The sequence below is a fragment of the Mesorhizobium sp. RCAM 05099 genome (assembly GCF_059683685.1).
Map to the genome: position 1 here is coordinate 728,856 of NZ_CM185035.1, position 224,831 is coordinate 953,686.

At 64.1% G+C, this 224,831-nt stretch carries 212 protein-coding genes, 1 tRNA gene and 9 pseudogenes (1 of these 222 only partly in view); 127 read left to right on the forward strand and 95 right to left on the reverse strand.

The window, feature by feature from the left end; genetic code table 11:
- The 3 genes from AC56QQ_RS03545 to AC56QQ_RS03555 all read left to right on the forward strand — a co-directional run.
- On the forward strand, nt 1-477 hold the end of the coding sequence (locus AC56QQ_RS03545) for an ABC transporter permease (RefSeq protein WP_497125578.1). Its footprint begins 2,073 nt before the window's first position; 477 of the gene's 2,550 nt are visible here — the last part of the coding sequence; its start codon lies off the left edge, out of view; its stop codon occupies nt 475-477.
- A gap of 238 nt (nt 478-715) precedes the next feature.
- Nucleotides 716-1,495: a Bax inhibitor-1/YccA family protein gene (locus AC56QQ_RS03550; protein WP_091575987.1), complete on the forward strand. Its 780-nt coding sequence runs from the start codon at nt 716-718 to the stop codon at nt 1,493-1,495.
- A 117-nt stretch (nt 1,496-1,612) separates the two neighbouring features.
- Entirely contained in the window at nt 1,613-2,191 is a 579-nt protein-coding gene (locus AC56QQ_RS03555; protein WP_497125579.1) for a GNAT family N-acetyltransferase, read from the forward strand.
- A 52-nt stretch (nt 2,192-2,243) separates the two neighbouring features.
- Here AC56QQ_RS03555 and AC56QQ_RS03560 read toward each other — a convergent pair whose 3' ends face one another.
- Together AC56QQ_RS03560 and AC56QQ_RS03565 are read right to left on the reverse strand one after the other, a co-directional pair.
- The gene (locus AC56QQ_RS03560) at nt 2,244-2,630 is read right to left on the reverse strand and encodes a DUF2794 domain-containing protein (RefSeq protein WP_091576226.1); all 387 of its coding nucleotides are present in this window, start codon (nt 2,628-2,630) and stop codon (nt 2,244-2,246) included.
- A gap of 652 nt (nt 2,631-3,282) precedes the next feature.
- Complete coding sequence (locus AC56QQ_RS03565) at nt 3,283-4,068, reverse strand: DUF1223 domain-containing protein (RefSeq protein WP_497125580.1); 786 nt, start codon at nt 4,066-4,068, stop codon at nt 3,283-3,285.
- Between the two features lie 175 nt (nt 4,069-4,243).
- On the opposite strand from AC56QQ_RS03565, the gene AC56QQ_RS03570 reads away from it, so the two are divergent.
- A complete protein-coding gene (locus AC56QQ_RS03570) occupies nt 4,244-4,921 on the forward strand; it encodes a ceramidase domain-containing protein (protein WP_497125581.1) in 678 nt (225 codons plus the stop codon).
- 124 nt (nt 4,922-5,045) lie between these two features.
- On the opposite strand, the gene acnA is transcribed toward AC56QQ_RS03570, so the two are convergent.
- Nucleotides 5,046-7,736 (reverse strand): aconitate hydratase AcnA, encoded by a 2,691-nt coding sequence (gene acnA / locus AC56QQ_RS03575; protein WP_497125582.1) that lies wholly within the window; start codon nt 7,734-7,736, stop codon nt 5,046-5,048.
- Between the two features lie 285 nt (nt 7,737-8,021).
- On the opposite strand from acnA, the gene ccmA reads away from it, so the two are divergent.
- The 4 genes from ccmA to AC56QQ_RS03595 all read left to right on the forward strand — a co-directional run bounded on the left by ccmA (nt 8,022) and on the right by AC56QQ_RS03595 (nt 10,213).
- A complete protein-coding gene (gene ccmA, locus AC56QQ_RS03580) occupies nt 8,022-8,624 on the forward strand; it encodes a heme ABC exporter ATP-binding protein CcmA (protein ID WP_497125583.1) in 603 nt (200 codons plus the stop codon).
- 1 nt (nt 8,625) lies between these two features.
- A complete protein-coding gene (gene ccmB / locus AC56QQ_RS03585; RefSeq protein ID WP_091575993.1) occupies nt 8,626-9,291 on the forward strand; it encodes a heme exporter protein CcmB in 666 nt (221 codons plus the stop codon).
- Nucleotides 9,292-9,470: 179 nt separating this feature from the next.
- Nucleotides 9,471-9,638, forward strand: a complete 168-nt coding sequence (gene ccmD, locus AC56QQ_RS03590) for a heme exporter protein CcmD (protein ID WP_269904647.1) — start codon at nt 9,471-9,473, stop codon at nt 9,636-9,638.
- Entirely contained in the window at nt 9,635-10,213 is a 579-nt protein-coding gene (locus tag AC56QQ_RS03595; protein WP_497125585.1) for a DsbE family thiol:disulfide interchange protein, read from the forward strand. Before ccmD ends, AC56QQ_RS03595 begins: the two co-directional genes overlap by 4 nt.
- A gap of 145 nt (nt 10,214-10,358) precedes the next feature.
- On the opposite strand, the gene AC56QQ_RS03600 is transcribed toward AC56QQ_RS03595, so the two are convergent.
- Nucleotides 10,359-10,526 (reverse strand): hypothetical protein, encoded by a 168-nt coding sequence (locus AC56QQ_RS03600; RefSeq protein WP_091575996.1) that lies wholly within the window; start codon nt 10,524-10,526, stop codon nt 10,359-10,361.
- 303 nt (nt 10,527-10,829) lie between these two features.
- Here AC56QQ_RS03600 and AC56QQ_RS03605 point away from each other — a divergent pair, with 303 nt between their 5' ends.
- Together AC56QQ_RS03605 and AC56QQ_RS03610 are read left to right on the forward strand one after the other, a co-directional pair.
- A complete protein-coding gene (locus tag AC56QQ_RS03605) occupies nt 10,830-11,747 on the forward strand; it encodes an SMP-30/gluconolactonase/LRE family protein (RefSeq protein WP_497125586.1) in 918 nt (305 codons plus the stop codon).
- Between the two features lie 33 nt (nt 11,748-11,780).
- Nucleotides 11,781-11,990, forward strand: a complete 210-nt coding sequence (locus AC56QQ_RS03610; protein WP_091575998.1) for a tautomerase family protein — start codon at nt 11,781-11,783, stop codon at nt 11,988-11,990.
- A 28-nt stretch (nt 11,991-12,018) separates the two neighbouring features.
- On the opposite strand, the gene AC56QQ_RS03615 is transcribed toward AC56QQ_RS03610, so the two are convergent.
- The 9 genes and pseudogenes from AC56QQ_RS03615 to AC56QQ_RS03655 form a co-directional block, all read right to left on the reverse strand.
- Nucleotides 12,019-12,552 (reverse strand): NADPH-dependent FMN reductase, encoded by a 534-nt coding sequence (locus AC56QQ_RS03615; RefSeq protein WP_497125587.1) that lies wholly within the window; start codon nt 12,550-12,552, stop codon nt 12,019-12,021.
- A 33-nt stretch (nt 12,553-12,585) separates the two neighbouring features.
- Nucleotides 12,586-13,206 carry a pyridoxamine 5'-phosphate oxidase family protein gene (locus AC56QQ_RS03620; protein ID WP_497125588.1) on the reverse strand — a complete coding sequence of 207 codons (621 nt, stop codon included), beginning with the start codon at nt 13,204-13,206 and terminating at the stop codon, nt 12,586-12,588.
- Nucleotides 13,207-13,216: 10 nt separating this feature from the next.
- Nucleotides 13,217-13,882: a septation protein A gene (locus AC56QQ_RS03625; RefSeq protein WP_489858504.1), complete on the reverse strand. Its 666-nt coding sequence runs from the start codon at nt 13,880-13,882 to the stop codon at nt 13,217-13,219.
- Between the two features lie 3 nt (nt 13,883-13,885).
- Nucleotides 13,886-15,778, reverse strand: a complete 1,893-nt coding sequence (ftsY, locus tag AC56QQ_RS03630) for a signal recognition particle-docking protein FtsY (RefSeq protein ID WP_497125589.1) — start codon at nt 15,776-15,778, stop codon at nt 13,886-13,888.
- 12 nt (nt 15,779-15,790) lie between these two features.
- Entirely contained in the window at nt 15,791-17,119 is a 1,329-nt protein-coding gene (mtaB, locus tag AC56QQ_RS03635) for a tRNA (N(6)-L-threonylcarbamoyladenosine(37)-C(2))-methylthiotransferase MtaB (protein ID WP_497125590.1), read from the reverse strand.
- On the reverse strand, nt 17,119-18,003 hold the full coding sequence (gene dapF, locus AC56QQ_RS03640) for a diaminopimelate epimerase (protein ID WP_497125591.1): 885 nt from the start codon (nt 18,001-18,003) through the stop codon (nt 17,119-17,121). Before dapF ends, mtaB begins: the two co-directional genes overlap by 1 nt.
- A gap of 72 nt (nt 18,004-18,075) precedes the next feature.
- Nucleotides 18,076-18,237 (reverse strand): DUF1328 family protein, encoded by a 162-nt coding sequence (locus AC56QQ_RS03645; RefSeq protein ID WP_091576005.1) that lies wholly within the window; start codon nt 18,235-18,237, stop codon nt 18,076-18,078.
- 98 nt (nt 18,238-18,335) lie between these two features.
- Nucleotides 18,336-18,902: a hypothetical protein gene (locus AC56QQ_RS03650; protein ID WP_091576006.1), complete on the reverse strand. Its 567-nt coding sequence runs from the start codon at nt 18,900-18,902 to the stop codon at nt 18,336-18,338.
- 71 nt (nt 18,903-18,973) lie between these two features.
- Nucleotides 18,974-20,028 (reverse strand): annotated as a pseudogene (locus tag AC56QQ_RS03655) (MBL fold metallo-hydrolase).
- A 104-nt stretch (nt 20,029-20,132) separates the two neighbouring features.
- Here AC56QQ_RS03655 and AC56QQ_RS03660 point away from each other — a divergent pair.
- The 3 genes from AC56QQ_RS03660 (at nt 20,133) to zapE (ending at nt 22,566) form a co-directional block, all read left to right on the forward strand.
- Entirely contained in the window at nt 20,133-20,576 is a 444-nt protein-coding gene (locus AC56QQ_RS03660; RefSeq protein ID WP_091576008.1) for a VOC family protein, read from the forward strand.
- Nucleotides 20,577-20,714: 138 nt separating this feature from the next.
- Nucleotides 20,715-21,254 carry a protease inhibitor Inh/omp19 family protein gene (locus tag AC56QQ_RS03665; RefSeq protein WP_489858497.1) on the forward strand — a complete coding sequence of 180 codons (540 nt, stop codon included), beginning with the start codon at nt 20,715-20,717 and terminating at the stop codon, nt 21,252-21,254.
- A gap of 88 nt (nt 21,255-21,342) precedes the next feature.
- Complete coding sequence (zapE, locus tag AC56QQ_RS03670; protein ID WP_497125592.1) at nt 21,343-22,566, forward strand: cell division protein ZapE; 1,224 nt, start codon at nt 21,343-21,345, stop codon at nt 22,564-22,566.
- 5 nt (nt 22,567-22,571) lie between these two features.
- On the opposite strand, the gene AC56QQ_RS03675 is transcribed toward zapE, so the two are convergent.
- Together AC56QQ_RS03675 and AC56QQ_RS03680 are read right to left on the reverse strand one after the other, a co-directional pair.
- On the reverse strand, nt 22,572-22,910 hold the full coding sequence (locus AC56QQ_RS03675; protein ID WP_497125593.1) for a hypothetical protein: 339 nt from the start codon (nt 22,908-22,910) through the stop codon (nt 22,572-22,574).
- A gap of 35 nt (nt 22,911-22,945) precedes the next feature.
- Entirely contained in the window at nt 22,946-23,365 is a 420-nt protein-coding gene (locus AC56QQ_RS03680; RefSeq protein ID WP_497125594.1) for a GNAT family N-acetyltransferase, read from the reverse strand.
- Nucleotides 23,366-23,580: 215 nt separating this feature from the next.
- Here AC56QQ_RS03680 and mdh point away from each other — a divergent pair, with 215 nt between their 5' ends.
- The 12 genes and pseudogenes from mdh to AC56QQ_RS03740 all read left to right on the forward strand — a co-directional run bounded on the left by mdh (nt 23,581) and on the right by AC56QQ_RS03740 (nt 36,675).
- Nucleotides 23,581-24,549, forward strand: a complete 969-nt coding sequence (gene mdh / locus AC56QQ_RS03685) for a malate dehydrogenase (protein ID WP_256752040.1) — start codon at nt 23,581-23,583, stop codon at nt 24,547-24,549.
- Nucleotides 24,550-24,580: 31 nt separating this feature from the next.
- A complete protein-coding gene (gene sucC, locus AC56QQ_RS03690; RefSeq protein WP_489858493.1) occupies nt 24,581-25,774 on the forward strand; it encodes an ADP-forming succinate--CoA ligase subunit beta in 1,194 nt (397 codons plus the stop codon).
- 4 nt (nt 25,775-25,778) lie between these two features.
- On the forward strand, nt 25,779-26,150 hold the full coding sequence (locus AC56QQ_RS03695) for a cupin domain-containing protein (protein WP_497125595.1): 372 nt from the start codon (nt 25,779-25,781) through the stop codon (nt 26,148-26,150).
- Nucleotides 26,151-26,152: 2 nt separating this feature from the next.
- Nucleotides 26,153-26,650, forward strand: coding sequence for a DUF1579 family protein (locus AC56QQ_RS03700; RefSeq protein WP_497125596.1), 498 nt, complete (start codon nt 26,153-26,155; stop codon nt 26,648-26,650).
- 11 nt (nt 26,651-26,661) lie between these two features.
- Entirely contained in the window at nt 26,662-27,564 is a 903-nt protein-coding gene (gene sucD, locus AC56QQ_RS03705) for a succinate--CoA ligase subunit alpha (protein WP_489858490.1), read from the forward strand.
- Between the two features lie 204 nt (nt 27,565-27,768).
- A complete protein-coding gene (locus tag AC56QQ_RS03710) occupies nt 27,769-30,756 on the forward strand; it encodes a 2-oxoglutarate dehydrogenase E1 component (protein WP_497125597.1) in 2,988 nt (995 codons plus the stop codon).
- Nucleotides 30,757-30,786: 30 nt separating this feature from the next.
- Nucleotides 30,787-32,072 (forward strand): annotated as a pseudogene (gene odhB, locus AC56QQ_RS03715) (2-oxoglutarate dehydrogenase complex dihydrolipoyllysine-residue succinyltransferase).
- A 10-nt stretch (nt 32,073-32,082) separates the two neighbouring features.
- Nucleotides 32,083-32,664 carry a hypothetical protein gene (locus AC56QQ_RS03720; protein WP_497125598.1) on the forward strand — a complete coding sequence of 194 codons (582 nt, stop codon included), beginning with the start codon at nt 32,083-32,085 and terminating at the stop codon, nt 32,662-32,664.
- A gap of 65 nt (nt 32,665-32,729) precedes the next feature.
- A complete protein-coding gene (locus AC56QQ_RS03725; protein WP_497128873.1) occupies nt 32,730-33,182 on the forward strand; it encodes a hypothetical protein in 453 nt (150 codons plus the stop codon).
- Nucleotides 33,179-33,934 carry an SDR family oxidoreductase gene (locus tag AC56QQ_RS03730; RefSeq protein WP_497125599.1) on the forward strand — a complete coding sequence of 252 codons (756 nt, stop codon included), beginning with the start codon at nt 33,179-33,181 and terminating at the stop codon, nt 33,932-33,934. The genes AC56QQ_RS03725 and AC56QQ_RS03730 overlap by 4 nt, the downstream gene beginning before the upstream one ends.
- Before the next feature lie 24 nt (nt 33,935-33,958).
- On the forward strand, nt 33,959-35,365 hold the full coding sequence (lpdA, locus tag AC56QQ_RS03735) for a dihydrolipoyl dehydrogenase (RefSeq protein WP_497125600.1): 1,407 nt from the start codon (nt 33,959-33,961) through the stop codon (nt 35,363-35,365).
- Between the two features lie 833 nt (nt 35,366-36,198).
- On the forward strand, nt 36,199-36,675 hold the full coding sequence (locus AC56QQ_RS03740; protein ID WP_497125601.1) for a DUF2867 domain-containing protein: 477 nt from the start codon (nt 36,199-36,201) through the stop codon (nt 36,673-36,675).
- A 2-nt stretch (nt 36,676-36,677) separates the two neighbouring features.
- On the opposite strand, the gene AC56QQ_RS03745 is transcribed toward AC56QQ_RS03740, so the two are convergent.
- Together AC56QQ_RS03745 and AC56QQ_RS03750 are read right to left on the reverse strand one after the other, a co-directional pair.
- Nucleotides 36,678-37,751 carry a TraB/GumN family protein gene (locus AC56QQ_RS03745; RefSeq protein ID WP_497125602.1) on the reverse strand — a complete coding sequence of 358 codons (1,074 nt, stop codon included), beginning with the start codon at nt 37,749-37,751 and terminating at the stop codon, nt 36,678-36,680.
- A 137-nt stretch (nt 37,752-37,888) separates the two neighbouring features.
- Nucleotides 37,889-38,827, reverse strand: a complete 939-nt coding sequence (locus AC56QQ_RS03750) for a tyrosine recombinase XerC (RefSeq protein WP_497125603.1) — start codon at nt 38,825-38,827, stop codon at nt 37,889-37,891.
- Between the two features lie 174 nt (nt 38,828-39,001).
- On the opposite strand from AC56QQ_RS03750, the gene rimM reads away from it, so the two are divergent.
- Complete coding sequence (gene rimM, locus AC56QQ_RS03755; protein WP_497125604.1) at nt 39,002-39,601, forward strand: ribosome maturation factor RimM; 600 nt, start codon at nt 39,002-39,004, stop codon at nt 39,599-39,601.
- A complete protein-coding gene (gene trmD, locus AC56QQ_RS03760; protein ID WP_489858479.1) occupies nt 39,598-40,296 on the forward strand; it encodes a tRNA (guanosine(37)-N1)-methyltransferase TrmD in 699 nt (232 codons plus the stop codon). The genes rimM and trmD overlap by 4 nt, the downstream gene beginning before the upstream one ends.
- Here trmD and AC56QQ_RS03765 read toward each other — a convergent pair.
- On the reverse strand, nt 40,278-41,030 hold the full coding sequence (locus AC56QQ_RS03765) for a sulfite exporter TauE/SafE family protein (RefSeq protein WP_489858478.1): 753 nt from the start codon (nt 41,028-41,030) through the stop codon (nt 40,278-40,280). The genes trmD and AC56QQ_RS03765 overlap by 19 nt on opposite strands.
- A 311-nt stretch (nt 41,031-41,341) precedes the next feature.
- On the opposite strand from AC56QQ_RS03765, the gene rplS reads away from it, so the two are divergent.
- The 9 genes from rplS (at nt 41,342) to AC56QQ_RS03810 (ending at nt 50,115) form a co-directional block, all read left to right on the forward strand.
- Nucleotides 41,342-41,881 carry a 50S ribosomal protein L19 gene (rplS, locus tag AC56QQ_RS03770; RefSeq protein ID WP_256752025.1) on the forward strand — a complete coding sequence of 180 codons (540 nt, stop codon included), beginning with the start codon at nt 41,342-41,344 and terminating at the stop codon, nt 41,879-41,881.
- 138 nt (nt 41,882-42,019) lie between these two features.
- A complete protein-coding gene (locus AC56QQ_RS03775; protein WP_497125605.1) occupies nt 42,020-42,454 on the forward strand; it encodes an organic hydroperoxide resistance protein in 435 nt (144 codons plus the stop codon).
- The gene (locus tag AC56QQ_RS03780) at nt 42,451-42,951 is read left to right on the forward strand and encodes a MarR family winged helix-turn-helix transcriptional regulator (RefSeq protein ID WP_497125606.1); all 501 of its coding nucleotides are present in this window, start codon (nt 42,451-42,453) and stop codon (nt 42,949-42,951) included. The genes AC56QQ_RS03775 and AC56QQ_RS03780 overlap by 4 nt, the downstream gene beginning before the upstream one ends.
- A gap of 172 nt (nt 42,952-43,123) precedes the next feature.
- Nucleotides 43,124-43,921, forward strand: a complete 798-nt coding sequence (locus AC56QQ_RS03785) for a transporter substrate-binding domain-containing protein (protein WP_497125608.1) — start codon at nt 43,124-43,126, stop codon at nt 43,919-43,921.
- 227 nt (nt 43,922-44,148) lie between these two features.
- The gene (locus tag AC56QQ_RS03790) at nt 44,149-44,955 is read left to right on the forward strand and encodes an amino acid ABC transporter permease (RefSeq protein WP_497125609.1); all 807 of its coding nucleotides are present in this window, start codon (nt 44,149-44,151) and stop codon (nt 44,953-44,955) included.
- Between the two features lie 103 nt (nt 44,956-45,058).
- Entirely contained in the window at nt 45,059-45,694 is a 636-nt protein-coding gene (locus AC56QQ_RS03795; RefSeq protein WP_497125610.1) for a class I SAM-dependent DNA methyltransferase, read from the forward strand.
- Between the two features lie 323 nt (nt 45,695-46,017).
- On the forward strand, nt 46,018-47,427 hold the full coding sequence (gene leuC / locus AC56QQ_RS03800; protein ID WP_497125611.1) for a 3-isopropylmalate dehydratase large subunit: 1,410 nt from the start codon (nt 46,018-46,020) through the stop codon (nt 47,425-47,427).
- Between the two features lie 198 nt (nt 47,428-47,625).
- Complete coding sequence (locus AC56QQ_RS03805; RefSeq protein ID WP_489858473.1) at nt 47,626-48,822, forward strand: GGDEF domain-containing protein; 1,197 nt, start codon at nt 47,626-47,628, stop codon at nt 48,820-48,822.
- A 75-nt stretch (nt 48,823-48,897) separates the two neighbouring features.
- Nucleotides 48,898-50,115: a GGDEF domain-containing protein gene (locus tag AC56QQ_RS03810; RefSeq protein ID WP_497125612.1), complete on the forward strand. Its 1,218-nt coding sequence runs from the start codon at nt 48,898-48,900 to the stop codon at nt 50,113-50,115.
- A gap of 113 nt (nt 50,116-50,228) precedes the next feature.
- On the opposite strand, the gene AC56QQ_RS03815 is transcribed toward AC56QQ_RS03810, so the two are convergent.
- Nucleotides 50,229-50,591 carry a hypothetical protein gene (locus AC56QQ_RS03815; RefSeq protein WP_497125613.1) on the reverse strand — a complete coding sequence of 121 codons (363 nt, stop codon included), beginning with the start codon at nt 50,589-50,591 and terminating at the stop codon, nt 50,229-50,231.
- 334 nt (nt 50,592-50,925) lie between these two features.
- Between AC56QQ_RS03815 and AC56QQ_RS03820 the strand changes: the two genes are divergently transcribed.
- The 7 genes from AC56QQ_RS03820 (at nt 50,926) to AC56QQ_RS03850 (ending at nt 56,087) form a co-directional block, all read left to right on the forward strand.
- A complete protein-coding gene (locus AC56QQ_RS03820; RefSeq protein WP_497125614.1) occupies nt 50,926-51,318 on the forward strand; it encodes a hypothetical protein in 393 nt (130 codons plus the stop codon).
- A gap of 246 nt (nt 51,319-51,564) precedes the next feature.
- Nucleotides 51,565-51,984 carry a succinate dehydrogenase, cytochrome b556 subunit gene (gene sdhC / locus AC56QQ_RS03825; protein WP_489858469.1) on the forward strand — a complete coding sequence of 140 codons (420 nt, stop codon included), beginning with the start codon at nt 51,565-51,567 and terminating at the stop codon, nt 51,982-51,984.
- A gap of 2 nt (nt 51,985-51,986) precedes the next feature.
- Nucleotides 51,987-52,382, forward strand: a complete 396-nt coding sequence (gene sdhD, locus AC56QQ_RS03830) for a succinate dehydrogenase, hydrophobic membrane anchor protein (RefSeq protein WP_489858468.1) — start codon at nt 51,987-51,989, stop codon at nt 52,380-52,382.
- A gap of 1 nt (nt 52,383) precedes the next feature.
- Nucleotides 52,384-54,222, forward strand: a complete 1,839-nt coding sequence (gene sdhA / locus AC56QQ_RS03835; RefSeq protein WP_489858467.1) for a succinate dehydrogenase flavoprotein subunit — start codon at nt 52,384-52,386, stop codon at nt 54,220-54,222.
- 2 nt (nt 54,223-54,224) lie between these two features.
- On the forward strand, nt 54,225-54,662 hold the full coding sequence (locus tag AC56QQ_RS03840) for a DUF3052 family protein (protein WP_489858466.1): 438 nt from the start codon (nt 54,225-54,227) through the stop codon (nt 54,660-54,662).
- Nucleotides 54,662-55,441 carry a succinate dehydrogenase iron-sulfur subunit gene (locus tag AC56QQ_RS03845; protein WP_256752010.1) on the forward strand — a complete coding sequence of 260 codons (780 nt, stop codon included), beginning with the start codon at nt 54,662-54,664 and terminating at the stop codon, nt 55,439-55,441. Before AC56QQ_RS03840 ends, AC56QQ_RS03845 begins: the two co-directional genes overlap by 1 nt.
- 13 nt (nt 55,442-55,454) lie before the next feature.
- Nucleotides 55,455-56,087: a YceH family protein gene (locus AC56QQ_RS03850; protein ID WP_489858465.1), complete on the forward strand. Its 633-nt coding sequence runs from the start codon at nt 55,455-55,457 to the stop codon at nt 56,085-56,087.
- Between the two features lie 165 nt (nt 56,088-56,252).
- Here AC56QQ_RS03850 and AC56QQ_RS03855 read toward each other — a convergent pair whose 3' ends face one another.
- The gene (locus tag AC56QQ_RS03855) at nt 56,253-56,678 is read right to left on the reverse strand and encodes an OsmC family protein (protein WP_256752008.1); all 426 of its coding nucleotides are present in this window, start codon (nt 56,676-56,678) and stop codon (nt 56,253-56,255) included.
- A gap of 52 nt (nt 56,679-56,730) precedes the next feature.
- Nucleotides 56,731-57,048, reverse strand: a complete 318-nt coding sequence (locus AC56QQ_RS03860; RefSeq protein ID WP_497125615.1) for a hypothetical protein — start codon at nt 57,046-57,048, stop codon at nt 56,731-56,733.
- 71 nt (nt 57,049-57,119) lie between these two features.
- Between AC56QQ_RS03860 and AC56QQ_RS03865 the strand changes: the two genes are divergently transcribed.
- Nucleotides 57,120-57,476 (forward strand): YciI family protein, encoded by a 357-nt coding sequence (locus tag AC56QQ_RS03865; RefSeq protein WP_497125616.1) that lies wholly within the window; start codon nt 57,120-57,122, stop codon nt 57,474-57,476.
- 9 nt (nt 57,477-57,485) lie between these two features.
- Here the strand turns inward: AC56QQ_RS03865 and AC56QQ_RS03870 are convergent, their stop codons facing one another.
- Complete coding sequence (locus tag AC56QQ_RS03870; RefSeq protein WP_497125617.1) at nt 57,486-58,745, reverse strand: ubiquinone biosynthesis hydroxylase; 1,260 nt, start codon at nt 58,743-58,745, stop codon at nt 57,486-57,488.
- A 97-nt stretch (nt 58,746-58,842) separates the two neighbouring features.
- Between AC56QQ_RS03870 and tesB the strand changes: the two genes are divergently transcribed.
- From tesB to AC56QQ_RS03905, 7 genes and pseudogenes are all read left to right on the forward strand, one after another.
- Nucleotides 58,843-59,703 (forward strand): acyl-CoA thioesterase II, encoded by an 861-nt coding sequence (gene tesB, locus AC56QQ_RS03875; RefSeq protein WP_489858461.1) that lies wholly within the window; start codon nt 58,843-58,845, stop codon nt 59,701-59,703.
- 309 nt (nt 59,704-60,012) lie between these two features.
- Nucleotides 60,013-60,351, forward strand: a complete 339-nt coding sequence (locus AC56QQ_RS03880; RefSeq protein WP_013892292.1) for a P-II family nitrogen regulator — start codon at nt 60,013-60,015, stop codon at nt 60,349-60,351.
- Nucleotides 60,352-60,382: 31 nt separating this feature from the next.
- Nucleotides 60,383-61,729, forward strand: coding sequence for an ammonium transporter (locus AC56QQ_RS03885; protein ID WP_497125618.1), 1,347 nt, complete (start codon nt 60,383-60,385; stop codon nt 61,727-61,729).
- 328 nt (nt 61,730-62,057) lie between these two features.
- A complete protein-coding gene (locus tag AC56QQ_RS03890; RefSeq protein WP_091576047.1) occupies nt 62,058-62,333 on the forward strand; it encodes a hypothetical protein in 276 nt (91 codons plus the stop codon).
- A 210-nt stretch (nt 62,334-62,543) separates the two neighbouring features.
- Nucleotides 62,544-65,196 (forward strand): annotated as a pseudogene (locus AC56QQ_RS03895) (DNA translocase FtsK).
- A 155-nt stretch (nt 65,197-65,351) separates the two neighbouring features.
- Nucleotides 65,352-66,038 (forward strand): outer membrane lipoprotein carrier protein LolA, encoded by a 687-nt coding sequence (locus AC56QQ_RS03900; protein ID WP_489863562.1) that lies wholly within the window; start codon nt 65,352-65,354, stop codon nt 66,036-66,038.
- Between the two features lie 275 nt (nt 66,039-66,313).
- Complete coding sequence (locus AC56QQ_RS03905; RefSeq protein ID WP_497125619.1) at nt 66,314-67,120, forward strand: exodeoxyribonuclease III; 807 nt, start codon at nt 66,314-66,316, stop codon at nt 67,118-67,120.
- Here the strand turns inward: AC56QQ_RS03905 and AC56QQ_RS03910 are convergent.
- From AC56QQ_RS03910 to AC56QQ_RS03920, 3 genes are all read right to left on the reverse strand, one after another.
- On the reverse strand, nt 67,107-67,619 hold the full coding sequence (locus AC56QQ_RS03910) for a GNAT family N-acetyltransferase (protein ID WP_497125620.1): 513 nt from the start codon (nt 67,617-67,619) through the stop codon (nt 67,107-67,109). The two genes, AC56QQ_RS03905 and AC56QQ_RS03910, sit on opposite strands and share 14 nt — an antisense overlap.
- A gap of 6 nt (nt 67,620-67,625) precedes the next feature.
- Complete coding sequence (locus AC56QQ_RS03915) at nt 67,626-68,081, reverse strand: cyclic nucleotide-binding domain-containing protein (protein WP_497125621.1); 456 nt, start codon at nt 68,079-68,081, stop codon at nt 67,626-67,628.
- 120 nt (nt 68,082-68,201) lie between these two features.
- Nucleotides 68,202-68,885: a response regulator transcription factor gene (locus AC56QQ_RS03920; RefSeq protein WP_256751998.1), complete on the reverse strand. Its 684-nt coding sequence runs from the start codon at nt 68,883-68,885 to the stop codon at nt 68,202-68,204.
- Nucleotides 68,886-69,032: 147 nt separating this feature from the next.
- On the opposite strand from AC56QQ_RS03920, the gene AC56QQ_RS03925 reads away from it, so the two are divergent.
- Complete coding sequence (locus tag AC56QQ_RS03925; protein ID WP_497128875.1) at nt 69,033-69,566, forward strand: L,D-transpeptidase family protein; 534 nt, start codon at nt 69,033-69,035, stop codon at nt 69,564-69,566.
- 60 nt (nt 69,567-69,626) lie between these two features.
- Here the strand turns inward: AC56QQ_RS03925 and AC56QQ_RS03930 are convergent, their stop codons facing one another.
- A complete protein-coding gene (locus tag AC56QQ_RS03930) occupies nt 69,627-69,863 on the reverse strand; it encodes a hypothetical protein (RefSeq protein ID WP_489858456.1) in 237 nt (78 codons plus the stop codon).
- Nucleotides 69,864-70,026: 163 nt separating this feature from the next.
- Between AC56QQ_RS03930 and gcvA the strand changes: the two genes are divergently transcribed.
- Nucleotides 70,027-70,959, forward strand: coding sequence for a transcriptional regulator GcvA (gene gcvA, locus AC56QQ_RS03935; protein ID WP_497100402.1), 933 nt, complete (start codon nt 70,027-70,029; stop codon nt 70,957-70,959).
- Between the two features lie 25 nt (nt 70,960-70,984).
- On the opposite strand, the gene AC56QQ_RS03940 is transcribed toward gcvA, so the two are convergent.
- The 7 genes and pseudogenes from AC56QQ_RS03940 to tsaD all read right to left on the reverse strand — a co-directional run bounded on the left by AC56QQ_RS03940 (nt 70,985) and on the right by tsaD (nt 75,845).
- Nucleotides 70,985-71,749, reverse strand: coding sequence for a glycosyltransferase family 25 protein (locus tag AC56QQ_RS03940; protein WP_497125623.1), 765 nt, complete (start codon nt 71,747-71,749; stop codon nt 70,985-70,987).
- Nucleotides 71,750-72,166, reverse strand: coding sequence for a DUF1761 domain-containing protein (locus AC56QQ_RS03945; protein ID WP_497125624.1), 417 nt, complete (start codon nt 72,164-72,166; stop codon nt 71,750-71,752). It lies immediately after the preceding gene.
- 51 nt (nt 72,167-72,217) lie between these two features.
- The gene (locus tag AC56QQ_RS03950) at nt 72,218-72,874 is read right to left on the reverse strand and encodes a class I SAM-dependent methyltransferase (RefSeq protein WP_489858453.1); all 657 of its coding nucleotides are present in this window, start codon (nt 72,872-72,874) and stop codon (nt 72,218-72,220) included.
- On the reverse strand, nt 72,871-73,296 hold the full coding sequence (locus tag AC56QQ_RS03955; RefSeq protein WP_256751992.1) for an EVE domain-containing protein: 426 nt from the start codon (nt 73,294-73,296) through the stop codon (nt 72,871-72,873). The genes AC56QQ_RS03950 and AC56QQ_RS03955 overlap by 4 nt, the downstream gene beginning before the upstream one ends.
- A 100-nt stretch (nt 73,297-73,396) precedes the next feature.
- A complete protein-coding gene (locus tag AC56QQ_RS03960; RefSeq protein WP_489858452.1) occupies nt 73,397-73,693 on the reverse strand; it encodes a YciI-like protein in 297 nt (98 codons plus the stop codon).
- A 36-nt stretch (nt 73,694-73,729) separates the two neighbouring features.
- On the reverse strand, nt 73,730-74,731 hold the full coding sequence (locus tag AC56QQ_RS03965; RefSeq protein ID WP_497125625.1) for an NAD(P)H-dependent glycerol-3-phosphate dehydrogenase: 1,002 nt from the start codon (nt 74,729-74,731) through the stop codon (nt 73,730-73,732).
- Between the two features lie 26 nt (nt 74,732-74,757).
- Nucleotides 74,758-75,845, reverse strand: a pseudogene (gene tsaD / locus AC56QQ_RS03970) (tRNA (adenosine(37)-N6)-threonylcarbamoyltransferase complex transferase subunit TsaD).
- 216 nt (nt 75,846-76,061) lie between these two features.
- Between tsaD and hemC the strand changes: the two are divergent.
- From hemC to AC56QQ_RS04000, 6 genes are all read left to right on the forward strand, one after another.
- Complete coding sequence (gene hemC, locus AC56QQ_RS03975) at nt 76,062-76,988, forward strand: hydroxymethylbilane synthase (protein WP_497125626.1); 927 nt, start codon at nt 76,062-76,064, stop codon at nt 76,986-76,988.
- Between the two features lie 2 nt (nt 76,989-76,990).
- Nucleotides 76,991-77,707, forward strand: a complete 717-nt coding sequence (locus tag AC56QQ_RS03980) for a uroporphyrinogen-III synthase (RefSeq protein ID WP_497125627.1) — start codon at nt 76,991-76,993, stop codon at nt 77,705-77,707.
- Between the two features lie 110 nt (nt 77,708-77,817).
- Nucleotides 77,818-79,290, forward strand: coding sequence for a COG4223 family protein (locus AC56QQ_RS03985; protein ID WP_497125628.1), 1,473 nt, complete (start codon nt 77,818-77,820; stop codon nt 79,288-79,290).
- Between the two features lie 10 nt (nt 79,291-79,300).
- The gene (locus AC56QQ_RS03990) at nt 79,301-80,899 is read left to right on the forward strand and encodes a heme biosynthesis protein HemY (protein ID WP_497125629.1); all 1,599 of its coding nucleotides are present in this window, start codon (nt 79,301-79,303) and stop codon (nt 80,897-80,899) included.
- A 36-nt stretch (nt 80,900-80,935) separates the two neighbouring features.
- On the forward strand, nt 80,936-81,415 hold the full coding sequence (locus tag AC56QQ_RS03995) for a tellurite resistance TerB family protein (RefSeq protein WP_489858446.1): 480 nt from the start codon (nt 80,936-80,938) through the stop codon (nt 81,413-81,415).
- 15 nt (nt 81,416-81,430) lie between these two features.
- The gene (locus tag AC56QQ_RS04000; protein ID WP_497125630.1) at nt 81,431-82,147 is read left to right on the forward strand and encodes a glutamine amidotransferase; all 717 of its coding nucleotides are present in this window, start codon (nt 81,431-81,433) and stop codon (nt 82,145-82,147) included.
- A 225-nt stretch (nt 82,148-82,372) separates the two neighbouring features.
- Here the strand turns inward: AC56QQ_RS04000 and AC56QQ_RS04005 are convergent, their stop codons facing one another.
- The 3 genes from AC56QQ_RS04005 to AC56QQ_RS04015 all read right to left on the reverse strand — a co-directional run bounded on the left by AC56QQ_RS04005 (nt 82,373) and on the right by AC56QQ_RS04015 (nt 84,720).
- Nucleotides 82,373-82,867, reverse strand: coding sequence for a DUF302 domain-containing protein (locus tag AC56QQ_RS04005; RefSeq protein ID WP_497125631.1), 495 nt, complete (start codon nt 82,865-82,867; stop codon nt 82,373-82,375).
- Between the two features lie 69 nt (nt 82,868-82,936).
- Nucleotides 82,937-83,797 (reverse strand): alpha/beta fold hydrolase, encoded by an 861-nt coding sequence (locus AC56QQ_RS04010; protein WP_497125632.1) that lies wholly within the window; start codon nt 83,795-83,797, stop codon nt 82,937-82,939.
- Nucleotides 83,798-83,949: 152 nt separating this feature from the next.
- Nucleotides 83,950-84,720, reverse strand: coding sequence for an alpha/beta fold hydrolase (locus tag AC56QQ_RS04015; RefSeq protein ID WP_497125633.1), 771 nt, complete (start codon nt 84,718-84,720; stop codon nt 83,950-83,952).
- A 213-nt stretch (nt 84,721-84,933) separates the two neighbouring features.
- On the opposite strand from AC56QQ_RS04015, the gene AC56QQ_RS04020 reads away from it, so the two are divergent.
- On the forward strand, nt 84,934-85,896 hold the full coding sequence (locus AC56QQ_RS04020) for a cupin domain-containing protein (RefSeq protein ID WP_497125634.1): 963 nt from the start codon (nt 84,934-84,936) through the stop codon (nt 85,894-85,896).
- Between the two features lie 289 nt (nt 85,897-86,185).
- On the opposite strand, the pseudogene AC56QQ_RS04025 reads toward AC56QQ_RS04020, so the two are convergent.
- From AC56QQ_RS04025 to AC56QQ_RS04055, 7 genes and pseudogenes are all read right to left on the reverse strand, one after another.
- Nucleotides 86,186-87,423, reverse strand: a pseudogene (locus AC56QQ_RS04025) (MFS transporter).
- A gap of 161 nt (nt 87,424-87,584) precedes the next feature.
- On the reverse strand, nt 87,585-88,685 hold the full coding sequence (locus AC56QQ_RS04030) for an aminotransferase class I/II-fold pyridoxal phosphate-dependent enzyme (RefSeq protein ID WP_497125635.1): 1,101 nt from the start codon (nt 88,683-88,685) through the stop codon (nt 87,585-87,587).
- A 218-nt stretch (nt 88,686-88,903) separates the two neighbouring features.
- Nucleotides 88,904-89,365: a Ros/MucR family transcriptional regulator gene (locus tag AC56QQ_RS04035; protein ID WP_489858439.1), complete on the reverse strand. Its 462-nt coding sequence runs from the start codon at nt 89,363-89,365 to the stop codon at nt 88,904-88,906.
- Between the two features lie 214 nt (nt 89,366-89,579).
- Nucleotides 89,580-90,284 carry an ROK family protein gene (locus AC56QQ_RS04040; protein ID WP_497125636.1) on the reverse strand — a complete coding sequence of 235 codons (705 nt, stop codon included), beginning with the start codon at nt 90,282-90,284 and terminating at the stop codon, nt 89,580-89,582.
- Between the two features lie 12 nt (nt 90,285-90,296).
- Nucleotides 90,297-91,673, reverse strand: a complete 1,377-nt coding sequence (zwf, locus tag AC56QQ_RS04045; protein ID WP_497125637.1) for a glucose-6-phosphate dehydrogenase — start codon at nt 91,671-91,673, stop codon at nt 90,297-90,299.
- Between the two features lie 22 nt (nt 91,674-91,695).
- Nucleotides 91,696-92,712: a phosphogluconate dehydrogenase (NAD(+)-dependent, decarboxylating) gene (gnd, locus tag AC56QQ_RS04050; RefSeq protein ID WP_497125638.1), complete on the reverse strand. Its 1,017-nt coding sequence runs from the start codon at nt 92,710-92,712 to the stop codon at nt 91,696-91,698.
- 49 nt (nt 92,713-92,761) lie between these two features.
- Nucleotides 92,762-95,179: a glucan 1,4-alpha-glucosidase gene (locus AC56QQ_RS04055; RefSeq protein WP_497125639.1), complete on the reverse strand. Its 2,418-nt coding sequence runs from the start codon at nt 95,177-95,179 to the stop codon at nt 92,762-92,764.
- Between the two features lie 239 nt (nt 95,180-95,418).
- On the opposite strand from AC56QQ_RS04055, the gene AC56QQ_RS04060 reads away from it, so the two are divergent.
- The 7 genes from AC56QQ_RS04060 to AC56QQ_RS04090 all read left to right on the forward strand — a co-directional run bounded on the left by AC56QQ_RS04060 (nt 95,419) and on the right by AC56QQ_RS04090 (nt 103,056).
- Nucleotides 95,419-96,699: a sensor histidine kinase gene (locus AC56QQ_RS04060; protein WP_497125641.1), complete on the forward strand. Its 1,281-nt coding sequence runs from the start codon at nt 95,419-95,421 to the stop codon at nt 96,697-96,699.
- Complete coding sequence (locus tag AC56QQ_RS04065) at nt 96,699-97,433, forward strand: response regulator (protein WP_497125642.1); 735 nt, start codon at nt 96,699-96,701, stop codon at nt 97,431-97,433. Before AC56QQ_RS04060 ends, AC56QQ_RS04065 begins: the two co-directional genes overlap by 1 nt.
- A 172-nt stretch (nt 97,434-97,605) precedes the next feature.
- Nucleotides 97,606-98,496: an SMP-30/gluconolactonase/LRE family protein gene (locus tag AC56QQ_RS04070; protein ID WP_497125643.1), complete on the forward strand. Its 891-nt coding sequence runs from the start codon at nt 97,606-97,608 to the stop codon at nt 98,494-98,496.
- Nucleotides 98,497-98,589: 93 nt separating this feature from the next.
- Nucleotides 98,590-99,603, forward strand: a complete 1,014-nt coding sequence (locus tag AC56QQ_RS04075) for an ABC transporter substrate-binding protein (protein WP_091576075.1) — start codon at nt 98,590-98,592, stop codon at nt 99,601-99,603.
- Between the two features lie 49 nt (nt 99,604-99,652).
- The gene (locus tag AC56QQ_RS04080) at nt 99,653-101,122 is read left to right on the forward strand and encodes a sugar ABC transporter ATP-binding protein (RefSeq protein ID WP_497125644.1); all 1,470 of its coding nucleotides are present in this window, start codon (nt 99,653-99,655) and stop codon (nt 101,120-101,122) included.
- A 1-nt stretch (nt 101,123) separates the two neighbouring features.
- Nucleotides 101,124-102,104, forward strand: a complete 981-nt coding sequence (locus AC56QQ_RS04085) for an ABC transporter permease (protein ID WP_497125645.1) — start codon at nt 101,124-101,126, stop codon at nt 102,102-102,104.
- A gap of 4 nt (nt 102,105-102,108) precedes the next feature.
- Nucleotides 102,109-103,056, forward strand: coding sequence for an ABC transporter permease (locus tag AC56QQ_RS04090; protein WP_497125646.1), 948 nt, complete (start codon nt 102,109-102,111; stop codon nt 103,054-103,056).
- Between the two features lie 9 nt (nt 103,057-103,065).
- On the opposite strand, the gene AC56QQ_RS04095 is transcribed toward AC56QQ_RS04090, so the two are convergent.
- A complete protein-coding gene (locus AC56QQ_RS04095; RefSeq protein ID WP_497125647.1) occupies nt 103,066-103,650 on the reverse strand; it encodes a TetR/AcrR family transcriptional regulator in 585 nt (194 codons plus the stop codon).
- A 106-nt stretch (nt 103,651-103,756) separates the two neighbouring features.
- Between AC56QQ_RS04095 and AC56QQ_RS04100 the strand changes: the two genes are divergently transcribed.
- Both AC56QQ_RS04100 and AC56QQ_RS04105 read left to right on the forward strand, forming a co-directional pair.
- The gene (locus AC56QQ_RS04100) at nt 103,757-105,475 is read left to right on the forward strand and encodes an MFS transporter (RefSeq protein WP_497125648.1); all 1,719 of its coding nucleotides are present in this window, start codon (nt 103,757-103,759) and stop codon (nt 105,473-105,475) included.
- Nucleotides 105,476-105,584: 109 nt separating this feature from the next.
- Nucleotides 105,585-107,653, forward strand: a pseudogene (locus tag AC56QQ_RS04105) (3-hydroxyacyl-CoA dehydrogenase NAD-binding domain-containing protein).
- Between the two features lie 254 nt (nt 107,654-107,907).
- Here AC56QQ_RS04105 and AC56QQ_RS04110 read toward each other — a convergent pair.
- The 9 genes from AC56QQ_RS04110 to AC56QQ_RS04150 all read right to left on the reverse strand — a co-directional run bounded on the left by AC56QQ_RS04110 (nt 107,908) and on the right by AC56QQ_RS04150 (nt 115,653).
- The gene (locus AC56QQ_RS04110; RefSeq protein ID WP_497125649.1) at nt 107,908-109,416 is read right to left on the reverse strand and encodes an aldehyde dehydrogenase family protein; all 1,509 of its coding nucleotides are present in this window, start codon (nt 109,414-109,416) and stop codon (nt 107,908-107,910) included.
- 20 nt (nt 109,417-109,436) lie between these two features.
- Nucleotides 109,437-109,781 carry a cupin domain-containing protein gene (locus AC56QQ_RS04115; protein ID WP_497125650.1) on the reverse strand — a complete coding sequence of 115 codons (345 nt, stop codon included), beginning with the start codon at nt 109,779-109,781 and terminating at the stop codon, nt 109,437-109,439.
- A gap of 21 nt (nt 109,782-109,802) precedes the next feature.
- Nucleotides 109,803-110,144, reverse strand: coding sequence for a cupin domain-containing protein (locus AC56QQ_RS04120; protein ID WP_497125651.1), 342 nt, complete (start codon nt 110,142-110,144; stop codon nt 109,803-109,805).
- A gap of 18 nt (nt 110,145-110,162) precedes the next feature.
- On the reverse strand, nt 110,163-110,513 hold the full coding sequence (locus tag AC56QQ_RS04125) for a cupin domain-containing protein (RefSeq protein ID WP_497125652.1): 351 nt from the start codon (nt 110,511-110,513) through the stop codon (nt 110,163-110,165).
- On the reverse strand, nt 110,510-111,784 hold the full coding sequence (locus AC56QQ_RS04130; RefSeq protein WP_497125653.1) for a glycosyltransferase: 1,275 nt from the start codon (nt 111,782-111,784) through the stop codon (nt 110,510-110,512). Before AC56QQ_RS04130 ends, AC56QQ_RS04125 begins: the two co-directional genes overlap by 4 nt.
- 12 nt (nt 111,785-111,796) lie before the next feature.
- Nucleotides 111,797-112,870: an ABC transporter ATP-binding protein gene (locus tag AC56QQ_RS04135; protein WP_497125654.1), complete on the reverse strand. Its 1,074-nt coding sequence runs from the start codon at nt 112,868-112,870 to the stop codon at nt 111,797-111,799.
- On the reverse strand, nt 112,867-113,661 hold the full coding sequence (locus AC56QQ_RS04140; RefSeq protein ID WP_497125655.1) for an ABC transporter permease: 795 nt from the start codon (nt 113,659-113,661) through the stop codon (nt 112,867-112,869). Before AC56QQ_RS04140 ends, AC56QQ_RS04135 begins: the two co-directional genes overlap by 4 nt.
- On the reverse strand, nt 113,654-114,496 hold the full coding sequence (locus AC56QQ_RS04145; protein WP_497128877.1) for an ABC transporter permease: 843 nt from the start codon (nt 114,494-114,496) through the stop codon (nt 113,654-113,656). Before AC56QQ_RS04145 ends, AC56QQ_RS04140 begins: the two co-directional genes overlap by 8 nt.
- 92 nt (nt 114,497-114,588) lie before the next feature.
- A complete protein-coding gene (locus AC56QQ_RS04150) occupies nt 114,589-115,653 on the reverse strand; it encodes a polyamine ABC transporter substrate-binding protein (RefSeq protein ID WP_497125656.1) in 1,065 nt (354 codons plus the stop codon).
- Between the two features lie 239 nt (nt 115,654-115,892).
- Here AC56QQ_RS04150 and AC56QQ_RS04155 point away from each other — a divergent pair, with 239 nt between their 5' ends.
- Genes AC56QQ_RS04155 through AC56QQ_RS04170 form a run of 4 tightly spaced genes read left to right on the forward strand, consistent with a single transcriptional unit; the run spans nt 115,893 to nt 120,814 of the window.
- A complete protein-coding gene (locus AC56QQ_RS04155; protein ID WP_497125657.1) occupies nt 115,893-116,831 on the forward strand; it encodes a GntR family transcriptional regulator in 939 nt (312 codons plus the stop codon).
- A gap of 10 nt (nt 116,832-116,841) precedes the next feature.
- A complete protein-coding gene (locus AC56QQ_RS04160) occupies nt 116,842-118,125 on the forward strand; it encodes a glycosyltransferase (RefSeq protein ID WP_497125658.1) in 1,284 nt (427 codons plus the stop codon).
- Nucleotides 118,126-118,130: 5 nt separating this feature from the next.
- A complete protein-coding gene (locus AC56QQ_RS04165) occupies nt 118,131-119,513 on the forward strand; it encodes a glutamine synthetase family protein (RefSeq protein ID WP_497125659.1) in 1,383 nt (460 codons plus the stop codon).
- A 2-nt stretch (nt 119,514-119,515) separates the two neighbouring features.
- Complete coding sequence (locus AC56QQ_RS04170) at nt 119,516-120,814, forward strand: NAD(P)/FAD-dependent oxidoreductase (protein ID WP_497125660.1); 1,299 nt, start codon at nt 119,516-119,518, stop codon at nt 120,812-120,814.
- A 239-nt stretch (nt 120,815-121,053) separates the two neighbouring features.
- On the opposite strand, the gene AC56QQ_RS04175 is transcribed toward AC56QQ_RS04170, so the two are convergent.
- On the reverse strand, nt 121,054-121,824 hold the full coding sequence (locus AC56QQ_RS04175) for an IclR family transcriptional regulator (protein WP_489858414.1): 771 nt from the start codon (nt 121,822-121,824) through the stop codon (nt 121,054-121,056).
- A 121-nt stretch (nt 121,825-121,945) separates the two neighbouring features.
- Here AC56QQ_RS04175 and AC56QQ_RS04180 point away from each other — a divergent pair, with 121 nt between their 5' ends.
- From AC56QQ_RS04180 to AC56QQ_RS04210, 7 genes are all read left to right on the forward strand, one after another.
- Complete coding sequence (locus AC56QQ_RS04180; RefSeq protein WP_497125661.1) at nt 121,946-122,803, forward strand: CoA transferase subunit A; 858 nt, start codon at nt 121,946-121,948, stop codon at nt 122,801-122,803.
- Nucleotides 122,800-123,600, forward strand: coding sequence for a CoA-transferase subunit beta (locus AC56QQ_RS04185; protein WP_497125662.1), 801 nt, complete (start codon nt 122,800-122,802; stop codon nt 123,598-123,600). Before AC56QQ_RS04180 ends, AC56QQ_RS04185 begins: the two co-directional genes overlap by 4 nt.
- A gap of 1 nt (nt 123,601) precedes the next feature.
- Nucleotides 123,602-124,807, forward strand: a complete 1,206-nt coding sequence (pcaF, locus tag AC56QQ_RS04190; protein ID WP_497125663.1) for a 3-oxoadipyl-CoA thiolase — start codon at nt 123,602-123,604, stop codon at nt 124,805-124,807.
- Between the two features lie 411 nt (nt 124,808-125,218).
- Nucleotides 125,219-126,250, forward strand: a complete 1,032-nt coding sequence (locus tag AC56QQ_RS04195) for a BMP family protein (protein ID WP_497125664.1) — start codon at nt 125,219-125,221, stop codon at nt 126,248-126,250.
- A gap of 278 nt (nt 126,251-126,528) precedes the next feature.
- Nucleotides 126,529-128,040 carry an ABC transporter ATP-binding protein gene (locus AC56QQ_RS04200; protein WP_497125665.1) on the forward strand — a complete coding sequence of 504 codons (1,512 nt, stop codon included), beginning with the start codon at nt 126,529-126,531 and terminating at the stop codon, nt 128,038-128,040.
- Nucleotides 128,040-129,095 (forward strand): ABC transporter permease, encoded by a 1,056-nt coding sequence (locus tag AC56QQ_RS04205; protein WP_497125666.1) that lies wholly within the window; start codon nt 128,040-128,042, stop codon nt 129,093-129,095. The genes AC56QQ_RS04200 and AC56QQ_RS04205 overlap by 1 nt, the downstream gene beginning before the upstream one ends.
- On the forward strand, nt 129,092-130,036 hold the full coding sequence (locus tag AC56QQ_RS04210) for an ABC transporter permease (RefSeq protein ID WP_497125668.1): 945 nt from the start codon (nt 129,092-129,094) through the stop codon (nt 130,034-130,036). Before AC56QQ_RS04205 ends, AC56QQ_RS04210 begins: the two co-directional genes overlap by 4 nt.
- Nucleotides 130,037-130,135: 99 nt before the next feature.
- Here the strand turns inward: AC56QQ_RS04210 and AC56QQ_RS04215 are convergent, their stop codons facing one another.
- Entirely contained in the window at nt 130,136-130,903 is a 768-nt protein-coding gene (locus AC56QQ_RS04215; protein ID WP_497125669.1) for an SDR family NAD(P)-dependent oxidoreductase, read from the reverse strand.
- Nucleotides 130,904-131,047: 144 nt separating this feature from the next.
- On the opposite strand from AC56QQ_RS04215, the gene AC56QQ_RS04220 reads away from it, so the two are divergent.
- Together AC56QQ_RS04220 and AC56QQ_RS04225 are read left to right on the forward strand one after the other, a co-directional pair.
- Complete coding sequence (locus AC56QQ_RS04220; protein WP_497125671.1) at nt 131,048-131,350, forward strand: hypothetical protein; 303 nt, start codon at nt 131,048-131,050, stop codon at nt 131,348-131,350.
- 109 nt (nt 131,351-131,459) lie between these two features.
- Nucleotides 131,460-132,407 (forward strand): LLM class flavin-dependent oxidoreductase, encoded by a 948-nt coding sequence (locus tag AC56QQ_RS04225; protein WP_497125673.1) that lies wholly within the window; start codon nt 131,460-131,462, stop codon nt 132,405-132,407.
- A 22-nt stretch (nt 132,408-132,429) separates the two neighbouring features.
- On the opposite strand, the pseudogene AC56QQ_RS04230 reads toward AC56QQ_RS04225, so the two are convergent.
- Nucleotides 132,430-133,103, reverse strand: a pseudogene (locus AC56QQ_RS04230) (cysteine hydrolase family protein).
- 268 nt (nt 133,104-133,371) lie between these two features.
- Between AC56QQ_RS04230 and exbB the strand changes: the two are divergent.
- The 5 genes from exbB to AC56QQ_RS04255 all read left to right on the forward strand — a co-directional run bounded on the left by exbB (nt 133,372) and on the right by AC56QQ_RS04255 (nt 138,306).
- Nucleotides 133,372-134,298, forward strand: a complete 927-nt coding sequence (gene exbB, locus AC56QQ_RS04235) for a tonB-system energizer ExbB (protein ID WP_497125675.1) — start codon at nt 133,372-133,374, stop codon at nt 134,296-134,298.
- A 26-nt stretch (nt 134,299-134,324) separates the two neighbouring features.
- Nucleotides 134,325-134,786 carry a TonB system transport protein ExbD gene (gene exbD / locus AC56QQ_RS04240; protein ID WP_497125677.1) on the forward strand — a complete coding sequence of 154 codons (462 nt, stop codon included), beginning with the start codon at nt 134,325-134,327 and terminating at the stop codon, nt 134,784-134,786.
- Nucleotides 134,783-135,718 (forward strand): TonB family protein, encoded by a 936-nt coding sequence (locus tag AC56QQ_RS04245; RefSeq protein ID WP_497125679.1) that lies wholly within the window; start codon nt 134,783-134,785, stop codon nt 135,716-135,718. The genes exbD and AC56QQ_RS04245 overlap by 4 nt, the downstream gene beginning before the upstream one ends.
- Before the next feature lie 373 nt (nt 135,719-136,091).
- Nucleotides 136,092-136,832 (forward strand): metallophosphoesterase family protein, encoded by a 741-nt coding sequence (locus AC56QQ_RS04250; RefSeq protein ID WP_497125682.1) that lies wholly within the window; start codon nt 136,092-136,094, stop codon nt 136,830-136,832.
- A 13-nt stretch (nt 136,833-136,845) separates the two neighbouring features.
- Entirely contained in the window at nt 136,846-138,306 is a 1,461-nt protein-coding gene (locus AC56QQ_RS04255; protein ID WP_497125684.1) for a protein kinase domain-containing protein, read from the forward strand.
- Between the two features lie 91 nt (nt 138,307-138,397).
- On the opposite strand, the gene AC56QQ_RS04260 is transcribed toward AC56QQ_RS04255, so the two are convergent.
- Nucleotides 138,398-140,617, reverse strand: a complete 2,220-nt coding sequence (locus AC56QQ_RS04260; RefSeq protein ID WP_497125687.1) for a putative bifunctional diguanylate cyclase/phosphodiesterase — start codon at nt 140,615-140,617, stop codon at nt 138,398-138,400.
- A gap of 304 nt (nt 140,618-140,921) precedes the next feature.
- Nucleotides 140,922-140,997 (reverse strand) — tRNA-Ala (locus tag AC56QQ_RS04265).
- 161 nt (nt 140,998-141,158) lie between these two features.
- Between AC56QQ_RS04265 and AC56QQ_RS04270 the strand changes: the two genes are divergently transcribed.
- Together AC56QQ_RS04270 and AC56QQ_RS04275 are read left to right on the forward strand one after the other, a co-directional pair.
- Nucleotides 141,159-141,449: a YggT family protein gene (locus AC56QQ_RS04270; protein ID WP_091576245.1), complete on the forward strand. Its 291-nt coding sequence runs from the start codon at nt 141,159-141,161 to the stop codon at nt 141,447-141,449.
- A 13-nt stretch (nt 141,450-141,462) separates the two neighbouring features.
- The gene (locus tag AC56QQ_RS04275; RefSeq protein WP_497125689.1) at nt 141,463-141,786 is read left to right on the forward strand and encodes a DUF167 family protein; all 324 of its coding nucleotides are present in this window, start codon (nt 141,463-141,465) and stop codon (nt 141,784-141,786) included.
- Nucleotides 141,787-141,816: 30 nt separating this feature from the next.
- Here the strand turns inward: AC56QQ_RS04275 and AC56QQ_RS04280 are convergent, their stop codons facing one another.
- From AC56QQ_RS04280 to AC56QQ_RS04290, 3 genes are read right to left on the reverse strand one after another with little or no spacing between them, the layout of a single operon-like run.
- Nucleotides 141,817-142,698 (reverse strand): MurR/RpiR family transcriptional regulator, encoded by an 882-nt coding sequence (locus AC56QQ_RS04280; protein WP_091576109.1) that lies wholly within the window; start codon nt 142,696-142,698, stop codon nt 141,817-141,819.
- Between the two features lie 10 nt (nt 142,699-142,708).
- Nucleotides 142,709-143,776, reverse strand: a complete 1,068-nt coding sequence (locus tag AC56QQ_RS04285) for an ABC transporter ATP-binding protein (RefSeq protein WP_497125691.1) — start codon at nt 143,774-143,776, stop codon at nt 142,709-142,711.
- A gap of 2 nt (nt 143,777-143,778) precedes the next feature.
- Complete coding sequence (locus AC56QQ_RS04290; RefSeq protein WP_489858395.1) at nt 143,779-144,549, reverse strand: SDR family NAD(P)-dependent oxidoreductase; 771 nt, start codon at nt 144,547-144,549, stop codon at nt 143,779-143,781.
- 181 nt (nt 144,550-144,730) lie between these two features.
- Here AC56QQ_RS04290 and AC56QQ_RS04295 point away from each other — a divergent pair, with 181 nt between their 5' ends.
- The 4 genes from AC56QQ_RS04295 to AC56QQ_RS04310 all read left to right on the forward strand — a co-directional run bounded on the left by AC56QQ_RS04295 (nt 144,731) and on the right by AC56QQ_RS04310 (nt 149,390).
- Nucleotides 144,731-145,963: an ABC transporter substrate-binding protein gene (locus tag AC56QQ_RS04295; RefSeq protein ID WP_497125693.1), complete on the forward strand. Its 1,233-nt coding sequence runs from the start codon at nt 144,731-144,733 to the stop codon at nt 145,961-145,963.
- Nucleotides 145,964-146,055: 92 nt separating this feature from the next.
- Nucleotides 146,056-146,925 (forward strand): carbohydrate ABC transporter permease, encoded by an 870-nt coding sequence (locus tag AC56QQ_RS04300; protein WP_489858393.1) that lies wholly within the window; start codon nt 146,056-146,058, stop codon nt 146,923-146,925.
- Nucleotides 146,922-147,746: a carbohydrate ABC transporter permease gene (locus AC56QQ_RS04305; RefSeq protein ID WP_497125694.1), complete on the forward strand. Its 825-nt coding sequence runs from the start codon at nt 146,922-146,924 to the stop codon at nt 147,744-147,746. Before AC56QQ_RS04300 ends, AC56QQ_RS04305 begins: the two co-directional genes overlap by 4 nt.
- Nucleotides 147,747-147,911: 165 nt before the next feature.
- Nucleotides 147,912-149,390, forward strand: a complete 1,479-nt coding sequence (locus tag AC56QQ_RS04310) for a M81 family metallopeptidase (RefSeq protein WP_497125696.1) — start codon at nt 147,912-147,914, stop codon at nt 149,388-149,390.
- A gap of 53 nt (nt 149,391-149,443) precedes the next feature.
- Here the strand turns inward: AC56QQ_RS04310 and AC56QQ_RS04315 are convergent, their stop codons facing one another.
- The 6 genes from AC56QQ_RS04315 to AC56QQ_RS04340 all read right to left on the reverse strand — a co-directional run bounded on the left by AC56QQ_RS04315 (nt 149,444) and on the right by AC56QQ_RS04340 (nt 154,725).
- Entirely contained in the window at nt 149,444-151,498 is a 2,055-nt protein-coding gene (locus tag AC56QQ_RS04315; protein WP_497125697.1) for a M3 family metallopeptidase, read from the reverse strand.
- A 91-nt stretch (nt 151,499-151,589) separates the two neighbouring features.
- Nucleotides 151,590-152,009 (reverse strand): nuclear transport factor 2 family protein, encoded by a 420-nt coding sequence (locus AC56QQ_RS04320; protein ID WP_489858390.1) that lies wholly within the window; start codon nt 152,007-152,009, stop codon nt 151,590-151,592.
- Nucleotides 152,010-152,014: 5 nt separating this feature from the next.
- Complete coding sequence (locus tag AC56QQ_RS04325) at nt 152,015-152,659, reverse strand: carbonic anhydrase (protein ID WP_489858389.1); 645 nt, start codon at nt 152,657-152,659, stop codon at nt 152,015-152,017.
- Between the two features lie 146 nt (nt 152,660-152,805).
- A complete protein-coding gene (locus tag AC56QQ_RS04330; RefSeq protein ID WP_497125699.1) occupies nt 152,806-153,579 on the reverse strand; it encodes a DUF429 domain-containing protein in 774 nt (257 codons plus the stop codon).
- Nucleotides 153,576-154,460: a pyridoxal kinase PdxY gene (gene pdxY, locus AC56QQ_RS04335; RefSeq protein ID WP_497125701.1), complete on the reverse strand. Its 885-nt coding sequence runs from the start codon at nt 154,458-154,460 to the stop codon at nt 153,576-153,578. Before pdxY ends, AC56QQ_RS04330 begins: the two co-directional genes overlap by 4 nt.
- A gap of 13 nt (nt 154,461-154,473) precedes the next feature.
- Nucleotides 154,474-154,725 (reverse strand): hypothetical protein, encoded by a 252-nt coding sequence (locus AC56QQ_RS04340; protein ID WP_269904783.1) that lies wholly within the window; start codon nt 154,723-154,725, stop codon nt 154,474-154,476.
- A 165-nt stretch (nt 154,726-154,890) separates the two neighbouring features.
- Between AC56QQ_RS04340 and AC56QQ_RS04345 the strand changes: the two genes are divergently transcribed.
- The 6 genes from AC56QQ_RS04345 to ppa all read left to right on the forward strand — a co-directional run bounded on the left by AC56QQ_RS04345 (nt 154,891) and on the right by ppa (nt 159,191).
- Nucleotides 154,891-155,529 (forward strand): LemA family protein, encoded by a 639-nt coding sequence (locus AC56QQ_RS04345; protein ID WP_489858386.1) that lies wholly within the window; start codon nt 154,891-154,893, stop codon nt 155,527-155,529.
- Between the two features lie 18 nt (nt 155,530-155,547).
- Entirely contained in the window at nt 155,548-156,378 is an 831-nt protein-coding gene (locus tag AC56QQ_RS04350) for a TPM domain-containing protein (RefSeq protein WP_497128879.1), read from the forward strand.
- 4 nt (nt 156,379-156,382) lie between these two features.
- Nucleotides 156,383-157,273 carry a TPM domain-containing protein gene (locus AC56QQ_RS04355; protein WP_497125702.1) on the forward strand — a complete coding sequence of 297 codons (891 nt, stop codon included), beginning with the start codon at nt 156,383-156,385 and terminating at the stop codon, nt 157,271-157,273.
- Nucleotides 157,274-157,282: 9 nt separating this feature from the next.
- Nucleotides 157,283-157,921, forward strand: a complete 639-nt coding sequence (locus AC56QQ_RS04360; protein ID WP_497125703.1) for a TPM domain-containing protein — start codon at nt 157,283-157,285, stop codon at nt 157,919-157,921.
- A 118-nt stretch (nt 157,922-158,039) separates the two neighbouring features.
- The gene (locus AC56QQ_RS04365; RefSeq protein WP_489858383.1) at nt 158,040-158,546 is read left to right on the forward strand and encodes a GNAT family N-acetyltransferase; all 507 of its coding nucleotides are present in this window, start codon (nt 158,040-158,042) and stop codon (nt 158,544-158,546) included.
- A 111-nt stretch (nt 158,547-158,657) separates the two neighbouring features.
- Nucleotides 158,658-159,191 carry an inorganic diphosphatase gene (gene ppa / locus AC56QQ_RS04370; RefSeq protein WP_195177685.1) on the forward strand — a complete coding sequence of 178 codons (534 nt, stop codon included), beginning with the start codon at nt 158,658-158,660 and terminating at the stop codon, nt 159,189-159,191.
- 198 nt (nt 159,192-159,389) lie between these two features.
- Here ppa and AC56QQ_RS04375 read toward each other — a convergent pair whose 3' ends face one another.
- Both AC56QQ_RS04375 and AC56QQ_RS04380 read right to left on the reverse strand, forming a co-directional pair.
- A complete protein-coding gene (locus AC56QQ_RS04375) occupies nt 159,390-159,983 on the reverse strand; it encodes a hypothetical protein (protein ID WP_497125704.1) in 594 nt (197 codons plus the stop codon).
- Between the two features lie 44 nt (nt 159,984-160,027).
- Nucleotides 160,028-160,645 (reverse strand): TetR/AcrR family transcriptional regulator, encoded by a 618-nt coding sequence (locus tag AC56QQ_RS04380; protein WP_497125705.1) that lies wholly within the window; start codon nt 160,643-160,645, stop codon nt 160,028-160,030.
- A gap of 74 nt (nt 160,646-160,719) precedes the next feature.
- On the opposite strand from AC56QQ_RS04380, the gene AC56QQ_RS04385 reads away from it, so the two are divergent.
- The 3 genes from AC56QQ_RS04385 (at nt 160,720) to AC56QQ_RS04395 (ending at nt 164,228) form a co-directional block, all read left to right on the forward strand.
- Complete coding sequence (locus tag AC56QQ_RS04385) at nt 160,720-162,003, forward strand: MFS transporter (protein WP_497125706.1); 1,284 nt, start codon at nt 160,720-160,722, stop codon at nt 162,001-162,003.
- 130 nt (nt 162,004-162,133) lie between these two features.
- Nucleotides 162,134-163,708 carry an alkaline phosphatase D family protein gene (locus AC56QQ_RS04390; protein ID WP_497125707.1) on the forward strand — a complete coding sequence of 525 codons (1,575 nt, stop codon included), beginning with the start codon at nt 162,134-162,136 and terminating at the stop codon, nt 163,706-163,708.
- A gap of 169 nt (nt 163,709-163,877) precedes the next feature.
- Entirely contained in the window at nt 163,878-164,228 is a 351-nt protein-coding gene (locus AC56QQ_RS04395) for a hypothetical protein (RefSeq protein WP_489858378.1), read from the forward strand.
- Nucleotides 164,229-164,244: 16 nt separating this feature from the next.
- Here AC56QQ_RS04395 and AC56QQ_RS04400 read toward each other — a convergent pair.
- Together AC56QQ_RS04400 and AC56QQ_RS04405 are read right to left on the reverse strand one after the other, a co-directional pair.
- Nucleotides 164,245-164,345, reverse strand: a pseudogene (locus tag AC56QQ_RS04400) (IS5/IS1182 family transposase); the annotation flags it as partial.
- Nucleotides 164,346-164,389: 44 nt separating this feature from the next.
- Nucleotides 164,390-164,671 (reverse strand): hypothetical protein, encoded by a 282-nt coding sequence (locus AC56QQ_RS04405; protein ID WP_489858377.1) that lies wholly within the window; start codon nt 164,669-164,671, stop codon nt 164,390-164,392.
- 197 nt (nt 164,672-164,868) lie between these two features.
- On the opposite strand from AC56QQ_RS04405, the gene typA reads away from it, so the two are divergent.
- Nucleotides 164,869-166,698: a translational GTPase TypA gene (gene typA, locus AC56QQ_RS04410; protein WP_497125708.1), complete on the forward strand. Its 1,830-nt coding sequence runs from the start codon at nt 164,869-164,871 to the stop codon at nt 166,696-166,698.
- Between the two features lie 58 nt (nt 166,699-166,756).
- Here typA and AC56QQ_RS04415 read toward each other — a convergent pair whose 3' ends face one another.
- On the reverse strand, nt 166,757-167,383 hold the full coding sequence (locus tag AC56QQ_RS04415) for a DUF1062 domain-containing protein (protein ID WP_497125709.1): 627 nt from the start codon (nt 167,381-167,383) through the stop codon (nt 166,757-166,759).
- A 341-nt stretch (nt 167,384-167,724) separates the two neighbouring features.
- Nucleotides 167,725-168,510, reverse strand: coding sequence for an alkaline phosphatase family protein (locus AC56QQ_RS04420; protein ID WP_497125710.1), 786 nt, complete (start codon nt 168,508-168,510; stop codon nt 167,725-167,727).
- A 212-nt stretch (nt 168,511-168,722) separates the two neighbouring features.
- Between AC56QQ_RS04420 and AC56QQ_RS04425 the strand changes: the two genes are divergently transcribed.
- A complete protein-coding gene (locus tag AC56QQ_RS04425) occupies nt 168,723-169,337 on the forward strand; it encodes a LysE family translocator (RefSeq protein WP_497125711.1) in 615 nt (204 codons plus the stop codon).
- 9 nt (nt 169,338-169,346) lie between these two features.
- On the opposite strand, the gene AC56QQ_RS04430 is transcribed toward AC56QQ_RS04425, so the two are convergent.
- Nucleotides 169,347-169,673 (reverse strand): YciI family protein, encoded by a 327-nt coding sequence (locus tag AC56QQ_RS04430; protein WP_489858372.1) that lies wholly within the window; start codon nt 169,671-169,673, stop codon nt 169,347-169,349.
- A 135-nt stretch (nt 169,674-169,808) separates the two neighbouring features.
- Nucleotides 169,809-170,369: a peroxidase-related enzyme gene (locus AC56QQ_RS04435; RefSeq protein WP_497125712.1), complete on the reverse strand. Its 561-nt coding sequence runs from the start codon at nt 170,367-170,369 to the stop codon at nt 169,809-169,811.
- Between the two features lie 137 nt (nt 170,370-170,506).
- Between AC56QQ_RS04435 and AC56QQ_RS04440 the strand changes: the two genes are divergently transcribed.
- Entirely contained in the window at nt 170,507-175,336 is a 4,830-nt protein-coding gene (locus AC56QQ_RS04440) for an NAD-glutamate dehydrogenase (RefSeq protein ID WP_497125713.1), read from the forward strand.
- 147 nt (nt 175,337-175,483) lie between these two features.
- A complete protein-coding gene (locus tag AC56QQ_RS04445; RefSeq protein WP_497125714.1) occupies nt 175,484-176,860 on the forward strand; it encodes an MFS transporter in 1,377 nt (458 codons plus the stop codon).
- 48 nt (nt 176,861-176,908) lie between these two features.
- Here AC56QQ_RS04445 and purH read toward each other — a convergent pair whose 3' ends face one another.
- From purH to AC56QQ_RS04460, 3 genes are all read right to left on the reverse strand, one after another.
- Nucleotides 176,909-178,525 carry a bifunctional phosphoribosylaminoimidazolecarboxamide formyltransferase/IMP cyclohydrolase gene (purH, locus tag AC56QQ_RS04450; RefSeq protein WP_497125715.1) on the reverse strand — a complete coding sequence of 539 codons (1,617 nt, stop codon included), beginning with the start codon at nt 178,523-178,525 and terminating at the stop codon, nt 176,909-176,911.
- A 94-nt stretch (nt 178,526-178,619) separates the two neighbouring features.
- The gene (locus tag AC56QQ_RS04455) at nt 178,620-180,344 is read right to left on the reverse strand and encodes a heparinase II/III family protein (RefSeq protein ID WP_497125716.1); all 1,725 of its coding nucleotides are present in this window, start codon (nt 180,342-180,344) and stop codon (nt 178,620-178,622) included.
- Between the two features lie 162 nt (nt 180,345-180,506).
- On the reverse strand, nt 180,507-181,331 hold the full coding sequence (locus AC56QQ_RS04460) for a helix-turn-helix transcriptional regulator (protein WP_497128881.1): 825 nt from the start codon (nt 181,329-181,331) through the stop codon (nt 180,507-180,509).
- 91 nt (nt 181,332-181,422) lie between these two features.
- Between AC56QQ_RS04460 and AC56QQ_RS04465 the strand changes: the two genes are divergently transcribed.
- A complete protein-coding gene (locus AC56QQ_RS04465; protein ID WP_497125717.1) occupies nt 181,423-182,355 on the forward strand; it encodes a phytanoyl-CoA dioxygenase family protein in 933 nt (310 codons plus the stop codon).
- A 159-nt stretch (nt 182,356-182,514) separates the two neighbouring features.
- On the opposite strand, the gene AC56QQ_RS04470 is transcribed toward AC56QQ_RS04465, so the two are convergent.
- Nucleotides 182,515-183,903 (reverse strand): RsmB/NOP family class I SAM-dependent RNA methyltransferase, encoded by a 1,389-nt coding sequence (locus tag AC56QQ_RS04470; protein ID WP_497125718.1) that lies wholly within the window; start codon nt 183,901-183,903, stop codon nt 182,515-182,517.
- Nucleotides 183,900-184,919, reverse strand: coding sequence for a zinc metalloprotease HtpX (htpX, locus tag AC56QQ_RS04475; RefSeq protein ID WP_497125719.1), 1,020 nt, complete (start codon nt 184,917-184,919; stop codon nt 183,900-183,902). The genes AC56QQ_RS04470 and htpX overlap by 4 nt, the downstream gene beginning before the upstream one ends.
- Before the next feature lie 105 nt (nt 184,920-185,024).
- Between htpX and AC56QQ_RS04480 the strand changes: the two genes are divergently transcribed.
- Nucleotides 185,025-185,246 carry a DUF1674 domain-containing protein gene (locus AC56QQ_RS04480; RefSeq protein ID WP_256751897.1) on the forward strand — a complete coding sequence of 74 codons (222 nt, stop codon included), beginning with the start codon at nt 185,025-185,027 and terminating at the stop codon, nt 185,244-185,246.
- An 8-nt stretch (nt 185,247-185,254) separates the two neighbouring features.
- On the opposite strand, the gene AC56QQ_RS04485 is transcribed toward AC56QQ_RS04480, so the two are convergent.
- Nucleotides 185,255-185,920 (reverse strand): HAD-IA family hydrolase, encoded by a 666-nt coding sequence (locus AC56QQ_RS04485; RefSeq protein WP_497125720.1) that lies wholly within the window; start codon nt 185,918-185,920, stop codon nt 185,255-185,257.
- A 168-nt stretch (nt 185,921-186,088) separates the two neighbouring features.
- Here AC56QQ_RS04485 and AC56QQ_RS04490 point away from each other — a divergent pair, with 168 nt between their 5' ends.
- The 3 genes from AC56QQ_RS04490 (at nt 186,089) to AC56QQ_RS04500 (ending at nt 190,288) form a co-directional block, all read left to right on the forward strand.
- Entirely contained in the window at nt 186,089-186,958 is an 870-nt protein-coding gene (locus tag AC56QQ_RS04490; RefSeq protein ID WP_497125721.1) for a transglutaminase-like domain-containing protein, read from the forward strand.
- 343 nt (nt 186,959-187,301) lie between these two features.
- Nucleotides 187,302-188,663, forward strand: a complete 1,362-nt coding sequence (locus AC56QQ_RS04495) for a vWA domain-containing protein (protein ID WP_497125722.1) — start codon at nt 187,302-187,304, stop codon at nt 188,661-188,663.
- A gap of 356 nt (nt 188,664-189,019) precedes the next feature.
- On the forward strand, nt 189,020-190,288 hold the full coding sequence (locus AC56QQ_RS04500) for a class I SAM-dependent methyltransferase (protein ID WP_497125723.1): 1,269 nt from the start codon (nt 189,020-189,022) through the stop codon (nt 190,286-190,288).
- Nucleotide 190,289: 1 nt separating this feature from the next.
- Here the strand turns inward: AC56QQ_RS04500 and AC56QQ_RS04505 are convergent, their stop codons facing one another.
- Nucleotides 190,290-191,039 (reverse strand): MOSC domain-containing protein, encoded by a 750-nt coding sequence (locus tag AC56QQ_RS04505; protein WP_497125724.1) that lies wholly within the window; start codon nt 191,037-191,039, stop codon nt 190,290-190,292.
- On the reverse strand, nt 191,039-192,994 hold the full coding sequence (gene acs / locus AC56QQ_RS04510; protein WP_497125725.1) for an acetate--CoA ligase: 1,956 nt from the start codon (nt 192,992-192,994) through the stop codon (nt 191,039-191,041). The genes AC56QQ_RS04505 and acs overlap by 1 nt, the downstream gene beginning before the upstream one ends.
- A 304-nt stretch (nt 192,995-193,298) precedes the next feature.
- Here acs and AC56QQ_RS04515 point away from each other — a divergent pair, with 304 nt between their 5' ends.
- Complete coding sequence (locus AC56QQ_RS04515) at nt 193,299-193,571, forward strand: usg protein (RefSeq protein ID WP_091576148.1); 273 nt, start codon at nt 193,299-193,301, stop codon at nt 193,569-193,571.
- A 308-nt stretch (nt 193,572-193,879) separates the two neighbouring features.
- On the opposite strand, the gene AC56QQ_RS04520 is transcribed toward AC56QQ_RS04515, so the two are convergent.
- Together AC56QQ_RS04520 and AC56QQ_RS04525 are read right to left on the reverse strand one after the other, a co-directional pair.
- Nucleotides 193,880-194,914, reverse strand: a complete 1,035-nt coding sequence (locus tag AC56QQ_RS04520) for an aldo/keto reductase (RefSeq protein ID WP_497125726.1) — start codon at nt 194,912-194,914, stop codon at nt 193,880-193,882.
- Nucleotides 194,915-194,980: 66 nt separating this feature from the next.
- Nucleotides 194,981-196,162, reverse strand: coding sequence for an MFS transporter (locus AC56QQ_RS04525; protein ID WP_497125727.1), 1,182 nt, complete (start codon nt 196,160-196,162; stop codon nt 194,981-194,983).
- A gap of 126 nt (nt 196,163-196,288) precedes the next feature.
- Here AC56QQ_RS04525 and AC56QQ_RS04530 point away from each other — a divergent pair, with 126 nt between their 5' ends.
- Nucleotides 196,289-197,197 (forward strand): LysR family transcriptional regulator, encoded by a 909-nt coding sequence (locus tag AC56QQ_RS04530; protein WP_489858354.1) that lies wholly within the window; start codon nt 196,289-196,291, stop codon nt 197,195-197,197.
- 48 nt (nt 197,198-197,245) lie between these two features.
- Here the strand turns inward: AC56QQ_RS04530 and AC56QQ_RS04535 are convergent, their stop codons facing one another.
- The 4 genes and pseudogenes from AC56QQ_RS04535 to AC56QQ_RS04550 all read right to left on the reverse strand — a co-directional run bounded on the left by AC56QQ_RS04535 (nt 197,246) and on the right by AC56QQ_RS04550 (nt 199,852).
- The gene (locus AC56QQ_RS04535; RefSeq protein ID WP_497125728.1) at nt 197,246-198,295 is read right to left on the reverse strand and encodes an aldo/keto reductase; all 1,050 of its coding nucleotides are present in this window, start codon (nt 198,293-198,295) and stop codon (nt 197,246-197,248) included.
- Between the two features lie 138 nt (nt 198,296-198,433).
- Complete coding sequence (locus AC56QQ_RS04540) at nt 198,434-198,835, reverse strand: type II toxin-antitoxin system VapC family toxin (RefSeq protein ID WP_497125729.1); 402 nt, start codon at nt 198,833-198,835, stop codon at nt 198,434-198,436.
- Nucleotides 198,835-199,090, reverse strand: a pseudogene (locus tag AC56QQ_RS04545) (type II toxin-antitoxin system Phd/YefM family antitoxin). The gene AC56QQ_RS04540 and the pseudogene AC56QQ_RS04545 overlap by 1 nt, the downstream one beginning before the upstream one ends.
- A gap of 99 nt (nt 199,091-199,189) precedes the next feature.
- Nucleotides 199,190-199,852 carry a YggS family pyridoxal phosphate-dependent enzyme gene (locus AC56QQ_RS04550; protein WP_497125730.1) on the reverse strand — a complete coding sequence of 221 codons (663 nt, stop codon included), beginning with the start codon at nt 199,850-199,852 and terminating at the stop codon, nt 199,190-199,192.
- Between the two features lie 155 nt (nt 199,853-200,007).
- Here AC56QQ_RS04550 and leuS point away from each other — a divergent pair, with 155 nt between their 5' ends.
- The 3 genes from leuS (at nt 200,008) to AC56QQ_RS04565 (ending at nt 206,021) form a co-directional block, all read left to right on the forward strand.
- Nucleotides 200,008-202,632 carry a leucine--tRNA ligase gene (gene leuS, locus AC56QQ_RS04555; RefSeq protein ID WP_497125731.1) on the forward strand — a complete coding sequence of 875 codons (2,625 nt, stop codon included), beginning with the start codon at nt 200,008-200,010 and terminating at the stop codon, nt 202,630-202,632.
- A complete protein-coding gene (locus tag AC56QQ_RS04560; protein WP_497125732.1) occupies nt 202,619-203,203 on the forward strand; it encodes an LPS assembly lipoprotein LptE in 585 nt (194 codons plus the stop codon). Before leuS ends, AC56QQ_RS04560 begins: the two co-directional genes overlap by 14 nt.
- A 265-nt stretch (nt 203,204-203,468) precedes the next feature.
- Nucleotides 203,469-206,021, forward strand: coding sequence for a DNA translocase FtsK (locus AC56QQ_RS04565; RefSeq protein ID WP_497128883.1), 2,553 nt, complete (start codon nt 203,469-203,471; stop codon nt 206,019-206,021).
- Nucleotides 206,022-206,109: 88 nt separating this feature from the next.
- Here the strand turns inward: AC56QQ_RS04565 and fsa are convergent, their stop codons facing one another.
- A complete protein-coding gene (fsa, locus tag AC56QQ_RS04570) occupies nt 206,110-206,766 on the reverse strand; it encodes a fructose-6-phosphate aldolase (protein WP_091576156.1) in 657 nt (218 codons plus the stop codon).
- Nucleotides 206,767-206,856: 90 nt separating this feature from the next.
- Between fsa and AC56QQ_RS04575 the strand changes: the two genes are divergently transcribed.
- From AC56QQ_RS04575 to AC56QQ_RS04610, 8 genes are all read left to right on the forward strand, one after another.
- Entirely contained in the window at nt 206,857-209,040 is a 2,184-nt protein-coding gene (locus AC56QQ_RS04575) for a primosomal protein N' (protein WP_497125733.1), read from the forward strand.
- A 50-nt stretch (nt 209,041-209,090) separates the two neighbouring features.
- A complete protein-coding gene (locus AC56QQ_RS04580; protein WP_497125734.1) occupies nt 209,091-209,786 on the forward strand; it encodes an aspartate/glutamate racemase family protein in 696 nt (231 codons plus the stop codon).
- 98 nt (nt 209,787-209,884) lie between these two features.
- Nucleotides 209,885-210,280, forward strand: a complete 396-nt coding sequence (locus AC56QQ_RS04585; protein WP_497125735.1) for an AGROH133_08824 family phage infection protein — start codon at nt 209,885-209,887, stop codon at nt 210,278-210,280.
- A 246-nt stretch (nt 210,281-210,526) separates the two neighbouring features.
- A complete protein-coding gene (locus AC56QQ_RS04590) occupies nt 210,527-211,087 on the forward strand; it encodes a F0F1 ATP synthase subunit delta (protein ID WP_497125736.1) in 561 nt (186 codons plus the stop codon).
- Nucleotides 211,087-212,616, forward strand: a complete 1,530-nt coding sequence (atpA, locus tag AC56QQ_RS04595) for a F0F1 ATP synthase subunit alpha (RefSeq protein ID WP_497125737.1) — start codon at nt 211,087-211,089, stop codon at nt 212,614-212,616. Before AC56QQ_RS04590 ends, atpA begins: the two co-directional genes overlap by 1 nt.
- Before the next feature lie 32 nt (nt 212,617-212,648).
- On the forward strand, nt 212,649-213,533 hold the full coding sequence (locus tag AC56QQ_RS04600) for a F0F1 ATP synthase subunit gamma (RefSeq protein WP_489858342.1): 885 nt from the start codon (nt 212,649-212,651) through the stop codon (nt 213,531-213,533).
- Nucleotides 213,534-213,603: 70 nt separating this feature from the next.
- Nucleotides 213,604-215,214, forward strand: coding sequence for a F0F1 ATP synthase subunit beta (gene atpD, locus AC56QQ_RS04605; protein WP_497125738.1), 1,611 nt, complete (start codon nt 213,604-213,606; stop codon nt 215,212-215,214).
- 114 nt (nt 215,215-215,328) lie between these two features.
- Nucleotides 215,329-215,736, forward strand: coding sequence for a F0F1 ATP synthase subunit epsilon (locus AC56QQ_RS04610; protein ID WP_489858340.1), 408 nt, complete (start codon nt 215,329-215,331; stop codon nt 215,734-215,736).
- A gap of 53 nt (nt 215,737-215,789) precedes the next feature.
- On the opposite strand, the gene AC56QQ_RS04615 is transcribed toward AC56QQ_RS04610, so the two are convergent.
- Nucleotides 215,790-217,283: a mannitol dehydrogenase family protein gene (locus AC56QQ_RS04615; RefSeq protein WP_497125739.1), complete on the reverse strand. Its 1,494-nt coding sequence runs from the start codon at nt 217,281-217,283 to the stop codon at nt 215,790-215,792.
- A 178-nt stretch (nt 217,284-217,461) separates the two neighbouring features.
- On the opposite strand from AC56QQ_RS04615, the gene uxaC reads away from it, so the two are divergent.
- Both uxaC and AC56QQ_RS04625 read left to right on the forward strand, forming a co-directional pair.
- Nucleotides 217,462-218,871, forward strand: coding sequence for a glucuronate isomerase (gene uxaC, locus AC56QQ_RS04620; protein WP_497125740.1), 1,410 nt, complete (start codon nt 217,462-217,464; stop codon nt 218,869-218,871).
- 47 nt (nt 218,872-218,918) lie between these two features.
- Nucleotides 218,919-219,257 carry a cupin domain-containing protein gene (locus AC56QQ_RS04625; RefSeq protein ID WP_497125741.1) on the forward strand — a complete coding sequence of 113 codons (339 nt, stop codon included), beginning with the start codon at nt 218,919-218,921 and terminating at the stop codon, nt 219,255-219,257.
- Between the two features lie 219 nt (nt 219,258-219,476).
- Here AC56QQ_RS04625 and AC56QQ_RS04630 read toward each other — a convergent pair whose 3' ends face one another.
- The gene (locus tag AC56QQ_RS04630) at nt 219,477-220,244 is read right to left on the reverse strand and encodes an outer membrane protein (RefSeq protein ID WP_497125742.1); all 768 of its coding nucleotides are present in this window, start codon (nt 220,242-220,244) and stop codon (nt 219,477-219,479) included.
- A gap of 92 nt (nt 220,245-220,336) precedes the next feature.
- Nucleotides 220,337-220,789, reverse strand: coding sequence for a cupin domain-containing protein (locus tag AC56QQ_RS04635; RefSeq protein WP_497125743.1), 453 nt, complete (start codon nt 220,787-220,789; stop codon nt 220,337-220,339).
- Between AC56QQ_RS04635 and AC56QQ_RS04640 the strand changes: the two genes are divergently transcribed.
- Nucleotides 220,768-221,988 (forward strand): AraC family transcriptional regulator, encoded by a 1,221-nt coding sequence (locus AC56QQ_RS04640; RefSeq protein ID WP_497125744.1) that lies wholly within the window; start codon nt 220,768-220,770, stop codon nt 221,986-221,988. The two genes, AC56QQ_RS04635 and AC56QQ_RS04640, sit on opposite strands and share 22 nt — an antisense overlap.
- A gap of 232 nt (nt 221,989-222,220) precedes the next feature.
- Here AC56QQ_RS04640 and AC56QQ_RS04645 read toward each other — a convergent pair whose 3' ends face one another.
- Nucleotides 222,221-223,231 (reverse strand): glycosyltransferase family 9 protein, encoded by a 1,011-nt coding sequence (locus tag AC56QQ_RS04645; protein WP_497125745.1) that lies wholly within the window; start codon nt 223,229-223,231, stop codon nt 222,221-222,223.
- 164 nt (nt 223,232-223,395) lie between these two features.
- Nucleotides 223,396-224,817 (reverse strand): coniferyl aldehyde dehydrogenase, encoded by a 1,422-nt coding sequence (locus AC56QQ_RS04650; protein ID WP_497125746.1) that lies wholly within the window; start codon nt 224,815-224,817, stop codon nt 223,396-223,398.
- Between the last annotated feature and the right edge of the window lie 14 nt (nt 224,818-224,831).

A 224,831-nucleotide genomic window follows, 5' to 3' on the forward strand; every position in this document is an offset into this window, starting at 1 on the left:
ATCCTCAATGCCGTCACCCGCGCCTTCCCGGCGGTGACGACGGTCCGGGTCAAGGATGCGCTCGATGTCGTCAACCGGCTAGTCGGGCAGCTGGGCACGGCGATCCGGGCCGCTGCCGGCGTGGCGCTGATCGCTTCGGTGCTGGTGCTGGCCGGCGCGCTTGCCGCCGGCAACCGGGCGCGCATCCACGATGCGGTGGTGCTGAAGACGCTGGGCGCGACGCGCACGACGCTGATTGCCGCCTTCTCGCTCGAATACATGCTGATCGGGCTCGCCACCGCGATCTTCGCCCTGGCCGCCGGCAGTGCCGCTGCCTGGTTCGTCGTCGCGCGCATCATGACATTGCCGTCGCATTTCATGCCCGAGGTGGCGGTGGCGACGATCGTCTTTGCGCTGGTGATCACCGTCGGCATCGGTCTCGCCGGCACCTGGCGGGTGCTTGGCCACAAGGCCGCGCCGGTGCTGCGCAACCTCTGAGTCGCCCTGAGTTCCATGTGCCGGCGGCCGGCGTTTGGTTAAATCGGAGTAATGTTTCGCCTTCGAAGGCCGAAAAACCGGGCCGTGCGCGCCTCACGAAGCATTACACCCCGTTACGGTCTTGTTCTTGACGCGAATAACCATCATATTTCGCCACAGGCATGCTGGAGCCCTGCCAGCGGCGCCTGGGTCCGGGTGGACCTGACACCGGACGGGGCAGAAGCAATAGAGGACTACAATGGCTGATCCCATTCGCAACTACCAGACGCGCGCCGTGCCCGGCGTCGGCGTCGGTGCTGATATCGATCAAGGCCTGCGCGCCTACATGATCAAGGTCTACAATCTGATGGGGCTCGGCCTCCTCATCACCGGCCTTGCCGCAATCGGCACGATCATGCTGGCCACCACCACCGATCCGGCCTCGGCCGTCGCGACGCTGCCGAGCGGCGAGATGCTGACCTCCTTCGGCTACGCGATCTTCGGCTCGCCGCTGCGTTGGGTGGTGATCTTCGCCCCGCTGGCTGCGGTGATGTTCCTGTCGTTCCGTGTCCAGTCGATGAGTGTTGCGGCCGCGCAGACGACGTTCTGGGTCTATGCCGGCCTCGTCGGCCTGTCGCTGTCGTCGATCTTCCTAGTCTACACGACGGCCAGCATTTCGCAGACCTTCTTCGCCACCGCGGCGGCCTTCGGCGCGCTGTCGCTCTACGGCTACACGACCAAGCGCGACCTGACCGCGATGGGCTCGTTCCTGATCATGGGCGTGTTCGGCTTGATCATCGCAATGGTGATCAACATCTTCCTGCAGTCGTCGGCCCTGTCCTTCGCCGTTTCGGCGATCGGCGTGCTGATCTTCTCGGGCCTCACCGCCTATGACACGCAGAAGATCAAGGAGATGTATTTCGATGGCGACGCTTCGGATGTCGCCGGCCGCAAGGCGATTATGGGTGCCCTGAGGCTCTATCTCGACTTCATCAACCTGTTCATGTTCCTGCTGCAGTTCATGGGCGATCGCCGCTAAGGCTTCGGGATCATGGTCTGACTGGACCAGCGAGTTTGAAAGGGCGGCCCAACGGCCGCCCTTTTCTTTGTGCCGGCCTTTGCTTAATAGGAAGCACATGAACGACTTGCATAAATTATGAGCAGCATCATCATTCGGGCCGCCGGACCGGCCGACCTCGACCGAATCACGGAAATCTACGCCGATGCGGTGACGCACGGCACCGCCAGCTACGAGTTGGAGCCGCCCAGCCGCGCCGAGATGGGCGCCCGCTTCGACGGTCTGATGGCCGGCGGCTTTCCCTACCTGGTGGCGGAAAAGGACGGCGCCGTGCTTGGCTATGCCTATGCCGGGGCGTTTCGGCCGCGCCCGGCCTACCGCTTCATCGTCGAGGATTCCGTCTATGTTGCGCCCGAGGCCAAGGGCCAGGGGGTTGGCTTGTTGCTGATGCGGCAGCTGATCGAGGCGTGCCGCGCGGCGGGCTTTCGCCAGATCGTCGCGGTGATCGGCGATGGACGGCCGGACAGCGCTTCCGTGCGGCTGCACGAAAAGCTCGGCTTTCGCCATTCGGGCCGCCTTGAAGGCTCCGGCTACAAGCACGGCCGCTGGCTGGACACGGTCTTCATGCAGCTGTCGTTGAACGGTGGGGTCTCGACATCGCCTGATCCGGATTCGCTGCCGGAGCGGAAATTCCACCGGCAAAAACTAACTACTTGATTTTTATGCAATTCCGGACGGAAAAGCGCTGTGCACTTTTCCTGGAATTGCTTTAAGCCTCGACCAGCTTCAGCTTGCCGTCGAACACCCCCAGCACGCGGCCAAGCTCCTGGCCGCGCTTGAGGATGCGGCCGCCGGCGGCGATGACGGCAAAAGCGCCCTGCTTGCGGGCCAGTTTCGGATCCTTGACGATCTGGAATAGCGGCACTTCGCTGGTGCGGCGGAAGACGGAAAACACGGCGCGGTCGGTAAGGTGGTCGATGGCGTAGTCCCGCCATTCATTGGCGGCAACCATGCGCCCGTAAATCCTGAGGATCTGGTCCAGTTCACGCCGGTCGAACCGCACCGGCTGATCGAGGCGCTCGCGTCTTGCCTCGTGCAGCGGGATCAATATTGCGGATGCGTCGCCATCCCCCGTCCCGCCGCCGTCATCGGTCATGCCTCGATCCTTCAAAATGAATCTTTGCCAACCAAAGTTGGCGCGTTCGCGAAGGAATTGCAAGACCCGGCGAAGCGAGCCCCGCGCTGCGCCGTTTTCGCAACGTCCAGTCACTTTTATGAAACGCCGTGTTGGAATTGGTGATGCTTCGCCACATTTCTGCCTTTTTTTATCCGCGCTCATGCCCCAATGTCCGACGAATTTACCGGCGTTGCCTGAGACGGTTCGGTCCGGCACCGGCTCGTAAACCCCAAGCCCCCCGCCCACGGGTCTGCGTCGGATCGAACCAACCTCGGTTTTTCCTCGGAAAAACCGGGTGCGACGATCCCAAAACCTAAATAACCGACGTCAGAAGCAAGCTGGCGTCGGTTTTTTCATGCCTGGTCGATGGAGGCTGAAGTGCCTAGACAGGGGCGCGGCTTCGTTGCTCCATCCGCCAACGCAGGCGATCCTTCGCGCCGCTTTCCTACCGGACTTCACCCGCACAAGGAGGGAGATTGGCCTTCATCCCCCGCTTTTGCCAATCTGTGTTGAGAGCCCCGGCATGAGTCTCCGCGTCGTCGCGTCGTCCCTGTTCTGCCTCAAGATGACGAAATGACGATCGTCCCGCCATCGGCGAGATAGCGGCGCTCAATCAGGATCTGAAGGGTGCCTAAGGCTTGTGGATGAAGGCCGCGCCGAGAATGGGGCCGGGCAGGCCGTCCTTGCCGACCGACTGCAGCAGCACGGCGCAACCGCCCTTCTTGGAAATCTCGCTCATCGGCAATTCGTAGCGCTGCGCCTTGCCGTGCCACATGCCTGCGGTCTGGATACCCGTAACGGCGTTCCAGTAGGTCATCTTGCGGCCGGTGTTCTCACCCTGGCCGATCTTGATCGTCTGCGGCGGATCGAAATAGACGATGACGACATGGGCATCGCTGGGCCCCGCGCCGGCGTCGCCGGCGTCGATCATCACGCGGTCGCTGGTTCGGCTGACCTTGATGGCGACCCGCATGCCTTCGCCGGTCTTCGCCAGACGGGCGAGCGCGCCGTCGACCTCGCCGCGGCTGGCGCCGTTGACATGGACGCGGCCGTTGATGACGGCCTGCGGCGTATAGACGGAGCGGCTGCCGAAGGCGCGCATGTAGTCATATTGCCGCTCGGTGTTTTCCTTGCGGCTCAGCGTGTCCTGCCAGCCAAGATAATCCCAGTAGTCGACGTGATAGGCGAGCGCGACGATATCTTCCTTGGCGGCAAGTTCGGCAAACAACGCATCGGCCGGCGGGCAGGAATTGCAGCCCTGGCTGGTGAACAGCTCGACCACGCCCAGGGGTTTGTCGGTCGAACCCCTGTCGGACTGGGGCTTGTCGAGCTCGCCAGCCTGTCCGGTGCCGGCAAACGCCGAAAAGGCCAGCGCAAGGGCTGCCAGCCACAATGATTTTCGCGAGGCCATGGTCATTCCGATTCCCGCCGGTGGTGCCGGCTTTATTGTGATTGCTGAAATATGTGGCAGAACCGGAAGTCAACAGGAAGTCACGTTGCGGTGAAATTTTTGCCATTGCAACCGACCGCAACGGCGCAATAGGACCAAGGCCTGCACTTCAGGGTCGAAACCGATTCGGGCGGCAATCACGATGTGGCAAACACTTTTGGCGCCGGTCGATCTCTACTGCGAGAGAACGGGACCGGGACTCTGGGCCGAGCCGGTCAATGCGCTGACAAATCTCGCTTTCATCGCCGCCGGCCTGTGGGGCGTACGCGAGGTGCGAAGGCTGGGCACCGGCACCTTTGCCGAGGTGCTGGCCTGGTGGGTGGTGGCGATCGGCATCGGCTCGACGATATTCCATACGTTTGCCACCAAGGGCACCATCTGGGCCGACGTGCTGCCGATCGCCAGCTTCACGCTGGCCTACACGCTGTTCAACCTGCGCCGCTTCCTCGGTATGCGATGGGGCAAGGCCATTGTCATCTTCGTTGCCTTCTACGCGGTTGCCGGGCTGGTGACGCTGGCCGTGCCGGACTGGCTGCGCCAGGCGTCGAACGGCACGACCGGCTATCTGCCGCCGTTCCTCGCGCTCGCCTTCTTCGGCACCCTGGTGGCGGCGGGCGGCAATCGCGCCGGCTGGTACAATCTGGCGGGGTCGGCGATCTTCGTCGTCTCGGTCATCTGCCGGATGATCGATCCGCTGGTCTGCGCCAGCTTCCCGCTCGGCACGCATTTCCTCTGGCACATCCTCAACGGGCTGATGCTCGGCGTGCTTCTGGCGGCGGCGGCGCGGTTTGGGGCGCCGAAGGTAGGCAGTAGGCAGTAGGCAGTAGGCAGTAGGCAGTAGGCAGTAGGCAGTAGGCAGTAGGCAGTAGGCAGTAGGCAGTAGGGTGTGTCTTCCTTGCTTCCCTATTGCCTACTGCCCAATCCCTACTGCCTAATCCCTGCCGTTAGGCCGCCAGGTCGCGCAAGACGTATTGCAGGATGCCGCCGTTCTTGAAGTAGTCGAGCTCGTCCAGCGTATCGATGCGGCAGATGATCGGCACATTCTTCACCGTGCCGTCGCCATAGGTGATCCTGGCGGTCATCGTCTGGCGCGGCTTGATAGTGCTCAGTCCGTCGATCTCGACCAGCTCGTCGCCCTTGAGGTTGAGCGAGGCCCACGAGGTGCCGTCCTCGAAGACGAAGGGAATGACGCCCATGCCGACCAGGTTCGAGCGATGGATGCGCTCGAAGGACTGGGCGATGACCGCGCGGACACCGAGAAGGTTCGTTCCCTTGGCCGCCCAGTCGCGCGACGAGCCATTGCCGTATTCGACGCCGGCGAAGATGACCAGCGGCACGCCTTCCTTCTTGTACTCCATCGCCGCGTCGTAGATCGATTCCTCTTCCTTCGACGGGTAGTGGATGGTGTAGCCGCCTTCCCTGCCGTTCTCGCCCAGCATGTGGTTGCGGATGCGGATGTTGGCGAAAGTGCCGCGCATCATCACCTCGTGATTGCCGCGCCGCGTGCCGTACTGGTTGAAGTCGGCGACGCCGACGCCATGATCGGTGAGGTACTTGCCGGCCGGTGAGGCGGCCTTGATCGAGCCCGCCGGCGAGATATGGTCGGTGGTGATCTTGTCGCCGAACAGGCCGAGGATGCGGGCGCCCTTGATGTCGCCGATCTTGCCGAACCCGGCAGTCATGCCGGCGAAATAGGGCGGGTTCTGCACATAGGTCGAATTGTCGTCCCAGGCATAGGTCTGGCCTTCCGGGGCCTGGACCTTCTGCCAGTGCTCGTCACCCTTGAAGACGTCGGCGTATTTACGGGCGAACAGCTCGCGGGTGACGTTCTTCTCGATGAATTCCTGGATCTCGGCCGAGCTCGGCCAGATATCCTTGAGGTAGACCGGATTGCCGTTCTTGTCCTCGCCGAGCGGCTCGGTGGTGAGGTCCTTGGTGACGGTTCCAGCCAGCGCGTGGGCGACGACCAGCGGCGGCGAGGCGAGGTAGTTGGCCTGCACGTCGGGCGAGACGCGGCCTTCGAAATTGCGGTTGCCGGACAAGACCGCGGCAGCAATCAAGCCCTTGTCGTTGATGGTTTTCGAGATCGGCGCCGGCAGCGGGCCGGAATTGCCGATGCAGGTGGTGCAGCCGAAGCCGACCAGGTTGAAGCCGATCTGGTCGAGCTCCTTCTGCAGGCCGGATTTCTCCAGATATTCGGCGACCACCTGGCTGCCGGGGGCCAGTGAGGTCTTCACCCACGGCTTCTGTTTGAGGCCGAGCCGGTTGGCGTTGCGCGCCAGGAGGCCGGCGCCGATCAGCACGCTCGGGTTCGAGGTGTTGGTGCAGGAGGTGATGGCGGCGATGACGACATCGCCATGACCGAGATCGTACGACGTGCCTTCGACGGAATAGCGCTTGGAGATTTCCGCCGCCTTCTTGTACTCGGTCTCCATCGCCTTGGCGAAGCCTTCCGGAATGCCTTCGAGCGCGACGCGGCCCTCGGGGCGCTTGGGGCCGGCCATCGACGGCACGACGCTGCCGAGCTCGAGCTCGAGCAGGTCGGTGAACACCGGATCGGCCGAGCCAGTGTCGCGCCACAGGCCTTGCGCCTTGGCATAGGCCTCGACCAACGCGATGCGGTCCTCGCTGCGGCCGGACATTGTGAGGTAGCGGATGGTTTCTGAGTCGACCGGGAAAAAGCCGCAGGTGGCGCCATATTCCGGCGCCATGTTGCCGATGGTGGCGCGGTCGGCCAGCGTCATGTTGGAGAGGCCTGGGCCAAAGAACTCGACGAACTTGCCGACGACGCCCTTCTTGCGCAGCATCTGGGTGACGGTGAGCACGAGATCGGTGGCGGTGACGCCTTCCTTGAGCTTGCCAGTGAGGCGGAAGCCGATGACCTCGGGCAAGAGCATGGAGACGGGCTGGCCGAGCATGGCCGCCTCTGCCTCGATGCCGCCGACACCCCAGCCGAGCACGCCAAGGCCGTTGATCATCGTGGTGTGCGAATCGGTGCCGACGCAGGTGTCGGGATAGGCGGTGGTTTCGCCATCCTCGGTGTTGGTCCAGACGACCTGGCCGAGATATTCGAGGTTGACCTGGTGGCAGATGCCGGTGCCGGGCGGCACGACGCGGAAGTTCCGGAAGGCCTGCTGGCCCCATTTCAGGAACTTGTAGCGCTCCTCGTTGCGCTCGTATTCGAGCTCGACATTACGGGCAAAGGCCATCGGCGTGCCGAATTCATCGACGATGACGGAGTGGTCGATGACGAGGTCGACCGGCACCAGCGGGTTGATCTTCTGCGGGTCGCCGCCGAGCGAGGCCATGGCGTCGCGCATGGCGGCGAGATCGACCACGGCCGGGACGCCGGTGAAATCCTGCATCAGCACGCGGGCCGGGCGATAGGCGATCTCGACGCCGGCGGTGCCCTTGTCGGTCAGCCAGCCGGCGACCGCCTGGATGCTCTCCTTGGTGACGGAGCGGCCGTCCTCGTTGCGCAGCAGGTTCTCCAGCAGCACCTTCATCGAATAGGGCAGCTGGGCGATGCCGGTAAGGCCGTTCTTCTCGGCCTCGATGAGGTCGAAATAGACATACTCAGTGCCGCTTGCGGTCAGCGTGCGGCGGCAATTGAAACTATCGAGGGATTTTGACACGTGCGATCCGTCCTTGTCTGTTCAGCCTGAAAGGGAACGGACGCCGATGGCATGCAATCACGCGCAAAGGTGCGGGTACGGCCATTTCCGCTGTCCGCTCCCAAGCAACCCGAGCCGTTCAAGGCGGCGCGTGCGCTGGTTCGGCGCTAATTCGCTTCCCGTGCCGACCGCTGGCACGGATGCACCGCATATAGAGAATTTTCTGGAATAGTTCTAGACAGTCCAAAGGCTATTTTGTGCGATGCGATACCAGCCGCGACACATTGTTTTGGGGACGGGTGAGGGATGCGGCTTATCGCCGAAAATCTAGGCGGCGAACGCGGCGGCGACACGGTGTTTTCCGGCATCGGCTTTGCCCTGCAGGACGGTCAGTCGCTGGTCGTCACCGGGCCGAACGGGTCAGGAAAATCGACCTTGCTGCGGGTCATAGCCGGGCTGCTTCCGGTGGCGGAAGGCAGCGTGCGGATCGAAGGTGGTGGCGAGGCGTTTCCGTCGATCGCTTCGGCCAGTCATTATCTTGGCCACCACAACGCGATGAAGACGGCACTCAGCGTGGCGGAAAACCTGCGCTTCTGGCGCGACTTCAACGGCAGCGGCCATGTTGGCGTCGAAGCGGCGCTGGACATGGTCGGGCTGGGCAGCATCGGCCATCTGCCATTCGGCTATCTCTCGACCGGGCAGAGGCGGCGCGCGGCGATCGCGAAATTGCTGGTCAGCCATCGGCCGCTGTGGCTGCTCGACGAGCCGACGGCAGGGCTGGACAAGGCTTCGGAGGGGCGCTTCGCCGCGCTGATGACGAGGCATTGCGGGGATGGCGGGATGATTGTCGCGGCGACGCATCTGCCGCTCGGGTTGGATGGGGCGAAAGAATTGAGGATGGGAGGATGACATGCTAGCGCTCTTCCTCCGCGACATCCGCCTCAATATCCGTGCCGGCGGCGGCGCGTTGACCGGCGTGATCTTCTTCCTTGCCGTCATTGCCACCATCCCGTTCGGGGTTGGGCCGGACCTGAGGCTGCTCGCCCGCATCGGCCCGGCGATCCTGTGGATCGGCGCGCTATTGTCTTGCCTTCTCGGGCTCGACCGGCTGTTCCAGGCCGACCGCGAGGATGGCTCGCTCGATCTGCTGGTGCTCGGCAACGACCGGCACATGCTGGCTTTGACCGTGCTGACGAAATGCCTGGCGCATTGGGCGGGCAGCGTGCTGCCGCTGGTCATTGCCGCTCCCTTGCTCGGCCTGTTCATGAACATGGAGCCACTCGCCATCGGCGCCACGGCGCTGACACTGCTGGTCGGCACGCCGGCGATCACCTTTATCGGCGCGGCCGGTGCGGCGGTAGCGGTGGCGCTGCCGCGTGGCGGGTTGCTGATCTCGGTGCTGGTGCTGCCGCTGACCATCCCGGTGCTGATCTTCGGCGTTTCGGCGAGCTACGGCGCGACGGCCAATCCCGATCCGTTTTTGCAGCCTTTCCTCATTCTTGCCGCGCTGACCCTGTTTCTTGCCGTACTGGGCCCGGTTTCGGCGGCGCTGGCGCTGCGCCACGGAACGGATTGAGTGACGTCGGCCAGGGTTTGCGTGACATCAAAGGCCGCGGCGCGGCGACCGTATATGTTCGCAGACTGCGGCGCGGCGGCCGATTGCGAAGCCGCCGGCATGCCGTTAAGGAAAGGCATGATCGAGCGAGACGGAAGGATCCGGTTGGAGAGAAGGATGTCGTCGAGGGGGCGGCAGGCATGAGCGCGCATGCACTCTACGTCACCGCGGCCTACGCGATCACCGCCGTGGCGCTGGCCGGACTGATCGGCTGGATCCTGATCGACCAGCGGGCCCGCAAACGCGAACTCGCCGAACTGGAAGCGTCGGGCGTCCGGCGTCGCTCCGACAAGGCCGTCAAGTCATGAGCATGGAAACCGAAACGCCCGCGCCGCCCCGCCGCCGCCTGTTCGTGCTTTTGCCGCTTCTGATTTTCCTCGGCCTGGCGGGATTGTTCCTGTCGCAGCTTTTGTCGGGGCGCGATGTTTCGGAGGTGCCATCGGCGCTGATCGGCCAGCCGGCGCCACAGACAAACCTGCCGGCGCTCGAGGGCAGCAACCTGCCGGGCCTGGATTCGAAATTGTTCGCCGGCAAGGTCACGCTGGTCAACGTGTTCGCGTCATGGTGCGCGCCGTGCCGGGAGGAACATCCGGTGCTGCTGGCGCTGGCGCAGGACAAGCGCTTCGTCATGGCGGCGCTGAACTACAAGGACCAGCCGGAAAACGCCCGCCGTTTCCTCGGCGATCTCGGCAACCCGTTCCAGGCGATCGGTGTCGACGAGGCCGGACGCACGGCGATCGACTGGGGTGTCTACGGCGTGCCGGAAACCTTCGTCATCGGCAAGGACGGCAAGATCGCCTACAAGCATGTCGGTCCGCTGACGCCGGAGACGGCGCGGACGCTGCTGTTGCCGCAGATCGACAAGGCGCTGGCGGCGCATTGATATTCAGCTGGTCTGCGGACGGCGGCTTCCTGCGCTTCCGGTGCTCACGTACCCGAAAGTACGCTCCGCTCCGGTTCTCGGAACCCACCCTTCTCGACTCGGCCTGACCTGAATCTCAACACGCCTGGGCGGCGCGGACTTAAGGTCAGCCGTAGATCTGCTTGTGGACCTGGTAGAGCATTTCCGAGCGGTCGGCGCGCATGTCGGCCAGATCGCGGCTGGAAAAACTGTCGATTTCGGCGACGAGGCGGTTGTAGTGCTTGCGCTTGGCAATGCTGTTGCGAGCGCGGTTCATGAGATCGTTGAAGATCATAGCAAGGTTCCTTCTGTGCCGCCTTCCTGGCGGCCGGTTCTTCCTCCCTTGATCAGTACGAAGCATGACATAGGATTGGTGCGTTGCAAAAAGAAGATGTTGCAATGCACCATTGCACTCAGCGCATAGCCGGTTAAGCGCGCTTAACCCGGGTTAAGGGCCCTTAACCGGGGTTAACGCGGCACTCATGCCTCATCACGTCTGCAGGAGGTTGCGGACGATTTGATGATCGATCTTGCCTTATTGATCGCCGGCTGGCTTGATCGGTGACGGTGCCGCGTTGAATGACCTGGGAGGGAAGCCATGGCCGCCGAAGATTACGAAATTCTCGATCCGCGTTTCGCGCGCCTGGTCGGCACGAATGCGCATGTGCACAAGCTCTTCACCGGCTGCCAATGGGCGGAAGGGCCAGCCTGGTTCGCCGCCGGCCGCTATGTGGTCTGGTCTGATATCCCGAACAACCGCATGCTGCGCTTCGACGAGACCGACGGCCATGTCAGCGTGTTCCGTCAGCCATCCGGCAATTCCAATGGCAACACCGTCGACCGGCAGGGCCGGCTGGTCACCTGCGAGCATTCGGGCCGGCGCGTCAGCCGCACCGAGCATGACGGCTCGATCACCACCATTGCGGCGAAATGGCGTGGCAAGCGGCTGAATTCGCCCAACGACGCGGTGGTCAAGTCGGATGGATCGATCTGGTTCACCGATCCGAGCTACGGCATCGACAATGACTATGAGGGCAACAAGGCGGAGAGCGAGATCGGCGCCTGCCATGTCTACCGGGTCGATCCCGGCACGGGTGAGGTCGAAGCCGTCATCACCGACATGGTCAGGCCCAACGGCCTCGCCTTCTCGCTCGACGAGAGCAAGCTCTATGTCGCCGATACCGGCCGCACGCATGGCGCGCAGGATCCTGCTCATATCCGCGTGTTCAATGTCGGCAAGGGCGGCAGGAAGATTTCCGGCGGAAAAGTCTTCGCCGACTGCACGGCCGGCCTGTTCGATGGCTTCAGGCTCGATGAGGGCGGCCGCATCTGGACCAGCGCGGCCGACGGCATCCACTGCTACGATCCGGACGGGACGCTGATCGGCAAGGTCAAGGTACCGGAGGTCACCGCCAATTGCGTGTTCGGTGGCAACAAGCTGAACTGTCTCTACATCGCCGGCACCACTTCGCTCTACATGGTCCGGCTCATGGTCAACGGCGCCAAAACGTACTGAGCTGCCGTCAACAGGATCGAAGGGGAGAAAATCATGCCATTCGTCAACATCCGCCTCGTCAAGGAAGTGATCGCGGCCGACCCCGCCGGCAAGAAGGCGGACATCGCCAAAAAGGTCACGGCGGCCATCATGGAGGCCACCGGCCTGGGGAACGACGATGTGTGGGTGGTCTTCGAGGAGGTCAACGCGCGCGACTGGTATGTCGGCAAGACCGATGTCGAGACGCTGCGGAGCAAGAAGTAGCTCGAAGGCTTGGTGGCGAAGGATGTGCTCAGCGGCTGGCGATGAAATCGGCGAAGGCTGAAAGCGCATTGCGCATCGCCAGCACATTTGCCGGTTCTGCCAAGATGCTCTCCACCTCCAGCGGCTTCTTGCCCAGCAGCGCAATCTCGAGCGATCCGCCGTCATAAAGCGCAAACGACATGGTGCGCATGATCTCCGCCAAGGCGGCGCGGGCAAACAGCGAGCGCGGCGAGGCGTGCACCAGCATGGCCGGCTTGTCGACGGCGGCGTCGCGCGACACCAGCCAGTCGAGCCCGTTCTTCAGGCCGCCCGGAACGCCATGGGCATATTCCGGACAGGAGACGATGACGCCATCGGCATGGGTGACGGCATCGATCAGCGCGGCGGCTTCTTGCGGCGTCCGCTCGCCTTCCTCGTCGGGATTGAAGATCGGCAGACGGCCAAGCCCGTCATAGAGGGTGACGCGACAGCCGGGCGGTGCATTCCGCGCCAGTGCGGCGAGCAGGGCCGAATTGGTGGAGGCCGCCCGCAGGCTGCCGGAGATGGCAAGGAGGTTCAGCAAGGGTAAAACTCGGACGAATCGTGTCCGCGAAGATTACCACATCGTCTGTCTGTAACTTTCGTCCAGCCAGCGGTCGGTCGCCTCGACCGATTCGGCCAACGCCAGCTGGTCGCGCAGGATCTGGCCGAGTGTCGGCAGCGTCGAGCGGTCATGCCAGGTCTCCGGCTTCCACAGGTCGGAGCGCATGAAGGCCTTGGCGCAATGCATGTAGGCGGCCTTGACGGTGACCACGACGACGCTTTGCGGTTCCTTGCCGTCGACGGCCAGGCGCTCGCGCAAACCCGCATCGATGGTGATGCGGGCGTCGCCGTTGACGCGCAGCGTCTCGTTCATGCCGGGGATGAGGAAGAGCAGCCCGACCGACGGGTTGAGGAGGATGTTCTCCAGCGTGTCGAGCCGGTTGTTGCCGGGCCGGTCGGGGATGGCGATGGTCTGGTCGTCGAGCACGGCGGCGAAGCCCGGCCTGTCGCCCTTCGGCGTCACATCGGCATTGCCGGCGCCGTCGGACGAGCCGATCAGCACGAACGGGCTCTTGCCGATGAAGGAACGGCAATGGCCGTCGAGCGCCTTCAATTCCTTGCGGATCGAGCCGTCGGTCGGGCGTGGCGTCTTGTAGATCGTCCTCAGCTCGTCGCGCGTGGTGACGAATTCCATGGCCCCCTCCCTATTTGCCGGCCTTCTCTTCTTTTGCCGCCTTTTCCTCGAGCGAATGGCGCAGGATCAGCGGCATCTGGCTGAAAGTGAAGACAAGAGTGATGGGAATCGTGCCCCAGACCTTGAAATAAAGCCAGGTTTCCTCCGAAAAATTCCGCCACATCACTTCGTTCAGCGCAGCCAGGAAAAGAAAGAACAGTCCCCAGCGGAAGGTGAGCTTGCGCCAGCCTTCGGCGTCGAGGCTGAAAGCCGAATCAAAGACATAACCGAGCAGCGATCTGCCGAATGCGAGTCCGCCGAGCAGCGTCAGGCCGAACAGGGAATTGATGATCGTCGGCTTCATGTAGGCAAAGGTCTTGTCCTGCAGCCACAGCGCCAAGGCGCCAAACCCGAAAACGATGATGCCCGATACCAGCGGCATGATCGGCAAGCTGCGCATCACCAGCCACGAAACAGCAAGCGACAGCGCGGTGGCCACCATGAAGAAGGCGGTGGCGATCAGCAGCGGTTCGCCCAGATGCGTCAGGATGGGAAATTTCTGGGCGAGCCACTCACCGCGAATGGTCGTGAAAAAGAACACCAGGCCCGGCCCGAGTTCGAGAGCGAATTTCAGGGCGGGGTTCAGCGTTTTGCGACGAGGATCGGAAAGATCGCTTTCGAGGATAGGTGGGTTCATGGGTTAAGCCACTCCAGCGATCGCCCTGGCGAATTCGCTTGCCGAAAAAGGTTCGAGGTCGTCGACCTGTTCGCCGACGCCGATGAAATAGACCGGCAGTTTGTGCTTTGCCGCGATCGCCACCAGAATACCGCCGCGCGCCGTCCCGTCCAGCTTGGTCATCACCAGACCGTTGACGCCGGCGATATTGCGGAAGATCTCGACCTGGTTGAGCGCGTTCTGACCAGTGGTGGCATCGACCGTCTGCAGCACCGTGTGCGGCGCTTCCGGATCGAGCTTGCCGAGCACACGGACGATCTTTTCGAGCTCGGCCATCAGTTCGGTCTTGTTCTGCAGGCGCCCGGCGGTGTCGATGATCAGCACGTCGGAGCCGGCCTCCTTCGCCTTCTCGAAGGCGTCGTAGGCAAGCCCGGCGGCATCGGCGCCGATCTTGGAGGCGATCACCGGCGATTTCGTCCGCTCGCCCCAGATCTTCAACTGCTCGATCGCGGCGGCGCGGAAGGTATCGCCGGCGGCGAGCATCACCGACAGGCCGCCATCGGTCAGCTTGGCGGCGAGCTTGCCAATGGTGGTGGTCTTGCCGGTGCCGTTGACGCCGACCACGAGAATGACATGCGGCTTGTGGGAGAGGTCGAGCTCCAGCGGCATGGCGACGTGGGTCAGCACCTTTTCCACCTCGGCCGCCATGATGGCGCGCACTTCCGCGTCGGACACGTCCTTGCCATAGCGGCTGGAGGCCAGAGCATCGGTGACGCGCAGCGCGGTTTCCATGCCGAGGTCGGCGCGGATCAGCACGTCCTCCAGATCCTGCAGCGTCTCTTCGTCGAGCTTGCGCTTGGTGAAGACGCTGGCGATGTTGCCGGTCAGTTCTTTCGAGGAGCGGGCGAGCCCGTCCTTCATGCGCTGGAACCACGAGCGCCTCGGCGCCGGCTCCGGCGCCTTCCGCGGTTCGGCCTTCTGTTCGACCTTCTTGGTGACGGTCACCTTGCCGGGAGCGGGCCTTGGTTCCGGCAGGGGTTGTGGGGCCGGTTGCAGGACAGGCTGCGGTTCGGGTGCGACCTCAGCGATGACGGGCTGCGTCTCGACTGGCGCGGGCTGGCGAATGGCAGGCTGGATTTCTGCTGGTGGGGCCGAAGGCACGGCAGTTGCTGGCGTAGCCTCGGCAGGGGGTGCCAAATCCTTCGCAGGCTCGCGCTGCCCCTCACCCTTACCCAATCCCCGCAAGAGGCGGGGAGAGGGGGGCGTCAGCGTTGCGACTTCTTCTTCTACGTCTGCAGGGGCAGGCACGGCGTCGCGTTCAGCTTCCTTTTCCCCGTCTCTATGCGGGGAGAAGGTGGCGGCAGCCGGATGAGGGGTAGCGCCAAGCTGTGAAGGGATTTCTGATCGTGTCTCGACCGGCGGCGCCGGCACTTCGACAGGCCCAGGCTCCGGTTCTTCCGGCACGATCTCCGGCAGTTCCGGTACCGGGGCTGGAATCTCTTGCGGCGCCGGTTCGGGGACGCGCTCCGGCACGGCTGGCACATCGGGCTTTTCCGGTGGCGCCGGCTCTTCGGCCGGTATTTCCGGGGCCGGCGGCTCAGGTGCCTGCGGTTCCTCGATCGGTGTGGGCTCTGGCTGAATTTCCGGCTCGGACGGGACGCTCGGCGCCGGCGCGGGCTCCTCGACAGGGGCCGGCTCTGGCGGTACCTCCGGCTCGGCCGGCGGTGTCGGCACGACCTCCGCCTCGGGCCGCGGCTCGTCGCGCTTCAGGAATTCCGGAACGACCTGCTCGGCCGCCGGCTTCAGCGCATCCAGCGCTTCCCATTTGATCGGCGGCAGCGGGGCGGTCTCGTCGATGCGCTCCTCGACCACCTCTTTCTTGCCGAACGAAAATATCTTCTTGAAAAAACCAGCCATGCTTTGCGTTTCTCAGGCGGCGCGGGCGGCAAGCGGCGCCGCGATCAGCCGGGCGCCGTCATGGCCGGTGATGTCAGCCTGGACGATTTCGCCCGGCGAGCCGGTGGCAAGTGCCGCCAGCGTGAAGCCTTCGGTGCGGCCGAGGCCGTCGCGTTCGATCAGGATCGACTGGCGCGTTCCGGCCAGCGACGACAGATGGCTGCGATACGCGGCTTCACCGGCGGTGCGCAACCGGGCGGCGCGCTGCTTGACCACCTCGCGGTGAACCTGCGGCATGCGCGCGGCGGGCGTACCCTCGCGGGGGCTGAACGGGAAGACGTGAAGGTGGGTCAGCCCGCATTCCTCGACGATCTTTTCCGAGTTCTCGAACATGTCGTCGGTCTCGGTCGGAAAGCCGGCGATGATGTCGGCGCCGAAGACGATGCCCGGGCGCAGCTTGCGCACATCCTCGCAGAAGCGGATCGACTGATCGCGCAGATGCCGGCGCTTCATGCGCTTCAGGATCATGTCGTCGCCCGACTGCAGCGACAGATGCAGATGCGGCATCAGCCGCGGCTCGGTGGCGATGGCGTCGAGCAAATCGTCATCGGCCTCGATCGAATCGATCGACGACAGTCGCAGGCGCTTCACGTCCGGCACCTGCTTGAGGATCGTCTTCACCAGCTTGCCGAGTTTTGGCGCACCCGGCAGGTCGGCGCCGAAGCTGGTCATGTCGACGCCGGTCAGCACGATCTCGGCATAGCCGTTGGTGCTGAGCCGCTTGACCTGCTCGACCACGGCGCCCATCGGCACCGAGCGCGAATTGCCGCGACCATAGGGAATGATGCAGAAGGTGCAGCGGTGGTCGCAGCCGTTCTGCACCTGGACGAAGGCGCGGGCCCGGCCCTCGATGGCGTCGACCATGTGGCTGGCGGTCTCACGCACCGAAAAGATGTCGTTGACGCGCGCCTTCTCGGTGTCGTTGACGCCGAAATCCGGCAGCGCGCGATAGGAATGCGCTTTCAGCTTCTCCTCATTGCCGAGGACGAGATCGACCTCGTCCATGGCGGCGAAACTCTGCGGCTCGGTCTGCGCGGCGCAGCCGGTGACGATGATGCGCGCCCGCGGGTTGTCGCGGCGCGCCTTGCGGATCGCCTGCCCGGCCTGGCGCACCGCCTCGCCGGTGACGGCGCAGGTGTTGAAGATCACCGCGCCGCCTTCCAGCGCGCCGAGACCGGCGGTTTCAGCCTCGCGCCGCATCACCTCGGATTCATAGGTGTTCAGCCGGCAGCCGAAGGTCACCACGTCAATCGCCTTGGAGATGGGGCCCTCGGAGACCGGGCCCTTGGATAGACCGGACATCAGGCCGCGCTCTCGGTGTCGCGGGCCCAGATGCCGGTCGACGGATCGAAGCTGCCCGAAAATTCCCATTCGGCGGCACCTGTAAGGATGACGTGGTCGTCGTCGCGCCATTCGACATGCAGCGTGCCACCGCCGGGGGTCAACAGGCTGACGCTCCGGCCGGTCCGCTTGGTACGGGCCGCGGCAACCACCGATGCGCAGGCGGCCGACCCGCAGGCCTTGGTCAGGCCGGCTCCGCGCTCCCAGGTGCGGACGACCATGGTTTGCGGTGAGGTAACCTGTGCGATGGTGATGTTGGCGCGCTCGGGAAACATCGGGTGGTTCTCGAGCAGCGGGCCGAAGCGGTCGAGTTCATAGGACCAGACATCGCGGTCGACCCAGAAGATGGCGTGCGGATTGCCCATCGAGACGACCGAGGGCGAATGCAGCACCGGCGCGTCGATCGGGCCGATCTGCAGCTCGATCATGCGGGTGTCGCGGAATTCCTCGGCCAGCGGGATGTCCTGCCAGCCGAAACGTGGCGTGCCCATGTCGACCGAGATCGAGCCGTTGGCATGTTCGCGTGCATTGAGGATGCCGGCCACGGTCTCAAAGGTGAAGGTCTTCTGGCCGGTCTCGGCGGCCAGCGCCTGGACCACGCAGCGCATGCCGTTGCCGCAGGCCTGCGCCCCGGAGCCGTCGGAATTCAGGATGTCGATGAAAAAGGCGGTGCCCGGCGTCCTGGCGTCGTGGATCGCCATGATCTGGTCGAACCTGGTCGCGGCGTCGGCGTTGAGCGCGATGGCCGCAGCCGGCGTCACCCGATCGGCACGGCCACGCATATCGGCAACGATGATCTCGTTGCCGATGCCGTTCATCTTGGCGAAGGGGGCCGTGCTTGCCATTGCTCCGAAAATTCCGTGTCCGTTTGGCGCTATATGGCGGAAACGGGCAGGAATTACCAGTGCGGAGCAGCTTTACGTCACCGCGAAGATGCCAAGCACCACGAGCAGGAAGATGATGAGAACGATGCCGATGAGGATGCGCGCGCCGGTGGCGGCGGCGCCAGCCAGTGCCGGCATGCCGAGCAGGCTCGCCGCCGCGGCGACGATCAGGAGAATGATGATCCATTTGATCATGGGAATGCCTCGTAACCCGACAGATTTTGAAACCGCATGGAAACGCGGCTGTCGCGCTTGGGTTCCCGCTGGCTGCGAGGCGTATGTCGGGAGCAAAACTAGCCGGCGATCTCGATATCGGTGGTGAAGGGCGCCGTCTTGTTGGAATTCTGGTCATGCATGAGGAAGTCGCACCGGTATTTGCCGGGCGGCAGGCCATCGAGGGAAAGATCGAGTTTGAAGAACAGTTCGCGGTTATGCGAGCGAGAAGCGACCTGAACGCTGCCAATCTTCTCGAAGGTGCCCAGAGGCTCGCCCGATTCTGAAAGCACGGTGAGGTCGACGGCAAGCGCGATCTGGCTGTTGCCAAGGCCATCCGAGCCATAGCCATATCCAACCGGTTCCATATAGAGCACGACCTTCTCGCCAGGCTTGTAGATGTGATTGGCACGCTCGCTATAGATGCCAAAGCCGCCGGCTGTGTCGACCTGTTTGACGTTCTGCACGCCAAGCGGCATGGCTTGCCATAGCGCTTCCTCGGCGCTGCGGAATTTTTCCAGCGCGCCGGCGCCGTCACCCGCCTGCAGCGCCTTTTCCGCTTCCACGGCGCGGTCGCTGATTTCACCCGCGAAAGCGGTCGGCGTCGAGATCGCCAGCGCCATCAGAACTGCCATGATCGATTTCATGCGAACTCCCTTTGCCTGCCCGGGCGGACCATCGGCGAAAAAGGTCGTGCCGTAAATGGCCAATGCAGACTTCAGCCATGCTTTATCTCGGGTACGTCCCAGACTTCTCCCGGCTGCAAGGCGCGAAAGCGCTCCTGCGGGATGCCTTGGTCGTCAAGCGCCTGAGCCAGCTTTCGGACCGGCTCGTCGATCGGTTCGTCCGTGAGCTGGAAGGTGCCCCAGTGGCAGCCGGCGGCATAGGCGGCGTTGCACAGCTTCATGCCTTGCACGGCTTCCTCCGGGTTCTGGTGCTGCGGCGCCATGAACCAGCGTGGCTCGTAGGCGCCGATCGGCAGGATGGCGAAGCGGAAGCCGTCATGTTTCTCAGCCATCAGCCGGTAGTTGGCGCCATCGTGGAAGCCGGTGTCGCCAGCGAAGTAGATATTGCCGCCCGGTGTCTCGATGCCGAAACCGGCCCACAGCGCCATGCACCGGTCGCGGGTGCCGCGCGCCGACCAGTGATGCACCGGCTCGACATGGATGGCGACGCCATCATGGGTGTCGACCCTGTCGCCCCAGTCATGCGCCGACAGCCGCATGCCGGGCACGGCGCCGTCGATGAGGACGTCGTTGCCGAGGGGCGTGAGTACCAGCGGGTCGTGCTTTGCCTTGAGCCGCTTCAGCGTCGCGAGGTCGAGATGATCGTAATGATTATGGCTGACCAGCACGAGGTCGATCGGCGGCAGGCGGACGAAGGCGATGCCCGGCGGACTGACGCGTCTTGGTCCAAGAAAGGAAAACGGCGACGTACGTTGCGACCAGACCGGATCGGTGAGGATGTTCAGGCCGGCGGTCTGGATGAGCAGCGAGGAATGGCCGACCATCGTCACCCTCAGAGCGGAGCCTTCGACCCTTTCCACGGGATCTGCCTGCTGAAACGTACTCGGATCGGCCGCCGGCCATTTCGAGCGCCCGCCGCTCAACTGCCATTTCAGCAGGTCGGCGAAGCGCCCGGCGGCCGGCCGTCGGGGTTGAAGAACAAGGTGCCGTCGAAATGATCGCTTGGCGGGCCGCTGTAGTAGCGATTGGCGGCTGTCTTTTTCGCGGCCAATGTTGCGGCTCCGGCGGGTTTGCGTCTGCTAGACATAGGCCCTGCGTCGGCTGGCGCAAGCATTTGGCTCCCGAATGCCAAGGGCCGGGAGGCCGGCTCGATTAGGATCGCCAGGGATCGCGGAGCGGGAGGACGACGCCATGGCGATGAAACGGACGAAGACCCCATGGATGAAGGCCGAGGACTTCGGCCGCTCGTTGCCACGCGGCATCGGCGTCAACCTATTGGTGCGCGACATGGTGGCCATGGAAGCCTTCTGCCGCGACGTACTTGGTGCGCGCGTGATCTACGCCGATGAGGATTTCGCGGCGATCGAGTTGCTGGGATCGGTTTTCATGCTGCATGCCGACCATTCCTATCTCGACAACCCGATGACCGGGGTGATTGTCGGCAGCGAAACACGCGGGGCCGGGATAGAGTTGCGCCTCTACGGCGCCGATCCCGATGCGATCGAGACGGCGGCACGGGATCACGGCCACATCGTGCTGGCTGGCGCGCTCGACAAGCCGCATGGCTTGCGGGAAAGCTATATCGTCGGACCTGATGGATATGTGTTCGTGCCGAGCGCCCCACTGGCCGGGTGATTGCGATAAATTTGCAACAAATTTTGCCACAAACCGTATTTTAACCATATCGGGTTGAAATTTCGCCACCTTCTCCATCTTGGTGGAGGTGAGATTGCGCGGACGGCATCCCCCAAGCCGGATCCGACGGAGGTTGGAATGACTTTTTCGAAAATCGGCCTGGTGGCCGTATCGCTGGCGGCGCTCGTTGCGAGCGGCTGCTCGACCTCACGGTTCTCGTCGATGGATGACCAGCAGCCCGCGCCGCTGCAGCCGGCCCCGTCCGGCCAGGTGACGGCGAATCAGCTGCCGCCGCCGGCCTCGCCCGGGACCACCGATCCGTCGCAGTTCCCGACGGCGCCGGCGAATACGCAGGTTGCGTCGTTGCCGCCGGACGGCACGGCGCCCGCTGGAGCCTCGGATCTGACCGCGGCCAGCGTCGCTGGCGTCTGGACCGCCAGCGTTTCGGGCCAGACCTGCAAGGTGGCGACGCCGCAGACCAAATTCGGCGCCGGCTTCCGCGCCGGACCGCTGCATTGCCCGGCGCCGATCGACGGCATCAAGTCGTGGAACGTCGCCGGCAAGCAGCTGACGCTCTATGACGAGAATGGCGGCACGCTGGCACGGCTCTATTCCTCTGGCGGTTCGAAATTCGACGGCCAGACTTCCAACGGCCAGCCGATTTCGCTTACAAGATAAGTCTGACCTTCCTCTTATGTTCTTACGCAATTCCGGACGGAAAGCCGCTACACACTTTTCCTGGAATTGCTCGACAACGACGTGACCTATGCATCTGCGCGACGGCCTCCAGACCCATGCGACCGTCAGGCAGCGCTATGACCATCTGGTCGAGACGGGCGCGATCGAGCGCGATCCGGCGCAGGAACGGATCGCCGCCGCGCTCGACCGGCTGATCAACGAAATCTCGGCAAAGCGGCTGGCGCACAAATCCAGCGCGCTGGGCTGGCTGTTTGCCCGCAAGCGCGAGACGCATGAGGCGGTCAAGGGCCTCTACATCCACGGGGGCGTCGGCCGCGGCAAGACCATGCTGATGGACATGTTCTTCGAACTGCTGCCGGTGCGCCGCAAGCGCCGTGTCCACTTCAACGACTTCATGGCCGATGTGCAGGACCGTATCCAGAAGCACCGGCAGGCGCGCAAGAATGGCGACGTCAAGGAGGACGATCCGATCCCGCCCGTGGCCAAGGCCCTCGCCGAGCAGGCCTGGGTGCTGTGCTTCGACGAGTTCTCGGTTACCGACATTGCCGATGCGATGATCCTGTCGCGGCTGTTTTCGGCGCTGTTCGCCAGCGGCGTTGTGCTGGTCGCGACCTCGAACGTGGCGCCGGAAAATCTCTATGGCGACGGGCTGAACCGCCAGCTTTTCCTGCCGTTCATCGGCATCCTGGAGCGGCACACGCATGTGCTGTCGCTCGACACCGACAAGGACTACCGGCTGGAAAAGCTTGCCCGCACGCCGGTCTATGTCACGCCGGCCGATGCCGCTGCCGACCAGGCGCTCGACGAGGCGTGGCGGGCCATGACGCACGGTGCGCCGACGGCCGAGGCGTCGCTGACCGTCAAGGGCCGGCATGTGGTGATCCCGCGCGCTGCGGGTGTCGCGGCTCGCTTCTCTTTCGCCGATCTTTGCGAAAAGCCGCTCGGGGCACGCGACTACCTGGCCATTGCCGGCCGGTTCTCGACCCTCTTCATCGACCACGTGCCGGTGCTGGGCGAAGGCAAGCGCAACGAGGCCAAGCGCTTCATCCTTTTGATCGACACGCTCTACGATCACCATGTGCGGCTGGTGGTGAGTGCCGAGGCGCCGCCACAGCAGCTCTATGTCGCCAAACGCGGCGTCGAGGTCTTCGAGTTCGAGCGCACCGCATCACGCTTGATCGAGATGCAGAGCCGCGACTGGCTGGAAGACTGGGCCGAGCGGCAGAAGGCGAAGGATCCGGTGAACAGGCTCGAAGACCGGCACGGCGAGTCTCCCGTCGCCACGATCTGAGCCTTTCAGGCGGGTGGCAAGGTTCCGGCAACAACCGTGTAGTGATCGACGAATTTGGATTTCTCCAGGAGATAGCGATCATCTTCCGGATAGTAGCGGGCCAGTTTCGGTGCGTCGCCGGCAAAGCTTCGCACGGCATCCATTGATGACCACCAGCTCAATGTGACGATCTCCGTCGTTCCGTCGCCACGATCACGCATAAGCATTTGGAAGCCGCGGTTGCCTTTCGTGGCCGCGTAGTCAAGGCCTCCTGTCCTCTCGACATAGTCGGCATAGGCAGCGCGATCCTGTGTGCGGATGACGGACGACCAGCGACGCAGGATGAGCGGTTCCGTTTTGGTCATGGCCAATCTTCCCTGTTGTTCAACCTGGAACGATCCTAGAGCCTGTAAACGTACATCACGAACGGCTCGGCCACCGAATCGCGCGATTCATAAAGTGCGCGGGCGGCGAGATTGTCCGGCTCGGTGCCGACCCAGGCCTCCTCGCAGCCATGCTCCCTGCCGATCGCGAACATAGCGTCGAGCATCTTTCGCGCGACGCCCCGGCGCCGGAAGGCCGGCGAAACGCCGACCTCGTCGACATAGAGTTCACTGACCTTGTCAGGATGGCGATGGATGACCGCGGCGCATTGACCGACGACCATGCCGTCGGCCAGCGCCACGATCATGAAATGGCCGGGTTCGGCGAGGTAGGCAGCCAGCCGATCCGGCCTGACCGGCGCGTCGAACACATCCTCGGCGACTTTCATCACAAGGGCGTCATCGCCCGCCTCAAGCCTTATGATTTCCATCTTCATCGTGTAAATACTCCCAAGTCGGCTTATCAATTTTGACGTTTACGTAAATCCCAAACAGTCTAACCGATTGAAAATGCTCACTCCAAAATAATCGTTTGAATTTCTCGCGCACCGGAGCTATTGGGTGCGGCGAAATCTCGCGGGTCCCCGCAACATTCCGGCCTCTTCCTCGACGCCGTATGGCGCCGTCACAGACAAAGGGAAAACATCCTCACATGGCACGCAACAAGATAGCGCTCATCGGCTCTGGCATGATCGGCGGCACGCTCGCTCACATGATCGGCCTCAAGGATCTCGGCGACGTGGTGCTGTTCGATATTGCCGAGGGTATTCCGCAAGGCAAGGGACTCGATATCGCGCAGTCGTCGCCTGTCGACGGGTTCGATTCCAGGCTGACCGGCGTCAACGACTATGCCGGCATCGAGGGCGCCGACGTCTGCATCGTCACCGCCGGCGTGCCACGCAAGCCGGGCATGAGCCGCGACGACCTCCTGGGCATCAACCTGAAGGTCATGGAACAGGTCGGCGCCGGCCTCAAGAAATACGCGCCGAAGGCGTTCGTCATCTGCATCACCAATCCGCTCGATGCCATGGTGTGGGCGCTGCAGAAGTTTTCCGGCCTGCCAAAGAGCCATGTCGTCGGCATGGCCGGCGTGCTCGACAGCGCGCGCTTCCGCTATTTCCTGGCCGAGGAGTTCAAGGTCTCGGTCGAGGACGTCACCGCCTTCGTGCTTGGCGGCCATGGCGATTCCATGGTGCCGATGATCCGCTATTCGACGGTATCGGGCATTCCGCTGCCCGACCTCGTCAAGATGGGCTGGACCTCGAAGGAAAAGCTCGACCAGATCGTGCAGCGCACCCGCGATGGCGGCGCCGAGATCGTCGGCCTGCTCAAGACCGGCTCGGCCTATTACGCGCCGGCCGCCTCGGCGATCTCGATGGCCGAAGCCTATCTCAAGGACAAGAAGCGCGTGCTGCCCTGCGCGGCATTCCTCTCCGGCCAGTACGGCGTCAAGAACACCTATGTCGGCGTGCCCGTGGTGATCGGCGCCGGCGGCGTCGAGCGCATCATCGAGATCGACCTGAACAAGAGCGAGCAGAAGATGTTCGACAGTTCGGTGGCGACGGTGCAGGGCCTGACCGAGGCCTGCGTCAAGATCGCCCCGCATCTCGCTTCGAAGTGAACCTCCAGTAAGTGACCCGGAGACAATCCAGATGAACATCCATGAATATCAAGGCAAGGCGCTGCTGAAGGCTTTCGGCGCGCCGGTGGCCGAAGGCGTGCCGGTATTCAAGGCGAGCGAGGCGGAAGCCGCCGCCAAGGCGTTGCCCGGTCCGCTCTATGTGGTGAAGAGCCAGATCCATGCCGGCGGCCGCGGCAAGGGCAAGTTCAAGGAGCTCGGCCCCGACGCCAAGGGTGGCGTGCGGCTGGCGAAGTCGGTGGCCGAAGTGGTCGCCAACGCCAACGAGATGCTCGGCCACACGCTGGTGACCAAGCAGACCGGTCCGGCCGGCAAGCAGGTCAACCGCCTCTACATCGAGGACGGCGCCGATATCGACCGCGAGCTCTATCTGTCGATCCTGGTCGACCGCTCGGTCGGCCGCGTTGCCTTCGTCGTTTCGACCGAAGGCGGCATGGACATCGAGGCGGTCGCGCACGACACGCCGGAAAAGATCATCACCGTCGCCATCGATCCGGAAAAGGGCGTGACGGCAGCCGATCTGAAGGCGCTCAACGGCGCCCTGAAGCTCGACGGCGAGGCTGCCAAGGACGGCAACACGCTGTTCCCGATCCTCTACAAGGCCTTCGTCGAGAAGGACATGAGCCTGCTCGAGGTCAATCCGCTGATCGTCATGAAGAACGGCCGGCTGCGCGTGCTCGACGCAAAAGTGTCGTTCGACAACAACGCGCTGTTCCGCCACCCGGACGTGCTCGAACTGCGCGACACTACCGAAGAGGACGAGAAGGAGATCGAGGCGTCGAAATACGACCTCGCCTATGTCGCGCTCGACGGCAATATCGGCTGCATGGTCAATGGCGCGGGCCTGGCCATGGCGACGATGGACATCATCAAGCTCTATGGCGCCGAGCCTGCCAACTTCCTCGATGTCGGCGGCGGTGCGTCCAAGGAAAAAGTGACGGCGGCGTTCAAGATCATCACCAAGGATCCGGCGGTCAAGGGCATCCTGATCAACATCTTCGGCGGCATCATGAAGTGCGACATCATCGCCGAGGGCGTCATTGCCGCGGTCAAGGAAGTCGGGCTGAAAGTGCCGCTGGTGGTGCGCCTGGAAGGCACCAACGCCGAGCTAGGCAAGAAGATCATCAACGACAGCGGCCTGAACGTGGTTTCTGCCGACGACCTCGACGACGCCGCCAAGAAGATCGTGGCGGCGGTGAAGGGCTGATCTGGTGCCTCCGCGCAAGATAAACCTGGTCGAGGCGGCGGATGCGAGGATCACCAAGGTCTTCGATCCGCATATCGCCGGCGACGTGAATGACAGCCAGGCGAAGGTGGCAAAGTTTGGCAAGGTCTTCGACTGGCACGCGCATGAGAAAGAGGACGAAGCCTTCCTCGTGCTGCGTGGGCGTATCGCCATCGATTTCCGCGACGGTCCGGTCGAACTCGGCGAGGGCGATTTCATCGTCGTGCCGCGTGGCGTCGAGCACCGGCCGCGTTCGCTGAGCGAAGAGCCTGTCGTGCTGATGTTCGAGCCGGCGACGACGCTCAACACCGGAAACGCCAAGAGCGACCTCACCGTCGCCGACCTGAAGCGGCTCTGACCATGAACGCGGCGCCCTTCTCCTCGCTTTCGGCCGATCACCAGCGCCTGCAGGCGCTGGTCGGCGCGTGGCGTGGCGAAGAAGAGGTGGCGGCCACACAATGGACCGATGCCGGCCCCGCGACCGCCGAAGTGCTGGCGGCGGCCGAATTCGGCGGCCTGTTCGTGGTGCAGCGTTATCGTCAGCGCCGCGATGGCACGATTTCGTTCGGCTCGCACAACGTCTTCGGTTTCGACCAGCCGAACAGTCTCGTCACCATGCACCAGTTCGATTCGACGGGGTTTGTGCCCGCCGCACCCGCCACCGGCGCGTGGAACGGCAGCGAATTGGTGTTGATGAGGTCGTCGCCACGCGGATCGGCTCGTGTCACCTACACTTTCGATACAGACAGCACCTATCGCATGCGGCTGGAGTTCCAGCCGGCCAGCAACGACATTTGGCAAGACATGGTGAGCGGCGTCTACCAGCGCGTTTCACCTTCCTCGATCAACGGTTTTTAAAAAGGGCTCCCATGTCCATTCTCGTCGACAAGAACACCAAGGTGCTGGTGCAGGGCCTGACCGGCAAGACCGGCACGTTCCATACCGAACAGGCGCTGGCCTATCACGGAACCAAGATGGTCGGCGGCATCCATCCGAAGAAGGGTGGCGAGACCTGGACCGGCTCGAAGGGCGAGAGCCTGCCGATCTTCGCCACCGTCGCCGAGGGCAAGGCAAAGACCGGCGCCAACGCCTCCGTCGTCTATGTGCCGCCGGCGGGTGCCGCCGAAGCGATCCTGGAAGCGATCGAGGCCGAGATCCCGCTGATCATCTGCATCACCGAGGGCATACCGGTTATGGACATGATCAGGGTCAAGGCGAGGCTCGACCGCTCGACCTCGCGGCTGATCGGCCCGAACTGCCCGGGCGTGCTCACCCCCAACGAATGCAAGATCGGCATCATGCCCGGCAACATCTTCCGCAAGGGCTCGGTCGGCGTTGTTTCGCGCTCGGGAACACTTACCTATGAGGCTGTGTTCCAGACCACCAATGTCGGCCTCGGCCAGACCACCGCCGTCGGCATTGGCGGCGACCCTGTCAAGGGCACCGAGTTCATCGACGTGCTCGAGATGTTCCTCGCCGACGACGAGACCAAGTCGATCATCATGATCGGCGAGATCGGCGGTTCGGCCGAGGAGGACGCCGCGCAGTTCCTCAAGGACGAAGCCAAGCGTGGCCGCAAGAAGCCGATGGCCGGCTTCATCGCCGGGCGCACGGCGCCGGCCGGCCGCACCATGGGCCACGCGGGCGCGGTCATCTCCGGCGGCAAGGGCGGCGCCGAGGACAAGATCGCGGCGATGGAATCGGCCGGAATAAAAGTTTCGCCCTCGCCGGCCCGTCTCGGCACGACGCTGGTCGAGGCGATCAAAGGGTGAGAAACGATCGGCCGCTGGCCGACGAAAGGCCAATTGCCTGGCTTTTCGAATTTCGAACGCCCGGCGCGAAAGCGAAGGGCCGGAAATGGAATGAGGGCTGGCGGCGGTTCGTTGGCCTTGAGGGGAACAAGGACGGGTGAACCGTTCGACATCGCGGCAATGCCGCAAACGTAAGGAGACGGAGCACGGGCTCCGCTAAGTGACATGGCAAGACAAGATCAGGCCAACGACCAATTTTCGCTCACCTCTTTCCTCTATGGCGGCAACGCCGACTACATAGATGCGCTCTATGCCGCCTATGAGGACGATCCCGCCTCGGTCAATCCCGAATGGCAGGAGTTCTTCGCCGGGCTGAAGGACGACGCCGGCGACGTGCGCAAGAACGCCAAGGGTGCCTCCTGGGCCAAGCCCTCATGGCCGCTGCAGGCCGATGGCGAGCTGGTGTCGGCGCTCGACGGCAACTGGGGCATCGTCGAGAAGCATCTGGAAAAGAAGGTCAAGGACAAGGCCGTCGTCAACGGCATCGCCCTTTCCGACGCCGACGTGCACCAGGCGACGCGCGATTCCGTGCGCGCCATCATGATGATCCGCGCCTACCGCATGCGCGGCCATCTGCACGCCAATCTCGACCCGCTCGGCATCGCCAAGCCGCTCGAGGACTACAATGAATTGTCGCCGGAGAATTACGGCTTCACCGAAGCTGACTATGACCGGCCGATCTTCCTCGACAATGTGCTGGGGCTCGAATTCGGCACCGTCCGGCAGATGCTGGAGATCCTGACCCGCACCTATTGCTCGACGCTCGGCGTCGAATTCATGCACATCTCCGATCCCGAGGAAAAGGCCTGGATCCAGGCGCGCATCGAGGGCGCCGACAAGGAGATCACCTTCACCGCGACCGGCAAGAAGGCGATCCTGCAGAAGCTGATCGAATCCGAAGGCTTCGAACAGTTCGCCGACATCAAGTACAAGGGCACCAAGCGTTTCGGCCTCGATGGCAGTGAAGCGCTGATCCCGGCGCTGGAGCAGATCATCAAGCGCGGCGGCCAGCTCGGCATGAAGGAGATCGTGCTCGGAATGGCTCATCGCGGCCGGCTGAATGTGCTCTCCCAGGTAATGGCCAAGCCGCACCGCGCCATCTTCCATGAGTTCAAGGGCGGCTCGGCCGCCCCCGACGAGGTCGAAGGTTCTGGCGACGTCAAGTACCATCTCGGCGCCTCGTCGGACCGCGAGTTCGACGGCAACAAGGTGCATCTGTCGCTGACCGCCAATCCCTCGCATCTGGAAATCGTCGATCCTGTCGTGATGGGCAAGGCGCGCGCCAAGCAGGACTACCTGTTCGGCCGCAGCCGCGAGGAGATCGTGCCGCTGGAGGAGCGCGCCAAGGTGCTGCCGCTCTTGCTGCACGGCGACGCCGCCTTCGCCGGCCAGGGCGTGATCGCCGAAATCCTCGGCCTGTCCGGGCTGCGCGGCCACCGCGTCGCCGGCACGCTGCACTTCATCATCAACAACCAGATCGGCTTCACCACCAATCCGCGCTTCTCGCGCTCGTCGCCCTATCCGTCCGACGTCGCCAAGATGATCGAGGCGCCGATCTTCCACGTCAACGGCGACGATCCGGAAGCGGTGGTCCATGCCACCAAGGTGGCGATCGAATTCCGCATGAAGTTCCACAAGCCGGTGGTGGTGGACATGTTCTGCTACCGCCGCTTCGGCCACAATGAGGGCGACGAACCGGCCTTCACCCAGCCGATCATGTATCGCAACATCCGCAACCACAGGACGACGGTGCAGATCTATGCCGACCGCCTGATTGCCGAAGGCCATATCACCCAGGCCGAGTTCGACAAGATGAAGGCGGACTGGCGGGCGCATCTGGAGTCGGAGTGGGAGGTCGGCCAGCACTACAAGCCCAACAAGGCCGACTGGCTCGACGGCGCCTGGTCGGGCCTGCGCACGGCCGACAACCAGGACGAAACGCGGCGCGGCAAGACCGCCGTGCCGGTCAAGACGCTGAAGGAAATCGGCAAGAAGCTGACCGAGGTGCCGAAGGATTTCGAGGCGCACAAGACGATCATCCGGTTCCTGGAGAATCGTCGCCAGGCGATCGAGTCCGGCGAAGGCATCGACTGGTCTACGGCCGAGGCGCTGGCCTTCGGCGCCATCCTGCTCGACGGCAACCCGATCCGGCTGTCGGGCCAGGATTCCGAACGCGGCACCTTCTCGCAGCGCCATTCCGTGCTCTACGACCAGCGCGACGAAACCCGCTACATCCCGCTCAACAACCTGTCCGCCGCGCAGGCCGGCTACGAAGTCATCAACTCGATGCTGTCGGAAGAGGCGGTGCTCGGTTTCGAATATGGCTACAGCCTTGCCGAGCCGAAGGCGCTGACGCTGTGGGAAGCGCAGTTCGGCGACTTCGCCAACGGCGCCCAGGTGGTGTTCGACCAGTTCATCTCGTCGGGTGAGCGCAAGTGGCTCAGAATGTCGGGCCTCGTCTGCCTGCTGCCGCATGGCTATGAGGGCCAGGGTCCGGAACATTCCTCGGCGCGGCTCGAGCGTTTCCTGCAGCTTTGCGCCGAAGACAACATGCAAGTGGCCAACTGCACGACGCCGGCCAACTACTTCCACATCCTGCGCCGGCAGTTGAAGCGGGACTTCCGCAAGCCGCTGATCCTGATGACGCCGAAGTCGCTGCTGCGCCACAAGCGGGCGGTGTCGACGCTGCCGGAAATTTCCGGCGAGAGCTCGTTCCACCGGCTTTTGTGGGACGATGCCCAGCTGCTTCCCGGCCAGGCGATCAAGCTGGTCAAGGATTCGAAGATCCGTCGCGTCGTGCTGTGCTCGGGCAAGGTCTACTACGACCTCTACGAAGAGCGCGAGAAGCGCGGCATCAACGACATCTACCTGCTGCGCGTCGAACAGCTCTATCCATTCCCGGCCAAGGCGCTGATCACGGAACTGTCGCGCTTCCGCAACGCCGAGATGGTGTGGTGCCAGGAGGAGCCCAAGAACATGGGTGCCTGGTCGTTCATCGACCCGTATCTGGAGTGGGTGCTGGCGCATATCGACGCCAAGCATCAGCGGGTGCGCTACACCGGCCGTCCGGCTGCCGCGTCGCCGGCGACCGGACTGATGTCCAAGCACCTTGCCCAGCTCGCCGCCCTGCTCGAAGACGCGCTCGGCGAATAAACAGAACCCGACAAGAAACGGACAGGCACAATGGCTACCGAAATCCGCGTTCCCACTCTCGGAGAATCCGTCACCGAAGCGACCATCGGCAAATGGTTCAAGAAGGTGGGCGACGCCATTGCCGCCGACGAGCCCTTGGTCGAGCTCGAGACCGACAAGGTGACGGTGGAGGTGCCGGCCGCCGCCGCCGGGACGCTGAGCGAAATCACCGCCAAGGAAGGCGAGACGGTCGGCGTCGGCGCTTTGCTGGGTTCGATTTCGGCCGGCGGGGACGCCGCCGCACCAGCGACCAAGCCGCAAGCGGTGTCGCAGGCCTCGAGCCCCGACGCGGCGTCCACCGTCAAGCAGGCGGCGGTCGAAACCGCCAAGATCGCCGGCGACGCCGGCGCGGTCGAGCCACGCGGCATGCCGCCGGCGCCGGCGGCGGCGAAGCTGATCGCCGAGAACAATCTGGCGGTCGATCAGCTCTCCGGCTCGGGCAAGCGTGGCAGGTACTGAAGGGCGACGTGCTCGACGCGATCTCCAAGGGCGCGCCGTCGCAGCCGGCCGAAACGCCCAAGGCGGCACCGGCGCCCGCACCGGTCACTGTCCGTGCACCGTCCTCGGGCGACGATGCGTCGCGCGAGGAGCGCGTGCGCATGACCAAGCTGCGCCAGACGATCGCGCGCCGCCTCAAGGAAGCACAGTCGACCGCCGCCATGCTGACCACCTTCAACGAGGTCGACATGTCAGCGGTGATGGCGCTCAGGACCAAATACAAGGATGTGTTCGAGAAGAAGCATGGCGTCAAGCTCGGCTTCATGGGCTTCTTCACCAAGGCGGTGACGCATGCGCTGAAGGAAATCCCTTCGGTCAACGCCGAGATCGACGGCACCGACATCATCTTCAAGAACTACGCGCATATCGGCGTCGCCGTCGGCACCGAAAAGGGCCTCGTCGTGCCTGTCGTGCGCAATGCCGACCAGATGTCGATCGCCGAGATCGAGAAGGATATCGGCCGGCTGGGCATCGCCGCGCGCGACGGCAAGCTGTCAGTCGCCGACATGCAGGGCGGCACGTTTACCATTTCCAACGGTGGCGTTTACGGGTCGCTGATGTCGACGCCGATTCTCAACGCGCCGCAGTCCGGCATTCTGGGCATGCACAAGATCCAGGACCGGCCGGTGGTGGTCGGCGGCCAGATCGTGATCCGGCCGATGATGTATCTGGCGCTCAGCTACGATCACCGCATCGTCGATGGCAAGGAAGCCGTGACCTTCCTGGTGCGCGTCAAGGAAAGCCTGGAGGATCCGGAACGGCTGGTGCTCGATCTCTAGGGTTGGTTCGGTGGCTGAGCCTGTCGAGACAATCGACCTGTTCGAGCTTGTAGCGACAGGCCGGGCGGGGCCGATCGAACTTGGCAAAAGCAGCCGCGAAACGGTTCGAGACTTGATAAATCCGGAGGATCTGCGCGCCGATAATCATTTTCGCCACGGAGACACCGAGTCGGCGTGGTGCATCTATGGCGCGAATTGCGAGTTCTTTTTCAGTCCCGATTTTCGCTTACGGTCGATTAGCGTCGAACCTATCTTCGGAAGAATGCAATCGGGGGGAACGATGCCGACTTGGTACGGCTATCTGGACGTCGATGTGGGGCGGCATCCCGTATCTTTTGCAGGCACAAAGCCGATAGCCATACATACTTTGCCCAAGGCACTGCAGTTCCTGAACAAGAGTGAATTCAAGTGGGCAATCGGCGGTGGTCGTGAGCGCGACGTTTATATCGAGCTGGCGGAGAGTTCCCGCATCTTGACCCTCAAATATGAGGTGAACACCATTCCGGTCGACAGGAATGAAAACATCGCGTTCGAGATAGACTATTTTCTTTCGACGGTCTTCATCCTCGATCAAGCTGTTCAAGGCGGATAGCAGTGACGATCCCCTCTTTCTTGTCCGAAAGCCTGTCGACTGCATCGATAGCGGTCGGCGCGGCCATGATCCCAGCGACCGCTTATGCCGCTTGCCCGATCGAACTCGCCGTCTATGGCGATGCGCAGAGCGGCAGCGAGATCGATTTCACGCCGACCGGAACCTCCGCGACCGTCACCAACACGTTCCGGATGATCCTCGACAACAATGTCGTGCTGAACGGCATCGTCATGTGGAATGAAGGCGTGTCGCGGCCGAACAGCGCGGTGATGTACAAATGCCCGGAGGGCGACGTCACCGGCGAGGAGCTCGCCGCCTGCACGGCCTGGCATGGCGTCATCTACACGTCGGACGACAAGGGCAGCATCGGGCTGCTGCCGGCTGAAGGTGTCGATGCGCCGAAGACGCTGATCCTGCCGGATCTCGGTCCGGCGCTGCGTCAATCCTCGGCCTATGGCGGCAGCGGATTTTCGAAAGTGCCGTGGGATGTGTTTGCCTTGAAGGGATGCCAGGAATGAGCGAGGCGCAAAAGGTGCTGCTGGTCACCGGCGGCAGCCGCGGCATCGGCGCCGCGATCTGCAGGCTCGGGTCGAAGGCCGGCTATCGCGTGGCGGTCAACTACGCCTCGAACCAGAATGCCGCCGACGCGCTGGTCAGCGAAATCAAGGCGGCCGGCGGCGAAGCTTTTGCCGTCAAGGGCGATGTCGGTAGCGAGGCCGATGTCGTGGCGATGTTCGGCGCCGTCGACCGCGCCTATGGCCGGCTCGATGCTTTCGTCAACAATGCCGGCATCGTCGACGTCAAGGCGCGCGTCGACGAGATGGATGTCGCACGGCTCGAGCGCATGATGCGCATCAATGTCGTCGGCTCGTTCCTCTGCGCCCGCGAGGCGGTCAAGCGCATGTCGACGCGCCACGGCGGGCCGGGCGGATCCATCGTCAACATTTCGTCGGCCGCGGCTGTGCTGGGCTCGCCGGGCGAATTTGTCGACTATGCCGCCTCCAAGGGCGCCATCGACACTTTCACCATCGGGCTCGCCCGCGAGGTGGCGCTGGAAGGCATCCGCGTCAATGCAGTGCGACCTGGCCTCATCGACACCGAAATTCATGCCTCCGGCGGGCAGCCGGACAGGATAGAACGGTTCCGCGATATACTGCCGATGAAGAGAGCCGGCACCGCGGATGAAGTCGCGGGCGCGGTTCTCTATCTTCTATCCGACGCCGCGTCCTATACGACGGGCGCGATCCTGAATGTAAGCGGCGGCCGCTGAGCCCCAATCGAGAAGGACAGTATCATGGCTTATGACGTCGTTATCATCGGATCGGGACCGGGCGGCTATGTTTGCGCCATCAAGGCGGCGCAGCTCGGGCTGAAGGTCGCGGTGGTCGAGAAGAACGCGACCTTTGGCGGCACCTGCCTCAACATCGGCTGCATTCCGTCGAAAGCGCTGCTCCATGCCTCCGAGATGTTCGCCGAGGCCGGCCACTCCTTCGACACGCTCGGCGTCGAGATATCAGCGCCGAAATTGAACCTGAAGAAGATGATGGCGCACAAGGATGCGACAGTGTCGTCGAACGTCAACGGCGTCGCCTTCCTGTTCAAGAAGAACAAGATCGACTCGTTCCGCGGCACCGGCAAGGTGGTCGCGGCCGGCAAGGTCTCGGTGACCGGCGAGGACGGCAAGGTCGAGGAGATCGAGACCAAGAACATCGTCATCGCCACCGGTTCGGACGTCGCCGGCATTCCCGGCGTCAAGGTCGATATCGACGAGAAGGTGATCGTGTCGTCGACCGGCGCGCTGTCGCTGGACAAGGTGCCGGGCCACCTGGTGGTGGTCGGTGGCGGCGTCATCGGGCTCGAGCTCGGCTCGGTGTGGGCACGGCTCGGTGCCAAGGTAACCGTGGTCGAGTTCCTCGACACCATCCTGGGCGGCATGGACGGCGAGGTCTCCAAGCAATCCCAGCGGCTGCTGTCGAAACAGGGTTTCGAGTTCAAGCTCGGCGCCAAGGTGACAGGTGTGGCCAAGGCCAAGAAGGGTGCGACCGTCACCTTCGAGCCGGTCAAGGGCGGTGCCGCCGAGACCATCGAAGCCGATGCGGTGCTGATCGCCACCGGGCGCCGCGCCTATTCCGACAGCCTTGGCCTGAAAGAAGCCGGCGTCGAGGTGGACGAGCGTGGCCGGGTCAAGACCGACGGCCATCTCAGGACCAATGTATCAGGCATCTACGCCATCGGCGATGTCATCGCCGGGCCGATGCTGGCGCACAAGGCCGAGGACGAGGGTGTGGCGGTGGCGGAAACCATCGCCGGCCGGGCAGGCCACGTGAACTATGACGTCATCCCGAGCGTCGTCTACACCAGCCCGGAAATCGCCTCGGTCGGCAAGACGGAGGAAGAGCTGAAGAAGGCCGGCATCGACTACAAGGCGGGAAAATTCCCGTTCAGCGCCAATGGCCGGGCGCGTGCCATGCTGCACACCGATGGTTTTGTGAAGATCCTCGCCGACAAGGCGACCGACCGCGTGCTGGGTGTCCATATTGTCGGCTTCGGCGCCGGCGAGATGATCCACGAAGCGGCGGTTCTGATGGAGTTCGGCGGCTCTTCGGAGGATCTCGCCCGCACCTGCCACGCGCATCCGACGATGTCGGAAGCGGTGAAGGAGGCGGCGCTGGCCACCTTCTTCAAGCCCATCCATATTTAAGGCCTTTCATAAACTCTACTCCGGCGGCCATCTGGCGCGGTTTTCTCCGCTTCCGGTGCTCACGGACCTAAATGTCCGCTGTGCTCCGGTTCTCGAAAACCACACCAGCTGACTCCCCGGAGCGAGTTTCTGGAAAGGCCTTTCAAGCGCCTCAGCCCAAAACAAAACGGCCCGCTTTTCAGCGGGCCGCTCGTATTCGATGTCCAGCCGATCAGTTGGCCGGTGCGGCAGGAGCCGGTGCAGGCGCTGGTGCGGGCTCTGCCGGAGCTGGGGCCGCCGGTGCAGGAGCTGCGGGAGCCGGTTCGGCAGGCTTTGCCGGTTCGGCGGGCTTCATCGGTTCCGCAGGCGCGGGTGCCGGGGCCGGTGTGCTGGCTGCCGGCGGCTCGGCGGGTGCAGGATGCTCGCCGCTTCTTCCGAAAACATAATACGCGACAATCGCCAGAATAACGACGACCAGCGCAATCAACCAGGGGCTGCCGCCGCTGCTCGACTGGACGACCGTGGTGCGGTCGACGCGAGGGTCGGTCCCTGTCGGCGGGACAGGATTGAACGGGTCGTTTGGATTTGGTGCGTTCGCCATAAAAGTGTCCTCCGCGAATGAAAATGATCAATCAACATCCATCAACGCGCAACCATCGAATGGGTTTCACGCCAGCGGAGGAAAACACCGAAACGCGGCGCCGGAGCCTCCGCTGCCACCCGACTCAATTGACGGCGGTGAAGTATAGCCTGCTTTGCGGAAATCCTCGACCACCCCGCCGGACTGGCGGCATTTCGCCACGCAGCGAGCCGAGCCGACCGATGCTATCGTCGGTTGCGAGGGATTTGCCGGTATGATGCCCACTGCACAGACTTTTCCCGATCCCGAAGGCGCTCTGGCCGGCGCCCAGTTCGCCGACCGATACGTGCTGACAACCGATGGTCTCGCACTGACCGCGATTGGCGCGGCGGAACGCGTCCTGGGGCGCACACCGCGATGGGTTGGCCGGCTTATGCTGCTACGCAACCTCGCCGTCAGGCCATTTGGGCTGAAAACGGGAGCAGAACCCGACGTCCCTCCGGAACGCAGGATCGGCATATTTCCGCTCATGAGCCAGGCACCCGGCAGGGTCGTCCTTGGTCTGGACGACCTGCATCTCGACTTCCGTATCCTGGTGGAGGTGAACGACCTCGGCTCGGGCCGGCAGGAGGTGGCCGCGTCGACGATCGTGAAGACGCACAATCTGCTTGGGCGGACGTATCTCGCCATCATCAAGCCGTTTCACCGGATCATCGTTCCGGCAATGCTGGCTCAGGTTTTGATCAAGTAGGGTTAAAGCCCCACTGCCGTGACGGTATAGCCCGCTTTGCGGAAATCCTCGACCAGTCCATCGGGACCAGGAAGGTGCAGGGCGCCGACCGCCATGAAGGCATTGCCTTTGGCAAGGATCGGTTCGGCGTGGTCGACCATCACCTTGTTGCGGCTGGTGATCATGGTCTCCTCGAACGCCGCGTAGCTGCCGGCCCGGTCGCCTTCCGCGTCCGGGAGCACGGCGCGAAACAACGGCCAGAACATGCCGGTCTCGCCGCTTTGGTAGAGCACGATCATGGTCTCGTTGACGTCGTTGACCTTGTCGCCAAGCTTCACGGTATCGACCAGCCCTTTCATGTGAAAGGCGAGCGGCAGCGAGGCCATGGCGCGGAGCTGGCTGGCAGCCGTTTCCAATCCTTCCACCGGCTTGCCCGCGGCCTTGGCACTTTCCGCCAGCTTGACGTCGAGCACCGGTGCGCCGCCCGACTGGCGAGCAAGCTCGCAGGCCGGCAGTGCCAGCATCGCCGACAGCAGCCAGGGCTTCATCTTGGCGACCGTCAATGGCGGAATACCGCGTGCGTCGAGTGCAGTGTTCATGGCCGCGGCATCGTCCGGCGACAGCAACGACGACAGCGTCGTGTTGTCGGTGAACATCATCAGGTCCGGCTCCTTGAGCATCGCAGCCATCATCTTCTGCTTGTCGAGCACGTCGGTGGTCTCGATGACGATGGTGCCAGCGGCATCAAAGGCCGTTTGCGCGGCGGGCGGCAGCGCTGTCACGCGCGGGTCGGTCATGTGCATGGTGCCGAACAGGAAGGACGGCTTTTCGCCCGGCCTTTCCAGCTTCCACAGCAGGCCCTTGCCGTTCGGCGTGGCGGCGGCTTCCGCTTCGATCTTGCGGTAGGTGGCCGGATCGTCCTTTTGCAGGGCCGACAGCATGTCGGCGCCGGTGCAGGTCGGAATCTCGGCATGGGCCCTGCCGGCCGCGAACAGCAGGGCGGCGAGGAAAGACAGGAAAAACAGCACGTTGAGCGCAACGAGCAGCTTCAGCGAGATGAGAGCCGCGCGGTCGGCGACGGCGATGACGCGTTTCATGGCTCTATCTTCGTGTTTGACCATGATCTCTTCCCGAAAACCGGGGCCCACTCTTCCGGATCATGGTCTGGTGTAGGATCAAAAAGCGGCGAAACGGTTAACCGGCGCGGCGAAATTGTCTTGGACGAAGCCGCCGGTCATGCGCGGGGATGGGCGGACTCGTAGATTTCGAGCAGCCTCGCTGTGTCGACGCCGGTGTAGATCTGCGTCGTCGACAGGCTGGCGTGGCCCAGGAGTTCCTGGATGGTGCGCAGGTCGCCGCCGCGGCCGAGCAGATGCGTGGCGAAGGAATGGCGTAGCGCATGCGGCGTCGCCGTGTCGGGCAGATTGAGCGCCGAGCGCAGTTTGGCCATGTCGCGCTGGACGATGGCCGGGTTGAGCGGGCCGCCACGGGCGCCGCGAAACAGCAGCCCCTTCGGGTCGAGATGATACGGACACAGCCGTCGGTATTCGGCGATGGCGCGTAGCGCCACCGGCAGTACCGGCACCAGCCGCGTCTTGCCACCCTTGCCGGTGACGCGCAGCACGGTGTCGCTTGGCAACGCCAGATCGGCGCCGGCCAGTCCGAGCGCCTCGGAAATGCGCAGGCCCGAGCCGTAGAGCAGGGTCAGCACGGCTGCGTTGCGGGCAGCGATCCAAGGCTCCTCGGCCAGTTGGCCTTCGACGGACACGACATGCTTTGCATCGCTCGCCGTCAACGGTTTCGGCAGCGACTTGGGCTGGCGCGGGGCACGCAAGGCTGTGGCGCCAGCGGCATTGACGAGGCCGCGCCGTTCGAGGAAACGCAGCAGCGAACGGATGCCGGCGAGACCTCGGCCAAGCGTGCGGGCGCCGGCGCCGGCGTTGCGCCGGGCGGCGAGGAAGCCGCGCAGGTCGGCCGGGCGCAGATTGGCGATATCCGAAATGCCGGGCGAGCCGCCGCAATGGCCGGTGAGAAAATGCAGGAACTGGCGGGTGTCGCGCTCATAGGCCTCGACGGTTTCGGGCGACAGCCGGCGTTCGCGCGCCAGCATCTTCAGCCAGCTTTCACGCGCCGCCTGCAGATCGGGTTTTGCCGGGATGAGGAATTCCTGCATGACATGCTTTCATTCTTTGTCTCATGCATGTCGTTGTCGCCAAAACCGGAGCCACTTTTTTGGGCGACATGCATTCCCGGCCATTTTCCGGCAGCCGGGTTAGGAAGCGGTGAAGAGCGCGTCATTGAAATGACAATCGGGGAGCGTTAGAGCAAAGCCAAAGGATTTCATGCGATGAACAAGCCCCAGAACCCTGTCCAGATGGCCGTGATCGGCGCCGCCCACGGCATCAAGGGCGAGTTGCGGGTGAAAACCTTCACTGGCGAGCCGCTGGCGCTGGCCGACTATGGACCGCTCTACGCCAAGGACGGCCGCGCCTTCCAGATCGTCGACATCCGACCCGCCAACACCGTCGTCGTGGTCCGCTTCAAAGGCATCAGCGACCGCAACGCCGCCGAGGCGCTGGCCGGCACGGAATTGTTCGTCGATCGCTCAGTGCTGCCGGACGACGGCGAGGAGGACGAATTCTACCATGCCGACCTGATCGGGCTGGCAGTCCGGGACGACACCGGTGCTGACATCGGCAAGGTCGTCGCGGTGCACAATTTCGGCGGCGGCGATATCCTCGATGTGACGCTGGGCGGGCGCAAGGGCGTGCTGATCCCGTTCACGCAGGCCGCCGTGCCGCAAGTGTCGCTCGCCGATGGTTTTGTCCGCGTTGATCCGGCGGCGGCCGGGCTCATTGAAGACGAGGATGGCGATGCGCCTGGCGAAGAAGGCTTCGACCCGAAAGGCAGGCCGCGCGGACCAAGGGACGCCGGGGGCAACCGGTGACGTTCAAGGCCTCGGTGCTGACGCTTTATCCCGAGATGTTTCCCGGCGCGCTCGGCCTGTCGCTGGCCGGGCGGGCGCTGGAGGCGGGCACGTGGTCGCTTGAGGCAATCCAGATCCGCGACTTCGCCGCCGATCGTCACCGCACCGTCGACGACACGCCGGCCGGCGGCGGCGCCGGCATGGTGATGCGCGCCGACGTGCTGGCGAAAGCCATCGACCACGCCTCGCCGCCGGGCGATGCGCGGCCACGGTTGTTGATGAGCCCGCGCGGCAAGCCGCTGACACAGGCGCGCGTGCGCGACCTGGCCGCCGGGCCGGGTGCGGTCATTCTGTGCGGCCGCTTCGAGGGTGTCGACCAGCGGCTGATCGAAGCGCGGAACCTGGAAGAGGTCTCGATCGGCGATTTCATCCTCTCGGGTGGCGAGCCGGCAGCCCTTGTGCTGCTCGACGCGGTGGTGCGGCTGCTGCCTGGCGTGATGGGCAACTCGGTGTCTGGCGAGGAAGAAAGCTTCGAGAACGGCCTGCTCGAACATCCGCACTACACGCGGCCGCAGGAATTTGAAGGAAGGCCAATTCCCGAGGTGCTGATTTCCGGCAACCACAAGAAGATCGCCGCATGGCGGCGGGCGGAGTCGGAGGCGCTGACGAAAGAGCGGCGGCCTGATCTGTTGGTCGCTCAGCCTTTGGCAAAATAGTAAAAGGCGAGAAACAGGCCGACGGCGACGACGAAGCCGCGCACCACACTCTGCGGCACGCGCCTGGCGATCCAGACGCCGGCATAGCCGCCGAGCGCGCCGCCCGGGATCATGATGATCGCCTGCGGCCAGGCGACGACGCCGCCCGAGACGAAGACGATGATCGCCACCGCGGCGATGACGATGGCCAGCATGTTCTTCAGCGCGTTCAGCCGGTGATAGTCGCCAGCCTGGGTCAGGCCGAGCGTGGCCAGCATCATCACTCCCATGCCGGCGCCAAAGAAGCCGCCATAGATGGCGGTGACGAACTGCGCCAGGGAACCGGCCAGCGAGCCGACGGCGGCTTCGTGCCCCGGCTTCGGCGCAGGCTTGAGCCATGGCCCGGCGGCAAACAGCGCCGTTGCACCCAACAGCAGCCACGGCACCAGGACGCGGAAGGACGGGTTGTCGAGCGCCAGCAGGATCAGCGCGCCAGCCAGCGCGCCGGCCGCCGAGATCAGGCAGAGCAGCAGCGCGCCGCGCCAGAAATGCCTGATGTCGTCCGAGTAGGCGAGCGTCGAGGTGATGTAGCCTGGAAACTGCGTGACCGAGGAGGTGGCGTTGGCGACGATCGGCGGCAGGCCGACCAATGTCATGGCGCCGAAGGTGATGAAGGTGCCGCCGCCGGCGACCGCGTTGGCGGCGCCTGACAGAAAGCCCGCGAGGAAAAGCAGGATGGCGTCGAAGAAAGACATGAGGAAGCCGCCGTGGAAAACTATGCCAGGCCCGGCTTAGGAAGCTTGGCACGCGGGCGCAACCCCGCACCGGAGGATTGCGATGATGGCACGCGCGCAAAAAAAGACTCGGGCCAAGGCGTGACAAAGCGCCGAAATAGCTGTATGTGCCCGCCGAACCGGAAGAAGAATCTGCCGGACCCGTCAACAATGACGGTGTAGTCGCCCCTGCCCGATGTTTCCAACAAAGGGCATAGCCGAGCGGTCAATGGAACTGCAAGGCGAGTGTCGGACGCTCTGACTGTCGGAAGAACAAGAAGTGGACTTTTGAGATGGATATTCTCCGTCAGCTCGAGGCCGAACAGGCCGCCAAGATCGAAGCCAAGCGCAAGCTTCCCGAATTCCAGCCCGGCGACACCGTGCGCGTCCAGGTCCGCGTGACCGAGGGCACCCGCACCCGCGTCCAGGCCTATGAGGGCGTCGTCATCGCCCGCGCCGGTTCCGGCTTCCAGGAAAATTTCACCGTCCGCAAGATCTCCTACGGCGAAGGCGTCGAGCGCGTGTTCCCGGTCTACTCGCCGATGGTCGAAGGCGTCGAGATCGTGCGTCGCGGCAAGGTGCGTCGCGCCAAGCTCTACTACCTGCGTGATCGTCGCGGCAAGTCGGCCCGTATTTCGGAAAACACCGGCGTGCGCGCTCGCAAGCTGAACGACGAGGAGCGCGATGCGCTGAACGCCGAGAAGGCCCGCATCGAAGCCGAGAAGGTGGCCGCTGCCGAGGCGCTGGCCGTCGAGAAGGCCGCCCAGGACGCCGCCGAGAAGAAGGCTGCCGCCGAGGCAGCCGCCGCTGCTGAAGCGACCCCGGCGGAATAAGGTTTTCGTCAGCATGTTCAAAAAGGCGGCTTCGGCCGCCTTTTTTCGTTTGAGGCTAAGCCTGGGGTGGGAATCGCTGGTTGACTCCATTTATCTTGTAAACTAATAAATCGCGTGCAAGATAAATGGAGAAGCGAGATGCCTGCACTGTATTCCACCCAAGCCCGCGCCGTCGGCGGCCGCGCCGGTCATGTCCAGAGCGACGACGGCCTGCTCAGCCTCGACCTTGCCATGCCCAAGGAGCTTGGCGGCAAGGGCGGCGCCACCAATCCCGAGCAGCTTTTCGCCGCCGGCTATGCCGCCTGCTTCGAAAGCGCCATGCGCTTCATCGCCGGCAAGCAGAAGCTGCCGCTGCAGGATGCCTCGGTGACGGCAACCGTCAGCCTGCATACCAATGCGCAGGGTGGATTTGTGCTTGGCGTTTCGCTCACGGCCGAAACGAAAGGTCTTGATCAGGCGGCGGCGGAGGCGCTTGTATCGGCGGCGCACCAGGTTTGCCCCTATTCCAACGCCATCAAGGGCAACATCGAGGTAGCGCTTTCGGCAAAGGCGTTTCCAGCAAAGGCAGCATGACCACCAGAACGACACCCTCGCCCCTGGACGTCCCGGCGGATGCCGCCGGGATACCAAAGCTCGCGCAGCATCTCTGCTTCGCGCTCTATTCGGCGAGCGGACTGATGACGCGGCTCTACCGGCCGCTGCTCGAGCCGCTCGGCCTGACCTATCCGCAATATCTGACCATGCTGGCGCTGTGGGAGTATGCGCCACGCACCGTCGGCGAGGTTGGCGAAACGCTGGGGCTGGATTCGGCAACGCTGACGCCGCTGCTCAAGCGCCTGGAGGCGAACGGCATGGTGACGCGCCGGCGCGATCTCGCCGACGAGCGTCGGGTGCTGGTCGAACCGACGCCCCAGGGCCAGGCGCTGCGCGAGAGCGCCAAGGCGGTGTCGGCGGCGATGCGGTGCCATTCGCCGCTCGATGGCGACGAGCTCAAATCCCTGCATCACACCTTGACCCGGTTGATCGACGGATTGCGTGAAGCCACTGCCCCCGCGCCGGACCGCGATTGACGGGACCGCAAGGATCGTTGCGAAATCCGGGGAATGAAGGCACCGGAATCCGCTTTCGCATAAGCTGACGCAGCGGACCGTCTTGCATGGCGCTTGCGGAAAGCTAAAGTCGGCGCCGGATTTCCTGCAAGCCCGGCCCCTGTCCGGGCCATTCAATTTCCGGGAGTGTGTCATGACCAAATCGAAACTGCTGCTGGCCGGCCTGCTTGCCCTCATCCTGGCGCCCGTCGCCGCCTTCGCGCAGGCACTGCCAGATCTCGGCGGCAAGAAGGTGGTGGTGGTGACCGAAAACGCCTATCCGCCGCTGCAGTTCATCGACGCCAAGACGGGAAAACAGATCGGCTGGGAATATGACGCGATGAACGAGATCGCCAAGCGGCTGAATTTCAAGGTCGAGTACCAGAACACTTCCTGGGACGCGATGATCCAGGCGGTTTCGGACAACCAGTACAACATCGGCATGACCGGCATCACCATCAAGGACGACCGCAAGGAGAAGGTCGATTTCTCCGATCCCTATATGCGCTCGGAACAGTTCATGCTGGTGCGTGGCGACGAAAGCCGCTTCACCGACGCCAAGACATTCGGCGCCTTCAAGGACGGGCTGATCGGCGCGCAGGCCGGCACGACGCCCTTCTACACCGCCGTCTACAGCGTCCTCGACGGCAATGAGCAGAACCCGCGCATCAAGCTTTTCGAGACCTTTGGTGCCACCGTGCAGGCGCTGAAGTCCGGTGACGTCGATGTCGTGCTGACCGACGGCACCGCCGGCAAAGGCTATGTCGACGCCTCCGAAGGCAAGCTGAAGCTGATCGGCGGACCGCTCGGCACCGAGGATTTCGGCTTCATCTTCCCCAAGGGCTCGGATCTGGTGAAACCGGTCAACGCGGCGATCGCGGCGCTGAAGGCCGACGGCACGCTCGACGCGCTCAACAAGAAATGGTTCCTCGACTACAAGATGGGGCAGTAGTTCGTCTTGTTGCGGGTGTGGATTGATGCAGGCTTCGCACGGACATTGTTTCTTCCCACCCCCCTCTGTCCTGCCGGACGTCTCTCCCGCAAGGGGGGAGATCGCCAGCTTCGCGGGCAGTGTTTCATTATCGGTGATTGGCGAAAGCCGACGCGACATCTGATCTCCCCCCTTGCGGGGGAGATGTCCGGCAGGACAGAGGGGGGTGCCTTGGTGCAGTCCTTCTGATGCAGCCCCCCTCCTCCAAAGCCGACTTCCCTTGGTGGCTTGCCGTTGCCGCTGCCCTGGCGTTGGTCGCGGCACTGTCGATCGCGACGAGCAACCTCTACGCCCAGGTCTTCGCCACCGTCGCCAAGGGCATCGGCATCACCATTTTCGTCACGGTGGTCGCCTTCGCGCTGGCGTCGGCCATCGGTCTTGGCGTCGCGCTGATGGGGCTGTCGGGTTCGCGCTTAATGCGCCAGATCGCCCGCTTCTATGTCGAGATCATCCGCGGCGTGCCGATCCTGGTGCTGCTGTTCTGGATCGCCTTCGCCGGCGCGCCGGCCTTCGTCGCGGCTTGGAACGCACTGACCGCGCCGCTGCAGAGTGCCGGTTTCTTCGGCGAACTTCTGGTGCGCGACGTATCGCTGTTGTGGCGCGCCATCATGGCGCTGACCATCGGCTACTCGGCCTTCATCTCGGAGGTTTTCCGCGCCGGCATCCAGGCGGTCGAGAAAGGCCAGATCGAGGCGGCAAAGGCGCTCGGGCTGAGCCGTTCGCAACGCTTCCGGCTGATCGTCTTTCCGCAGGCGATCCGCACCATCCTGCCGCCGCTTGGCAATGATTTCGTCGCCATGGTCAAGGACTCGTCGCTGGTCTCGGTGCTCGGTGTCGCCGACATCACCCAGATGGGCAAGATCTACGCCGCCGGCTCGTTCCGCTTCTTCGAGACCTATTCGATCGTTGCCTACATCTATCTCATCCTGACCGTCGGCCTGTCGCTTGCCTTGCGGGCGCTGGAGAAACGGCTGCGCCGTCAGCACGAGGAATAGCGCGCGGCCAGGGACAGCGTTATGTTGGGGTTTGTGCATGTCGTTGCCCCAAGACCGTTGCGCACTTCTGGGCGAGATGCATCAGCTGGGAGAAGCACGACCGATGATCGTCGACAAAGCCAATGCGGCGCTGGATTCCGTCTACACAGCCGATACGCCGGAAACGCTGGCCGAGGCCTACGCCGCCTGGGCGGCGACCTATGACAGCGAAACCGCCTCACTCGGCTATCTCCTGCCGTTCCTGATCACCGCCTGGGTGGCGCGTCATGTGCCGGCGGGCGAGGGGCCGCTGCTCGATGCCGGCTGCGGCACCGGCCTATCGGGGCCTTCACTGAAGGCGCTCGGCTACGGCGACATCGCCGGGCTCGACCTCTCGGGCGACATGCTGAAGATCGCCGGCAGCCGCAACGCTTACAGCGAGCTGAAACAGGCGATGCTGGGCGGGCCGCTGCCATGGCCGGACGGCCATTTCCGCGCCTTCTTCTCGACCGGCGTGTTCACCATCAGCCACGCGCCGGCATCGGGCCTGCATGAACTGGTGCGCATCACCAGAAAGGGCGGCCACGCCGTCTTCACCGTGCGCGACCAGGTGTTCGAGAGCGGCGGCTTCCAAGCCGTGTTCGACGAACTGGAGCAGGCGAGGAAATGGCGGCTGGTCGAGCAAAGCCCGTGGTTCCGCTGCTATGCCATCGCCGAGCCCGACGCGCTGGTGAAAACGTTTGTGTTTGAGGTTCTGTGAGCGGCGCGGTCCCCGACCTTGGTGCCCTCCTCTCCCCCCGAAGGAAGTGAGGGCGAGGAACCCGAGCTCTGCCGCACCACGTTGCAATTGCCGAAAACCCAAAACATTGGTATGAGCCACGCCATGGAAGAGCTTTTTGGCGATCCGGCCTACAAGGGTTTCGTGCTGCAGGACAGAAAACGCCTGCCGTCACGCTTCTCCGCGCGCGTCTGCGGCGCGCTGACCAGCCGACTTAGCTAGGCCGACCTGTCCAGGTCTCCGCGCCGGACCGAAGCTTGCCGGCGTCTGCTCTTTCCCATTCTCATATCGACGGATTTACGCACATGAGCGCACCGCGCACCCTCTACGACAAGATTTTCGACGACCACGTCGTCGACCGCCAGGACGACGGCACCTGCCTGCTCTACATCGACCGCCACCTCGTCCATGAAGTGACCAGCCCGCAGGCCTTCGAAGGCCTGCGCCTGAGCGGCCGCAAGGTCCGGCATCCGGAAAAGACGTTGGCCGTGGTCGATCACAACGTGTCGACCTCGCCCGAGCGAAAGTTCGGCATCAAGAACGAGGAAAGCCGCATCCAGGTCGAGGCGCTGGCCAGGAACGCCAAGGATTTCGGCGTCGAATACTATTCCGAGAACGATATCCGCCAGGGCATCGTCCACATCATCGGACCGGAGCAGGGCTTCACGCTGCCCGGCATGACCATCGTCTGCGGCGACAGCCACACCTCGACGCATGGCGCCTTCGGCGCGCTGGCGCATGGCATCGGCACGTCGGAAGTCGAGCATGTGCTGGCGACGCAGACGCTGATCCAGCGCAAGGCCAAGAACATGCTGGTGCGCGTCGATGGCCAGTTGCCGGAAGGCGTCACCGCCAAGGACATCATCCTGGCCATCATCGGCGAGATCGGCACCGCCGGCGGCACCGGCTACGTCATCGAATATGCCGGCGAGGCGATCCGCGCGCTGTCGATGGAAGGCCGCATGACGATCTGCAACATGTCGATCGAAGGTGGCGCGCGCGCCGGCCTGATCGCCGCCGACGAGACGACCTTCGCCTATGTCAAGGACAAGCCGCGCGCGCCCAAGGGCGCGGCCCGGGATGCGGCCCTCGAATACTGGAAGACGCTGCAGTCGGACGAGGGCGCGCATTTCGACAAGGTGGTCGTGCTCGACGCGGCCAAGCTGCCGCCGATCGTCTCCTGGGGCTCCTCGCCCGAGGATGTCGTGTCCGTGCAAGGCATCGTGCCGAACCCGGACGATATCACCGATGAAAACAAGCGCACGTCCAAGCAGCGCGCGCTCGACTATATGGGCCTGACGCCCGGCACCAAGATCACCGATATCTCGCTCGACCGCGTCTTCATCGGCTCCTGCACCAACGGCCGCATCGAAGACTTGCGCGCCGTCGCCAAGGTGGTCGAAGGCAAGACGGTCAGCCCGCATGTCGATGCGATGATCGTGCCAGGTTCCGGGCTGGTCAAGGAACAGGCGGAAGCCGAAGGCCTCGACAAGATCTTCCGCGCCGCGGGGTTCGACTGGCGCGAGCCGGGCTGCTCGATGTGCCTGGCCATGAACGACGACCGGCTGAAGCCGCATGAGCGCTGCGCCTCGACCTCGAACCGCAATTTCGAGGGCCGGCAAGGCTTCAAGGGCCGCACCCATCTGGTGTCGCCGGCGATGGCGGCGGCGGCGGCGATCGCCGGTCACTTCGTCGACATTCGCGACTGGAAATAAGAGCGGGTCCTACATCGATGCGCAAGCCAAACCCCGGACCGCCTGGCGGTTCGGGGTTTTCTTTCGCCTGACACGGCGTCGCCGAGTTTTTTGTGGCGATTTCGGCTTGGTCTACCCCATCCATTGGCCCGCACTTAACCGCTTGTTGGGGCTTCCGCGGTAACATCTTCCCTACGTAAGCGGGGAAATCACAGTCGTTTGGACACGGGTCTGCTCATAGCGCTGCTCAACCCGACGATAGCGTTGGCGCTCGGCGCCGCGTTCCTGGTGCTATGGTTCTATCAACGCCATCGCCCTTATCTGGCGGTGCTGGCGGCGAGCTACGCGCTCGCGGCGGCCGGTTTCCTGTTCCAGCATTTCACGCTGCCCATTGGTTTGGCGCCGTCCAAGCTGCTCTCCAATCTATGCTTCTGCCTTGCCGGATCCTGTCTCTGCGGCGCCGTCGTGGCGCGTTATGGCCGGCGCGTGCCCTATGTCGGCATCGGCGTGCTGGCGGGCGGCGGCATTGCCGTTTTCTGCTGGTTCCTGTTCGTCCAGCCGGACCTGACATGGCGGATCCTTGCCGTCAATTTCGCACTCGGCGGCATCAGCCTGCTGGCCGCCGCCGAACTGCGCACGGTGCGCGGCAATGGGCCGACGGAAAATATCCTGTTCGTGCTGGCGTTGCTTGCCGGACTGAACTTCATCGGGCGCACGCTGGCCATCATCATCGCGCACGGACCTTTCGCGAACTATGATGATCTCTATGCCTCGTCCTACTGGACGACGGCGCTGCTGTCGCACGCGCTGTTGTCGCTTCTGATCGCGCTTTCCCTGTTCACGGCCGCCGCGCTCGACGTCATGAAGGCACTGAAGGTCGAGACCAACACCGACCCGCTGTCCGGCCTGCTAAACCGGCGCGGTTTCGAGGAGCGGGCGGGGCTCCTCCTGCAGCGTTGCGCCGCGGCCAAGGTTCCTGCCGCCCTGGTGCTGGCCGACCTCGACCATTTCAAGGCGCTCAACGACCTGCACGGTCATCCGGCGGGTGACCGGGTGATCGCCGACTTCGCCGCCAAGCTTCGATCGGCCACCGGCGCGCGCGGCGCAGCCGGTCGCATCGGTGGCGAGGAGTTCGCCGTGCTCCTGCCGTTGAGCGATCTCGCCGCCGCGCGGCTGTTCGCCGAGGCCGTGCGCACGCTCTATTCGTCCGGCAGCGTCGACGGGCTTCCGCCCGGCACGCGGGTGACCGCCAGCTTCGGCGTAGCCGCCCGCAGCGGCGACGAGGCACTGGGGCCGCTGATGCGCCGTGCCGACGAAGCGCTCTACAAGGCCAAGAAGAACGGCCGCGACAGCGTGCGCCTGTCCTACCAGCGGCCGGAAACTGCCTACGTGTCGGAGCCGCTCAAGACCGGCTGAGCCTGCACGGCAGGGCCGGCGTTAACGTCTTTTTCGCCCGTCGATGCTTAGGTGACGCGCGGTGTGCGAAAAGATATGAGTGGCGCTAACTTCATCCTGTTGATCAATCTGTCGGTCGCCGGCCTGCTGGCGGCGTCGTTCATGGCGGTCGCGTTCCACGATGTCGGCCGCGCGCCGGCGCGCTGGCTGGCCTTCGGCTATCTCCTGGGCATGGCCTATTTCGCCGTCGAGTTCAGCATCCCCGCCTTCGCCAATGCGCGCCCGGTGGTCGTTGCCGCCTTCGCGGTCTTCCTTGGTGCCACCATCGCCTTCAATGGCGGGCTTGCCCGCAAATACGACGTGGCGCCACCGTGGGCGCCGATGCTGTTCTTCCTGTTCGCCACGACCGTCGCGGTGTACTTCGTGCAGGACTTGCCGCGCCAGTCGCTGGCCCGCATGATGGCCTACCAGCTTCCCTATGCCGTCATGCAGTTCGTCGGCCTCGCCATCGTCTGGTCGTCCAGGCAAAGGCTCGCCCGCCTCGACCGCATACTGATGGCCGTGCTGGCGGCCAGCGGTCTGCAGTTTGCCTCAAAGCCGTTCATCGCGCATGCTCTCGGCGGCTGGGGCGCCAACCCGCAGGCCTATGTGCAAAGCAGCTACGCGCTGGTGTCGCAGTCGCTGGGCACCGTCTTTGGCGTGGCGCTGGCGCTGCTGATGCTGGCCGTCCTGGTTCGCGACGTGCTCGCCGAAGCGACATCGAGGTCCGAGACGGACACGCTTTCGCATCTGCTCAACCGCGGCGGCTTCACGCGCCACGCCGAGCAGGCGGTGCTTGGCGCGGTGCGGCAAGGCGTGCCGGTCGCCCTGGTCATCGCCGATCTCGATCATTTCAAGAGTGTCAACGACAGTTTCGGCCATGCGTCCGGCGATCGGGTGATCGAGACCTTCGCCAGCTTCCTGCGCGAGGCCGCCGCCAGCCACCATGTCGCCGGCCGCATCGGCGGCGAGGAGTTCGCCATCATCCTGCCGGGAACCAACCTTGCCGCCGCGCGGCTGTTCGCCGAGGGCGCACGCAGTGCTTTCGGCGCGCTTCCCATCGACGGACTGCCGGTTGACAACCGCTGCACCGCGAGCTTTGGCGTTGCCGAACTTCATCCCAGCGAAGACTTTTCCGACCTGATGCGGCGTGCGGACCAGGCACTCTACCAAGCGAAGAACGCCGGCCGCGATTGCGTGCGTGTCTCCGCCGGACCGGTCAACGGCCAGCCGTTGGCCGCAATCAGCACCAGGGCCGATTCCGGCCGGAGCTGATCCTGGCTCGCCCCGTCTTCTCGTTCGAGCATGATCTTTTGACGCAATTCCCAAGGGAAAGCGCTGTGCGCTTTTCCTGGGAAAACCGTTTCACACTTTTCCTGGAATTTGCCCTAGCGGCAGGGGCTGAGTTCCGGCATCTCGCCTTCAGAGAGGCCGTACATGTAGCTGCGGCCCTTCACGAACACTGGCGGCCGGTAGCAATCCCTGTAGCCGCTGATCTCGTAGGATTCGTTCTCGTAGATCACCTTGGGCTGGCCGGCGCTGGTGTAGTCCGACAGCTGCTTGGCCAGCCTACCCTCGCCGACCAGGATGCGCTTGTAGCCGGCGGCGCTGTCGATGACGAGATTGCCGAAGGAATCGGCGTAGACGCGATCCTGATGACGTGCCCCGGCGAGCGCGGGCGCCGCCTGGCCGACGACCGAAGCCGCCACAATGAGCGCCGCAAGGCGCGATCTGCCCGAGTTCGAACGCATGGCATCCTCCATGTTAGAGGCCAAAGCGCGTCGCGACGCGCTTTCAGTCCTTGGTTGGGTGCATGCCGTTGCCCCAAAACCGCTGGGCGCCTTTCGGCGACATGCACGCCTCCTCGAATCAGAAATTAACCTTTTCTTAACCTTTGTTAAGAGCTTGGTGCGTTTCCAAGGCAGGTCTCGTGAAACATGGTTAATTTCGAACTTGGGGGGAAACGGGCGGCCATCATTCGGCCATGCTTGACCGCACCATCGCGGCCGGCGCCGGGCTCGGCATCGGGCGCCCCTTGATCTTGGCAAGGCATCGTGGCTAGCTTGCCGTGGGGGAGGACAATACATGGCGTTACGCCGGACGTTTCGGGTGGCGCTTGCCCTTTCACCGCTTCTGATCGCCGTCGCCTGCGTGCCGCAGAGCAATGAGCCGAAGGCCGGCAACAAGGTCGCCGCGTCGCTGGCGCCTGTCGCCTCGGCGGGCGGCGCCGTCACCGACGTGACCACGCCACAGCCGCGCACCGCGACCTACAACTGTGCCGATGGCGGCAGGATGACCATCGAGAATCTCGGCACCTCCTTGCATGTTCTCGGTGCTGACGGCGCCAGCGAGGATCTGCAGGCCTCGCCGGCCAATCAGAACAGCCGTTACGAGCAGGCGCATGACGCGATTGTGATCGACGGCCGCGAAGCGCTGGTCATGAAGGCCGGCTCGACGCCAGTGACCTGCAAGCGCTGAGCCGAAACCGCTTCGACATTCATATGGTGCACTGCAGCGACAATGTGCCGGCTTGGCGCCGCCAACCCTTAATCGATTGAAGCTCCAGGCTCGTCTTTAGTCATACTAAATTACGTTTTCGAAACGGTTTTCTGGCTTTGACGCGGTGCAAAAAGAGCATTAGAAACCGGCTGTCCGAAGTCGCAACCGGAAGCGGCAATGCCGCATTCCAACCTGAGGCTCCAGAGACGCCGAACTGGGGGAGCCATGAGCAAATCACCAGCCACCCGCGAATTTGCCAGACGTGAACGGCCGCTTTCGCCGCATCTGTCGGTGTACCGGCCGCCGATCACCATGACGATGTCGATCATCCATCGCATCACCGGTGGGGCGCTCTATTTCGGCACGCTCCTGGTCGCCGTCTGGTTGATGGCGGCGGCAAGCTCGCAGGCGACGTTTGACTGGGTCAACTGGGCTTTCGGCACCTGGCTCGGCCGGCTCATTCTGTTCGGTTACACCTGGGCGCTGATGCATCACATGCTGGGCGGCATTCGCCATCTGGTGTGGGATACCGGCGCCGGCCTCGAGAAGCACACGGCCTCCAAGATCGCCTGGGCGACGCTGGCCGGCTCGATCCTGCTCACGCTGCTGATCTGGATCGTCGGATACATGGCGCGGGGAGCCTGATCATGGCCGGCAAAAATACCGACATGCGCACGCCGCTGGCGAAAGTCCGCGGCCTCGGTTCGGCCCGCGAGGGCACGCAGCATTTCTGGCGCCAGCGCCTCACGGCAATCGCCAACATTCCGCTGACGCTGTTCTTCGTAGGGTTCCTGATCGCGCTGAATGGCGCTGGCTACACCGAGGTGCGGGCGGCGCTTGCCAATCCGTTCGTGGCGCTGGTGGTGACACTGGTGCTGGTCTCCGGGCTCTACCATATGCGGCTCGGCATGCAGGTGATCATCGAGGACTACCTTCATGGCGAGGGCATGAAGCTGGCGCTGATCGCGCTCAATACATTTTTCACCATAGCGGTCGGCGTCGCCTCGATCTTCGCCCTGCTCAAGCTGGCATTCGGAGGCTGAGTTGGCCAAGGACGCGAAAACCGCCAACACGGCATCGGCCTACACCTATGTCGACCACAAATTCGACGTGGTGGTCGTCGGCGCCGGCGGCGCCGGCCTGCGCGCCGCCCTCGGCATGGCCGAACAGGGCCTGCGCACCGCCTGCATCACCAAGGTGTTCCCGACCCGGTCGCACACGGTGGCGGCGCAGGGCGGCATTGCCGCTTCGCTTGCCAATATGGGGCCCGACAACTGGCAATGGCATCTCTTCGACACCGTCAAGGGTTCGGACTGGCTGGGCGACATCGACGCGCAGGAATACATGGTCCAGCAGGCGCCGGCCGCCGTCTACGAGCTCGAACATTACGGTGTGCCGTTCTCGCGCACCGAAGAGGGCAAGATCTATCAGCGGCCGTTCGGCGGCATGATGATGAATTTCGGCGAAGGCCCGCCGGTGCAGCGCACATGCGCCGCCGCCGACCGTACCGGCCATGCCATGCTGCACACGCTCTATGGCCAGTCGCTGAAGCACAACGCGCAGTTCTTCATCGAGTATTTCGCGCTCGACCTGATCATGGAGCCGGACGGCACCTGCACCGGCGTCGTCGCATGGAACCTCGATGACGGCACCATCCACCGCTTCTCGGCCAAGATGGTGGTTCTGGCGACCGGCGGCTATGGCCGCGCCTATTTCTCGGCCACCTCGGCGCACACCTGCACCGGCGATGGCGGCGGCATGGCCTCCCGCGCCGGCCTGCCGCTGCAGGACATGGAGTTCGTACAGTTCCATCCGACGGGCATCTACGGCGCCGGCTGCCTGATCACCGAGGGCGCGCGCGGCGAGGGCGGCTATCTCGTCAATTCCGAGGGCGAGCGCTTCATGGAGCGCTATGCGCCGTCGGCCAAGGACCTTGCCTCACGCGATGTGGTCTCGCGCTGCATGACGCTGGAAATCCGCGAAGGCCGCGGCGTCGGCCCGAAGAAGGATCATATCTTCCTGCATCTCGACCATCTCGACCCGGCCGTTCTGCATGAGCGGCTGCCCGGCATTTCGGAATCGGCCAAGATCTTCGCCGGCGTCGATCTGACCAAGGAACCGATCCCGGTGCTGCCGACGGTGCACTATAATATGGGCGGCGTGCCGACCAACTACTGGGGCGAAGTGCTCAATCCCACGGCCGAAAATCCGGACCAGGTGTCACCCGGGCTGATGGCCGTCGGCGAGGCCGGCTGCGCCTCCGTGCACGGCGCCAACCGGCTTGGCTCGAACTCGCTGATCGATCTGGTCGTGTTCGGCCGCGCGGCGGCGATCAGGGCCGGCCAGGTGATTGACCGCAACTCGGCGATCCCTTCGCCCAACGAAGCCTCGGTCGAGAGGATCATGGATCGTTTCGACCGGCTGCGCCACGCCAACGGCTCGACGCCAACCGCCGTTCTGCGCGAGAAGATGCAGAAGGCGATGCAGGAAGACGCGGCGGTGTTCCGCACCCAGGAATCGCTGGACAGCGGCTGCAAGCGCATTTCGCAGATCTGGACCGAGCTCAAGGACATCAAGGTGTTCGACCGCTCGATGATCTGGAACTCCGACCTGGTCGAGACGCTGGAGCTGGAAAACCTGATGGCCAACGCCATCACCACGGTCCATGGCGCCGCGGCGCGCAAGGAGAGCCGTGGCGCGCATGCGCGGGAAGATTTTTCGGCGCGCGACGATGCGACCTGGCGCAAGCACACGCTCGCGCGGCTCAACGAGGCCGGCGAGGTGGAACTGAGCTATCGGCCGGTGCACACCGAGCTGCTGCTCAAGGAAGCCGACGGCGGTATCAACCCGGCCAAGATCGCGCCGAAGGCCAGGGTGTACTGACGATGGCGCTGGCGGCCTCTGGATATTCGGGCACGCCCCTTCCGGCCAAGCTCGGCCTGAAGGACGGCATGACCGCCGCCTTCATAGCGCTGCCCCACGACCTCGACGATCTCGCCGACGCCGTTGACTTCGCTCAAGTCGACAGGCTGCCGGACTGGTCGGAGATTTCGGGTGTTCGCCAGAAATATGATGCCGTTCATGCCTTTGCCCGGCAGCGTGCAGAGATCGAGGACCGCCTGGTCGATATTGAGGCGGCCATCAAGCGCGACGGCATGGTCTGGGTCTCCTGGCCGAAGAAGGCATCGAAAGTGCCGACCGACGTCACCGAGGGCGTCGTTCGCGCCGAGGCGCTGAAGCTCGACCTTGTCGACGTCAAGGTCGCCGCCGTGAATGAAATCTGGTCCGGGCTGAAGCTCGTCATCCGAAAGGACCGCAGGTAATGGTCGAACTGACGCTCCCCAAGAATTCGCAGATCAAGCAGGGCAAGACCTGGCCGAAGCCGGAGGGCGCCACCAATTTGCGCGAGTACCGCATCTATCGCTGGTCGCCGGACGATGACGAGAACCCGCGCATCGACACCTATTTCGTCGATATGGACGATTGCGGGCCGATGGTGCTCGACGCGCTGCTCTGGATCAAGAACAAGATCGACCCGACACTGACCTTGCGCCGGTCCTGCCGCGAAGGCATTTGCGGTTCCTGCGCCATGAACATCGACGGCTCCAACACGCTCGCCTGCACAAAGGGCTGCGACGACATTTCCGGCGCCGTGAAAGTCTACCCGCTGCCGCATATGCAGGTGGTCAAGGATCTGGTGCCGGACCTCACCAATTTCTACGCCCAGCACGCCTCGATCGAGCCTTGGCTGAAGACGGTGTCGCCGGAGCCGGCCAAGGAATGGCTGCAGAGCCATGAGGACCGCGAGAAGCTCGACGGGCTCTACGAGTGTATCCTGTGCGCCTGCTGCTCGACCTCGTGCCCGAGCTACTGGTGGAACGGCGACCGCTATCTCGGCCCGGCAACATTGCTGCAGGCCTATCGCTGGCTGATCGATTCCCGCGACGAGGCCAAGGGCGAACGGCTCGACAATCTGGAAGACCCGTTCCGGCTCTATCGCTGCCACACCATCATGAACTGCGCGCAGACCTGCCCCAAGGGCCTCAACCCGGCCAAGGCGATCGCCGAGATCAAGAAGATGATGGTCGAGCGGCGGGTATAGCGAGCCGATCATTATGACAGATACCGAATTGCCCGTTCTTTCTCCTGCCGAAGCGCGTGTGCTCGGCTGCCTGATCGAGAAGAAGGAACTGACGCCTGACGTCTACCCGCTGACGCTGAATGCAGCACTTGCCGCCGCCAACCAGAAGACGGCACGCGAGCCGGTGATGGCGCTGGAACAGACAGAGGTGCACCGGGCCCTGAAGCTGCTCGAGCAGAAGGGGTTGGTGCGGCAGATGTTCGGCTCGCGTGTGGAGCGCTATGAGCATCAGATGGCGCAGCGCTTCTCGCTGACCACGCCGCAGACCGCCTTGCTCGGCCTGCTCCTGTTGCGCGGACCGCAGACGGCGCATGAGCTCCTGGCGCGAGCTGAGCGCATGGCGCGGTTTTCGTCGATCGAAGACCTGCGCGCTGAACTCGACATGCTGATCGGCCGCCGGCCGCCGCTGATCCAGGAGATCCCGCGCGGGCCAGGCCAGCGTGAGGACCGCTACGTGCATCTCCTCGCTGGACCGGTGGACGTCGCAGCCCTTTCGGCGCAGCGGAGCACGCCGGCCACGCCTCACTCCGACCTGGAAGCGAGATTGGAGGCGCTGGAGCAGGAAGTCGCCGCACTTCGCGCCCGGCTCGACTCGCTGGGTGCCTAGAGCAGTTCACCGTTTCACGGAAACGGCAAACCGCTCTAACTCTTTGTTTTACGCAATTCCGGACGGAAAACCGTTTCACACTTTTCCTGGAATTGCTCTAGCTCCTCCCTCTCTTCAGGATACCCGGCGCGCCGTTATGCGCGCCGGATTTCACAAGGGATGTCCTCAGCCGAGCCTGGCGTCGAGCGAAACCTTGATGGCGCCGAGCGCCTTCGAGACCGGGCATTCGGCCTTGGCCTTCTCGGCCAGTTCCTTGAATTTCGCCGCATCGATGCCCGGAACCTTGCCGACCACCGTGAGAGCGCTGCCGGTGATGCCGGTGCCCGGAACGAGCGTCACCACGGCCTTGGCGTCGAGCTCGGCGGCGGGCGTGCCGTTCTCGGCCAGGAAATGAGAGAACTGCATGGCAAAGCAGCCGGCATGCGCCGCCGCGATCAGTTCTTCCGGATTGGTGCCGGATTTGCCGCTCTCGTCCTCGAAGCGCGCCTTGAACGAATAGGGCGTGCCCTTCAGCGTCCCGCTCTGGCTGTCGAGCGTGCCTTTGCCCTCTTTGAGATTGCCTTTCCAGACGGCGTTTGCGGTGCGGTCCATGAATTCCTCCTTGGCCTCGATTGCGCCGGCCCGGCGCCAGCGTTCCTCCCAACTATAGCGCGGGCGCGCGGGAAGGCCACCGCGCCGTTCCTGCGGAAACCGCGACATCGGCGTCGGCGGCGAAATCTTTTTGTGAAAATGCGTGTGCAGGAATGTCGACTTGCATCCGCCCCGACCGTCCTGCGGGCGGCCACAGTCTGGTGGCCGGATGGAGGTTCACATGGACAGTCTGTTTTTCGCGCTGTGGAAGAGCCCAGGCCGCAAGGCCGGGCGACCGGAAGATTTCTGGCTGCATCCGCCCCCGTCCGGCCTTGGCCGGTTGCTCGCGGCCGTCGCCATCATCGGGATCGCGGCATGCCTTCTCGATCATGCGGCGGGCAGCGCCCCGGCTGACACCTTGATCGCCTCAACCTATGGTTCGTCACAACAAGGGAGATAGAGATGCAGTATGTTTGCCTGGTCTATGGCGAGGAAAAAGACCTCTATGCGCTGACAGCCGAGGGATCGGCCAAGCTCGATGCCGACTCGCTGGCCTATGACAGGTCCCTGGAGCAGCGAGGCGTGCTGATCATCGCGCAGGCGCTGCAATCGGTGAGGACCTCGAAGACCGTGCGCCGGCGCAAGGGCAAGCGGCTGGTCACCGATGGCCCCTTCGCCGAAACCAAGGAGCAGCTGCTCGGCTTTGTCATGATCGAGGCAAAAAATCTCGACGAGGCGCTGGAGATTGCCGCTGGCATACCGTTGGCCGAAATCGGCACCATCGAGGTCAGGGCGGTCTACGACATACCGGGATCATAGGCGAAGCGATCAGATCGCCTCGCCCTTCAAGAGGCGAGGCGTACCGCCGGACAGGCCCGACGCCTGGCGGATGAAGAACTCCTTCAGTCGCGGCATCCGTTCGACCAGACCGAGGCCGATGTCGCGGACGGTGCGCAGCGGACCGATGTCGTTGGAAAACAGCCGGTTCAGCACGTCCGTGGTGATGCCCATCTGCACGGTGTCGAAGCGGCGCCATTGCTGGTAGCGCTCGAGCACGTCGAGCGCGCCGATGTCCTGGCCGAGCCGGTCGGCCTCGACAATCACCTCGGCAAGCGCGGCGACATCCTTGAAGCCGAGATTGAGACCCTGGCCGGCGATCGGGTGGATGCCATGGGCGGCGTCGCCGGCGAGCGCGATGCGCGGCGCGACGAAGGCGCGCGCAAGCGTCAGGCCAAGCGGCCATGCGCGTGGCTTGTCGGCGACGCGGATCTCGCCAAGCTTGAGGCCGAAGCGCTGCTCGAGTTCGTGCTCGAAGACGAGATCGTCGCCGGCAACCAGCTTGTCGGCATCCTGTGAGCGCTCGACCCAGACGATCGATGAGCGGTTGGTGCCGTCGTCGTCCGGCTTGAGCGGCAAGGTGGCGAACGGGCCGGCCGGCAGGAAGTGCTCTTCGGCGCGGCCGTTGTGGGGGCGTTCATGCGCCACGGTGCAGACGATGCCGGACTGGCCGTATTCCCATTTCACCGTCTTGATGCCGGCCATGTCGCGCAGCTTCGAGTTGACGCCATCGGCGGCAACCAGCAGCCGAGCCTTCAGCGTCGCGCCGTCGGCAAGATGGACGGTGATGCCGGCACCGTTGGTTTCGAAACCCCGCACGGCGACACCTTCGATGATGTCGATGCCGAGTTCCTCGGCACTGCGGCGCAAGGCACCGTTCAGCACCTTGTTGGCCACCATATGCGCAAAGGGCTCGCCCGGCGCCACCTCGCCGTCGAAGGTCAGGAAGACCGGACGGACCGGATCGGAGCTGCGCGAATCGGTGATGATCATCTCGGTGATCGCCTGTGCCCTCGGCGCGATCTCGGTCCACACGCCGAGCTGGTCGAGCATGCGGCAGGCGGCAGCGGCAATGGCCGAAGCGCGGCCATCCTTTTGCCAAGTCCCGGCGGGCGCGGCATCGACCAGCGCAACGGCAAGGCTCGGGCGCGCCTGTTTCAGCGACACGGCGGCGGCAAGCCCGACATAGCCGGCGCCGGCGACCAGGACATCGAGCCCGGACCTGGTGTTCGCATCCGTCCTGGGTTGCATCATCTTCGCTCCTTGCGCGCCGGCCGGGCATCCGCCCTTGACGGCTCGTCCTTCCTGTCGGAAACCCGCCATAGCATTCGGTGTGAGGTCACGAAACATGACGGCGGCCATGGACGAGCTTCTCGACATTCTCGACCTCGAGCGGCTGGAACACAATCTGTATCGTGGTCGCAGCCCCCAGGTGGAATGGCAGCGCGTATTCGGCGGCCAGACGATCGCCCAGGCCCTGGTGGCGGCGCAGCGGACCGTCGAGCCCGATCGCTACGTGCATTCGCTGCACGGCTATTTCATGCGGCCGGGCGATATCAAGGTGCCGATCGTCTACGAGGTCGACCGCATCCGCGATGGGGGCTCCTTCACCACCCGCCGCGTGCTGGCGATCCAGCACGGGCAAGCGATCTTTTCGCTGGAAGCCTCGTTCCAGGTCGACGAGAAGGGGCTCGAGCACCAGTTCGCCCTGCCCGACGACGTGCCGCCGCCGGAAGGGCTGCAGACGCAGCGGCAGCTGCTTGAGAAGGCCGAACGTGTACCGGAGGCGGTGCGCCGCTTCTGGGCACGGGAACGGCCGCTGGAGCTGCGTCCGGTCAATCTCCAGCACTATGAAAGCCGCGACAAGCTGCCGCCCCGGCAGAATGTCTGGATCCGCCTTGCCGGGCCGGTTCCCGACGACCGCGCGCTGCAGTCGGTGCTGCTCGCCTACCTGTCCGACATGACGCTGCTCGACACGTCGACCTTCGCGCATGGGCGCGGTCTTTTCGATCCCGATATCCAGGCGGCGAGCCTCGACCACTCGATGTGGTTCCACCGGCCGCATGCGCTCGACGGCTGGCTGCTCTACGCCCAGGACAGCCCGTCAAGCTCCGGATCGCGCGGTTTCAGCCGCGGCACCCTCTATGCCCGCGACGGCACGCTGATCGCCTCGATGGCCCAGGAAGGGTTGATCCGGCTCAGGCGTTGAGCACCGTGATGGCAGCTTCTTGTTGGGCATGATCTTTTCCGAAAACCGGGACCCACTTTCGGGATCACGCCGCTAAAGCCGGCAAATTAGGCAATTTCGAAAAATTGCATAATTTTTAAGCACATGCCGTGCCGCAGATACCGGCACCTTCTGCCTACGATCGCCTCAATCCCTTTGTTTACAATAGGTTAATGCACTGCTTCGGCAACTGGCACGGAGCTTGAATCCTCGAGGGCACTCTCCGGCTCTCCTTGGGATCGGTGCAGTCGTGCAAACGCGGGGGACCGCAACAGCAAAGGGTGAAACCTTATGAAAATCGTGATGGCAATCATCAAGCCGTTCAAGCTCGACGAGGTACGCGAAGCGCTTACCGCCGTCGGCATCCAAGGCCTGACCGTCACCGAAGTCAAAGGCTACGGGCGTCAGAAGGGACATACGGAAATCTATCGTGGGGCGGAATACGCGGTCAGCTTCCTGCCGAAGATCAAGATCGAGGTCGCGGTCAGCTCCGACATGGTCGACAAGGCCGTCGAAGCCATCACCGCTGCGGCCAAGACCGGCCAGATCGGCGATGGCAAGATCTTCGTTTTCGGCATCGACCAGGCGGTGCGCATCCGTACCGGCGAAACAGACACCGACGCGCTCTGAGCGGCGAAAACGTATTCCAATGGAGAGTTCAATGAATATTCCTTCCACCTTGAAGACGACGGGACGCGCCGCCCTTTTGGGTTCGCTCGCTCTCGCAGCATTGGGCACGGTTGCCGCCTTCGCACAGGAAGCGGCCCCCGCGGCCGCGCCGGCTGCCGCTCCCACCCCGGTGCTCGATACCGGCAACACCGCCTGGATGCTGACCTCGACGGCGCTGGTGCTGATGATGACCATCCCGGGCCTGGCGCTGTTCTACGGCGGCATGGTGCGCAAGAAGAATGTGCTGGCCACCATCATGCAGAGCTTTGCCATCACCTGCCTGGTGACGGTGCTGTGGTTCATGTTCGGCTACTCGCTGGCCTTCTCCGACGGCGGCGGCATGAACAGCTATCTCGGCGGCACCTCGAAATTCTTCCATCACGGCATCACCACTGCCTCGCTGTGGCTGCCGGGCGTCGCGAACATTCCTGAATTCGTCTTCTCGATGTTCCAGATGACCTTCGCCATCATCACCCCGGCACTGATTGCCGGCGCCTTCGCCGAACGTTTCAAATTCTCGGCGCTGCTGATCTTCATGGCGCTGTGGCTGCTTGTCGTCTACGTGCCGATCGCGCATTGGGTCTGGGGTGGCGGCTTCCTCGGCACGGCTGGCGTGCTCGACTTCGCCGGCGGCACGGTCGTCCACATCAACGCCGGTGTCGCCGGTCTCGTCTGCGCGCTCGTGCTTGGTAAGCGCGAAGGCTACGGCACCACCAACATGGCGCCGCACAACCTGGTCTATTCGGTGATCGGCGCTTCGCTGCTATGGGTCGGCTGGTTCGGCTTCAACGCTGGTTCGGAGCTCGCGGCCGACGGCCTCGCCGGCGCTGCCATGCTCAACACCCAGGTTGCCACCGCGGCCGCGGCGCTGGCCTGGATGTTCGCCGAATGGATCGTCGCCAAGAAGCCCTCCGTGCTCGGCATCATCTCGGGCGCCGTTGCCGGCCTGGTCGCGGTGACCCCGGCTTCCGGCTTCGTCAACCCGACCGGCGCCTTCATCGTCGGCATCGTCGCCGGCGTCGTCTGCTACCTCTCGGCGGTCAAGGTGAAGCACATGTTCGGCTATGACGACTCGCTCGATGCCTTCGGCGTGCACGGCGTAGGCGGCGTCATCGGCGCTCTGCTCACCGGCGTGCTGGCCGATCCGGCGATCAACAGCCTGTCGTCGGGTGCTTCCCTCGGCAAGCAGATCTACGGCGTCGCGGTCACCATCATCTGGACCGCGATTGCCACCTTCGTGATCCTCTACATCGTCAAGGCGCTGGTCGGCCTGCGTCCGACGACGCAGGAAGAGGTCGAAGGCCTCGACATCTCCCAGCATGGCGAAGTGGTGCCGTGAGGCCAGCTTAGCCAACGGGGCCGGCGGAACCCTCCTCCCGCCGGCCCTGTCTGACTTTAGACAATTCCGAACGGAAAGCCGCTGCGCACTTTTCCCGGAATTGCTTCAAGAGATCCCGTCGTGACGCTCCCGAAAGGAGTTCACGCATTGAGGCCCGGATCGCATCCGGGCCTCTTTTTTGGCAAAACGTTCCGGCTATGCCCTGGTTCGTGCAATCACGTTCGCGTGAAGAAGATTTCTGAAGAAACATCGACCGCCCTTGCCCCGTACTTTGAGGACGATCGTCGTTCTGACGCTCGTACAAAACGACAGGGAAGGAAATCATCTCATGAAACTCAAGAACATCTTCCTCGGGGCACTCGCTCTTTCCATGGTCAGTGGCGTTGCGTTGGCAGGCGCCCTTGACGAACCTGACAATATGGCGCCGTTCTTCACCGATACCGGCATGAAGACCATGAAGTCCGAGGCGGATTTCAAGGCGGCCTGGGCTTCGACGGCCAAGGACAAGCAGGACTTGATGATGAAGGAATGCCAGGACGCGGCGATGAGCAAGCCTCACGCCGAATTCTGCGCCAACCTGATGGCATATGCCGGTCACAAGTGATTGCGCAGATCGGGTCCGGACGGGCCTGGTCGTTTCGCTGTTGCCATGAAAAGGTGGCGGGCTTCGCGGCCCGCCATCTTCGCTCTGGAAGGAGGCGCCGGTAAAAAGCCATGGTTAATGCGCCCTTAACCTTCCCACCGATAGTCTGACATCCGAATCTGCCGGAGTGCGCCATGCACCCGCGTGAGGCAATGACAGACGGGGAAGAGCATGCGTTCAGGGGCTTCAGCACCGCTCGCGCTAACCGATACGGGGCACGGCATGCAGGCGTTCGCGCGGCGTCAGGTCGGCCGGCTGGTCGGGGCGGGACTGTTCGCGCTGGTCGCCTTCGGCGTCGCCAGCCTTGCCACATGGAACGTCGCCGATCCGAGTTTCTCGCACGCGACAAACAACACCGTCACCAACGCCATGGGCTATGCCGGCGCGGTGTTCTCCGACCTTGCCATGCAGTTCTTCGGCCTCGCCGCCGTCGCGGCGCTGGTGCCGGCCGTCATCTGGGGATTCCTGCTTTTTCGGCGCGCGGCGTCGACAGGCTGCCCAAGCGCGGCTTGTCCTGGTTCGGCTTTGCCCTGCTGGCCGCTGCCATGGCCGGCTGCGTGGTGCCGCCGAAGACCTGGCCGCTGCCGACCGGCCTCGGCGGCGTGTTCGGCGACATGGTGCTGAAGATCCCCGCCGTTGTCATCGGCGGCTATCCGACCGGGCTGGTCGCCAGCATCATCTCCATCTTGCTGGCGGCACCGGCGCTGTGGCTCTTCGCCCATGGTTCGGCGCTGATCGGACGCAAGAACGGCTTCGCCGTCATGGAGGACGAGCCGGCCGCGGATCCGCGCGAGGACGATCTTTTGTTCGACGATAACGAGGACGAGGGCGACGAAGGCATTCTGGCGCTTGGCGCCATCACCCACTGGTGGCTTTCACTGCGCGCCTGGATGCACCGCCGCGCCGTGCGCCGCAGGCAGGAGCGGGACGAGTACGAGCCGGAGATGGAGCAGCGCTCCACGGCCGGCGGCGCGCCGCCGAACGGGTCGAATCGGCCGAGTTCGCCGAATCGCGGATGAGCCAGGACGGCCGCGCCCGCGTCGAGCCGGAATTCTTCGCCGCCATGGTCAATGACCGCAGCGCCTCGCTAGACCCCGACGATGCCGATGTGTTCGAAGCCGATGACGACCTGGATTTCGAACCCGCCAGCCAGCGGCGGGCGGCGCCGACCGCCAGGGTCCAGCAATTCCGCTCCGATGCCGCCACCCGCGTCGAGGCGCCGGCTCCGCGCCCGGCTCCCGGCGCCCGCGTCCAGCGCGAGGCGCAGACATCGCTCATCGGTTCGGAAAAGTTCGAAATGCCGTCGCTGCATTTCCTGTCCGAGCCGAAGAACGTGGTGCGCGATGCCAGCCTGTCCAAGGATGCGCTGGAGCAGAACGCGCGCCTGCTCGAGGGCGTGCTGGAGGATTTCGGCGTCAAGGGCGAGATCATCGCCGTCCGCCCCGGTCCGGTGGTCACCCTCTACGAGCTCGAACCGGCGCCCGGCATCAAATCGTCGCGCGTCATCGGCCTGTCCGACGACATCGCGCGCTCGATGAGCGCGATCGCCTGCCGCGTCGCCGTGGTGCCCGGCCGCAACGCCATCGGCATCGAACTGCCGAACGCCAAGCGCGAAACCGTCTATCTCCGGGAAATCCTGGCCAGCCGTGACTTCGAGACGACCAAGGCCAAGCTGGCGCTGGCGCTGGGCAAGACCATCAATGGCGAGGCGGTCATCGTCGACATCGCCAAGATGCCGCACGTGCTGGTCGCCGGCACCACCGGTTCGGGCAAATCGGTCGCCATCAACACCATGATCCTGTCGTTGCTCTACCGGCTGAAGCCGGAAGAGTGCCGGCTGATCATGATCGATCCGAAAATGCTGGAACTCTCGGTCTATGACGGCATCCCGCACCTGTTGACGCCGGTGGTCACCGATCCGAAGAAGGCGGTGGTGGCGCTGAAATGGACCGTGCGCGAGATGGAGGACCGCTACCGCAAGATGTCGAAGGTCGGCGTGCGCAACATCGACGGCTTCAATGCCCGTGTCAGTCAGGCGGACAAGAAGGGCGAAAAGATCTCGCGCACCGTGCAGACCGGCTTCGACCGCCAGACCGGCGAGGCGATCTACGAGACCGAGAATCTCGATCTCGAGCCGATGCCCTATATCGTCGTTATCATCGACGAGATGGCCGACCTGATGATGGTCGCCGGCAAGGACATCGAAGGTGCCGTGCAGCGCCTGGCGCAGATGGCGCGTGCCGCTGGCATCCATGTCATCATGGCCACGCAGCGCCCGTCGGTCGACGTCATCACCGGCACGATCAAGGCCAATTTCCCGACCCGCATCTCCTTCCAGGTAACGTCGAAGATCGACAGCCGCACCATCCTGGGCGAGCAGGGCGCCGAGCAGCTGCTCGGCATGGGCGACATGCTCTACATGGCTGGCGGCGGACGCATCCAGCGCGTGCACGGCCCGTTTGTCGCCGATGAAGAGGTCGAAAGGATCGTCGCGCATCTGAAACTGCAGGGCGTGCCTGAATATCTCGACGCCATCACCGAGGACGACGGCGAGGACGACGACGAGCCGTCCGGCAAGGGGGGCTCGGGAAATGGCGGTGGCAACAGCAATTTCGAGGATTCCGACGATCCATACGATCAGGCGGTTTCCGTGGTGCTGCGCGACGGCAAGGCTTCCACCAGCTATATCCAGCGCCGGCTGGGTATCGGCTACAACCGCGCCGCCTCGATCATCGAGAAAATGGAGAAGGAAGGTATCGTCGGCCCGGCCAACCACGCCGGCAAGCGCGAGATCCTGGTGCCGACCGAGGACGACAAGTTCTGAACAGGAGGCCTGGCCTTCGCGACATCGTCCTGTCCGGCAACCTTGAACCTTTCAGGGCGTTGAAGTGACTGAGGGAGCGCACGACCCGCCAAACTTCAGCCCAACTGGGGGTCCAAGGACCAGAACAACTCAGGAATCAGATGAGAGTGACCGACATGAAAAATGCTCCTTCAGTGCTCAGCGATCTCGCTCCCAGCCGGCGCCAGCTGCTTGGCCTTGGCCTGGCGTTTGCAGGGGCCGCGGCTTTCAATGTGATGCCCGGGTTCCAGTTGCTGGCCTCGGCGCAGGCGGCCGTGCCATCGGCGGCGCAGAAGATCGCCGACCATTTTTCCTCGGTCAAATCGATGAGCGGCGAATTCGTGCAGTTCGGCCCCAAGGGCGAGCAGACCGGCGGCAAGTTTTTCCTGGAGCGGCCGGGCAAGATCCGCTTCAACTATGACGGTGCCTCGAATTTCAAGGTGATTTCAGACGGCAAGTCAGTGGTCATTCTGAACAAGAAGCTCAACACATCCGATCTCTATCCGCTGTCGAAGACGCCGCTGAAGCTGCTGCTCGACAACAGGATCGACCTCTCCGGCGACCGCGTCAAAAGCGTCAAGGAAGAAGACGACCTCACCACCATCCAGCTCGCCGACAAGTCGGTGTTCGGCAATGCCAGGATCACGATGATGTTCGATCCGAAAACCTATGATTTGCGCCAATGGACGATCACCGACGCGCAGGGCAAGGACACCACGGTGATGATCTTCAACACCAAGGAAGGCGTCAGCTTCGCGCCTGACACCTTTGCCATCGACTACACCGCCAACCGCGAGCTCAACACCAACACCAAGTCGCGCTGAAGGCGCGTCGCGGTTGAGAGGATCCAGGCGACGCGCTCCAGGTCTTTGTTTTTACGGATGTCGTTCTTCACAGACCGGGACCACCTTTGGTCGACATGCATTGGGGCCAATCGCTCCAATAGCTGTGGAAAGCACCGGGCCGCGCCTCGCAGGGCGTGGCCCGGCTTGTCTTTGCGGCTTGCGGCTGGCAGTTTCCCGGACTGACCCCGTCAAAAGGCGTCTTCTCCGTCAGGGCCCGTCGGTTCCGGCTGGTCGTACGCTGTCCTGGATTGCCAATGCCCTTTTCCATCGCCACCTGGAACATCAATTCCGTCCGCTTGCGCATGCCGATCGTCGAACGCCTGCTCGCCGAGCATGCGCCCGACGTGCTTTGCCTGCAGGAAACCAAGGTTCCCGACGAGCTGTTTCCCGAGAAGGCGTTCCGCAAGCTCGGCTACGAGCACATCGCCTTCCATGGCCAGAAGGGCTATCACGGCGTCGCGACGGTGGCTCGGCGACCCATCGAGGTGGTCGAGAAGCGACGCTTCTGCGAGATCGAGGACAGCCGCCACCTGTCGGTGACAGTGCGGGCCGGCGGCAAGGCGATCCTGCTGCACAATTTCTATGTTCCGGCTGGTGGCGACGAACCGGATCCCGTCATCAACAGGAAGTTCAAGCACAAGCTCGATTTCGTTGCCGAGATGAACGCCATCCGGGCCGAGCATGACGAGGTGTCGGGCTCGGTGCTGGTCGGCGACCTCAACATCGCGCCACTCGAGCACGACGTCTGGTCACACAAGCAGCTGCTCAACGTGGTCAGCCACACGCCGGTCGAGACGGAGAGTTTCGAGGCAATGCGGCTGGCCGGCAACTGGGTCGACCTGATGCGGCTCAACGTGCCGCACGAGCAGAAGCTCTACACTTGGTGGAGTTATCGCGCACAGGACTGGGAAGCGTCGAACCGCGGCCGGCGGCTCGACCATGTCTGGTCGTCGCCGAATCTGGTGCCCGTTTTTGCCGGCTACGAGATCCTGCGCCCGGCGCGCGGCTGGGAGCGGCCGTCGGACCATGTGCCGGTGATCGCGCGGTTCAACCTGGACTAGCTTCAGACGCCTGGGATCGGCGCTGTTCCCAGTCAGGCCGCAGCAGCGCCATGACCAGCTCATCGCGATGCACGCCGTGGAAAAACGCGCTGCCGCGCGCAATGCCTTCGGCCATGAAGCCGACAGCCTCGTAGGCGCGCCGGGCGCGATGGTTGTCGGGGAACAGGCCGATGCAAAGTCGATGGGCATCGGTCTCGGCGAAAACCCGGTCGACCACGGCGGCCAGCAGCACCCTGCCATGGCCCTGTCCCGGAGCGACGACAGCGATGCGCTTGACCAGTGTCACGCGCTCAACCGAGGCCCATTGGCGAAGGATGGCAAAGCCTACCGGCGCCGAGCCGTCGACACCGACAAAATAGGCATGGCTGCCGTCGACGATGGCTTCGCGGTGACGCGCTTCGTCCCAACGCCCGACAAAGGCGTCATAGCCTTGGCGCCGTTCGGTGGCCATGATGAAGGGCAGGTCTGTCTCGGTGGCGCGAAGCAGCTGGAAGTCCATGAGCGCCTACCCGGAAAAGCGCGGGGCCAGCTTCTCGATGCGGCGGATCAATGCCTGGAAATCCTCCAGGATGCGCTGATGCAACTGCACCGCGACTTCCGGGTATTCCTCGAGAATGCGGCGGAACATCTTGCGGCTGAGCCGTATCACTTCCGAATCGATCTCGGCCGACGCGCTGGTCAGCCGGTTGGTGTCGGCGATCAATGCCATTTCGCTCAGCATGGTGCCGGGGCCGGCCGTGCCTATCGGGATGCGTTTGCCACTCTGCTCGCGATAGAGCACGATGCGCCCGCTGACCACGATATAGGCCGAATCGGCCTCGTCGTCCTCGCGGTAAAGCTTGTGGTCGGCCTGCAGCAGGGTTGTCTCGGCGCCGAAGGCGAGCAGGCGCAACTGTTCCTGCGTGAAGCCCTCGAAGAGCCTCACGGCGGACAGGATGCGGATGTCGTCATCCAGCGCCATCTAGCTGTGTCCCCGAACGGTCAGTCCAATCCCTCCTCTGCGAGTCGATCCAGAACCCCCTCCACCAGGATCGTACCCGAAAGCAGCCCCGCCCCGGCCGCTCATTGGATAATGAAATGTTTAAGGAACCAGCTTGTAGCCGCCGCTTTCTGTCACAAGAATTTCCGCATTGGAAGGATCACGCTCGATCTTCTGGCGCAGCCGGTAGACATGGGTTTCCAGCGTGTGCGTGGTGACGCCGGAATTGTAGCCCCAGACTTCCTCGAGCAGCACATCGCGCGTCACCACCTTCTGGTCGGCGCGATAGAGATATTTGATGATCGAGGCTTCCTTCTCCGTCAGCCGCACCTTGGCGCCGCGCGGGTCGATCAGCAGTTTCTGGCTGGGCTTGAAGGTGTAGGGGCCGACCGAGAAGGTGGCATCCTCGCTCTGTTCATGCTGGCGCAATTGCGCCCGGATGCGCGCAAGCAGCACGGCGAAGCGGAACGGCTTCGTCACATAGTCGTTGGCCCCGGCCTCGAGACCAAGGATCGTGTCGGAATCGGTATCATGGCCGGTCAGCATGATGATGGGCGCCTTGTAGCCGCCCTTGCGCAGGATCTTCACCGCCTCGCGGCCATCCATGTCGGGCAGCCCGACATCCATGATGAGCAGATCGATGAGGCCGCCGCGCGCCGCGGTGACGCCTTTTGCCGCAGTCGATTCCTGCAGCACGTCGAATTCCTCGTAAAGGGACAATTGCTCGACCAGCGTGCCGCGCAGGTCGTCATCGTCGTCGACGATCAGGATGGTGCGTGAAGTCATGGATCAATCCGTTGTTTTGAAAAGAAAATTCAGTTGACCACTGCCTCTTTATGCGGAAGCTGACCGGCACAACAGCCGATCACAGTGATTTGTTCCGTGGCACGATCATACAAGAAAAAACGCGAGCGCAATGCAGCCGGCGCATTTTTGCCAAAAGGGCTGCGCGTGCTGACCGTGCGGCCCAGGCCCGGCCATCCAAGCCAGGGCCTGCTGCAGGCTGGGGCAACGGTGTTTGCCTGTGCACTGGGACGTGGCGGCATCTCGGCCGACAAGCGCGAAGGCGACGGCGCCACGCCGCTCGCCTCGATGCGGATCCTGTCGGGCTATTTCCGGGGAGATCAGTTCTCTGGCGGCCGCAAGACCCGCCTGGCGATGACGCCCATCGGGCCCGATCTCGGCTGGTGCGAAGTGCCTGACGATCGCAACTACAACCGGCCCGTCAAGATCCCCTACGGCGCCAGCCATGAACGCATGCGGCGCGACGACCGGCTCTATGACGCTTGCCTGGTGCTCGACTGGAACCTATCGCCGCGCCGGCGTGGGCGCGGCAGCGCCATCTTCTTCCACCTGGCGCGCCCCGGTTTCACGCCGACGCAAGGCTGCGTCGCGGTGACGGCACGTACGATGGCGCGACTCTTGCCGCTGCTGTCGGATCGTACGGTGTTGAGGGTAGTGAGATAGGAAATAGGCGGTAGGCGCCGGTGCCGGCTTGATTTGCCCTGCTGCCCTACTTTCTACTGCCTATTCCTTGGGACGCTGCCAGCCGATGTCGAGAAGACCCAGCCGGCCCATCTCGCGGTCCATTGCCCGCGCAATGTCCTTGCGCCGGGCGCCAACATCGCGCAGCTGGCGATCGGACAGGTCCTCGACGTTCTGACGCGGAAGGTTGATCGCGACCCTGGCTTGACGCAGCCAGTCGAGGGTAGCAGTCAGCCAGGCCGGCCGGGCAGGAGCAGGGTTGAGAGCGATGTGCGACATGACATGATCCGTTCACCGGACATCAAATCCGGTTTGATGGTGTTTCGGTACACGCATCTTGCCCGATTGAAATCCAAGCAGGAAACGAGTAGTTTTTTCCCCATCATCAAGTTTTATTTGAGGATGGAAACGCCATGGACCGCTTCGACCAGGTCACGCTTTGATGGCAACCCTGCTGCCGGGAACCCGGGCGCTCAGGACACTGGAGGCGGCGGCCCGGCATCTCAATTTCACTCGCGCCGCCGACGAGATCGGCCTGACGCCGGCCGCCGTCAGCCACCAGATCAAGGAAATCGAGGATCAGCTCGGCATCGTGCTTTTCACTCGCACCAGCCGCACCATCCGGCTGACGGAGGCGGGCACGGTGCTGTTCGAGGCCGCGACCGACGCGCTCGACCTGCTTGGCCGTGCCGCCATGCGGGCGCGCAAGATGGCGCGCGGGACGGAATTCCTGAAGGTGACACTGGACGCGCAGTTCGCGGCCAAATGGCTGATGCGGCGCGTCGAGGATTTCCGCAAGCAAAGGCCGGGCATCGAGCTCAGATTCGACATCGCCTACGGATTGCGCGATTTCGACCTCGACGATGTCGATGTCGGCATCCGCTTCGGCGCCGGCAAATATCCGGGGCTTTGCGCGCACCGCCTGTTCGACAACATCATCATTCCGGTATGCAGCCCGAGCCTGTTGAAATCCGGACCGCCCTTGCGGGAGCCGCGCGATCTCTTCAACCATACGCTGGCCCATATCGAATGGGCGCGCCAAGGCGTTACATGGCCGAACTGGCGGATGTGGATGGCGGCGGCCGGTGTCGATGATTTCGACGACAGTCGCACCGTCGTCTTCGGGACGTCCACGGATGCGGTCCAGGCGGCGCTCGACGGCAACGCCGTCGCGCTCGCCGATTTCGCCATGGTGGCAAACGACCTTTCCGAGGGCCGGCTGGTGCGGCCCTTCGAACTCAGCATCAGGGTCGCGCCGGAGTTCGCCTACTTCCTGGTCTATCCCCAGGCCACGGCTGACGATCCCCGCATCGTCGCCTTTCGCGAATGGATTCTTGAGGAAGTGGCCAAGACGCGAACCACGGACAAGGCATAGGCACGGCCGTCGCCTGTCCTTTCGCTCAAGAGCGGGCGTTGTGGCCGAAGATCATGCGGTTGTACTTCTTCCAGTTCCATTGCAGTTTCTTGTACAGCAGCGGATGCGATTTGCCGGCGACCGAGGTCGGGAAAGCGCCGTTTTCGCTGCCCTGCTCGGCAATCGGCCGTTCGAACCACAGCATTTCAATCCCCAGTTCGTCGTCCATTTGTTCGATCTGATGATCGATCGGCCTGGATATCTTGTTCTGGGCGATCCAGCCGCAACGGGCTTCGGCGACAGGGCGGGTGATGAGGTAGGAATCGGCGCATCTGGCATGGAGCGCCGGATAAAGCTTCTGGCCCCTGCGCAATTTCCAGATCGGCGTGTAGTAGTTGCTGCCATTGCCAAGATAGATGACGGCCTTGCGCGTGGGGTCGCCGAGTTCGGTCAGCCCTTGCCGGAACTTGGCGACAAAGTCGCGGGCCAGGAACACGTCGTCCTCGAAAACCAGGCAATAGGGCAGGTCGGTCTCGAGGAAATCGCGCCAGATGCCGACATGCTTCAGCGCCAGCGAGACACGCGCCGGGTGGACAAAGTCGGGGGCAATCAGTTCGGCGCGGATGTCCGGGGTGACCTCCGGCTGGTCCCAGTCGGTGTAGAAGTAAACGGGAACCCCGCGCCGCCCGAACTCCTTGACGATGTGCCGGCGCCGGTCCTCGTAGCCCTGCTTGACGTGACAGACCCGGGTGAACACCAGGTCGCGAGGAAATCCGGACTCATCCGCCAGCATCAAAGCACCGCCGTTCATTCAGCTTGCCGCGGCGCCGAACCAGCCGATCACAGCGCCGATGATCAGCAGCACGCCCAGCCAGTGGCCGCCGTCGATGAGGGTCAGGTCCCAGCCGAAATTCTCGTAGCGATGGTTGACCGAGAGCGTTGTCGCGACGAAACCCAGCCACAGCACGAAGCCGAAGACCAGTCCGGCGAGCCATGTCGGCTCGCCGCCGGTCATCGCCCCGACGACCAGGGCCATTATGTACGCCATGACCAGTTCGGCGATGAAGCTGATGACGAAGGGCAGCGGCGATCTGTTCATTGTCGCCGGATCGAGTTTTGCGGCCTTCAGCCACGGCTTGCTCAAGGCCATGTACCAGGCGGCGCCGAAGAGCCACGCCAGCACGGCCGCGGCGATCACCGCCAGCCAGTTCACCGCTGAAAAATCCATGAGCTTCCCCTCCAGATGCAGATTGATGGAAACGCCTGTTCGGCGACGGCGTCAAGCAAACCGCCAGACGGTCGTGCGTTTGACCAGGGAATCTTCCAAGGCCCGTGTGACGGCGACTTGATAGACCGCGAGCGGTTCCAGCCCCGTCTTCGGCATATACGACCGGCCGGGATCGCCGACGAGGATCTCGGCGCCGCGCGCTTTGAGTGTCGCGAACCACGGCATCAACCGGTCGGCGAAGGATTTGTCATAGAAGACGTCGCCGGCCAGGATCACGTCCCAGCCCGCGTCGGTCCCGATGCAATCCGTGCCGAGGAAGTCGATCAGGACACCGTTGGCCTCGCCATTGAGACGGATCGCGGTCGCGCAGAACGGGTCGATGTCGGTGGCGACCACCTCGGCGGCACCCGCTTTGGCGGCGGCGATGGCGACAAGGCCGGAGCCGGAAGCGAAATCGAGCACGCGCTTGCCCCGCACTGTATCGGGATTGTCGATGACATAGCGCGCAAGACCCTGGCCACCGGCCCAGGCAAATGCCCAGAAGGGCGGTGGCAGCCCGATCTCGACCAGCTCGTCCTCGGTCCGCTGCCACAGATCATGGGCTTCGTCGGCAAGGTGCAGAAGAAGCTCCGGCACATGCGGCGGCGCCATCAGCGCCGTGTTGTCGAGGATGAACTGCTTGGCGCTGTTTGGCGTGAGCGCCGTCACGGGGCGGGTGTCAGGCCGCCCATGCGGCAGACTTCCTTCCACTCGGCCGGCGTCACCGGCTGCACCGAAAGCCGCCCGAGCCGCACCAGCGCCATTTCGGCAAGCTTCGGGTTGGCCTTGACCTGTTCCAACGTCGGCGGGTTCGGCACATCCTTGAAGGCGCGGATGTCGACGCATTCCCAGCGCGGATCGTCCGACGTGGTGTCGGGATGGGCAAGCGCGCAGACTTCGGCGATGCCGACCACGTTGAGCCCCTCGTTGGAATGGTAGAAGAAGCCGAGATCGCCGATCTGCATCGCCTTCATGTTGTTGCGCGCGGCGTAGTTGCGCACCCCATCCCATTGCGTGCCGGCCTTGCCCTTGGCCTTCAACGCCTCGAAGGAGAAGACCGAGGGTTCGGATTTGAACAGCCAGTAGTTCATTTGCTCCTCCTAGACTCTTTGTCTTGACGCAATTGCGGACGGAAAACCGTTTCACACTTTTCCTGGAATTGCTCTGGCGTTCGCTCGCCAGCGACCGGAATTAACTAGCCGCCGGCTTGTTGAACGTCCAGTTCCACTGGCGGATTTCGACGCTTTCGAACAGCCCGGCCTTGGCGTAGGGGTCGGCGGCCGACAAGGCTTGGGCCGCGGCCAAGTCCGGCGCCTCGACGACCACGAGGCTGCCGTCGGGCTTGCCTTCGGCATCAAGGAACGGACCAGCAAAAGCCAGCTTCTTGTCGCCGTTCAATCCTTCCAGAAAGGCAACATGCGCGGGCCGCGTGTCGAGGCGCACCTGCAGGCTTCCGGGCTTGTCCTTGCAAATCAAAGCAAACAGCATGGTCTTCTCCTGGTCGTTGGATCAAAGTCGTGGGGATCAATCGTTGGTTTCGGTCTTCAGCGGCCGGGTCATCAAGGCGGTCACGGCCTGCTGGATGGTGATGGTGCCGTCCAGAATGGCCGCAACGGCGGTGATGATCGGCGCATCAATGTTGCGCTCGCTGGCGATGCGGGCAGCGATTGCCGCCGTCGGCACGCCCTCGGCGAGCGGCAGTCCGGCCAGCGGCTTGCCTTGCCCGAGCGCCAGCCCATAGGCGAAGTTGCGTGATTGGGCGGAGGAGCAGGTGAGCAGCAGGTCGCCGAGGCCGGAAAGCCCCATCAGGGTTTCGGGCCCGGCGCCGAAAGCAGCACCGATGCGGCGCAGCTCGACAAAACCGCGCGTCACCATGGCGGCCTGGGCGCTGGCGCCAAGCCCGGCGCCGGTGACCGCGCCGGCGGCGATGGCGAAGACGTTCTTCAAGGCGCCGCCAATCTCGACACCGATGAGGTCGTTGCTCGAATAGCAGCGCAGGTTCTCGGCGGAAAAGCGGGCGGCAAGGTCGGCGGCCAGAGCTTCGTCGCGGGCAGCCACCACCACCGCCGTCGGCAGGCCTCGGGCGACATCGGTGGCGAAGCTCGGGCCCGACAGGGCGGCGACAGGATTTTGCGGCAAGACTTCCTCGACGATCGCCGACAGCAGGGCGCCAGTGTCGCGCTCGATGCCCTTGGCGCAGAGAACGAGCGGAATACCGCGCGGCAAACGGTCTTTCGCGAGCGCCAGCGTTGCCCGCAGTGATTGCGCCGGCGTCACCGCCAGCACGCAATCAGCGCCGGCGAGCGCTGCCTTGATGTCGCTCGTCGCCTCGATGCCGGGCGCGATGGCGATGCCGGGCAGATAGCGCGGGTTCTCGCCACGGCCGATCGAGGCGACGGTTTCCGGGTCGCGCGCGAACAGCCGCACCGAATGGCCGGCGCGCAACATGGCCAGCGCCAGCCCCGTGCCCCAGGCGCCGCCGCCAAGGACGGTGACGCGCCAGCCGGTTTTGCCCGGACTGCTCATGTCTCGACTGCTCAGGGCTCGATCATTCATGCCTTGGCTCCACGCCGGCCGGAACCGACCATCGGCGTCGAGATGCCGTCCAGCGGCCAGCGCGAGCGCGGCACGAAGTCGAACCCGTTCTCCTGCGCCATGCCTTCGCGCAACCGTTCGATACCGGCCCAGGCGATCATCGCCGCATTGTCGGTGCAAAGCTTCAGCGGTGGCGCGACGAAGGTGAAGCCAGCCTCGGCGCACTGGCGTTCCAGCGTCGCCTTGATGGTGCGGTTGGCGGCGACACCGCCGGCGACGACCAGCGCCGGGTTTTTTTGCCCGGAAATGTCTCGCGAAAGCGCGAAAGCGCACGCGCGACACGGTCGGCCAGCGCATCCGCGACCGCCGCCTGGAACGAAGCGCAGATGTCGGCGACATCCTGGTTGCTCAAGGGGGCAATGGCGGTCGCCGCCTGGCGCACGGCGGTCTTCAAACCGGAGAAGGAGAAGTCGGGCTGCGCCGAACCCTTCATCGGACGGGGAAAGGCAAAGCGCGAGGCATTGCCGGCCTGTGCCGCCTGTTCGACATTTGGTCCGCCGGGATAGGGCAGGCCGAGCATCTTGGCCGTCTTGTCGAAGGCTTCGCCGAGCGCGTCGTCGATGGTGGTTGCCCAGCGCTGATAGTCGCCGACGCCGCGCACGGCGAGGATCTGAGTGTGGCCGCCGGAGACCAGCAGCAGCAGATAGGGAAAATCGAGCCCGTCGGTCAGCCGTGCGGTCAAGGCATGGCCTTCGAGGTGGTTGATGGCGATCAGCGGCTTGCCCGCGGCGGCGGCGATCGCCTTGGCCGTCATCAGCCCGACAATCAGGCCGCCGACAAGGCCGGGACCGGCGGTCGCGGCGATGGCATCGATGTCGGCGAGGTCGACGCCCGAATCGGCAAGGGCAGCCTCGACGATGCCGTCCAGCGCCTCGACATGGGCGCGCGCGGCGATCTCCGGCACGACGCCGCCGAAGGCGGCATGCTCCTCGATCTGGCTGAGCACGATGTTGGACAGGATTTTTGGCGCGGCATCGCCGTCCAGCGCCACGACGCTGGCGGCGGTCTCGTCACAACTCGTCTCAATGCCCAGAACGCGGATCAATTGGTCGCTGTCCCCAGAGATTGTATCGTCGGGCTTTCCCCGTTAGGAGGTCTGTCGATATTCAGGTGATGCCGGCCTGCAAATGGCGGTTTCCGCGCTGCTCACGTACCCGAAGGTACGCCCGCTCCGGTTCCCGGAACCACCATTTTCGGCTCGGCCTGACCTGAATCTCGACAGACCTCCATTTGCCCGGGGGGTTATCACGGACCGCGCGCCATGCAAACAATCTTGAGAATCGGAACACGCGGCAGCCCGCTGGCGCTGGCGCAGGCGCATGAAACGCAGGCGCGGCTGATGGCCGCGCATGGCCTGCCGGCGGCGGCGTTCGAGGTCGTCGTCATCTCGACCAGCGGCGACCGCATCCAGGACCGGCCGCTGTCGGAAGCCGGCGGCAAGGGGCTGTTCACCAAGGAGATCGAGGAGGCGCTGCTCGCGCGCCGGATCGACATCGCCGTGCATTCGTCGAAGGACATGCCGACACAACTGCCCGACGGTCTGGAACTCAGTGCCTTCCTGCCGCGCGAGGACGCGCGCGATGCCTTTGTCGGCAAGGCGGCGAAGACCATCGCCGACCTGCCGCAAGGGGCAAAAATCGGCTCGTCGTCGCTGCGGCGGCAGGCGCTGATCCGCAGGATGCGGCCGGATCTCGACGTGGTGATGTTTCGCGGCAATGTGCAGACGCGGCTGCGCAAGCTGGACGAAGGCGTCGCCGCCGGCACGATCCTCGCCCATGCCGGGCTGAAGCGGCTCGGGCTCGACCATGTCATCACCGACCTGATGCCGCTCGACATCTTCCCGCCGGCGCCGGGCCAGGGCGCGATCTGCATTGAGAGCCGCATCGGCGATGGTAACGCGGACAAGATGCTGGCGGCCATCCATGATGTGCCGACCGGACAGGCGCTGGCCTGCGAACGTGCCTTTCTGGCGGCACTCGATGGCTCCTGCCGCACGCCGATCGCCGGTCATGCCGTCATCGAGGCCGAACTGCTGTCTTTCGCCGGGCTGATCATCTCGCCCGACGGCACGCAGTCGCACACAGTCGAGCTGCGGGGCCCGGCCCAGGATGCCGCCCGCATCGGCGCGGAAGCCGCCGGAACGGTGCGGGCGAAGGCCGGCGAAAAGTTCTTCGACGGCTGGGCCTGACGATGCTTCGCGTTCTGGTGACGCGGCCGGAACCGGGCGCATCGCGCACGATGTCGCTGCTGCGGGACAGGGGCTTCGAGCCGATCCTGTTGCCGCTCACCGCGACTGTCGCAATGCCTGTCGCTGCCGATCCGCCCGAGGCCGGCGCCGCGGCGGTTGCCATCACCAGCGCCAATGCCGTGCGCCATGCGCCGAAAGAAATCATGGCGGCGCTTGCCGCCTTGCCCTGTCATGCCGTCGGCAAGAGGACCGCGGAAGCCGCCCGCAAAGCAGGGTTCTTGTCCGTCAGCGAAGGCCCAGGCGATGCCGAAGCCCTGGCCGACAGCCTGGCCGGCGATGTCCCGGGCAAGACCATCGTCTATCTCTGTGGACGGGTGCGGTTTCCAGCATTCGAAGAGAGGCTGGAAGCGGCTGGTGTTCACGTCCAGGCCGTCGAGACCTATGACACGCTCGCGGTTGATTATCCGGACGAAGCCGTGCTTGCGCGTCTCTCGGGCCAGCCCGCCGACGCGGTGCTGCTCTATTCGGCCAAGGCGGCTCAGGCGCTACAGGCCCTGACCTTGCGGCCCACCCTGCAAAGGCTCTTTGAAAAAACATGGTTTTTCGCCCTTTCCGCGCGCATCGCCGCCGCCCTTGACGGTACGGCCAGCGCGAGACTCCGCATTGCCGAACAGCCCGATGAGGAAACGCTGCTGGCCCTTTTGCAGGCGCGGCGCTGAGCCGCGTCATCACACCGCCCCTTTTCACCGCTTGGTGATGTGCTAGACCCTTTCTGAACCATCAAGCGCCGCCCGGCGTTGAGACGTAGCGAATTTTGCGGAGCCCAGGCATGGTCAAGACGCCGAAGATGCGACACTCGAAAAGCCGGCGGGAGCCGGTGACCATCGAACTCGAGCCCGGTGCAGTCTCGCGCATCGCCGACGAGGAAGCCGCCAGGCCGCAAGCGGGCGCCGAAGAAACGCCGGCCGAGGTTCCCGAAGAGCCGGTGCATGCCGACCAGACCGATCTCGAGCCCTGGGAGCATGCCGATGCCACCAACGCAGGGTCAGCTGTAGCGGACGCGCCGGCGGATACCGGGGCCAAAGCCGCCGAACCGGAGCTGCCTTATCCCGGTTCGGATGCGCCGCCCAACCGCGCCAAGGCCTTCGACTACGGCTTTGATGACGCAACCACCAGGACCGCCGAGACCACCAGGACCGCCGAGACCAAAGCGGCGCCGGGGAAAGCCGAGGCGAGGAGCGAATCGATGGCAGTTCAGCCGAAGCGTGGCGGCCTCAACGGCATCGCTGCCGGCATCATCGGCGGTGTCATCGCGCTGGTCGGCGCCGGTGGCCTACAATTCGCCGGGGTGCTCGGCGCGCCTGGCTCCGGCTCCGGCGTTTCGCTCGATGGCGTCAATGGCGAGATCGCTTCACTGAAGACCGAGATTGCCGGGCTGAAGGAGACAAGTGGCAACACCGACGCGTCGGCCAAGGTAGACGGGCTGTCGGCGGCGCTCGATCAGGTCAAGACGGACATCGCGGCGCTGAAATCGACGGTCGAATCCGGCGGAGCGGGCGACACCGCCGGGCTTGCCGCACTGGGTGACAAGGTCAAGCAGATCGAAACCGCGGTCGCCGCGCTTGGCAAGGCCGGCAACGCGGCTCCTGTCGATCTCGGCCCGCTCAACGAGAAACTGGCTGGCCTCGAGGCGCTGGTGAAATCAGCGGGTGAGGCGGCGACAGCACAGGATGGCCGGCTCACCGCGCTCGAACAGTCGGTGTCGCAGCTTTCCGGCAAGGTGGAGGCGCAGGCTGGACAGCCCAAGATCGCGCTCGCCATTGCCGCGTCGGCTTTGAAGTCGGCGCTCGAACGCGGCGCGCCGTTCGCGGCTGAACTCGATACGTTTGCCGCGATCTCGCCCAACGCGCCTGAGATCGCAACCTTGCGCCCCTATGCCGAAAAGGGTGTTCCGACCCGCACCGAGATCGCATCGCAGATGGATGCCGCCGCCAACGCGATGGTCGCCGCCGCAACGCCTGTCGATGAGAATGCCGGCTTGCTGCAGAACCTGCTGTCGAGCGCCGAATCGCTGGTCAAGGTCAGGCCGATCGGCGCCGTCGAGGGTGCCGGCGCGCCGGAGACCGTCGCGCGCATCGAGGTTGCGGTCAATCAGGGCGACTATGCCAAGGCGCTCAGCGAGTATGATACGCTGCCGCAAGCCGCCAAGGCAGCGGGCGCCGACTTTGCCGGCAAACTGAAGGCACGCATCGAGGTCGAAACCCAAGTGGACGCACTGATCTCCAGCGCGATGAAGGCATGAGGGCAACACAATGATCCGCCTGCTCGCCTTCCTCATCGTCGTTTTCGCGCTTGGACTGGGTTTTGCCTGGCTGGCCGACCGGCCGGGCGACATGGTCGTCACCTTCAATGGCTATCAATACCAGGTCAGCCTGATGGTGGCGGCGGTGGCCGTCGTGGCCGTCGTGGCCGCGGTGATGATCTTCTGGTGGCTGGTCAAGTCGCTGTGGAACAGCCCCTACACAATCTCGCGCTATTTCCGCGTGCGCCGCCGCGACCGCGGCTACCAGGCGCTGTCGACTGGCATGATCGCCGCCGGCGCCGGCGATGGCGCGCTGGCCCGCAAGAAGACCAAGGAAGCGGCCAAGCTGATCCGTTCCGACCAGGAGCCGCTGATCCATCTGCTCGAGGCGCAAGCCTCGCTGCTCGAAGGCGATCATGAAGGCGCGCGCCAAAAATTCGAGAGCATGCTCGACGATCCCGAAATGCGGCTGCTCGGCCTGCGCGGGCTCTATCTCGAAGCCGAACGCCTCGGCGACCGCAACGCCGCCGGGCATTATGCCGGCCGCGCCGCCGCCGTGGCACCGCAACTGGCCTGGGCGGCCGAATCGACGCTGGAAGAGCTGACCGCGCGCGGCGATTGGGACGGGGCGCTGAAACTGGTCGACGCGCAGAAATCGACGCGGCAGATCGAACGCGACGCCGCCAACCGCCGTCGCGCCGTGCTGTTGACCGCCAAGGCTCAGGCGCTCGCCGGCAGCGATCCAGCCGCTGCCAGGACCGCGGCGATCGAGGCCAACCGGCTGCGGCCGGACTTCGCCCCCGCCGCCGTTGCCGCCGCCGCGGCGCTGTTCAAGCAGAACGACGTTCGCAAGGGCTCGAAAATCCTCGAGACGGCATGGAAGGCCGAGCCGCACCCGGAGATCGCCGAACTCTATACCCATGCAAGGCCCGGCGATGCCGTGCTCGACCGCCTCAACCGGGCGAAGAAGCTTCAGGAGATGAAGAAGAACCACGCGGAGTCGTCGATGACGGTGGCGCGCGCCGCTCTCGACGCGCAGGATTTTTCGACCGCCCGCCGCGAGGCCGAGGCCGCGATCAGGATGGACCGCCGCGAGGGCGCCTATCTGCTCCTGGCCGACATCGAGGAGGCCGAGACCGGCGACCAGGGCAAGGTGCGGCAGCTCTTGTCCAAGGCGGTGCGGGCGCCACGCGATCCGGCCTGGGTCGCCGACGGCGTCGTTTCCGAGCGCTGGGCGCCGGTATCGCCGGTCACCGGCAGGCTCGATGCCTTCGAGTGGCGCGCGCCGATGGAGCGGCTCGGTCAGCTGATCGACAGCCACGATGATGCACCAGCCAGTCCGGTACCGGTCATTGAAGCGCTGGCAAAGCCGGCCAGTGAAAGGCCAGTCGAGGTGATCGACGACACCGGTCCGCGCGAGGCAGCGGGCAAGGAAGCCGAGAGCCACGAGGACCAAGTCAGGCCGATCACGGCGGCAGCCTTCGCCGCGGTGCCGGCCGATGCCGAGGCCGTCGAGCCGGCCGAGGAACTTGCGCGGTTGCCGGACGATCCCGGCGTCGATCCGGATGAGGAAGTGGAAAAATCGCCGCGCCGCTTCCGCCTGTTTTGAACCGGGTCGATTGTCCGGCTATTTGGGAATGAATTGATGTTTGAACGCGTTCTATCATTTCTGAAGGATTTGCCGACCGGCTCCGGCACGCGCGCCAGCACGGACGACCCGCGCATCGCCGCGTCGGCGCTTCTCTACCATGTGATGAATGCCGATGGTGTGCGCCAGGATGTCGAGTGGGAACGGTTCAAGGCGGTGCTGGGCGAGAGCTACTCGATCAGCGGCGCTGAACTCGAAGCGCTGGTCGCCGCCGGCGAGCGGGCCGACAATGAAGCGATCGATCTCTATGCCTTCACCAGCGTGCTCAAGCGTCACCTCGATGCCGATGCGCGCAAGGCCTTCATCGGCCTGATGTGGGAAGTGGTCTATGCCGATGGCGAACTGCATGAGTTGGAAGACAACACCGTCTGGCGCGTCGCCGAGTTGATCGGCGTCGAACGCCGTGACCGCATCGAAGCGCGCCGCAAGGCGGCGGCGCATGCACCGGGCGCCACCGGAACATCCGCAGACGAATAGGGTTTTCGCCTTCCCATGCCGCCCAGAACGAGTTCGAAGCCCAGGATCCTGATCGTGTTGCATCAGGAGAATTCGAGCCCCGGACGCGTCGGCCACATGCTCATGGAAGAGGGTTTCGATCTCGACATCCGCCGTCCGCCGCTTGGTGATGTCCTGCCGGAAACGCTGGATGGCCATGCCGGCACGGTGGTGTTCGGCGGGCCGATGAGCGCCAATGACGAGGACGAATTCGTCCGCCGCGAGACCAACTGGCTGGAGATACCGCTCAAGGAGAACCGGCCGTTCCTCGGCATCTGCTTGGGCGCGCAGATGCTGGTCAACCATCTCGGCGGCAAGGTCGAGGGTCACGGCGAAGGGCTGGTCGAGATCGGCTGGTATCCGCTGAAGGCGACCGAAGCCGGCAGGAAACTGATGCACTGGCCTGACATGGTCTATCAGTTCCATCGCGAGGGCTTCTCGCTGCCCAGCGACGCGACGCTGCTGGCGACGGCGGAGACCTATCCCAACCAGGCCTTCCGTTATGGCGACAATGCCTGGGGCATCCAGTTCCATGGCGAACTGACCCGGATGATGATGCAGCGCTGGGTGGTGCGCGGCGCCCACCGTTTCGAGCTGCCAGGCGCGCAGCCCGGCCGCGATCATCTCGGCGGCCGGCTGATCTGGGACATGCATCTCAAGCGCTGGCTGGACGAATTCCTGCGCATGATCTTCGGCAAGCCGGTGATGCGCTAGAGTTGAACCCAACTACTCTGAACGGCCGAGCTTGACCCAAAGGCAACGAGGCGTGGACGACCGCTCTCATACCGGTCGTTCGAAGTGGTGGTCACCGAGCCCACAGTCGCTTCGGCGCCCCCTTTCCTCAAAGCCGTCGCGCCATGGTTGCCATGCATCGCGAGAGGTCATGCGTTTTAGGGTCGGACTCTCACTTCCATCCGTCTGAAGCGTCATCACGAGAGTTTAGTTTGCGCATTCGCGTAACAAGGTTGTGATTTTCGCATCAAGATTGCGGGCGACAGCAAGAGCCTCCAAACTACCATAAGAGAGCAGATAACTCTCCATTTTGTCATAGGAGACATGCACACCATCGGGACGTTGATCAAGAAGGACTGTGACTGGGGCGTAAGATCCAGCATCGGGAACGTGCTTGACCATTTCTTTCATAATGAGTGGATTGCCCACCAAAAACCGCATGCTCTTAGGAGTGTCGCGTCCAGTTTCGCGGCGCAGAATGGCACCCAAGTCGAATTCCGCGAAAAGCATGAGACCTGTGCGGCCTAGGCCGTTTTGCACAACGCGCTCCAAATCCGAGAAGGAATTTGCAGCCCTCGTCGCTTTGAAAAATTCGACCATGTCAGGTTGCCCGACCGCCGACTTGAGCGCAGCCACAACGGCGTCGAATGGTTTGGAACACGTCAGGCTGAAACGCTCAACCTCGACCTTTGCGATTGTCATTTCTTTCTCCGCAACAGCTCTCAAGAACAAGGGTGCGACCGATCGCGCCGGGATTATGCAGCCGCCGAACTACGCTTCCAGGAAGGTCCGGACGTGGCTGACGAACAATTCGTGGTACTGAAACAGGGCGCCGTGGCCGGAATCGGGATAGAGGACCAGCTGGGCGTTGCTTAGAGCCTTGAACATTGCGTAGGCGTTGTTCGCCGGCAACATGGCGTCGTGGCTGCCGCTGACCACGAGGGCGGGCTGGCGGATGGCGCGCAGAATGGCGTGCTCGGGATCAGGTGTGGCGCACCAGGTAGTAAGCGCCTTGGCCTGCGGGTCCGTCACCGCGCCGCCGTTATCGGTATCCCGATCTTCCTTACGCGCCTTCGCCCGCTTCAGAAACGCTCGGCCGGCCGACTGGCTGGCGGACGACTTCGTGAAGAATAGCGGCAGGCGGGGGTCCGGCGCGTCGGTTTGGGAAAACGCGTCCTGCAGAACCGCGAATAGGTGTTCCTCTCCGCCCCTCGGAGCGGTGCCGACGAGGATGAGCTTGCGGACCAGCGTTCCGTGCTCGGCGGCGATCTGCTGCGCGACGCAGCCGCCGAGGGAAAAGCCCAGCAGGTCGACTTGGGAGAGGCCGAGCAGGTTGATAAAGGCGACCGCGTCTCGGGCCATCGCCTCGATACTGTCCGGCGTTTGTCCTGTCGAGCGGCCGACCCCGGCGTTGTCAAAAGCGATCACCGGTCGATCGGCGGCCAGGACATTGACGACGGCGGGATCCCATGCATCGATGTTGCCCGAGAAATGCTGCAGGAGAACCAACGGCGTTCCGGTCGATGGGCCGAGGCGGCGATAGGCAAAGCGGATACCGCTGCCTTCGATGTAACGGGTGGCCGCCGTTTCTAGCGTGGCGTCGTCCTGGCTCGCGGTGTCGAACTCAGTCATGTCATCCTCCGGATGCTTGGCATAAAATAACAATTGAGCGAGAGTAGCTGGTGCGGTTTTGGCCAGGTCTGAGCCGCTCGCGGTCCAAGGCATTCCGTAGTCCGCCGAGCACACGCGGTGCTCCCGGCACGAAAGTGCCGGGAGCGGTATCGTCACTTCACGAGTGCGGCCTTTTCAATCACCGCGGCGACTTCCCTAGCGTGGACGACCAGGGAGGCATGGCTGCCGGCGACCTCCGTCGTCTGTGCCTTCATCCTGTTGGCGAAGATCTTCTGGACCTCGGGTGCGATGACCTTGTCCTTCGTGCTGATCACATAGAACGTCGGCTTGTCGTGCCAAGCTGCCTTGTCGACGGGAGCCTCGAACGCCGTGTGGTTCAACGGGAGCTGATGATTTGCCAAGGATTCGGCGATCTCCGGAGGAAGGTCAGCCGCAACTGCTGAAGGAAACACTTTGGGATCGATGTAGAGGTTGCCCTTTTCGTCGGGATGAATCGCCGCTGCGCCTTCGGTTGCCGGACCGCTCTTGGCCAGGCTCGCCAGAGATTCTCCTACGTCGGGCGCGAATGCGGAGACGTAGACGAGCGCCGAGACGTTGGGATCGTCACCTGCCTGCGTGATGACCACACCGCCCCAGGAGTGGCCAACGAGGACGGTCTTGCCGTTCTGTCTCGCGAGCGCCTGTTTGGTGGCATCAACGTCTGCTTCAAGGGAGGTGAGCGGATTTTCGACGAGCGTTACTTTGTAGCCCTTCTTCGTGAGGATATCGGCAACAGGCTTCCAGCTCGTCTGGTCGACGAAAGCGCCATGGACGAGCACGATATTGTGCGCCGCCCCTTTAGGCAGTTGAGCTGATAGGGCGGGGGCGGCAATTGTTGCGCCGGCCATGAGGAGGGTGGCGACTGAGAGTAGAAGATTTCGCATTGATTGCTCCTGTTGGGATGACGGACGACGCGCGTCCGGGGAAAGGCAGGCGTGTCGGCAACAGTCGCGGTTCTCCCATCTGCCGTTCGGGTGATGGTTGCCGCGCGACCGGTTGGCTGACTTGCGATCAACTAGTACGTTGGAGCATTTGGACGTTAGGCCTCAATCGTCCGAATATTGTGTCTGACCGTCCGTCGTATTAACATCGGAAAGATGGACATCCTCGCTGAAGTGCTCGATCGCGTTCGTTTTGGCGGAACCTTGCTGTTCCACTTCGAACTCGGCCATCCCTGGAATCTCGCCTTGCCAAAGCGCCCCTATGCCCTGTTCCACTATCTCAGCCGTGGTTCGGCTACCCTCGCGCTTGAACAAGGACGAGAGCTCCACATGACCGAGGGCGACTTTGTTGTCGTCACGCGTGGCGAGCCCCATGTGATTTACTCGGATAGCCGGACGGAGCCGGTACAGATTGTCGACATCGATCGACTAGCCGGGCGTCTTGGCCTGGTTCGTCATGGAGGCGGCGGGCAGCCGCTCGCGACGATGATCTGTGGTAATTTCACTGTGGCACGGCCGTCGCGCGGTAGCGTTTTGGAATTGCTTCCGCCCCTGCTTCTCCTGAAGCCGACGGAAGACGGAGGATGGCTCGAGGCGATCCTGCAACGCATGGTGAGCGAGGCGGCGTTCGAGCGTCCCGGACAAGGCGCCGCGCTCTCACGTCTGACTGAAGTGCTCTTCGTCGAGGTGTTGCGAAGCTGGATCAAGTCGCTCGGCCCCGGAGAAGGCGGGTGGCTGGGGGCGATGGCGGACCCGCACATAGGACCGGCGCTTCAGTTGATCCACGAACGACCGGATCAACCTTGGACCCTTGGCGACCTAGGGCTCCGCGTGGGGCTCGGTCGCTCGGCGTTTTCAGCTCGCTTCACCAACCTCGTCGGCCAGTCCATGTACCGTTATCTGATCGCACGCCGGATGTCGGAGGCCGCGTTTCTGCTCGAAACAAGCGACGAGGGGATTGCACGGATTGCGACCCGTGTCGGCTACGAGACCGCGGCCGCGTTTTCGAAGCTGTTCCATCGACATCACGGCCTATCGCCTGGCCGTTACCGAGCAATTCGTCGCTCTGACGGTGGCCGAAGGCAAGGGGACGATCTGGAAGCAGAAGTCGTCGATTGACCTCGACCAAGGTGTCTTCTGGAAGGTCTGGCGACGGGCGGGCGGGGCGGCTCCACAGGCGCGACGACCACTTTCTCGAGGTTGCCATCTACAGCAGCTCACCGTTTCACGGAAACGGCGAACCGCTCTAACTCTTTGTTTTTACGCAATTTCGGACGGAAAACCGTTTCACACTTTTCCTGTAATTGCTCTAGTAGTGGACAGTCTGCTTGCGGCCCAAATCAGCCGTAAGTCGGCGCAGCCTGATTGGCCTGAGCGCCGGATCCAGCGGCCTGGATCCGGCGCTGAATCAGTTGCGCCCGTCGAGATGGCGGACCTTGCGCAGTTGCGGGAACAGCACCATCCACAGCCCGGCGACGACGATCGCGCCGACGCCGCCGATCACGACGGCCGGCACCGTGCCGATCAACGCCGCCATCGTGCCGGCGCGGAATTCGCCCAGCTCGTTGGAGGCGCCGACAAAGACCTGGTTGACGGCGTTGACGCGGCCACGCACATGATCGGGCGTCCACAACTGGATCAAGGTCTCCCGGATGTAGACGCTGAACATGTCGGTGGCGCCAAGGCAGGCGAGTGCGACGATCGACAGCCAGGTGATCGTCGACAGGCCGAACAGCACGGTGAAGGCGCCGAACGCGGCGACGAAGCCGAGCATGATCAGCCCCGCGTGGTTGCGGATCGGATGGCCGGCCAGCCAGATGGCGACGCAGATGGCGCCGACGCCGGGGCCGAGCGCAGCAGGCCGAGACCCCAGGGGCCGAGCTGCAGGATGTCGCGCGCGTAGACCGGCAGCAGTGCCGCAGCACCGGACAGAAGCACCGCGAACAGATCGAGCGAGATGGCGCCAAGCACGATCTTTTCGCTCCAGATGTAGCCGAAACCGGCAAACAGGGTCTGCATCGTCGGCTTGTCGGTCTCGCTGCGCTGGGCGGGCCTCGGGATGGTGAAGATCAGCAGCCCGGCCGCAAGCATGAGCGCGGCGGCGGTGCCATAGGCGACTTCCGCCGACACGCCGTAGAGCAGGCCGCCGGCGACCGGGCCGACGATGATCGCGGTCTGCCAGGCCGACGAGTTCCAGGCGATGGCATTGGCGAAATCCTCAGATGGCACCAGATTGGCGAACAGCGATGCGGAGGCCGGGCCGAAAAAGGCGCGGGCGACGCCGAACATGGCGAGCACGGCGAAGATCGGCAGCGGTCCGCTGATGCCGCGCAGCGTCAGGAGCAGCAGCGCCAGGGCACAGATGGCTTCGAGCACCACCGCCAGCGCCATGATCAGCCGGCGGCCGAAGCGGTCGGCGACGGCGCCGGTGACCAGCACCAGCACCAGCGACGGCAGGAACTGGACGATGCCGACCAGACCGAGATCGAGCGGGTCGCGGGTCAGGTCATACATCTGCCAGCCGACCGCGACGGAAACGATCATGGTGGCGAATGTGGTGAGGAAACGCGCCGCCCAATAGCTCAGGAAAGAACGGTGGCGGAACGCGGCGTAGCGCTGGTCCGGCGAGGTTTGTGCGGCAGTCATGGACGGAGGCCCCGTTGCGATGGCATCGGCTGGCGGGGCACTTCCACGATGGGCGCTGGTCCGACCAATGGAACTTCTAACAAAGTTCGCGGCGGGATGTGCGTCAAAATCAGCGCGCGATCAAGAAATTTTCGGCCTGTCCGGGGGATCGCACGCGAAGTTTACCCGCGCAGCACGGCGGAAATGGCGTCGAGCCCGCCCCGCAATTGCGCCTCCGTCGGCCAGCCGAAACCGACGCGGAAGAAGCGTTTTTCCATTTCGAACCAGTGGCCGGGCCCGACATAGGTGCCGTGGTTTTCCAGCAGGTTGACATAGAACCGGTCGAGGTCGAAGCCGGCATCGACATCCAGGCGCGGGAAGCCGACGACGCCGCCTTCGGGCCGCACCCAGTCGACCAGCGGCTCGTTGTCGATCCACGCCTGGACGATGTCGCGGCGCTTGGCCATTTCGGGCAGCAGCGTCGCCAGGAAGGCGTCCCGGCGCTGCAGCATGCCGCGCGCGATGCCTTCGTCGATGACGCTGCCGCAGATGCCGATCTGCTCCTTGGCGGCGAGGAATTTTTCCTGGAGCGCCGCATCCCTCGTGATCAGCCAGCCGATGCGGATGCCGGGAATGCCGAAGGCCTTGGACAGTGACGAGACGCTGATCGCCCGCGGGCTCAGCGAGGCTGCCGAGGGCAGGCGCTTGCCATAGGAGAGATCGCGGTAGGTCTCGTCGACCAGCAGATGGCAGCCGCTAGCCTCGGCGAGCGCCACCAGCGCGTCGAGTTCGGTTCGGCTCATCATCGTGCCGGTGGGATTGTGCGGGCAGGTGACGCTGATCAGCCGGGTGTTCGGCTGGATCGCCGCCTTGACGCGTTCGACATCGATGGCGAAGCCTTCCTCGAAGGCGAGGTCGACAAAGCCGATGGCGCAGCCGATCGCCCTCGGGGTTTCGATGTTGGTGGCGTAGTTGGGCCTGATGACGACCAGATGATCGCTGGCCGACAAAAGCGAAGTCGAGATGATGAACAGCGCGCCGGCGGCACCAGCGGTGACCAGGACATCATCCGGCGAGACGCCGGCGTCCTGCGCCGCGATCAGTGCGCGAAGGTCCTTGTCGCCGCGATGTTCGCCATAGAACAGCGTGAGATCAGGCAGCGACAGACCGATGTCGGAGAGCTTCTGGTCGGCGATCGAGCTTTCGGAAAGATTGAAGCGGATACGGTCGTAGCCGTACTCTTCCGGCGCCTCTTTCTCGATCACCATCCTGGTGTAGTTCATCGCTTCACCCCCAAAGAAACCGTCCGGTCCATCCAAGCCACAAAAACGTGAAGCCTGCCAAGGCGGATTCGCCGGCAGGCTTCAATCAATCCATTGGCTCAGCGCCTAACTGCCTGAAGCGCGTCGCGTTGAATCGGGGTTCAGGCGACGCGCTTCAAGTCTTTTGTTTTATGCATGTCGCCGTCCCAAAACCGCCGCGCACTTTTTGGGCGACAAGCCTAGGCCGAGGCCTTGGCCTTCCTGCCCTTGGCGGGTGCCTTCACCGGGGCGGCCTTGCGGCCGAGCCCGATCGACTTCGCCAGCAGCGAGCGCGAGGCCGCGTAGTTGGGGGCAACCATCGGGTAGTCCGCGGGCAAGCCCCATTTGGCGCGATAGGCGTCCGGCGTCAGGCCGAAATGCACGCCGAGATGACGCTTCAGGGATTTGAACTTCTTGCCGTCCTCGAGGCAGATGATGAAATCCGGCGTGACCGACTTCTTGGGGTTGACCGCGGGGACCAGCGGCGCCGCCACCGGGACCACCGGCTTGCCGAGCCCGCTTATCGACGTGCTGACGCTGGCGATGAGATCGGGCAGGCCGGAAGCTGGCAAGCGGTTCTTCTCGACGTAAGCGGACACGATGTGTGCGGTCAGTTCGAGAAGGTCGATGTCTTTAGGGGCGATGTCGTGGTCGTCGGTCAATCTATCTCTCCGTCCAAGGCGAATGACCTGAAAATCGGATTCGATTTCCGGAAAGGATCATGCGCAAATCAAAATGCTACCGCGTCGTTTGGGGATCCGCGGGGCGAGCTGCGTTATTGGGGCGCGGAATTCCTAGTCGGCAAATCTGCACAACGCAATGACTTGGTGTGGCGACACACGTTATTTTGAACAACTATACTAAACAGTAACAATATCAGACGATCAACGCCTTGTCGCGCCACAAACGAAACCCGCCTTCGAAGGCGCGTGTGTTGTCGCCGCGTCTGCTGTCGGCGGGCAATTCATCGAGCTTGTCGACATTGCCGCCGCCAATGACGACATAGTCCGGCTGCATGGCGGCGCGGAGCCGGTCGACGACGTCGAAGACATGTTTGCGCCACTTCTTCTTGCCGCGCTTTTCTAGGCCGCGTTCGCCGACATAGTCCTCGAAACTCTTGCCATTCTTGTAGGGAAGGTGGGCGACTTCCATCGGCTGGGCGACATTGTCGACGATCATCGCCGCGCCAAGACCAGTTCCCAGCCCGAGGAACAGCATGCGCCCGCCCTCGTAACTGCCGATGGCCTGCATCAGCGCGTCATTGACCACCTTCACCGGTTTGCCGAATTGCGCGGCGAAATCGTAGCCGGCCCAGCCCTTGCCGAGATTGGCGGGGTCGGCCAACGGCCGGTTGTGGGTGACCGGGCCAGGATAGCCCATCGAGATGACGTCGTATGACAGGCCTTCGGCGAGCTTCCTTACCGTCTCGGCCATCTGCTGCGGCGTCAGGCCGGGACCGGAGTCGGCGCGGCACTCCGCGCCGCCGGCGCTGGTCAGGATCTTGACGTGCGAACCGCCGATATCGATCGAAAGCACGATCTTCTCGACATCCGGTACTGGTTGCTTCACCGCCTTGGCCATCGCGTCATCCTCTCACTTCACCGGATCGATCCAGCCGTTGGGCGGCCCGAACCCGCTCATGACATCGGCAGGGCCCCATGTTCCTGGCTCGTAGATATGCGGCGGCGTGGTGTCGCCAAGCACCGGGCCGACGATGCGCCAGGCAAGTTCGCTGGCGTCCTGGCGGGTGAACAGCTGACCATTGCCGTTCATGGCATCGCCGATCAGCCGCTCATAGGGCGGCATGTCGGCCTTGCTGTCGTCGAGCGCCGTCAGCTCGACCTGCTCGCCGATCATGTCGTCGCCGGACGCCTTGCGCTGGGCGCCGATGGCGATCACCACCTGCGGATCGATGCGGAAGCGCACAAAGTTCTGGTCGGCGGGCTTGATCGGATCGAAGACGTCGAGCGGCGGCCGCTTCAGCCGCACCACCACCTCGGTGACATGAACCGGCATGTTCTTGCCGGCGCGGATGAAGAACGGCACATCCCGCCAGCGCCATGTGTCGACGAAGAAGCGCACCGCCGCGAAGGTTTCGACCGGCGAGTTCGGCGCCACGCCGGGTTCGGTGAGATAGCCCTTGAACTGACCGCGCACGACATCGTCTTTTGTCAGTGTCCGGATCGCGCGCAGCACCTGCACCTTCTCGTCGATCAGGTCGTCGGCGGAGCGGCCGACCGGCGGCTCCATGGCCAGCAGCAACAGGATGTTGAGCAGGTGGTTCTCGATGACGTCGCGGATGCAGCCGACATCGTCGTAGAAGCGGCCGCGCCCCTCGACGCCGAAATCCTCGGCCATGGTGATCTGCACGCTTTCGACGAAGTTGCGATTCCAGATCGGTTCGAGCAAGGAATTGGCGAAGCGGAAATAGAGCAGGTTCTGGATCGCTTCCTTGCCGAGATAGTGGTCGATGCGGAAGATCGACTGTTCGTCGAACACCAGGTGCAAGACCCGGTTCAACCAGCGCGCCGACTGCAGGTCGTGGCCGAACGGCTTTTCCACCATCAGCCGCGCGCCGTGCGCCGTGCCCGATTGCTCCAGCCCCTGGACGACCGTCTCGAACATGGTCGGTGGCACCGCCATGTAGTGCAGCGGCCGCTGGGCGCTGCCGAGCGCACTCTTCAGCCTTTCGAAAGTGGCCGGATCACGATAGTCACCGCTGACATAGCGAAGCAGCGACGCGAGCTTGGCGAACACCTTGTCGTCGATCTTGCCGAGCGCATGGACGATGCCGTCGCGGGCGCGCGCCTGCAGCTGCTTCAAATCCCAGGCGTCGAACGCGACGCCGATCACCGGTTCGGTGAGCGTACCCTTGGCGACCATCTGGTAAAGCGCCGGAAATATCTTCTTGTGGGCGAGGTCGCCGGTGGCTCCGAAAAGCACCAGCGTGTCGGACCGTTCCTGGCTCATGCGCGTGTCTCCCCTGCCGCCGTCACGATCCGGCCTTCGGCTTCTCGACATGGCCGCCGAACGCATAGCGCATGGCGGACAACAGCTTGTCGGCGAATTCGGATTCGCCTTGCGAGGAGAAGCGGTCGAACAGCGCCGAGGACAGCACCGGCGCCGGCACGCCGGTGTCGATCGCCGCCTTCAGCGTCCAGCGGCCTTCGCCGGAATCCGAGACGCGGCCACCAAAGTTCGCCAGCGATGCGTCTGACTTCAGCGTGCTGGCGGTGAGGTCGAGCAGCCACGAGCCGATGACGCTGCCGTGCCGCCAGACCTCAGCGACGTTGGCGAGGTCAATATCGAACTGGTAATATTCGGGGTTCTGCAGCGGGCTGGTCTCGGCGTCGGCATCGCGCTTGACCTTGCCGGCATTGCCGGCCTTGAGGATGTTCATGCCCTCGGCATAGGCGGCCATGACGCCGTATTCGATGCCGTTGTGAACCATCTTGACGAAATGGCCAGCACCACTCGGACCACAATGGAGATAGCCGAACGGTGCGGTGCCGGCGGTCTTGTCCGGGGCAGGCGCGCCGACATCGGCGCCGGGCGCCAGCGTGGCGAATACCGAATCGAGATGCTGGACCGCTTCGTCAGGGCCGCCGATCATCAGGCAGTAGCCGCGATCGAGACCCCAGACGCCGCCGCTGGTGCCGACATCGACATAGTTCAGGCCCTTGTCCTTGAGCCTGGCCGCGCGATCGACATCGTCATGATAGTAGGAATTGCCGCCATCGATGATGATGTCGCCGGGTTCCATCAGGGCCGCCACCTGATCGACGATCTTGCCGGTGATCGCGGCCGGCAGCATCAGCCAGACGCAGCGCGGCTTGGCGAGCTTGCCGACGAATTCCGCCATCGAGGCCGCTCCGGACGCGCCATCGGTCACCAGGGCCGCCACGCTGGCGGGGTTGATGTCGTAGACGACGCATTCGTGGCCGTCGCGCATCAGGCGCCGGACCATGTTGGCGCCCATCCGGCCCAGTCCCATCATTCCGATCTGCATGGTTTCGTCCCTGTTTCCTAGAGATTTGCTGGATTTCCTGGGGAAGGATCTACCGGCTATCCTGCCCGGTTGATATGACGGAGAAGTCGACATTCTCCCAATCGCCGGTGCCGGGCCAGAAAAAAGTGAAGGTGAGCGCGGTTCCGCCGGGGAGGCCGGACACAGGCAGATCGACAAGATGGATACCGAAAGCGTTCTCTCTTGTCTGGCTGTCGCGGGCCGTCGCCCAGTTGTCGGTGCTCCAGCGAACCGTCGCGGCGGCCAGCAGCTCGACGCGCAACGCCTTGCCGACCGCCAGCGTGCGGATCTTGTGGTTGAACCGCCAGGTCCTGAACGGCGATACGGTCCTGTCCCCGATGTAGCGCTTGACGCCTTGCGGCGGCATGTCGAAGACCGTGCCGTCGCGCAGCGAGCGCAGCAGCTTGATATGCTCCGAATGTGCCCAGACCAACGGCATCGCGCTGCCGGAAGGGCGACCATGCAGCAGTTCGCGCTCGACCAGGTCGGCGCCGTCCCAGACCTGCTCCGGCAACAGACCGCCAAGCCCGGCCGAGCCTTCCAGCGCCGCCAGCAGGCTGGCCGCCTTGTCCATGCGCCCCGCCGCCAGCTCGTAATGGGCGCGTTCGCCGGCAAGCAACGGCCAGGGCCGGCCCTGGCCGGTGCCGTCGAAAGGCGCGCCGTCTTCGTGCTCGCCATAGCCGTCGCCACTGTAGCGGTACCAGAGCGGTCCTTGCGGCAGATCGCAGCGCAATTGCGCATCGATGACCTTGACGGTGTCGATCATGCGCGGATCGTCGGCCGCCCGCAGGCCGAAGCGGACGAGTGCCAGCGCGTCGGGGCTGACAATTTCCTCGGCGGGCCGATCCGTATCGCCGGGCGGCCGGTTCTTGATCGGGACATAGCCGTCCTTCGGCGAGCCGGCCTCGGCGCTGTCGGGTGGCGCGATGCGGACGTAGTAGCCATCGACGCCGGTTTCCTCGCAGATGGCCGTGCCGGTGACGTAGGTCCAGTGCTCCACCTGGTCGTTCCAGCCATCGGCGGTCTCGCGCAGATAGGTTGCCGCGTCTTCCTTGCCGCAGGCGTCGAGCAGGTCCGCCGCGGCAAGCAGTGCGGCGATCTCGACGGCAAGCGTGAACGGACTGTACCCGGCATCTTCTTCCCAGCGGTCCTCGCCGGTGACGGGTCCGTTGCGCACGACATAGGTGGCGGCGCGCTCGATCATCGGCAGGAAGGCGGAGAGCCTGGCGCGCGGCAGGTGCCCGGCGCGGTGCAATGCGTCAGCCAGCAGCAGCGGAAAGGCGCATTCGTCCATCTGAATGCCGGGCCAATAGGCCGACCCATCGAGCCAGGCGTTCTGCGGCCAGTGGCCGTCCGGCTGCTGGATGGAGCGCAGATAGCCAAGAATCCGCAGGGCCGACGCGGCATCGCCGGCGGCGAGAAAGCCGCCCGCCGTTTCGACCAGATCGCGCGGCCAGACCAGATGGTAGCCGCCGAGATCGTCGTCGCCCTTGTTGAAGCCCCACGGGATCGAGAGGCTGGCGACCGCGGCGCCCGGCATGGCGGTCGAGCGGTGCGTCGCCAGAACCGCGGTCGAGACGCGATAGAAGTTGACCCCGGATTCGCCATGCCGGTCCAGTGGCAGCAGGTCGGCCTGCCAGGTGCGCCAATTCCGGACGTAGGACCTGGCCGTCGCCGCAAAGCCTCGCTTCAGGCTGGCGAAGGCATTTTCAGCAGCCTCATCAGGGGTCGCGCCAAAGCCAAGAGCCAGCAATGCCGTTGTCTTCGCGCCGGAAAAGCCGATCTCTCCGGTCAACGCGACATTACCGTCCTCGGCCCGTTGGCAAGCCGGGTCAAGCTTGCCGGCATGATGGAGTTGCTGCCAGCCATCGGAGAAGCCGACATAGCCGGCCGAGCAACTCACCCATGGCAGCGACGAGGCCAGCGCCAGGCAGATGCCGCGCCCCGAGGCAAACAGCACCGGCTTTCCCTTGTGGTCGCCGACCCAGGCGGTGTTGCCCATGCCGGCGTTGACCAGATGCGGCGCCAGCAAGGCGTAGACGCGGTAGTCGCCGGACGCACCCTTGAGCGGCGTGAAGGTGATCTCCTGCAGCAGGGCGGGGCGGGCCGGGTCGGCGAGGACGCGCTTTTCGATCCGGTAGGCGCCATCGGTCGCGGTGTTGACCAGCCGGTAGGCGGGCACACCGTCCTCGAACGGTTCGATGGCGTGCGCGGCATCGCGTTTTTCTTCCGAGAAATAGCCGTCGGGGCCGGTGACGATCAGGCCAAGGTCGCGCGTGCAGGCGCTGTCGACGCGCGGATAGTAGACCTCGTTGAGAATGCCGTGGCTGATCGTGAACCAGATCCGGCCGGCCGGTGAAAGGGAGGTTCCGACGCCGCTCTTGGCGCTTGACGTCCAGCGTGCCGGAATTCCCGGGGCGCCCGGAGCAACGGTTGGCGTCACTGGCATTCTGTTTCGGTCTCCTGGCCCCTTCCCTAGACCAGGACGCGAACCCTTTTCAATCATTGCACCGCAAGTTGATCGACCGCCGCAATGGGGGCGTCGTTGACAGCATCGTTCGTAGATGTCCACTATTCCCGCGGCAGGGAGGCCCGGCGAAAATCGCGGATCGGCAGCACGCTCGGGCACGGGAGCGTCGCGGCCGGCCCGGCGTGGTCCGTTCAGTTGTCATGGGAGGTCTCAAAACCATGTCGGATGTATCTCCCATACTGATCGACCGGCTGCTTGCTATTTCGCGGGCGCTGGCCGGCCACATCGATACCGGTACGGCGTTCCGCGCAACGGCCATCGAAATCGGTACGCTCATTCCGCACAATCATATCGATCTGGCGGTGCTGTCGCACGATCGGCGCATGCATGCCTGCTATGAAGCCGGCTTCCACACCAGCTGGAGCGATCTGTCGCAGCATCCGGTGGAGGGCAGCCCGATCCGGTCGGTGCTGTGGGGCGAGGTGCCCTATCTGCTGGCGGACGATGCTCTTTTCGACCAGCGCTTCCACTTCACGGGGGCATTCGACGAACCGATCTTCGCCGCAAGGCTGCGCAGCCGCATCATCGTGCCGCTCAGGGCGCGCGGCGGCATCATCGGCGCCCTCAACATCAGCCGGCATGAGGTCGGCTGCTACACGCTTGCCGATGTCGAGGTCGCCCAGCAATGCGCCGACCTGATCGCACCCTATATCTTCGCGCTGATCCAGACCGAGGAGGCGCGCCGGGCCATGCTTGCCGAGAGCGAAGCGCGCAATCGCGTCGAACTGCTGCGGGTCGGCGCCTCGCAACTGACCGAAGGCATGGAGCGCGAACGCCGGCGCATGGCCATGGACCTGCACGACCAGACGCTTGCCGACCTCGCCCGCATCGCGCGCCAGCTTTCGGCCTTGCGCGGCCAGGGCGTGGCGCGGGCGGCGCAGCTTGCCGACCTCGAGCAGGAGGTCGCCGGCTGCCTGACGGAACTGCGCCACATCGTCGACGACATGCGGCCGAGCGTGCTCGAACTGTTCGGCCTGCGCGATGCGGTCGAGGCGCATCTCAACCGCAGCGTCGCCAGGGCCAAGCCGCCGATTGCCGTGCGCATCGCCGATACCAGCGACGGCAGCGCTGATAGCCTGCCCGAGCCGGTCCGCACCGCGCTCTACAGGATCGTGCAGGAAGCGATCAACAATGCGGTCCGCCACGCCGCGCCGCGCCGCATCGACGTGCTGCTGGCGTCGACGGCGAGCATGCTGCGGGTGATCGTGACCGATGACGGCCAGGGATGCGGCACTGTTGATCCGGCCGCCCATGGCGGCATTGGCCACATGCACACGCGCGCGGCTCTTATCGGGGCGCGGCTGCGCATCGGTCAAGCCAGCCGCAAGGGCGGCGGCACGCGTGTCGTCATCGAGATAGACCGCCAGACGTCCCGGCAATTGCCCGGTGCGGCGGTTGCAACAGCGCCCGGCCAGCAGGCCGTGCCGGAGGGTGTGTGATGCTTGTGATGATCGCCGAGAATGACGGGCTGCACCGCACATTCGCGCGCCGGACCGTCGAGCAATTGTGGCCCGGCGACGTCGAGGTGATCGAGGCGAGCGACGGCGAGGACGCCATCAACCTCGCCGCCGAGCGCGAGCCGCCGCATGTCGTGCTCGACCTGCAGATGCCGAAGGCGACGGGAATCGAGGTTGCCAGGGCGATCTGGAACCGCCGCGCCGGCACGCACATCCTGTTCTGGTCGAATTTCGCCGACGAGGCGTATGTCCGCGGGGTGGCACGCATCGTGCCGCCAGGTTCGGTCTATGGCTATGTGCTCAAGTCGGCGACGGAGGAGGGCATGCGGTCAGCCCTGCGCGGCGTTTTCCGCGAAGGCCACTGCATCATCGACCGCGAGATACGCGGCATCCAGCACCGCGTCCAGGATCGATTCGAGGGCATCACCGACGGCGAATATGAAAGCCTGATCGACATCGCGCTTGGCCTGACCGACCGCGCCATCGCGGCGCGTCGCGGCCTGTCGATCCGTGGTGCCCAGAGCCGCATCAAGCATGTCTACGACAAGCTCGGCATCGTGCCGGCGGAGGACGGCGCAAGCGACGCTTCCGTGTTCAACTCGCGGACACGGGCGATCTACCTTGCCATGGCGCGCGGCCTGATCAACGTCGATGCGCTGCGCCGCGAGCAGGACCGGCTCGATGCCTGGCTGGCGCAGGCTCCGCCGGAACACTGATTCCAACCGCCTGGACTGTGCAAACGCACAGTCGGCCGTGCGCTTTGACCCGTATCGCCATGCCGGCGCCGCAACTACGCTCGACCCCATAAAAAGACTTTATCGGGGAAGCGCTCATGCCATTCGTCACCATGCGGATTCGCAAGGCTGTTTGCGCCGCCAGGGGCCAGTGATGTCGGCGTTGGCGCGGCCCCGCCACTCCGGCTTCGACGACATCGTCGGCGATGCGACGATCGAAACGCTGGCGAGCGGCTTCGGTTTCTTAGAAGGGCCGGTATGGCACCCTTACGAGAAATGGTTGGTGTTCAGCGACATTCCGGAAAGCCGCATCTACCGGCGCCATGCGGAGGGCGAGATCGAGCTGTTGCGCGAGCCGAGCCACAAGGCCAATGGCAACACGCTGGACCGCCAGGGACGGCTGGTCACTTGCGAGCACGCGACGAGCCGCGTGACCCGCGCCGAGCCCAACGGCAGCACGACGGTGCTCGCCACGCACCATCAGGACAGGCAGCTCAACAGCCCGAACGACATCGTCGTTGCCACCGGCGGATCGATCTACTTCACCGATCCGGGCTACGGCAGGATGGAATTCTATGGCGTGCCGCGTCGCCAGGAGCTGCCGTTCCAGGGCGTCTACCGCATCGATGGCGACGGCGCCCGGCTGACATTGCTGGCCGACGATTTCATCCAGCCGAACGGCCTTTGCTTCTCATTGGACGAGTCGCGGCTGTTCATCAACGACACCGAGCGCGGCCATATCAGGGTGTTCGGCGTCGAGCCGAACGGCGACCTCAATGGCGGCGCGGTGTGGGCCGTGACCGAGGGCGATGGACCGGGAGCGCCCGACGGCATGAAGATCGACAGCCGCGGCAATCTCTACTGCACCGGTCCCGGTGGCATCCATGTCTTCGACGCGTCGGGTGCCATCCTGGGTGTCATCCGGACGCCGGAGAACTGCGCGAATTTCACGTTCGGCGACGACGATCTGAGGAGCCTCTACATCACCGCGTCGACATCGCTTTACCGGCTCAGGGTGCGCGTGCCGGGATTAAGACTGTTTTGAGCTCGCGATCATCCGTGCTCAAATCAGGTTGGGAGTGAGGCCGGGATGAAAGCCGGCAGGAACTGTAGCAGTCAACATCTGGGAGGATACGACATGAAGAAACTACTCGTCTTGAGCGCCCTGGCGGCAATGCTCGCCTCGGGCACGGCACTTGCCGACACCAGTGGCAAGAAGATCGCCTTTTCCAACAATTATGCCGGCAATTCGTGGCGGCAGGCGATGCTCGACAGCTATGGCATCGTCACCAAGAAAGCAGTTGCCGATAAGGTGGTTGGCGCCGCCGACATCTTCACCACCGCCGACAAGGAGGTGCCGACGCAGGCCGCGCAGGTGCAGAACCTGATCCTGCAGGGCTATGACGCGATCGTCATCAACGCCGCGTCGCCCGACGCACTCAACGGCGCCATCAAGCAGGCCTGCGACGCCGGCATCGTGGTCGTCTCCTTCGACGGAACCGTGACCGAACCTTGCGCCTACCGCGTCGTCGTCGACTTCAAGGACATGGGCAAGCAGGAAGTCGAACAGATGGCCAAGTTCCAGCCCAAGGGCGGCAATCTGCTGGAAATCCGAGGCCTTGCCGGCACCTCGATCGACGATGCCATCCATGCCGGCATCCTCGAAGGCGTAGCAGCCCATCCCGAGTTCAAGATCGTCGGCTCGGTGACCGGCGACTGGGACCAGACCACCGCGCAGAAGGCGGTCGCGACCATCCTGCCATCGCTGCCGGATGTCGTCGGCATCGTCGACCAGGGTGGTGACGGCTACGGTGCTGCGCAGGCCTTCGCCGCCGCCGGCAAGCCGCGCCCGACCATCATCATGGGCAACCGCCAGGACGAGCTGCAGTGGTGGAAGGAGCAGAAGGACAAGGACGGCTACCAGACCTGGTCGGCTTCGATCGCGCCCGGCGTGTCGTCGCTCGCCTTCTGGGTGGCGCAGCAGGTGCTCGACGGCCGCAAGGACATCCCGCACGATCTGCTGGTGCCGTATCTGGCCTTCACCCAGGACGATTTCGAGGCCGAGCTGCCGAAGATCGTCAAGGGCGGCGTCGCCAGCCACGAATACACGCAGGAAGACGCCATCGCGGCCATCAAAGCCAACATCAAGTGAGTGTCGCGGCAGCGTTGCCGTCCGTATCGCCGAGCGGATATCGTTGAGCATGCCTGAAGGGAACGCTGACATCATCAGACTGAACGGCGCCGAAAAACATTTCGGCGCCGTTCGCGCCCTGGGCGGCGTGGATTTTCACGTCGGTCCTGGCGAGTGCGTCGGTCTCGTCGGTCACAATGGCGCCGGCAAGTCGACACTCATGCACATGGTGGCGGGCACCTTGACGCCCGACAGCGGCAGGATCGGCGTGCATGGCGACAGCGAGGACAATTACTCGGTGTCACGGGCGCAGCAGCTCGGCATACGCTGCGTGTTCCAGGAGCTTTCGCTGTGTCCCAATCTCAGCGTCGCCGAGAACACGCGCATCAACCATGCTTCGCTGCGCGGCTTCGGCTGGCGGCGCAAGGCGGCCGAGCTGATCGCCGCCAAGCTCGACGAGATCTTTCCGGGGCACAGCATCTCGGCGTCGGACATTGTTGGCGACCTGTCGATCGGCCGGCGGCAGATGGTCGAGGTGGCGCGCGCCTTCACGGTCACCCAGGATCGGCTCGACCTCGTCATCCTCGACGAGCCGACATCGTCGCTGGACGCGCATACGGCCGGCCAGTTGCTGGCTTTCGTGCGCCGCTTCGTCGCCGGCGGCAAAAGCTGCATCCTGATATCGCATGTGCTGGGCGAAGTGCTGCGGAATGCCGACCGCATCGTGGTGATGCGCGACGGCAAGGTGGTTGTCGCCGATGCCGCCAGTGCCTTCGACCGCGACCGGCTGGTGACGGCGATGGGCGGGGCGGAAGCGCGCCAGAAGGCTGCGGCGCAAGTCGCCGCCGCCAAGCCCGAGGCCAGTCCGCTGCGGGTGCGGGCCCGTCCCGCCACGCAGAAGGACGGCACCGAGCTTGTCGCCCGCGCAGGCGAAATCATCGGCCTTGCCGGGCTGGCGGGACATGGGCAGACCGACCTGCTGCTGGCGATCTTCGCGGCTGCGTCGCGCGCCCGGGCCGGCATCGAGGTGACCGCGCCGGTGGCGCTGGTGGCCGGCGACCGCCAGTCGGACGGTATCTTCCCGCAATGGTCGATCGCGCAGAATATCGGCATCCGCTCGCTGGCACGCTTGCGCAAAGGGCTGCTGATCTCGCCGCAGCGTGAGGCCGAACTCGCCGAGTTCTGGCAAAAAAAGATCGGCATCCGCACGCCGGACATGAACAACAACATCTTCTCGCTGTCGGGCGGCAACCAGCAGAAGGCGCTGTTTGCCCGTGCGCTGGGCTCCGACGCACAGATCGTGCTGATGGACGACCCGATGCGCGGCGTCGATATCGGCACCAAACTGGAGGTCTACGACCTCGTGCGCGAAGAAGCCCGCAATGGCCGTACCTTCCTCTGGTACACCACGGAAACCGAAGAGCTCGACAATTGCGACCACATCCATGTCTTCAAGAACGGCCGGATCGTCGCCAATCTGCGGCGCGACGAATTGACCGAAGAGAAGATCATCCAGTCCTCGTTCGGCGATGCGGCCTGAGATGACGGCCGCCAGCGTCGACACCGGCCTCAAGACGTCCTCCGAGCGCGGGGCGCTGGCGCGTGCCCGCCTGCTGCGCGGGCTGCTGCCAGCGCTGTCGCTGGCGCTGGTGCTGATTGCCATCGCATGGCTCAACCCGCGCGCCATCAGCTATTTCGGCTTCAGCCTGATGCTCAACCTGGCGATCCCGATCGCGCTGGCGACGATCGCGCAGATGTTCGTCATCGCCGGCAACGAGCTCGACCTGTCGATCGGCACCTTTGTCGGCTTCGTCGGCTGCGTCACGGCGACCTGGCTGAAGGACGCGCCGCTCATCGGCGTCGCCATCCTGCTCGGCTCGATCGGCGTCTATGCGCTGCTCGGCGCGCTGATCCATCTGCGTAACCTGCCCTCGATCGTGGTGACGCTCGGCATGAGCTTCGTCTGGCAGGGCCTGGCCATTCTCGTCCTGCCCAAACCTGGCGGCAAGGCGCCGGACTGGCTGCTGGCGTTCATGTCCTTCAAGCCGCCTTTCGTGCCGTTCCCGATCATTGCGGCGCTGCTGATCGGCCTCATCGTCCATTTCGGCTTGATGCGCACTTCCTATGGTGTGATCCTGCGCGGCTCCGGCGGCAATCCGGCGGCGCTCGCGCGCGCCGGCTGGTCGCTGCTCAAGACCAAGATCGTGCTGTTTTCGCTGGCCGGCCTGTTCGGCGTGCTGTCCGGCATGGCGCTGATCGGCATTACCACCTCCGCCGATGCCAATATCGGCAATGGCTACACGCTGCTGGCGATCGCCGGCGTCATCCTTGGCGGCGGCGAATTCGTCGGTGGCCGGGTGTCGCCGATCGGCGCGGTGCTTGGCGCACTCACACTGGCGCTCGCCGCATCGCCGCTGCTCACCTTCATGCACATTCCACCCGACTGGCAGGTGGCCGCCAATGGCGCCATCCTGATCATCGTGCTGGCGGCGCGGGTGCTGATCAGCCGCAGGGAGAGGTGAGGCAATGGTATCGGTGAAGGCGCTGCTCGGCAGACCCTGGATCTGGTCGTTCCTGGGCGCGGTGCTGGTGTGGCTGGCGACGATCGCCTTCACCGGCGGCTATGGCGCCGGTGGCATGGTCACCGCGGCCCTGTCGCTGGCGGTGTTCACCGTCATCGTCGGCGTCGGCCAGATGTTCGTCATCACGCTTGGCCCAGGCAATGTCGACCTGTCGCTGCCGGCCAATATCGGGCTTGCCAGCGCCGTCGCCATGAAGGTCATGGACGGCAGCGATTCCATGATCGCGGTCGGGCTGCTGGCGGCGCTCGCCACGGGTGCCGCGATCGGTGTCGTCAACTACCTGCTGATCTGGGCGCTGCGCATTCCGCCGATCATCGCCACGCTGTCGGCCAGCTTCATCATCCAGTCGATCGACATCAGCTATGGGCGCGGGCTGCAGATCAAGCCACCGCCCGGCTTCGCCGATTTCGCCAACTGGCAGGTGCTGGGCATTCCGGTGCTGGCGATCCTCACCGTGCTGTTCACCATCGGTGCGGCAATAGCGCTGCAGCGCATGATCTATGGCCGCTCGGTGCTGGCGATCGGGCAGAACATCCGTGCCGCCTGGCTCGCCGGCGTCAATGTCGGGCGCATCCGCTTCCTCACCTACACGTTGTCGGGGGCGCTCGGCGGCATCGACGGTGCGCTGCTCGCCGGCTATTTCCGCGGCGCCAATGTCGATATCGGCAACGAGTATCTGCTGGCGTCCATCGCCGTCGTCGTCATCGGCGGCACGTCGGTGGCCGGCGGCAAGGCCAACGTGCCCGGCGTCTGGGGCGCGGCGCTGTTCCTGGTGCTGCTTTTGACCATGCTCAACACGTTCGGCGTCAGCGCCGGCGTGCGTCTGCTGCTGACCGGGCTGATCATCGTTGGCGTGATCACCGCGGCGGGTGGGCAGAAGGCCTTGCGTTGAGGCTACGCGTTATTCCGCGCTCGCTCGCAGATGCCGGGCGAGCATCAGGCGCAACTCCTCCAGCACGCCGTCACGCAATCTCTTCTCGCCGACCAGCGCCAGCGGTATGCGCATCAGCTGCGGCACGATGACGGCCAGCCGCTCGGCCTGGCCCGCGGGCAGCGGCGGTTCGGCCTGCGCGAACAGCGCGGCGATCTGGCCGCGCCGCCGGACTCGCATCGCGCGCCGCCAGCCGTCGTCGCCGGGCAGGTCGAGCAGCGCTGAATAGGCCGGGTGCGTGGCCAGGAAGTCGCCGAGCACGTCGAACAACGCATCGGCGATCGCAGCCGGCGCCAGGCCCTTGGCGCGCTCCCGCAAGGCGTCGAGCTGGGTGGAGAGACTTTCGGCATGTTCGGCCAGAATGGCTGTCGCCAGCGCCTCCTTGGTCGGGAAGAACAGGTAGAGCGTGCCGATGGCCGCACCGGCGCGGGCGGCGATCTCGGTCATCGTCGTGGCATCGAAACCCTTCTCGACGAACAGTGTAGCCGCACTCGCCATCAGTGCCGCGACCCGCTCGCGCCCTCTTTTTTGCTGCGGCGCACGCGGATTTGACACCGGGGCTCTTGCTTTTTCCGAGGCCATCCTCATATTTCCAAACCTGAGACTATCCTCATATATAGCGCTGGTGCCAACCATGCCAGCACCCTTGGACGTTACCACCATGAATAGCGCCGCGGACAGCCGCCCACAGAGCCACAAATGGATGGTTCTGAGCAACACAACGCTCGGCATGCTGGCCGCCGCCATCAACGGTTCGATCCTGCTGATCAGCCTGCCGGCGGTGTTTCGCGGTATCGGCCTCAAGGCGCTCGACCCCGGCAACATCAACTACCTGCTCTGGGCGATCATCGGCTACATGATCGCAACGGCGGTGCTGGTCGTCGCCTTCGGCCGGCTCGGCGACCAGTTCGGCCGCGCCAAAATGTACAATCTCGGTTTTGCCGTCTTCACCGCCGCCTCGATCGCGCTCAGCCTGCTGCCTGGCCAGGGCGACTTCGCGGCGATCTACCTGATCAGCGTGCGCATCATCCAGGGCATCGGCGGCGCGCTGATCATGGCCAATTCCACGGCCCTTCTCACGGATGCCTTTCCGGAAAACGAACGCGGCTTCGCGCTCGGCATCAATGTCGTGGCGGCCATCGGCGGCCAGTTCGTCGGCCTGTTGATCGGTGGCCTGCTTGCCGACACGGACTGGCGGCTGGTGTTCTGGATCAACGTGCCGTTCGGCCTCGTCGGCACGGTCTGGGCGTACCTCAAGCTGCACGATGCGCCGAACCGCTCCACGCACACGATCGACTGGCTCGGCAACATCAGCTTCGGGCTCGGCCTCGTCCTCATCCTCATCCTCACCGCCATCACCTACGGCCTGCAGCCCTATGGCGATCAGGTCATGGCATGGACCAGCCCGAAAGTGCTTGTCCTGTTTGCCATCGGCTTCATCTCGCTGATCGCCTTCGTGTTCATCGAGCAGCGCGTCGCCAAGCCGATGCTCGACCTCAAGCTGTTCCGCATTCCCGGCTTTGCCTATGGCAACATTGCCAATCTGGCCTCGGGCATTGCGCGCGGCGGGCTGCAGTTCATGCTGATCGTCTGGCTGCAAGGCATCTGGCTGCCATTGCATGGCTATTCGTTCGAGGAGACGCCGCTGTGGTCGGCCATCTTCATGCTGCCGCTGACGGTCGGTTTCCTGATCGCTGGTCCGGTGTCCGGCTATTTCTCCGACCGGGTCGGCGGCGTGCCGTTCGCGGTCGGCGGCATGGTGGTCGGCGCGGCAAGTTTCGTGGCGCTGATGGCGTTGCCGGCCGACTTCTCCTACGCGGTATTCGCCGCGCTGTTGTTCCTCAATGGCCTTGGCTCCGGCCTGTTCGTGGCGCCGAACTCGACGCAGATCATGAACTCGGTGCCGGCGCGCGAGCGCGGCCAGGCCTCGGGCATGCGCGCCACCACCACCAATGCCGGACAGGTGCTGTCGATCGGCCTGTTCTTCAGCCTGATGATCCTCGGCCTCGCCGCCAGCCTGCCGCAGACGATGGAGGCCGGGCTGCTGGCGCAGCATGTGCCGGAGGCGGTTGCGCACCAGATCGCCAACATGCCGCCGGTGACCAGCCTGTTCGCCGCCTTCCTCGGCTACAATCCGATGGGCGAGCTGATCCCGGCCGATGTGCTGCACGCGCTGCCGCAGCAGAGCATCGATACGCTGACCGGCCACGCCTTCTTCCCCGAGCTGATGTCGGGACCGTTCAAGCATGGTCTTGTCTTCGCCTTCACCTTCTCGGCGATCCTCTATCTCATCGCGGCCTTCGCTTCATGGCGTGGCGGACGCACTGTCAAAGCCGCGATACCGGAGAGGATGGTGGCGGAGGCTGCCGGCCGGCATTGATCCAAATGGTAAGCGTTGTGCCAGGCCGGCATCCGGTTCCCATCCGCGTCATGGCGCTGTAAATCCCGTTCGCGCGGTCTTGGCCGCTCACCATTGCTGGGAGGTTTTGTTGTCCGATTTCCTGAAGGTCAGTCGCGACGGTGATGTCGCCATCGTCACCATCGACAATCCGCCGGTCAACGCGCTGAGTTTTCATGTCCGCGAGCCGCTGATGCGGGCGCTGGTCGAGCTGCGCGATGACACTTCGGTTGCCGCCATCGTCATCGCCTGCGCCGGCCGGACGTTCGTCGCCGGGGCCGACATCACCGAGTTCGGCAAACCAATGCAGCAGCCGGAACTGCGCGCCATCGTGGCCATGCTGGAAACCATTGCCAAGCCGACGGTGGCCGCCATCCACGGCACGGCACTGGGCGGCGGGCTGGAACTGGCGCTCGGCTGCCATTTCCGCGTTGCCGACGCCGGTGCCAAGCTCGGCCTTCCCGAGGTGAAGCTCGGCCTGCTGCCGGGCGGCGGCGGCACGGTGCGGCTGCCGCGTCTTGTCGGCGCGGTGAAGGCGCTCAAGATGATCGTTTCCGGTACGCCGATCGGTGCGGCCGAGGCGCATGCCGCCGGTCTCGTCGATGCCGTCTTCGAAGGCGATCTGACCACGCATGCGGTGAACTTCGCCGGGAAATAGCCCGCAAGGGTGGTCCCTTCACGCCGGTGCGCGATCGCGATGAGGGGCTTAGGGAAACCGACCTGGCGACCTTCGACACCGAGGCAACGGATCTTGCCAGGAAGGCGCGCGGCCTCGAAGCGCCGATCGCCTGCGCGCAAGCGGTGCGCAATGCCGTCACGCTGCCCTTCGACGATGCGCTGGCGGCGGAGCGTGCGCTGTTCGTCAAGCTCGTCGCCAGCGACCAGTCGCGCGCCCAGCGCCACCTGTTCTTCGCCGAACGTGAGGCGGCAAAGCTTCCCGGCAAGGACACGCCCAAGCGCAGGATCGCCCGCGTCGGCGTCATCGGCGCCGGCACGATGGGCGGTGGCATCGCCATGGCCTTCGCCAATGGCGGCTATCCCGTCACCCTGCTGGAAACCAGCCATCAGGCACTGCAGCGCGGGTTGGCGACGATCGACAGGAACTATGCCGTTTCGGTCAGTCGCGGCTCCTTGACCGAAGACGCCAGGCAGCAGCGGCTTGCGCAGTTCAAGGGCTCCACCGACTACGCCGATCTCGCCGATTGCGACCTGATCGTCGAGGCGGTGTTCGAGGACATGGCGGTCAAGAAGGAGGTGTTCGGCAAGCTTGACGCCGTAGCCAGGCCGGGCGCGATCCTCGCCACCAACACCTCCTATCTCGACATCAACGAAATCGCCGCCTCGACCTCGCGGCCGCAGGATGTGCTTGGACTGCATTTCTTCTCGCCGGCCAATGTCATGAAGCTGCTGGAGATCGTGCGGGCCGACAAGACCGCGCCCGATGCGCTGGCGACGGTGGTCGACCTGGCACGACGGATCGGCAAGGTGGCTGTCGTCGTCGGCGTCTGCCACGGCTTCGTCGGCAACCGCATGCTGGCCGCACGGGGTTCGGAATCCGAAGCGCTTCTTTTGGAAGGTGCCACGCCGCGCCAGATCGACCAGGCGTTCACCGATTTCGGCTGGCCGATGGGCCCGTTCCAGATGGGCGATCTCGCCGGCCTCGACATCGGCTGGCGCAACCGCAAGGCGCGCGGCCAGACGGCCGTCATCGCCGATACGCTGTGCGAACAAGGGCGGTTCGGCCAGAAGACCGGCCGTGGCTTCTATCTCTACGAGAGCGGCGCCCGCACACCGGTGCCGGATCCCGAGGTCGAGGCGCTGATCCGCGACAAGGCCGCCGAGAAGGGCATCGCGCCGCGCGCGCTCGACGCCGCGGAGATCATCGAGCGCACGCTCTATCCCCTGGTCAACGAGGGGGCGAAGATTCTCGAGGAAGGGATCGCGGCCCGCGCGTCAGACATCGATGTCGTCTGGGTCAACGGCTACGGCTTTCCCATCGGCAAGGGTGGCCCGATGTTCTGGGCCGGTCTCGAAGGGGCGGGCAAGATCATCGAGCGCCTCGAATACTGGCATCAGCGGACCGGCAAGGATGTGTTCAAGCCGGCACCGTTGCTGAAGCGGATGGCCGAAACCGGCTCCTGGGACGGCGTGCCAGCCTGATCAAACTCTGATTCGAGGCTGGAGGAGTACCGCGAACGCCACGTCGACGTGGTGGCAATGACGCGGCAGATGTCGCTCGACCATGCCCGGCACAATGTCCGTGCCAACGCCCCTGCCCAGGCTGGGGCGACAGCCCATTCAACGAACCGTTCATCGCAAAGATGGGCGGACGCGAGCGATCGAGCGCTACTTCGCACCAAGATTCCGGTGGAACGCTGGGCCGCCTTCGACACGGATCCCCGACGGCTTCTCGCTCACACGTGCTTGCGGCCGCCGGTCGCGCGGAACCAGCTGTCGGGATAGGGGTACCACCAGTCCTGGATTGCCGGCCTGTGGTCGATGATGACCATTTTCGAGCGGCGGAAGGCATCCAGCCCCTGGCGTCCAAGCTCGCGGCCGAGGCCCGAGGCCTTCCAGCCGCCGAAGGGCAGGGCGTCATTGTCGATCAACGGATTGTTGACCCAGACCATGCCGGCCTCGAGCCGTTCGGCCGCCTCGTGCGCCTCGGCCAGATCAGTGGTGAAGACGGAGGCGCCGAGCCCGAACGGGCTGTCATTGGCAAGCCTGATCGCTTCGTCGAAATCCTTGACGCGGCAGATCGCGGCGACCGGCCCGAAGCACTCTTCGCGCACGATCGCCATATCCGGGGTGACGCCGGTGAGAATGGTCGGTTCGTAGAACCAGCCGGTGTCATGCGCCGGTGGGATGCGCCCGCCGGTGACTGCCTTGGCGCCGTGTGCGATGGCGTCGTCAACCAGGCGCATCACCTTGGTCCGCGCGCTTTCGCTGACCAGCGGGCCGATCTCGGTCTTGCCCATGCCGTTGCCGATGCGCAGCGCGCGCGTCCTTTCGGCGAACAGCGCGACGAAGCGGTCGTGCACGGCGTCGACGACGAAGAAGCGTTCGGCCGAGGTGCAGACCTGGCCGGTGAGGTGGAAGGCGGCGGTGACGCTGCCGGCCGCCGCTATGTCGAGCGGGGCGTGCTCGCTGATGATCAGCGGATCGCTGCCACCGGCCTCGATGACGCAAGGCTTCATGCGCTCGGCGCAGGCCACGGCCACCGCCTTGCCGGCGGCGACCGAGCCGGTGAAGGCAACCGCATGGGTGCGATCCGAAGCGATCAGTGCCTGCGCGGTGGCCGCGCCGCCCGGCAGGCAGGAGACCAGCCCCTCGGGCAGCGAGCGGAACACGGTCATGTAGTCTGATGTCGACAGCGTCGTCGCCTCGGCCGGCTTGATCACGCAGGCATTGCCGGCGGCAAGCGAGGCGGCGACCGTCCAGCACATTAAGAGGATGGGGAAGTTGTAGGGCATGATGTGGACGGAGACGCCATAAGGCTCGTAGCGGGCGTACTGGAACGAACCGGCCTGCGTGGTGCCGGCGATCTTGCCGGCGTCGTCACGCGCCATCTCGGCATAGTAGCGGAAGATCGGCGCGCAATTGGCGATCTCGCCAATGGCTTCCGGATAGGGCTTGCCCATCTCGCGCACCATCAGTTCGGCGCAGCGGGTGAAGTCGGCCGCTTCGATGGCGTTGGCGACGGCATGCAGGTGCTTTGCCCGGCTCTTGGCGTCTAGCCTTTTCCAGGCGGCTTGCGCCTTGGTGGCTGCGGTCAGCACGGCGTCGATCTCGTCATCGGTAGCGGCCGAGATCGCGCCGACGGTTTCGAGCGTCGCCGGGTCGATCACCGCTGTCGTCGCGCCGGCCATCGGCGGGTAGTCCGGATTGACGAAGAACGCCGGCCGGTCAGGGGAGAAATGCATGGACATCCTCTCGGATCCGCTCAGCGGATCATGTAGACCTTCTTGATCGTCTCATGGACGGTGCAGACGCCTTTCCAGTCCTGCGGAAAGAACGCTACCGTGTCCGGCTCGATCTCGATCACCTCGCCGGATTCATGCACGTAGGTGCAGCGGCCTTCGAGGAAATGGCAGAACTCGTCGCGGGTGACGTGGCAGTGCCATTTGCCGGGCGTGCAGACCCACAGCCCGCACTCGGAACGGCCTTCCGGACCCTTGTACAGCAGCTTGCCCGAGGTGCGGGATTCGCCCTCGATCATGGTCGGGATGACGCCCCAATCGACGAGGTCGGTGATGGCGAGCGGCGATTGCATGATGGGGGTGGTCATATCGGTTCCTTGAAAGAGTGCTCACCGGCACATGAAGGCCTTGGTCAGCGTTTCGGTGATGATGGAGGTGCCGGTCCAGCCGGCGGGAAAGAACACCAGCGTGCCGGCCTCGACCGGGATCTCTTCGCCGTTGTCGTGGACATAGCTGCCGCGCCCTGACAGGAAATGGCAGAACTCATCGGCCGCGAAGATGATGTGGCGCGTGCCCGGCGTGCATGACCAGAGGCCGCATTCGCTCGACCCGTCCGGGTTCTGGAACAGGATCTTGCCGGAGGCGCGCGGCGAACCGGCGAGCGGCGACGCGCTTGCGCCCCAGTCGTCCAGCGCCACCGAGGCGGCGTTCGGCCAATAAGGTGTCGGCATGTTGTGGAACTCCAGTAGTCAGGCCAGCATGTAGATGTTGCGAATGGTCTCGTGGATGGTGCATTCGCCGGCCCAGCCGGCCGGGAACATGACCACGGTCCCCGGGGAGACTTCTATCACTTCGCTGGCATCCGACCTGTAGGTCGCGCGGCCGGCGACGAAAAGGCACAATTCGTCGCGCGGGATGCTCAGGCGCCAGCGTCCTGGCGTGCAGACCCAGATGCCGGATTCCGGCTGGTTGTTCGGCCCCTTGTGCACCAGCCTGCCGGTCGAATGCGAAGCGCCGTCCAGCGCATCGGGCTGCGCGCCCCAGTCGACGAGATCGGTGCGGGTGGAGGCCTGGTGGAGGTGCGGGGCGGAGGAGGTCACAGCAGCGCCTCCAGCAACCCGGCCGCTTTCTCGGGGCCGTTCTGCGCGTGCATCTGCGCCGAGGTCTTCGCCAGCTTCGCCTTCATGGCCGGGTCGGTCAGGCAGGTCTCTATCCTGGCGATCAGCTCGGCATCGCTCCAGTCGTAGCGCGGCATGCCGAAGCCGTGGCCGGTTTCCTGGACCCGGGTGGCGTTGTCGTGGCCGTCCCAAACATAGGGCATGATGATGGCCGGCTTGCCGAAATAGAGGCATTCGGTGAACGAGTTGTTGCCGCCATGGTGGATGACGGCATCGACCTGCGGGATGACAGAAGGCTGCGGGAACCAGCTGTCGACGATGACGTTGCCGGGCACGTCCGTGTATTGATCCTTGTAGCCGCCGACATTGACCAGCGCGCGGTAGCGCGTCTTGCCCAGAGTCGCGATGATGCGCTTCAGCAGATCGACATCGCCGGCGCCCAGGCTGCCGAAGGAGACATAGAGCAGAGGGCCGTCATTGTTCTTCGCGAAGGTCGGCACCGTGTAGGGTTTTTCCTGCCGCACGCAGCCTTCCAGATACTGGAATTTTGCCGGGTCGAGCGGATGGCGGCGCTTGAATTTCGCCGCTTCTGGATAGAGCAGCAGGTTGAGATAGGGCGAGGCCTCGAAGAACTGGCCGATCGGATAGGGCGCTTCGTTGTTGGCGGTGAGGAAGGCGTTGAAGTCGTCGTGGATCGGCTTGATCACGGCGTTGAAATGGTCGCGGTAGCGCTGGTGCCCGGCATGGTCGTTCTCGCCGCAGCCCGACAGATGCGGCGGGATGTCCTCGTCCTCGATCTCGTTTTCCGAGCAGGAGATGACGCGCACCCACGGCTTGCCGAACTGCTTGATCGCCGGGAACAGGATGACGTTGTCAACGCAGATCACGTCAGGCTTGATGCTGGCCAGGACGCGCGGCAGGTCCTTCTGCGCCCATTTGGCGCTGTCGACGATCGCCGTCCAGCAATCCTTGACGTAGTTGTCGACCTGGTCGTAGGGCGATTTGCGGAAGTTCGGGATATGCCCGTTGATGAAATCCTCCCAGAACTTGGCCATCTGCTCAGGCGGCATCGGCTCGGACAGGTTGACCGGATGCGCCTCGAAGCCGTAGCCCTTGTAGACGTCGACAAAGCCGGGGTCGGACAGGAACACAGCCTTGTGGCCGCGTGCCTCGACAGCCTGGGCGATGCCGACGGAATTGAGCGCCGGGCCGTAGGCCGCTTCGGGAAAAAACGCGATCGTCTTCTGCGCCATCAAGCTTCTCCTCTATTCTGCGAAAATTCTGACATCGGCCGCGTCCCAGCCGAGTTCGACCTGATCGCCCGACGAGACCGGCCGGCGATCGGCCGCATCGGCGGTGACGCGCACCAGGAACGGTTTGGGCGACAGGGGCGTGCGGACATGCAGTTGCAGGTCGAGCCCGTGATAGGCGAGCGCCTCGACCGTGCCGGTGGTGCGGTTCACGGTTTCTGCTGATGGAAACAGCCGAATGCGTTCCGGCCGCACTGACGCGACGGCGGAAGCACCGGGCGAAAGCGCGGCGGGAACCTTGCCGGCGATGCGCGTGCCTTTGCTCGCCGCAACGCCATCGGTGGTGACCTTGCCCGGGACGAAATTCATGACGCCAATGAAGTCTGCGACGAAACGGTCGGCGGGGTGTTCGTAGATCGCATGCGGTGTGTCGCATTGCAGCAGTTTGCCATCCCTGAGCACCGCCATGCGGTCCGCCATGACAAGCGACTCTTCCTGATCATGGGTGACGATGACGAAGGTGATGCCGACCTCGTGTTGCAGGCGCTTCAGTTCCAGCTGCATGGCGCCGCGCAGTTTCTTGTCGAGCGCGCCGAGCGGTTCATCGAGCAACAGCAGGCGGGGCCGCTTGACCAGCGCCCGGGCCAACGCGACGCGCTGCTTCTGGCCGCCCGACAATTGCTCGGGCTTGCGGTCGGCGAAGGGGACGAGTTCGGTCGTCGCCAGGATGGCGTCGACACGCGAGCGGATTTCGCTGGCCGGCAACCGCTCCATTTCGAGGCCGTAGGACACGTTGGCGCGGACGCTCATATGCGGAAACAGCGCATAGGACTGGAACATCAGATTGACCGGCCGCTTGTTGGGCGGCGTCCTGGCGATGTCGCGGCCGTCAAGCAGGATGCGTCCGTCGCTCGGCGTCTCGAAGCCGGCGAGCATGCGCAGCAACGTGGTCTTGCCGCAGCCCGACGGGCCGAGCAGCGCGAAGAACTCGTTCTCGCGGATGTCGAGCGAGATGCCGTCGACGGCGGTGACGCGGCCGAATTTCTTCGACACATGGTCGATGGCCAGCAGCGTGCGCGGTTCGCTCATTGGCCGATAATCCCTCGATTGAGCCGCTGCGACAGGGTCAACGCGGTGATGGAGACAGCCATGACGATGGTTGCCAGCGCATTGATCTCCGGCGTGATGCCGAAGCGGATCATGGCGTAGATCTGCATCGGCAGCGTGGTCGAGGCGCGGCCGGCGCCGGCGGTGAAGAAGGCGATGATGAACTCGTCGACCGACAGAGTGAAGGCGAGCAGCGCGCCGGCGATCACCGCCGGCAGGATGACCGGCAAGGTTACCCGGCGAAACGTGGTGAGCGCGGAGGCGCCGAGATCAGCGGAGGCCTCGACGATCGACCAGTCGAAACTCTTCAGCCGGGCGCGCACCACCGAACAGACGAAGGCGAGGTTGAAGACGACATGGGCAAGGATGATGGTGTGCAGCCCCATGGTGAGGTTGAGCATGGAGAAGAACGACAGCAGGGCGATCGCCAGTACGATGTCGGGAATGATCATCGGCGCGAAGATCAGCGCCTCGAGGCCCTTGCCATATTGCCGGCGCATCTCGACGCCGATCGCCAGCAGCGTGCCGAGCAATGTGGCGATCGCGGTCGAAACCAGCGCCACGATCAGCGTGTTGAGCGCGGCTGAGAGGATGGCGGAATTGCCGGCCAGCGAGACATACCATTTCAGCGAAAAGCCGGACCATGCTGTCGGCAGCCCGCCTTCATTGAAGGACAGCGCCACGAGCACGGCGATCGGGATGTAGAGGAAGGCGAAGACGAGAACGAGCACGATCCAGAGCGTGCGCCGCGTGGCAGGGGAGCGCTCAGCCATCGGCACTACCCGCTGCTTGTGCAGTGCGGCCCGAAGCCCGATCGGCGGCGAGTGCCTGCGCCATCAGCACCAGCAGCATGATGGCGATCAGCGCCATGGCGAGTGCCGCGCCGAAGGGCCAGTCATTGGCGGTCAGGAACTGGTCGTAGACGAGATTGCCGATCATCTGGAAACGGCCGCCGCCGAGCAGTGCCGGGGTGACAAAATTGCCGATCGACAGCACGAAGACGAAGACGGCGCCGGCGGCGATGCCGGGCACGGTCAGCGGCAGGATGACACGGCGAAAGGTGGTGATGGCGGAAGCGCCGAGGTCACGCGAGGCCTCGGCGAGTTCCGGGTTGAGGCGCGACAGTGGCGCATAGCAGGCGAGGATGACGAAGGGCAGGTAATTGTAAACTAGGCCGGCGATGACCGCGCCTTCGGTGTAGAGCATCGACGGCGGCTCGCCGGTATAGCCGAACCAGCGCAGCAATTGGGTGATCAGCCCTTCCCGGTTGAGCAGCACGATCCAGGCATAGGTGCGGATCAGATAGTTGGACCAGAACGGCAGCACGGCGAAGAACAGGAACACCGGCTGCAGCCGGCGCGGTGCAGCTGATATCGCATAGGCTGCGGCATAACCGATCACCACCGCGATCAGCGTGGCGGTGCCGGCGATGCGCGACGATTTGAGGAAGATGCCGGCATAGAGCGGGTCGAAGACCAGCCCGAAATTCTCCAGCGTGAAGGTGTATTCGATGCCGCCATAGATGCCGCGCCGGAAGAAGGCGAGCGCCAGCACCAGCGCGCACGGCACCACCATCAGCGCGGTCAGCCAGACCAGCGCCGGGGCCATCAGCAGGGAGGAGCGAAGTCGGGTCTGGGACAATTTTCGGGTACCGCTCAAGGCCGGCGGCAGAAGCGCCACCGGCCGTGATGTCTGGCCGTTTACTGCGCGGCCTTGATCTCGCTGACGATCTTCGAATAGTCGCGCTGGGCGTCGCCGACGTCACGCAGCTGTTCGAACTTGACGAGATCGGCCACCGGCATCGCCATGTTGGGGAATTTCGCCAGGAAATCGGCGGGCAGGCTTTCCATGGCCGGTTTGTTCGGCACCTTGTAGTCGATGTTCTGCGCTGCCCAGGCGTGGTTCTTGGCGTCGAGCATGAAATTGATGAACTGGAAGGCGGCGTCCTTGTTGGCGGACGCCTTCATCACCACCATCGTGTCGACCCACAGGTCCGAGCCCTCCTTGGGGATGACGTACTTGATCTCGGGCTTCTCGGCGATGCCGTAATTGCACCAGCCGTCCCATGCCTGCACCATCAGCGCCTCGCCCGATACCAGCTTAGAATAGAACGTGGTGTCGTCATAGGCGAGCAGGGTTTTCTTGGCCGAGATCAGCAGGTCCTTGACCTCGGCCATCTTGGCCGGGTCGGTCTCGTTGACCGAATAGCCCTTGTCGAGCTGGCCGGCGGCCAACAGCCAGCGGTCGGTCGCCAGCATGGTGGTCTTGCCCTTCAACTCATCGGAGGGAGCGAGCAGGTCGCTCCAGCTCGTCGGCGCCACCTTCACCAGATCCGAGCGGTAACAGAGGCCGGTCGTGCCCCAGGTGTAGGGCACGGAGAATGTGTTGCCGACATCGTGCGGCAGCTTGGTTGCCTGGGGATAGAGGTTGGCGAGGTTGGGCACCTTCGCGTGGTCGATCGGCTCGGTCAGACCGAGCTTGTTCAGCACTTCGGCGAAGGGCGAGGAGACGAAGACCACGTCATAGCCCTTGCCGCCGGCGGCGATGAGCTTGCCCATGATCTCCTCATTGGTGGCGTGCACCACCACTTCGCCGGAAACGCCGGTCGCGGTCTTGAAGGCGGCCATGGCATCCGGCGCCATGTAGCCATCCCAGTTGGAAATGACGAGGTCGGCGGCCATCGCCGGCGCGGACAGCGCCAAGGCCAGGCCGAGCGCGATTGAAGACGTTCTCAGCGCACGGCGCCGCAGGCTGGTAGCGGTCATGACAGACTCCCATTCCGGTTGATCGTCGAATTTCGTTCGTCGGACCAACGCTTGCGACCCGTGCCGCTGCCTCGATCCTGTTCCCCGGTCTTTTTATCGCCGATTGCACTGACAGTACTATTGCAGAAAAAAGTACGTCAATCCATAATTTGCCAAGCGACCGAGGAATCTGGCCGATTGCGTCCGCGCGGGCGATCGGTCAAACCAATGCGGTCCCATTCGTTCCACCGAGACCAGTCATGCAAGCCGCAGCCCGACGACCTCGCACCAACCACCTCGATCTGGCGCAGCGCATCCTCGATGTGGCGCGCCAGCGCGGGTTTGAGCCCGGTGCACGCCTGCCCGAGCAGCAGATCGCCTCGCTGTGCAATGTCTCGCGCACGCCGGTGCGCGCAGCGCTCAGCCTGCTCGCGGACCAGGGCGTCGTGCGCTGGGAGGCGGATTCGGGTTATCATCTGGCGATCGACCTCACGGCGCAGCCGACCATTGCCGCCGAGCTGCCTGTTACCGAGGAGGACGAACTGGCCGAAGCGATCCTGCGCGACCGCTCGGCACGGCGGCTGGACCAGACGGTGACCGCCGCGGGGCTGATGCGGCGGTATAGTGCCGAGCGCAAGACGGTACTAAAAGCGCTGAATAAACTGACCGAAGAGAATCTGCTGGACCGGGCGCCCGGCCAGTCCTGGCTTTTCCGCCGTGCGCCTGACGATCCGGAAGCGCAGGGCGAAAGCTATGAGTTCCGCTTGCTGCTGGAGCCGGCAGCCATCCTGACGCCCGGCTTTCGCCTGGACGGTGCACGCGCTGCGGCGTTGCGTCAGGGCATGGAAGCGTTGGCGGCACTGCCGGACCCAGCATTCGACACACGCGAGTTCCAGCGGCTGGACATCGATTTCCACGGCATGATCGCCGAGGGCTCTGCCAACCGCTTCGTTGCCGACGCATTGTCCGATCACCTGAGGCTGCGCCGGCTGCCGGGCATCTATGGCGGCGTCAATGTCTTTCGCTTGCGGCAATCGCTGCGCGAACATCTGACCATACTCGACCATCTCGAGAGCCGGCAGTATGAGGTGGCTGCCGACCTGCTTCGCGTTCACCTGCGGCTTTCCCGCACCCAGCGACCACAAGCGGCCAGCCGCGGGGCCCCCGCGCTGTTCGGCATGATCAGCCGGCCGGAATGACGAGGATTAATTGACGCGCAAAGCCAGCCCGACCATCGCGCTGTTTCCCGAGGCGAGCTTCGGCGCGGCGCTGAATTGCGTCGGCATCGCGCAGGCGTTGCGCGCGAGGGGCGCCCGGCCGGTGTTCATCTGCCATGCCGGCTTCTCCGGCGTCTTTGCCGACTACGGTTTTCAGGAATACCAGCTGCCGACCGACGAGCCGCTGACCGACAGCGAGCGCCAGAGCTACTGGCAGGCCTTCGTGCGCCGGCACCTGCCGCATTTCAGGCTGAGCCCGATCGACCAGCTGGAAACCTATGTCGCGCCGACCTGGCAGGCGATCGTCGATACCGCGGTCAATGCCGAGGCGCCGCTGCGCCAATTGCTGGCGCGGCTGAAGCCGGACGCGGTGGTGCTCGACAATGTCATCATGTTCCCGGCGATAGAAGCCGCCGGCTGTCCCTGGGTGCGCGTCGTCTCCTGCGCCGAGACGGAACTTCCGGACGCGCAAGTGCCGCCCTATCTTTCGGGACTTGGCGCTGACGACCCGCAAAGGCCGGCGTTCGAGGCCCGCTATCTCTCGGCTTCGGCGCCGGCGCACGACCGATTCAACCGTTTTCGCGTCGACGCCGGTCTGGCGCCGCTGCCCAAGGGTCTGTTCCTGGAAACCTCGCCCGACCTCAATTTGCTGCTGACGCCGTCGATCGTGCGCCGCCAGCGCGCCGAGCCGCTCGACCCGGCGCGCTTCGTCTATCTCGAAGGCTGCGTGCGTTCGGAAGGACCGTTCGAGGTGCCGGTGTTTCCACGCAACAAAGGGCCGTTGGTGTATATGAGCTTCGGCAGTCTCGGCGCCATGGATGTCGGACTGATCGAGCGCATGCTGGCCGTCTTCGACAGGCTGCCGGCGCGGTTCATCGTCAATGCCGGCGGTCTGCGCGACGCCTACCGCGCGGTGCCGGACAATGTCTATCTCGACGCCTGGTTTCCGCAGCCCTCGGTGGTGGCGAAGTCGGACCTGTTCATCCATCACGGCGGCAACAACAGCTTTTGCGAAGCGCTGCGCTTCGGCGTGCCGTCGCTGATCATGCCCTATTGCTGGGATGGGCACGACAATGCCCGGCGCGCCGAGGAGACTGGCGTCGGCAACCACATCAGCCGTGACGGCTGGACCGAAGACGTACTGGAGAGAGCCATTCTCGGCCTGCTGGCCGACGATGCGATGCGCGCCCGCCTCAGGGACAATGCAGCCCAGATGGCCCTGAAACCCGGAACGGACGTGGCCGCGCAAGCCATACTCTCCCTGATACGGACATGAACGAAATGCCTGACAAACACACGACGAATACCGCGACCTTCAACGGCCACGATCCCAAGGCCTGGCTGACCCAGCATGGTATCACCGAGGTCGAGTGCCTGGTGCCTGACATGAATGGCGTTCTGCGCGGCAAGGCCTTGCCGACGGCCAAATTCCTCAAGGCGCTGGAAGACCGCGCGCTCTATCTGCCGAGCAGCGCCTTCCTGGTCAGCATCGATGGCCGCTATTCCGGCTCCATCGACGAGGGTTTTGCCTATTCGGACCCGGACATGCGCATGGTGCCTGACGTTTCGACGCTCTGCCTGGCGCCGGGTGCCGCTGCGGGCAAGGCCTATGTCTTCGCCGATGCTTTTCACATGGACGACCGGCCATGGATGGCGTCGCCACGTCATGTGCTGCGGGCCGTGCTCGATCTCTATCGCCAGCGCGGCTGGCGGGCGGTGGTCGCGCCGGAGCTCGAATTCTATCTCACCGCGCCCAATCCCGATCCCGACCGGCCGCTGACCGCACCGGTCGGCGCCAATGGCCGCGCGGAGGGCGTGCAGCATCCCTACGACATGGCGGCGCTCGAGGAGTTCGAGCCGGTGATCCGCCGCGTCTATGACTATGCCGCCGCGGCCGGGCTGCCGCTCGACACGCTGATCCATGAGTCGGGCACGGCACAGCTGGAAATCAACTTCCTGCATGGCGACGCGCTGCCGCTGGCCGACAAGGTCCTGCTGTTCAAGCGGCTGACACGGCAGGCCGCGCAGCAGTGCGGCATGCACGCCACCTTCATGGCCAAGCCCATCGCCGCACAGGCCGGCAGTTCGATGCATCTGCACATGTCGGTCATCGACGACGCCGGCAAGACGCTGTTTGCCGGCGGCGACGATGCCGACACCGAGATGTTCGGCCATTTCATCGGCGGCCTGCAGAAATATGTGCCCGAGATCATGCCGTTGTTCGCGCCCAACGTGAACTCGTTCCGCCGCATCCGGCCGAACCACAGCGCGCCGGCCAACATCGAGTGGTCGCACGACAATCGCTCCTGCGGCCTGCGCGTGCCGGCCGGTGGCCGCGCGGCGAGACGGGTGGAGAATCGTTTGCCGGGTGCCGATTCCAATCCCTATCTGGCGATCGCCGGCTCGCTTCTGGCGGGCTATCTCGGCGTCGAGCAGAAGCTGGCGCGCTCGGCCGAGGCGTCGGGCAATGCCTACAAGATCAAGAGCACGCTGCCGAAAACCATGGAGGAGGCGCTGGACCGGTTCACGGCCTGTGACCCGGTGCGGAAACTGCTCGGCGAGGATTTCTTCCAGACCTACCTGCGCGTCAAGAGCGTCGAGCTCGACCTGTTCCAGAGCGTGGTGACGAGCTGGGAACGCGACCATTTGCTGCTGAAGGTGTGATCATGGCATCTTCAACAGGTTTCAATTCCGGTCTCGATATCGGCAAATCCTACTATGTCGCCACCGCCAATCCGGCGCCGGACCATCCTGCGCTTGTTGGCGATGTCGACGCCGACCTGGTGGTCGTCGGCGGCGGATGCACCGGCCTGTCCGCCGCCCTTCACGCCGCCGAACGCGGGCTGAAGGTGGTGCTGCTCGAAGGCGGCAAGATCGGCTGGGGCGCTTCGGGGCGCAATGGCGGCCAGATGATCCCCGGCCTGCGCAAGGGCGCCAAGGGACTGGTCAAACTTTACGGGCCGGAGCGGGCAAAGGTGCTGTTCGACCTCGCCTTCGAGGCGCGCGGCCTGGTGCTCGACATCATCGAGCGTCACGCCATCGACTGCGATCTCAGGCTGAGCGGCCATCTGGTCGGCGCGGTCAACGGCTCCGATCTCAAGGATCTCGAGGACGAAGCAAAGTGCCTCGAGAGCGTGATGAAATTCCGCGATGTCGAGATACTGTCGGCGGCGGACGCCCGGACCAAAGTCGACACGCCCTATCATGGCGCGATGTACGAGCCGCTGGGCGGCCACATGCATCCGCTCAACTACACGCTCGGCCTTGCCCGGGCAGCGGTCGCGGCCGGCGTCACCATCCATGAGAATTCGGTGGCGGTGAAGCTGGAGCGCGAGTCTTCGATCCGGGTGTCGACATCAAAGGGCTCGGTCCGGGCCAGGCATGTCGTGCTGGCGGGCGATGCCCTGCTCAATGGGTTGGAGCCGCGCGTCAACAGCCGCATCATGCCGGTCGGCAACTACATCGTCGCCACCGAGCCGCTGGAAGGCAAACGCAATGTCATCCCGGCCAATGTCGCGGTGTCCGACACGCGCTTCGTCGTCAACTATTACCGCATGTCGGCGGATGGCCGGCTGTTGTTCGGTGGCGGCGAGCGCTACACGCCGTCGCCGCCGGCCGACATCGCCGGTTTCGTGCGGCCGCATATGGAAGGCACCTTCCCGCAGCTCAAGGGCTGCCGCATCGATCATGCCTGGGGCGGGCTGGTGTCGGTGACGACGTCGCGGCTGCCGCATGTCGGGCATTATGGTGAGGTCTATTTCGCGCATGGCTATTCCGGCAAGGGCGTCATCCTGTCGACGCTGTCGGGCAAGCTCTTGGCTGAAGCGATCACCGGCGATGCTTCACGGCTCGACCTGTTCTCGACGCTCACGCCCATGCCGTTCCCCGGCGGCACGGCGCTGCGCGGCCCGCTCTATGTGCTCGGCATGCTGTGGTACGCGATGAGGGATCGGGTCAAGCATTGAGGCGGACTTGCTGCAACGGCGCAAAATAATACCTGTAGCGATCCTTCACACCCCCCTCTGTCCTGCCGGACATCTCCCCCGCAAGGGGGAAGATCGGCAGGTTCAGCGGGTGCGCTCACCTACATGGAGATTGGCGAAAGCCGAGATGACAGTTGATCTCCCTCCTTGCGGGGGAGATGGCCGGCAGGCCAGAGGGGGGTGCTGTCCCGCCGACGTCGGGGAAGTTTTAACACAGCCTCCTAGACCACAAAGAAGTCCTCGATGCACTGTTTTGCTGCAAGCAGCGCGGGCAGGATTTCCCGTTCCATCTCCGCGACGGAAAAACGGGCGGACTGGGTCGAAACGTTGATTGCCGCGACCGTGCTTCCTGAGCGGTCGCGGATCGGCACGGCGATCGAGCGCAGGCCGAGTTCCAGTTCCTCGTCGACGATGGCAAAGCCGTCCGCCTTCGCCTTGCCGATGGCGTCGGCCAGCAAATGCCTGTCGGTGATCGTCTTCGGTGTCCGCCTCTCGATGGTCGCCTGCCTGAGGAACATGTCGAGTTCGCCGGGCGTCAGGCCGGCCAGCAGGATCCGCCCCATCGAGGTGCAATAGGCGGGCAGCCGGGTACCGACATCGAGCGACACGCTGAGGATGCGGCGGCCGGGGATGCGGGCGACATAGACGACATCCTGGCCCGACAGGATGGCCGCCGAACAGGCCTCGTTCAGCTGCGCCGCGACCGTCCGCATGATGGGCGCGGCGAAGCTCCACAGCGAGCCGCCGCCGAGCCATGTGCGGGCAACGGTCAGCAGGCGTGGCGATAGCGAGAACACGCGGCCGTCTTGGGTTGCGTAGCCGGTCGCAACCAGCGTCAGCAGGAAGCGGCGCGCGCCGGCTCGGGTCAGGCCGGCTTCCTCGGCCATTTCGGTCAGCGTCATGCCCGTGGGATGGCGTGCGAGGATCTCCATGACGGCAAGGCCGCGCTCGAGCGAGCCGACATGGTCACGGGAAGCGGTCTCTTCGTCCATCGAACCTCCGCGAAAGGGTGTTGTCGTCCGGATTGACTCCGCGCCCTCAATCGGCGTAAAAAGTATCGCATATAGAACATATGTTCGCAATACGAACTTTTTGAATCCCGGAGCATGTTGGATGGTCAAGTTCCTGCCGCTCAAACAGGCCGTCGCGGAGAACCTGAATGATGGCGATACGGTCGCCTTCGAGGGCTTCACCCATCTGATCCCGACGGCGGCGGCGCATGAGGCGATCCGCCAGGGTTTTCGCGACCTGACCCTGATCCGCATGACGCCAGACTTGATCTACGACCAGATGATCGGCATGGGCATGGCGAAGAAGATCGTCTTCTCCTATGTCGGCAATCCCGGCGTCGGCCTGCTGCGGCGCGCCCGCGACGCCATCGAGAACGGTTTTCCCAGGTCGATCGAGATCGAGGAGCACAGCCACGCCGGCATGGCCAATGCCTATGAGGCGGGCGCGGCCGGCCTGCCCTGCGCGGTGTTTCGCGGCTATCGCGGCGCAGGCCTTGCGGCGGTCAATCCGAATATCAAGTCGGTCACCTGTCCGTTCACCGGTGAGGTGCTGGCCGCCGTTCCCTCGATCCGGCCCGACGTCACCTTCATCCATGCGCAGAAGGCCGACAAGAAAGGCAATGTGCTGGTCGAGGGCATCATCGGCATCCAGAAAGAGGCGGTGCTGGCGGCCAGGCGCGCGGTGGTGACGGTGGAGGAAGTGGTCGACAATTTCGATGATCTGCACCCGAACCTGACCGTGCTGCCGCGCTGGACGATCGCGGCGATATCGGTCGTACCCGGCGGATCGCACCCATCCTACGCGCACGGCTATTATGCGCGTGACAATGCCGCCTATCTGGAATGGGACGAGATCGCCGCCGACCGGGAGAAATTCCAGGCGTGGATGCAGGCGAACGTGATCGAGAAGAGCGCCGACGATTTCGCGGCCCGGGTCGAGCATCTGAGGAAAGCGGCATGAGCGACAATTCATTGGGCTTCACCCCCAACGAGATGATGACCATCGCCGCCAGCCGGGCGCTCAGGAGTGACGATGTCTGCTTCGTCGGCATCGGCGCGCCGTCAGCGGCCTGCAATGTGGCGCGGCTGACGCATGCGCCTGACATCACGCTGATCTACGAGAGCGGCACGATCGGCACCGCGCCCGACGTGCTGCCGCTGTCGATCGGCGACGGCGAATTGTGCGAAACCGCCGTCACCACGGTCGCGGTGCCAGAAATGTTCCGCTACTGGCTGCAGGGCGGGCGCATCTCGATCGGCTTCCTCGGTGCGGCGCAGCTCGACAAGTTCGGCAACATCAACACCACCGTGATTGGCGATTATTTCCATCCCAAGACCCGGCTGCCCGGCGGCGGCGGCGCGCCGGAGATCGCGACGTCGTCGAAGCAGGTCTACATTACCATGGCGCAGACCAAGCGCGGCATGGTCGAGAAGATCGACTTCTTCACCTCCTTCGGCCATGGCGAGGGTGGCGACCATCGCAAGCGCCTCGGCATCGACACTGCCGGTCCGACACTGCTGATCACCGATCTCGCTATCTGGAAGCCGGACCCGGTGACCAAGGAATTCACGGTCGTGTCACTGCATCCCGGTGTCACGCGCCAGCAGGTGCAGGAGACCTGTGGCTGGGTGGTTAAGTTCGCCGAGGCGCTTGACGAAACGCCGGCGCCAAGCGAACTCGAACTCCAGACATTGCGCGACCTGCAGGCCCGCACCAAGGCGGCGCATGAGGGAACCGGAAAAGAGAAAGCTGCCTAGCATGGCCGAGGCCTTTATCTGCGACTACATCCGCACGCCGATCGGCCGCTTCGGCGGTTCTTTGTCTTCCGTGCGGACCGACGATCTCGGCGCCATCCCGCTGCGGGCGCTGGTCGAGCGCAATCCCGGCGTCGACTGGCAAGCGGTCGACGACGTCGTCTATGGCTGCGCCAACCAGGCCGGCGAGGACAACCGCAACGTGGCGCGCATGGCGCTGCTGCTGGCCGGCCTGCCGAAGGAGGTCTCCGGCTCGACCGTCAATCGCCTGTGTGGCTCTGGCATGGATGCGCTGACCATCGCGGCTAGAGCCATCAAGACCGGCGAGGCGGAGCTGATCATTGCTGGCGGCGTCGAATCGATGAGCCGCGCGCCCTTCGTCATGCCCAAGGCCGAGACAGCGTTCTCGCGCAATGCCGAGATCTACGACACCACCATCGGTTGGCGCTTCGTCAACCCGCTGATGAAGAAGCAGTATGGCGTCGATTCGATGCCGGAGACCGGCGAGAATGTCGCCGAGGATTTTTCCGTGTCACGCGCCGACCAGGATGCCTTTGCCGTGCGCAGCCAGGACAAGGCTGTCGCGGCGCAGGCCAATGGCCGGCTGGCGAAGGAAATCACCCCGGTGGCCATCCCGCAACGCAAGGGCGATCCTGTGATCGTGTCGAAGGACGAGCATCCCCGCGCGGGCACCACGGTCGAGGCGCTGGCCAAGCTGCCGACGCCGTTCCGCCAGGGCGGGACGGTGACGGCCGGCAATGCTTCCGGCGTCAATGATGGGGCGGCGGCGCTGATCGTTGCCTCGGAAGCGGCGGTGAAGAAATACGGCCTGACGCCGATTGCGCGCATTCTTGGCGGAGCGGCTGCCGGTGTCGCGCCGCGCATCATGGGTATCGGCCCGGCGCCGGCGACGCAAAAACTGTGCGCGCGGCTTGGCCTGACGCCAAAGCAGTTCGATGTCATCGAGCTCAACGAGGCCTTTGCCTCGCAAGGCATCGCGGTGCTGCGCCAGCTCGGCATTGCCGAGGATGCCGGGCACGTAAACCCGAATGGCGGCGCCATCGCCCTCGGCCACCCCTTGGGCATGTCGGGCGCCCGCATATCGGGCACGGCGGCGCTTGAGCTTCGCGAACGCGGTGTCCGATATGCGCTGGCAACCATGTGCATCGGCGTCGGGCAGGGCATCGCGATCGCGCTCGAACGGGTTTGATCAGGGCAATCGCCATAGGAAAACAATCGTGCGGCTCAGCTCGTGGCGGAGGCTATCAATTGTCGAAGTCGGCACCGCCCCTCATCGCCCTGCCGGGCACTCCTCCCCGCATAGTGACGGGGAGAAGGGGCTCGCCGCAACGGCGGCGCCCCTCTTGCAACGCTGGTGATTGGCGAAACCATCGATGAGAGCGCCCCTCTCCCCGTCGCTATACGGGGAGAGGATGCCGGCAGGCAGGTGAGGGGCAGCGCTAACCTGAAGCGATTGGCCTGCGGTTTGATCCCCGGCCTTTGACAATCGTGCGGCCAAATTTGACCATGTGGACAAAAGTTCGGCGTCGTTCCATAGTTCCTCGTCTGACATTTTCACGAACAGCCGGCTCGACACGGCTGTCGAACAGAGGGGAATGCAATGGAAAACCGGAAGAACAAATTCCAGATAAAACGCGAAGGGCTTTCGCGACGCAACGTGCTGGAGCTTGGCGCGCTTGGCTTGGCTGCCGCCATGCTGCCGGGCGCCGCCTTCGCCAAGGACAAGAAGCTGAAGGTGGCGGCGATCTTCGCCACGCCGATCGAAGAGCCGTGGGACAACCAGATCCATGTCGCCCTGCAGAAGGCCGAGAAGGAACTCGGCATCCAATACAAATGGTCGGAGAAGGTGCAGACCGCCGATTTCAGCCGCGTCATGCGCGAATATGCGCAAGGCGGCTATCAGCTGGTGCTGGGCGACGCCTTCGCCGCCGAGCGTGAATCGCGCCGCACCGCCAAGCAGTTCCCGAAAACCGCCTTCCTGTTCGGCTCGGGTGCTGGCCCGGCGGAACCGAATTTCGGCGTCTTCGACAACTGGATCCACGAGCCGGCCTATCTCTCCGGCATGATCGCCGGCAAGATGTCGAAGTCGGGCACGATCGGCGCCGTCGCGGCGATGGGCATTCCGGAAGTGAACCGGCTGGTCAACGCCTTCTTCGCCGGCGCCAAGGAGGTCAATCCGAACATCAAGAAGAAGGTCGCCTTCATCGGCTCGTTCTTCGATCCGCCGAAGGCCAAGGAAGCGGCGGTGGCCCAGATCTACGCCGGCGCCGACGTGATCTATGCCGAGCGTTTCGGCGTCATCGAAGCGGCGGCCGAGAAGAAGATCCTCGCCATCTCCAACATGTCCGACCAGTCGAGCCTCGGCCCCGACACGGTCATCACCGGCCCGGTCTGGGATATGTATCCGACGGTGGAACAGGCGATCAAGCTGGTCAAGGCCGGCGTGTTCACGGCGCAGGACTACGGCGATTTCTCGCGCATGGCCAAGGGCGGCTCCTATCTCGCACCCTACCACAAGTTCGACAAGACGCTGCCGGCAGACGTCAAGGATCTGGTCGAGAAGAAGAAGGCCGAAATCCTCGAAGGCAATTTCCGCGTCGACGTCGACGAGAACACGCCGGTTTCGGATTGAGTTCTTTACCCTCGCCCTTATGGGGGTGAGTGGCCGGTTCGCGGAGCGAATTCATCGTGCCAGTGGCACGATGAAAGGCCAGCGAACGCCGGGACGCCGCGAAGCAGCGGGGACCCGGCAGGGCTCGTCTGTTGTCAGCCTGGCCCTTCGCAGGCTCAGGGCGTTCGAAGCTCGAAAAGCCAGGCAATTGGCTTTTCGTCCGCTGCGCGGACCGCTTCTCACCCCCACAAGGGAGAGGGTGAACCCGCGCAAACGTGACCTCTCAACGGGAAAAACCCTTGCCCGCTCCACTCATCGAAATGCGCGGCATCACCAAGAGCTTCGGCGCCGTCAAGGCGAACGAGGCCGTTGATCTCAGCGTTGCACCGGGCGAGATCCTCGGGCTGCTGGGCGAGAACGGCGCTGGCAAGACGACGCTGATGAACGTGCTGTTCGGTGCCTATGCGCCGGACGCCGGCGAGATCCTCATCCAGGGCCAGCCGGTGCGGATCACCAGTTCGGCCGACGCGCTGGCCGCCGGCATCGGCATGGTGCATCAGCATTTTCACCTGGCACCTAGGTTGACGGTGCTGGAAAATCTGCTCATCGGCATTCCCGGCAAATCGGGACGAATCGATCGTGTGGGCGGTCTGGCCCGTCTCGCCGAAATCGGCCGCCAGCATGGGCTGACGCTCGATCCAGATCTTCCGGTCTCGGCACTGTCGGTCGGCGAGCAGCAGCGGCTCGAAATCGTCAAGGCGCTGTTTCGCGGCGCCAGACTGCTGATCCTCGACGAGCCGACGGCGGTGCTGGCACCAAGCGAGGTCGACGGGCTGTTTTCGGCATTGCGCTCGATGGCGGCGCAGGGGCTCGGCATCATCTTCATCTCGCACAAGCTCAACGAGGTGCGGGCGCTGACGCATCGCTGCACGGTGTTGCGGCTTGGCCGCGTCGCCGGCCGCGTCGACGACCCGGCCAACACGACATCGGCCGCAATGGCGCAACTGATGTGCGGCCACGAGATCGTGCCGCCGGCGAGGGGGCCATCATCGCCCGGCGCTGCGGTGCTGACGCTCGACGGCATTTCCACATCGCGGCATTCGGGCACGGCGCTGCGCGACGTATCGCTTGCCGTCCGCGCCGGCGAGATCCTCGGCATTGCCGGCGTGTCGGGCAATGGCCAGCGCGCGCTGGCGGAGGTCATCTCCGGCGTGCGTGCGCCTGATGCCGGCCAGATGACGATCGCCGGCCAAAACGTGTCGCGTTTCTCGCCGCGCGAGGTGCAGGCGCTTGGTCTCGGCCGCATTCCGGAAGACCGCATGACCACCGGTCTGGTCACCAACCTGCCGCTCGCCGATTCGATGGTGCTGCCGCGCATCGGCACCGCGGCGTTCAGCAGCAGAGGCCTGCTCAACCCGGATGCGATCCGCGCCTTCGCCGAGGTGCAGATCAAGGCCTATGATATCAGGTGTCCTGGGCCGATGACCCGTGCCGGCGCGCTGTCCGGCGGCAATCTGCAGAAGGCGCTGCTGGCGCGCGAGCTGGCCTTCGATCCGAAGGTGCTGATCGTCTCGCAGCCGACACGCGGCCTCGACATCGGTGCCGCCCGTTTCATCCACGAAAAATTCCTCGACATGCGGGCCAAGGGCTGCGGCATCATCGTCATTGGCGAGGATCTCGAAGAACTGCTGGTGCTCTGCGACCGCATCGCGGTGATGTATGAGGGCCGCATCGTCGGCACGCTCGACAGCGCCGATGCGACGATCGCGCGGCTTGGCCTGATGATGACCGGGGCGGAGGGCCATAGCTGATGTTCCGCCTGGAAGTCCGCACCTCGACGCCCGCCTGGTTCAACCTCGCGCTGCCGCTGCTGGCGATCGGCGCCACACTCGTGCTGTGCAGCGGCCTGATCGCGCTGGCCGGCGCCGGCGTCCTCGATGCCTATGGCGTGATGTTCACGGCCTCGCTCGGCGACACCTATGCGATCACCGAAACGATGGTGCGCGCCGCGCCGATGATCTTCACCGGGCTGGCGGTGGCCGTCGCCTTCCGGGCCAAATTCTGGAACATCGGCGCCGAGGGGCAGTTGCTGGCGGGCGCGGTGGCCAGTTGCTTTGTCGGCGCCATCCCGATGCCGGGGCCGCTGGCCATGGTCTTGATGGCGGTGGCGGGTGCCGCGGCCGGTGCGGCCGTTGCCCTCGTTCCCGCGACGCTGCGGGTGAAGTTCAAGGTCGACGATGTGGTGAGCTCGCTGTTGCTTAACTCGGTCATCTACTATGCGCTGATGGCGCTGATCGAGGGGCCGTGGAAGGATACGTTCAGCGGCTATCCGATCTCGCCGCCGATCGAGGATTCGGCCAATTTCCCGGTGCTGCTCGAAGGCACGCGGCTGCATCTCGGCGTGGTCGTGGCGCTGATCGCGGCACCTTTGATCTGGTTCCTGATCGTGCGCACCACGCTCGGCTTCAGGATCAGGGTCACTGGCGAAAACCCCGAAGCGGCGCGCTATGGCGGCATCAACGTCGAGCGGGTGTTGATCTCGACCGCGTTGCTGTCCGGCGCCCTGGCCGGACTGGCAGGGGTCGGCGAGGTTGGCGGCGTGCATTTCCAGGTGATGAGCGACATCTCGCCGGGCTACGGCTATTCGGGCATCGTCGTCGCCATGCTGGCGCGGCTCAATCCGCTCGGCGTGGTGCCGGCGGCGATCTTCCTTGCCGCCGTGATGACCGGCGCCGAGGCGATGTCGCGCGCGACCGGCGTGCCGGCCTTCCTCAGCGACGTCATCCAGGGCACCGCCTTGCTTGCCATGCTGGTGGCGCTGCTGTTCACCGCCTACCGCATCCGCCGCGTCGGAGCCGCCCAATGAGCGCGGTGTTCGAACAAATCTTCCAGGTTGGCTTCCTCGCCGCCATCATCCGTATCGCCACGCCGCTGGCGTTTGCGACGCTCGGCGAAATGTTCTCCGAGCGCGCCGGCGTGCTCAATCTCGGCATCGAGGGCATCATGCTGCTCTCGGCGATGACCGGCTTCACCGCCACCAGCCTGAGCGGCAGCCTGTGGTTCGGCGTGCTGGTGGCGGTGCTCACCGGCATGCTGATGGGCGCGCTGCATGCTCTGTTCACGGTGGCGCTCGGCCTCAGCCAGCATGTCTGCGGCATCGGCGTGACGCTGTTCTCATCGGGCCTCGCCTATTTCCTCTACCGGCTGATCTTCGGCCAGCAGTCGGTGCCGCCCAACATCAAGGGGTTCGAGACGCTGCCGGTTCCGGTTCTGTCCGATATTCCGGTGCTCGGGCAGGCGGTGTTCAACCAGTTCTCGCTGGTCTACATGGCGATCCTGGCCATTCCGCTCGCCGCTTTCGTGCTCTACCGCACGCCATGGGGCCTGTCGGTGCGTATGGTCGGCGAAAACCCGCGCGCCGCCGATTCCGCCGGCGTCAGCGTCATAGCCACGCGTTTCCAGGCGGTGATCCTGGGTGGCGCGCTGATGGGGCTGGCCGGCGCCTTCCTGTCGATGGCGCAGTTCAACGCCTTCACCTTCGGCGTCGTCTCCGGGCGCGGCTGGGTGGCGATCGCGCTGGTCGTGTTCGGCCGCTGGGATCCGTGGCGTTCGGCGGGCGCCGCCCTTCTGTTCGCCTTTGTCGATGCCCTGCAGCTGCGCATGCAGGCAAGCGGGCTCGGGCACATCCCCTACGAAGCGTTCCTGATGCTGCCCTTCATCTTCACCATCGTCGCCATGGCAGTGATGTCGCGCAACGCGGTGGCGCCATCGGCGCTGCTCAAGCCGTTTCGACGCGAGGAAAGGTAGACGAGTAGGACTTGGTGTCCTTTCCTCTCCCCCGATCGACGGGGGAGGAAGGGCGCGCCAAGCTGTCCTTGGGATGAAGAACCGGGACCGTGGGACGCCTCACATGGCCGTAAAACCATTATCCACGAACAGATGCGCGCCGTTGACAAAGCTGGCCTCGTCGCTGGCCAGGTAAAGCGCTGCCCTGGCCACCTCTTCCGGCTCGCCGATGCGGCCCTGCTGCGCGGCAAGCGCGGCGTCGGAGACATCGACGCCGAGCCTGCCAAGATCGGCGACCTCGCGCAGGCCGTGCGGCGTGCGGATGAAGCCGGGGCAGACGGCATTGCAGCGGATGTTGCGGTCGCGGAACTCGACGGCGATGGCGCGGGCGAACATGTGGCAGGCGCCCTTGGTGGTGTCGTAGAGCACTTCCATCGGCGTCGCCGCCACTGCCGAGATCGACGAGGTGCAGACGATCGAGCCGCCGCCCGCCGCAATCATGCCGGGCAGCACCGCGCGCGTCATCAGGAACATCGAGCGGACATTGACGGCATGCAGCCAGTCCCATTCCTGAACGGTGGTCTCCAGAAACGGTTTGATGACGATGGTGCCGGCATGGTTGAACAGCACGGTGACCGGGCCGAGTTTTTCCGTCGCGCCCTTTACGGCAGCCTCGACCTGCGCTTCGTCGGACACGTCGGCGACAAAATGCTCGGCAACATGGCCGCGCGCGCGGATCGCCGCCGCGGTGGCGGCGGCCGCCTCGCCGTTGCGGTCGATGATCGCCACCTTGGCGCCTTCCGCGGCAAACAGCTCCGAGGCCGCCCCGCCCATACCCGTCGCGCCACCCGAAATGATGGCGACCTTGCCGGCCAGTCTTGTGCCCATTTTCCCACTCCCCTGTCTGACGATTTTCGTTTGCTGGTTTGGCGATTCTATCGCGCGCGCACCGGGCGGCCAATGCACCAAGTGGGGGCAATGAGAACAAGGGTTCAGACCCATTCAGCCGCGCAGGGAGACCATGGAGATGCCATGTCGATCTGCGGCCAAGGTGAGCCTCTCAGCAAGCGGGAACTAATTTTAGGCGCTATGAGAGAAAAATATTCTGCCTTTGGCTCGAAAATAGCACTCGACAAAGTCTACAAGTTTTATAGATTAAGCGGCGAGACGGAGGTCGATATGTCCTATATCCAGAACGCTCAGACTGACAGCAACGGCCAGCGGCTGGCCAATGCCCAGACTTTTCGCCCGGCCTATGCCGGAGCTTTCGCCTATCTCGTCTTTGCCCTTGCGTTCGTGTTCACCGGGGCAGTTGTCCTGGGCCTTATTCCCTGAGTCGTCGGATCGACCAGGGCTAGCTGCCCACCGCTTCCAGTCAATCGGAGTTGAATGAACCGAATCCTCGGCGCGCTTTTGCGCGCCTAACGCGACGGAGGAGATGGCAATGCCGATCGAGTTCACGCATGTTCCCGGTAAAACACACCCTGCCGACACCACGGCTCCGTTCTTCTATGATTTCGCCGAGACCGCGACCAAGCTTGGCCTGATCGAGGACGGCGGCTTCCGCAAGATCGTCGTCGACGATTCGGCCGGGCTGCTGACCAACATGGATCTTGCCGCCCAGGTGCTCGATCGCACCTCGTCGCTCGAAGTCGTGCTCACCCACTGGGCGGGCGTGGTCGAACCGACGGTGGCGGCGCGCCAGCTGGCATCGATCGACAGGAAAAGCGGCGGACGTCTGGCGCTCAGGATGATCAGCGAGCCGTTGAGCGACGACGATGCCGAGACCCGGCCGGTCGGGCATACGGTCGTCTGGCAGCGCATCGACGAATATCTGGTGCTGCTGAAGCGGCTGTGGTCGAACGACCGCCCCTTCGACCACGAAGGCGCGTTCTACAGCATCAAGGGTGGCTATGTGCCCCGCAAGGGTCCTCACGGCGCCGACCTGACCATCCGCATGGGCGGGCAATCCGGAACGGCGGTCAAGGTGGCCGGCCGGCATGCCGATGTCTTTGAACTGGCGCCGGGCTCGATCGACGAGGTTCGGCAGTTGATGGAGCGGGTGCGTGGCGCCGCCGCCGAACACGGCCGGGCGAGCAGGCTGCGCTTTGCGCTTCCGGTCAGGATCCACCAGGGTGTTTCCACCACCGGCCACAAGGCGGTCGACGTTTCCGGCCCGCCGGCCCAGGTCGCCCTGTCGCTGCTTGCCTATGCCGGGCTCGGGATCGATGAATTCATGATTGCCGGTGTCGACACGCCGCGCGAGATCGCGACGGTCGGCCGGGAAACGATCGCGTTGTTGCGCAACTCCCTGGCGCGTCGCGAAACCGACGAATTCCAGCCCGGAGCGTTTGCTTCGCGCACGAGGCCGGAGACGCGTGCAGCGGGTTGACAGTGCCTTGGCGGCCCTTGAACTAGCCTGTCGCGTCGCTCAGCCGCGACAGGGCGTCGATGACGGCGGTGGAATCAGCCAGCGCGCCGAAGATGCCATCCTCGATCGTCACCATGTGAAGCGCGGCTTCGTGCGCCTGCCTGTCGCCACTGGCGCAGGCATCCGAGATCGTCAGGCACTGAAAATTGCGGTCGCAGGCCTCGCGCAGCGTGGTGTGGACGCAGACATCCGTCGTGCATCCTGAAAACAACAGATGCGTGATGCCTTGCGCGCGCAGGACAAGCTCGAGATCCGTATAAGTGAAGGCGCTGTTGCAGGTCTTGTCGACGATGATGTCCTGCGGCGCGACGTCGATCTCTGGAACGATCTGAAAACCCGGGCCGGAGCGCAGCAGGATTTCGGTGCCTTCGAGACCGGCGCGCTTGCGGCGCCATTTCTCGTAAGGCGTCATGTCGGCCATATCGGCCCTGTAGCCTTGCCTTGTGTGGATGATCGTCAGGCCGGCCCCGCGGGCGGCGGCGATCAGCCGGCTCACCGTCGGCAGGATCGCCCTTAGCGGCGACGGATCATAGCCTTGCCGGCGAAGTAGCCTGTCGTCGACAGGAAATCCTGCTGCAGGTCGATGACGATCAGCGCGGTGTTTTCCGCAACCAGCCTGCCGTCATAGGGGAAGTCGAAGGGCCTCGCCTTGATCATCCGTGGTTCTCTCCTCATCGATTGTGAGGTCCATCCTGACCGGCGAAGTTGCAGCCGTCCAGCCGGACGGCATCCTTGACACGAAGAAGCGAGATGCCGGGCGTCGGCCAGCTGGCGGGCAGACGCAACTGGCACGTCACGACGATTTGTTGACTGTTGAAGTCTTCTTAAATGTTGACTAGCAATGTCATGTTTTATAGTCAACCGGGCACTGGCTCGCCGAAGCCCCGGATCTGGAAATGCGGGCGGCAGGACTGGAGAGAAGCTGTTGTCGAGAAATGGTCTGCTGGCGGCGTTTGCCGCATCCGTGATCCTGTCGGCCGGCAGTGCGGCCGCCCAGGAGCAATCGGGCGCTGCCGCCCCGGCGATCGGGGCACCCACCGCACCGGCAGCTGCCCCGCCAGCAGCGGCGCCCGTGCAACAGCAGCCAGGCATCCAGCCGGTCGCCAGGTCGCCAGTCGAGGCCGGACCGTCGACGGCGATGGAATTGACCCTGCCGCATGATCTGTCGCCGTGGGGCATGTTCATGGCGGCCGATATCATCGTCAAGGCGGTGATGATCGGCCTGGCCTTCGCCTCCCTCGTCACCTGGACGATCTGGCTGGCCAAATCGTTGGAGATTTTCGGCGGCAAGCTGCGCATCCGTCGCGCCGTCCGGGCGATCGGCGATGCAGCGACGCTGAAGCAGGCCAGCCGAGCGCTCGACCGCAGCGGCGGCGCCGGCGCGCTTCTGGTGCGGGCGGCCGAGGAGGAAACCGCGCTTTCGGCCGGCGCGCTCGACCATGTCAGCGGTGACGGGCTGAAGGAACGGGTCACCTCGCGCCTGTCGCGCATCGAGGCGGCGGCGTCGCGGCGTATGTCGCGTGGCACGGGCGTGCTGGCGACTATTGGCTCGACCGCGCCCTTTGTCGGCCTGTTCGGTACCGTCTGGGGCATCATGAACGCGTTCATCGGCATATCGCAGGCGCAGACCACCAATCTCGCCGTGGTCGCTCCCGGTATCGCCGAAGCCTTGCTGGCTACGGCGATGGGCCTCGTCGCGGCGATACCGGCCGTCGTCATCTACAACGTCTTCGCGCGCTCCATAGCCGGCTACCGGCAGATCCTCGCCGACGCGTCGGCGGGCGTCGAACGGCTGGTCAGCCGCGATCTGGATTTCCGCGCCGTCGCGCCGGCGACGGCGGCGGCGGGATAATGGCAGCGCCGAAGCGGAGCAACGCCATGGCAGGCAGAATCCGACAGACCATGGACGACGATCTCGAGGAGAGCCACGAGATCAACGTCACTCCGTTCATCGACGTCATCCTGGTGCTGCTGATCATCTTCATGGTCGCCGCGCCGCTGGCGACGGTGGATGTCAATGTCGATCTGCCGGGCTCGACCGCAACGCCCGCGCCACGACCGGAGACGCCGCTGTTCCTGACGTTGAAGGAAGATCTGACGCTGGCGATCGGCAACGATGCCGTGCCACGCCCGGCTTTCGCCGCCACGCTGGACAGCAGGACCAAGGGCGACAAGCAGACGCGCATCTTCCTGCGCGCCGACAAGGCGGTCGGCTATGGCGACCTGATGCAAGTGATGAACCTGCTGCGCGGCGCCGGCTATCTGAAGATCGCGCTGGTCGGCCTGGAGACATCGCCCGCGGCCGATGCCCCGGCCGCCACGGGAGCGGCGTCGCCATGACGCCATCGGCTGCCTTGCCCACGGTGGAGCTTTCGCGTTTCGGTTGGCGCGATATTGGCTTGTGGGCGGGTGCGGCCTTGCTGGTCCTTGGAGCCCATGTCGCGGTTGCCTATGCGGTGCAGAGCTTCAGCCTGGTCGACGAAGCGGATGGCGGCCCACCACCAGCCCAGCTGATCGAGATGGCGCCGATGGCGGCAATGCCGGCCGTGGAAGAACAGATGGCCGCGCTGGACGCGGTGACGCCCGACCAGACCGAGCCGGAGCCGGCACAGCAAAAGCCGGTGGAACAGATGCAGCCGGTTGTCGAACAGTCGGAAGCGGTTCCGCCCGACGAGACCGAACCCGCCCAAACCGAAATGGCTGAACAGGCCGACCAGACGCCGCTGGAGGAGGTCGTCCCCGATATTGTCGAGACCGTCGCCCCCGAGGTGGTCATCCCGCTGCCGCAGGCGAAACCGGTCGAAGCGCCAAAGGAAAAGAAACCGGTTGAAGCCAAGGCGAAAAAGCCTGTCGAGAAGCCCAGGCCGCGGCCAAAAAAGGAGAAGGCGGCGCCGCCGAAGACGGCAACCGTCGCCAGTGCCGACGCAAGGCCGGCGGCCAAGACAGCCGCGCCGAAGTCGGCCGAAGCGGCTTCGCGATCGGGCGTGAACCCCGCCAGATGGAACTCCAGCCTGGCAGCCTGGATCAGACGGCACACGCGCTATCCGAGCGCGGCGAGGGCCCGACGCGTGGAGGGTGACGTGAGGGTCACATTCACGATCGATTCCTCCGGGCGCGTATTGTCCGCCCGGATGGTTGGTTCTTCCGGCGACCCCGATCTAGACCGTGCGGCGCTCGCCGTGCTCCAGGGCGCCACGGTGCCGGCCCCACCGGCGGAACTCGGTTCCCGCGTCAGCCGTACGGCGCCCTTCGTGTTCAGCCTGCGCAATTAGGGGCCAGAGCAGGATCCCGAGGGTCGGGTCGTCGGCACCGTTGATGTCCATGGTCCGCATCATGAAGTCAAAATGGGCATCAAAGGCGTCCTCCGCGCCCAGAAACTGTCGGCCTGGCAGGTATCGGTCATTGCCATCGAGATAAGTTGGCGGGCCGCGACCCGCGGGCATCCGGCGACTTCGGCCGCCCGGCGATGCGTGCGTTCCCCTGTCGCGGAGGGCCGAAAAACGATTGTTCCGCTGACGGTGGACGCCTTCGCGCCGAACCAGTCCCGACGGGTTCTTGATCCAAATCAAGCAGCTAACCGATCGGGACGATATCAGTCATGGCAAGTGACTTGCGATGTTCCGCCGATCCCCGGGATAATGTTGAATGCGCATCGCGATCCTGTCCGACATCCATGCCAATCGCGAGGCCTTCGACGCGGTGCTGGAGGCTGTCCACAAGCGTCACCCGGACCAACTGGTCTTGCTGGGTGATCTGGTGGGCTATGGGCCTGATCCCGTCCATGTGGTCGAGAAGGCCGCCGATCTGGTGGCCCAGGGGGCGCTTTGCGTTCTCGGTAATCACGATGAGGCGGTGGTTCTGAACCGGAGTGATATGACCGAAAATGCGCGGTTCGCCGTCCAGTGGACCCGCGAACGCCTCGCTCCGGCGCATTTCGATTTCCTGGCGCGATTGCCGCTTTCGCTGCAATCCGAAGACCGGCTGTATGTGCACGCCAGCGCGGAGCGGCCGGCAAAATGGCTTTACATACGCGACGTCGACGCAGCGGAACGCTGCCTGTCGTCAAGCGATGCCCGTTTCATTTTCTGCGGCCACACCCACGTTCCGGCCATCTACTACGCGCTGCCCGGCCGCCGGCCGATCCATTTCCGGCCGCTGGATAATGTGGCGGTGCCTTTGTCCGCGCTGGCACGGCATCTGGTGGTTGTCGGCGCGGTAGGCCAACCCCGCGATGGCAATCCGGCGGCGTGTTATGCTCTCGTCGACACGGAGCGGCACGAGGTCACGATGGTTCGTGTTCCCTATGATCACGAAGAGACGGCCCGCAAGATCCAGGCCGCCGGTCTGCCCGGGTGGCTTGGCATGCGTTTGAAGATCGGCCGCTGAGGAGGCGTATCCCATGCAACGGTTTGAGGCAGGGACAGTCATCGATGGTTTCGAGCTGGTCGAAAGGCTGCCCACCGGCGGCATGGCCTCGCTGTGGCGGGCGACCAACCCACGGTACGATTTCCCGCTGGTGCTGAAGATACCGTTTCTCGATCCGGGTGGGGATGTTTCCGTCATCCTCGGTTTCGAGGCGGAGGAGCTGATCCTGAAACGCCTCTCGGGACCGCATGTGCCGCGTTTCGCGGCATCCGGCAGTTTGGCGCAGGTCCCCTATATTGCCATGGAGTTCGTGGCCGGCACTGGCCTCGCCGACGTCGTGGGCAACGCGCCGCTGCATGGGGACGAGGTGGCAAGAATCGGAACCGAGATCGCGACAGCACTTGCCGCCCTGCACCGGCAGAAGGTCGTCCATCTCGATCTCAAGCCCGAGAACATCATCCTTGCCAAGCGCGGCGCGGTGCTGCTCGACTTCGGACTCGCCCGGCATTCAGAGCTTCCCGACCTTCTCGGCGCGGAAAGCTCGGTGCCGATGGGCACCGCCGCCTATATCTCGCCCGAACAGGTGCTCGGCGAGAGATCCGATCCCGCAAGTGACCTGTTCGCGCTGGGTGGTATTCTCTATCAGCTGGCTACGGGCGAAGAGCCGTTCGGGCGCCCGGCGACTTTCGCGGGGATGAAGCGCAGGCTCTACCATGCCCCCAGGCCGCCGCGAGACATCAACGAGGCCATTCCGCGGTGGCTGGAAGCCATCATCCTGAGATGCATGGAAGTGGACAGGTCTCGACGATACGTCGAGGCGGCACAGGTTCTGTCCGACCTGAGGAACCCCGACCAGGTGGTGGTTGTCAGACGCAAGCCCAAGGACGTGGGTGTATGGGCCGCGATCACGAAGCTGTTTCACAAGACGGACGACAGATCGCTTGTCGGCAAGCCGACCATGTCGAGGACACAGGCCGGACCGTCAATTGTCCTTGCCGCGGTCGATCTAACCAATGGCAGTGATGCGCTGGCAGGCGAAGTTCTCAACGAGACCGCTCGTGTGCTTGCATCGCGCGAGGATTCCTGGCTGGCCTGTGTAACGGTCCTGAAGACCGAGATCATCGGCGAGGCGCCGGCGGCCGACGAAACGGGTCGCTCGGAGTATCTGAGGCGGCTCGTCGCACTGAAGGACTGGGCCCGTCCGCTGCACCTGCCGGAAGACCGCATCAGCTACCATGTGCTCGAAGCGGTCAGCCCCGCCGATGCGATCCTCAACTACGCCGAGCACAATGACGTCGGACACATCGTCGTTGGAGCAAGGGCGTCCTCGGCAATTCGCCGTCACCTCGGCAGCGTCTCGACCAAAGTCGTGGCACAAGCCCTTTGCTCGGTCTCAGTGGTCCGCCTGAAGGCGGTCGAGGAACAGGGGCTGTACCGCAAAGGCCCCGAGCCTATAGCGACAGGGGAGCGGGAGAGCGCCGAACCAGATCAATGAACGCGGCGCCAAGGCAGCTAGGACGCCAAGAAATCAGGGCGAAATCGACAGACGCGCTCCTCGGGCTTGGTCTCACGTCAACCCGTTCGTCTCATGCGGAAGCGCGTCGGGACAAAACTTCCTCATCCAGCAGCTCTTGAAGTCTCACTTTCGGCACAGGCCTTGAGAGCAGAAAGCCTTGAAGCTGGTCGCAGCCGAGCTCGCGCAGATAATCGCATTGGCTCTCGGTCTCAACCCCTTCGGCGGTGGTGCTAAGGCCAGTAGCGCGCGCCAGGTCGATAATCGCCTGAACGATTGCCTCGTCGCCATTCGAGCGGCCGAAGCCATGCACGAAGCTCCGGTCGATCTTGATCCTGTCGACTTCCAGGGTCTGCAGGCGCCCCAATGACGAAAACCCGGTGCCAAAATCATCGAGAGCGAAGCGCACCCCGATGTGGCGCAGCGCCTCGATGTTGTGCTTGCATTCGGTCCGGCGCTCCAAAAGTGCGCTTTCTGTCACTTCCAATTCGAGGCGCCGCGGATCCATTTGCGCCTCCAACAAGATGCCGGTCACTTTCATTGCGAAAGCCGGATTGTTCAGTTGCAAGGCCGATACGTTCACGGCCAGGGTGTCGATCTTCCAATTGGCCGCATCGCGGCACGCCTGCCGCAGGACCAGTTCGCCCAACTGATCGATCAACCCCGTTTCCTCGGCCAATGGTATGAACAGGTCCGGGGGGACCCAGCCCCGATCCGCGTGGGACCAGCGGGCCAGGGCTTCGACGCCTATTATCTCCTTCGTGTCGGCCGTATAGAGCGGCTGGTAGTGGACCTGGATTGCGCCAGGCACTTCCAGCGCCTTGCGCAGCTCCTGCTCGAGGCCCTTGCGCATCGCCAGCGTCTGGTCCATCTCCGGCACGAAGAAGGCGTAGCTGCTGCGACCCGCAGCCTTGGCGTGGTAGAGCGCCGTGTCGGCTTTCCTCACCAGTTCGACCTGATCCAACCCATCCTTGGGCGCAAATGCGCATCCGACACTCAAGCCAATAAAGACTTGCATCCCTGAGACTTCGAACGGCCGGCGGGCGGACTCGATTAGCCGGTCGCACAAAGCCTTGACATCATCTTCCCCTCCGACCGAGCGTCGGATGATGATGAACTCGTCGCCGCCCAGGCGGGCGACGGTGTCCGCTTCCGTGGTTAGCCGCCTCAGCCGATCGGCGAACTCTCTGAGCAACTCATCGCCTGCCGGATGGCCAAAACTGTCATTCACCTGCTTGAATCGGTCGAGGTCGAGGTAAAGAATGGCGAGCTGTTCGCCCGTCGAGGGTAGACGCATCAGGGCATCGGCCAGTCGTTCGTTGAACTGGCCGCGATTGGGCAAGGCCGTGAGCAGATCATTGTGTGCGAGATGAAAAATCCGGTCCTCGGATTCTCTCAACTTCAAACTCCGCCTGCGAAAGGCGATCAGGCCCAGAATGACGCCACCCAAGACCAGCCCAAACAAAGTGATAAGAATAGGGGCCAGCTGGAAGAGCACAAAAGCTCCAGGGCGATATGGTTGCCACACAAAAAAACCGATAGTCGAACCAGACCTGCTATGGAGGGGATAAGACGTCTCGGCCGAGGATTGTAAATTTACCCAGGAGAATCGCGCACCATCCAGAAAATAGTCTTTTCTGAAGGAGGTGACGAGATTGCCATCGAGAAATCGGATCGCAACGTGCAGAAATTCCTCACCCTGTACCTGGGCGATGTTGCCGCTGTCGGACACGACCGGCTTTATGCTGACAATGGCAGGGTGGCCCGAGACGATGGCCAAGTCGGCAACCCCTATCGTGAGAACTTGCTCCGAGACGCCTTCGGTATCCCCCCGTTTGAGCCTTGCCCTGAGGTCCTCAACAAGGCGTCCGGTGGTTCCCTTTATGGAAGTGTAGCTGCCAGGGTCGGCCTTCGAACCGTCTATCGATGCGTAGACAGGCGCATCAGTTGGATCGAGAATGTAGATCTCGTCTTGACCGAAGTAGGTGTGCATCCAACTGCCTAGATTGATGTCGACCCACTTGTCGTCCCGTTTGCGCAGCGCCGTTACCGCGTCGTCCCAGACTGTAACGCTCTCCTGGTCGTGTGCGACTCCGCTTTCCAGCTTGGATACAATCAGGGCAACCAGGCTTTGCTGCCGCGATACGGCAACGCTGTCGGTCTGAATCGTGGACCATAGCAGAAGCCCCGTGGTTGCGATTGCGATGAGTAGCGTTAACCCAATGATGGGCATCGCCATTCGCAGCAGAAAGAGCCGAAGGGTGGGTTCGTTCGAATGTCGAGGCAGTTTCATGCGACATATCTAACCCTCAACGGCTTCCATACTCTTAACGTGACGGCGCGGAGAGCGCGATCTGAAGCACACGCCTCCGACGCCATTGACGTGGAGGTTCATTGGATAAGCGGTCGGATTTTTGGACGGGCCAAGCCGGCGCGCGCTGAGAATCGCGAAAGCGGCCAATGATGCCTAGCCTAACCCCGCCTCCGGTTCCCATATCGCAAAACGCGAGCGGCCCGTCTTTGGGAGGGCGGTTATGCGCGACCAAAAGCGACGCTCAGTAAATGGCGAGCCTTTTCAGGTGTTGGGATATTTCCGCTGGTGGAGCTGAGGAGGATCGAACTCCTGACCTCGTCATTGCGAACGACGCGCTCTCCCAGCTGAGCTACAGCCCCGTCCAGCGGATGGCGCATTTATCGGGCGCGGTGGTTTTCTGTCAAGGCGGCGTTTCGTGGAAATCTCCGGCGGCCCAACGCCAGGCTGGCGGGTGGCGGAAGGCGGCCCTTGCCGGTTTGGCGCGCAATGGCTACATGGTCGGCAACAATTGGAGACCGGCATGATCGCCCTCATTCAAACAATCGTCATGGCGCTTGACCTGTACTGGTGGGTCATCATCGCCTCGGCGATCTTTTCCTGGCTTTACGCCTTCAACGTCGTCAACTCGCGCAATCAGTTCGTCGGCAGCATCGGCAACATGCTCTACCGGCTGACCGAGCCGGCGTTGCGGCCGATCCGCCGTTTCATGCCGGACCTTGGCGGCATCGACATTTCGCCTATCATCCTGCTGTTGATCCTGTTCTTCCTCCGGCAGTTCCTGCTCACCACCGTGCTGTCGCTGGTCGTCTGAGGCCGGCGGGTTCATGAGCCAACCGTTTCGCTTGCGCGATGGCGGTGTCGACCTGTTCGTGCGGCTGACGCCGAAGGCCGCGCTGGACAGGCTCGAAGGCGTTGAAACCTCGTCGGACGGGCGGAGCCATCTGAAGGCCCGCGTCCGCGCCGTGCCGGAAAACGGCGCCGCCAATGCAGCGCTTCAAAAGTTGCTCGCCAAGGCACTTGGCGTGCCGGCGTCCGCGGTGTCGGTGGTCGCCGGCGGCACGAGCCGCCTGAAGACGCTTCGCATTTCAGGCGAGCCGCGAGCCCTGGCGGAGAGCATCGACGCACTCGTCGCGCGGTCCGGCAGCTAGTCCAACCGTCCTGACAGGCCCAGCCGGTGCTCAGTCGCCGAGCGGCAAGCGCGGATCGTCCACCTTCAACGTGTTCACGCTCTGCTTGATGCGGCGCAGATTCTCGAGGACCTTTGGTCCGCGCGTCTCGGCGACCGAGGTGACGAGCATGTCGACGATCGCCAAAAGGGCATAGCGCGACGATGTCGGCTTGTAGATGTTGCCGTCTTCCAAGGGCTGGAAATGGATCACCGTGTCGGCCGCCTTGGCAAGTGCGGAGTCCGGCGCCGTGATGGCGACGGTGGTGGCGCCATATTGCTGGGCGACCTGCACGGCATCGATGACCGAACGCGCATAGCCGGAAACCGAGAAGGCGACCAGCGTGGTGTCGGGCGTGGCGACGGCGGCGTACATGCGCTGCAATTGTCCGTCGATCTGCGCCACCACCGACATACCCAGCCTGAACAGCCGGTTCTGCATTTCGGTCGCCATCATCGACGAAATGCCGCCGGAGCCGATGCAAAGCACATTGCCGGAGACAGCGATCCGCGCGGCGACGCCGACCAGCGTCGTCATGTCGAGATTCTCGCTGGAGCGCTGGATGGCGGCGATCGCCGCTTCCGTGATGGCCGACGCGATGCGCTGCTCGCGCGCGTCGCGGCTCAATGGCTCCGGCGACAGATACTGGCCGCCGATGGCGATGGCCTGCGCCAGATAGAACTTGAAGTCGCGCAGGCCCTCGCAGCCGAGGTTGCGACAGAACCGCGTCACTGTCGGCTCGCTGACACCGACGCGCGCGGCAATTTCCGAGATCGCCGCCTTGGAGACGAAGTCGAGGTCGGCAAGCACGAAGCCGGCGAGCTTGCGGTCCGACTTCGTTCCGTCCTGCGACATCAGTTGCAGGCGGGTGATGATGTCGGCCGGCGTCTTCATGCTTGTGTTTTCATAGCGGCAGGCCTGTCGCCTTGTCGAACAGATGGACGTTGCCGGGATCGACGGTCACCGGCAGCAGGTCACCCGGCCTGACCGGTACCCTGTCGCGGAACACGGCGCGCACCGTATCGGCGCCAATGGCGCCATAGACATGGGTTTCGGAGCCGGTCGGCTCGACGACATCCACCTTGATCGCCATCGCATCGACAGCCTCGCCGATGATAAAGTGTTCGGGCCGGATGCCGGCTTCCACCGCACTGTCCGCCGGCACCGTCTTGCCGACAAGCGCAAGCCGCCCGCCGCCGGCCGATTCGAACCAGGTTTTCTCAGGCGTCGTCTTGAGGGCCCCGGAAACAAAACTCATCGACGGGGAGCCGAGGAAGCTGGCGACGAATTTGTTGGCCGGCCGGTCATAGAGTTCCAGCGGCGCCCCGACCTGCTGGATCCTGCCACGGTCCATCACCACGATGCGGTCGGCCATGGTCATGGCCTCGATCTGGTCGTGGGTGACATAGACGATCGTCGATTTCAGCCGCTGGTGCAGCGCCTTGATCTCGACGCGCATCTGCACGCGCAGTTGCGCGTCGAGGTTGGACAAAGGCTCGTCGAACAGGAACACCGACGGCTCGCGCACGATGGCGCGGCCCATGGCGACGCGCTGGCGCTGGCCACCGGACAGCTGGCGGGGGTAGCGGTCGAGATAGGAGAAGAGATTGAGGACGCCCGACGCCTTCTTGACCTTCTGGTCGATCGCGGCGCGGGCTTCGCCACGGATCTTCGGGCCAAAGCCGATATTGTCCGACGCTTTCAGGTGCGGGAACAGCGCATAGGACTGGAACACCATGGCGATGTTGCGCTGCTGCGGCGGCAGGTCGTTGGCGCGCACGCCGCCTATCAGCAGGTCGCCGGAGGTGATTGTCTCCAGGCCGGCCAGCATGCGCAGCAAGGTCGACTTGCCGCAGCCGGACGGCCCGACCAGAACGACGAACTCGCCACTCTTGATGTCGAGGCTGATGTTCTCGAGGATCTTGTGCTGCCCGAACGATTTCGACAGGTCGCGGAACTCGACGTCCGTCATGATCACGCTCCCAGAATGTCGTCGATGAATGGCAGGCAGCCGGCCGTCAGTCCAGCATCCACGGGCATCACCACGCCTGTTACGCCCGATGCGCGATCGGATGCGAGAAAGGCGACGGCTTCCGCCACTTCCGAAGCGTTGACGATGCGGCCGAGCGGATAGAGCCGCTGCAGCTTGCCGAGGATTTCGGGATCCTTGGCAAGGCGATGGTCCCAGGCGGCGGTGCGGATGGAACCCGGACACACGACATTGGCGCGCAGGCCGCTGCGGCCAAGCTCGACGGCGATCGCCTTCGCATAGGCATTGATGCCGGCCTTGGCTGCGGCGTAGGCAGGGTTGCCGAAATGCGCGATGGCATTGACCGACGAGATGAAAACGACACTGCCTGAGCCGCGCCCGGCCATTGCCTTGACCAGCGGGTCGGCGAAAGTCATCACGCCGGTCAGATTGAGATCGAGTTCCTGCTCTATCTTGTCGGGGGTGAGCGCGGAGATCGTCTCGGCGCGAGTCCAGCCGGCGTTGTTGATGAGAATGTCAGGCACGCCGTCCCTCTCGAGAATGGCGCCGATCGCCGCCGCTATCGAATCCCGGGCGAGAAGATCGAAGACGTGGCGGGAGGCAAGGTGCGGGCTCTTCAACGCTTCGCTCGACTGGTCGCAGCCGACGACCCTGGCGCCCCTTTGCGCCATCAAAGCCACGATGGCCGTGCCGAGGCCGCCGCCCGCGCCGGTCACCACGACAGTCTTGCCTTCGAACTCGGCTTTCGAAACCACTAAGCGTCATCCTCCGGGATTGTGACGGATCACGTAAGGCCTAGTCCTGTAAATGTAATTAAGCAACAGAATAATCCGCTTGCAAGCCTTGAAATCATCGATAATGTAGGAAAGTCACATAAATCTTCTGCTCCGGTAGCGAAGAGGCGCACAGGCGCGAAATCAAAATGGGAGACATCAAATGAGCCTTGCAAAATGGACTGTCGGCCTGATGGCCGGAATGAGCATGCTGGCATTCGCGGCGCAGGCCAATGCGGGCGAGGTGCGCGTCACCGTCGCCGAATACAGCGCCAAGACTGGCCCTTATTTCGACAGCGTCAAGAAGGATTTCGAGGCGGCGAACCCTGGCATCACCGTCAAGTTCGAAGTGGTGCCGTGGGACGTGCTGCTGCAGAAACTGACCACCGACATCACCGCCGGCACCAATGCCGACCTGTCGATCATCGGCACACGCTGGCTGATCGACTTTGTCCAGCAGGGCGTTGCCGAGCCGCTCGACAGCTACATCACGCCCGACTTCAAGGGCCGCTTCATCGACACGTTCCTGTCGCCCTCGATCATGGAGGGCAAGACCTACGGCCTGCCGATCGCGGCCTCGGCGCGCGCCATGTATTACAACAAGGAGCTGTTCGAGAAAGCCGGCATCGCCAATCCGCCGGCCAACTGGACCGAGCTGCAGGAAGACGCGCGCAAGATCAAGGCGCTCGGGTCCGGCACCTTCGGCTTCGGCCTGCAGGGCAAGGAGATCGAGACCGACGTCTATTACTACTATGCGATGTGGTCCTACGGCACCGAAATCCTCAACAAGGACGGCACCTCCGGCCTCGGCACGCCGGGCGCGCTTGAAGCCGCCAAGCTCTACAAGTCGATGATCGATGAAGGCCTGACCGAGCCGGGCGTCACCTCCAACAACCGCGAGGATGTGCAGAACCTGTTCAAGCAGGGCAAGGTCGGCATGATGATCACCGCGCCCTTCCTGTCCAACCAGATCAAGGACGAGGCGCCGAACCTGAAATACGGGGTGGCGGCCATTCCGGCCGGACCGACCGGCGCGCGCGGCACCTATGGCGTCACCGATTCCATCATCATGTTCAAGAATTCCAAGAACAAGGACGAGGCCTGGAAGCTGCTCGATTTCCTGTTCACCACGGAGCAGCGCGCCAAGTTCACCCAAGGCGAAGGCTTCCTGCCGGTCAACAAGGAAGAGGCCAAGATGGACTACTATGTGAACAATGCCGATCTGGCGGCGTTCACCGCCCTGCTGCCCGACGCCCGCTTCGCGCCGATCATCCCGGGCTGGGAGGAGGTCGCGCAGATCACCTCCGACGCCATGCAGAAGATCTATCTCGGCGGCGACCCCGAGGCAGGCTTGAAAGACGCCGCGGCCAAGGCCAACGCCGTGCTGAAGAAATAGGGCGTCTCTCCCGCGCCCGTGGCGCGCCACGACGACCGGGCGCGCCACGTCTCCCTGAAGCGAATTCCAAATTCGCCACACCAGGTCAGCCGATGCAAAATCGTTTCTTGCCCTATCTCCTGACCTTGCCCAGCCTGCTCCTGGCGGCAGTCGTCATCTTCTGGCCGGTCTGGGACCTGATCCAGATCTCGACGCATGACGTGAACCGCTTCGGCCAGCTTCGCGAACTCAACGACTTCGCCAATTTCTCGGCGCTCACCGCCGATCCCGATTTCATCGCCGCGCTCTGGCGCACCGGCCAGTGGACCGTTCTGGTCGTCGGCGGCGCGCTGCTGCTGTCGATCCCGGTGGCGATGATCCTCAATACCGATTTCTACGGCAGGGGCATCGCCCGCGTCATCATCATGCTGCCCTGGGCGGTGTCGCTGACCATGACCGCGGTGGTTTGGCGCTGGGCGCTGAGCGGCGAAAGCGGCATGCTGAATTCGGCGCTGATCGGCCTCGGCCTCATCGACCACAACATCCAGTGGCTGGCCAGCGCGGAGACGGCCTTTCCCATGCAGGTGCTGATCGGCATCCTGGTGACGGTGCCGTTCACCACGACGATCTTCCTCGGCGGCCTGTCGTCGATCCCGGACGATCTCTACGAGGCGGCGGCGCTCGAAGGGGCGACGCCGCTGCAGCAGTTCCGCGAGATCACCTTTCCGCTGCTGAAACCGTTCATCAACATCGCCATCGTGCTCAACACCATCTACGTCTTCAACTCCTTCCCGATCATCTGGGTGATGACACAAGGCGGGCCGGCCAACTCGACCGACATCCTGGTCACCCACCTCTACAAGCTGGCCTTCCGCATCGGCAAACTCGGCGAGGCATCGGCGGTGTCGCTGGTGATGTTTGCCATATTGCTGGTCTTCACCATGATCTATGTGCGGCTGGCAATGCGGGAGCAACGCGCATGACGAGCAAGCTCAAGCGTTCCGTCATCGCCTGGCTGCTGCTGGCGCCGCTGATCGTGGTGACGATCTTTCCCTTTGCCGTGATGTTCCTGACCGCGGTCAAGCCAAGACAGGAGGTGCTGTCGCCAACCTGGTGGCCGAGCGAATTCCGCTGGTCGAACTTCTCCGACATGTGGGTGGCGACCGGCTTCGGCCAGGCGCTGGTCAATTCGCTCTATGTGTCCGTCATCGCCACCGTCGGCGCCATCCTGATCTCGGTTCCGGCGGCCTATGCGATGTCGCGCTTTCGCTTTGCCGGCTACGGCGCCTTGCGCCAGTTCCTGCTGATCTCGCAGATGATCTCGCCGATCGTGCTGGTGCTCGGCCTGTTCCGGCTGATGGCGGCGTGGGGACTGGTCGAGAGCACCACCGCGCTTGGCTTCATCTACATGGCCTTCAACGTCGCCTTCACGGTGTGGATGCTGCAGAGCTATTTCGACACCATTCCGCGCGATCTCGAGGAAGCGGCGTGGATGGAGGGTGCCGGCCGCTGGCTGACCTTGCGCAAGGTGTTCCTGCCGCTCTGCCTGCCGGCGATCGCGGTGACAGCGATCTTCACCTTCATCAATGCCTGGAACGAATTCGTCGTGGCGCTGACCATGTTGCGCAGCCAGGAAAGCTACACCTTGCCGATCCAGGTGTTTTCACTGGTCGCCGGCCGCTACACCATCGAATGGCACCACGTCATGGCCGCGACGCTGCTGGCGACCTTACCGGTGGCCATCCTGTTCATCTGGCTGCAACGCTACCTCGTTCGCGGGCTGGCGCTCGGGGCGGTCAAGTAGCCGCGCATTCATGCGGAACGGAGTTCTTGATGTCACACAATTATGTGTCCGGGTCATATGTGTCCGGGTCATCGCACGCGCCGCTGTCGCCACGGCCGACGATCTCGTCTACATGCCCAGCCGCAACAACCACGAACTGACCAGAGCGAAGCGGAATTCCTGAAAATGCGCATCTTCACCGCCTCGCTGGCGACGGAAACCAACACCTTCTCGCCGGTGCCGACCGATCGGGCCTCGTTCGAGATGGCCTTCTATGCAGGTCCCGGCAAGCACCCGGAAACGCCGACGCTGTGCTCCTCGCCGATCGTCGTCCTGCGCCGGCGCGCGGCCGCCGAAGGCCTCACCGTTATCGAAGGCACCGCCACCTGGGCGGAGCCGGGCGGCCTGGTGCAGCGGCAGACCTATGAGGCGCTGCGCGACGAGATCCTCGGCCAGCTCAAGGCCGCGCTGCCGGTCGATGCGATCATCCTCGGCCTGCATGGCGCGATGGTGGCGCAAGGCTATGACGACTGCGAAGGCGATCTGCTCGAGCGCGTCCGCGAGATGGTGGGTCCGCGGGTGGTGATTGCCTCGGAGTTTGATCCGCACAGCCATCTGACGCCGAAGCGGGTGGCGGCATCGGACATCATGGCCTACTTCCTCGAATTCCCGCACACCGACTTCTACGAGCGTGGCGAACATGTCGTCGAGCTTGGCCTCGCGGCGGCGCGCGGCGAGATCAAGCCTGTCATCTCGACCTTCGACTGCCGCATGATCCAGGTGTTGCCGACCAGCCGCGAGCCGATGCGCTCCTTCGTCGACCGCATCAAGGCGCTGCACGGCAAGGACGGCGTGCTGTCGGTCTCCGTCATCCACGGCTTCATGGCGGCCGACGTTGCCGAGATGGGCACGCGCATCCTCGTCGTTACCGACAATGACAAGGCCATGGGCGATGCGCTGGCGGAACGGCTGGGGCGTGAGCTCTACGATCTTCGTGAAAAGACGGCGATGACCATGCTGAGCGCCGCCGCCGGCATCGACCGGGCGCTGGCCGTGCGTGCTGAAAATCCGGGCAAGCCAGTGGTCATCGCCGACATCTGGGACAATCCGGGCGGAGGCGTCCCCGGCGACGGCACCGTCGTGCTGCGTCAGATGCTGGCGCGTGGCCTGAACAATGTCGGCGTCGCGACGATATGGGATCCGATCGCGGTGACCTTCTGCCCGGCGGCAGGCGAAGGCGCGGTCATCGACCTGCGTTTCGGCGGCAAGGCCGGGCCGCAGGCCGGCGAGCCGATCGACGCGCGGGTCAAGGTGCTGAAGACGGTTGCGGAGGGCTGGCAGAGTTTCGGGCCAAGCCGGGTGACATTGGGGCCGACGGCGCTGGTTCGCATCGAAGGCACCGAGGTCGACATCATCCTCAACACCAACCGCACGCAGACCTTCGAACCGGATATCTTCGTCAATCTCGGCGTCGATCCGCTGGCCAAGGATGTCCTTTTGATCAAGTCGACCAATCATTTCTACGCCGGCTTCGTGCCGATCGCCGCCGAGATCATCTATGTCTCGGCGCCCAGTTCATACCCAAGCAATCCGGCGGCGACTAACTACACAAAGCTGACGCGACCGGTCTGGCCGCGGGTGGCTGATCCGTGGGCGGTGAAATAAGAGGCGCCGAGGTCAAAAGCTATCGATCTCCCCCACGAGGGGGAGATCGCTAATCACACCAGCCCGCGCTTGACCATCATTGCCTCTGGCGAAGGCATCTTGCCGCGAAACGCGGTGTAGAGTTCTTCGGGGTCCTTCGAGCCGCCGGCGGCGTAGATGTTCTTCCTCAGCCGCTCGGCCAGCGCCGGGTTGAAGGGATCGCCGGTCTCCTCGAAGGCGGCGAAGGCATCGGCGTCGAGCACTTCCGACCACATGTAGGAGTAATAGCCGGCCGAATAGCCGTCGCCTGAGAAGACATGGCCGAAATGCGGGGTGCGGTGACGCATGGCGATGGTGTTCGGCATGTGAAGGTTTTCAAGCGTTTCGGCTTCGAAACGAAGTGGCGCTTCAGGCGCGTCCGGCCGCGCGTGATAGGCCATGTCGATCAGCGCCGAGGCGGTGAACTCGACCGTGGCGAAGCCGGCGCCGAAGGTGCGCGCCGCCAGCATCTTGTCGAGCAACGCCTTGGGCATCGGCTTGCCGGTCTCCACATGCAGCGCGTGCTTTTCCAGCACCGCCGGCACCGTCAGCCAGTGCTCGTAGAGCTGCGAGGGCAGTTCGACGAAGTCGCGGCTGACCGAGGTGCCGGAGACCGACGGCCAGGTGACGTCGGTCAGCATGCCGTGCAGCGCGTGGCCGAATTCGTGGAACAGCGTCTTCGCCTCGTCGACCGACAGCAGCGCCGGCTCGCCCGCCGGCGGCTTGGCGAAGTTCATGACGTTGTAGATGACCGGCTTCGAACCATGGCCGAGACGATAGCCGGATTGCAGCGCGCTCATCCAGGCGCCGGAGCGCTTTGACGGCCGGGCGAAATAGTCGGCGAGGAACAGGCCGCGCTCGCTGCCGTCGGCATTCCTGACGATGAAGACGCGGGCGTCCGGGTGCCAGGCGGCGATGCCCTGCTTCTCCTCGAAGGTGATGCCGAACAGCCGTGTCGCCACGTCGAAGCAGGCGTCGATGATACGGTCGAGTTGCAGATAGGGCTTCAGTTCGGCCTCGTCGAAGGCGAACTTTTCGGCGCGCAGCCTTTCCTGATAGAAGCGCCAGTCCCAGGCGGCGAATTTTTCGTTGCTGCCGGCCTCCGTCGCCAGCCGTTGCAGCTCAGTCTGGTCGGCTGCTGCTTTCTCCAGCGCCTTTTTCCAGACCGGATCCAGCAGCGCGTGCACAGCCTTCGGCGTCTTGGCCATGGTGTCGTCGAGCTTGAGCGCGGCGAAGGAGCCGTAGCCGAGAAGCTTGGCTTTCTCGGCGCGCAGCTTCAGCATGTCGCGCACCACCGACGTGTTGTCGGTGGCGCCGCCGTTCTGGCCGCGCATGGTGAAGGCGCGGAAGGCGATCTCGCGCAGATCGCGCCGTTCCGAGAAGGTCGAGAACGGCTCGTAGATCGAGCGCGACAGGGTGATGGCATAGCGGCCCTTCTGGCCACGCATTTCGGCGGCTTCGGCCATCGAGCTCTTGAGGAAGTCGGGCAGGCCGGCAAGGTCCGCCCCGTCGAGAAACAGCGCCCAGTCGCGCTCGTCGGCGAGCACATTCTGGCCGAAACTGGTGCCGAGCGAGGACAGTTCCTCGTTGATTGTGGCCAGTCGCTTCTTGCCCTCGGCATCAAGCTTCGCGCCCGAGCGGACAAAGCCTTTCCAGGTCTTCTCCAGCACGCGCAGCGTCTCGGCGTCGAGCTTCAGGCTCTCACGGCGCTGGTAGAGGTCGTCGATGCGGGCGAACAGTTTCTCGTTCATCGAGATCGCCGAGAAATGCCTGGACATTTTTGGCGAGATGTCGCGCTCCAGGGCCTGGATCGCATCGTTGGTATGGGCACCGGCGCGGCACCAGAAGATCGACGAGACACGGTCGAGGGCGTCGCCGCCGAGTTCCAGCGCCTGCAGCGTGTTTTCGATGGTTGGCGTATCCTTGTTGCCGGCGATCGCATCGATCTCGGCCTCATGCGCCTTCAACGCCGCGTCGAAGACCGGGGAAAAGTCGTCGTCGCCGATATGGGCGAAATCGGGCAGACCGAGAGGCCCTTGCCACGTGGTCAGCGGATGGGTGGCGAGGTCGACGGTTTTCGTGGCAGGCATTGGCTGTCTTTCGATTGGCGGGCGAGGAAAGGGCGGGGGCACCACCGATGTAGGGTGCTGGTTTGTCACGCGCAACAGCGCGACGGGTTGGTCAGTAAGCCGCGCAGCTTTCGGCGAGCGCCTTTTGCGTGCTCGCCGTGATGCGGTCGTCGGCAATGGCGAAGGTCTCGTGCATCAGCATGTCATTGTTTGGGAAATCGTAGCAGGCAATCACGGTGGTGACGCCGGCTTCGCTCTTTTCGATCCTGTGCCGGATCGCGGCACCGGCGACGGCGCCCTGCCATTCGTCGATCGAGTCGATGAATTCCTGTTTGTTTTGCACGACGCCGACATCGTCGAGTTTCATACGGACATCATCGGCGAGCAGGTCCGTCAATTCGGTGCGGTCGGCCACCAGCAACGCCGAATACCAGCGGTCGATGATCGCGCCATCGTCGGCGCGGGCGCAAACCAGCGAGGACAGCAGCGCTGCGGCAACGAAAGCGGCCCGATGGCAGTTCCGGCGCATCATCGGCGTCACCCCAGCTCCGGCCGTTCGAAGTCGCCGGTTTCCTTGTTCATCACCCAGAGCTCGCCGCTCGAAATGTCGAACCATGCACCGTGCAGCGACAGCCGGCCCTTGCCTTCGAGGATCGAGACGCAGGGAAAGGTCCTGAGATTGGCGATGGAGTAGCGGATCGAGATGCGCTCCAGCGCGGTCTGGCGCTCGGTTGCCGTCATGAAGGTGCTGGAGGAGACGGTTTCGGCGGCCGGCGCGATCAGGCTCATCCACTTGCCGATGAAGTCGCCGGGCGACAGCGGTGCGGCCGTGGTGTCGAGCGCGGCGCGGATGCCGCCGCAGCGGCCATGGCCCATCACGACGATGTTCTTGACCTTGAGGCTTTGCACGGCGAATTCGAGTGCGGCGGAGGTCGAATGGAACTCGCCATCCGGCGCGTAGGGCGGCACCAGATTGCCGACATTGCGCAGCACGAAGAGTTCGCCCGGCCCGGCGTCGAAGATCGCTTCTGGCGCGGCGCGCGAATCGCAGCAGGCGACGATCATCGTCTCCGGTGCCTGGCCTTCGCGGGCGAGCTCGCGATAGCGTCCGCTCTCGGTGAGATAGCGGCCATTCATGAAATTGCGATAGCCGGCGAGAAGGTGTTCGGGGAGATGAGGCATGGGCAGCTAAGGCCTTTCCGGGTTGGAGGCGGCAGCTCGTTGCGGTCGAGAGAAGCCTCTAGCGGCAAAAGCCTGTCGCGAGCAATGCAGAATTGCAGGGGCTCGGTGCAAATGCCATGCACCAGGCGCGGTTCGCGCCGATGGCGCTACGCCCAGATGGCGACCGGAATGCCAAAGCGGTCGGTGAGCGGCGGGTCTGGAAACGGCCTTGCCTCACCGCTGGCAATGCGACCGGCAATCAGCATCATTGCCGCCGCATCGAGGAAATCATCGGCCGCCGCGCCTTTCGGTGGCGCCTGGTCGAGAAAGTCCGCCTCATAGCCATGCCGGCAGAGCAACGCCTTGCGTTCCGCTATGCCGGCCGGATTGATGCTGCCCTTGACCTTCTTCGGCAGCGGCATGGCCTTGTCGCCGTTCAGCCGGCAGAAGGCGACCTCCGGATGCGATTCGAAGACGCGGCGGCGCAAATCGGCTCGCGCGATCAGCAAGGCGTCGATCTCGCGGATCTTGGCAAAGATGCCAAAGGCCTGGATCGAAACGCCGCGCGGCGGATCGGATGTGGTCCTGGCCACATCGCTCGCCCGGCGATGCGCGGCGTACCAGGCTTCGATCGTGGTGAAGTCACCCTTGTCGGCGTAGAGCGCGGCACGGGACGGGATCGAGAAGACGCTGGATTGGCGTGCCCCGAGCAGCGGCCGCACCAGCGTTTCCGGTCCGCGCCCGCCTCTTTTCGAAAATTCGGGCAGGCCGATCGGCATGTCGACGGCGACGACCGCATCATCGGGATTTGCCGCAAGCAGCACGGCGAAGCTGTCGAAGACCTCGACCGAAGGCGCTGAGCCGTCCACGCGCCGCACGGCGATCCAGCCGGCCTTGCAGCCATCGACGCCGACAAGCACTGCGGTCGGGGCGGGGCTCACGCCCGGCGGTCCCGCCCCGGATGCGTGAGGTGGCGAAGCTGGACCATGGCCATGGGGTGCGACAGGCTCTGCGCATCGGTTTCGAGCTGCAATTCGTCGCCACCGCGCTTGGCCGTGCGCGCCAGGATCTCGTAGACCGCCGCCGTCGTCGACTGCAGCGCCTTGATCGCCGGCTGGCCAGACAGGATGCGCGCCAGATAGACGGCTGCCGTAAGGTCACCCAGGCCGTTCGGCGGCTTGTCGATCAGGCGGTGCTCGGCCAGGAGCGCCTGACGGCTGTCGAGCAGGAGGTTGCCGGTGCCGCCGGTCATCATCGCCGGCGCCGAGGTGACCAGCATCGTCGACGGTCCGGCATGAAGGGCGGCCGCGATCACCGATTTCAGGTCGGGCAATTGAGCGCCGGCCATCCATTCCAGTTCGTAGCGGTTGGGGGTGGCGATATCGGCGATCGGCATCAGCCGGTCGCGCATGGCGATGGCGGTCGGCTCCGGCACATAGAGACCGCCCGAATCGCCCATCACAGGATCGCAGATATAGACGGCGTCAGGCGTCCTTGCCTTCACCGCGGCGACCAGTGAGGCGACGGCATCGGCCTGGCCGGCCTCGCCGAGGTATCCGGACAGTACGGCGCCGACCTCGCCCAGCCATGGCGCGCGCTCGAGATCGGCCATCAGCGCCTTGAACTGGTCGAGCGGCGGCACGATGCGCGTCGCTCGTCCATGGCCGGGATGCCAGGGCAGGATGATCGTCGGCACCGCCCAGACCGGAAAGCCCAGCGTCTCCAGCGCGAACACCGCGGCGCGATTGCCGACCGAGCCGCGTGCGACATGGCTGGAAATGACGATGACCGCACGCGGCGCGTCGGGTTTTTCGGCACTCATTGTTTTTTGATTCCTAACTGCCCCGGGTGACGAAAAGCACGAGCCAGATCATCAGGCCCAGCGCCAGAAGCAGGCCGAGTATCCTGCCAATGCGCGTGCCCCAGACTTCGATCGGGTCCGTGCGGTCGGCATCGGCCGCGCTGACGTGATCGCGCACGCCTTTCGTGGTCCGCGCCACAAACGAGGTGCCGGCCGGATCGGTCTCGCGCGCGATGCGCTCGAGGATACGGCGCGATTCCCTGTCGCTGTCCTGGCGTCCCGCCATGATGATGTCCCGTTTCGGCCGGACCTTATCGCGTTCGCATCGCCAATCACAGGGCCCTTGCAACGACACCTTACGTGCCGGGCAAGTGGTTGCCGGTCGAGGCCGTTTTCTTGCGCGCCGATTGTGGTAATGCTTCGCATGCAACTTCTACCGAAGGACCCCATCATGTTCGCCCAGCGCCTTGCCTCACCATCGATGTTCCGCACGCTTCCCGCTTTCCTGATGATGGCCATCGTGCTGCCGTTGCTTGCCGGCTGTGGCTACAACACCATCCCTACGGCGGAGGAAAACGCCAAGGCGGCATGGAGCGAGGTGCTGAACCAGTATCAGCGCCGCGCCGATCTCATCCCCAACCTGGTCGAGACGGTCAAGGGCTATGCCTCGCATGAAAAGGATACGCTCGACGCGGTGGTCGAAGCGCGCGCCAAGGCAACGCAGATAACGGTCACGCCGGAAACGCTCAAGGACCCCGAGGCGTTCAAGAAGTTCCAGGACAGCCAGTCCGGCCTGACCAGCGCGCTGTCGCGGCTGCTGGCCGTGGTCGAGAACTATCCCGATCTCAAGGCCAACCAGAATTTCCTGGCGCTGCAGGCACAGCTCGAGGGCACGGAGAACCGCATCGCGGTGGCGCGGCGCGACTACATCCAGGCGGTGAAGGACTACAATCTGACGCTCAAGACCTTCCCCTCGGTGCTGTGGGCGACCTTCTGGTTCCGCAGCAACCAGCCCTTCGCCAATTTCACCATCGACGACGACAAGCTGCAGACGCCGAAGGTCGATTTCGGCACCAAGCAGGGCGGCTGATAGCCGGGGCCTAACGTGGTGATCTCGCAGGCCGATGGGGGGCGACGCGGCATTCGTCTTTTCGCTGTCGTGCTCCTCATCCTTGTGCTTCCGTTCTCGGCCTTCGCCGCCGAGCTGCCGGCGCTGACGGGGCGTGTCGTCGACAATGCCGGCATCATCGATGCAGCGACCGAAGCGGCACTGACGCAGAAGCTGGCCGATTTCGAGAAAAAAGGCTCGGATCAGATCGTCGTCGCCACGATTCCCAGCCTCGACGGCGAGGAGATCGAGCCCTACGCCAACCGGCTGTTCCGCTTCTGGAAGCTCGGCCAGGCGAAGGAGAACAATGGCGCGCTTCTGCTGGTCGCCAAGAACGATCGCAAGATGCGCATCGAGGTCGGCTATGGGCTGGAAGGCACGCTGACCGACCTGCACACCAAGCTGATCATCGAAAACGACATGGTGCCGGCGTTCCGCGCCGGCGATTTCTCCGGTGGCATAACCAAGGCCGTCGACGACATGATCATGGTGCTGGAAGGCAAACCGGAGGAACTGGTGGCGCGCGGCGAGCGCAACCAGCAGGCGCCGTTCAATTCCGACGACCTGTTCTTCGCCATCTTCATCAGCATCTGGGCGATCATCTTCTTCGGCAGCATCGCGGCTTCGATCCTGCCGCCGATCTTCGGGCAGAAACTCGGGCCAGGCCGCTATCGCTGGCTCGGCATGACCTTCGAGCCCAGCCGCCGGCGGTCCTCTCGTGGCGGCGGCTGGTCGTCCGGCGGTGGCGGGTGGTCATCGGGAGGCGGCGGTGGCGGCTTTTCCGGTGGCGGCGGCTCGTCCGGCGGCGGCGGCTCCTCGGGCAGTTGGTGACGACATGACGACGCGCAGCATCAGCCTGTCGAGACCCAGTCGCTTCGCCCCGGTGATCCGCGCTGTCTTGATGGCCTTGGCGGTGCTGCTCTGCGGGTTCACGGCTTTCGCCGCCGACCTGCCTGCCCTGACCGGACGTATCGTCGACAATGCGGGCATCATCGACGATGCCACCAAGGCGGCATTGACGCAGAAGCTCGCCGATTTCGAGAAAAAAGGCTCGGACCAGATCGTCGTCGCCACGATTCCCAGCCTCGACGGCGAGGAGATCGAGCCCTACGCCAACCGGCTGTTTCGCTTCTGGAAGCTCGGCCAGGCAGGCGAAAACAACGGCGTTCTGCTGCTGGTGGCGAAGAACGACCACAAGATGCGCATCGAGGTCGGCTACGGCCTCGAGGGGACGCTGACCGACCTGCACACCAAGCTGATCATCGAAAACGACATGGTGCCGGCGTTCCGCGCCGGCGATTTCTCCGGCGGCATCAGCAAGGCCGTCGACGACATGGTCATGGTGCTGGAAGGCAATCCGGAAGAACTGGAAGCGCGCGGTCACCGCAATCCCGCCGATAACAGCACCCCCATCGATCCCATCGTCGCGGTGTTCGTGATCCTGTGGGCGACGATGTTCTTCGGCGGCCTGGCGATGGCGTTCCTGCCGCCGATGTTCGGCACAAAGCTGTCGCCGGGCGTGTACAAATGGCTGGGCATGACCTTTCGTTACGGCCATGGATCGAGCGGGTCGTCCTCGGGCGGCGGCTGGTCCTCGGGGTCGTCAGGCAGCGGCTGGTCATCGGGGAGTTCCGGCGGTGGCTGGTCGTCGGGTTCAAGCAGCGGCGGCGGGTTTTCCGGTGGCGGCGGCTCGTCCGGCGGTGGCGGTTCTTCAGGAAGCTGGTGAGATAAAATCATGGCAACACGACCGATCACATCAGAGGATCACGAGCGTATCGCCACGGCGATCCGCGCCGCCGAAGCAAAAACCGACGGCGAGATCTACTGCGTCGTGGCTCGTGCCAGCGACGGCTATTTCTTCCCGGCCGCTTTCATGGCGACAGCAGGCATGCTGATCGTCAGTCTCGCCGTCGCCTATGGGCTGGAGGCCTGGTGGCTGTCGATCCGGTTGCCGCATTTCATCCTCGCCCAGCTGTTGGCGTTGGCCTGCGTGCTGGTGTTGCTGTGGGCGCTGCCCGGCCTGCGCATCCATCTGGTGCCAAGGCGGCTGCGCTACCGGGCGGCGCACGCCGACGCGATCAAGCAGTTCCTCGCCCGCAACGTCCACCGCACCACGGCGCGCACCGGTGTGCTGGTGTTCGTCTCGATTGCCGAGCACTACGCCGAGGTGGTCGCCGACAGCGGCATCGATGCCAAGGTCGGCCAGCATGTCTGGGATGGCGTCATACGCGACCTGACCGCGCATGCCGGCGACGACCGCCTCGCCGACGGCTTCGTCAAGGCAATCGAATTGGTGGGGGCGGTGCTGGCCGAGCATTTCCCGGTCACGTCAGGCGACACCAACGAATTGGAAGACCATCTGGTCGAGATTTGAGCCCCTGCAGGAAGGTTTCGAAGGCGCGTTGCTGACGCGATGATCGCCTGTGAGAAAGCGGTCGGGGGGTCGCCCGGACTCTTGCAATCGGGCGATGCGGGTTTATGGTTAACAAATCATGAATACGCTGACGATCGACATAAGGAAGGCCGAGCCGCGCGATGCTGGCGCCATCGCCGAAGTGCATCTTGAAGCTTGGCGCGGTGCCTATTCAGGCATCATTCCGCACCGCACCCTGACATCGATGATCAACCGCCGCGGCGCCGACTGGTGGGCGAACGCAATCCGCCGCGCCGCCACCGTTCTGGTGGTCGAGATCGGCGGCAAGATCGCCGGCTATGCGACGATCGGCAAGAACCGGGCCCGGGAACTGCGGCAACAAGGCGAAATCTACGAATTGTACATGCGCCCGGAATATCAGGGCATCGGGCTCGGCAGCCGCCTGTTCGCGGCGGCACGGGCGCGTCTGGCCGATCACGGGCTGAAGGGCATGGTGGTGTGGGCGCTGGAAGACAACCAGAACGCGCTCGCCTTCTATGCCGGGGCCGGCGGCCGGGACGTTGCCGAAGGCGTCGAGATCTTCGAGCAGAAGGCGCTGAAGAAGGTCGCCTTCGTCTGGGAGTGACGGCCCGGCATCTCTGCCAGTGCGCCTTCCGACCATGCCCAGCACCATTCGCCGCATTGCGCCATGCCGCGCCGCCCGCTATCGGTCTCCCATCGAAAGAGGGACAAAGCCATGCGCATTGAAGCCATAGCCATCGGAAAGAATCCGCCGGAGGACATCAACGTCATCATCGAAGTGCCGATCGGCGGCGAGCCGATCAAGTACGAGATGGACAAGGAGGCCGGCACACTGTTCGTCGACCGCTTCCTGCACACATCGATGCGTTATCCCGGCAATTACGGCTTCGTGCCACACACGCTGTCGGGCGATGGCGATCCGATCGACGTGCTGGTCTGCAACACGCGCGCGCTGGTGCCGGGCTGCGTCATCAATGTCAGGCCGATCGGCGTGCTGGTGATGGAAGACAATGCCGGCCAGGACGAGAAGGTCATCGCCGTGCCGTCGCCCAAGCTGACGCTGCGCTACGAGAACGTCACCGAGTACACGCAACTGCCCGACATCACGCGCCAGCAGGTGCAGCACTTCTTCGAGCACTACAAGGACCTCGAACCCGGCAAATGGGTCAAGATCGAGGGCTGGCACGATTCCAAATATGCCAAGAAGATGATCGTCGACGCGATCGCGCGGGCGAAAGCGAGCAAGTAGTTCGGCTTCGTCATCCTCGGGCTTGACCCGGGGATCCATGCCGTAACGCCAGCCGAAGCGCGCGGCGGAACAGAATTTCTGCACCGCTGCTGTGTTGTAATGTCGCGGCATGGATCCTGGGGTCTGCGCCGCGTCGCTTCGCTCCTTGCTTCGCCCCAGGATGACGAAGTGACGGGCGCTGCGGCCAATTCAGCGTGCCTAGTTATCAACGCGACCGAAGGGCGGCACGTTGCCGATGACGGTATGCTTGTCCTTGCCGCAGGCGAATGCGCGCGCCTTCTCGTCGGCAAGCTTGCGCGCCTGGTCATTGGCAGCGGGATTGCCGGTGGCCAGCACCAGGCCGACGGTGCAGCTCTGACGCGCATCCATCTGGCCGACCTTGGCGACGAGCAGCACGTCGGTCGACTTGTTCTCGTCCTCGGCGTTGCTGATCGTGCGGCGGTGGATGACCGCGAACGGCACGGCCTTGTCGCCCGTGGTTTCGATGCGCCACTCGACCTTGGCTCCGGACGAATTGAAGCCGGAAAAACTCTCCCAGGCGGATGTCATGTCGCCGCCGGGCGGAAAACCGTAGAACAGCGATTCGCGAGCGTCGTCATAGGCGACCAGCACGGGATAGCCGCGATAGCCCGAACAGGCGAGATCGGCCCAGTCGCCGTCGCCTTCCTCGGCTTGCGCATAGGTCACGCAGTCCTTCTTCCAGTCGAGGTCGGTGTAGGCGCTTGAAATGTCGCCGGCTTGCGCCGTCTGGCAGACGCTGGCGAGGACAAGCGGAATCAACAGGCTGCGCATCGCGGAGATCTCCATTGGAGGTCGCCCCAGCGTATCGCCAATCGCTATTTCTTCAAGCTGGCTTCGATCAAGAGATCGGCGTTCGTCGCCACCGACTGCGCCGGTCCGCCGGCGCCGAACAGCTGGCCGCTGATATAGGCGCCCTCGATGAGGAGCAGCAGCCCGTCGCCGAGCGTGTCGGCATCGCGGGCACCCATCGCCGCTGCCATGGCGCGCAGGCGCCGACGCAATTCCTGTTTGTTGGCCTCACTGACCACGCGCGCCGGATGGCCGTGTTCGGGATATTCGACCGCCGCGTTGGTCATGCCACAGCCGCGATATTGCGGCATCTGCGTGCGCTTGCCGACGCGGGTCAGGAATGCCTTGATCTGCGCGCGCGGATCGCCGGGATGGGCGTCCACAGCCTCGTCGAAGCGATCCCAGAACTCAAGGTCGTACTGCCGGAGGTAGGAGGCCGCCAGCTCATCCTTGGAGGGAAAGCTGCGATAGAGGCTGGGCTTGGTGACGCCGGCGCGCCTGACGATTTCGTCGACGCCGATCGCCCTGATGCCCTGGCGGTAGAACAGGTCGCGCGCCACGTCGAGGATCTTCTTGGCGGCCTTCGGCGGAGCCGATGCATGACCGGTCTTGATGGTCGGTTCAATATTTTTGTCCGTTGACATCCCGTGACTCGATTGACAGTGTTACCGATCGGTACGTATACGTATTGCCACCTTGCAACGTACCGGTCAGTAACATGATAGTTCAATCCCGTCCATTTGGCCAGCGCTACGCTTTCGTCGTGGTTGGCGTCATCTTCCTCTGCCTGCTGATCGCGGCCGGCCTTCGTTCGGCGCCTGCCGTGATGATGCTGCCGCTGGAAAACAGCTTCGGCTGGGGACGTGATGTGGTTTCGGTGGCCGCTGCCATCGGCATCTTCCTCTACGGTCTGACCGGGCCGTTCGCCGCTGCCCTGATGGAGCGGATCGGGTTGCGCCGCACGCTGCTCGCCTCGTTGGCGGTGATGTCGGGATCGACCGCGCTCAGCCTGCTGATGACCAAGCCGTGGCATCTGTTCATCACCTGGGGGGTGTTTTCCGGCATCGGTTCCGGCGCGGTCGCCACCGTGCTCGGCGCCACCATCGTCAACCGTTGGTTCAAGACCAATCGAGGCCTTGTCATGGGGCTGATGTCGGCCTCCAGCGCCACCGGCCTTCTGGTGTTCCTGCCGCTGCTCGCCTCGCTCGCTCAGTCGGGCGGCTGGAAGCCGGTCGCCATCGCCGTCGCGGTCGCCACCGCCTGTCTTCTGCCGCTGGTCTGGCTGCTGGTGCCGGAGCGGCCGGCCTCGATAGGCATGGTGCGGTTTGGCGCCGAAGCCGATGACGTGCCGCCGACATCGCCCGCCTCGCAAGGCAATTTCCTTGCTCACACGCTCAATACGCTGCGCCGCGCTGCCGGCACGCGAGTGTTCTGGTACCTGTTCGCCACCTTCTTCGTCTGCGGCTTCACCACCAACGGACTGGTCGGCACGCATCTGATCGCGTTCTGCGGCGACATGGGCATCGGCGAGGTGCAGGCGGCCGGCCTGCTGTCGATGATGGGCATCTTCGACCTGATCGGCACGACGCTGTCGGGCTGGCTGACCGACCGTTTCGACCCGCGCAAGCTGCTCGGCGTCTACTACGGCATCCGCGGCCTGTCGCTGATCTATCTGCCCTATTCCGGCTTCTCGGCAACCAGCCTGATCATCTTCGCGGTCCTCTACGGGCTCGACTGGATCGCCACCGTGCCGCCGACGCTGAGGCTCGCCAACGAGGCGTTCGGCGATCGCAGCGGGCCGATCGTGTTCGGCTGGATCGTTGCCGGCCATCAGGTCGGGGCGGCCACAGCCGCGGCCTTCGGCGGCACCATGCGCGAACTGCAGGGCAATTATGAGCTGGCGTTCCTGATCGCCGGCATGACCGCGATCGCCGCCGCCTGTATCTCGCTGCTGATCAACACCAGCCGACCGGCGTTTGATCCGGAACCGCAGGCTGTATAGCCGGCGGCTCGCCCTGCCAGTGCATTGTCAGACCAGTGCATTGTCAGAAAAACTTCATGGTTTCGAGATGCCGCTGAAACATTGACGCTGGACCTTGATGGCACCGTTCAATGCCATCCAGGAGACAGCCATGAACAAGCTCTCGATGACCCGCCGCGCTTTCGTCACTTCCGCGAGCGCGGCCGGTCTGCTAGGCGCCTCGGGCCTCGCACTGCCCTACTATTCGCGCGCCAGCCAACGCCCGGCCTTCACGCACGGCGTCCAGTCGGGCGATGTCGACGCGACCAGCGGCATGGTGTGGACGCGCACGGACCGCCCGTCGCGCGTCATGTTCGAGGTGTCGTCGACGGAGAATTTCGCCAATGCGACCCGCCTGGCGCCGCTCGATACCTCGCCGGCCAGCGACTATACGGTGAAGCGGCTGCTCACCGATCTCGCCTCCGACCAGGACATCTTCTATCGCATGACGGCGGCCGATCTCGCCGACATCAACGCTGTCTCAGAGCCGATCACCGGCCGTTTCCGGACCGCGCCCGCCTCTAGGCGCGACATCAGGTTCGCCTGGTCGGGCGACACCGCCGGCCAGGGCTGGGGCATCGACGAGACCGGCATGAAGACCTACGCCACCATTGGCAAGCACACGCCCGATTTCTTCCTGCATTCGGGCGACACCATCTATGCCGACGGCGCGATGAAGGACGAGGTCGACCTGCCAGGCGGTGGCAAGTGGAAGAACGCCGTGCTCATCGACGGCAAGCGCAAGGTCGCCGAGACGCTGGACGAATATCGCGACCAGTGGAAATACAACATGATGGACAGGAACGTGCTGGGCTTGAGCGCCATCTGTCCGACCTTCTACCAGTGGGACGACCACGAGGTGCTGAACAACTGGTCGGATTCGAAGGATCTGAGCGCCGACAACCGCTACACGGAGAAATCCATCCATGTGCTGGCGGCACGTGCGGCGCGCGCCTTCCATGAGATGACGACGATCCGCTACGAACCGTCCGAGCCCGGCCGCGTCTATCGCAAAATAGCCTATGGACCGCTGCTCGACGTGTTCTTCCTCGACATGCGTTCCTATCGCGGGCCCAACGGTCCCGACATGCAGGATGAGATGACGCCGCAATCGCGCATGCTTGGCGAACAGCAGACGAAGTGGCTGAAGCGGGAGCTGGCAAACTCGAAGGCGACCTGGAAAATCATTGCCGCCGACATGCCGCTGGGCCTCGTGGTCTGGGATGACGGGGCCAAGAAGGTGGGCGCCGAGGCGGTCAGCAATGGCGACAATGGTGCGCCAAAGGGTCGCGAGCTCGAGATCGCGGACCTGCTGCGCTACATCAAGAACGCCGGCATCAGCAACACCGTCTGGCTGACCGCCGACGTGCACTACACTGCGGCGCACTACTACAATCCCGACAAGGCGCAGTTCCAGGATTTCAATCCGTTCTGGGAATTCGTCTCCGGACCGATCCATGCCGGCACGTTCGGCCCCAACGATTTCGACATGACCTTCGGTCCGGAACTGAGGTTCATCAAGGCGCCGACCGCCGAGCAGGGCCAGAACCTGCCGCCATCGGCTGGCCTGCAGTTCTTCGGGCTGGTCGATATCAACGGCGCCAGCGAACAGATGACGGTGCGGCTGATGGATCGCGACGACAACGAACTCTACAAGGTCACGCTCGACCCGGTGCGGTCGGCGTAAGCGCGCGGCCAGTCAGAAGCGCGTCCCGGGCGCGGTGTCCTAGAGTCCGGACTTATAACCAGTAGGGGACAGCGGCTGCGATGCAGACCTCAGCCAGGAAGGTCACGGCGTTTCGGTTGTTATACACGGATGGTACATCGTAATGTAATTGCTAGGAGATAGGATCCCTATGCCAGAAAGAATCACCATCGCCGAGCCACTGCCGACAACCGCCGTCGTCCGCGTCTCGCGCGCCAGCTACGACCCGAAACGGTTCGCCGAGGTCGACGCTGCGAGCAAGAAGACCTCGGAGTACATAATCCCGGCCCTCAGACGACTGCCGGGGCTCCTTCGCTTTTATGCGGGCGTCTCGCCGAAGGGCTCGATCGTGCAAGTTAGTGTCTGGGACACCGACGAGCACGCGGCACAGTTGGACCGACTGAAGGAGATGGTCGTCGACGGCCGTAGGGATATGGAGGCGGTCGGTGTGACGTTCACTCCGATTTTCAACTACCCCATCGACTGGACCTGGACCGTCTGACCTGGAATCCGAACAGCCACGGGCTTTTCTCCGTCCAGCGGACGAAGCGGTTGTAGAGTGACTTTCTTGGTCCGTACACAGGCGGCGCATCGACCAGCGGCCGTCTGATTTCAGCACGTCACAACCCGCTGCTCATGCCAGCATTTTTATGGGTCCAGACCCTAGTCCGGATAGCAGACCATCGGGATGTTCGGCCAGACGGCGCTGTCGCAATTGGCGGCGTCCTGCCTCTGCTTGAAGGCGGCGCTGACCGGGCCGGTCACCATCGGGTCGACGCCGTCGGGCGCGTCGGCGAAGACCTGTTCGGCCGACAGCGCGTCCGCCGACAAGGCAGGGCGTGCTTCCTTCTGCGTCGCTGCCGACTGTGCGGCGTTGGCCGCCAGCAGGAGGGCAAAGGCCACCGATGCGATCAGCGGCCAAAATCGGTTGAGTTTATCGGTCATGATGTTCGAACTGCCCGGGACCCTGAGAGGTTCCGCCTTGGTTAACAAAATCATCTCACACGAGGATGCTTAAGATTTGATGAGTATTTGGTGTCGCGCTTCCCCTTTCGCAAATGCGAAAAACCCTGTATGAGCCGCGCAACCGAAAGAGGCAGCGCCTTTTGGCCTGCTGCCTGCAACGCTCCCGAGACCAGAACATGAAAATCCGTAATATCGCGATCATCGCGCACGTCGACCATGGAAAAACCACCCTCGTCGACCAATTGCTGCGGCAATCCGGCTCCTTCCGCGACAATCAGCGTGTCGCCGAGCGCGCCATGGATTCCAACGACCTCGAAAAGGAACGTGGCATCACCATCCTGGCCAAGGCGACCTCGGTCGACTGGAAGGACACCCGCATCAACATCGTCGACACCCCCGGCCACGCCGATTTCGGCGGCGAGGTCGAGCGTATCCTGTCGATGGTGGATTCGGCCATCGTACTGGTCGATGCCGCCGAAGGGCCGATGCCGCAGACCAAGTTCGTCGTCGGCAAGGCGCTCAAGGTCGGCCTGAAGCCGATCGTCGTCATCAACAAGATCGACCGCCCGGACGCCCGCCATGTCGAGGTGGTCAACGAAGTGTTCGACCTGTTTGCCGCGCTCGACGCCACCGACGAGCAGCTCGACTTCCCGATTCTCTACGGCTCGGGCCGCGACGGCTGGGTTTCCGAAAATCCGGAAGGCCCAAAGGACCAGGGTCTGGCGCCGCTGTTCGACCTCGTCATCAAGCATGTGCCGGCGCCGACCGTGCATCCCGGTCCGTTCCGCATGATCGGCACCATTCTGGAAGCCAACCCCTTCCTTGGCCGCATCATCACCGGCCGCATCGAATCCGGCACGCTGAAATCCAACCAGCCGGTCAAGGTGCTGCACCATGACGGCACGCTGGTCGAAACCGGCCGTATTTCGAAGATCCTCGCTTTCCGCGGTCTCGAGCGCCAGCCGATCGAAGAAGCGCAGGCGGGCGATATCGTCGCCATTGCCGGCCTGTCGAAAGGCACCGTCGCCGACACCTTCTGCGACCCTTCGGTGACCGAGCCGCTGCATGCGCAGCCGATCGATCCGCCGACCGTGACCATGTCCTTCCTGGTCAACGATTCGCCGCTGGCCGGCACCGAAGGCGACAAGGTGACCAGCCGTGTCATCCGCGACCGCCTGCTGCGCGAGGCCGAAGGCAATGTCGCGCTGAAGATCGAGGAATCACCGGACAAGGATTCGTTCTTCGTTTCCGGCCGCGGCGAATTGCAGCTGGCCGTGCTGATCGAGACGATGCGCCGCGAAGGGTTCGAGATCGCCGTGTCGCGGCCGCGCGTGGTCATGCAGAAGGGCGAGAACGGCGAATTGCTCGAGCCGGTCGAGGAAGTGGTCATCGACGTCGACGAGGAACACGCCGGTATCGTCGTGCAGAAGATGTCGGAGCGCAAGGCCGAGATGGTCGAGCTGCGCCCGTCCGGCGGCAATCGCCAGCGCATCGTCTTCCACGCGCCGACGCGCGGCCTGATCGGCTACCAGTCGGAACTGTTGACCGACACGCGCGGCACCGCCGTGATGAACCGGCTGTTCCATGCCTATGAACCCTACAAGGGCGAGTTGGCGGGCCGCACCAATGGCGTGCTGATCTCGAACGAGCAGGGCGAGGCGGTGGCCTACGCCATGTGGAACCTGGAAGACCGTGGCCCGATGGTCATCGACCCGGGCGTCAAGGTCTATCAGGGCATGATTATCGGCATTCACACCGGGGACAACGACCTCGAAGTGAACGTGCTCAAGGGCAAGAAGCTGACCAACATCCGCGCCGCCGGCAAGGATGAGGCGGTCAAGCTGACGCCGCCGATCCGCATGACGCTGGAGCGCGCGCTGGCCTGGATCCAGGACGACGAGCTGGTCGAGGTGACGCCGAAGACGATCCGCCTGCGCAAGCTCTATCTCGACCCGAACGAGCGCAAGCGCTTCGAGAAGTCGGCCAAGGCGGTCGGCGCGGCGTAAGCATTCAATTTTCCAACTGAGAGGGGCGGAGCACTCATGTGCTCCGCCCCTCTTTCATTTATCCACCGGCAGCCGAAATGATGGCCTGCCGGTCGGGTTCGGCGACGAGGTCGATGCGGATCGTCGCTCCATCCCGGGCCGGCTTGCGCAGGGCCTTGGCGCCGTCCGGGTCAATAACCAGCAATCGCCTGTCTTCCAGCACCTGAAGCCGTGATCGCGAGATGCCGAGTCCATTGGCAAGCAGCCGGTCGAGCCGGAGCGACGTCGGCATTTCGAGCCCGAGCTTGAGTTCCAGCGCGGTTGCGCTTTCTCTTGTGTCGCCGAGCCTTTGCTTGTGGACGGCGACATTGGGAAACTCTTCGACCCGCCCCACACGGCTGCGCAGCGCAACGACATCGAAAGCGTGGCGCCGCGCCAATGCTGGATCGTTGCTTTCAAGCGCCTGCAACAGCTCCGGCTTGATGTCGTGGCGATTGCAGCGTTCGAGAATGCCGAAATTCCAGGAATTGTCGCAGTCGATGCAGCGATATATCAGCCAGACGTCGATGCGCTTGCCATTGGCGTTGACGCGAAATTTTTCGCTGCAGCGATAAGCCTTCACGCCGCCGCAGCGATTGCAGTTGATGAGCGGTCGAGGTGCGATTTCAGGCGTGATCGCCCAGTGAATGCACAGATAACCAGACATGCCGATAAGCCCTTCCCGTCGGGAAGTTCATCAGGTCGGCGATGTCGAGATGCCCATGGCGGGCACGGCGTGGCGCAAGCTTGCTATGGTCGGAAATCAGGCGTCACGGGCGGTTGCGCGCGACAGCGGTTCAGCAGTGCCAAACCGGTCTCGAACCGCCGCCCAGAGGAACACGTGAAAATGAAAACAGACACCGCGAATGCGGCGCCATGCATTGTGTCGGGGGAGTTGACGAGACCGGCGGTTACGTAGGCAAAGTGAAGCTCAAAATTGTTTCGAGGCGGAATTTCTAGCCGTAGCCAATGACGACGGCAAGGCGGCCGTGCTTGTTTGGTGAGGAATTACCGCCGGCTCCAGCCACTTGCGATCACCCTTCTGATGACGCTGATGCCCAAGGGAGGGATGCTTTCTATGTCTTCAAGAGTTCGCAAGACCGAATAGTGATCGATCTTTTCGGAGTACCGTCCTGGGTTGATTCCAAATCCGTAGAATACAGTAAATATATGGTTCTCAGTATGGTAGTCGTCTTCATCGAATGTCACGACCAAGAGGCTGTGATTTTTCTTCGACCAGACGGCGTAGCCTCCAAGAAGATTTTTCAACCAGGTGTCAGCTGCCTCTATCGTGCCGTCATGCATGTCATTTTCGAGATTGGGGATCACGAAGCTCACGGATGGTAGCTTTGCGTAGTCGCGAGGGAACTGGGCCAAAGACTTCTCAAATCCCTTGGCGTCCGCAAACGATTCCCAGGGATTGTGTTTTCGCGGCGATCCGGCTTCGACGTAGCCCGTAAACGTTTTGCCATGAGCCCGAAGACGAGCGGCTAGGTTCGGCGCAGCAAAGCTGTGCATGCCATCGTCATGGACGTCCTGCGTCAAGCCGCTGAACAGCGCGAAGTAATTGGGTTGGCTGGGGTGAGCAACCCCGTAGGATCGATCGAACAGCGCACCGCCCCTTGCCAGCTTGTTTAGATAGGGGGCAGCTCGTCCCGCCTGAGAAATCTGCTCAAAGGCGTGGTTCTCCATGATGACGACAACGACGTGATCATATTTTGGCGGTGTCCTCGACGAAGCGACGGCCAGGGGCGCTCCGCTCGGCCCCATGCTGGCTGTCAGGACAGCCAGCATGGGGAACCGTCGAACGACCGCGCGCCAACCCTGCACAACCACGAAAACTCCTCCTCCCGCCTGATCGGCAAGATCAAGCTGACTGCAAGTCAGGCATGGCAGTCAAGGGCGTGGCCGAACGCTGAGCCGGTCTGGGATCTGCCGCTACCGAAGTTGCAAGCGGTGATGTCGATCGGATATCGTCCGCCGCTCAACCGCTGGAAGGCAGTGCCATGCACCTCACCTCGCTCCTGATCTTCGCCGCCGCTTTGTTCGTTGCCGCAGGTTCGCCCGGTCCGTCGATCGCGGCTCTCGTGGTGCGGGTCATCTCGAAGGGCTTTCGCGACGTGTTCCCGTTCCTGCTCGCCATGTGGATCGGCGAGGGCATCTGGCTGTCGCTGGCGGTGTTCGGGCTGGCTGTCGTGGCGCAGACCTTCCATTTCGCCTTCGTCGTGGTGAAATGGGTTGGCGTTGCTTATCTTGCCTACCTCGCCTGGAAGATGTGGACCGCGCCGGTCGAGGCGCGCGAGGGCGAGATGCCGCGCGAGGATTCGGCCGTCAAATTGTTCTTCGCCGGCATGGCGGTGACGCTCGGCAACCCCAAGATCATGATGTTCTACCTGGCGCTGTTGCCGACCATCATCGACCTCGCTTCGGTCAGCCTCGTCGGCTGGGTCGAGCTGACGGCGACCATGGCCGTGGTGCTGGTCGCCATCGACCTCGCCTGGGTGCTCGCCGCCGCGCAGGCGCGCAAGCTGCTGAAAAGCAAGCGCGCCATGAAGATCGCCAACCGCGTCAGCGCCGGCACCATGGCGGGTGCCGCGGCAGCGATCGCGGCACGCTCCTGAGGCGGGGCGTCAGCCCATCATATTGATGATCGGTGCGATCTCGACGTTGCAGTTGGGCTCCATCAGGATCGGGCAGTCCTTGGCCTTGCTGGTGGCGTCGTCGATGTCTTTTGCTTCGATGACCGAGTAGCCACCGGTCGGGTTGCTGCCGCCATTGTTCTCCACCTTGCCACCGGGCAGGACGGTCTTCGACATGCCGACCGGATTGCCGCTGTCGACGACGGCCGAGCCAAGCTTTCCGAACCAGCCTGTCCAGGCGTCCATCATCGCCTTCCGCTCGGCTTCGCTCGTCGGCATCTTGCCGGAGCCGTGATAGATGTAGAGAAACTTCGCCATGTTCTCCTCCCTTGTTCAGCGGCATCGAACCGGCATGCGGTCATGCCGCGCTCCGATCATCGGACCAAACCGGCAAACAAGCAACGAGAATGCGAAATAGCTAATATAGGCGCGGGTGGGTGCCAGCGCCGCGCCTCAACGCGCCATGGCGTGGTATTCGTCGTTCGGCCGCATGTCGATTGCCGCGGCGACCCGGTTCGACATGTTGAAGAAGGAAGCGGTCGAAGCGATGTCCCAGATGTCGCGGTCGGAAAAACCGGCATGACGCAGTGCCGCCCGGTCGGCCTCGACGATCTTCGCGGGATCCTCGGTCAGCTTGACCGCGAATTCGAGCATCGCAGTCTGCCTGGGCGAAAGATCGGCGGCGCGAAAATTCATCACCATCATCTCGCCCAGCGCCGGATCGCCGGACAGCTGGCGCACCGCCGCGCCATGCGCGGTCAGGCAATAATAGCAGTGGTTGATGGAGGAGACGACGACCGCGATCATCTCGCGCTCCAGCTTCGACAGGCCGGATTCTCCGAGCATCAGATCATTGTACATGTCGGTGAAGGCGCGAAGCTTCCTGTCGTCGAAGTAGGCCTGGAGCACGTTGGGAACGAGGCCGAGCTTCTCCTCGCATTTGGCGAAATAGGCTTTTGTCGCTTCGCTGAGGTCCGCGTTGCCGAGGTCAAGCGCGGTGATTCTGCCGGTCATCGGGGGTTTCTCCTCATCACGCGGTGGCTTGCCGCCGAATTCCGATATTTCTTTGCAAGCCGTCAAACCTTTGTCGCCAAACAGCGGTCATCTGCTACCATAGTCGCAAAAGCATGTGACGGGAGGGAATTAGCGTCATGGCCAGCCTGAAAACCGCAAGTCAGCCGAAAAAGAGCCAGGCAAAGGGGGAAGACAAGTCCGGCAAGCTCGCCGATTATCTGCTGGCCCGAGCCCCTGCCGAAGACATCGCCGCCTATGACGTGGCCGACCTCGTGCGCGCCGCCGATCTCGCCGGGCGTGCTGTCGCGCGGCACAAGAAGGGCGACTGCGTCGTCGCGATCGATGTCGATTCCGGTGTCGTCCGCCAAGGCCGGCCGATGACCGTCATCACCGTCGTCAACGACAACATGCCGTTTCTGTTCGATTCCATCCTCGGCGAAATCACCGACGCTGCCGGTGAGCCGCTGCTGGTTACCCATCCGGTTATCGTCGTCAAGCATGGCAAGGGCGGCGTCGAGGAAATCCTCGGCGACGGCGGCACCGTCAAGAGCGACACCGCCCACGACCGGCTGAGCGTGATTCATGTCCATATCGGCCGGCTTTCCGTCGAACATGCTGAGGCGTTGGCCGGACGGTTGAAGAAGCTTTTGGGCCAAGTGCGCGCCGCGGTCACCGACTGGAGGCCGATGCTGGCCCGCCTCGACCAGGCGATCTCCGAATTCCGCTACGCGCCGGTGCCGCTCGACAAGGCCAACGTCACCGAGGCGATCGCCTTCCTCGAATGGCTGCGCGATGACAATTTCACCTTTCTCGGCATGCGCGAGTTCAAATACACCGGCAGCGAGAAAAGCGGCATGCTGGAGCGTTCCGACAAGCCCGGCCTCGGCATCCTGGCCGATCCCGACGTGCTGGTGCTCAGGCGCGGCACCGAAGCGGTGACGACGACACCGGAGATCCGTGCTTTCCTGCACGGGCCGGAGCCGCTGATCGTCACCAAGGCGAATGCCAAGTCGGTGGTGCATCGCCGCATCTATCTCGATTACATCGGCGTCAAGACCTACACCGCCAAGGGGGTGCTTTCGGGCGAACTGCGCATCGTCGGCCTGTTCACGTCGACCGCCTACACGCGCTCGGTGATGAAAATCCCCTATCTCAGGTCGAAGGCCGAAACCATCATCGCCAAATCCGGCTTCAATCCGGAGGATCATTCCGGCAAGGCGCTGATCAATGTGCTGGAGAGCTATCCGCGCGACGAGCTGTTCCAGGTCCCGGTGCCGATCCTGCGCAAGCACGCCGAGGCCATTCTGGGGCTGGTGGAGCGACCTCGCGTCAGGGCGCTGGTGCGCGCCGACCAGTTCGACCGCTTCGTCTCGATCCTCGTCTTCGTCCCGCGCGACCGCTACGACAGTGTCGTGCGCGAGAAGATCGGCGCCTATCTCAAGACGGTGTTCGAAGGGCGGCTGTCGGCATACTACCCGGCTTTCCCCGAAGGCGGGCTGGCGCGCGTTCACTTCATCATCGGTCGCTCCGGCGGTAAGACGCCGAAAATCGAACAGGTGACGATCGAGGCGGCGATCCGCGACATCGTGCGGACCTGGGAGGACGCGCTGCGCGAAACAGCGGCCGAATCCGGCGCCGATCCGGCGCTGTCGGCAATCGCCTCGCGGTTTTCCGAAAGCTATCGCGACAGTTTCTCGCCAGCCGTGGCGCTGGTCGATGCCGGGCGGATCGCCAAGATCAGCGCCAGCAATCCGATCGCCATCGACTATTACCGCCACGGCGAGCAGAAACCGCACCAGGCGGCGCTGAAGATCTATCACCACGGCAGCCCGGTGGCGCTGTCGCGGCGGGTGCCGGTGCTGGAAAACATCGGCTTCCGCGTCATCAGCGAGCGCACCTTCGAGGTCGGCGACGCCGCGACCGGCACGATCAATAGTGATCAGCCCGGCATGATCAATAGTGATCAGCCAGGCATGGTCTTCATCCACGACATGGAGCTTGAGAACAGCTACGGCAAGCCGATCGAGCTTGGCGATCATGGGGCGCTGTTCGAGGACGCATTCCTCGCCGTCTGGCGCGGCGACGTCGACAATGATGGCTACAACGGCCTGGCCCAGACCGCCGGCCTTTGGTCGGGGGAGATCACCATCCTGCGCGCCTATGGCCGCTATCTCCAGCAGGTAGGCATCCCGCAGAGCCAGGATTTCATCGCCGCGGCGCTCAATCGCTATCCCGAGATCGCGCGCGGCCTGCATGCCCTGTTCCTCGCCCGGCTCGGGCCGACCGCCGAGACGGAAGGCGTCGTGGCGGCCAAGCATCTCAAAGCCAAGATCAAGGACGCGCTGGAAGACGTTCCCAACATCGACGACGACACCATCATCCGCCGCTATCTCAACCTGATCGAAGCCTCGCTGCGCACCAATCATTTCGTTGCCGATACGAAAGACAAAGGCCAGTCGCTGGCGATCAAGCTCGATTCGCGCTCGGTCGATGGTTTGCCCGAGCCGCGGCCGTGGCGGGAGATATTCGTCTACGGCTCCGAGGTCGAAGGCGTGCATCTGCGCTTCGGCCCGGTGGCGCGCGGCGGCCTGCGCTGGTCGGATCGCGCCCAGGATTACCGCACCGAGGTGCTGGGCCTGGTCAAGGCGCAGCAGGTCAAGAACGCCGTCATCGTGCCGGTCGGCGCCAAGGGCGGCTTCTTCCCCAAGCGCCTGCCGGCGGGCGGCAGCCGCGACGCCATTTTCGAAGCCGGCACGTCGGCATACAAGAACTATGTTTCGAGCCTTTTGTCGATCACCGACAATATCGGCCTCGAAGGGGTCATTCCCCCGGCCGGCGTGGTGCGCCGCGACCAGGACGATCCCTATTTCGTCGTCGCCGCCGACAAGGGCACGGCGACCTTCTCCGACACCGCCAACGCGATCAGCGAGGCCCATGGCTTCTGGCTCGACGACGCCTTCGCCAGCGGCGGTTCGGCCGGCTACGACCACAAGAAGATGGGCATCACCGCCAAGGGCGCGTGGGAAGCGGTCAAGCGGCATTTCCGCGAGATGAACCGCGACATCCAGACCTCTCCCTTCACCGTCGTCGGTGTCGGCGACATGTCGGGCGACGTGTTCGGTAACGGCATGCTGCTGTCCGAGAAGACCCGGCTGATCGCCGCCTTCGACCATCGCGACATCTTCATCGACCCGGATCCGGACATGGCGGCGTCGCTGGCCGAGCGCCAGCGCATGTTCGCGTTGCCGCGTTCGAGCTGGCAGGATTACGACAAGACGAAACTGTCGGAAGGCGGCGTCATTGTCTCGCGCAACCAGAAGTCGATCACCTTGCCGGCGGCGGCCGCCGCGGCCATCGGACTTGGCAAGACCACGGCGTCGCCGGTCGAAATCCTGAACGCCATCCTCAAGGCGCCGGTCGACCTTCTTTGGTTCGGCGGCATCGGCACCTATCTGAGGGCATCCACCGAGACCAATGCCGATGTCGGCGACCGCGCCAACGACGCTATCCGCGTCACGGCGCTCGACGTGCGCGCCAAGGTGATCGGCGAGGGCGCCAATCTCGGCGTGACGCAACGGGCGCGTATCGAGTTCGGCCTGAACGGCGGTCGCTGCAATTCCGACGCCATCGACAATTCGGGCGGCGTCAACTGCTCCGACGTCGAGGTCAACATTAAGATCGCGCTGGCGTCCGCCATGCGGAAGGGATCGCTGACACGCCCGGCGCGCAACAAGTTGCTCTCCGAGATGACTGAGGAGGTCGGCGCACTGGTGCTCTCCAACAATTACGAGCAGACGCTGGCGCTTTCCATCGCCCGCAAGCGCGGGCTCGCCGACATCGCTCACCAAAGCCGCTTCATGGCGGCGCTGGAAGCGCGCGGCCTGCTCAATCGCACCGTGGAGACGCTGCCGTCGCCGGCGGCCCTCGCCGAGCGCGAAGCACGCGGCGAACCGCTGACCAGGGCCGAGCTCGGCGTGCTGCTGGCCTACGCCAAGATCGTGCTGTTTTCCGACATCGTCGCCAGCGACGTGCCGGACGAGCCGCATTTCGACCGCGACCTGATGGACTATTTCCCGGCGCGCATGGCGAAGAAATTCGCGTCCGAGATCCATGGCCATCGCCTGCGCCGCGAAATCATCGCCCGCGTCGTCGCCAACGATCTGGTCAACCGGGGAGGGCCGTCCTTCGTCAACCGACTGCAGGAGGCGACTGGTCGCAGCGTCGCCGACGTCGTCCGCACCTTCGCGGTCGTGCGCGACGGGTTTGCCTTGCCGGCGCTCTATCGCGAGATCGATGCGCTCGACAACCACATCGACGGACAGATCCAGCTCGATCTCTACCAGGCGGTTAGCCGGCTGATCTACGTGACCAGCGGCTGGTATCTCAAAAACGATGCCGGCACGGATGGGCTGGCCCAGCGCATCGCCGAACTGCAGGAAGCACGCAAGGCGCTGGAACCGAAGCTCGCCTCGCTGCTGCCGGCCTTCTCGCGCGAACGGATCGAGGAGAAGCGGCATGGCCTTTTCAAGAGCGGCACGCCGGAAAGGCTGGCCGAACAGCTGGCGCTGACCGACGTGGCCGAATTGATCCCCGACATCGCGCTGACGGCGCGGACGGCCAATGCCGACATCGTCGCCGCGGCGAAGGCGTTCTTCGCGGTCAGCGATGCCTTCCGCATCCCGCGCGTCGAGGACGCGGCGCGGTCGATCACGCCTTCCGATTACTACGACCAGCTGGCACTATCGCGCGCCACCGACACGATCGGCTCGGCGAGGCGTGGCATCGCGGTGGCGGCGCTCACCGGCCATGCCAAGGCGGCGGATCCGGTGGCGGCATGGCTGGAAGCCGGCGGCGAGCGGGTGGCGCGCATCCGCGAGCGGCTGCAGGCGCTGACCGAGGGCGGCGACATCACCGTGTCGCGGCTGTCGGTCGCATCCGGCCTGATGAGCGATCTGTCCGCGCGATGATCGCTTGCCAGATCGGGCGAGATTGCCAGCCAGAACTACGCTATAGAGCGATACGGCGCCCTGCTTCGGGGCTCCGTCAAGCATGATCCCGAAAGGTGGATGCGGGTTTTCGGGCAGGATCATGCTCAACAAAAAGACGGAGGGGACATGACCGAGGTGGCAGTGCAGCGGGCGTCGGGGCGTGGCATCTGGGGATGGATGTTCTTCGACTGGGCGGCGCAACCGTTCTTCACCGTCGTCACCACCTTCATCTTCGGCCCTTATTTCGTTTCGCGCATGGCCAGCGATCCGACTACCGGCCAGGCGGTCTGGGGCTACGGCATCGCCGCGGCAGGACTGGTCATCGCCGTGCTGTCGCCGATCCTCGGCTCGATCGCCGACCAGACCGGGCCGCGCAAGCCATGGATCGCGTTCTTCGCCGCGATCAAGATCACCAGCCTGACCCTGCTCTGGTTCGCCGCGCCCGGCTCCAACCTGTTCCTGGTCGTGGCGCTGTTCTCGCTGGCCTCGGTGGCGGCGGAATTCTCGACCGTTTTCAACGATTCGATGATGCCGCGCCTGGTGCCGAAACGCGAGATCGGCCGGATCTCCAACATTGCCTGGGGCCTCGGCTATCTTGGCGGCATGATCGCGCTGATCTTCGTCGTCACCTGCATGGCCGGCTCGCCGGAAACCGGCAAGACGATCATCGGCATCGACCCGCTGTTCGGGCTCGACCCGAAGCTCGGCGAGGATGCCAGGGCCACCGGACCGCTGTCGGCGGGCTGGTATTTCCTGTTCATCCTGCCGATGTTCTTCTTCACGCCGGACGCCATCAAGGGCATTCCGATCGGGCCGGCGGTGCGCGAAGGACTATCGGAACTGAAATCGACGCTGGCCGAGGTGCGCCGGCGCGGTGGCATCTTCCGCTTCCTCGTCGCCCGCATGATCTACCAGGACGGCGTCAATGCGCTGCTGGCGCTGGGCGGCACCTTCGCGGCGGCGATGTTTCACTGGTCGATCACCGAGATCGGCATGTTCGGCATCATCCTCAACGTCGTGGCCATCTTCGGCTGCTGGGTCGCCGCGCGCCTCGATACCGCCCTCGGCTCCAAGGTGGTGGTGATGATTGCACTGGTGATGCTGTCGGTCGCCACCATCGGCGTCGTCTCGACCGGCCCGGGCTTCACGCTGCTCGGCCTGATACAGCTGTCGACCACCGATTCGGGCGGGCTGTTCGGCACGGCGGCCGAAAAGGCCTACATCATGTACGGGCTGTTGATCGGTCTCGCCTTCGGGCCGGTGCAGGCGTCGTCGCGTTCCTACATGGCGCGCAGCGTGACGGCGGCGGAATCCGGCCGCTATTTCGGCATCTATGCGCTGGCTGGACGGGCAACCAGCTTTTTGGCGCCATTCCTGGTGGCGACAATCACCGCGCTCAGCGGCTCGGCCCGACTCGGCATGGCGGTGATCATCCTGTTCCTGGCCATCGGCATGGCGATCCTGATTCGCACACCGTATCCGGCGGATCGGCCAGCGGAATGAGCATCTCTTCCTTCTCCCACAAGGGGAGAAGGGAAGGCGCCGCCTAGACTAATGCCGGAAATGCCTCACGCCCGTAAACACCATGGCGATGCCGTGCTCGTCGGCGGCGGCGATGACGTCGTCGTCGCGCATCGATCCGCCGGGCTGGATGACGGCGGTGGCGCCCGCTTCGATCGCCGACAGCAATCCGTCGGCGAAGGGGAAGAAGGCGTCGGAGGCGACGACAGAGCCCTTGGTCAGCGGCTCGGCAAGGCCGGCAGCCTCGGCGGCGTCGAGTGCCTTGCGCGCGGCGATGCGTGAGGAATCGACCCGGCTCATCTGGCCGGCGCCGATGCCGACAGTGGCCCCGCCCTTGACGTAGACGATGGCGTTCGACTTGACGTGTTTGGCGACGCGGAAGGCGAACTTCAGGTCGGCCATTTCGGCCGGTGTCGGCGCCCGCTTCGTCACCACCTTCAGCTCAAGGTCGTCTACGACGGCATTGTCCCTGCCCTGGACGAGCATGCCGCCGGCGACGGATTTGACCGTCGTGCCAGGGGTGCGCGGGTCCGGCAAGCCATCGGTGACCAGCAGGCGCAGGTTCTTCTTCGCCGCGACGATTGCCGCGGCCTCGTCGGTCGCACCGGGCGCGATGATGACCTCGGTGAAGGTTTTCACGATCTCTTCCGCCGCCTCGGCGTCGAGGACACGGTTCATGGCAACGATACCGCCGAAGGCCGAGACCGGATCGCAGGCGAGCGCCTTGGCGTAGGCTGCCTTCAGCGACGTGCCCTCAGCGACGCCGCATGGATTGGCGTGCTTGATGATGGCAACGGCGGCGGAGCGGTTCGGATCGAATTCGCCGACCAGTTCGAAAGCGGCGTCGGTGTCGTTGATGTTGTTGTAGGAAAGCTGCTTGCCCTGAAGCTGGCGTGCGGTGGCGACGCCCGGCCGCTTGTCGCCGTTGACGTAGAAGCCGGCGCTCTGGTGCGGGTTCTCACCATAGCGCATCACCTCGACCAGCCTGCCGCCGAAGGCGCGCCAAGTCGGATGCTCGATCTCGAGCGCCTCGGCGAACCAGCCGGAGATCGCCGCGTCATAGCTGGCGGTGCGGGCAAAGGCCTTGGCCGCCAGCTTCTTGCGGAAATCCAGCGACAGCGAGCCGAAATTCATTTCCAGCGCATTGAGCACCGCGGCGTAATCGCCGGGGTCGGTGACGATGGCGACATAGGCGTGGTTCTTGGCCGAGGCCCGGATCATCGCCGGGCCGCCAATGTCGATGTTCTCGACGATCGCGGCATAGTCGGCGCCGGAGCGGCGGACTTCCTCGAAAGGGTAGAGATTGGAGACGACCAGATCGATCGGCTCGATCTTGTGGTCGCGCATCGCCTTGGCATGCTCGGGGTCGTCACGCACGCCAAGCAGCGCGCCGTGCACCGAAGGATGCAGCGTCTTGACGCGGCCGTCCATGATCTCGGGAAACCCGGTGAGCTCGGAAACGTCGCGCACGGCCATGCCGGCTTCGGCGATCGCCCCGGCCGTGCCGCCGGTGGAGACCAGCTCGACGCCGGCGGCGGCCAGCGCCCCGGCGAAATCGATGAGGTCGGTCTTGTCGAAAACGGAGAGCAGCGCGCGACGGACGGGAACGAGGTCAGGGGCGGGAATGTTCTTGGCGGCGACGGCCATGGGCTGGCGGCCTTTCACGGCTGGAGGGGCAAGTCCGCGCCGTAGCACATGACATCAGGAAATCAAGCCGCAAGGTCAGTCCTGGCGGACACAGTCAGTTGTTTTCCGGGTAGCCGGCGACGCTGGTGCGCGTCAGCTGCCAGTGGACCTCGGCAACGTCCGATGCCTTGAAGGCGAGCACGATCTGCCGGCTGCGGCGCGGGCCGCCAAGGCCGGCGAAATAGATCGATTCCTCGACCTCCGGCGCCACTTCGCTGGAGGTGAACACCCAGGTGTCGGCCTGATCCGCGGCCAGGACCAGGCGATCGTGCTCGTCCTGCAGCAGGTCGATGTCGGGGTGGACGTGGAAGCGGATGGTGATGAAATCGCGGCCGTTGTTGCGGATCGAGGCATTGCCCGGCCGCAGGAACCGGTCCCTGCCGGCCAGCACGTTGCCATTCGTCGACAGTTTCAGCTCGCGCTCATGCAGGAAGCCGAAGCGGGCGACATAGCCATCGTGGCGGGCGATGAAACCCTGAACGCCCTTCTGGTCGGTGCGCTTGCACGGGACGTGCTGCGGGCCGCCGATCAACGGCGAGCCGAGCAGGTCGTTGACGCGCAGCGAATGGCTGAAGCGTGCCGACGAGGTGTCGTTGATGGTGGCGGTCGAGTGCGCGGCCGTGGCGCGGGCCAGCGGCCGGAACTCGGCGGCACCATAGGTGTCGATGCCGGCATTGACGATGTAGTGCTGGCGGCCGGACGACAGTTCGAAGGCGAGGCATCCGGCGTGCGCGGCGTTGGAAACGTCGACCGGCGGTGGCAGGCCGGTGTCGGCGATGACGGTGACGCCACCCATCGACAGGCGCTCATAGCCCGAATGCGGCGCATGCAGGAGCGGCGCGCCGGCGGTGTCGTCGTGGCGCAGGATGGTGGCGATGCGGTCATGGATGGTGGCGCCCATGCCGTTGAAGCGGGCGAGGCTGCCGTCCTGGTGGCGGAAGAAGCGCAGCGCCGGCAGCATGCGGTCGATGGCGCCGATCAGCGCCTGCGGCGGCGTTTCCGCCTGGTTGGCATAGGTCTGGCGCAGCGGCAAAAGGTCGGCGAGGATTTCCAGCACCGCCATAGGATTGCGCGAGATATGTCCGCCGTCGGCGAGGATCTGGCGGTCGAGTTCCTCGGCGAGGTTGCGGGTGGCGCCGCGCAGCGCCGATGCGGGCGCCGGCAAGGACAGGGCGGCGAAGGCCAGCGCGATGCGGGCGCGCAGCCGGTCCTTGCCATCGGGCATCTCGCGCGCCATCGACCTGAGATAGCGGATCTGCATGGCGAGCGATTTCAGGAAGGCTCGGTAGAAGGGGAATTCGGCGCCCTGCAGCACGACAGAGGAATGCTGCAGCCAGGCGATGATGCGCTTGGCTGTCGTGCCGGGCTCCCAGGCAACACCGGAAATATTGCTGCCATGCATGGCGATCCAGTCGGCGACCAGCGCGCGGGCGTTGGCGGCGGCAAGCTCGGTGCCGGCGGCGCGCATGTGGCGCAGCCAGCGAAAGCCATGCAGCGTCTTTTGCCAACCGTGGTTGGGTACGTTGATCTGGAAAGGCGACTTGCCGCCGGTCTCGACCAGATGCCCCGACAAGGGGTAGCGGCCGTAGTAGATCTCAAGCGCGATCTGCGGGTCGGCGAGGCGCAGGTCCGGCGGCGCGATCAGCACACGCTCCGGCGTGCGGCCGGAATAGCGCCAGCGATAGACCGGCCCGGCACGCAGGCGCCGGCGCGTTTTGCGCCAGAACTCCTTCGCGACAAGCGTCCATAGACGCGTCGTGCTGCTGGCAGCCAGTGCCAAAACCCCTCCTGATCGTCCTCTACCCCAAGCTCAAGCTTATATGATTCAAGAACTTATGCGAAGGCGGATTCCGCCAAAGTGAAGGGCTTCATTCCGAGGCGGCATCATCGACCCCAAAAAAGTCAAGCCTTTCCGGGATCATATCCGTGGTCGCGTCGCTGTTCATTTCCTCGTGTGGCGGTGTCGAAACTCGCTGGGCGAACATTTCTCACGATCCCGAAAGAGCCGGGAAAAATAGAAGGCATCGTGTATGCCAACCGCCATGGCCACCGCCTCAACGGGTGAATCGGTGGTCACCAGCAATTGCTTGGCGAGGTCGAGCCGGATACGCAATTGGAATGCCTTGGGCGATAGCCCGGTGTGCAGTGTGAACTTGCGGCGCAAGGTCGCCGGCGACATTTTGAATTTCGCGGCGAACGCCTTGAAGTCAAGCGGTTCGACCGCGCGATTGCGCAGTTCCTCGACGGCGCGCTGAAAATCGGGATGGCTTTCGCTGTTGCCCCAACCATTCGCCTGCCGGGCGGCCCGCACGACCAATCGATGCACGGTGGCGGCGGCCTCCGCCTGACTTAGCGCGGTATCCAGGGACAGCTCGGCATACAGCCGGTCAAACAGCCGCTGCATGTCGCCGAGGTCGGACAAACGAACGACCGGCGCCTGTTCGACGATCAGCCGCATGCGCGTGAAATCGCGCGTCAAGGCACCTTCGAAGAGCGCCCAGCGCTCGGTCCATCCCGACTCGTCCGGCCCATAAGAATGCGCTTTGCCGGGGAACAGCCAGAACAGGCTGGGCGCCGCGATCGCCTGCTTGCCCGCAGCCCTGGTTTCCAGCCAGCCCTTGCCTTGCTCCACCAGCACTACGGCAAAATCCGGCAGCCTTCGCCCGACAATGGCTTGCTCGACACGATGGCGACCGACACCCGTCACCGACAAGCCGCCCATCGCGACCGAGGGCGACCGGTACAATGCCAATTGGCGATCAGGCATGAGCGAAAAGTCCAGGTTGAATCTTCTGTTCATGGCACTGGCCACCACAATAGGGCATTGTCAGCCCAGGCCGGAAGCCATGGTGATTGAAATGTCGATATCGCAGGCAAAATCAACATCGCGAGACGTTCCTCCAGTCGCCCTTGCTGCCAACGGCAAAGTGCTGTCGACGGCGACGAACCGGTTGGGATATCTCACCCCGACCGATCCCTCCGCCGGCATCGAGGCCATTCGCCATCTCTATGGGATGCAAGGCTATGTCTGGCTCAAAGGTCTGTTGCCACGCCGCAGCGTGATCGATTTTCGCGGCTGGGTGTTTTCGCATCTGGCGGATACCGGGCTGGTCATGCCTGGGCTCGATCCTGCGCTCGGCTTGGCGGCGGCCGGCGCATTCGACCGGCAACTGGCCGATCGCCGCATCATGTCGCTGGTCCGTTCAGCTGCCTATGAAGGCTTTTGCGCGCAACCGCCCTTGTCGCGTTTCATGGACGAATTCCTGGGCGGGCTGTCCTACCTGCACAAGCGAAAGATCATGCGTTTCACCCAGCCGGGATCGCCTGTCGCGACGCCGGCGCATTACGATCTTGTCTATCTGCGCGGCGGCACCAACCGTGTCGTTACGGCCTGGATACCCCTGGGCGACATTTCAGTTGATATGGGCGGCCTCGTCTATCTCGAGGGGTCGCATGCGATCGGCGCTGGCATGGAAGCCCGGTTCAACGAGAACAATGCCGGCCTGGATGCTCAGGAACGGATCAGCGCCTACAACCGCAACATGACCGAGGGCGGCTGGGTGTCGAAAGATCTGCCCGAAATGGCCGAGCGGTTTGATACGCGCTGGCTGATCGCGGATTTCGAGGCGGGCGACGTCGTGCTTCACTCGCCCTACATGATCCATGCCTCGACGACCAACCAGAGCGCAGACGGGCGAATCCGGCTGTCCACGGACATCCGTTTTCAAAACGTCGATGACGAAATCGACGCGCGGTGGGCGAACCACTGGAGTCTGGACGACATGCTCTAAGGCTGTATCGATATTCAGATGAGGCCGGCCTGCGAGTGCCGGTTTCCTCCGCTTCCGGTGCTCACGTACCTGAGTACGCTCCGCTCCGGTTCTCGGAAACCGCCACTCTCGGCGCGGCCTGACCTGAATCTCGACACACCCTAGGCGGCGCGCCGCACCTCAGACCACACGTCGCATACGGGCGGCAAAGAAGCCATCGAGCCCCGAGCGTTCCGGCGCGCCGAGGTCGAGATCGGCCGGCGTCGTGCGCAGCGTGCCTTGCGGCGTCAGGAACGGGTCGATGCCGGCAATCTCACCTTGATGCAGCGGATCGTCGACGACCGCCGCCGTCGCCTTGAGGAAGGCGCGATGCAGGTCTTCGCCCTCGAGCGGGTCGAGCGAACAGTTGGAAAAGACGATCCTGCCGCCGGGCTTGACGAGGGTGACCGCGCGGGCGAGCAGCCTGCGTTGCAGGTCCGCGAGCTTTTCGACATCGGCGGCCGTCTTGGTCCATGGCACGTCGGGATGCCGGCGCACCGTGCCGGTCGATGAGCACGGCGCGTCGAGAAGCACGGCGTCGAACAGTTCTTCCGGCTGGTATTTGAGCAGGTCGGCCTGGACGATGTCGGCGGACAGGCCGAGGCGGTCGAGATTCTGCGCCAGCCGCGCCAGCCTGTTCTTGGAAGTGTCGACCGCGGTGACCTTGGCGCCCGCGAGAATCAATTGGGCGGTCTTGCCGCCGGGGGCGGCGCAGAGATCGGCGACGCGCAGGCCCCTGACATCGCCGAACAGCCTTGCCGGAAGGCTGGCCGCCGCATCCTGAACCCACCAGGCGCCTTCGGCAAAGCCCGGCAATTCGGTGACGGAACCAGCAAGCTTCTCCACCCGCACCGTACCGGTCGGCAGGACGATGCCGCCAAGCTGTTCAGCCCAGAGTTGGGGATCGGCCTTGACCGAGAAGTCGACCGGCGCCTCGTGCCGATGCGCGGCGAGAATCTGTCTGGCCTTGTCAGCGCCGTAGGCGGCCTTCAGCCGGTCGGAGAACCATTTTGGCGCTTCGTCGGTGGCGGCAAGCGCGGCCGGCAGCTCGGCTTCCTTGGCGCGGGCAAGCGTGCGCAGCACGCCGTTGACCAGGCCGGAGAAACGCACGGTGCGCGGATCGGACTTGGCGTGGGTCACCGCGAGGTCGACGGCGGCGCTGTCGGGAATGTCGAGGAACAGGATCTGCGCGGCCGCCACATGCAAGATGTGCGACAGTGCGGTGGCGTTGGGCGGCAGCGGCTTTTCCAGGCGCCGCGCCAGCAGCCCCGTGATGGTCATGCGATAGCGCAGCGCGGTGACCAGGATGGCGCGGACCAGGCCACGGTCGCGCGGATCGAGCGCCTTGTATTGCGGGTGGCCGTTTTCGTGATCGGTCAGGCCGTCAAGCGGCGTCCTGGCGTCAATGACGGCGGCAAGCAGGCGCGCCGCCGCCTTGCGGGCGGCGAGGCCGGCGACGAATTCGCCACCCCTATCCTGTTCCTGATCGCTTGAAACGGTGCGCCGAGGTGCCCTGTCCGCCACGTTCACGACCACCGGCCCTTGGGCCCGGTCGGGTTGCGACCCCACGGGTTGGGTTTCGGCTTGGCCGGCTCCGCCGGCTGCTCCGGCCGCGCGGCCTGGTCCCACGGGCCTGAAGGCCGCTGTTCGTCCGCCTGCCGTGGTGTCGGGGCCTGGCGCGGGGCGGCCTGGGCGCCGCCGGCCGTCTGCCGCGCCATCGCCTGAAGGGCGGCGATGCGGTTCTCGGTGCTCGGGTGGGTGGAAAACAGACTGTCCATGCGCTCGCCGGAGAGAGGATTGATGATGAAGAGGTGGGCCATTGCCGGATTGCGCTCGGCATCGGGGTTGGGAATGCGTTCGGCGCCACGGGCGATCTTGTCAAGCGCGGACGCCAGCCAGAGCGGGTGTCCACAGATTTCGGCGCCGCGCCGGTCGGCTTCGTATTCGCGGGTGCGGCTGACCGCCATCTGCACGACCATCGCGGCAAAGGGCGCCACGATCATCGCCGCCAGCACGCCGACAAAGCCGAACGGGTTGTTGTTGTCGCGATTGCCGCCGAAGAAGAAGGCGAAATTGCCGAGCATCGAGATGGCGCCGGCAAAGGTCGCCACGATCGTCATCGTCAGCGTGTCGCGATGCTGGACGTGGGCGAGTTCATGCGCCATCACCGCGGCAACTTCCTCATGCGTCAGTGCCTGCAAAAGGCCGGTGGAGGCGCCGACCGCCGCATTCTGTGGGTTGCGGCCGGTGGCGAAGGCGTTCGGCTGCGCATTGTCGGTCAGATAGGTCTTCGGCATCGGCAGCCCGGCACGCTCGGCGAGGCCCTGGACGATGGCGTGGTATTCGGGCGCGCTTTTTTCGTCGACCTCGACAGCGTGGTTCATCGACAGCACCATCTTGTCGGCGTTCCAGTAGCTGAACAGATTGGTGCCGGCGGCGATCACCAGGGCGATCATCATGCCGCCCGATCCGCCGATCAGGAACCCGACACCCATGAACAGCGCGGTCATCGCGGCAAGAAGCATGGCGGTGCGAAGTGTGTTCATCGTCTGCTCCTATCCAGAGGGTGGCAAAAAGGGGTCGATCGTCGCGGGTTCATCGCTATATGATGGGAAACGCCAGGTCCCGTTTCAATCCGCCGGAAATATCGCATGAACGACGAAACCAGTAAAACGCCTGCCGGCCAAGGTGGCGACGCGCCGCAAAAAAAGCTGACGCCGGCCGCTCGCCGCGCGCTGGCCGAAGCCGAGGCCCGGCGGCAAGACTATCGCCAGAAGGAAGCAGCGATGCCGAAGGAAATCGGCGGCCGTGGCGGCAAGGAACCCGGTCGCTACGGCGACTGGGAGGTCAAGGGATTGACCAGCGATTTCTAGCGCCTGGTCTAGGCGGCGCTGCGCTGCGGCTCCAGCGCAATCCAGCCACGCTCGTCGATGGTGATGCCGATCGTGTCGTAACCAGCGATCGCGGCATGTTGCGTGGACAGCGGATGCTGGTGCGTGGCGTTGATGACCATGACCGCGGCCTCCGCGGCCTCGGCCGCCGCTATTCCGGCCGGAGCATCCTCGAATACGAGGCAATCACGCGCATCGAAGCCGAGCCGGTTCGCGCCGAGCCGGAAGCAATCGGGCGCCGGCTTGCCACGGGAAACATCTTCCGCCGCGACGAGGACGGAAGGGACGGGAATGCCGGCAGCCACCATGCGCAACAGCGCCAGCTCGCGTGGCGCTGAAGTCACGATCGCCCAGCGTTCAGGCGGCAGCGAGTTGAGAAACGCAGCGGCGCCGGCGATCTGAACGATGCCATCCAGATCGGCTGCTTCGGCCTTCAGCAGCAGATCGGCTTCATATGCCGGATCGACTCCCGGGAGTGCCAGGCCGGTAATCGTCTCGATCGCCCGCACGCCATGGATCGTCGGCAGGAACGCGGCGACGTCCAAGCCCTGCCGCCGTGCCCAATCGCTCCACACCCGTTCCGCCGATGCGATGGAATTGATGAGCGTGCCGTCCATATCGAAGAGGAAGGCGGCGAATTTTCTGCCTGCGAACATGGTTTTCCTTGAATCGGGGGGAACGCGTCGAGGGAAGGCCCCAACCGTAACGTCAAGGCGCGGGCATGGGAAGGCGCGGGCTGGACTTTTCAATCGGCCCAGGGAACCACGGCACCCCTCCCGCGTTTGAGCAAAACTGTTTTCCACGACGATCGAAGGGGACCCGCGATGCTGATCCGGCTCGGCTACGAAATCGCCATCGAATGCAGCGAGGCTACCCCGGTGATTTCCCTGCTCGAGATCCACAAGGACCGGCAGGCCGACATCAAGCGCCAGACGCGCGTGCTGACATCGCCTTCGGTGCCGACCACGCTCTACCATGACCTCCACGGCAATGCCTGCCGTCGTTTCACGGCGCCCGCTGGCGGTTTTCGCATCCTCTACGATGCCGTCGTCGAGGACAGCGGCGAGACGGACGAGGTCAATACGCTGGCCGGGGAAGTGCCGGTGGCGGAATTGCCCGACGAGGTACTCGGTTATCTCCTCGGCAGCCGCTATTGCGAGACCGATCATCTCAGCAATCTCGCCTGGCAACTGTTCGGCCATCTGCCGCCCGGCTGGGCACGGGTGCAGGCGATCGTCGACTATGTCCACAACCGCCTGTCCTTCGGCTATGGCTATGCCCGATCGACCCGCACGGCCGCGCAGGCGCATGAGGAGCGGGTCGGGGTCTGCCGCGACTTCGCTCATCTGGCGATCACGCTCTGCCGCTGCATGAACATTCCGGCGCGCTATGTGAACGGCTATCTTGGCGACATCGGCGTGCCGGTCGATCCGGCGCCGATGGATTTCTCGGCCTGGCTGGAAGTGTTCCTCGATGGCAAGTGGTACACGTTCGATGCCCGCCACAACACGCCGAGGATCGGCCGCGTCGTCATCGCGCGCGGCCGCGATGCCACCGACGTGCCGCTGCTGCACAGCTTTGGCCAGCATCGGCTCAACCTGTTCAAGGTGTGGACCTACGAACAGGACGGTAATCTGTTCAATCCGCCCTATCATGGCGTCGACAGGACCGTCAGCGCCCGGATGCTGGCCTAGCCTCCGGCGGTTGGCACCTGCTCCGAGTTCGTTCGCACGCCATTTTCTGGGTCCTGCGGCTTCGGGACAGCTGGTCCGCTTCGGCACACAGGCCCCGTGCCGCAACGGGACGTCATCGGGCCTTCCGCGATGCTTGGGTGTGGTCATGGTAAGCGTCTCGTAAACGCCGCCGCTGTCATGGCTTTTTCTTTACCAGTTGTTCACCTTCTTGCAGTCCGAAACCAAGCAAAAACAATGCGTTGCTTGTGAGCCTCTCGCTTGGTGGGGCGTAACGGCGTCATCCGGCTGGAATCCTGCATTGCCCTGCCTGCGGCGATAAGGCCGAGGCATGCGGAGGCGTTGGATGCGGAATTACGGGGGTCTTGTTCACGCGGTTGGCGGTTTCGCTAGACATCGCGGTGGAAATTTCGCGGTCCTGTTCGGCCTTGCCGCGTCGGTCTTGTCGCTGGGTGTTGGCTTTTCCGTCAACGTATCGCAGCTCTACAATGCCAAATCGAGCCTGCAGGGCGTGGTCGACGCGGCCGTGACGTCGACGGCGCGCGATCTGACGACCGGCGTCATCAAGGAAGCCGATGCCAACAAATCAGTGCAGACCTTTCTCGACGCCAACAGCCAGGCAGGCATCCTGCAGGCTGACCAGATCGTGCTGGACAAGCTGACGCTCGACAAGAACGCCAAGACGGTCCAGGCGGACGTCCATGTCGATGTCGCCTTGTTTTTCCCGATTCTTGGCATGGGCGACATGAAGCGCGTAGCCGCCTCCACGACGGCGCTCTATTCGGACAAGACCATCGAAGTGGCAATGATGCTCGATGTGACCGGTTCGATGGCCGGTCAAAAGATCAAGGATCTGAAGGCGGCGGCGAGCAATGCGGTGGACAGTTTCCTGGGCAACCAGGATCCGACCAGGCCCCGGGTGCGGGTTTCCATCGTGCCTTACGCCAATTCGGTCAATGCGGGTGCGCTCGCCGACAGCACAGTCTATGTCGAAACCAAAGCGAGCCAACGCAAGCAGGCGCCCGGCAACACGAGTGCACAACCTGCTTCGGCCTCGCCGCGCCCAGACAATTGCGCCACAGAACGCAAGGGTGCCGATCAGTATTCGGACGCGGGTCCTGGCTCGAGCATGGTCAACCGCGACTACCTGCTGTCGACCTTTGCCGCGAACACCCGGACCGCCGCTTGCCCGGCCGCGGCACTCGTCCCGTTGACGGCCGACGCCAGCGCCCTCAAGAACGTCATCAAGGATTTTGTCGCATCGGGCGGGACAGCCGGCCATATCGGCGTGCAGTGGACCTGGTACATGCTGTCGGAAAGCTGGGGCAGCGTGATGAAAGCCTCGGAGCGGCCAGCCAGGATGGATCCGAAGAAGGTCGCCAAATATGCGATCCTGATGACGGATGGTGAATTCAACCTGTCCTATTTCGACGCCAACACCGTCGGCGAGGTCTACAATGCCGCCGGCAAGGAACCGACCCGCACGGCGGCAAGGAAACTCTGCGCCGCCATGCGTGACAAAGGCATCGAAATCTTCACCATCGGCTTCAACCTCGAAGAGGCAAATGCCGAGGCGACCCTGCAGGATTGCGCCAGCACGGACAGCGGCTCGATCAAGCACTTCTATCAGGCCGCCAATGGTGCCGAACTGGACAACGCGTTTCAGACGATTGCCCGCAACATCGAGACCCTGGCGCTTACCAAGTAAGGGTTCGGCAAAGGAAAAGGCCGCCGCTTCTTTCGAAGCCGGCGGCCTTCCGTGTTTCCGTCCATGGCGCGGCCTGTGCCGGCGACCCGTGAGGTCACCCGCCGCGCATCTCGCGCCTTAACGGGAAGACTGCTTCCCGAAAGTGCAATCCGCTGAGGCCACGTTCTGGAAAACGAAATCACTCGACATCGGATCACCTCCTTTCGATTTGTTGAACACGCACAGATGATGGGGTGTCATTTGGAAAATGGCAAGGCGTCACCCTCAAAAAGCCGGGTGGCGTGTCTTTCCAGACGGGCCGGCTTGCAGTTCAGGGGCAAAGAGACAACAGTGTTGCCCTCGCTTCGGGAGGAAGCATGGACGCCACCGACAAGGCCGCGCGGATCGTTCGAACGGTCGTTGAAACGCTGAAGCCGGGCTTTGCGGTCAAGCTGTGGACCGGCGAGAGGATTGGCCCCGCCACCGGCCCGGTGCTCACCATCAACGACCAGGATATTGCCTGGCAGATCATTCGCCGCCCCTCCTTCTCGACGCTGATCGAGATGTGGATTTCCAAGGCGGTCGATGTCGAAGACGGATCGCTGTTTGATTTCTACGCCCTGCCTTCGCAAGGCAAGCTCAGGTCGAAACTCAAGGCACTGCCGAAACTGGCGATCCTGCGCGACTTGCCCGCAGTTCTGTTTTCGAGAAAGCAGATGACAACGCGGGTCGATCTTGCCGGACGAAACCCTTTCGTCAGCGGATCGAGCAAGGAGGCGATCCAGCACCACTATGACATCTCGAACGCCTTCTATCGGCTCTTCCTCGACGAACGCATGGTCTACAGCTGCGGTTACTTCAAGGATTTCGCCAACGGCATCGATGAGGCGCAGGCCGACAAGCTCGACCACATCTGCCGCAAGCTGCGGCTGAAGCCCGGTGAAAGATTGCTCGACATAGGCTGCGGCTGGGGAGCGATGCTGATCCATGCCGCGAAGAATTATGGCGTCACCGGCCACGGCGTCTCGCTGTCTGAAGCCCAGACGAAACTTGCCCGTGAGCGCATTCGCGCCGAGGGGCTGGAGGACAAGATCACCATCGAGATAAAATCCTACGCCGAGCTCACTGGCACCTTCGACAAGATATCGTCGGTCGGCATGTTCGAGCATCTGGGGCTCGCCAACCATGCCGCCTACTTCTCCACCATCCACCGGCTGCTGAAGCCGGGTGGCATCTATCTGCACCACGCCATCACCAGGCGCAGCAAGGGCGACATGAAGAAGACCCTGCGCAAGGGGCCGGAATACAAGGCGCTGATCAAATACATCTTCCCCGGCGGTGAACTCGACACGATCGGCATGACGCTCGGCAATCTCGAGGCGCACGGCTTCCTCGTCCACGACGTCGAGAATCTGCGCGAGCACTATGCGCGCACCTGCAGGCTGTGGGCCGAGCGCCTTCATGCACGATTCGACGAGGCGATCGCCGAGGTCGGCGAGGCCAAGGCGCGTCTCTGGCTGCTCTACCTGACAGGCTGTTCGATCACGTTCGAACGCGCTTCGGCGCAGATTTTCCAGACTGTCGCCACCAGGCGCGCGCGCGGCCCGAGCGGCCTGCCGCCGACGCGGGCGGATCTGTACCGGTAGCCTACAAGAAGCGCATCGCGTCGCCGACCTCGACGTTGGCCGGCCGATCGACCATGCAGTAGACGCCGAGATTGTGCGCGTTGTGGCGAACCAGATTGCGCAGGACCGCCGGGTCGTGATCGAAGCCATCCTGGGCGATGATGGTGAAACCGCAGCGGCGGCAGGGTTCTGAGATGGTCAACAGCAATTCGCCGATCGCGAGCTTGCGGCCGATCCATTCCGTCTCCGGAAACGAGCCTTCCACCGCAGCCATGTCGACGACGATGTTCGGCCGAAAGCGACGCGGGTCGGCGGCCCCCTCCGGATGCAGCGTCTCTAGCCGCGCCAGCGACGCCGTGGTCAGAAGGTGGATCGGAGCCTTGCGATAGCGTTCCGTCGTCAGCGGGCCGGAGTAGCCGGCGGCAGCGTACTCCCTGCGAAACGGCCGGATCGAGGCTTCGATGCCGAGATAGTCCGATACTGACCGATCGCTTTCGGCGCCGGGGGCCGGCAGCCAATCGCCGCCCGGCACGGCCACTTCGAGTTCGCGGTTGCCTGTCAGCCGGGTGCGGATGCGTGGCACTTTATGCCATTTCGCATCTCGATCCGGCCGTGCGATCTCATTGTCGGTGGCATCGACCAGGCCGAACATGCGGTCGCCGACGATGCCTTCGACCTCGATCGAGATCGCCTCCAGGCGCTCGCCGGCAAGCGAACTCGCCGGATAGCGCCAGAGCTCGCTTACAGTGCCCAGCAAAGCCTCGTCCCGCATCAGTCCTTCTTGTTCTGCCGGTTGGCGATCAGATCGTCGACGACGGCCGGATCGGCCAGCGTCGAGGTGTCGCCAAGCGCGGCAAAATCGTCCTCGGCGATCTTGCGCAGGATGCGGCGCATGATCTTGCCGGAACGTGTCTTCGGCAGGCCGGGCGCGAACTGGATCTTGTCGGGTGAAGCGATGGCGCCGATCTCCTTGCGGACATGGGCGACAAGCTCCTTGCGCAGTTCCTCGCTGGGCGGCGCTCCGGCCATCAGCGTGACGTAGCAATAGATGCCCTGGCCCTTGATGTCGTGGGGGTAACCGACGACGGCGGCTTCGGAAACCTTGTCGTGGCTGACGAGCGCGGATTCGACTTCCGCCGTACCCATGCGATGGCCGGAGACGTTGATGACGTCGTCAACGCGGCCGGTGATCCAGTAATAGCCGTCGGCGTCACGGCGGCAGCCGTCACCGGTGAAGTACTTGCCCTTGTAGGTGGAAAAATAGGTCTGCTCGAAGCGCTCGTGATCGCCATAGACGGTGCGCATCTGGCCAGGCCAGGAATCGGTGATGCACAGATTGCCGTCGGCCGCCCCTTCCAGCACCTTGCCTTCGCCGTCGACCAGCTGCGGCTGGACGCCGAAGAAGGGCCGTGTCGCCGAGCCTGCCTTGAGGTCGGTCGCGCCCGGCAGCGGCGTGATCAGGATGCCGCCGGTCTCGGTCTGCCACCAGGTGTCGACGATCGGCACCTTGCCGTTGCCGATGACGTTGAAATACCACTCCCAGGCTTCCGGATTGATCGGCTCGCCGACTGAACCCAGCACGCGCAGCGATTTGCGCGAGGTCTTGGTGACATGGCTGTCCCCTGCGCCCATCAGCGCGCGCAGCGCCGTCGGCGCGGTGTAGAAGATGTTGACCTTGTGCTTGTCGATGACTTCCCAGAAGCGGGCCTGCGACGGATAGTTCGGCACGCCTTCGAACATCAGCGTGGTGGCGCCATTGGCGAGCGGACCGTAGACGATGTAGCTGTGGCCGGTAACCCAGCCGACATCGGCGGTGCACCAGTAGATGTCGCCGTCATGATAGTCGAAGACATATTGGTGCGTCATCGACGCGTAGACGAGGTAGCCGGCGGTGGTGTGCAGCACGCCTTTCGGCTTGCCGGTCGAACCGGAGGTGTAAAGGATGAACAGCGGGTCTTCCGCCTTCATCTTCTCCGGCTTGCACTCTGCCTTCACCGTCGCGACCTCGTCGTGGTACCAGACGTCGCGCCCTGGCGCCCAGCCGACCTTGCCGCCGGTGCGGCGCACGACAAGGACGTTCTTCACCATGACGAAGTTCTTCGCGGCGATGTCGATCGCCTTGTCGGTGTTCTCCTTCAGCGGAATGGCCTTGCCGCCGCGCAGGCCTTCATCGGCGGTGATGACGAAGGTCGATTCGCAGTCGACGATGCGGCCGGCCAAAGCGTCCGGCGAAAAGCCGCCGAAGACGATCGAATGGATCGCGCCGATGCGCGTGCAGGCGAGCATCGCATAGGCGGCTTCCGGGATCATCGGCATGTAGATGGTGACGCGGTCGCCCTTCTTGACGCCGTGCTTCTTCATCACATTGGCGAGGCGGCAGACATGCTCGTGGAGCTCGTTGTAGGTGATCTTCTTGTCGTCGTAGGGGTTGTCGCCTTCCCAGATGATGGCGGTCTGGTTGCCGCGCTTCTTCAGGTGCCGGTCGATGCAGTTATAGGAAACATTGGTCAGCCCGTCCTCGAACCATTTGATCGAGATCTTGCCGTCGAAGGAGGTGTTCTTGACCTTGCTGTAGGGCTTGAACCAGTCGATGCGCTTGCCGTGCTTGCCCCAGAACTTGTCCGGGTTCTTGACGCTGTCGGCGTACCATTTCAGGTAGGTGTCATTATCGATCAGCGCGTTCTTCTTCCACGCCGGCTGGACGCGATGGACATGCACATCGGACATTTTTCACTTTCCTCCCGAACCAAACCGCCGGCTTGAAACGCCGGCGGGGATCACGGCGACGCGGCCGCGAATTCGGCGGCATTATTACCAGTTCCGCGGTGACGGCAACATTAGACGTTGGATTCGCGTGGCGGGATGCCGCAGGCGCGCTCTAAGACGCTGTCAGCACTCGACGAAGGCCGCTGCTAACTGCATGTTTTTGCGCGGAAAATCCGCTGACGATCAGGAAAAATCAATAGACAGTTAAGCAACGGCGCGCACAATCGCGCGTTGGGAGGAAAGGAGAATCAACCTGGGGACCGCCATGCGCGACCATTCCGAAATGGACCTGATGCTCAAAGGCTACGGCTTGACCACGGCCAAGATTCTTTATCATTTCCCCGACCATCCGCATCTGCTGCAGAGCTTCATCTGGCAGGACTACGACCTGGCGCCGAAGTTTCCGGTGCTGATCCGGTTCATCGAATTCTGGAAGGCCAGGCTCGACGGACCACTGCATTCAGTCAGCTACACGCACCAGAAGCTGATCGCGCCGAACGAATGGCGCAAGGTGGATGGCGAGTTCGTGCTGCATTAGGGGCTGTAGCGCAGGCATTTTTGTCGACCGGAAGTGATTGGCGGAAACGCCCATCACTTCGTCATCCACGGGCGGAGCAAGGAGCGTAGCGACGCGGCGCAGACCCGAGGATCCATGCCGCGACTTCCGAGCGCCGTGGCGGTCCAGAATTCTGCTCCGCCGCGATCTTCGACCAAGTTCACGGCATGGATCCTCGGGTCTTCGCGACGCCGCTTTGCGGCTGCTCCGCCCGTGGATGACGAAGTTGAGGGCGCTTCGGCTACTCCCCAATGTCTATGATGATCCCGAAACGTAGGATCGCGACCTAATCAGACCGCCGGCGGGTTGAGCCTCGCGAAACCTTCCTGGCGGCGGTAGGGGAAATACGGGTAGGGCGCGGTGACTTCGCTCGCCGCGTCGAGTTTCTTGATCTGTTGCGGCGTCAACGTCCAGCCGACGGCGCCGAGGTTCTGGCGTAGCTGCTCCTCGTTGCGGGCACCAATGATGACCGAGGAGACGGTCGGGCGCCGCAGGAGCCAGTTGATGGCGATCTGCGGCACGCTCTTGCTGGTTTCCTCGGCCACCGCGTCAAGGGCATCCATGACGCGGTAGAGATGCTCGTCCTCGACCGGCGGCCCGAAGCTTGCCGTGTCGTGCAGCCGGCTCTTGTCCGGCAAAGCCTGGCCGCGGCGGACCTTGCCGGTCAGGCGGCCCCAGCCGAGCGGGCTCCAGACCAGGGCGCCGACGCCCTGGTCGAGGCCAAGCGGCATCAGCTCCCACTCATAGTCGCGACCGACCAGCGAATAGTAGACCTGATGCGCGACATAGCGCGGGTAGCCGTGCCTGTCGGCCAGCCCAAGCGACTTCATCACTTGCCAGCCGGAAAAGTTGGAGACGCCGACATAGCGCAGCTTGCCGGCGCGCACGAGCTCGTCCAGCGTCGACAGCACCTCCTCGATCGGCGTGCCGGCGTCGAAGGCATGCAGCTGCAGCAAGTCGATGTAGTCGGTGCCAAGACGCTTCAGGGCGTCTTCGATCGATCTGATCAGCCGCGAACGCGACGAGCCGTAGTCGGCCGGCCCGTCGCCCATCGGCAGAGAGGTCTTGGTCGAGATCAGCACGGCATCGCGGCGGCCCTTGATGGCTTCGCCGAGCACTTGTTCCGAAGCGCCGTTCGAATAAACGTCGGCGGTGTCGAACAGGTTGACGCCGGCTTCGAGGCAGATGTCGATCAGCCGCCGCGCCTCCGTGGCGTCGCTGTTGCCCCAGGCGCCGAACAGCGGCCCGGAGCCGCCAAAAGTTCCCGCGCCGAATGACAGCGCCGGCACTTTCAGGCCCGATGCGCCGAGACGTCGATAGTCCATTTTTCTGCTCCTGCTGGTGTGGAAGGAAGGGATGTTGAAAAGCGGTCTGGCTTTGCCGGCTGAATGTCACGACCGGACGGAAGCAGGCGTGCCGAGCGTGGCAGGGCGATCGAGATGCAGCGCCAGCAACGCCACGGCGAGCGCCGTGAGCGGCAGCAGGGCGGCGACCCAGGGGAGCGCGCCAAGGCCGAGGCCATGGGCGATGACCGCGCCACCAAGCCAGGCGCCGGCGGCATTGCCGAGATTGAAGGCAGCGATATTGAAGGATGAGGCGAGGCTCTGGCCGGCACCTTGCGCCTTTTCCAGCACCCACATCTGCAGTGGCGCCACGGTGGCGAAGGCGGCGGCGCCCAGCAGACCGACATAGATGACGGCCATGACCCGACTGTGGATGGCGAAGCTCATGGTTGCCAGCACCAACGCCAGCACCACGAGACTGCCGAGCACGGCCGGCACCAGCCAGCGATCGGCGACCTTGCCGCCGGCGAGATTGCCAGCGATGAGACCGCCGCCGAAGACGAGCAGGATCGGCGACACGGCCGCTTCCTGGAAGCCGCTGATCTCGGTCAGCAACGGGGCGATGTAGGTGAAGACGGCGAAGACGCCGGCGTAGCCGAGCACGGTGGTGGCGAGGCCGAGCAGGACGGGCGTGCGGCGCAGCACGGCGAGATCGGCGCGCAGGTCGCTCTTTTCAGGAGCCGTCCGGCTGCGTGGCACCAGAGCCAGGATAACGGCGAAGGCCGCCAGGCCGACCACGGTGACCGCCCAGAAGGTCGCCCGCCAGCCGAAAGCCTGGCCGAGCCAGGTGCCGAAGGGAACGCCGAGGATGTTGGCAATGGTCAGGCCGGTGAACATCAGGGCGATCGCCGAGGCCTTCTTGTTGGGCGCCACCAGTCCGGTGGCGACGACGGAGCCGACGCCGAAGAAGGTGCCGTGGGCAAAGGCGGTGATGACGCGCGCGCCCATCAGCGTCCAGTAGTCGGGGGCCAGTGCACAGGCGAGATTGCCAAGCGTGAAGATCGCCATCAGCGCCAGAAGCACGGTCTTGCGTGGCCAGTTGCCGGTGGCGATGGTCAACAAGGGCGCGCCGATGACGACGCCGAGCGCATATCCCGAAATGAGCTGGCCGGCGGCCGAGATCGAGACGCCGAGATCCTTGCTGACATCAAGCAGCAGACCCATGATGACGAATTCGGTGACACCGATGCCGAAGGCACCGGCGGCGAGGGCGTAGAGAGCTAGAGGCATGGCGGTTTCCACTTCGACGACGAAGAGCGCCTTGTCCCAACCCGCGCCCCGACCCGAAAGATCGTGTCCCCATGCACTGTGAACCAGACTTGCGTTGGGCACATTTTCTGTGAAATAGATTCACAGATGGCGAGATCCGACATCAACCGCTCCGGCGAGATCGAAGTCTTCGTGCGCGTCGTCGAGGCGGGCAGCTTTTCCGCCGCGGCGCGCGAGTTGCGCATGACGCCGTCGGCGGTCAGCAAGCTGATTGCGCGGCTGGAGGCCAGGCTTGGCGCACGGCTGGTCAGCCGCTCGACACGTCGCCTGCAGATGACGCCGGAAGGCACCGCGTTCTATGAAAGTGGCCTGCGCATCCTGGCCGACATGGCGGCAGCCGAGCGCGAGGCGGCGGCGGGTGCGGCGCCGCGCGGGCGGCTGCGCGTCAACACCTACGTGCCATTCGGCGTGCACCGGTTGATCCCGCTGCTGCCGCGCTTCCTCGAACGCTACAGGGAAATCTCGGTCGATCTGGTGCTGACCGACAGTGTCATCGACCTGATGGCCGAACGCGCCGATGTCGCCATTCGTGCCGGGCCGCTTGGCGAATCACGGCTGGTGGCGCGCAAGCTTGGGCAAAGCCCGGTGGTGGTCGTTGCCGCGCCCTCATACCTCGAGGCGCATGGCACGCCGCGGACACTTGCCGAACTGGAGCGCCATAACCGCATGGGCTTCGGCTTTGTCCGCCATATTGACGGTTGGCCGTTTGTCGATGCGGCTGGCGCCGCGGTCATCATCCCCATCACGGGCAATGCGCTTGTCGGCGATGGCGAAGCTATGCGGCTGATGACGTTGGCCGGGGCCGGCATCTCCAGGCTGGCGCGCTGGCATGTGGCGGCCGACATCGCCACCGGACGGCTGGTGCCGCTGCTGGAGGCGTTCAACCCGGGCGACGAAGAGGTTACCCACGCCGTCTATGTCGGCCAGGGCCGTCACCTGCCGGCGCGGGTACGCGCCTTTCTCGATTTTCTTGGCGAGAACGTGCGGCTGACCTGACCATCCCGGGAGCCGACGGGCTCCCGGGATGTCATCATTGGCGGGGCGCTATGCCTTCGGCGTGAACGGCGCCGGGCGCCGGCCCGCTGCCTGGCGCTCCAACATCCAGCCGGGATATTCGGCTGGCAAGGCGCTGACCGCATCGAGCTTGGCGAGATCGTCCGTGCCGAGTTTCAATTCAGTCGCGGCAAGGTTCTGTTCGAGCTGCTCCATGCGGCTGGCGCCGATGATGACGCTCATCACGAAAGGCTTGGCCAGGACATAGCCGAGCGCCACCGTGGCGACACTGACGCCATGCTTGGCGGCGATCTCGCGCATGACGGCGACGGCCGCCCGGGCACGGTCCTCGTTGACCGGCGGGAAGTTGAAGCTGGCGCGACGGCCCTCGCCATTACCGGGCGCGCCGGGACCGTATTTGCCCGACAGCAAACCGCCGGCCATCGGCGACCACACCATCAGGCCGAGCTTTTCCTCGTTGAGCAGCGGCACGATCTCGCGTTCGAGGTCACGGCCGGCGATCGAATAATAGGACTGGACGGTCTCGAAGCGGGCGAACCCCTTGCGGTCGGCGATGCCGAGCGCCTTGGCGATGCGCCATGCCGCCCAGTTGGAGACGCCAACATAGCGGACCTTGCCACTGGCAACCAGGTCGTCCAGCGCCCGCAGCGTCTCGTCGATCGGCGTCACCGTGTCAGTGCCATGCAGCTGATAGAGATCGATATGGTCGAGCTGCAGCCGTTCAAGGCTGGCGTCGACCGAATCCATGATGTGGCCGCGCGAGGAGCCGCGCTGATTAGGGCCTTCGCCCATGGCGCCATGGACCTTGGTGGCGATGACCACATTCCGTCTGTCGACACCGAGATCCCTGAGCGACTGGCCGAGCAGCCGTTCGGACTCGCCGAAGGAGTAGACATCTGCGGTATCGAAGAAATTGACACCTGCGGCGAGCGAGCGGGCGACGATTTCGTTGACGCCCTTCTGGTCGAGGCTGGCGATCAGGCCCCATTGGGCATTTTCGCCGGCGGCGCCGAAGGTCATGGTGCCGAGGCAGAGTTCGGAGACGAACATCCCCGTGTTTCCAAGCTGGTTGTAACGCATGGCAGAGCTCCAGGAGAATTTTAGATGGCACAAAACAAATAGGAACGGTACGTTTCGTTTCAACCGTTGGCGCAATGATGCCTCGGGATTGGCCCAAAGATGCTGGCATGGGTCAAGGTGAGACGCAGGCGGGATAGGTTAGTCGTCCCAGGGGTTGAGCACAGTCACGCCTGTATCATCGAAATCGGTGACGTTGCGCGTCACAAGAATGAGATCATGGACAAGCGCGGTGGCCGCGATGAGCGTGTCCGCACTGCCACGGGTTCGCCCAGCCGAGATACGTCCCCACGCCAACGCCACCTCTTCCGTCACAGCGAGAATGCGGTCGGCATTGTCGCGACGAAGTTCCCGCAGCCAAAGATCGAGACGCGTGGCCCGTTCGGCATCGACCTTGCGCTGCTTGACGATCCCACGTTCGATCTCGCCAATGGTGATGACGCTGAGATTGAGGGAGTCCGGATCAATAGAAGCCAGCCATGCCGTCGGCTTGGGCAGCCGCCTCTGCACATCCGAAACGATGTTCGTGTGGAGCAAATACATCAGAGATCGACATCCCGGATCATCGTCTCCGGGCGACGGCTGACCTCCTCGGCGAAATCATCGTCCCAGACAGGACCGGTCAGAAGATATGCGGCCAGCGACTTCTTCTTTCCCGACAGACGGTCATAGTCTTCAACAGAGAGCACCACCGCGGCGCGTTCGCCACGCAGGGTCACCGTCTGCGGTCCCTCGCTGCGCGCGCGCTGAACCACCTTCGAAAAATTTGTTTTTTGCGTCCTGAAGATGCCAGTTCATAAGAATGCTTCCTAGCTAGCTTGGCTAGATATAGCATCGAAGCGGTGAGGCAGCAAGGAATGTGGCTCTGGAACTGCTGCCTAAACAGACTTGCCGGGACTACCGGCTGCCAAAAATCGCCGAACCGACCCTGACACTGGTGGCGCCAAAGGCGATCGCCGTCTCGTAGTCGCCAGACATGCCCATCGACAGTTTCGCGACGCCGGCTTCCTTGCCGAGCTTCTCGAGCAAGGCGAAGTGGGGGCCGGGGTTTTCATCGGCCGGCGGGATGCACATCAGGCCCTCGATGGCGAGGCCATGGATATCGCGGCAGCGGGCGACGAAGGCGACGGCGTCGCGTGGCTCGATGCCGGCCTTCTGCGGCTCGGAGCCTGTGTTGACCTGGACGTAGAGTTCTGGCGCCCGGCCTTGCCGGGCGATCTCCTTGGCGAGTTCGGCGGCGATCTTCTCGCGATCGACCGTCTCGATGACGTCGAACAGCGCCACTGCTTCCTTGGCTTTGTTGGACTGCAGCGGGCCGATCAGGTGCAATTCGATATCCGGGAATGCCTCCTTCAGCGCCGGCCATTTGCCTTGTGCTTCCTGCACGCGGTTTTCGCCGAAGACGCGTTGGCCGGCCTCGATGACGGGCTGGATGTCGGCTGCATCGAAGGTCTTGGAGACCGCGACCAGCGTCACCGCGCCGGCTTCGCGACCAGCCTCGTGCTCGGCGGCGGCGATCTTCGTCTTGACCGCGAAAAACTGCTGAACGGCGTCGCCCATATGCAAATCCCGCTGTTTTGACCCGCGTTTTTACCCGACGCGATGCCCATATGGTTGACGGGTTTGCCAAACCATGGTGAACACCCGGACCACATTCCCTGAACCGCCGAGCTGTCGCCCGCGGTCCGCGCCTGCTTTTAAGTGAAAAACATCCAATGGCAACCGAACGATACAATCCGCGCGCGTCAGAGCCCAAATGGCAGAAGGCCTGGGACGCCAAAAAGCTGTTCGAGGCGAACAACGACGACCCGCGTCCGAAATACTATGTGCTGGAGATGTTCCCCTATCCGTCCGGGCGCATCCATATCGGCCACACCCGCAACTACACGATGGGCGACGTGGTGGCGCGCTACAAGCGGGCCAAGGGTTTCAACGTGCTGCACCCGATGGGATGGGACGCTTTCGGCATGCCGGCCGAGAACGCGGCGATGCAGAACAAGGTCCATCCCAAGGAATGGACCTACCAGAACATCGCCACCATGCGCGAGCAGCTCAAGGTCATGGGCCTGTCGCTGGATTGGGCGCGCGAATTCGCCACCTGCGACGTCGACTACTACCACCGCCAGCAGATGCTGTTCCTCGATTTCGTCGAAAAGGGGCTGGTGACGCGCAAATCCTCCAAGGTCAACTGGGACCCGGAGGACATGACCGTGCTCGCCAACGAGCAGGTCATCGACGGTCGTGGCTGGCGCTCGGGCGCGCTGGTCGAACAGCGCGAACTGACGCAGTGGTTCTTCAAGATCACCGACTTTGCGCAGGACCTGCTGGACTCGCTCGACGGTCTCGACGAGTGGCCGGAAAAAGTGAAGCTGATGCAGCAGAACTGGATCGGCCGTTCGGAAGGCCTGCTGATCCGCTGGCCGCTGGCCGCCCCGATCGCCGGCGAGCATGAGCTGGAAGTCTACACGACGCGGCCCGACACCATTTTCGGTGCCTCCTTCATGGCTGTCGCCGCCGATCATCCGCTGGCCAAGAAGGCGGCCGAGGACAATCCGGCGCTGGCCAAGTTCATCGACGAAGTCCGCCACATGGGCACTTCGGTGGCGGCGCTGGAGACGGCCGAGAAGAAGGGTTTCGATACCGGCATCCGCGTCGTCCATCCGTTCGACGACCGCTGGACGCTGCCGGTCTATGTCGCCAATTTCGTGCTGATGGAATACGGCACCGGCGCCATCTTCGGCTGCCCGTCGGGCGACCAGCGCGACCTCGACTTCGCCAACAAATACGGCCTGCCGGTGATCCCGGTGGTGATGCCGGAGGGTGCCGATGCGAAGACCTTCCAGATTACCGAGGAAGCCTATGTCGACGACGGCGTGATGATCAATTCACGCTTCCTCGACGGCATGAAGCCGGAGAAGGCGTTCAACGAGGTCGCGAAGCTCTTGGAGCAGAAGACCATCGGCAACCGGCCGATGGCCGAGCGCAAGGTGAATTTCCGCCTGCGCGACTGGGGCATTTCGCGCCAGCGCTACTGGGGCTGCCCGATCCCGATGATCCATTGCGAGGGTTGCGGCGTGGTGCCGGTGCCGAAGGCCGATCTGCCGGTCAGGCTGCCCGACGATGTCGAGTTCGACCGGCCCGGCAATCCGCTCGACCGCCATCCGACCTGGCGGCACGTCAAATGCCCGCAATGCGGCAAGGATGCGCGGCGCGAAACCGACACGATGGACACGTTCGTCGATTCGTCATGGTACTTTGCCCGCTTCACGGCACCCTGGGCGCATGAGCCGACCGATCCCAAGGCGGCGAATGAGTGGCTGCCGGTCGACCAGTATATTGGCGGCATCGAGCATGCGATCCTTCACCTGCTCTATTCGCGCTTCTTCACCCGCGCCATGCGCGAAACAGGCCATGTCGATCTGGCCGAGCCGTTCAAGGGCCTGTTCACGCAAGGCATGGTGGTGCACGAAACCTATCGCGTCGGCTCGGCATCGAATGGCCGCTGGCTGGCGCCCACCGAGGTGCGGCTGGAGGGCGTCGACGGCGAACGCCGCGCCTTCGACATCGCCACCGGCGAGGCCGTCACCATCGGCCCGCTCGAGAAGATGTCGAAGTCGAAGAAGAACACGGTGAGCCCGGAAGACATCACCGACGGCTACGGCGCCGATACCGCCCGCTGGTTCATGCTGTCGGATTCGCCACCCGAGCGCGATGTCGAGTGGACCGACGATGGCGCCGCCGGCGCGCATCGCTTCATCCAGCGCATCTGGCGCCTGGTGTCGATGGCGGCCGAAACGCTGGCAGGCATCAAGCCCGGGGCGGCTGGTGCCGGCGAGGCCGGAGTGGTCTCGAAGGCCGCGCACAAGATCCTGAAGGCGGTTGGCGAGGATATCGAAAAACTCGCCTTCAACCGCGCCATCGCCCGCATCTACGAACTGGCCAATGCGCTGACCACACCGCTCAACGAAGTGGCGGAAGGCAAGGCCGATCCGGCGCTGCGGGGCGCCTGCCGCGAGGCCGTCGAGATCCTCGTGCATCTCATCGCGCCGGTCATGCCGCACCTGGCCGAGGAGTGCTGGGAAACGCTTGGTGGCACCGATCTGGTCGCCGAACGGCCATGGCCGGTCTTCGATCCGGCGCTGGTCGTCGACAACGAAGTCACCTATCCGATCCAGGTCAACGGCAAGAAGCGGGGGGATTTGACAATTGCCCGCGACGCGGACCAAGGTGCGGTCGAAAAAGCGGTATTGGCTCTCGACTTCGTGCAGAAAGCGCTCGAAGGTAAGGCACCGCGCAAGGTGATCATCGTGCCGCAGAGGATCGTCAATGTCGTTGCCTGATCCGGAGAAGACAGACGTGAGCCGCGTGCTGCGCCAGATCGCGCTTGCCGGCCTGATCGGCTCGCTTGCGCTGGTCTCGGCCTGCACGGTGCACCCGCTCTATTCGAACGCGCCGCTGTCTGCCGGCTCGAACACCAGCGCCAATGCCGAGTTGGCGTCGATCGGCATCAAGCCAGTCAGGACGCGGTACGCCCAGCAGGTGCGCAACAATTTGATCTTCGGATTTGGACGCGGCGCCGGCGAACCAGCCTCGCCCGCGTATTCGCTTGATCTCAGTGTGACCGAAGCCGTCGAATCCTCGGCACTTGTGCAAGTTGGAACCGATCAGGACGAGCCGACCGCCGGTTCCGTGACGCTGACCGCCAGCTACTTGCTGCACGATGCGAGTACCGGGGCGGCGATCGCATCCGGCAAGCGCTCGATCACTTCGTCCTTCGACAGGCCGCGTCAGGAATTCGCCTCGTACCGGGCGCAGATCGACGCCGAGAATCGCGCCGCGCGCGAACTGGCCGAAGCGCTGCAGCTATCCATCGCCCAGGACCTGGTCAGGCACGGCAAGACAGCCGGCTAGCGCCCTCTTCGTTTCACGGAAACGCAATCTCGATCTTGGTGCTCGGGTCGCTTTGCGATGGCCAAGAGCCAGATCTTCGGCTCTTCTTCTGGCCCTACGCTTGTGGATGAGTGGTTGATCGTGGGTGACGATCAGCGGCCCGAATCCGATCGTCCGCCATCGCTGCGAAAGATGCGGCTCGGTCGCTCCGGCGGAGCCGACGGGAAGCAACTGTTAACCACTCGCTCCCTATTGCTCGGAGGATGTTTCGGAGTGAGTCTTGAGAATGGAATCCAAGCGTTTTCCTCGGGTCAATTCATCGAATACAGCTTCGCCCGATGATCCCGAGGGTGAGCGGTTCAACGGCATGAGCGACAAGGTGGATGGCCGGCAGGCTGGCGCAGCCAGGGCCGGCCATTCCCCGCGGTTTGTTGATCTCTGCGGCAACGAAAGCCCTGCCTGGCAAGACTATTTCTTCCTGGCGCCGAATGTGCGGTTCACGCGCACGCCAGACTACGAAGCCAACACGCGCCGTCCGCAGATCGACCAGATTGCCGTCGAGCAAAGCGAAGCACAGGCGCCGCCGGCGCGGCAGGGAAGCGCACAATCCACCGAGGCTGCGGCATCCCACGCAGCCTCGCCATTGTCGGTGCCGATGAAAAGCCCCGCTTTGGACGCGGCCCGGCCGCCTGCCGGCAACAGGGCCATGATGCGTGAAAGACCGCCGGCGCCGGCCACGGGATCCGTTCCGCCAGAGCCTGCCGGCGAAAAGGCGCGGGCTGCGCCGGTGGGTCCGAGGATGGCCACGACGGCACGCGCACCAGCACCCGCGGCGTCTGCCCAGAGAACGGCGGCGGCGGTCAAGACAGCCGGTCGCGAAAATGTGCGTTGGCCCTATCTGTCGGATCACGTCTTTTTCGAGGTCATGGCGCCTTACATGATCGAAGGTCCGTCACCAGCGCCGCGCGCCGTCCCGGTTCGGCGCACAGCCGCGCCGGTTGCCGAACAGGTCGACGTTCGTGCCACGCCAAAGGCCGATCTCACCTCGTCGTTCCGCGTCATTGAATGCCTGCCAGGCTCGCAAGCGCCGTCAGCCTTGCCGGACGTCCGCCCGGCCAATTCGAACGAAGCCTCGGTGCAGCCGGCGGTCGCAATTCCTGCCGTTGCGAGCAACGCCATTTCGGTACGAGTCATGCCGGCTCCGGAAGAGACCGTGCCGGTTCCGGTCGTGCGCGTATCTTCGCCACTGCCCATGGCCGGCAGAATTGTGTCAACGACGACTGGCGGCCCCTATGAGCTTCCCTCGGAAGAGCTGTTGCAGCAGCCGCCGGAGGGACAAGGCTTCTACATGTCGCAGGAGCGGCTGGAGCAGAACGCCGATCTGCTGGAAAGCGTGCTCGAGGATTTCGGCGTGCGCGGCGAGATCATTCATGTTCGCCCGGGCCCGGTCGTCACGCTCTACGAGTTCGAACCGGCGCCAGGTGTCAAATCCTCCCGTGTCATCGGGCTCGCCGATGATATCGCCCGCTCCATGTCGGCGATTTCGGCGCGCGTTGCCGTCGTGCCTGGCCGCAACGTCATCGGCATCGAACTTCCGAACGAAACGCGCGAAACCGTCTATTTCCGCGAGCTGATCGAATCGGAGGGTTTTCGCAAGACCAGCTGCAAGCTGGCGCTTTGTCTCGGCAAGACGATCGGTGGTGAGCCGGTCATCGCCGAGCTGGCGAAGATGCCCCATCTGCTCGTCGCCGGCACCACCGGTTCCGGCAAGTCGGTTGCCATCAACACCATGATCCTGTCCTTGCTTTACCGGCTGAAGCCGGAAGAGTGCCGGCTGATCATGGTCGATCCAAAGATGCTCGAACTCTCGGTCTATGACGGCATCCCGCATCTTCTGACCCCCGTCGTCACGGATCCCAAAAAAGCCGTCACCGCGCTCAAATGGGCGGTGCGCGAGATGGAGGATCGCTATCGCAAGATGGCGCGGCTCGGCGTGCGCAACATCGACGGCTACAATGAGCGCGCCGCCGCCGCCCGCGACAAGGGCGAGACGGTTGTCATGACCGTGCAGGCCGGCTTCGAAAAGGGCACTGGCGAACCGCTTTTCGAGCAGCAGGAAATCGACCTTGCGCCGATGCCGTACATCGTCGTCATCGTCGATGAGATGGCCGATCTGATGATGGTTGCCGGCAAGGAGATCGAAGGCGCCATCCAGCGCCTGGCGCAGATGGCGCGCGCCGCCGGCATCCACCTGATCATGGCAACGCAACGCCCCTCGGTCGATGTCATCACGGGCACGATCAAGGCGAACTTCCCGACCCGGATTTCCTTCCAGGTGACATCCAAGATCGACAGCCGCACCATCCTGGGCGAGCAGGGCGCCGAACAGCTGCTCGGCCAGGGCGACATGTTGCACATGATGGGCGGGGGGCGCATTTCCCGCGTGCATGGACCCTTTGTTTCCGACGCGGAGGTCGAGCATGTCGTGGCGCATCTGAAGGCGCAGGGCCGGCCTGAATATCTGGAAACCGTGACAGCCGACGAGGATGAGGAAGAAACCGAGGACGACCAGGGCGCCGTCTTCGACAAGGGATCCGTTGCAGCCGAAGACAGCGATGCCATCTACGATGAGGCGGTCAAGGTGGTGGTGCGCGACAAGAAGTGTTCGACGTCCTACATCCAGCGCCGCCTGGGCATCGGTTACAACCGCGCCGCGTCCCTGGTCGAGCGCATGGAAAAGGAAGGGTTGGTCGGCGCACCCAACCATGTCGGCAAACGCGAGATCATCATGGGCCGGCGCCAGCAGGTGAGCGCTCCTGACGATGACGGCACCGATTGAGCGGCAGCGCCTCTGGCGATGCGGGACCTGGAAGCGCATATGAAAAAAGGCCGGTTTCCCGGCCTTTTTGTCAAAGCGGCGACTGGCTTCAGCCGATCTTCTGGCCGGTCTTCGCCCAATCGGCCAGGAACTGCTCCAGGCCCTTGTCGGTCAGCGGATGCTTGACCAGCGCCTTCAGCGTTGCCGGCGGGGCCGTGACAACATCGGCGCCGATCAGTGCGGCCTGCTTGACATGGTTCACGGTGCGAACCGAAGCAACGAGGATCTCGGTCTGGAAGTCGTAATTGTCGTAGATCTGCCGGATCTCCTGGATCAGCTCCATGCCATCCGAGCCGGTGTCGTCAACGCGGCCGACGAAGGGCGAGATGAAGGAGGCGCCGGCCTTGGCGGCGAGCAGCGCCTGGTTGGCCGAGAAGCAGAGCGTGACGTTGACCATGCGGTTCATCTGGGTGCGGATCGTCTTGCAGGCCTTCAGTCCGTCGAGCGTCAGCGGCACCTTGATGCAGACATTGGGCGCGATCTTGGCCAGCACCTCGGCCTCCGCCATCATGTCCTTGTACTCGGTCGCCACGACTTCCGCCGAGACCGGACCTTCGACGATATCGCAGATCTGCTTGGTGACGTCGGCGATCTTGCCGCCCGATTTGAGGATCAGCGACGGGTTGGTGGTGACACCGTCGAGCAGTCCCAGATCGTTCAGCTCACGGATATCCTTGATGTCGGCGGTGTCGACAAAAAATTTCATGGCGGTCTCCTGACGATTTCGTCGTGCCGACAAGGGCACGTTCAGCGTTGCGCTTTGATCTAGACCAAAGTCGGGGCAAGGTCACGCCTCATGATCGAAGATTCGCCCTTTGTCGCGGCCGCACCGGTGCTGGTGCCGATGCCCGCCGAACGCCCCTACACCTACGCCGTGCCTGCAGGCATGCGTGTGGTGCCGGGTTCGATCGTGCGCGTGCCGCTCGGCCCGCGCCAGGTCGCCGGCATCGTCTGGGATGGCGCCGTCGAGAATATCGACGCAAGAAAGCTGCGCCCCATCGAGCAGGTCTTCGATTGCCCGCCGATCGACCGCGCGATGCGCCGTTTCGTCGACTGGGTGGCGCAATACACGCTGTCGCCGCCGGGCATGGTGGCGCGCATGCTGCTCAGGGCGCCGGAGGCCTTCGATCCCGAACCGTGGATCGAGGGGCTGCAACGCACCCCCATCGCACCCGATCGGATGACGGGGGCGAGAGAGCGCGTGCTGGAGACAGCCGAAGGCGGTCTTGCCTGGACGCGGTCGGGTCTCGCCCATGCGGCTGGCGTATCGTCGACGGTGATCGACGGCCTGAAGGCGCAAGGCGTGTTCGAGACGGTGATGATCCCGCCGCGACCGGTGGTGGCGGCACCCGATTCCGGCTATGCCGTGCCGGAATTGATGCCGGACCAGAGCGACGCGGCGCTGATGCTGCGCGCCAATGTCGCAGCCGGCGTGTTCAATGTCGCGCTGCTCGACGGCGTCACCGGCTCGGGCAAGACCGAGGTCTATTTCGAGGCGGTGGCGGCCGCGCTCGACCAGGGCAAGCAGGTGCTGATCCTGCTGCCGGAGATCGCGCTGACGCATGCCTTTCTCGAACGCTTCCAGCAACGCTTTGGCGCCAAGCCGGGCGAATGGCATTCCGACCTGCCGCCGAGGATGCGGGAACGGGTGTGGCGGCAAGTGGCGGAGGGCGGCGTGCGTGTCGTCGCCGGCGCGCGTTCGGCGCTGTTCCTGCCGTTCAAGGAGCTTGGCCTGATCGTCGTCGACGAGGAACACGACCCTGCCTACAAGCAGGAAGACCGCGTCTTCTACAATGCGCGCGACATGGCGGTGGTGCGTGGCCATATCGGCAGCTTTCCGGTCGTGCTGGCGTCGGCGACGCCATCGGTCGAAAGCCGCGTCAATGCCCAGCAGGGTCGATACAGCAGGGCCGTGCTCGCCGCCCGCTTCGCCGAGGCGGCGCTGCCGCACCTCAAGGCGATCGACATGCGGCGCGCGCCGCCCGCGCGCGGCGGCTTCCTGTCTCCAGTGCTGCTCGACCATATGCGCCAGACGCTGGCGAGGAAGGAGCAGTCGCTGCTGTTCCTCAACCGGCGCGGCTATGCGCCGCTGACGCTGTGCCGGGTCTGCGGCCATCGCTTCGGCTGTCCGGTCTGCTCGGCCTGGCTGGTCGAGCATCGCTTCCGCGGCCAGCTGGTCTGCCATCATTGCGGGCACAATGAACGCCGCCCCGAGGCCTGCCCGGAATGCGGCACGCTCGATCATCTGGTGGCTTGTGGGCCGGGCGTCGAGCGCATCGCCGAAGAGGTCGTCGCGCATTTCCCCGACGCGCGCACCATCGTCTTGTCGTCCGACCTGATGGGCGGCGTGCGGCGGCTGCGGCTGGAGCTGGAGGCGATCGCCAATGGCGAGGCCGACATCGTCATCGGTACACAACTCGTCGCCAAGGGCCACAACTTCCCCAACATGACCCTGGTCGGCGTCGTCGATGCCGATCTCGGCCTGGCCAATGGCGATCCGCGTGCCGCCGAGCGCACCTTCCAGCTGCTCAGCCAGGTGACCGGCCGCGCCGGCCGCACCGGCAAGAAGAGCCTTGGCCTGCTGCAGACCTTCCAGCCCGATCATCCGGTGATGCGGGCGATCGTCTCCGGCGATGCCGAGGCGTTTTACGAACGCGAGATCGCCGAGCGCGAGCGGGCGGCACTGCCGCCCTTCGGCCGGCTCGCCGGCGTCATCGTCAGCGCGGTGACGCGAGCGGAAGCCGAGGGCCACGCACGCGGCCTGCGCCGCGCCGCGCCCGAGGCAACGGATCTGTTCGTGCTTGGGCCGGCGGAGGCGCCGCTGTCCTTGCTCGGCGGCCGTCACCGCTTCCGGCTGCTGATCCAGGGCGAAAAGCGCGCCGACATGCAAGGCTTCATCCGCGCCATGCTGGCCAACGGGCCGAAGCAGCGCGGCTCGGTCCGGGTGCAGGTCGACATCGACCCGCAGAGCTTCTTGTAGGGTCGCGATATCAGCGATAGGCCGCAAGCCGGCGAGAGATGGAAGATCACATGAAAACCCTTGGCCTTCTGGGCGGCATGAGCTGGGAATCGACCGCCATCTACTACCGCCTGCTCAACGAGATGGTGCGCGAGCGCCTGGGCGGCTTGCATTCGGCGAAGCTGCTGTTGTGGTCGTTCGACTTCGCCGAGATCGCCGAGCGGCAGCATCATGGCGACTGGGACGGCGCCGTCGTGCTTCTCGTCGAAGCGGCGCGCAAGCTCGAGGCGGGCGGCGCGGAAGGCCTGCTTTTGTGCACCAACACCATGCACAGGCTGGCCGATCAGGTGCAGGCGTCCGTATCCATCCCGCTGATCCACATCGCCGACGCCACCGCGGTGGCGGTCAAGCGCGCCGGCATGCAGCGCCCGGCGCTGCTGGCGACGCGCTTCACCATGGAGCAGGATTTCTACAAGGGCCGCCTCGCCGACAAGCACGGCCTGCGGCCCGTCGTGCCCGATGCGGCCGGGCGCGACATGGTGCATCGCGTCATCTACGAGGAACTGTGCCAGGGCGTCGTCGCCGAAGCCTCGAAGGCGGCCTATATTGCCGAGACCGAACGCTTGCGGCGCGACGAGGCGGCCGACAGCGTCATCATGGGCTGCACCGAGATCACCATGCTCATCGGCCAGCAGGACTTCGACATCCCGGTCTTCGACACGACGCGCATCCATGTCGAAGCGGCGGTCGAGTTCGCGCTGGGCTGACCGGCCTCCGCTCGAAAATCGCCCATGCCTATCTGGCGCATGTCTGCGCCTTGGCTAGAATGCACGGAATTTCAAAGCAGGCATTTCGAGGGGACAAGATGGATTTTGCGTTTCCATGGCCGATGAGCCAGGGCGAATGGCTGGCCTGGTCGAGCGCCGTCGTCACCGCATTGCTCGGCCTGCTGTTTTTTCTGGCACCGGCCCTGGCCTTCCGTGTCCTGCGCTTGCAGGTCAAGCCCGAGAAGGCGGCGGCGATCGCCGAAGGGCGCGGCAGAATGTCGGGCTTCTATCTCGGCGTCGGCCTGTGCTGCATCCTGCTTGCGCAGCCGCTGATCTACATGACGCTTGGCTTCTCCTGGCTGTTCACCGCCTTCGGCCGGCTGCTGTCGATGATGTCGGACGGCGCCAACACGCCTTTCAACTGGCTCTCCATCGTGGTGGAATTGGCGCTGGCGGCGTTGCCGCTCGCCTTCGCCTTCGGCTTTGTGCCTTGAATCCTTAGCTATTCCGGGGCGCAAGACGGGTGACTTTCGCCGGATGCGACAATAGTGCCTGAAAACCATGCGGAACGACGCATTGCGGTCTTAAAATGCCTGTGCTAGACGGCAATCGACTTTCGGCCGGGGATAGCGGAAGCCGCGCCTCCGTGCTCGAAAAAATGCAGTAAGGTCAAAGATTTAGCCAGAGTTTTCGCTCGCGCCAACAATCTGCGGCCTGTCAGACAAGAGAAAAGACGGTCCGTGGCCCAATCGTCATCGCCAATCTCAGGTGTCGCAGAACGCTATGCGGGTTCGCTGTTCGAACTCGCGCTGCAGGCAAATTCCATCGCCAAGGTCGAGGCCGACCTCAACAGTTTCGAAGCGATGCTCGCGGGCAGCGCCGATCTTACCCGGCTGATCAACAGCCCGGTGTTTTCCAGCGAGGACCAGGCCAAGGCTATCGCGGCGATCGCCGACAAGGCCAAGATCACCGGCCTCACCGGCAATTTCCTGCGCGTCGTCGCCAGGAACCGCCGGCTGTTCGCCATCCCCGGCATGATCAGGGCATTCCGCCAGATCGCCGCCGAACATCGTGGCGAGACTGCTGCCGAAGTGACGTCGGCTCATGAGCTGACCGCCGGCCAGCAGACCGAACTCAAGGCGGCGCTGAAGAGCGTTGCCGGCAAGGATGTGGCCATTTCCGTCACCGTCGATCCGTCGTTGCTCGGCGGGCTGGTGGTCAAGATGGGCTCGCGCCAGATCGATACGTCGCTCAAAACCAAACTCAATTCGCTCAAGCTTGCACTGAAAGAGGTCGGCTGATGGACATCCGCGCCGCGGAAATTTCCGCAATTCTGAGAGACCAGATCAAGAATTTTGGCAAGGAGGCCGAGGTCTCCGAAGTAGGACAGGTGCTGTCCGTCGGTGACGGTATCGCCCGCGTCTACGGCCTCGACAACGTCCAGGCCGGCGAGATGGTCGAATTCCCCGGCGGCATCCGCGGCATGGCGCTCAACCTCGAAGCCGACAATGTCGGCGTCGTCATCTTCGGTGCCGACCGCGACATCAAGGAAGGCGACATCGTCAAGCGCACCGGCGCCATCGTCGACGTTCCCGTCGGCCCCGGCCTGCTCGGCCGCGTCGTCGACGCGCTCGGCAACCCGATCGACGGCAAGGGCCCGATCAAGGCAGTCGAGCGCAAGCGCGTCGACGTCAAGGCGCCCGGCATCATCCCGCGCAAGTCGGTGCACGAGCCGATGTCGACCGGCCTCAAGGCCATCGACGCGCTGATCCCGGTCGGTCGCGGCCAGCGCGAGTTGGTCATCGGCGACCGTCAGACCGGCAAGACCGCCATCATCCTCGACACGATGCTCAACCAGAAGTCGGTGCACGACAACGGCCCCGAGAAGGAAAAGCTCTACTGCGTCTACGTCGCCGTCGGCCAGAAGCGCTCGACCGTCGCGCAGTTCGTCAAGGTGCTGGAAGAGCGCGGCGCGCTCGAATACTCGATCATCGTCGCCGCCACCGCTTCCGATCCGGCGCCGATGCAGTTCCTGGCGCCGTTCGCCGGCTGCACCATGGGTGAATATTTCCGCGACAATGGCATGCATGCGCTGATCAGCTACGACGATCTGTCGAAGCAGGCCGTCGCCTATCGCCAGATGTCGCTGCTGCTGCGCCGTCCGCCGGGCCGCGAAGCCTATCCGGGCGACGTCTTCTATCTGCACTCGCGCCTGCTCGAGCGCGCCGCCAAACTCAACGACGACATGGGCGCCGGTTCGCTGACCGCCCTGCCGATCATCGAGACGCAGGCCAATGACGTTTCGGCCTATATCCCGACCAACGTGATCTCGATCACCGACGGCCAGATCTTCCTGGAAACCAATCTGTTCTTCCAGGGTATCCGTCCCGCCGTCAACGTCGGCCTCTCGGTCAGCCGCGTCGGCTCTGCCGCGCAGGTCAAGGCGATGAAGCAGGTCGCCGGCTCGATCAAGGGCGAGCTCGCGCAGTACCGCGAAATGGCGGCCTTCGCGCAGTTCGGCTCGGATCTCGACGCCGCCACGCAGCGCCTGCTCAACCGCGGATCGCGCCTGACCGAGCTCCTGAAGCAGCCGCAGTTCTCGCCGCTGAAGACGGAAGAGCAGGTCGCGGTGATCTTCGCCGGCGTCAATGGCTATCTCGACAAGCTGCCGGTCAACCAGGTCGGCAAGTTCGAGCATGGCCTGCTCAGCCACATGCGCGCGGCCGGCAAGGATGTGCTCGAGGCCATTCGCAAGGAAAAGGCGCTGTCGGACGATCTGCGCGCCAAGCTGAAGGCGGAAATCGACGCCTTCGCCAAGACCTTTGCTTGAACGAAGCCGGACGACGGGATCAGGTTTGAAGCATGCCTTCACTAAAAGACCTTCGTAACCGTATCGCCTCGGTCAAGGCGACGCAGAAGATCACCAAGGCGATGCAGATGGTCGCCGCGGCGAAGCTGCGCCGTGCGCAAGAGGCCGCGGAAGCGGCGCGCCCCTATTCGGAGCGCATGGGTTCCGTGCTGGCCAACATCACCCAGGCTATCGGCGGCGGCGGCGATGCCCCGGCGCTGATGACCGGCACCGGCAAGGACGACGTGCACCTGCTCGTCGTCTGCACCGCCGAGCGCGGCCTGTGCGGCGGCTTCAATTCGCAGATCGCGCGCCTTGCCCGCGACCATATCCGCAAGCTGCTGGCCGACGGCAAGCAGGTCAAGATCATCTGCGTCGGCAAGAAGGGCTTCGATATCCTGCGCCGCGACTATGCATCGATGATCCTCGACCGCGTCGACCTGCGTGAAGTCAAGACGCTCGGCTTCGTCAATGCCGATGCCATCGCCAAGAAGGTCATCCACCTCTTCAACGAGGGCGGCTTCGACATCTGCACGCTGTTCTATTCGCAGTTCAAGTCGGTGATCAGCCAGATCCCGACCACGCAGCAGATCATTCCGGCCGGTCTCGCCTCCGCTCCCGCAGAGGCGGTGGATGGCGGCAACGCGGTCTACGAATACGAACCGGAGCCGGGCGAAATCCTCTCCGACCTCATTCCGCGCAACATCTCGGTGCAGGTTTTCCGGGCACTGCTCGAAAACGCGGCCGGCGAAATGGGCGCCAAGATGAGCGCCATGGACAATGCGACGCGCAACGCCGGCGAGATGATCAACAAGCTGTCGATCACCTACAACCGTCAGCGGCAGGCGCAGATCACCAAGGAACTGATCGAAATCATTTCGGGCGCCGAGGCGCTCTAGTCGCGGTTCGCGGGTCATCGACCCGCGACCGGACCGCGTGAGAAACAAAGGACGAAAAAGGGTAAAGACGATGGCGAAAGCAGCGACCCCCAAGACGGCGGCCCCCAAGGCCGCAGCCGCGAAGACCGCAGCCCCCGTGAAGGCGGCAAAGGCTCCGGCAGCGGCAGCCAAGGCGGCTCCGGCCAAGGTATCTCCGGCAAAGACGGCGGCAGCACCCGCAAAGGCCGCCGCGGCCAGGACATCGGCGGTGGCCCCCAAGGCGACAGGCGTCGTCGGCAAGGTTCGCCAGGTCATCGGCGCCGTCGTCGACGTGCAGTTCGGCGATCACCTGCCGGCGATCCTGAACGCGCTTGAGACCACCAATGTCGGCAACCGCCTGGTGCTCGAAGTTGCCCAGCATCTGGGTGAAAACACCGTGCGCTGCATCGCCATGGACTCGACCGAAGGTCTGGTGCGCGGCCAGGAAGTGCGCGACACCGGCGCGCCGATCACCGTTCCGGTCGGCCCGGGCATGCTCGGCCGCATCATCAACGTCATCGGCGAGCCGGTCGACGAAGAAGGCCCGGTCGACGCGATCGAAATGCGCTCCATCCATCAGCCGGCTCCGAGCTATGTCGAGCAGTCGACGGAAGCCCAGATCCTGATCACCGGCATCAAGGTGCTCGACCTGCTGGCGCCCTACGCCAAGGGCGGCAAGATCGGCCTGTTCGGCGGCGCCGGCGTCGGCAAGACCGTGCTGATCCAGGAACTGATCAACAACATCGCCAAGGCGCATGGCGGCTACTCGGTGTTCGCCGGCGTCGGCGAGCGCACCCGCGAAGGCAACGATCTTTATCACGAGTTCATCGAATCCGGCGTCAACAAGAAGGGCGGCGGCGAAGGCTCCAAGGCAGCACTCGTCTATGGTCAGATGAACGAGCCGCCGGGCGCGCGCGCCCGCGTCGGCCTGACCGGCCTGACGGTTGCGGAATATTTCCGCGACCAGGGCCAGGACGTGCTGTTCTTCGTCGACAACATCTTCCGCTTCACGCAGGCGGGTTCGGAAGTGTCGGCTCTGCTCGGCCGTATCCCGTCGGCCGTGGGCTATCAGCCGACGCTCGCCACCGACATGGGCGCGCTGCAGGAACGCATCACCACCACCACCAAGGGTTCGATCACCTCGGTGCAGGCCATCTACGTGCCGGCCGACGACTTGACCGATCCGGCGCCGGCGACCTCGTTCGCCCACCTTGACGCGACGACGACGCTGAACCGCGCCATCGCCGAAAAGGGCATCTACCCGGCTGTCGATCCGCTGGATTCGACCTCGCGCATGCTCGACCCGCTGGTCGTCGGCGACGAGCACTATGGCGTCGCGCGCCAGGTGCAGTCGATCCTCCAGCGCTACAAGTCGCTGCAGGACATCATCGCCATCCTGGGCATGGACGAGCTGTCGGAAGAGGACAAGCAGACGGTGGCCCGCGCCCGCAAGATCGAGCGCTTCCTGTCGCAGCCCTTCTTCGTCGCCGAAGTGTTCACCGGCGCGCCGGGCAAGCTGGTCGACCTCGCCGACACCATCAAGGGCTTCAAGGGCCTCTGCAACGGTGATTACGACCACCTTCCCGAAGCTGCCTTCTACATGGTCGGCGGCATCGAGGAAGCGGTCGAGAAGGCACAGCGCCTGGCGGCTGAAGCGGCTTAATTCAGGGAATAGGGAGTAGTCAGTAGCGGGTAGGGAATAGCAGCTGCGTGATGTGGGCCGGTCAGGACCACTTACTACTGCCTAGTTCCTATTCCCTACTCACTAAATTTGATCATGGCTGAAGCTTTCAAATTCGAACTGGTTTCGCCGGAGCGCCTGCTGGTTTCCGAGCAGGTCGAGTCCGTCGTCATTCCAGGCGCCGAAGGTGAGATGACCGTGATGGCACATCACGCGCCGGTCATGACCACCATCAAGCCGGGTGTCGTCACGGTGAAGACCGCGTCGGGTGGCGAAGAGCGCTATGTCGTGTTCGGCGGTTTCGCCGACATCGTCCCGGCCGGATGCACGCTGCTGGCGGAATCGGCTGTCGCGGTGAAGGATGTCGATCGTGCCGATCTCGCGCGCCGCATCCAGGAAGCCAAGGAAGACGCCGCCGACGCCAAGGACGACCAGACCCGCAGCAAGGCGGAGCAGTTCCTCAGCCAGCTCACGACGCTGGAAGGCGCCATCATGCCGGCCTGAGCTGGGTCACGATCGTGGATTGAAAAAAGCGGGGCTTGCCCCGCTTTTTTTGTTTAGCTGCCCAATGCAGCGAAAGCAGCCGCCGGTCCGCCACGGCGCAACTGTTCGAGATGGTTGGCTGTGAGCTCCATCAATCTTTCGCGCCCTGGCTCCCCCTTGGCAAAGCCGGCCAGATCGAACACCGCGGCGACAGTCTCAGCGGCCGACAGGCGGCTGCCACAGATTGCTGTCATCGGCACGTCGAGCGGATCGGTGAAGTGCGCCTCGGGCAAGGCTTTGCCACGCGCTTCGCAGGCCGCGATCCAGGCGGCCACCACCAGCATAAGATGGCTTGGCGCGGCACCTGCATGGAGGCGCTCGATGGCCGATGCGACGATGCGCTGCGGCAGTTTCTGGCTGCCGTCATTGGCGATCTGCGCGGTGCGGTGGGCGAGCGCGGTGTTGGAAAAACGCTCGGCAAGCTCGGCCGTATAGGCTGATGTATCGAGCCCGGCGCCCTCCGGCAGCGTCGGGATCGCCTCGGCCCATAGTGCATCGACAAAGGCCCGTATCGCCGGGCCGGCGAAGGCGCGGTCGACGGTGGCGTGGCCGCTGAGCAGGCCGAGATAGGCGATCCCGGAATGCGCGCCGTTGAGCAGCCTGAGCTTCATGTCCTCGAACGGCCTGACGTCTTCGACCATGGTGACGCCGAATCGTTCCCAGGCCGGTCGTCCCGCCGGGAACCGGTCCTCGACCACCCACTGGCAGAACGGTTCGGTCATCACCGGCCAGGCGTCCTCGACACCGAGTTCGACGGCGATCCTTGCCCGGTCGGCGTCGGTGGTCGCCGGCACGATGCGGTCGACCATGCTCGACGGAAACGCGACCTGGTTGGCTATGTGATTGGCGAGCCTGGCATCTCCCATTTGGTCGAGCCTGGCATCACGCAATTCGGCGAATTCGGTCAGCAGCCGGTGCAGGGTGGCGCCGTTGGCCGGCAGGTTGTCGCAGCAAAGCACGGTGAAGGGCGGCGTGCCGGCGTCGCGCCGCCGGGCAAGCGCCTCGGCGAGAAAACCATGCGCGGTCTTCGGCATTTGCGGATTCGCCAGATCATGGACGATATCGGGATGAGCGGTGTCCAGTCCGCCGCCCGCTGCCCTCAGATAGGCCTTTTCCGTGATCGTCAGCGTCACGATGCGGGTGCGTGGATCGGTCAGCGCGGCGAGCACAGCGCCCGGGTCTTCCGGCGCCACCAGCATTGAGCCGATGGAACCGATGACGCGGAGTTTCTCCTCGCCGCTGCTCCTGATCGCCAGCGTGTAGAGCCCATCCTGCGGCGACAGCGCGTCGCGCGTATCGGCGCTGCGCAGCGAAACGCCGACGATGCCCCAATCCATGTCCCCCGCCGCCAAGCAGTCGTCGACATAGGCCGCCTGATGGGCGCGGTGGAAGGCGCCGACGCCGAGATGCACGATACCGGGGATGACCTTGCTACGGTCGTATCCCGGAATTGCGACCCCCCTGGGCAACTGTTGCAGCGTGGTGTCGGACAGATGGCTTCTGGTCATCGCATTGCGGGAGCTAGGGGGTTTGGGCAGCGTGGCATGGAGATATCCCGGCGCGGCGGATGACAAGCGGCGTAACACCTGTTTCGGCCTGCCGCAAGGATGCCTGTTTCGGAGACTACGTTGACATCGCCTCTGGCCGAACGTACCGATAACCAATCTGGAAGGAGCCGCTTTTCCCATGGTCGCGCTGACCGATCCGGACCTGCTGTTTCCATCCGAGGCGCGTTCGCGCTCGCTTGCCCGCGACCTCTACGCCGGCGTCAAGGATCTGCCGATCGTCAGCCCGCACGGCCACACCGATCCGCGCTGGTATGCGCTCAACGAGCCGTTTCCCGATCCGGCGCAACTGCTCATCGTGCCGGATCACTACATCTTCCGCATGCTGTTCAGCCAGGGCGTGCGCCTCGAGGATCTCGGCGTGGCGACGCTGGACGGCGCACCGGTGGAGACCGACGGCCGGGCGATCTGGCGGCGCTTTGCCGAAAGCTATTTCCTCTTCCGCGGCACGCCGACCAGGCTTTGGTTCGACCATGTGCTGGCGCATCTGTTCAACATCGAGGAGCCGTTGAACGCCGCGACGGCCGACCGCCACTACGACGCCATCGCGACGCTGCTGCAGTGGGAGAATTTCCGCCCGCGCGCTTTGTTCGAGCGCTTCAACATCGAGGTGATCGCGACGACGGAAGGCGCGCTCGACGATCTCAAATGGCACCAGATGATCCGCGACAGCGGCTGGCAGGGCCGGGTCGTCACCGCCTACCGGCCGGATGCCGTCGTCGATCCCGACTTCGAAGGGTTTTCAGCCAATCTCGACCGGCTCGGCGAGATCACCGGCTGCGACACGGGCCGCTGGGCCGGCTATCTCGACGCGCATCGCCAGCGGCGCACCTTCTTCAAAAGCTTTGGCGCGACATCGTCCGATCACGGTCATCCGACGGCCGAGACCGCCAATCTTTCGGATGCGGCGGCCGAAGAGCTGTTCAATCGGGTTCGCCATGGTTCGGACGACGAGCGCGAGAAGCGGCTGTTTCGCGCCCAGATGCTGACCGAGATGGCCAAGATGAGCCGGGATGACGGGCTGGTCCTGCAGATCCATCCCGGTTCCCAGCGCAACCACTCGCGCGCCATCTTCGAGAGATTCGGCCGGGACAAGGGTTTCGATATTCCGACCAGGACGGACTATGTCTCGGCGCTCAAGCCGCTGCTCGACTGCGTCGGGCTGGAGCGCGAGCTGACGATCATCCTGTTCACGCTCGACGAGAGCAGCCATGCACGCGAACTGGCGCCGCTGGCCGGCGTCTACCCGGCGCTGAGGCTCGGCCCGGCGTGGTGGTTCCACGACAGCCCGGAAGGCATGCGCCGGTTTCGCGAGATGACCACCGAAACGGCCGGCTTCTACAATACCGTCGGCTTTAACGACGACACCCGTGCCTTTCCGTCGATTCCGGCCCGCCACGACGTGGCGCGCCGGGTCGACTGCGCTTTCCTGGCCAAACTCGTCGCCGAGCACAGGCTGCGCGAAGACGAGGCGCATGAGCTGGCACGGGAACTGGCCTATACGCTCGCCAAGAAAGCCTATCGGCTCTGAAATGTGATGTCGCGGGCTCGGCTGCCTGGCGCCATGAGGAGGGGACGATGACGCTAGCAAGGATTTTCGCGCATGCCGGCGAGGGTGCCTGGACGGCGACGCCGGACGGCAATCGCCGACGTGTTCTCTTGCACACCGATGAACTGATGATGGTCGAGTTCGGCTTCGACAAGGGTGGCGTCGGCGCCCTGCATTCGCACCCGCATGTCCAGGCAAGCTATGTCGCCGAAGGCCGCTTCGAGGTGACCGTCGACGGCCGGACCGAGATTTTGGAAGCCGGCGGCAGCTTCATCGTCCCGTCCGGTCTGGTGCACGGCGTCAAGGCACTGGAGGCAGGGCGGCTGGTCGACAGTTTCACGCCGCACCGGGCCGATTTCCTCGCCTGATCGCACGGAATCCATGCACGCCGGGAGGTGCCCACGCCGCTTTGGTCCAGCACATCCCGCAAACGAAAAAACCCGCACCTCCGTAGAGGCGCGGGCTGCTGCCTGCGCAGCTTTTGCGCCGCGAGACTCCAAACAGCACCACAGGGATACGAACCTGCCCCATCATGGTGAAAACAGGCGGTGCGGTGGCCGGCTCGGCATTGGTGGGAAGGATGCGGATCAGAACTTGTAGCTGAGGCCGGCCCGGATATCGTGCGTCTGGAGATCAACGTCCGCCTTGACCAATCCAGTCGCTGCCGAGAGGTCCTTGCTGCCGAAGTCGGAATAACGATATTCGACCCGAGCGATCCATTTGTCGGTGAAGGCATGCTCGACGCCAGCTCCAGCCGTCCAGCCAATATGGGTTTCGTCGTGGAGCGGTATTTCAACGGCGCCGACGTTGGATGCAGTCAACTCATATTTGGCCGCGGCCACGCCGGCAGTGATGTAGGGCAAAGTCCGATCGAAAGCGTAGCCGGCCCGCAGCCGCGCCGAACCCGACCATTTGAGTTCGTTCTTGAGCAACACATTGTCGAGGGTCGTCAGCCCGTCCACATTATTGTCCGTGACGTCAGCCTCGACACCAAGCACGAAGCGGTTCGCCATTTCCTGATTGACGCCGATATGGATGCCGCCAATAAAACCGTCCGGATCAATGGAGGTGCCAACGCCACCGATGAAAAGATCGGATTTTCCGGCGGCGTAACCGAAGTGAATGCCGGCATAGAGGCCAGACCAGGTAAAGCCCGCTTCAACCGGCGCTGACTCGCCATCGATGACGGCGTCGGCCGCGAAGGCGGAGCTCGTCATGAAAATCATTGCAGCTGTGATCAAAATCGTTTTCTTCATCGTAACTCCCTGAAAATTGGAAACGTTGAGTGGCGCAGAAATAGCCAGTGGGCACACGATGCTGCCCAGCAACGAGCTACTATTGCCGCGCTTCGGCAATGCATTGAACTTCGCTATTCACGCCAGCTTGGCGCACGTCGATGCGCGACTGGTATCGACGTCCGATGGGGCGTCTTACGACCAGTGAATTGTCACTTCTTGCTCGGATCGTCCGCCGGGTTGACGTAGGTGATCGCGAAGGGACCTTCGCCGTGGACCTGGACAATCGTATCGCTTGTCGTCCACGCGAAGTGATTCATTCCCGTCGGGGCAACGCCGAAGCCCCCGGCCGTCAGTTCGATACCCTTCGCCTCGTTGAGCTTGTCGCCCATTCCGATGTGAAAGTTGCCGGAAATCACCGTCACATATTCCGAGGTGGGGTGGTTGTGGGCGGGAATTTTGTAGCCTGCGGGCATCTTCAGCCGCAGCACATAGATGCCGTCCTTTGACGGATCGCCCGCAACAACCGCGAACTGTGCGCCAGCTGGAAGGACAGCAGGAGCGGGTCCCCATTTGATGCTGTCGGCATTCATTGGCATGTCATCAGCAAGCAAGGGCGCTGTTCCAACGAGCAGAAGTGCAAGTGTGCAGGCAAGTTTCAACATCCCGGTATCTCCATTGGGTTCGCAGAAAGGTCGCGTTTCGCTGGGCTCGACGGATGACAAGGTCAGGCCATCGGAAGGGGACTAATCGGTTGAGCCGCAGCGTTTGGAGATGTAGACGCCTGACTCGAGGTTCAACAATGATTGCAACATCGGATTTACATGCAGGAACACCGGATCACGGGCCTCCTGCCGGGCCGGACCTGTTGTCGGAAATGCTGAAAGCCGTAAGACTGACGGGCTCCGTCTTTCTGAATGCCTGTTTCAGCGCGCCGTTCGGCGTCGTGGCCCCGAAATACTATGACCCGTCCGCCCCCATGGCGCACCTGCGCCATATCAGCATTTTCCATTTTGTCGTGACGGGCAACTGCACTTTCGAGGCCGCAAACAGCGAGCGGCGAGAAGTCACTGCTGGCGATCTGCTGTTCCTGCCATTCGCCGGTCATCACAAGATCTGGAAGGGCGAACCGCTGGTGATGGCCGAAGCCGGACAAATCGTTCAGCCTGGTCGGATCGAAGGGATGTGGACTGTCAACTATGGCGGCGGCGGTGACGAACTGCGCATGGTCTGCGGCTTCCTCGAGTCTTCGGAATTTCTGTTCGCGCCGGTGTTCCGCACGCTTCCGGCGCTCATCGTCGAGAAGATGTCGGACGACAAGGTTGGCGCCCTGATCGCCTCAACCGTGCGCGAAATCGATCTGCATGTCGAGGCGGCGGCGCCGGGTTCGCAGGCGATGCTTGGACGGCTCATGGAGCTTTTGTTCGTCGAACTGCTGAGGCGCCATGTTGCCCGGCTTCCACCCGGCTCAAAGGGTTGGTTCGCGGCGCTCAACGATCCGATTGTCGGAAGGACGCTGCAGCTTCTCCACGCCGACCCAGCGCGCCACTGGACCGTCGGTCAGATTGCCGACAAGGTTGGCTCATCGCGCACGATCGTCGCGGAGCGGTTCAATGCGCTGCTCGGCCGCCCGCCGATCGAATACGTAACGAGCTGGAGGATCCAGCTGGCTGGCGAGCGTCTGCGTTTCGGTCACGAAAGTCTCGCCAGTATCGCTGCCGGTGTGGGGTATCAATCCGAGGCTGCGTTCAGTCGCGCCTTCAAACGCGTCACCGGGATCACGCCGGGAAAATGGCGAGAACGGACCGGCTCCTCCGCGGATCTTGCCATAGGAACTGCTTCACCCTGGGCCGCTTCGAGGTGACATAGACGGCCGGATAGAAATCCTCGAGTCCGGCGGCGGCTTCATCGTTCCGTCCGGTATGCGCACGGTGTCAGGCACTGGAAGCGGGCGGCCGCCGCTTCGCGGCCATTCGGAAATGACAAAACCCGCGCCTCCCGAGAGGCGCGGGCAGTTGCCTGGGCGCCCGTGGCGCCGCGGTACTCAAGACATAACCGCAGGATTGGAAACCTGCCGGATCATGGTGAATATAAGCTTAACGCGCCGGGTGGTCGCGACGGCTGGTGGCCAGCAAGCGATGGGTGGCTTCGAGAATGGCCTCGACCGGCGTGTTGGCGATATCAGCCGATCCGCCACGCCTCGGCGCCGTCACCACTTCGACCATATTCGACAGCGGCCGCCAACGTTCCATGTTGGCGCTGTTGTTGACGATCACCGTCGGGGTCATGACCGCGGCGAACAGGTGCCCAAGACCGCCTTCCATGCCGACATAGGCGGCCGCCATCTCGCCGAGCGCGAGCAGCAGATCGCCGAACGCCTCGGTATCGAGCCCAAGATCCGGACCGACCACGGCTAAACGAGGTTCCTTGGCGGCAAGGGTCTGCCACGTCGGTCCGTTGCCGGGAGTCACCAGATAGATCACCCGATAGCCAGCATCAATGAGATTGCCTGATATGGCTGATATCTGGGCCTCGCTCATGAACTTGTTGCTCTTGGCGTTGCCGCCAAGAAGGATGAGCGGACGGTCGTCCACGCCGCGAAGCTGATGCGCCAGGGCGCGGGCGGCTTGTGGGACATCGAGCCTGTGGTCGAATGGCAGGTGCCGGCCGGCCAGGCGTTCGATCAGCCGATGGTAGCGCCAGGCATTGTGTTCGGGACGCAAAGTCCATTTGGTACGCCAACGCGGCGATAGAAGATAACCGGCAAAATTGGGCTCGTAGCGCACGCCGCGGCCGACAAGCCGCAGTCTGGTCGCCATCAGGCTGGGCACGCCGGTGCGGAAGTCGACGACCGTCGTTGGCCTGCCCGGCGTCGCGAACTCGGCCAGAATGGCGGAAAGCGGCACAATCGTCCTGAAGTCATCGACGAGGGCAGCGGCATGCCTGCGCAATACGCCCGTGAGCGAGGATCTGCGTATGCTGCCATAAACGATCTGGCTTTGCGGGAAGGCTGTTCTCGCCGCGCGCAATGCCGGTATCCGCAGCAATCCGTCGCCAAGCGCGTCGTTGCGGGCGTAGAAGATCAGCAGAGGGGCGGTCGAATCCATGTCCGGGTGCACAATCCGTAGGTCGCTCGACGAAGGCGTGAAAATGGATGGCCCGATCGGAAGCATCCTGTTCCGATCGTCAAGCCTGATATTGAAGCCCTCCTGGCAAGTCAAAGACGATCTGCGCGCCTGCGCCCGGCCAGGTTCCGACGGATAGGCTTCGGTCAGGTGATTTGCCGGAGCAGGCGGAAAATCCGCTCGAACGTCTTGCCATAAGGCGGACGTAGAAGCCCTCCGGCGCTCAGCCGGGACTGCAGGAAAACCGGCTTCTCCTTGCTGAAGGTGCGAAAACCCCATTCACCGTGATAGGCGCCCATGCCGCTGGCGCCAACACCGCCGAAGGGCTGGTTCTCCTGCACCAGATGCAGCATGCAGTCGTTGATGGTGACGCCGCCGGCGACCGTCTCGCGCAGGATGCGCTGGCGGTTGCCGCTGTCGCGCCCGAACCAGTAGAGCGCCAGCGGCCGGTCCGCCCGGTTCACGTGGTCGATCGCGTCGTCGAGGGTGGCGTATTCGACGATCGGCAGCACCGGGCCGAAAATCTCCTCGCGCATCAGCCGCAGGTTTGAGCCGGGGTTTTTGATCAGGGTCGGCGGCAACTTCCGGCTCGTGGGGCCGAACTCTTCACGGGCCGGGTTGACCTCGATGACATCGGCGCCGGCATCACGCGCCTCGGCAATCATGCCGCGCAGACGCTGGTAGTGCCGGTCGCTGACGATGGCGGTATAGTCCGGGTTTTCGCGCAAGGTCGGGTAGAGCCGCGCTATTGCGGTTGCGAGCTTCGCGGCGATGGTGCCTGCCTGTCCCTGCGGTACCAGCAGATAGTCCGGCGCGATGCAGGTCTGCCCGGCATTCAACAGCTTGCCATAGGCAATGCTGGAGGTCGCCGCATCGAGATCGCAGGAGGGATCGAGGATTGCTGGCGACTTGCCGCCGAGTTCGAGCGTGACTGGGGTCAGATTGGCAGCGGCCGCGATCGCGACCTGGCGCCCGACCGCGGTCGAACCGGTGAACAGCAAATGATCGAACGGCATTGACACGAAAGCCTTTCCCACCTCGGCGTCGCCGGCGATGACGCTAAGCTCATCCGGCGCGAAATGCTCGCCGGCCAGTCGCGCCAGCAGCGCGGAAAAAGCCGGCGTCAGTTCGGACGGCTTGACGAGCACCCGGTTGCCGGCGGCGAGTGCCGCGGTGACCGGCGCGACAGCGAGCTGGAAGGGATAGTTCCAGGGCGATACGACCCCGACGACACCGAGCGGCTGCGGCACGAGACGATTTCTGCCCGGCAGGAACGGCATGGTGGTGGCAACACGACGCTCCCGCATCCAGCCCTTCAGATGGGAAAGCGCGTGGCGGATGCCGGCACGCACGACAAACAGTTCCGCCAGGCGCGTCTCGTGTGCCGAGCGGCCACCAAAATCGGCGTCGATCGCCGCGCAGATGTCAGCCTCATGCCGCTCGGTGAGCGCCAACAGGCGTTGCAGACGGTCCTTGCGGACGCCAAAATCCGGAAAGGGCTGCGCCTCGAAGGCCGCGCGCTGCAACTGGAACCGCTCGCCGAGAGCATCCTGTCTGGTCTGCAGCATTGCCTTCTCCCTGC

Bases quoted from the DNA above. Each gene is read 5' to 3' on its own strand.
- AC56QQ_RS03550 (WP_091575987.1), top strand. From the start codon at position 716: ATGGCTGATCCCATTCGCAACTACCAGACGCGCGCCGTGCCCGGCGTC.
- AC56QQ_RS03555 (WP_497125579.1), top strand. From the start codon at position 1,613: ATGAGCAGCATCATCATTCGGGCCGCCGGACCGGCCGACCTCGACCGA.
- AC56QQ_RS03560 (WP_091576226.1), bottom strand. From the start codon at position 2,630: ATGACCGATGACGGCGGCGGGACGGGGGATGGCGACGCATCCGCAATA.
- AC56QQ_RS03565 (WP_497125580.1), bottom strand. From the start codon at position 4,068: ATGACCATGGCCTCGCGAAAATCATTGTGGCTGGCAGCCCTTGCGCTG.
- AC56QQ_RS03570 (WP_497125581.1), top strand. From the start codon at position 4,244: ATGTGGCAAACACTTTTGGCGCCGGTCGATCTCTACTGCGAGAGAACG.
- ccmA (WP_497125583.1), top strand. From the start codon at position 8,022: ATGCGGCTTATCGCCGAAAATCTAGGCGGCGAACGCGGCGGCGACACG.
- ccmB (WP_091575993.1), top strand. From the start codon at position 8,626: ATGCTAGCGCTCTTCCTCCGCGACATCCGCCTCAATATCCGTGCCGGC.
- ccmD (WP_269904647.1), top strand. From the start codon at position 9,471: ATGAGCGCGCATGCACTCTACGTCACCGCGGCCTACGCGATCACCGCC.
- AC56QQ_RS03595 (WP_497125585.1), top strand. From the start codon at position 9,635: ATGAGCATGGAAACCGAAACGCCCGCGCCGCCCCGCCGCCGCCTGTTC.
- AC56QQ_RS03600 (WP_091575996.1), bottom strand. From the start codon at position 10,526: ATGATCTTCAACGATCTCATGAACCGCGCTCGCAACAGCATTGCCAAG.
- AC56QQ_RS03605 (WP_497125586.1), top strand. From the start codon at position 10,830: ATGGCCGCCGAAGATTACGAAATTCTCGATCCGCGTTTCGCGCGCCTG.
- AC56QQ_RS03610 (WP_091575998.1), top strand. From the start codon at position 11,781: ATGCCATTCGTCAACATCCGCCTCGTCAAGGAAGTGATCGCGGCCGAC.
- AC56QQ_RS03620 (WP_497125588.1), bottom strand. From the start codon at position 13,206: ATGGAATTCGTCACCACGCGCGACGAGCTGAGGACGATCTACAAGACG.
- AC56QQ_RS03625 (WP_489858504.1), bottom strand. From the start codon at position 13,882: ATGAACCCACCTATCCTCGAAAGCGATCTTTCCGATCCTCGTCGCAAA.
- ftsY (WP_497125589.1), bottom strand. From the start codon at position 15,778: ATGGCTGGTTTTTTCAAGAAGATATTTTCGTTCGGCAAGAAAGAGGTG.
- mtaB (WP_497125590.1), bottom strand. From the start codon at position 17,119: ATGTCCGGTCTATCCAAGGGCCCGGTCTCCGAGGGCCCCATCTCCAAG.
- dapF (WP_497125591.1), bottom strand. From the start codon at position 18,003: ATGGCAAGCACGGCCCCCTTCGCCAAGATGAACGGCATCGGCAACGAG.
- AC56QQ_RS03645 (WP_091576005.1), bottom strand. From the start codon at position 18,237: ATGATCAAATGGATCATCATTCTCCTGATCGTCGCCGCGGCGGCGAGC.
- AC56QQ_RS03650 (WP_091576006.1), bottom strand. From the start codon at position 18,902: ATGAAATCGATCATGGCAGTTCTGATGGCGCTGGCGATCTCGACGCCG.
- AC56QQ_RS03660 (WP_091576008.1), top strand. From the start codon at position 20,133: ATGGCGATGAAACGGACGAAGACCCCATGGATGAAGGCCGAGGACTTC.
- AC56QQ_RS03665 (WP_489858497.1), top strand. From the start codon at position 20,715: ATGACTTTTTCGAAAATCGGCCTGGTGGCCGTATCGCTGGCGGCGCTC.
- zapE (WP_497125592.1), top strand. From the start codon at position 21,343: ATGCATCTGCGCGACGGCCTCCAGACCCATGCGACCGTCAGGCAGCGC.
- AC56QQ_RS03675 (WP_497125593.1), bottom strand. From the start codon at position 22,910: ATGACCAAAACGGAACCGCTCATCCTGCGTCGCTGGTCGTCCGTCATC.
- AC56QQ_RS03680 (WP_497125594.1), bottom strand. From the start codon at position 23,365: ATGAAGATGGAAATCATAAGGCTTGAGGCGGGCGATGACGCCCTTGTG.
- mdh (WP_256752040.1), top strand. From the start codon at position 23,581: ATGGCACGCAACAAGATAGCGCTCATCGGCTCTGGCATGATCGGCGGC.
- sucC (WP_489858493.1), top strand. From the start codon at position 24,581: ATGAACATCCATGAATATCAAGGCAAGGCGCTGCTGAAGGCTTTCGGC.
- AC56QQ_RS03700 (WP_497125596.1), top strand. From the start codon at position 26,153: ATGAACGCGGCGCCCTTCTCCTCGCTTTCGGCCGATCACCAGCGCCTG.
- sucD (WP_489858490.1), top strand. From the start codon at position 26,662: ATGTCCATTCTCGTCGACAAGAACACCAAGGTGCTGGTGCAGGGCCTG.
- AC56QQ_RS03710 (WP_497125597.1), top strand. From the start codon at position 27,769: ATGGCAAGACAAGATCAGGCCAACGACCAATTTTCGCTCACCTCTTTC.
- AC56QQ_RS03725 (WP_497128873.1), top strand. From the start codon at position 32,730: ATGATCCCAGCGACCGCTTATGCCGCTTGCCCGATCGAACTCGCCGTC.
- AC56QQ_RS03730 (WP_497125599.1), top strand. From the start codon at position 33,179: ATGAGCGAGGCGCAAAAGGTGCTGCTGGTCACCGGCGGCAGCCGCGGC.
- lpdA (WP_497125600.1), top strand. From the start codon at position 33,959: ATGGCTTATGACGTCGTTATCATCGGATCGGGACCGGGCGGCTATGTT.
- AC56QQ_RS03740 (WP_497125601.1), top strand. From the start codon at position 36,199: ATGATGCCCACTGCACAGACTTTTCCCGATCCCGAAGGCGCTCTGGCC.
- AC56QQ_RS03745 (WP_497125602.1), bottom strand. From the start codon at position 37,751: ATGAAACGCGTCATCGCCGTCGCCGACCGCGCGGCTCTCATCTCGCTG.
- AC56QQ_RS03750 (WP_497125603.1), bottom strand. From the start codon at position 38,827: ATGCAGGAATTCCTCATCCCGGCAAAACCCGATCTGCAGGCGGCGCGT.
- rimM (WP_497125604.1), top strand. From the start codon at position 39,002: ATGAACAAGCCCCAGAACCCTGTCCAGATGGCCGTGATCGGCGCCGCC.
- AC56QQ_RS03765 (WP_489858478.1), bottom strand. From the start codon at position 41,030: ATGTCTTTCTTCGACGCCATCCTGCTTTTCCTCGCGGGCTTTCTGTCA.
- rplS (WP_256752025.1), top strand. From the start codon at position 41,342: ATGGATATTCTCCGTCAGCTCGAGGCCGAACAGGCCGCCAAGATCGAA.
- AC56QQ_RS03775 (WP_497125605.1), top strand. From the start codon at position 42,020: ATGCCTGCACTGTATTCCACCCAAGCCCGCGCCGTCGGCGGCCGCGCC.
- AC56QQ_RS03780 (WP_497125606.1), top strand. From the start codon at position 42,451: ATGACCACCAGAACGACACCCTCGCCCCTGGACGTCCCGGCGGATGCC.
- AC56QQ_RS03785 (WP_497125608.1), top strand. From the start codon at position 43,124: ATGACCAAATCGAAACTGCTGCTGGCCGGCCTGCTTGCCCTCATCCTG.
- AC56QQ_RS03790 (WP_497125609.1), top strand. From the start codon at position 44,149: ATGCAGCCCCCCTCCTCCAAAGCCGACTTCCCTTGGTGGCTTGCCGTT.
- AC56QQ_RS03795 (WP_497125610.1), top strand. From the start codon at position 45,059: ATGATCGTCGACAAAGCCAATGCGGCGCTGGATTCCGTCTACACAGCC.
- leuC (WP_497125611.1), top strand. From the start codon at position 46,018: ATGAGCGCACCGCGCACCCTCTACGACAAGATTTTCGACGACCACGTC.
- AC56QQ_RS03810 (WP_497125612.1), top strand. From the start codon at position 48,898: ATGAGTGGCGCTAACTTCATCCTGTTGATCAATCTGTCGGTCGCCGGC.
- AC56QQ_RS03815 (WP_497125613.1), bottom strand. From the start codon at position 50,591: ATGCGTTCGAACTCGGGCAGATCGCGCCTTGCGGCGCTCATTGTGGCG.
- AC56QQ_RS03820 (WP_497125614.1), top strand. From the start codon at position 50,926: ATGGCGTTACGCCGGACGTTTCGGGTGGCGCTTGCCCTTTCACCGCTT.
- sdhC (WP_489858469.1), top strand. From the start codon at position 51,565: ATGAGCAAATCACCAGCCACCCGCGAATTTGCCAGACGTGAACGGCCG.
- sdhD (WP_489858468.1), top strand. From the start codon at position 51,987: ATGGCCGGCAAAAATACCGACATGCGCACGCCGCTGGCGAAAGTCCGC.
- AC56QQ_RS03840 (WP_489858466.1), top strand. From the start codon at position 54,225: ATGGCGCTGGCGGCCTCTGGATATTCGGGCACGCCCCTTCCGGCCAAG.
- AC56QQ_RS03845 (WP_256752010.1), top strand. From the start codon at position 54,662: ATGGTCGAACTGACGCTCCCCAAGAATTCGCAGATCAAGCAGGGCAAG.
- AC56QQ_RS03850 (WP_489858465.1), top strand. From the start codon at position 55,455: ATGACAGATACCGAATTGCCCGTTCTTTCTCCTGCCGAAGCGCGTGTG.
- AC56QQ_RS03855 (WP_256752008.1), bottom strand. From the start codon at position 56,678: ATGGACCGCACCGCAAACGCCGTCTGGAAAGGCAATCTCAAAGAGGGC.
- AC56QQ_RS03860 (WP_497125615.1), bottom strand. From the start codon at position 57,048: ATGATCGAGAAGGCATGCCGCGATCCCGATGATGGCGACGGCCGCGAG.
- AC56QQ_RS03865 (WP_497125616.1), top strand. From the start codon at position 57,120: ATGCAGTATGTTTGCCTGGTCTATGGCGAGGAAAAAGACCTCTATGCG.
- AC56QQ_RS03870 (WP_497125617.1), bottom strand. From the start codon at position 58,745: ATGCAACCCAGGACGGATGCGAACACCAGGTCCGGGCTCGATGTCCTG.
- tesB (WP_489858461.1), top strand. From the start codon at position 58,843: ATGACGGCGGCCATGGACGAGCTTCTCGACATTCTCGACCTCGAGCGG.
- AC56QQ_RS03880 (WP_013892292.1), top strand. From the start codon at position 60,013: ATGAAAATCGTGATGGCAATCATCAAGCCGTTCAAGCTCGACGAGGTA.
- AC56QQ_RS03885 (WP_497125618.1), top strand. From the start codon at position 60,383: ATGAATATTCCTTCCACCTTGAAGACGACGGGACGCGCCGCCCTTTTG.
- AC56QQ_RS03890 (WP_091576047.1), top strand. From the start codon at position 62,058: ATGAAACTCAAGAACATCTTCCTCGGGGCACTCGCTCTTTCCATGGTC.
- AC56QQ_RS03900 (WP_489863562.1), top strand. From the start codon at position 65,352: ATGAAAAATGCTCCTTCAGTGCTCAGCGATCTCGCTCCCAGCCGGCGC.
- AC56QQ_RS03905 (WP_497125619.1), top strand. From the start codon at position 66,314: ATGCCCTTTTCCATCGCCACCTGGAACATCAATTCCGTCCGCTTGCGC.
- AC56QQ_RS03910 (WP_497125620.1), bottom strand. From the start codon at position 67,619: ATGGACTTCCAGCTGCTTCGCGCCACCGAGACAGACCTGCCCTTCATC.
- AC56QQ_RS03915 (WP_497125621.1), bottom strand. From the start codon at position 68,081: ATGGCGCTGGATGACGACATCCGCATCCTGTCCGCCGTGAGGCTCTTC.
- AC56QQ_RS03920 (WP_256751998.1), bottom strand. From the start codon at position 68,885: ATGACTTCACGCACCATCCTGATCGTCGACGACGATGACGACCTGCGC.
- AC56QQ_RS03930 (WP_489858456.1), bottom strand. From the start codon at position 69,863: ATGTCGCACATCGCTCTCAACCCTGCTCCTGCCCGGCCGGCCTGGCTG.
- gcvA (WP_497100402.1), top strand. From the start codon at position 70,027: ATGGCAACCCTGCTGCCGGGAACCCGGGCGCTCAGGACACTGGAGGCG.
- AC56QQ_RS03940 (WP_497125623.1), bottom strand. From the start codon at position 71,749: ATGAACGGCGGTGCTTTGATGCTGGCGGATGAGTCCGGATTTCCTCGC.
- AC56QQ_RS03945 (WP_497125624.1), bottom strand. From the start codon at position 72,166: ATGGATTTTTCAGCGGTGAACTGGCTGGCGGTGATCGCCGCGGCCGTG.
- AC56QQ_RS03955 (WP_256751992.1), bottom strand. From the start codon at position 73,296: ATGAACTACTGGCTGTTCAAATCCGAACCCTCGGTCTTCTCCTTCGAG.
- AC56QQ_RS03960 (WP_489858452.1), bottom strand. From the start codon at position 73,693: ATGCTGTTTGCTTTGATTTGCAAGGACAAGCCCGGAAGCCTGCAGGTG.
- AC56QQ_RS03965 (WP_497125625.1), bottom strand. From the start codon at position 74,731: ATGAGCAGTCCGGGCAAAACCGGCTGGCGCGTCACCGTCCTTGGCGGC.
- hemC (WP_497125626.1), top strand. From the start codon at position 76,062: ATGCAAACAATCTTGAGAATCGGAACACGCGGCAGCCCGCTGGCGCTG.
- AC56QQ_RS03980 (WP_497125627.1), top strand. From the start codon at position 76,991: ATGCTTCGCGTTCTGGTGACGCGGCCGGAACCGGGCGCATCGCGCACG.
- AC56QQ_RS03985 (WP_497125628.1), top strand. From the start codon at position 77,818: ATGGTCAAGACGCCGAAGATGCGACACTCGAAAAGCCGGCGGGAGCCG.
- AC56QQ_RS03990 (WP_497125629.1), top strand. From the start codon at position 79,301: ATGATCCGCCTGCTCGCCTTCCTCATCGTCGTTTTCGCGCTTGGACTG.
- AC56QQ_RS03995 (WP_489858446.1), top strand. From the start codon at position 80,936: ATGTTTGAACGCGTTCTATCATTTCTGAAGGATTTGCCGACCGGCTCC.
- AC56QQ_RS04000 (WP_497125630.1), top strand. From the start codon at position 81,431: ATGCCGCCCAGAACGAGTTCGAAGCCCAGGATCCTGATCGTGTTGCAT.
- AC56QQ_RS04005 (WP_497125631.1), bottom strand. From the start codon at position 82,867: ATGACAATCGCAAAGGTCGAGGTTGAGCGTTTCAGCCTGACGTGTTCC.
- AC56QQ_RS04010 (WP_497125632.1), bottom strand. From the start codon at position 83,797: ATGACTGAGTTCGACACCGCGAGCCAGGACGACGCCACGCTAGAAACG.
- AC56QQ_RS04015 (WP_497125633.1), bottom strand. From the start codon at position 84,720: ATGCGAAATCTTCTACTCTCAGTCGCCACCCTCCTCATGGCCGGCGCA.
- AC56QQ_RS04020 (WP_497125634.1), top strand. From the start codon at position 84,934: ATGGACATCCTCGCTGAAGTGCTCGATCGCGTTCGTTTTGGCGGAACC.
- AC56QQ_RS04030 (WP_497125635.1), bottom strand. From the start codon at position 88,685: ATGAACTACACCAGGATGGTGATCGAGAAAGAGGCGCCGGAAGAGTAC.
- AC56QQ_RS04040 (WP_497125636.1), bottom strand. From the start codon at position 90,284: ATGGCCAAGGCGGTGAAGCAACCAGTACCGGATGTCGAGAAGATCGTG.
- zwf (WP_497125637.1), bottom strand. From the start codon at position 91,673: ATGAGCCAGGAACGGTCCGACACGCTGGTGCTTTTCGGAGCCACCGGC.
- gnd (WP_497125638.1), bottom strand. From the start codon at position 92,712: ATGCAGATCGGAATGATGGGACTGGGCCGGATGGGCGCCAACATGGTC.
- AC56QQ_RS04055 (WP_497125639.1), bottom strand. From the start codon at position 95,179: ATGCCAGTGACGCCAACCGTTGCTCCGGGCGCCCCGGGAATTCCGGCA.
- AC56QQ_RS04060 (WP_497125641.1), top strand. From the start codon at position 95,419: ATGTCGGATGTATCTCCCATACTGATCGACCGGCTGCTTGCTATTTCG.
- AC56QQ_RS04065 (WP_497125642.1), top strand. From the start codon at position 96,699: ATGCTTGTGATGATCGCCGAGAATGACGGGCTGCACCGCACATTCGCG.
- AC56QQ_RS04070 (WP_497125643.1), top strand. From the start codon at position 97,606: ATGTCGGCGTTGGCGCGGCCCCGCCACTCCGGCTTCGACGACATCGTC.
- AC56QQ_RS04075 (WP_091576075.1), top strand. From the start codon at position 98,590: ATGAAGAAACTACTCGTCTTGAGCGCCCTGGCGGCAATGCTCGCCTCG.
- AC56QQ_RS04080 (WP_497125644.1), top strand. From the start codon at position 99,653: ATGCCTGAAGGGAACGCTGACATCATCAGACTGAACGGCGCCGAAAAA.
- AC56QQ_RS04085 (WP_497125645.1), top strand. From the start codon at position 101,124: ATGACGGCCGCCAGCGTCGACACCGGCCTCAAGACGTCCTCCGAGCGC.
- AC56QQ_RS04090 (WP_497125646.1), top strand. From the start codon at position 102,109: ATGGTATCGGTGAAGGCGCTGCTCGGCAGACCCTGGATCTGGTCGTTC.
- AC56QQ_RS04100 (WP_497125648.1), top strand. From the start codon at position 103,757: ATGAATAGCGCCGCGGACAGCCGCCCACAGAGCCACAAATGGATGGTT.
- AC56QQ_RS04110 (WP_497125649.1), bottom strand. From the start codon at position 109,416: ATGCATTTCTCCCCTGACCGGCCGGCGTTCTTCGTCAATCCGGACTAC.
- AC56QQ_RS04115 (WP_497125650.1), bottom strand. From the start codon at position 109,781: ATGACCACCCCCATCATGCAATCGCCGCTCGCCATCACCGACCTCGTC.
- AC56QQ_RS04120 (WP_497125651.1), bottom strand. From the start codon at position 110,144: ATGCCGACACCTTATTGGCCGAACGCCGCCTCGGTGGCGCTGGACGAC.
- AC56QQ_RS04130 (WP_497125653.1), bottom strand. From the start codon at position 111,784: ATGGCGCAGAAGACGATCGCGTTTTTTCCCGAAGCGGCCTACGGCCCG.
- AC56QQ_RS04135 (WP_497125654.1), bottom strand. From the start codon at position 112,870: ATGAGCGAACCGCGCACGCTGCTGGCCATCGACCATGTGTCGAAGAAA.
- AC56QQ_RS04140 (WP_497125655.1), bottom strand. From the start codon at position 113,661: ATGGCTGAGCGCTCCCCTGCCACGCGGCGCACGCTCTGGATCGTGCTC.
- AC56QQ_RS04145 (WP_497128877.1), bottom strand. From the start codon at position 114,496: ATGGCCCCGGCGCTGGTCTGGCTGACCGCGCTGATGGTGGTGCCGTGC.
- AC56QQ_RS04150 (WP_497125656.1), bottom strand. From the start codon at position 115,653: ATGACCGCTACCAGCCTGCGGCGCCGTGCGCTGAGAACGTCTTCAATC.
- AC56QQ_RS04155 (WP_497125657.1), top strand. From the start codon at position 115,893: ATGCAAGCCGCAGCCCGACGACCTCGCACCAACCACCTCGATCTGGCG.
- AC56QQ_RS04165 (WP_497125659.1), top strand. From the start codon at position 118,131: ATGCCTGACAAACACACGACGAATACCGCGACCTTCAACGGCCACGAT.
- AC56QQ_RS04170 (WP_497125660.1), top strand. From the start codon at position 119,516: ATGGCATCTTCAACAGGTTTCAATTCCGGTCTCGATATCGGCAAATCC.
- AC56QQ_RS04175 (WP_489858414.1), bottom strand. From the start codon at position 121,824: ATGGACGAAGAGACCGCTTCCCGTGACCATGTCGGCTCGCTCGAGCGC.
- AC56QQ_RS04180 (WP_497125661.1), top strand. From the start codon at position 121,946: ATGGTCAAGTTCCTGCCGCTCAAACAGGCCGTCGCGGAGAACCTGAAT.
- AC56QQ_RS04185 (WP_497125662.1), top strand. From the start codon at position 122,800: ATGAGCGACAATTCATTGGGCTTCACCCCCAACGAGATGATGACCATC.
- pcaF (WP_497125663.1), top strand. From the start codon at position 123,602: ATGGCCGAGGCCTTTATCTGCGACTACATCCGCACGCCGATCGGCCGC.
- AC56QQ_RS04195 (WP_497125664.1), top strand. From the start codon at position 125,219: ATGGAAAACCGGAAGAACAAATTCCAGATAAAACGCGAAGGGCTTTCG.
- AC56QQ_RS04205 (WP_497125666.1), top strand. From the start codon at position 128,040: ATGTTCCGCCTGGAAGTCCGCACCTCGACGCCCGCCTGGTTCAACCTC.
- AC56QQ_RS04210 (WP_497125668.1), top strand. From the start codon at position 129,092: ATGAGCGCGGTGTTCGAACAAATCTTCCAGGTTGGCTTCCTCGCCGCC.
- AC56QQ_RS04215 (WP_497125669.1), bottom strand. From the start codon at position 130,903: ATGGGCACAAGACTGGCCGGCAAGGTCGCCATCATTTCGGGTGGCGCG.
- AC56QQ_RS04220 (WP_497125671.1), top strand. From the start codon at position 131,048: ATGTCGATCTGCGGCCAAGGTGAGCCTCTCAGCAAGCGGGAACTAATT.
- AC56QQ_RS04225 (WP_497125673.1), top strand. From the start codon at position 131,460: ATGCCGATCGAGTTCACGCATGTTCCCGGTAAAACACACCCTGCCGAC.
- exbD (WP_497125677.1), top strand. From the start codon at position 134,325: ATGGCAGGCAGAATCCGACAGACCATGGACGACGATCTCGAGGAGAGC.
- AC56QQ_RS04245 (WP_497125679.1), top strand. From the start codon at position 134,783: ATGACGCCATCGGCTGCCTTGCCCACGGTGGAGCTTTCGCGTTTCGGT.
- AC56QQ_RS04250 (WP_497125682.1), top strand. From the start codon at position 136,092: ATGCGCATCGCGATCCTGTCCGACATCCATGCCAATCGCGAGGCCTTC.
- AC56QQ_RS04255 (WP_497125684.1), top strand. From the start codon at position 136,846: ATGCAACGGTTTGAGGCAGGGACAGTCATCGATGGTTTCGAGCTGGTC.
- AC56QQ_RS04260 (WP_497125687.1), bottom strand. From the start codon at position 140,617: ATGAAACTGCCTCGACATTCGAACGAACCCACCCTTCGGCTCTTTCTG.
- AC56QQ_RS04270 (WP_091576245.1), top strand. From the start codon at position 141,159: ATGATCGCCCTCATTCAAACAATCGTCATGGCGCTTGACCTGTACTGG.
- AC56QQ_RS04275 (WP_497125689.1), top strand. From the start codon at position 141,463: ATGAGCCAACCGTTTCGCTTGCGCGATGGCGGTGTCGACCTGTTCGTG.
- AC56QQ_RS04280 (WP_091576109.1), bottom strand. From the start codon at position 142,698: ATGAAGACGCCGGCCGACATCATCACCCGCCTGCAACTGATGTCGCAG.
- AC56QQ_RS04285 (WP_497125691.1), bottom strand. From the start codon at position 143,776: ATGACGGACGTCGAGTTCCGCGACCTGTCGAAATCGTTCGGGCAGCAC.
- AC56QQ_RS04295 (WP_497125693.1), top strand. From the start codon at position 144,731: ATGAGCCTTGCAAAATGGACTGTCGGCCTGATGGCCGGAATGAGCATG.
- AC56QQ_RS04300 (WP_489858393.1), top strand. From the start codon at position 146,056: ATGCAAAATCGTTTCTTGCCCTATCTCCTGACCTTGCCCAGCCTGCTC.
- AC56QQ_RS04305 (WP_497125694.1), top strand. From the start codon at position 146,922: ATGACGAGCAAGCTCAAGCGTTCCGTCATCGCCTGGCTGCTGCTGGCG.
- AC56QQ_RS04310 (WP_497125696.1), top strand. From the start codon at position 147,912: ATGCGCATCTTCACCGCCTCGCTGGCGACGGAAACCAACACCTTCTCG.
- AC56QQ_RS04315 (WP_497125697.1), bottom strand. From the start codon at position 151,498: ATGCCTGCCACGAAAACCGTCGACCTCGCCACCCATCCGCTGACCACG.
- AC56QQ_RS04320 (WP_489858390.1), bottom strand. From the start codon at position 152,009: ATGATGCGCCGGAACTGCCATCGGGCCGCTTTCGTTGCCGCAGCGCTG.
- AC56QQ_RS04325 (WP_489858389.1), bottom strand. From the start codon at position 152,659: ATGCCTCATCTCCCCGAACACCTTCTCGCCGGCTATCGCAATTTCATG.
- pdxY (WP_497125701.1), bottom strand. From the start codon at position 154,460: ATGAGTGCCGAAAAACCCGACGCGCCGCGTGCGGTCATCGTCATTTCC.
- AC56QQ_RS04340 (WP_269904783.1), bottom strand. From the start codon at position 154,725: ATGGCGGGACGCCAGGACAGCGACAGGGAATCGCGCCGTATCCTCGAG.
- AC56QQ_RS04345 (WP_489858386.1), top strand. From the start codon at position 154,891: ATGTTCGCCCAGCGCCTTGCCTCACCATCGATGTTCCGCACGCTTCCC.
- AC56QQ_RS04355 (WP_497125702.1), top strand. From the start codon at position 156,383: ATGACGACGCGCAGCATCAGCCTGTCGAGACCCAGTCGCTTCGCCCCG.
- AC56QQ_RS04360 (WP_497125703.1), top strand. From the start codon at position 157,283: ATGGCAACACGACCGATCACATCAGAGGATCACGAGCGTATCGCCACG.
- AC56QQ_RS04365 (WP_489858383.1), top strand. From the start codon at position 158,040: ATGAATACGCTGACGATCGACATAAGGAAGGCCGAGCCGCGCGATGCT.
- ppa (WP_195177685.1), top strand. From the start codon at position 158,658: ATGCGCATTGAAGCCATAGCCATCGGAAAGAATCCGCCGGAGGACATC.
- AC56QQ_RS04375 (WP_497125704.1), bottom strand. From the start codon at position 159,983: ATGCGCAGCCTGTTGATTCCGCTTGTCCTCGCCAGCGTCTGCCAGACG.
- AC56QQ_RS04380 (WP_497125705.1), bottom strand. From the start codon at position 160,645: ATGTCAACGGACAAAAATATTGAACCGACCATCAAGACCGGTCATGCA.
- AC56QQ_RS04385 (WP_497125706.1), top strand. From the start codon at position 160,720: ATGATAGTTCAATCCCGTCCATTTGGCCAGCGCTACGCTTTCGTCGTG.
- AC56QQ_RS04390 (WP_497125707.1), top strand. From the start codon at position 162,134: ATGAACAAGCTCTCGATGACCCGCCGCGCTTTCGTCACTTCCGCGAGC.
- AC56QQ_RS04395 (WP_489858378.1), top strand. From the start codon at position 163,878: ATGCCAGAAAGAATCACCATCGCCGAGCCACTGCCGACAACCGCCGTC.
- AC56QQ_RS04405 (WP_489858377.1), bottom strand. From the start codon at position 164,671: ATGACCGATAAACTCAACCGATTTTGGCCGCTGATCGCATCGGTGGCC.
- typA (WP_497125708.1), top strand. From the start codon at position 164,869: ATGAAAATCCGTAATATCGCGATCATCGCGCACGTCGACCATGGAAAA.
- AC56QQ_RS04415 (WP_497125709.1), bottom strand. From the start codon at position 167,383: ATGTCTGGTTATCTGTGCATTCACTGGGCGATCACGCCTGAAATCGCA.
- AC56QQ_RS04420 (WP_497125710.1), bottom strand. From the start codon at position 168,510: ATGCTGGCTGTCCTGACAGCCAGCATGGGGCCGAGCGGAGCGCCCCTG.
- AC56QQ_RS04425 (WP_497125711.1), top strand. From the start codon at position 168,723: ATGCACCTCACCTCGCTCCTGATCTTCGCCGCCGCTTTGTTCGTTGCC.
- AC56QQ_RS04430 (WP_489858372.1), bottom strand. From the start codon at position 169,673: ATGGCGAAGTTTCTCTACATCTATCACGGCTCCGGCAAGATGCCGACG.
- AC56QQ_RS04435 (WP_497125712.1), bottom strand. From the start codon at position 170,369: ATGACCGGCAGAATCACCGCGCTTGACCTCGGCAACGCGGACCTCAGC.
- AC56QQ_RS04440 (WP_497125713.1), top strand. From the start codon at position 170,507: ATGGCCAGCCTGAAAACCGCAAGTCAGCCGAAAAAGAGCCAGGCAAAG.
- AC56QQ_RS04445 (WP_497125714.1), top strand. From the start codon at position 175,484: ATGACCGAGGTGGCAGTGCAGCGGGCGTCGGGGCGTGGCATCTGGGGA.
- purH (WP_497125715.1), bottom strand. From the start codon at position 178,525: ATGGCCGTCGCCGCCAAGAACATTCCCGCCCCTGACCTCGTTCCCGTC.
- AC56QQ_RS04460 (WP_497128881.1), bottom strand. From the start codon at position 181,331: ATGCCTGATCGCCAATTGGCATTGTACCGGTCGCCCTCGGTCGCGATG.
- AC56QQ_RS04465 (WP_497125717.1), top strand. From the start codon at position 181,423: ATGTCGATATCGCAGGCAAAATCAACATCGCGAGACGTTCCTCCAGTC.
- htpX (WP_497125719.1), bottom strand. From the start codon at position 184,919: ATGAACACACTTCGCACCGCCATGCTTCTTGCCGCGATGACCGCGCTG.
- AC56QQ_RS04480 (WP_256751897.1), top strand. From the start codon at position 185,025: ATGAACGACGAAACCAGTAAAACGCCTGCCGGCCAAGGTGGCGACGCG.
- AC56QQ_RS04485 (WP_497125720.1), bottom strand. From the start codon at position 185,920: ATGTTCGCAGGCAGAAAATTCGCCGCCTTCCTCTTCGATATGGACGGC.
- AC56QQ_RS04490 (WP_497125721.1), top strand. From the start codon at position 186,089: ATGCTGATCCGGCTCGGCTACGAAATCGCCATCGAATGCAGCGAGGCT.
- AC56QQ_RS04495 (WP_497125722.1), top strand. From the start codon at position 187,302: ATGCGGAATTACGGGGGTCTTGTTCACGCGGTTGGCGGTTTCGCTAGA.
- AC56QQ_RS04500 (WP_497125723.1), top strand. From the start codon at position 189,020: ATGGACGCCACCGACAAGGCCGCGCGGATCGTTCGAACGGTCGTTGAA.
- AC56QQ_RS04505 (WP_497125724.1), bottom strand. From the start codon at position 191,039: ATGCGGGACGAGGCTTTGCTGGGCACTGTAAGCGAGCTCTGGCGCTAT.
- acs (WP_497125725.1), bottom strand. From the start codon at position 192,994: ATGTCCGATGTGCATGTCCATCGCGTCCAGCCGGCGTGGAAGAAGAAC.
- AC56QQ_RS04515 (WP_091576148.1), top strand. From the start codon at position 193,299: ATGCGCGACCATTCCGAAATGGACCTGATGCTCAAAGGCTACGGCTTG.
- AC56QQ_RS04520 (WP_497125726.1), bottom strand. From the start codon at position 194,914: ATGGACTATCGACGTCTCGGCGCATCGGGCCTGAAAGTGCCGGCGCTG.
- AC56QQ_RS04525 (WP_497125727.1), bottom strand. From the start codon at position 196,162: ATGCCTCTAGCTCTCTACGCCCTCGCCGCCGGTGCCTTCGGCATCGGT.
- AC56QQ_RS04530 (WP_489858354.1), top strand. From the start codon at position 196,289: ATGGCGAGATCCGACATCAACCGCTCCGGCGAGATCGAAGTCTTCGTG.
- AC56QQ_RS04535 (WP_497125728.1), bottom strand. From the start codon at position 198,295: ATGCGTTACAACCAGCTTGGAAACACGGGGATGTTCGTCTCCGAACTC.
- AC56QQ_RS04540 (WP_497125729.1), bottom strand. From the start codon at position 198,835: ATGTATTTGCTCCACACGAACATCGTTTCGGATGTGCAGAGGCGGCTG.
- AC56QQ_RS04550 (WP_497125730.1), bottom strand. From the start codon at position 199,852: ATGGGCGACGCCGTTCAGCAGTTTTTCGCGGTCAAGACGAAGATCGCC.
- leuS (WP_497125731.1), top strand. From the start codon at position 200,008: ATGGCAACCGAACGATACAATCCGCGCGCGTCAGAGCCCAAATGGCAG.
- AC56QQ_RS04560 (WP_497125732.1), top strand. From the start codon at position 202,619: ATGTCGTTGCCTGATCCGGAGAAGACAGACGTGAGCCGCGTGCTGCGC.
- AC56QQ_RS04565 (WP_497128883.1), top strand. From the start codon at position 203,469: ATGGAATCCAAGCGTTTTCCTCGGGTCAATTCATCGAATACAGCTTCG.
- fsa (WP_091576156.1), bottom strand. From the start codon at position 206,766: ATGAAATTTTTTGTCGACACCGCCGACATCAAGGATATCCGTGAGCTG.
- AC56QQ_RS04575 (WP_497125733.1), top strand. From the start codon at position 206,857: ATGATCGAAGATTCGCCCTTTGTCGCGGCCGCACCGGTGCTGGTGCCG.
- AC56QQ_RS04580 (WP_497125734.1), top strand. From the start codon at position 209,091: ATGAAAACCCTTGGCCTTCTGGGCGGCATGAGCTGGGAATCGACCGCC.
- AC56QQ_RS04585 (WP_497125735.1), top strand. From the start codon at position 209,885: ATGGATTTTGCGTTTCCATGGCCGATGAGCCAGGGCGAATGGCTGGCC.
- atpA (WP_497125737.1), top strand. From the start codon at position 211,087: ATGGACATCCGCGCCGCGGAAATTTCCGCAATTCTGAGAGACCAGATC.
- AC56QQ_RS04600 (WP_489858342.1), top strand. From the start codon at position 212,649: ATGCCTTCACTAAAAGACCTTCGTAACCGTATCGCCTCGGTCAAGGCG.
- atpD (WP_497125738.1), top strand. From the start codon at position 213,604: ATGGCGAAAGCAGCGACCCCCAAGACGGCGGCCCCCAAGGCCGCAGCC.
- AC56QQ_RS04610 (WP_489858340.1), top strand. From the start codon at position 215,329: ATGGCTGAAGCTTTCAAATTCGAACTGGTTTCGCCGGAGCGCCTGCTG.
- AC56QQ_RS04615 (WP_497125739.1), bottom strand. From the start codon at position 217,283: ATGACCAGAAGCCATCTGTCCGACACCACGCTGCAACAGTTGCCCAGG.
- uxaC (WP_497125740.1), top strand. From the start codon at position 217,462: ATGGTCGCGCTGACCGATCCGGACCTGCTGTTTCCATCCGAGGCGCGT.
- AC56QQ_RS04625 (WP_497125741.1), top strand. From the start codon at position 218,919: ATGACGCTAGCAAGGATTTTCGCGCATGCCGGCGAGGGTGCCTGGACG.
- AC56QQ_RS04635 (WP_497125743.1), bottom strand. From the start codon at position 220,789: ATGTTGAAACTTGCCTGCACACTTGCACTTCTGCTCGTTGGAACAGCG.
- AC56QQ_RS04645 (WP_497125745.1), bottom strand. From the start codon at position 223,231: ATGGATTCGACCGCCCCTCTGCTGATCTTCTACGCCCGCAACGACGCG.
- AC56QQ_RS04650 (WP_497125746.1), bottom strand. From the start codon at position 224,817: ATGCTGCAGACCAGACAGGATGCTCTCGGCGAGCGGTTCCAGTTGCAG.